Origin of the sequence: Streptomyces sp. NBC_00249, assembly GCF_026342355.1 — a bacterium.
Classification (GTDB): domain Bacteria; phylum Actinomycetota; class Actinomycetes; order Streptomycetales; family Streptomycetaceae; genus Streptomyces.
In genome coordinates this window covers 1133607-1364292 of record NZ_JAPEMV010000001.1, presented here as the reverse complement: position 1 = coordinate 1364292, position 230686 = coordinate 1133607, and the positions used below count along the sequence as shown (strand labels likewise).

At 73.0% G+C, this 230686-nt stretch carries 200 protein-coding genes, 2 tRNA genes, 7 pseudogenes and 2 riboswitches (2 of these 211 only partly in view); of the genes and pseudogenes, 120 read left to right on the top strand and 89 right to left on the bottom strand.

The genetic code is table 11. From position 1 onward, the window contains the following. A protein-coding gene (locus tag OOK31_RS06135; protein ID WP_267011293.1) for a M20/M25/M40 family metallo-hydrolase crosses the window boundary here: on the top strand, positions 1-585 show its 3' end. It extends 837 nt beyond the left edge of the window; 585 of the gene's 1422 nt are visible here — the last part of the coding sequence; its start codon lies beyond the left edge, outside the window; its stop codon occupies positions 583-585. A 13-nt stretch (positions 586-598) separates the two neighbouring features. Next, positions 599-2587 carry a prolyl oligopeptidase family serine peptidase gene (locus OOK31_RS06130; protein ID WP_267011292.1) on the top strand — a complete coding sequence of 663 codons (1989 nt, stop codon included), beginning with the start codon at positions 599-601 and terminating at the stop codon, positions 2585-2587. 27 nt (positions 2588-2614) lie between these two features. On the opposite strand, the gene OOK31_RS06125 is transcribed toward OOK31_RS06130, so the two are convergent. Further along, positions 2615-3346 (bottom strand): hypothetical protein, encoded by a 732-nt coding sequence (locus OOK31_RS06125; protein WP_267011291.1) that lies wholly within the window; start codon positions 3344-3346, stop codon positions 2615-2617. Positions 3347-3382: 36 nt separating this feature from the next. Here OOK31_RS06125 and OOK31_RS06120 point away from each other — a divergent pair, with 36 nt between their 5' ends. The 3 genes from OOK31_RS06120 (at position 3383) to OOK31_RS06110 (ending at position 6975) form a co-directional block, all read left to right on the top strand. Beyond that, a complete protein-coding gene (locus OOK31_RS06120) occupies positions 3383-3931 on the top strand; it encodes a GNAT family N-acetyltransferase (RefSeq protein WP_267011290.1) in 549 nt (182 codons plus the stop codon). 115 nt (positions 3932-4046) lie between these two features. Next, complete coding sequence (locus OOK31_RS06115) at positions 4047-4946, top strand: arginase family protein (RefSeq protein WP_267011289.1); 900 nt, start codon at positions 4047-4049, stop codon at positions 4944-4946. Between the two features lie 64 nt (positions 4947-5010). Then, positions 5011-6975, top strand: a complete 1965-nt coding sequence (locus OOK31_RS06110; RefSeq protein ID WP_267011288.1) for a DUF5107 domain-containing protein — start codon at positions 5011-5013, stop codon at positions 6973-6975. Between the two features lie 183 nt (positions 6976-7158). Here the strand turns inward: OOK31_RS06110 and OOK31_RS06105 are convergent, their stop codons facing one another. Then, complete coding sequence (locus OOK31_RS06105) at positions 7159-7980, bottom strand: methyltransferase domain-containing protein (protein ID WP_267011287.1); 822 nt, start codon at positions 7978-7980, stop codon at positions 7159-7161. A 210-nt stretch (positions 7981-8190) separates the two neighbouring features. On the opposite strand from OOK31_RS06105, the gene OOK31_RS06100 reads away from it, so the two are divergent. From OOK31_RS06100 to OOK31_RS06080, 5 genes are all read left to right on the top strand, one after another. Next, on the top strand, positions 8191-8763 hold the full coding sequence (locus tag OOK31_RS06100; protein WP_267011286.1) for a TIGR03086 family metal-binding protein: 573 nt from the start codon (positions 8191-8193) through the stop codon (positions 8761-8763). A gap of 87 nt (positions 8764-8850) precedes the next feature. Continuing rightward, on the top strand, positions 8851-10119 hold the full coding sequence (locus OOK31_RS06095) for an aminotransferase class I/II-fold pyridoxal phosphate-dependent enzyme (RefSeq protein ID WP_267011285.1): 1269 nt from the start codon (positions 8851-8853) through the stop codon (positions 10117-10119). A 20-nt stretch (positions 10120-10139) separates the two neighbouring features. Then, positions 10140-11279 carry an MBL fold metallo-hydrolase gene (locus OOK31_RS06090; protein WP_267011284.1) on the top strand — a complete coding sequence of 380 codons (1140 nt, stop codon included), beginning with the start codon at positions 10140-10142 and terminating at the stop codon, positions 11277-11279. Positions 11280-11402: 123 nt separating this feature from the next. Beyond that, positions 11403-11891, top strand: coding sequence for an isochorismatase family protein (locus OOK31_RS06085; protein ID WP_267011283.1), 489 nt, complete (start codon positions 11403-11405; stop codon positions 11889-11891). Between the two features lie 80 nt (positions 11892-11971). Then, on the top strand, positions 11972-13399 hold the full coding sequence (locus OOK31_RS06080; RefSeq protein WP_267011282.1) for an amidase: 1428 nt from the start codon (positions 11972-11974) through the stop codon (positions 13397-13399). 76 nt (positions 13400-13475) lie between these two features. Here the strand turns inward: OOK31_RS06080 and OOK31_RS06075 are convergent, their stop codons facing one another. Beyond that, positions 13476-14114 carry a DedA family protein gene (locus OOK31_RS06075; protein WP_267011847.1) on the bottom strand — a complete coding sequence of 213 codons (639 nt, stop codon included), beginning with the start codon at positions 14112-14114 and terminating at the stop codon, positions 13476-13478. 2 nt (positions 14115-14116) lie between these two features. Continuing rightward, positions 14117-14893 (bottom strand): MBL fold metallo-hydrolase, encoded by a 777-nt coding sequence (locus tag OOK31_RS06070; RefSeq protein ID WP_267011281.1) that lies wholly within the window; start codon positions 14891-14893, stop codon positions 14117-14119. 160 nt (positions 14894-15053) lie between these two features. On the opposite strand from OOK31_RS06070, the gene OOK31_RS06065 reads away from it, so the two are divergent. The 4 genes from OOK31_RS06065 (at position 15054) to OOK31_RS06050 (ending at position 19713) form a co-directional block, all read left to right on the top strand. Next, positions 15054-15458 carry a hypothetical protein gene (locus OOK31_RS06065; protein ID WP_267011280.1) on the top strand — a complete coding sequence of 135 codons (405 nt, stop codon included), beginning with the start codon at positions 15054-15056 and terminating at the stop codon, positions 15456-15458. A gap of 113 nt (positions 15459-15571) precedes the next feature. Continuing rightward, positions 15572-17740 carry a phage holin family protein gene (locus tag OOK31_RS06060; protein ID WP_267011279.1) on the top strand — a complete coding sequence of 723 codons (2169 nt, stop codon included), beginning with the start codon at positions 15572-15574 and terminating at the stop codon, positions 17738-17740. Between the two features lie 75 nt (positions 17741-17815). Beyond that, complete coding sequence (locus tag OOK31_RS06055; protein ID WP_267011278.1) at positions 17816-19228, top strand: amino acid permease; 1413 nt, start codon at positions 17816-17818, stop codon at positions 19226-19228. A gap of 41 nt (positions 19229-19269) precedes the next feature. Then, on the top strand, positions 19270-19713 hold the full coding sequence (locus tag OOK31_RS06050) for an SRPBCC family protein (RefSeq protein WP_267011277.1): 444 nt from the start codon (positions 19270-19272) through the stop codon (positions 19711-19713). Between the two features lie 54 nt (positions 19714-19767). Here the strand turns inward: OOK31_RS06050 and OOK31_RS06045 are convergent, their stop codons facing one another. Together OOK31_RS06045 and OOK31_RS06040 are read right to left on the bottom strand one after the other, a co-directional pair. Then, entirely contained in the window at positions 19768-21345 is a 1578-nt protein-coding gene (locus OOK31_RS06045; protein WP_267011276.1) for an RNA polymerase sigma factor, read from the bottom strand. 237 nt (positions 21346-21582) lie between these two features. Beyond that, positions 21583-22344: a methyltransferase domain-containing protein gene (locus OOK31_RS06040; protein WP_267011275.1), complete on the bottom strand. Its 762-nt coding sequence runs from the start codon at positions 22342-22344 to the stop codon at positions 21583-21585. Between the two features lie 57 nt (positions 22345-22401). Continuing rightward, positions 22402-22502: riboswitch (ZMP/ZTP riboswitch) on the top strand. A 28-nt stretch (positions 22503-22530) separates the two neighbouring features. Between OOK31_RS06040 and OOK31_RS06035 the strand changes: the two genes are divergently transcribed. Both OOK31_RS06035 and OOK31_RS06030 read left to right on the top strand, forming a co-directional pair. Continuing rightward, positions 22531-23400: a bifunctional 5,10-methylenetetrahydrofolate dehydrogenase/5,10-methenyltetrahydrofolate cyclohydrolase gene (locus tag OOK31_RS06035; RefSeq protein ID WP_267011274.1), complete on the top strand. Its 870-nt coding sequence runs from the start codon at positions 22531-22533 to the stop codon at positions 23398-23400. A gap of 196 nt (positions 23401-23596) precedes the next feature. Next, entirely contained in the window at positions 23597-24838 is a 1242-nt protein-coding gene (locus OOK31_RS06030; RefSeq protein WP_267011273.1) for an NADH:flavin oxidoreductase/NADH oxidase family protein, read from the top strand. An 18-nt stretch (positions 24839-24856) separates the two neighbouring features. Here OOK31_RS06030 and OOK31_RS06025 read toward each other — a convergent pair whose 3' ends face one another. Then, positions 24857-25684 carry a DUF2182 domain-containing protein gene (locus OOK31_RS06025; RefSeq protein ID WP_267011272.1) on the bottom strand — a complete coding sequence of 276 codons (828 nt, stop codon included), beginning with the start codon at positions 25682-25684 and terminating at the stop codon, positions 24857-24859. A gap of 199 nt (positions 25685-25883) precedes the next feature. Between OOK31_RS06025 and OOK31_RS06020 the strand changes: the two genes are divergently transcribed. Continuing rightward, positions 25884-26534, top strand: a complete 651-nt coding sequence (locus OOK31_RS06020) for a DUF1326 domain-containing protein (RefSeq protein ID WP_267011271.1) — start codon at positions 25884-25886, stop codon at positions 26532-26534. On the opposite strand, the gene OOK31_RS06015 is transcribed toward OOK31_RS06020, so the two are convergent. From OOK31_RS06015 to OOK31_RS06000, 4 genes are all read right to left on the bottom strand, one after another. Next, a complete protein-coding gene (locus OOK31_RS06015; RefSeq protein ID WP_267011270.1) occupies positions 26531-27736 on the bottom strand; it encodes an MAB_1171c family putative transporter in 1206 nt (401 codons plus the stop codon). The genes OOK31_RS06020 and OOK31_RS06015 overlap by 4 nt on opposite strands. Further along, complete coding sequence (locus tag OOK31_RS06010) at positions 27733-29151, bottom strand: NAD(P)/FAD-dependent oxidoreductase (RefSeq protein WP_267011269.1); 1419 nt, start codon at positions 29149-29151, stop codon at positions 27733-27735. The genes OOK31_RS06015 and OOK31_RS06010 overlap by 4 nt, the downstream gene beginning before the upstream one ends. Before the next feature lie 144 nt (positions 29152-29295). Next, positions 29296-29859 carry a toxin-antitoxin system, toxin component gene (locus tag OOK31_RS06005; protein ID WP_267011268.1) on the bottom strand — a complete coding sequence of 188 codons (564 nt, stop codon included), beginning with the start codon at positions 29857-29859 and terminating at the stop codon, positions 29296-29298. Further along, the gene (locus OOK31_RS06000; RefSeq protein WP_267011267.1) at positions 29856-30905 is read right to left on the bottom strand and encodes a hypothetical protein; all 1050 of its coding nucleotides are present in this window, start codon (positions 30903-30905) and stop codon (positions 29856-29858) included. The genes OOK31_RS06005 and OOK31_RS06000 overlap by 4 nt, the downstream gene beginning before the upstream one ends. A gap of 306 nt (positions 30906-31211) precedes the next feature. Here OOK31_RS06000 and OOK31_RS05995 point away from each other — a divergent pair, with 306 nt between their 5' ends. Continuing rightward, complete coding sequence (locus OOK31_RS05995) at positions 31212-31628, top strand: hypothetical protein (protein ID WP_267011266.1); 417 nt, start codon at positions 31212-31214, stop codon at positions 31626-31628. Here OOK31_RS05995 and OOK31_RS05990 read toward each other — a convergent pair. Both OOK31_RS05990 and OOK31_RS05985 read right to left on the bottom strand, forming a co-directional pair. Beyond that, positions 31614-32408 carry a helix-turn-helix domain-containing protein gene (locus tag OOK31_RS05990; RefSeq protein ID WP_267011265.1) on the bottom strand — a complete coding sequence of 265 codons (795 nt, stop codon included), beginning with the start codon at positions 32406-32408 and terminating at the stop codon, positions 31614-31616. The genes OOK31_RS05995 and OOK31_RS05990 overlap by 15 nt on opposite strands. A gap of 45 nt (positions 32409-32453) precedes the next feature. Then, complete coding sequence (locus OOK31_RS05985; protein ID WP_267011264.1) at positions 32454-34238, bottom strand: FAD-dependent oxidoreductase; 1785 nt, start codon at positions 34236-34238, stop codon at positions 32454-32456. Between the two features lie 170 nt (positions 34239-34408). Between OOK31_RS05985 and OOK31_RS05980 the strand changes: the two genes are divergently transcribed. Together OOK31_RS05980 and OOK31_RS05975 are read left to right on the top strand one after the other, a co-directional pair. Continuing rightward, positions 34409-34714, top strand: a complete 306-nt coding sequence (locus tag OOK31_RS05980; protein WP_267011263.1) for a 4a-hydroxytetrahydrobiopterin dehydratase — start codon at positions 34409-34411, stop codon at positions 34712-34714. Then, entirely contained in the window at positions 34714-35490 is a 777-nt protein-coding gene (locus OOK31_RS05975; RefSeq protein ID WP_267011261.1) for a class I SAM-dependent methyltransferase, read from the top strand. Before OOK31_RS05980 ends, OOK31_RS05975 begins: the two co-directional genes overlap by 1 nt. Before the next feature lie 10 nt (positions 35491-35500). Here OOK31_RS05975 and OOK31_RS05970 read toward each other — a convergent pair whose 3' ends face one another. The 7 genes from OOK31_RS05970 to OOK31_RS05940 form a co-directional block, all read right to left on the bottom strand. Continuing rightward, positions 35501-35926 carry an RICIN domain-containing protein gene (locus tag OOK31_RS05970; protein WP_267011260.1) on the bottom strand — a complete coding sequence of 142 codons (426 nt, stop codon included), beginning with the start codon at positions 35924-35926 and terminating at the stop codon, positions 35501-35503. Positions 35927-35937: 11 nt separating this feature from the next. After that, positions 35938-36780, bottom strand: coding sequence for an aldo/keto reductase (locus OOK31_RS05965; protein WP_323188196.1), 843 nt, complete (start codon positions 36778-36780; stop codon positions 35938-35940). A gap of 116 nt (positions 36781-36896) precedes the next feature. Further along, positions 36897-37667 (bottom strand): ABC transporter ATP-binding protein, encoded by a 771-nt coding sequence (locus tag OOK31_RS05960; RefSeq protein WP_267011258.1) that lies wholly within the window; start codon positions 37665-37667, stop codon positions 36897-36899. Further along, on the bottom strand, positions 37664-40720 hold the full coding sequence (locus OOK31_RS05955; RefSeq protein WP_267011257.1) for an ATP-binding cassette domain-containing protein: 3057 nt from the start codon (positions 40718-40720) through the stop codon (positions 37664-37666). The genes OOK31_RS05960 and OOK31_RS05955 overlap by 4 nt, the downstream gene beginning before the upstream one ends. 9 nt (positions 40721-40729) lie before the next feature. Continuing rightward, positions 40730-41998, bottom strand: a complete 1269-nt coding sequence (locus tag OOK31_RS05950; RefSeq protein WP_267011256.1) for an ABC transporter substrate-binding protein — start codon at positions 41996-41998, stop codon at positions 40730-40732. Positions 41999-42110: 112 nt separating this feature from the next. Further along, on the bottom strand, positions 42111-43934 hold the full coding sequence (locus OOK31_RS05945) for a long-chain fatty acid--CoA ligase (protein ID WP_267011846.1): 1824 nt from the start codon (positions 43932-43934) through the stop codon (positions 42111-42113). Between the two features lie 248 nt (positions 43935-44182). Beyond that, positions 44183-45034, bottom strand: coding sequence for a LysR family transcriptional regulator (locus OOK31_RS05940; RefSeq protein ID WP_267011255.1), 852 nt, complete (start codon positions 45032-45034; stop codon positions 44183-44185). 133 nt (positions 45035-45167) lie between these two features. Here OOK31_RS05940 and OOK31_RS05935 point away from each other — a divergent pair, with 133 nt between their 5' ends. Further along, complete coding sequence (locus tag OOK31_RS05935; protein WP_267011254.1) at positions 45168-46256, top strand: bile acid:sodium symporter family protein; 1089 nt, start codon at positions 45168-45170, stop codon at positions 46254-46256. 9 nt (positions 46257-46265) lie between these two features. Further along, on the top strand, positions 46266-46700 hold the full coding sequence (locus OOK31_RS05930) for a (2Fe-2S) ferredoxin domain-containing protein (protein ID WP_267011253.1): 435 nt from the start codon (positions 46266-46268) through the stop codon (positions 46698-46700). A 29-nt stretch (positions 46701-46729) separates the two neighbouring features. Here OOK31_RS05930 and fdhD read toward each other — a convergent pair whose 3' ends face one another. Beyond that, positions 46730-47572, bottom strand: coding sequence for a formate dehydrogenase accessory sulfurtransferase FdhD (fdhD, locus tag OOK31_RS05925; RefSeq protein WP_267011252.1), 843 nt, complete (start codon positions 47570-47572; stop codon positions 46730-46732). A gap of 218 nt (positions 47573-47790) precedes the next feature. Between fdhD and OOK31_RS05920 the strand changes: the two genes are divergently transcribed. The 3 genes from OOK31_RS05920 (at position 47791) to OOK31_RS05910 (ending at position 51033) form a co-directional block, all read left to right on the top strand. Next, on the top strand, positions 47791-48732 hold the full coding sequence (locus tag OOK31_RS05920; RefSeq protein WP_267011251.1) for a beta-ketoacyl-ACP synthase III: 942 nt from the start codon (positions 47791-47793) through the stop codon (positions 48730-48732). Positions 48733-49148: 416 nt separating this feature from the next. Beyond that, positions 49149-49236: transfer RNA gene (locus OOK31_RS05915), tRNA-Leu, on the top strand. A 129-nt stretch (positions 49237-49365) separates the two neighbouring features. Next, positions 49366-51033, top strand: a complete 1668-nt coding sequence (locus OOK31_RS05910) for a serine/threonine-protein kinase (RefSeq protein WP_267011250.1) — start codon at positions 49366-49368, stop codon at positions 51031-51033. Between the two features lie 345 nt (positions 51034-51378). On the opposite strand, the pseudogene OOK31_RS05905 reads toward OOK31_RS05910, so the two are convergent. Further along, a pseudogene (locus OOK31_RS05905) lies at positions 51379-52098 on the bottom strand (IclR family transcriptional regulator C-terminal domain-containing protein); the annotation flags it as partial. A gap of 818 nt (positions 52099-52916) precedes the next feature. After that, positions 52917-53447, bottom strand: a complete 531-nt coding sequence (locus OOK31_RS05900) for a sigma-70 family RNA polymerase sigma factor (protein WP_267011249.1) — start codon at positions 53445-53447, stop codon at positions 52917-52919. 524 nt (positions 53448-53971) lie between these two features. On the opposite strand from OOK31_RS05900, the gene metG reads away from it, so the two are divergent. After that, positions 53972-55687: a methionine--tRNA ligase gene (gene metG, locus OOK31_RS05895; protein ID WP_267011248.1), complete on the top strand. Its 1716-nt coding sequence runs from the start codon at positions 53972-53974 to the stop codon at positions 55685-55687. Between the two features lie 168 nt (positions 55688-55855). Further along, positions 55856-57055 carry a glycosyltransferase 87 family protein gene (locus OOK31_RS05890; RefSeq protein ID WP_267011247.1) on the top strand — a complete coding sequence of 400 codons (1200 nt, stop codon included), beginning with the start codon at positions 55856-55858 and terminating at the stop codon, positions 57053-57055. On the opposite strand, the gene OOK31_RS05885 is transcribed toward OOK31_RS05890, so the two are convergent. The 4 genes from OOK31_RS05885 to OOK31_RS05870 all read right to left on the bottom strand — a co-directional run bounded on the left by OOK31_RS05885 (position 57052) and on the right by OOK31_RS05870 (position 62032). Beyond that, positions 57052-57834, bottom strand: coding sequence for a hypothetical protein (locus tag OOK31_RS05885; protein ID WP_267011246.1), 783 nt, complete (start codon positions 57832-57834; stop codon positions 57052-57054). The genes OOK31_RS05890 and OOK31_RS05885 overlap by 4 nt on opposite strands. A gap of 33 nt (positions 57835-57867) precedes the next feature. After that, positions 57868-58530, bottom strand: coding sequence for a response regulator transcription factor (locus OOK31_RS05880; protein WP_267011245.1), 663 nt, complete (start codon positions 58528-58530; stop codon positions 57868-57870). After that, positions 58518-59765, bottom strand: a complete 1248-nt coding sequence (locus OOK31_RS05875; protein ID WP_267011845.1) for a sensor histidine kinase — start codon at positions 59763-59765, stop codon at positions 58518-58520. The genes OOK31_RS05880 and OOK31_RS05875 overlap by 13 nt, the downstream gene beginning before the upstream one ends. Before the next feature lie 74 nt (positions 59766-59839). Beyond that, positions 59840-62032, bottom strand: a complete 2193-nt coding sequence (locus OOK31_RS05870) for a DEAD/DEAH box helicase (RefSeq protein WP_267011244.1) — start codon at positions 62030-62032, stop codon at positions 59840-59842. 196 nt (positions 62033-62228) lie between these two features. Between OOK31_RS05870 and OOK31_RS05865 the strand changes: the two genes are divergently transcribed. After that, positions 62229-62432 carry a hypothetical protein gene (locus OOK31_RS05865; RefSeq protein WP_267011243.1) on the top strand — a complete coding sequence of 68 codons (204 nt, stop codon included), beginning with the start codon at positions 62229-62231 and terminating at the stop codon, positions 62430-62432. Between the two features lie 18 nt (positions 62433-62450). Here OOK31_RS05865 and OOK31_RS05860 read toward each other — a convergent pair whose 3' ends face one another. After that, complete coding sequence (locus tag OOK31_RS05860; protein WP_267011242.1) at positions 62451-64442, bottom strand: N-6 DNA methylase; 1992 nt, start codon at positions 64440-64442, stop codon at positions 62451-62453. Between the two features lie 332 nt (positions 64443-64774). On the opposite strand from OOK31_RS05860, the gene OOK31_RS05855 reads away from it, so the two are divergent. After that, a complete protein-coding gene (locus OOK31_RS05855; RefSeq protein ID WP_267011241.1) occupies positions 64775-70546 on the top strand; it encodes an AAA domain-containing protein in 5772 nt (1923 codons plus the stop codon). A gap of 65 nt (positions 70547-70611) precedes the next feature. Here the strand turns inward: OOK31_RS05855 and OOK31_RS05850 are convergent. Next, positions 70612-71367 (bottom strand): annotated as a pseudogene (locus OOK31_RS05850) (hypothetical protein); the annotation flags it as partial. A gap of 194 nt (positions 71368-71561) precedes the next feature. Between OOK31_RS05850 and OOK31_RS05845 the strand changes: the two are divergent. Both OOK31_RS05845 and OOK31_RS05840 read left to right on the top strand, forming a co-directional pair. Beyond that, a complete protein-coding gene (locus OOK31_RS05845; RefSeq protein WP_267011240.1) occupies positions 71562-72164 on the top strand; it encodes a hypothetical protein in 603 nt (200 codons plus the stop codon). Positions 72165-72197: 33 nt separating this feature from the next. Continuing rightward, on the top strand, positions 72198-72974 hold the full coding sequence (locus tag OOK31_RS05840; protein WP_267011239.1) for a DUF4239 domain-containing protein: 777 nt from the start codon (positions 72198-72200) through the stop codon (positions 72972-72974). A gap of 31 nt (positions 72975-73005) precedes the next feature. On the opposite strand, the gene OOK31_RS05835 is transcribed toward OOK31_RS05840, so the two are convergent. The 3 genes from OOK31_RS05835 to OOK31_RS05825 form a co-directional block, all read right to left on the bottom strand. After that, positions 73006-74190 carry an MAB_1171c family putative transporter gene (locus OOK31_RS05835; RefSeq protein ID WP_267011238.1) on the bottom strand — a complete coding sequence of 395 codons (1185 nt, stop codon included), beginning with the start codon at positions 74188-74190 and terminating at the stop codon, positions 73006-73008. Positions 74191-74203: 13 nt separating this feature from the next. After that, positions 74204-74761: a toxin-antitoxin system, toxin component gene (locus tag OOK31_RS05830; RefSeq protein ID WP_267011237.1), complete on the bottom strand. Its 558-nt coding sequence runs from the start codon at positions 74759-74761 to the stop codon at positions 74204-74206. Positions 74762-74825: 64 nt separating this feature from the next. Continuing rightward, entirely contained in the window at positions 74826-75494 is a 669-nt protein-coding gene (locus OOK31_RS05825) for a helix-turn-helix transcriptional regulator (protein WP_267011236.1), read from the bottom strand. Between the two features lie 217 nt (positions 75495-75711). On the opposite strand from OOK31_RS05825, the gene OOK31_RS05820 reads away from it, so the two are divergent. From OOK31_RS05820 to OOK31_RS05810, 3 genes are all read left to right on the top strand, one after another. Further along, on the top strand, positions 75712-76701 hold the full coding sequence (locus OOK31_RS05820) for a helix-turn-helix domain-containing protein (RefSeq protein WP_267011235.1): 990 nt from the start codon (positions 75712-75714) through the stop codon (positions 76699-76701). Between the two features lie 243 nt (positions 76702-76944). Beyond that, positions 76945-78300 (top strand): 6-phospho-beta-glucosidase, encoded by a 1356-nt coding sequence (locus tag OOK31_RS05815; protein ID WP_267011234.1) that lies wholly within the window; start codon positions 76945-76947, stop codon positions 78298-78300. A gap of 153 nt (positions 78301-78453) precedes the next feature. After that, on the top strand, positions 78454-80445 hold the full coding sequence (locus OOK31_RS05810; protein ID WP_267011844.1) for an MDR family MFS transporter: 1992 nt from the start codon (positions 78454-78456) through the stop codon (positions 80443-80445). A 40-nt stretch (positions 80446-80485) separates the two neighbouring features. Here OOK31_RS05810 and OOK31_RS05805 read toward each other — a convergent pair whose 3' ends face one another. Both OOK31_RS05805 and OOK31_RS05800 read right to left on the bottom strand, forming a co-directional pair. Then, on the bottom strand, positions 80486-81022 hold the full coding sequence (locus OOK31_RS05805; protein WP_267011233.1) for an NUDIX hydrolase: 537 nt from the start codon (positions 81020-81022) through the stop codon (positions 80486-80488). Beyond that, positions 81019-81642 carry a helix-turn-helix domain-containing protein gene (locus OOK31_RS05800; protein ID WP_267011232.1) on the bottom strand — a complete coding sequence of 208 codons (624 nt, stop codon included), beginning with the start codon at positions 81640-81642 and terminating at the stop codon, positions 81019-81021. Before OOK31_RS05800 ends, OOK31_RS05805 begins: the two co-directional genes overlap by 4 nt. Positions 81643-81817: 175 nt before the next feature. On the opposite strand from OOK31_RS05800, the gene OOK31_RS05795 reads away from it, so the two are divergent. Continuing rightward, positions 81818-83275 carry an NAD(P)/FAD-dependent oxidoreductase gene (locus OOK31_RS05795; protein WP_267011231.1) on the top strand — a complete coding sequence of 486 codons (1458 nt, stop codon included), beginning with the start codon at positions 81818-81820 and terminating at the stop codon, positions 83273-83275. 21 nt (positions 83276-83296) lie between these two features. Here OOK31_RS05795 and OOK31_RS05790 read toward each other — a convergent pair whose 3' ends face one another. Next, positions 83297-84364, bottom strand: coding sequence for an ATP-dependent DNA ligase (locus OOK31_RS05790; RefSeq protein ID WP_267011230.1), 1068 nt, complete (start codon positions 84362-84364; stop codon positions 83297-83299). Between the two features lie 75 nt (positions 84365-84439). Here OOK31_RS05790 and ligD point away from each other — a divergent pair, with 75 nt between their 5' ends. The 4 genes from ligD (at position 84440) to OOK31_RS05770 (ending at position 88256) form a co-directional block, all read left to right on the top strand. Continuing rightward, complete coding sequence (gene ligD, locus OOK31_RS05785; protein WP_267011229.1) at positions 84440-85459, top strand: non-homologous end-joining DNA ligase; 1020 nt, start codon at positions 84440-84442, stop codon at positions 85457-85459. Between the two features lie 133 nt (positions 85460-85592). Further along, positions 85593-86528 carry an NADP-dependent oxidoreductase gene (locus OOK31_RS05780; protein ID WP_267011228.1) on the top strand — a complete coding sequence of 312 codons (936 nt, stop codon included), beginning with the start codon at positions 85593-85595 and terminating at the stop codon, positions 86526-86528. Positions 86529-86542: 14 nt separating this feature from the next. Continuing rightward, a complete protein-coding gene (locus OOK31_RS05775) occupies positions 86543-87028 on the top strand; it encodes an HAD domain-containing protein (protein WP_267011227.1) in 486 nt (161 codons plus the stop codon). A 310-nt stretch (positions 87029-87338) separates the two neighbouring features. Further along, positions 87339-88256 (top strand): alpha/beta fold hydrolase, encoded by a 918-nt coding sequence (locus OOK31_RS05770; protein WP_267011226.1) that lies wholly within the window; start codon positions 87339-87341, stop codon positions 88254-88256. Here the strand turns inward: OOK31_RS05770 and OOK31_RS05765 are convergent. Then, positions 88244-88906 carry a TetR/AcrR family transcriptional regulator gene (locus OOK31_RS05765; protein WP_267011225.1) on the bottom strand — a complete coding sequence of 221 codons (663 nt, stop codon included), beginning with the start codon at positions 88904-88906 and terminating at the stop codon, positions 88244-88246. The two genes, OOK31_RS05770 and OOK31_RS05765, sit on opposite strands and share 13 nt — an antisense overlap. 119 nt (positions 88907-89025) lie before the next feature. Here OOK31_RS05765 and OOK31_RS05760 point away from each other — a divergent pair, with 119 nt between their 5' ends. After that, a complete protein-coding gene (locus tag OOK31_RS05760; protein WP_267011224.1) occupies positions 89026-89262 on the top strand; it encodes a WhiB family transcriptional regulator in 237 nt (78 codons plus the stop codon). 101 nt (positions 89263-89363) lie between these two features. Here the strand turns inward: OOK31_RS05760 and OOK31_RS05755 are convergent, their stop codons facing one another. Then, positions 89364-90335 carry an acyl-ACP desaturase gene (locus tag OOK31_RS05755; protein WP_267011223.1) on the bottom strand — a complete coding sequence of 324 codons (972 nt, stop codon included), beginning with the start codon at positions 90333-90335 and terminating at the stop codon, positions 89364-89366. A 297-nt stretch (positions 90336-90632) separates the two neighbouring features. On the opposite strand from OOK31_RS05755, the gene OOK31_RS05750 reads away from it, so the two are divergent. After that, positions 90633-90815 (top strand): hypothetical protein, encoded by a 183-nt coding sequence (locus OOK31_RS05750; RefSeq protein WP_267011222.1) that lies wholly within the window; start codon positions 90633-90635, stop codon positions 90813-90815. A gap of 76 nt (positions 90816-90891) precedes the next feature. Here the strand turns inward: OOK31_RS05750 and OOK31_RS05745 are convergent, their stop codons facing one another. Both OOK31_RS05745 and OOK31_RS05740 read right to left on the bottom strand, forming a co-directional pair. Then, the gene (locus OOK31_RS05745; RefSeq protein ID WP_267011221.1) at positions 90892-92532 is read right to left on the bottom strand and encodes an ABC-F family ATP-binding cassette domain-containing protein; all 1641 of its coding nucleotides are present in this window, start codon (positions 92530-92532) and stop codon (positions 90892-90894) included. A 178-nt stretch (positions 92533-92710) separates the two neighbouring features. After that, the gene (locus OOK31_RS05740) at positions 92711-93127 is read right to left on the bottom strand and encodes an SsgA family sporulation/cell division regulator (protein WP_267011220.1); all 417 of its coding nucleotides are present in this window, start codon (positions 93125-93127) and stop codon (positions 92711-92713) included. Positions 93128-93510: 383 nt separating this feature from the next. On the opposite strand from OOK31_RS05740, the gene OOK31_RS05735 reads away from it, so the two are divergent. Next, positions 93511-94617, top strand: coding sequence for an oxidoreductase (locus OOK31_RS05735; protein WP_267011219.1), 1107 nt, complete (start codon positions 93511-93513; stop codon positions 94615-94617). Here the strand turns inward: OOK31_RS05735 and OOK31_RS05730 are convergent. Both OOK31_RS05730 and OOK31_RS05725 read right to left on the bottom strand, forming a co-directional pair. Next, positions 94598-95077: a GNAT family N-acetyltransferase gene (locus OOK31_RS05730; protein WP_267011218.1), complete on the bottom strand. Its 480-nt coding sequence runs from the start codon at positions 95075-95077 to the stop codon at positions 94598-94600. The genes OOK31_RS05735 and OOK31_RS05730 overlap by 20 nt on opposite strands. A 14-nt stretch (positions 95078-95091) precedes the next feature. After that, complete coding sequence (locus OOK31_RS05725) at positions 95092-95391, bottom strand: YciI family protein (protein WP_267011217.1); 300 nt, start codon at positions 95389-95391, stop codon at positions 95092-95094. A gap of 26 nt (positions 95392-95417) precedes the next feature. Between OOK31_RS05725 and OOK31_RS05720 the strand changes: the two genes are divergently transcribed. After that, a complete protein-coding gene (locus OOK31_RS05720) occupies positions 95418-96095 on the top strand; it encodes an endonuclease V (protein WP_267011216.1) in 678 nt (225 codons plus the stop codon). Positions 96096-96186: 91 nt separating this feature from the next. On the opposite strand, the gene OOK31_RS05715 is transcribed toward OOK31_RS05720, so the two are convergent. Beyond that, a complete protein-coding gene (locus OOK31_RS05715) occupies positions 96187-97386 on the bottom strand; it encodes a trans-acting enoyl reductase family protein (protein WP_267011215.1) in 1200 nt (399 codons plus the stop codon). 96 nt (positions 97387-97482) lie between these two features. On the opposite strand from OOK31_RS05715, the gene OOK31_RS05710 reads away from it, so the two are divergent. The 6 genes from OOK31_RS05710 (at position 97483) to OOK31_RS05685 (ending at position 104963) form a co-directional block, all read left to right on the top strand. Next, positions 97483-97875 carry an MmcQ/YjbR family DNA-binding protein gene (locus tag OOK31_RS05710; protein WP_267011214.1) on the top strand — a complete coding sequence of 131 codons (393 nt, stop codon included), beginning with the start codon at positions 97483-97485 and terminating at the stop codon, positions 97873-97875. Positions 97876-97981: 106 nt separating this feature from the next. Then, positions 97982-99190 carry a CaiB/BaiF CoA-transferase family protein gene (locus OOK31_RS05705; RefSeq protein ID WP_267011213.1) on the top strand — a complete coding sequence of 403 codons (1209 nt, stop codon included), beginning with the start codon at positions 97982-97984 and terminating at the stop codon, positions 99188-99190. Beyond that, positions 99190-100215, top strand: coding sequence for an LLM class F420-dependent oxidoreductase (locus tag OOK31_RS05700; protein WP_267011212.1), 1026 nt, complete (start codon positions 99190-99192; stop codon positions 100213-100215). Before OOK31_RS05705 ends, OOK31_RS05700 begins: the two co-directional genes overlap by 1 nt. A gap of 9 nt (positions 100216-100224) precedes the next feature. Beyond that, on the top strand, positions 100225-101367 hold the full coding sequence (locus OOK31_RS05695) for an acyl-CoA dehydrogenase family protein (protein WP_267011211.1): 1143 nt from the start codon (positions 100225-100227) through the stop codon (positions 101365-101367). Between the two features lie 83 nt (positions 101368-101450). Continuing rightward, positions 101451-102665, top strand: coding sequence for an acetyl-CoA C-acetyltransferase (locus tag OOK31_RS05690; RefSeq protein WP_267011210.1), 1215 nt, complete (start codon positions 101451-101453; stop codon positions 102663-102665). Positions 102666-102791: 126 nt separating this feature from the next. Next, positions 102792-104963 carry a 3-hydroxyacyl-CoA dehydrogenase NAD-binding domain-containing protein gene (locus OOK31_RS05685; protein WP_267011209.1) on the top strand — a complete coding sequence of 724 codons (2172 nt, stop codon included), beginning with the start codon at positions 102792-102794 and terminating at the stop codon, positions 104961-104963. A 45-nt stretch (positions 104964-105008) separates the two neighbouring features. Here OOK31_RS05685 and OOK31_RS05680 read toward each other — a convergent pair whose 3' ends face one another. The 5 genes from OOK31_RS05680 to OOK31_RS05660 all read right to left on the bottom strand — a co-directional run bounded on the left by OOK31_RS05680 (position 105009) and on the right by OOK31_RS05660 (position 111134). Beyond that, positions 105009-105671 (bottom strand): 1,4-alpha-glucan branching protein, encoded by a 663-nt coding sequence (locus OOK31_RS05680; RefSeq protein ID WP_267011208.1) that lies wholly within the window; start codon positions 105669-105671, stop codon positions 105009-105011. A 36-nt stretch (positions 105672-105707) separates the two neighbouring features. After that, positions 105708-106679 (bottom strand): antibiotic biosynthesis monooxygenase, encoded by a 972-nt coding sequence (locus OOK31_RS05675; protein WP_267011207.1) that lies wholly within the window; start codon positions 106677-106679, stop codon positions 105708-105710. Continuing rightward, positions 106676-109402, bottom strand: coding sequence for a molybdopterin-dependent oxidoreductase (locus OOK31_RS05670; protein WP_267011206.1), 2727 nt, complete (start codon positions 109400-109402; stop codon positions 106676-106678). Before OOK31_RS05670 ends, OOK31_RS05675 begins: the two co-directional genes overlap by 4 nt. Further along, positions 109399-110226: an FAD binding domain-containing protein gene (locus tag OOK31_RS05665; protein ID WP_267011205.1), complete on the bottom strand. Its 828-nt coding sequence runs from the start codon at positions 110224-110226 to the stop codon at positions 109399-109401. Before OOK31_RS05665 ends, OOK31_RS05670 begins: the two co-directional genes overlap by 4 nt. Before the next feature lie 167 nt (positions 110227-110393). Then, positions 110394-111134 (bottom strand): MerR family transcriptional regulator, encoded by a 741-nt coding sequence (locus OOK31_RS05660; RefSeq protein ID WP_267011204.1) that lies wholly within the window; start codon positions 111132-111134, stop codon positions 110394-110396. Positions 111135-111219: 85 nt separating this feature from the next. On the opposite strand from OOK31_RS05660, the gene OOK31_RS05655 reads away from it, so the two are divergent. Both OOK31_RS05655 and OOK31_RS05650 read left to right on the top strand, forming a co-directional pair. Then, positions 111220-113052: a long-chain fatty acid--CoA ligase gene (locus OOK31_RS05655; RefSeq protein ID WP_267011203.1), complete on the top strand. Its 1833-nt coding sequence runs from the start codon at positions 111220-111222 to the stop codon at positions 113050-113052. 64 nt (positions 113053-113116) lie between these two features. Continuing rightward, positions 113117-114772 (top strand): bifunctional aspartate transaminase/aspartate 4-decarboxylase, encoded by a 1656-nt coding sequence (locus tag OOK31_RS05650; RefSeq protein WP_267011843.1) that lies wholly within the window; start codon positions 113117-113119, stop codon positions 114770-114772. Between the two features lie 64 nt (positions 114773-114836). Here OOK31_RS05650 and sph read toward each other — a convergent pair whose 3' ends face one another. Beyond that, positions 114837-115826, bottom strand: a complete 990-nt coding sequence (gene sph, locus OOK31_RS05645) for a sphingomyelin phosphodiesterase (protein WP_267011842.1) — start codon at positions 115824-115826, stop codon at positions 114837-114839. Positions 115827-116026: 200 nt separating this feature from the next. Between sph and OOK31_RS05640 the strand changes: the two genes are divergently transcribed. Next, positions 116027-116920: an oxygenase MpaB family protein gene (locus OOK31_RS05640; protein ID WP_267011202.1), complete on the top strand. Its 894-nt coding sequence runs from the start codon at positions 116027-116029 to the stop codon at positions 116918-116920. A 21-nt stretch (positions 116921-116941) separates the two neighbouring features. Here OOK31_RS05640 and OOK31_RS05635 read toward each other — a convergent pair whose 3' ends face one another. Together OOK31_RS05635 and OOK31_RS05630 are read right to left on the bottom strand one after the other, a co-directional pair. Then, on the bottom strand, positions 116942-118456 hold the full coding sequence (locus tag OOK31_RS05635; protein WP_267011201.1) for a M1 family metallopeptidase: 1515 nt from the start codon (positions 118454-118456) through the stop codon (positions 116942-116944). A gap of 141 nt (positions 118457-118597) precedes the next feature. Beyond that, positions 118598-119227 carry a LysE family translocator gene (locus OOK31_RS05630; RefSeq protein WP_267011200.1) on the bottom strand — a complete coding sequence of 210 codons (630 nt, stop codon included), beginning with the start codon at positions 119225-119227 and terminating at the stop codon, positions 118598-118600. Between the two features lie 53 nt (positions 119228-119280). Here OOK31_RS05630 and OOK31_RS05625 point away from each other — a divergent pair, with 53 nt between their 5' ends. The 6 genes from OOK31_RS05625 (at position 119281) to OOK31_RS05600 (ending at position 127067) form a co-directional block, all read left to right on the top strand. Next, positions 119281-120726: a PLP-dependent aminotransferase family protein gene (locus tag OOK31_RS05625; RefSeq protein WP_267011199.1), complete on the top strand. Its 1446-nt coding sequence runs from the start codon at positions 119281-119283 to the stop codon at positions 120724-120726. 99 nt (positions 120727-120825) lie between these two features. Then, positions 120826-121689: a hypothetical protein gene (locus OOK31_RS05620; protein WP_267011198.1), complete on the top strand. Its 864-nt coding sequence runs from the start codon at positions 120826-120828 to the stop codon at positions 121687-121689. A 121-nt stretch (positions 121690-121810) separates the two neighbouring features. Next, positions 121811-124327, top strand: coding sequence for a Tex family protein (locus OOK31_RS05615; protein WP_323188182.1), 2517 nt, complete (start codon positions 121811-121813; stop codon positions 124325-124327). 298 nt (positions 124328-124625) lie between these two features. Then, positions 124626-125084 carry a hypothetical protein gene (locus OOK31_RS05610; protein WP_267011196.1) on the top strand — a complete coding sequence of 153 codons (459 nt, stop codon included), beginning with the start codon at positions 124626-124628 and terminating at the stop codon, positions 125082-125084. After that, positions 125074-126264: an MAB_1171c family putative transporter gene (locus tag OOK31_RS05605; protein WP_267011195.1), complete on the top strand. Its 1191-nt coding sequence runs from the start codon at positions 125074-125076 to the stop codon at positions 126262-126264. The genes OOK31_RS05610 and OOK31_RS05605 overlap by 11 nt, the downstream gene beginning before the upstream one ends. A 14-nt stretch (positions 126265-126278) precedes the next feature. Then, positions 126279-127067, top strand: a complete 789-nt coding sequence (locus tag OOK31_RS05600) for an SDR family oxidoreductase (protein ID WP_267011194.1) — start codon at positions 126279-126281, stop codon at positions 127065-127067. 68 nt (positions 127068-127135) lie between these two features. Here OOK31_RS05600 and OOK31_RS05595 read toward each other — a convergent pair whose 3' ends face one another. After that, positions 127136-127342 carry a hypothetical protein gene (locus OOK31_RS05595; protein ID WP_267011193.1) on the bottom strand — a complete coding sequence of 69 codons (207 nt, stop codon included), beginning with the start codon at positions 127340-127342 and terminating at the stop codon, positions 127136-127138. A 254-nt stretch (positions 127343-127596) separates the two neighbouring features. Beyond that, a complete protein-coding gene (locus tag OOK31_RS05590) occupies positions 127597-129234 on the bottom strand; it encodes an ABC-F family ATP-binding cassette domain-containing protein (RefSeq protein WP_267011192.1) in 1638 nt (545 codons plus the stop codon). Between the two features lie 102 nt (positions 129235-129336). Between OOK31_RS05590 and OOK31_RS05585 the strand changes: the two genes are divergently transcribed. Further along, a complete protein-coding gene (locus OOK31_RS05585) occupies positions 129337-130308 on the top strand; it encodes a GlxA family transcriptional regulator (RefSeq protein WP_267011191.1) in 972 nt (323 codons plus the stop codon). A 292-nt stretch (positions 130309-130600) separates the two neighbouring features. Beyond that, entirely contained in the window at positions 130601-131236 is a 636-nt protein-coding gene (locus tag OOK31_RS05580) for a DJ-1/PfpI family protein (RefSeq protein ID WP_267011190.1), read from the top strand. Here OOK31_RS05580 and OOK31_RS05575 read toward each other — a convergent pair. Next, a complete protein-coding gene (locus OOK31_RS05575; protein ID WP_267011189.1) occupies positions 131214-131963 on the bottom strand; it encodes an enoyl-CoA hydratase/isomerase family protein in 750 nt (249 codons plus the stop codon). The two genes, OOK31_RS05580 and OOK31_RS05575, sit on opposite strands and share 23 nt — an antisense overlap. A 95-nt stretch (positions 131964-132058) precedes the next feature. Here OOK31_RS05575 and OOK31_RS05570 point away from each other — a divergent pair, with 95 nt between their 5' ends. Then, positions 132059-132751, top strand: a complete 693-nt coding sequence (locus OOK31_RS05570) for an HdeD family acid-resistance protein (RefSeq protein WP_267011188.1) — start codon at positions 132059-132061, stop codon at positions 132749-132751. Positions 132752-132845: 94 nt separating this feature from the next. Beyond that, on the top strand, positions 132846-133379 hold the full coding sequence (locus tag OOK31_RS05565) for an ATP-binding protein (RefSeq protein WP_267011187.1): 534 nt from the start codon (positions 132846-132848) through the stop codon (positions 133377-133379). 11 nt (positions 133380-133390) lie between these two features. On the opposite strand, the gene idi is transcribed toward OOK31_RS05565, so the two are convergent. From idi to OOK31_RS05550, 3 genes are all read right to left on the bottom strand, one after another. Beyond that, a complete protein-coding gene (idi, locus tag OOK31_RS05560) occupies positions 133391-133990 on the bottom strand; it encodes an isopentenyl-diphosphate Delta-isomerase (protein ID WP_267011186.1) in 600 nt (199 codons plus the stop codon). A gap of 144 nt (positions 133991-134134) precedes the next feature. After that, a complete protein-coding gene (locus OOK31_RS05555; protein ID WP_267011841.1) occupies positions 134135-135385 on the bottom strand; it encodes a bifunctional class I SAM-dependent methyltransferase/N-acetyltransferase in 1251 nt (416 codons plus the stop codon). 444 nt (positions 135386-135829) lie between these two features. Next, entirely contained in the window at positions 135830-135967 is a 138-nt protein-coding gene (locus OOK31_RS05550) for a hypothetical protein (RefSeq protein WP_267011185.1), read from the bottom strand. Positions 135968-136018: 51 nt separating this feature from the next. Here OOK31_RS05550 and OOK31_RS05545 point away from each other — a divergent pair, with 51 nt between their 5' ends. From OOK31_RS05545 to OOK31_RS05470, 16 genes are all read left to right on the top strand, one after another. Next, complete coding sequence (locus tag OOK31_RS05545; RefSeq protein ID WP_267011184.1) at positions 136019-137578, top strand: DUF5941 domain-containing protein; 1560 nt, start codon at positions 136019-136021, stop codon at positions 137576-137578. After that, entirely contained in the window at positions 137575-138327 is a 753-nt protein-coding gene (locus OOK31_RS05540) for a phosphocholine cytidylyltransferase family protein (protein WP_267011183.1), read from the top strand. Before OOK31_RS05545 ends, OOK31_RS05540 begins: the two co-directional genes overlap by 4 nt. Beyond that, positions 138315-139376: an iron-containing alcohol dehydrogenase family protein gene (locus OOK31_RS05535; RefSeq protein WP_267011182.1), complete on the top strand. Its 1062-nt coding sequence runs from the start codon at positions 138315-138317 to the stop codon at positions 139374-139376. The genes OOK31_RS05540 and OOK31_RS05535 overlap by 13 nt, the downstream gene beginning before the upstream one ends. After that, the gene (locus tag OOK31_RS05530; RefSeq protein ID WP_267011181.1) at positions 139354-140133 is read left to right on the top strand and encodes a CDP-alcohol phosphatidyltransferase family protein; all 780 of its coding nucleotides are present in this window, start codon (positions 139354-139356) and stop codon (positions 140131-140133) included. Before OOK31_RS05535 ends, OOK31_RS05530 begins: the two co-directional genes overlap by 23 nt. Further along, positions 140130-141023 carry a glycosyltransferase family 2 protein gene (locus OOK31_RS05525; protein ID WP_267011180.1) on the top strand — a complete coding sequence of 298 codons (894 nt, stop codon included), beginning with the start codon at positions 140130-140132 and terminating at the stop codon, positions 141021-141023. The genes OOK31_RS05530 and OOK31_RS05525 overlap by 4 nt, the downstream gene beginning before the upstream one ends. A 104-nt stretch (positions 141024-141127) precedes the next feature. Continuing rightward, positions 141128-142057 (top strand): ABC transporter permease, encoded by a 930-nt coding sequence (locus OOK31_RS05520; protein WP_267011179.1) that lies wholly within the window; start codon positions 141128-141130, stop codon positions 142055-142057. After that, a complete protein-coding gene (locus tag OOK31_RS05515) occupies positions 142050-142832 on the top strand; it encodes an ABC transporter ATP-binding protein (RefSeq protein WP_267011178.1) in 783 nt (260 codons plus the stop codon). Before OOK31_RS05520 ends, OOK31_RS05515 begins: the two co-directional genes overlap by 8 nt. Positions 142833-143214: 382 nt before the next feature. Beyond that, positions 143215-144153 (top strand): squalene synthase HpnC, encoded by a 939-nt coding sequence (hpnC, locus tag OOK31_RS05510; protein ID WP_267011177.1) that lies wholly within the window; start codon positions 143215-143217, stop codon positions 144151-144153. A gap of 8 nt (positions 144154-144161) precedes the next feature. Further along, positions 144162-145115 (top strand): presqualene diphosphate synthase HpnD, encoded by a 954-nt coding sequence (gene hpnD, locus OOK31_RS05505; RefSeq protein WP_267011176.1) that lies wholly within the window; start codon positions 144162-144164, stop codon positions 145113-145115. Further along, positions 145115-145264, top strand: coding sequence for a hypothetical protein (locus tag OOK31_RS05500; protein WP_267011175.1), 150 nt, complete (start codon positions 145115-145117; stop codon positions 145262-145264). Before hpnD ends, OOK31_RS05500 begins: the two co-directional genes overlap by 1 nt. After that, entirely contained in the window at positions 145261-146640 is a 1380-nt protein-coding gene (gene hpnE, locus OOK31_RS05495) for a hydroxysqualene dehydroxylase HpnE (protein WP_267011174.1), read from the top strand. Before OOK31_RS05500 ends, hpnE begins: the two co-directional genes overlap by 4 nt. Positions 146641-146834: 194 nt before the next feature. Next, complete coding sequence (locus OOK31_RS05490; protein ID WP_267011840.1) at positions 146835-147827, top strand: polyprenyl synthetase family protein; 993 nt, start codon at positions 146835-146837, stop codon at positions 147825-147827. Between the two features lie 119 nt (positions 147828-147946). Then, positions 147947-150088: a squalene--hopene cyclase gene (gene shc, locus OOK31_RS05485; protein WP_267011173.1), complete on the top strand. Its 2142-nt coding sequence runs from the start codon at positions 147947-147949 to the stop codon at positions 150086-150088. Then, positions 150088-150750 carry a 1-hydroxy-2-methyl-2-butenyl 4-diphosphate reductase gene (locus OOK31_RS05480; protein ID WP_267011172.1) on the top strand — a complete coding sequence of 221 codons (663 nt, stop codon included), beginning with the start codon at positions 150088-150090 and terminating at the stop codon, positions 150748-150750. The genes shc and OOK31_RS05480 overlap by 1 nt, the downstream gene beginning before the upstream one ends. A 5-nt stretch (positions 150751-150755) precedes the next feature. Beyond that, on the top strand, positions 150756-151787 hold the full coding sequence (gene hpnH / locus OOK31_RS05475; protein ID WP_267011171.1) for an adenosyl-hopene transferase HpnH: 1032 nt from the start codon (positions 150756-150758) through the stop codon (positions 151785-151787). Further along, the gene (locus OOK31_RS05470; protein WP_267011170.1) at positions 151784-153187 is read left to right on the top strand and encodes an aspartate aminotransferase family protein; all 1404 of its coding nucleotides are present in this window, start codon (positions 151784-151786) and stop codon (positions 153185-153187) included. Before hpnH ends, OOK31_RS05470 begins: the two co-directional genes overlap by 4 nt. A 30-nt stretch (positions 153188-153217) precedes the next feature. Here the strand turns inward: OOK31_RS05470 and OOK31_RS05465 are convergent, their stop codons facing one another. Then, positions 153218-154036: a tyrosine-protein phosphatase gene (locus OOK31_RS05465; RefSeq protein WP_267011169.1), complete on the bottom strand. Its 819-nt coding sequence runs from the start codon at positions 154034-154036 to the stop codon at positions 153218-153220. 278 nt (positions 154037-154314) lie between these two features. After that, a riboswitch (cyclic di-AMP (ydaO/yuaA leader) is annotated at positions 154315-154521 on the top strand. Between the two features lie 4 nt (positions 154522-154525). Here OOK31_RS05465 and OOK31_RS05460 point away from each other — a divergent pair. The 3 genes from OOK31_RS05460 (at position 154526) to OOK31_RS05450 (ending at position 157933) form a co-directional block, all read left to right on the top strand. Further along, positions 154526-155536: a M23 family metallopeptidase gene (locus tag OOK31_RS05460; protein WP_267011168.1), complete on the top strand. Its 1011-nt coding sequence runs from the start codon at positions 154526-154528 to the stop codon at positions 155534-155536. A gap of 163 nt (positions 155537-155699) precedes the next feature. Further along, positions 155700-156485, top strand: a complete 786-nt coding sequence (locus OOK31_RS05455; RefSeq protein ID WP_267011167.1) for an SGNH/GDSL hydrolase family protein — start codon at positions 155700-155702, stop codon at positions 156483-156485. Positions 156486-156724: 239 nt separating this feature from the next. Beyond that, a complete protein-coding gene (locus OOK31_RS05450) occupies positions 156725-157933 on the top strand; it encodes an MBL fold metallo-hydrolase (RefSeq protein ID WP_267011166.1) in 1209 nt (402 codons plus the stop codon). A 57-nt stretch (positions 157934-157990) separates the two neighbouring features. Here OOK31_RS05450 and OOK31_RS05445 read toward each other — a convergent pair whose 3' ends face one another. Both OOK31_RS05445 and OOK31_RS05440 read right to left on the bottom strand, forming a co-directional pair. Continuing rightward, the gene (locus tag OOK31_RS05445) at positions 157991-159109 is read right to left on the bottom strand and encodes a serine/threonine-protein kinase (RefSeq protein WP_267011165.1); all 1119 of its coding nucleotides are present in this window, start codon (positions 159107-159109) and stop codon (positions 157991-157993) included. Then, positions 159106-160926 (bottom strand): hypothetical protein, encoded by a 1821-nt coding sequence (locus tag OOK31_RS05440; RefSeq protein ID WP_267011164.1) that lies wholly within the window; start codon positions 160924-160926, stop codon positions 159106-159108. The genes OOK31_RS05445 and OOK31_RS05440 overlap by 4 nt, the downstream gene beginning before the upstream one ends. 398 nt (positions 160927-161324) lie before the next feature. Here OOK31_RS05440 and OOK31_RS05435 point away from each other — a divergent pair, with 398 nt between their 5' ends. From OOK31_RS05435 to OOK31_RS05410, 6 genes are all read left to right on the top strand, one after another. Beyond that, positions 161325-163694 (top strand): sensor histidine kinase KdpD, encoded by a 2370-nt coding sequence (locus OOK31_RS05435; protein WP_267011163.1) that lies wholly within the window; start codon positions 161325-161327, stop codon positions 163692-163694. A gap of 54 nt (positions 163695-163748) precedes the next feature. Then, entirely contained in the window at positions 163749-164186 is a 438-nt protein-coding gene (locus tag OOK31_RS05430; protein WP_267011839.1) for a roadblock/LC7 domain-containing protein, read from the top strand. Between the two features lie 77 nt (positions 164187-164263). Next, complete coding sequence (locus tag OOK31_RS05425; RefSeq protein WP_267011162.1) at positions 164264-164608, top strand: DUF742 domain-containing protein; 345 nt, start codon at positions 164264-164266, stop codon at positions 164606-164608. Then, a complete protein-coding gene (locus OOK31_RS05420; protein WP_267011161.1) occupies positions 164586-165173 on the top strand; it encodes an ATP/GTP-binding protein in 588 nt (195 codons plus the stop codon). Before OOK31_RS05425 ends, OOK31_RS05420 begins: the two co-directional genes overlap by 23 nt. Before the next feature lie 28 nt (positions 165174-165201). Beyond that, positions 165202-165747 (top strand): GAF domain-containing protein, encoded by a 546-nt coding sequence (locus OOK31_RS05415; protein WP_267011160.1) that lies wholly within the window; start codon positions 165202-165204, stop codon positions 165745-165747. Between the two features lie 86 nt (positions 165748-165833). Continuing rightward, entirely contained in the window at positions 165834-166190 is a 357-nt protein-coding gene (locus OOK31_RS05410) for an MmcQ/YjbR family DNA-binding protein (RefSeq protein ID WP_267011159.1), read from the top strand. A 19-nt stretch (positions 166191-166209) separates the two neighbouring features. Here the strand turns inward: OOK31_RS05410 and OOK31_RS05405 are convergent, their stop codons facing one another. Beyond that, positions 166210-167106: a transketolase family protein gene (locus OOK31_RS05405; protein ID WP_267011158.1), complete on the bottom strand. Its 897-nt coding sequence runs from the start codon at positions 167104-167106 to the stop codon at positions 166210-166212. 50 nt (positions 167107-167156) lie between these two features. After that, complete coding sequence (locus OOK31_RS05400) at positions 167157-167858, bottom strand: transketolase (protein ID WP_267011157.1); 702 nt, start codon at positions 167856-167858, stop codon at positions 167157-167159. A gap of 158 nt (positions 167859-168016) precedes the next feature. On the opposite strand from OOK31_RS05400, the gene OOK31_RS05395 reads away from it, so the two are divergent. After that, positions 168017-168090, top strand: a tRNA-Pro gene (locus OOK31_RS05395). Between the two features lie 30 nt (positions 168091-168120). Here the strand turns inward: OOK31_RS05395 and OOK31_RS05390 are convergent. Beyond that, on the bottom strand, positions 168121-169521 hold the full coding sequence (locus tag OOK31_RS05390) for a site-specific integrase (protein WP_267011156.1): 1401 nt from the start codon (positions 169519-169521) through the stop codon (positions 168121-168123). Between the two features lie 330 nt (positions 169522-169851). Between OOK31_RS05390 and OOK31_RS05385 the strand changes: the two are divergent. From OOK31_RS05385 to OOK31_RS05375, 3 genes and pseudogenes are all read left to right on the top strand, one after another. After that, positions 169852-169995, top strand: a pseudogene (locus OOK31_RS05385) (recombinase family protein); the annotation flags it as partial. Positions 169996-170063: 68 nt separating this feature from the next. After that, positions 170064-170209 (top strand): annotated as a pseudogene (locus OOK31_RS05380) (IS5/IS1182 family transposase); the annotation flags it as partial. 45 nt (positions 170210-170254) lie between these two features. Next, positions 170255-170404: a hypothetical protein gene (locus OOK31_RS05375; protein ID WP_267011155.1), complete on the top strand. Its 150-nt coding sequence runs from the start codon at positions 170255-170257 to the stop codon at positions 170402-170404. 212 nt (positions 170405-170616) lie between these two features. Here OOK31_RS05375 and OOK31_RS05370 read toward each other — a convergent pair whose 3' ends face one another. The 3 genes from OOK31_RS05370 to OOK31_RS05360 are packed head-to-tail and all read right to left on the bottom strand — an operon-like array spanning position 170617 to position 173032. Beyond that, on the bottom strand, positions 170617-171747 hold the full coding sequence (locus OOK31_RS05370; protein WP_267011154.1) for a glycine amidinotransferase: 1131 nt from the start codon (positions 171745-171747) through the stop codon (positions 170617-170619). Beyond that, a complete protein-coding gene (locus OOK31_RS05365; protein ID WP_267011153.1) occupies positions 171738-172475 on the bottom strand; it encodes a hypothetical protein in 738 nt (245 codons plus the stop codon). The genes OOK31_RS05370 and OOK31_RS05365 overlap by 10 nt, the downstream gene beginning before the upstream one ends. A gap of 14 nt (positions 172476-172489) precedes the next feature. Further along, positions 172490-173032 (bottom strand): EF-hand domain-containing protein, encoded by a 543-nt coding sequence (locus tag OOK31_RS05360; RefSeq protein WP_267011152.1) that lies wholly within the window; start codon positions 173030-173032, stop codon positions 172490-172492. A 216-nt stretch (positions 173033-173248) separates the two neighbouring features. Here OOK31_RS05360 and OOK31_RS05355 point away from each other — a divergent pair, with 216 nt between their 5' ends. Next, complete coding sequence (locus OOK31_RS05355) at positions 173249-174655, top strand: NAD(P)/FAD-dependent oxidoreductase (RefSeq protein WP_267011151.1); 1407 nt, start codon at positions 173249-173251, stop codon at positions 174653-174655. 114 nt (positions 174656-174769) lie between these two features. Here OOK31_RS05355 and OOK31_RS05350 read toward each other — a convergent pair whose 3' ends face one another. The 7 genes from OOK31_RS05350 to OOK31_RS05320 form a co-directional block, all read right to left on the bottom strand. Continuing rightward, entirely contained in the window at positions 174770-175900 is a 1131-nt protein-coding gene (locus OOK31_RS05350; protein WP_267011150.1) for a site-2 protease family protein, read from the bottom strand. Between the two features lie 676 nt (positions 175901-176576). After that, complete coding sequence (locus OOK31_RS05345; protein ID WP_267011149.1) at positions 176577-177137, bottom strand: hypothetical protein; 561 nt, start codon at positions 177135-177137, stop codon at positions 176577-176579. A gap of 126 nt (positions 177138-177263) precedes the next feature. Next, positions 177264-178238, bottom strand: a complete 975-nt coding sequence (locus OOK31_RS05340; protein ID WP_267011148.1) for a tyrosine-type recombinase/integrase — start codon at positions 178236-178238, stop codon at positions 177264-177266. Between the two features lie 217 nt (positions 178239-178455). Continuing rightward, positions 178456-179796, bottom strand: a complete 1341-nt coding sequence (locus OOK31_RS05335) for a Dyp-type peroxidase (RefSeq protein WP_267011147.1) — start codon at positions 179794-179796, stop codon at positions 178456-178458. 44 nt (positions 179797-179840) lie between these two features. Further along, positions 179841-180284, bottom strand: coding sequence for a hypothetical protein (locus tag OOK31_RS05330; RefSeq protein WP_267011146.1), 444 nt, complete (start codon positions 180282-180284; stop codon positions 179841-179843). Between the two features lie 232 nt (positions 180285-180516). After that, the gene (locus OOK31_RS05325; RefSeq protein ID WP_267011145.1) at positions 180517-181263 is read right to left on the bottom strand and encodes a hypothetical protein; all 747 of its coding nucleotides are present in this window, start codon (positions 181261-181263) and stop codon (positions 180517-180519) included. Positions 181264-181266: 3 nt separating this feature from the next. Then, on the bottom strand, positions 181267-181776 hold the full coding sequence (locus tag OOK31_RS05320; RefSeq protein ID WP_267011144.1) for a hypothetical protein: 510 nt from the start codon (positions 181774-181776) through the stop codon (positions 181267-181269). Positions 181777-181856: 80 nt separating this feature from the next. Between OOK31_RS05320 and OOK31_RS05315 the strand changes: the two genes are divergently transcribed. Then, entirely contained in the window at positions 181857-182366 is a 510-nt protein-coding gene (locus tag OOK31_RS05315; RefSeq protein WP_267011143.1) for a hypothetical protein, read from the top strand. 55 nt (positions 182367-182421) lie between these two features. Here the strand turns inward: OOK31_RS05315 and OOK31_RS05310 are convergent, their stop codons facing one another. Beyond that, entirely contained in the window at positions 182422-183504 is a 1083-nt protein-coding gene (locus OOK31_RS05310) for a zinc-binding dehydrogenase (protein ID WP_267011142.1), read from the bottom strand. A gap of 489 nt (positions 183505-183993) precedes the next feature. Further along, positions 183994-185067 (bottom strand): tyrosine recombinase XerC, encoded by a 1074-nt coding sequence (locus OOK31_RS05305; protein WP_267011141.1) that lies wholly within the window; start codon positions 185065-185067, stop codon positions 183994-183996. A 556-nt stretch (positions 185068-185623) separates the two neighbouring features. Between OOK31_RS05305 and OOK31_RS05300 the strand changes: the two genes are divergently transcribed. Both OOK31_RS05300 and OOK31_RS05295 read left to right on the top strand, forming a co-directional pair. After that, entirely contained in the window at positions 185624-185929 is a 306-nt protein-coding gene (locus OOK31_RS05300) for a helix-turn-helix transcriptional regulator (protein ID WP_267011140.1), read from the top strand. Between the two features lie 31 nt (positions 185930-185960). Then, a pseudogene (locus tag OOK31_RS05295) lies at positions 185961-186353 on the top strand (cation transporter); the annotation flags it as partial. A gap of 122 nt (positions 186354-186475) precedes the next feature. On the opposite strand, the gene OOK31_RS05290 reads toward OOK31_RS05295, so the two are convergent. Next, entirely contained in the window at positions 186476-187789 is a 1314-nt protein-coding gene (locus OOK31_RS05290) for a hypothetical protein (protein ID WP_267011139.1), read from the bottom strand. 209 nt (positions 187790-187998) lie between these two features. Then, complete coding sequence (locus tag OOK31_RS05285) at positions 187999-188907, bottom strand: LysR family transcriptional regulator (protein ID WP_267011138.1); 909 nt, start codon at positions 188905-188907, stop codon at positions 187999-188001. Between the two features lie 272 nt (positions 188908-189179). On the opposite strand from OOK31_RS05285, the gene OOK31_RS05280 reads away from it, so the two are divergent. From OOK31_RS05280 to aspA, 5 genes are all read left to right on the top strand, one after another. Continuing rightward, on the top strand, positions 189180-189974 hold the full coding sequence (locus OOK31_RS05280) for a gamma-glutamyl-gamma-aminobutyrate hydrolase family protein (protein ID WP_267011137.1): 795 nt from the start codon (positions 189180-189182) through the stop codon (positions 189972-189974). Positions 189975-190005: 31 nt separating this feature from the next. After that, a complete protein-coding gene (locus OOK31_RS05275; protein WP_078613352.1) occupies positions 190006-190737 on the top strand; it encodes a FadR/GntR family transcriptional regulator in 732 nt (243 codons plus the stop codon). Further along, complete coding sequence (locus tag OOK31_RS05270; RefSeq protein ID WP_257553328.1) at positions 190734-192173, top strand: amino acid permease; 1440 nt, start codon at positions 190734-190736, stop codon at positions 192171-192173. The genes OOK31_RS05275 and OOK31_RS05270 overlap by 4 nt, the downstream gene beginning before the upstream one ends. A gap of 91 nt (positions 192174-192264) precedes the next feature. Continuing rightward, positions 192265-193281, top strand: coding sequence for an asparaginase (locus OOK31_RS05265; protein ID WP_267011136.1), 1017 nt, complete (start codon positions 192265-192267; stop codon positions 193279-193281). 56 nt (positions 193282-193337) lie between these two features. After that, positions 193338-194747, top strand: a complete 1410-nt coding sequence (gene aspA, locus OOK31_RS05260; RefSeq protein ID WP_267011135.1) for an aspartate ammonia-lyase — start codon at positions 193338-193340, stop codon at positions 194745-194747. A gap of 18 nt (positions 194748-194765) precedes the next feature. Here aspA and OOK31_RS05255 read toward each other — a convergent pair. Together OOK31_RS05255 and OOK31_RS05250 are read right to left on the bottom strand one after the other, a co-directional pair. Beyond that, a pseudogene (locus tag OOK31_RS05255) lies at positions 194766-195125 on the bottom strand (transposase); the annotation flags it as partial. 230 nt (positions 195126-195355) lie between these two features. Beyond that, a complete protein-coding gene (locus OOK31_RS05250) occupies positions 195356-196702 on the bottom strand; it encodes a hypothetical protein (RefSeq protein WP_052872400.1) in 1347 nt (448 codons plus the stop codon). Between the two features lie 180 nt (positions 196703-196882). Here OOK31_RS05250 and OOK31_RS05245 point away from each other — a divergent pair, with 180 nt between their 5' ends. The 5 genes from OOK31_RS05245 to OOK31_RS05225 all read left to right on the top strand — a co-directional run bounded on the left by OOK31_RS05245 (position 196883) and on the right by OOK31_RS05225 (position 202322). Further along, positions 196883-197902 carry a LacI family DNA-binding transcriptional regulator gene (locus OOK31_RS05245; RefSeq protein WP_267011134.1) on the top strand — a complete coding sequence of 340 codons (1020 nt, stop codon included), beginning with the start codon at positions 196883-196885 and terminating at the stop codon, positions 197900-197902. A gap of 80 nt (positions 197903-197982) precedes the next feature. Beyond that, positions 197983-199326 (top strand): sugar ABC transporter substrate-binding protein, encoded by a 1344-nt coding sequence (locus OOK31_RS05240; RefSeq protein ID WP_267011133.1) that lies wholly within the window; start codon positions 197983-197985, stop codon positions 199324-199326. A 201-nt stretch (positions 199327-199527) separates the two neighbouring features. Continuing rightward, positions 199528-200397 (top strand): carbohydrate ABC transporter permease, encoded by an 870-nt coding sequence (locus OOK31_RS05235; RefSeq protein WP_257553322.1) that lies wholly within the window; start codon positions 199528-199530, stop codon positions 200395-200397. 3 nt (positions 200398-200400) lie between these two features. Then, on the top strand, positions 200401-201243 hold the full coding sequence (locus tag OOK31_RS05230; RefSeq protein ID WP_266613692.1) for a carbohydrate ABC transporter permease: 843 nt from the start codon (positions 200401-200403) through the stop codon (positions 201241-201243). A gap of 83 nt (positions 201244-201326) precedes the next feature. Continuing rightward, the gene (locus tag OOK31_RS05225) at positions 201327-202322 is read left to right on the top strand and encodes a carbohydrate kinase (protein ID WP_267011132.1); all 996 of its coding nucleotides are present in this window, start codon (positions 201327-201329) and stop codon (positions 202320-202322) included. Positions 202323-202521: 199 nt separating this feature from the next. Here the strand turns inward: OOK31_RS05225 and OOK31_RS05220 are convergent. Beyond that, positions 202522-203204, bottom strand: a pseudogene (locus OOK31_RS05220) (IS5 family transposase); the annotation flags it as partial. Positions 203205-203809: 605 nt separating this feature from the next. Here OOK31_RS05220 and OOK31_RS05215 point away from each other — a divergent pair. The 6 genes from OOK31_RS05215 (at position 203810) to OOK31_RS05190 (ending at position 211211) form a co-directional block, all read left to right on the top strand. Then, entirely contained in the window at positions 203810-205249 is a 1440-nt protein-coding gene (locus OOK31_RS05215; protein WP_267011131.1) for a DUF6056 family protein, read from the top strand. 432 nt (positions 205250-205681) lie between these two features. Then, positions 205682-206038: a hypothetical protein gene (locus OOK31_RS05210; RefSeq protein WP_267011130.1), complete on the top strand. Its 357-nt coding sequence runs from the start codon at positions 205682-205684 to the stop codon at positions 206036-206038. A 216-nt stretch (positions 206039-206254) separates the two neighbouring features. Then, entirely contained in the window at positions 206255-207076 is an 822-nt protein-coding gene (locus tag OOK31_RS05205) for a lipase family protein (protein WP_267011129.1), read from the top strand. A 98-nt stretch (positions 207077-207174) separates the two neighbouring features. Continuing rightward, the gene (locus tag OOK31_RS05200) at positions 207175-207786 is read left to right on the top strand and encodes a DUF5753 domain-containing protein (RefSeq protein ID WP_267011128.1); all 612 of its coding nucleotides are present in this window, start codon (positions 207175-207177) and stop codon (positions 207784-207786) included. 158 nt (positions 207787-207944) lie between these two features. Continuing rightward, the gene (locus OOK31_RS05195; RefSeq protein WP_267011127.1) at positions 207945-209273 is read left to right on the top strand and encodes a cytochrome P450; all 1329 of its coding nucleotides are present in this window, start codon (positions 207945-207947) and stop codon (positions 209271-209273) included. A 102-nt stretch (positions 209274-209375) separates the two neighbouring features. Further along, the gene (locus OOK31_RS05190) at positions 209376-211211 is read left to right on the top strand and encodes an ABC transporter ATP-binding protein (protein ID WP_267011126.1); all 1836 of its coding nucleotides are present in this window, start codon (positions 209376-209378) and stop codon (positions 211209-211211) included. A gap of 63 nt (positions 211212-211274) precedes the next feature. On the opposite strand, the gene OOK31_RS05185 is transcribed toward OOK31_RS05190, so the two are convergent. Next, positions 211275-211688 (bottom strand): hypothetical protein, encoded by a 414-nt coding sequence (locus OOK31_RS05185; protein ID WP_267011125.1) that lies wholly within the window; start codon positions 211686-211688, stop codon positions 211275-211277. 111 nt (positions 211689-211799) lie between these two features. On the opposite strand from OOK31_RS05185, the gene OOK31_RS05180 reads away from it, so the two are divergent. Further along, positions 211800-213884 carry a hypothetical protein gene (locus OOK31_RS05180; protein ID WP_267011124.1) on the top strand — a complete coding sequence of 695 codons (2085 nt, stop codon included), beginning with the start codon at positions 211800-211802 and terminating at the stop codon, positions 213882-213884. Here the strand turns inward: OOK31_RS05180 and OOK31_RS05175 are convergent. Next, entirely contained in the window at positions 213872-215383 is a 1512-nt protein-coding gene (locus OOK31_RS05175) for a translation initiation factor 2 (RefSeq protein ID WP_267011123.1), read from the bottom strand. The two genes, OOK31_RS05180 and OOK31_RS05175, sit on opposite strands and share 13 nt — an antisense overlap. Before the next feature lie 405 nt (positions 215384-215788). Between OOK31_RS05175 and OOK31_RS05170 the strand changes: the two genes are divergently transcribed. After that, complete coding sequence (locus OOK31_RS05170; protein WP_267011122.1) at positions 215789-216991, top strand: molybdopterin molybdotransferase MoeA; 1203 nt, start codon at positions 215789-215791, stop codon at positions 216989-216991. Here the strand turns inward: OOK31_RS05170 and OOK31_RS05165 are convergent, their stop codons facing one another. Next, the gene (locus OOK31_RS05165; RefSeq protein WP_267011121.1) at positions 216992-217696 is read right to left on the bottom strand and encodes a M24 family metallopeptidase; all 705 of its coding nucleotides are present in this window, start codon (positions 217694-217696) and stop codon (positions 216992-216994) included. 236 nt (positions 217697-217932) lie between these two features. Between OOK31_RS05165 and OOK31_RS05160 the strand changes: the two genes are divergently transcribed. Together OOK31_RS05160 and OOK31_RS05155 are read left to right on the top strand one after the other, a co-directional pair. Continuing rightward, on the top strand, positions 217933-219378 hold the full coding sequence (locus OOK31_RS05160) for a glyceraldehyde-3-phosphate dehydrogenase (protein WP_267011120.1): 1446 nt from the start codon (positions 217933-217935) through the stop codon (positions 219376-219378). Positions 219379-219715: 337 nt separating this feature from the next. Continuing rightward, a complete protein-coding gene (locus tag OOK31_RS05155; protein ID WP_267011838.1) occupies positions 219716-221233 on the top strand; it encodes a flotillin family protein in 1518 nt (505 codons plus the stop codon). Between the two features lie 141 nt (positions 221234-221374). Here OOK31_RS05155 and OOK31_RS05150 read toward each other — a convergent pair whose 3' ends face one another. Further along, on the bottom strand, positions 221375-222019 hold the full coding sequence (locus OOK31_RS05150) for a DUF305 domain-containing protein (protein WP_267011119.1): 645 nt from the start codon (positions 222017-222019) through the stop codon (positions 221375-221377). 89 nt (positions 222020-222108) lie between these two features. Further along, the gene (locus OOK31_RS05145) at positions 222109-222537 is read right to left on the bottom strand and encodes a DUF6153 family protein (RefSeq protein WP_267011118.1); all 429 of its coding nucleotides are present in this window, start codon (positions 222535-222537) and stop codon (positions 222109-222111) included. 111 nt (positions 222538-222648) lie between these two features. Between OOK31_RS05145 and OOK31_RS05140 the strand changes: the two genes are divergently transcribed. Next, positions 222649-222798, top strand: a complete 150-nt coding sequence (locus OOK31_RS05140) for a hypothetical protein (RefSeq protein WP_267011117.1) — start codon at positions 222649-222651, stop codon at positions 222796-222798. 94 nt (positions 222799-222892) lie between these two features. On the opposite strand, the gene OOK31_RS05135 is transcribed toward OOK31_RS05140, so the two are convergent. Beyond that, positions 222893-223984: an NUDIX hydrolase gene (locus OOK31_RS05135; protein WP_267011116.1), complete on the bottom strand. Its 1092-nt coding sequence runs from the start codon at positions 223982-223984 to the stop codon at positions 222893-222895. 58 nt (positions 223985-224042) lie between these two features. Beyond that, positions 224043-224666, bottom strand: coding sequence for a LysE/ArgO family amino acid transporter (locus OOK31_RS05130; protein ID WP_267011115.1), 624 nt, complete (start codon positions 224664-224666; stop codon positions 224043-224045). 68 nt (positions 224667-224734) lie between these two features. Here OOK31_RS05130 and OOK31_RS05125 point away from each other — a divergent pair, with 68 nt between their 5' ends. The 3 genes from OOK31_RS05125 (at position 224735) to corA (ending at position 227376) form a co-directional block, all read left to right on the top strand. Then, the gene (locus OOK31_RS05125; protein WP_267011837.1) at positions 224735-225655 is read left to right on the top strand and encodes a LysR family transcriptional regulator ArgP; all 921 of its coding nucleotides are present in this window, start codon (positions 224735-224737) and stop codon (positions 225653-225655) included. 73 nt (positions 225656-225728) lie between these two features. Beyond that, positions 225729-226121, top strand: a complete 393-nt coding sequence (locus tag OOK31_RS05120; RefSeq protein ID WP_267011114.1) for a molybdopterin-binding protein — start codon at positions 225729-225731, stop codon at positions 226119-226121. Between the two features lie 172 nt (positions 226122-226293). Next, complete coding sequence (gene corA / locus OOK31_RS05115; RefSeq protein ID WP_267011113.1) at positions 226294-227376, top strand: magnesium/cobalt transporter CorA; 1083 nt, start codon at positions 226294-226296, stop codon at positions 227374-227376. Between the two features lie 73 nt (positions 227377-227449). Here corA and OOK31_RS05110 read toward each other — a convergent pair whose 3' ends face one another. The 3 genes from OOK31_RS05110 to OOK31_RS05100 form a co-directional block, all read right to left on the bottom strand. Continuing rightward, positions 227450-228451: a class I SAM-dependent methyltransferase gene (locus OOK31_RS05110; protein WP_267011112.1), complete on the bottom strand. Its 1002-nt coding sequence runs from the start codon at positions 228449-228451 to the stop codon at positions 227450-227452. A gap of 154 nt (positions 228452-228605) precedes the next feature. Next, complete coding sequence (locus OOK31_RS05105) at positions 228606-229325, bottom strand: anti-sigma factor (RefSeq protein ID WP_267011111.1); 720 nt, start codon at positions 229323-229325, stop codon at positions 228606-228608. Beyond that, positions 229322-229885, bottom strand: coding sequence for a sigma-70 family RNA polymerase sigma factor (locus OOK31_RS05100; protein WP_267011836.1), 564 nt, complete (start codon positions 229883-229885; stop codon positions 229322-229324). Before OOK31_RS05100 ends, OOK31_RS05105 begins: the two co-directional genes overlap by 4 nt. 296 nt (positions 229886-230181) lie before the next feature. Here OOK31_RS05100 and OOK31_RS05095 point away from each other — a divergent pair, with 296 nt between their 5' ends. Next, on the top strand, positions 230182-230686 hold the 5' portion of the coding sequence (locus OOK31_RS05095) for a chitosanase (protein ID WP_267011835.1). Its footprint extends 323 nt past the window's final position; the window shows 505 of its 828 coding nt (coding positions 1-505); its start codon is at positions 230182-230184; its stop codon lies beyond the right edge, outside the window.

The window sequence follows — 230686 nt, the reverse complement described above, 5'->3', positions numbered from 1 at the left end:
GTCGCCGCCTGCGTCACCGAACTCGCCGCCCTCCAGGGCATGTCGGTCGACCCGCACGCCCCGGGCTTCGACCTCGACGCCGTCCTCGCCGAACTCGGCCCGGTGGCCGCCCTGGTGGAGGCCACCGTCCGCAACAGCACCAACCCGACGATGCTCAGCGCCGGTTACAAGCTGAACGTCGTCCCCGCACACGCCACCGCCTACGTGGACGGACGGACCCTGCCCGGCGGGGAGGCCGAGTTCGAGGCCACCCTCGACGCGCTCACCGGCCCCGACGTCGACTGGGAGTTCCACCACCGCGAGGTCGCCCTCGAAGCCCCCGTCGACGGACGGACGTTCCGCATCCTGCGCGAGTCCGTCGAACACTTCGACCCCGCCGGGCACGTGGTCCCCTTCTGCATGGCCGGCGGCACCGACGCCAAGCAGTTCTCCCGGCTCGGCATCACCGGCTACGGCTTCTCCCCCCTCAAGCTGCCGCCCGGCTTCGACTACTGGGCCCTCTTCCACGGAGTCGACGAGCGGGTGCCCGTCGACGCCCTGCACTTCGGCGTCCGCGTCCTCGACCGCGCGCTGCGGACCCTGTGATGGGGGCCCCGTGATGGCCGCCGCCCCGGGCGTCCCCTACGGCAGCTGGCCCTCGCCCATCGATGCCGCGCTCGCCGCCGCCCACGACGGCCGCCCCGAGTACCTCGCCGCCGTCGGCCCCGAGGTGTGGTGGACCGAGCCGCGCCCCGAGGAGGGCGGCCGCCGCACCCTCGTACGCCGGCCCGCCGACGGGCGCGCCGCCCGCTCGGTGCTCCCCGCGCCGTGGAACGTCCGCAGCCGCCTCACCGAGTACGGGGGACAGCCCTGGGCGGGCACCGAACAGACCGGCAAGGGGCCGCTGGTGGTCTTCGTCCACCACCCCGACCAACGGCTGTACGCCTACGAGCCCGATGCGCCCGGAGCCCCCGGGCCGCGGCCCCTGACCCCCCTCTCGGCGGTCGGCGGCGGGCTGCGCTGGGCCGACCCGGTGCTGCGCGGCGGCGAGGTCTGGTGCGTACTGGAGGAGTTCACCGGCCCCGCCCCGACCGACGTACGGCGGGTGACGGCCGCCGTACCGCTGGACGGGTCCGCCGCCGGCGACCGGTCCGCCGTACGGGAACTCACCGACGACCGCCACCGCTTCCGCACGGGACCGAAGCTGTCCCCCGACGGGCGGCGCGCCGCCTGGCTGGTGTGGGACCACCCCCGGATGCCGTGGGACGGGACCGAACTCCAGCTGGCCGACATCACCTCCGACGGCACCCTCACCGCCCCCCGCACGGTGCTCGGCGGGCCGCGGGAGGCCGTCGCCCAGGTGGCGTGGGCGGCCGACGGGACCCTGCTCGCGGTCAGCGACCGCAGCGGCTGGTGGAACCCGTACCGGGTGGACCCCGACACCGGCGCGGCGGTCGCGCTGTGCCCGCGCGAGGAGGAGTTCGGGGGACCGCTGTGGAAGCCGGGGCTCAGCTGGCTCGCCCCGCTGCCCGACCGGCTGCTCGCCGTCCTGCACGGCAAGGGCGCCTGCGTGCTCGGCATGCTCGACCCGGAGAGCGGGGACCTGGTCGACGCGGCCGGGCCCTGGACGGCCTGGCAGCCGACGCTGGCCGTCTGCGGCACCCGCGTCTACGGGGTCGCCGCCAGCCCGCGCAGCGCGTACGAGGTCGTCGAGCTGGACACCGCCACCGGCCACGCCCGGGTCGTCGGCGCCCGCGCCACCGACCCCGTCGACCCGGCCTACTACCCGGAACCGCAGACCCGGACCTTCTCCGGCCCGGGCGGCCGCGAGATCCACGCCCACGTCTACCCGCCGCACCACCCCGCCCGGCGGGCACCGGCCGCCGAACTGCCCCCGTACGTGGTGTGGGCGCACGGCGGCCCCACCGACCACGTGCCGCCCGTACTGGACCTGCACATCGCCTACTTCACCTCGCGCGGCATCGGTGTCGTCGAGGTGAACTACGGCGGCTCCACCGGCTACGGCCGCGCCTACCGCGAGCGGCTGCGCGAACAGTGGGGCGTGGTGGACGTGGAGGACTGCGCCGCCGTGGCCCGGGCCCTGGCCGCCGAGGGCACCGCCGACCCGGACCGGCTCGCCATCCGGGGCGGCAGCGCCGGCGGCTGGACGGCGGCGGCCTCCCTGGCCGCCACCGGCCTCTACGCCTGCGCGGCGATCATCTACCCCGTGCTCGACCTGCGCGGTTTCGCCGCCGAGACCCACGACCTGGAGTCCCGCTACGTCGACGGCCTCGCCGGCCCCCCGCAGACCCTGGCCCTGCACTGCCGCGAACGCTCCCCGGTGGCCCGCGCCGACCGGATCACCGCCCCCTTCGTCCTGCTCCAGGGACTCGACGACCCGGTCTGCCCGCCCGCCCAGGCCGAACGGCTGCTGGCCGCGCTGCACGGCCGGCGGGTTCCGCACGCGTACGTCACCTTCGAGGGCGAGGGCCACGGCTTCCGGCGCGCCGAGACGATGGTGCGGGCCCTGGAGGCGGAGCTGTCCCTCTACGCGCAGGTCTTCGGGATCGAACGCGAGGACATCCCCCGTCTGGCCCTGCACAGCTGACCCCGCGGTGGACCGCTGCCGCGCGGCTCAGGCCGTGTGCAGCCAGACGCGGAGCGGGCCCAGCGGGGTGAACCCGGCGCGGACGGCGGCCTCGAGGTCGTCGCCGCCCTCGTAGCCGACGACCGGCAGGCCCGGCCAGCGCTCGCCCGCGCGGGCCACGGCGGCCGCCCAGGCCTCGCCGGTGTCCGCGTCGTCGTGGGCGAACAGGTTGGAGACGCCCACCACACCGCCCCCCGAACTCACCACGGCCCCCGCGACGACCGCGCCGCCGCCCCCGACACGGCCGGCGAGGAAGACGAGGTCCTCGCCGAGCAGGGCCGGCCGGAACAGGCCGGTGCTCTCCTCGCCGTCCCAGGCCGCCTCCCACACGTCCAGCTCCCCGGCCGTCGCCACCTCGGACCACTCCAGCCGGCCGTCGGCGGCGGGCGCCGCCCCGGCTCCGGCCGCCGGACGGTGGATCCACTGGGCCTCGAACAGCACCTCGAAGCCGGCCGGGGCCAGATCGAGCGCCGCGAAACTGTCCTTGACCGAGCAGCCCGGGGAGGCGGTGTCCACCGCGTCCGCCAGCGCCGCCGCCGAGGCCCCGGGGGTGAGGGACACGGCGTCGGGGTACAGGGGCGGGGTCCGCAGGACGCTGGTCCAGGCGTCCGCGGTGAACGCGCCCCGTACGCCGTGGGCGCGGCAGACCGCGTCGCACCAGTCGGCGTTGTTGCGCGCCGCGGCGAGCAGGAGTTCTTCGGTGGTACCGGTGATGATCACGCGGGGGATCCTGCCACGCCTCTTTAGGCTGGTCACATGAGTTTCCCCCACTACGTCACCGAAGGCGCGCGGGTTGCCCTGCGGCCCTTCCGGATCGCCGACGGCACCGAGTTCACCGCCCGGGTGCGCGAGAGCCGGGACCTGCACCGGCCCTGGCTGTTCCCGCCCGCCACCCCGGAGGAGTACGAGCCGTACGCGGCCCGGCTGATCGAGGGGGACGGGCGGGCCGGATTCCTGGTCTGCGAACGGGCCACCGGGGCGATCGCCGGCTTCGTCAACGTCAACAACATCGTCCGGGGCGCCTTCCGGTGCGGGGCGCTCGGCTACGGCGCGTTCGCGCACTCCGCCGGACGCGGACTGTTCGGCGAGGCCCTCGCCCTGGCCGTCGCCCACGCCTTCACCCCCGAGGACCAGGGCGGCCTGGGCCTGCACCGGCTGGAGGCGAACATCCAGCCCGCCAACACGGCCTCGATCGCCCTGGTCAGGGGGCGCGGCTTCCGCCTCGAAGGGTTCTCCCCGGACTTCCTGTACGTGGACGGGGCCTGGCGGGACCACGAGCGCTGGGCGGTGACGGCCGGGCGGTGACCTCCCGACGCGACGCGAGGCGAGGCGACGCGACGCGAAGCGAGGCGGTGACGGCACCCGGCCCCGGTAGGCGAAATTTCCGCCCCGCCGCCCGCACATCGCCCAGGATGGGTCCATGCGAACCCTCGTGCTCATCGACGCCCCGTCCAACCTCGGCCTGCGCCCGCCCGCCCCCGGCGCCGTCCCCGGGGTCTACAAGCTGGCCGGCGCCCTGCGCGAACAAGGCCTGCTGCAACGGCTCGGCGCCCGCGACGGCGGGGTCGTCGTCCCGCCGCGCTACGACCGGGGCGACTGGAAGGAGGGCGACGGCACCTTCCACGCCGCGCCCCTCGCCCGGTACACCGTCACCCTCGCCGACCGCATCGAGAAGCACCTGCGGGCCGGGGAGTTCCCCGTCGTCCTCGGGGGCGACTGCTCCATCCAGCTCGGCGCCGCGCTCGCCATGCGCCGCCTCGGCCGGTACGGGCTCGCCGCGATCGACGGCTCCGCCGACTTCCGCCACCCCGGGAACACGGCCGTCAACGGGCCCGTCGGCGCGGCGGGCGGCGAGGAACTCGCCCTGTCCACCGGCCGCGGCCGGCGTGAACTCACCGACCTGGAGGGCCTGCGCCCGTACCTGCGGGAGGAGGACGTACGCCTCTTCGGGCTGCGCGACGGCGACCCGGACCTGACCGAACTCGCGGAGGCCGGGATCGCGGCCGCCACGGTCGGGGACATCCGCGAACGCGGCGCGGGTCCCGTCGCGCGGGCCGCGCTGGAGGGCCTGCACCCGCCGCGCACCGCCGGCTTCTGGATCCACCTGGACGCCGACGCCCTCGACCCGACCGTGATGCCCGCCGTGGACAGCCCGGACCCCGGCGGGCTGCTCCCCGACGAACTCGCCGAACTGCTCGGGGTACTGGTCCACTCGCCGCGCTGCGTCGGGCTCAACGTCACCATCTACGACCCGGACCTGGATCCGGACGCGCGTGCGGGCGCCCTCCTCGCCGACCTGGTCGCGGGTGCCTTTGCGTAATCCTGACCGGTGGTGATGCGCGGAACCCCTGTGCGCCACCCGTGGCGGCGTGTTCCATTCCCTCATGGCCACCACCGTCCGACGTGCCCAGCTGACCCTTCCCGCAGCCCCGTTGGGACCCGACAACCCCCTGCCCGCCCTGCGCGCGCCCGACGGCGTGCACGCGCTGGACGAGCGCACGCGCCGGGAGCTGCCGCGCGACACGGCCCGCCAGGCCGGCTACGAGCCGCTGCGCTCCCTGCTGCCGGTCCGCGTCCGCGACGGGTACGGACGGGAGCGCCCCGAGCGGGAGTTGGAGGCCGTCGTCATCGAGAACGGCCGGCTGCGCGTCACCGTACTGCCCGGCCTCGGCGGGCGGATCCACTCGCTCGTCCACCTGCCGACCGGACGCGAACTCCTCTACCGCAACCCGGTGTTCCAGCCCGCGAACCTCGCGCTCAACGGCGCCTGGTACTCCGGCGGCATCGAATGGAACATCGGCGCCACCGGCCACACCACCCTGGCCTGCTCCCCGCTGCACGCCGCGCTCGTCCCCGCCCCGGACGGCGCCGCGATGGTCCGGCTGTGGGAGTGGGAACGGCTGCGCGACCTGCCCTTCCAGGTGGACCTGTGGCTGCCCGAGGACTCGGACTTCCTCTACGTCGGCGTCCGCGTGCGCAACCCGCACGAGCGGCCCGCGCCCGTCTACTGGTGGTCCAACACCGCCGTCCCGGAGTCCCCCGGCACCCGGATCCTCGCCCCCGCCGACGAAGCCTGGCACTACGGCTACGAACGGAACCTGCGCCGGATCCCCGTACCCGCCTGGCAGGAGGCGGACCGCACCTACCCCCTGAACAGCAGCCACCCCGCCGACTTCTTCTACGAGGTCCAGGACACCGCCCGCCCCTGGATCGCGGCCCTCGGCCCCGACGGCCACGGCCTCGCCCAGGCCTCCACCGGCCGGCTGCGCGGCCGCAAGCTCTTCGCATGGGGCGCCGGAGCGGGCGGCCGGCGCTGGCAGGAGTGGCTGACCGAACCGGGCACCGGCGGCTACGCCGAGATCCAGGCGGGCCTGGCCCGCACCCAGCTGGAACACGTACGGCTCGACGCCGGGGCGGAGTTCAGCTGGCTGGAGGCCTACGGACCGCTGGAGGCCGATCCGGCGGCCGTGCACGGCTCCGACTGGGCGGCGGCGCGCGGGGCCGCCTCGGCGGCACTGGACGAGGCCCTGCCCGCCGCCGTCCTGGACGCGGCGTACGAGGCGTGGCGCCGCGGCGCCGCCGACACCGAACCGGGGGAGCGGCTCGCGGCCGGCTCGGGCTGGGGCGCGCTGGAAGTGCTGTGCGGGGGCCACGAACTGCCGGGCACCCCCTTCGAGGAAGCCACCCTGGAGGAGGAGCAGGCGCCCTGGCTGGACCTGTGGCGCAGCGGAGTCCTGCCCGCCCCGCGCAAGGTGGCGCCGCCGGGGCCCGCGCTGGTCGCACCGCACTGGCGGGACATGCTGGAGACGGCCCCGGCCGACCCGCTCACCGAGTACCACCTGGGCGTCGCCCAGTGGCACGCCGGCGACGTGGCCCAGGCCGTACGCAGCTGGGAACGCGGGCTGGCCCTCGCCCCCTCCCGCTGGCCGCTGCTGCGTTGTCTGGCCGTCGCCGACACCCTGGCCGGAGCGCCGGAACGCGCCGCCGACCGCTACGCGGAAGCCTTCGACGACCTGGCGGCCGAGAGCCGGGGCGGTGAGGCGTGGACCGCTGCCGAAGCCGCGCTGGGCGGGGAGGCGATGACGGCCCTCCTCGCCGCCGGGCGCCTCGCGGCGGCGCGCGGAGTCTGGGACCGGCTGCGGCCGGCCCTGCGGGAGCGCGGCCGCTTCCGGTTGCTCGCCGCCGGGCTCCTCGCGGCGGAGGGCCATGTGGGGGCGGCGCTGCGGCTGTTCGAAGAGGGCTTCGAGATCCCCGACCTCCGTGAAGGCGAGGACTCCCTCACGGAACTCTGGTCCACCCTCACCACCCGCCGCCTGCCTCCGGCCTACGACTTCCGCATGCACCCCTGATCCTCCGGGTGCGGCGCCGCGCCTCAAACGCCGGCGGGGCTGGATCTATCCAGCCCCGCCAGGGGGCACCTCCCAGCGGTAGCTGGGGGAGTTTGAGGCGCGGGGTCTGGGGCGGAGCCCCAGGGAACGGCGGAAGGGTGGGGTGGGGAGCTCAGCCCGCGCAGCGGGACCCGGCGCCGCCCGTCAGGCGCGGCACAGCAGCTCTCCGTTCAGGACGGAGAACCACGCGTCCGGCGCAGCCCCCCACGCGTGCCACGCCGCGGCAACCGCCTCCAGGTCGCCCGGCTCCGCATGCCCCCCACCCGTCGCGACGGACGCGTACGCCGAGGCCCGCGTCCGGTCGGCCCACAGTCCGGACCACCACGCGACCTCCTCCGCGGTGGCGTAGCACCACGCCGTCGCGGAGGCCCGTACGTCCGTGAAGCCGGCCGCCCGCGCCCACGACAGCAGACGCCGCCCGGCATCCGGCTCGCCCCCGTTCGCGCGGGCCACCCGCCGGTACAGGTCCAGCCACTCGTCCAGGCCCGGGGTCGCCGGGAACCACGTCATCGCCGCGTAGTCCGCGTCGCGGACCGCGACGATCCCGCCCGGCCGGCACACCCGCCGCATCTCGCGCAGTGCCTGGACGGGATCGCCGACGTGCTGCAGCACCTGGTGGGCGTGGACGACGTCGAAGGTGTCGTCGGGGAAGTCCAGCGCGTGGACGTCGGCCGTCGCGAAGTCGACGACCCCGGACAGCCCCCGCTCCGCCGCGTACGCGCTCGCCTGCGCCACGACGTCCGGCGCCGCGTCGACGGCCGTGACCCGCCCGCCGGGGGACACCAGCTCCGCCAGGTCGGCGGTGATGGTGCCGGGCCCGCAGCCGACGTCCAACACCCGCATGCCCGGCCGCAGCTCCCCGGTCAGGTAGGCGGCCGAGTTCGCGGCGGTGCGCCAGCGGTGCGAGCGCAGGACCGACTCGTGGTGCCCGTGCGTGTAGACGGCCGTCTCGTGCGTGTCACCCATGGCGGGTCTCCTCGTCATCGTGGTCCTCGAAGCGTGTGATCACCGTAGGCGATCCGCTCGTCATATGAGATATGCGTTTTGACATGTGGACACCAGCCCCTGCCCGCAGGGGGATTGGGCAGGGAAGTGGCAGGGCAAGGCAGGGGCGAGGACAGTGGGCCCCGGGGGACCGACACCCCCCGGAACAGGACGCGGAAGGCGGTGGGACCCATGCCGGAGACGCTGCTCGAACAGCACGCCGCGGCGCTGCGGCTCTTCGGTGAGCGGGTGCGGGCCGTCGCGGACGCCCAGTGGGACGCCCCGACGCCCTGCACCGAATGGACCGTGCGGGACCTCGTCAACCACGTCACCGGCGAGCAGCGGTGGATCCCGCCTCTGGTCACCGACGGCCGCACCGTGGCGGACGTGGGCGACGAGCTCTCCGGCGACCTGCTCGGCGAGGACCCGGCGGCCGCCTGGGAGCGGGCCGCGGCCGCCGCCCGCGAGGCCTTCGCCGCGCCCGGCGCGCTGGACCGGACCGTGACCCTCTCGTACGGGCCCACGCGCGCCGCCGCGTACTGCTCGGAGCTGACCGCCGACTGCGTGGTGCACGCCTGGGACCTGGCGCGGGCCATCGGCGGGGACGACCGGCTGCCGGCCGGCCTCGTCGAGTTCTCGATCAAGGAGGTCATGCCGTACGCCGACGGGCTCGCCGCGAGCGGGATGTACGCCGAACCGCTGGAGGTGCCGGCGGGTGCCGACGCGCAGACCCGGCTGCTCGCACTGCTCGGAAGGCGAGGCTGAGGGGCGCAACGGTCCAAATAATCGTATAAAGGGCAGGTCGATCGGTGGTGGTGGCAGCAGCGGCGGAAGGCGGGAACGGTGTCGGGGATGGCCGAGGGGACGGCGGACGGGCTGACGGCGGGACCGGCCGGCGGTGGACGCCGCCCCGTCCCGGAAGGGCGCGGGCCGGTCAGGTACGTCCCGCCCGCCCCCCAGCCCGGCCTGCCCGTCCTCCCCGAACTGACCGCCGTGCTCGCCGCCGCCGCGGGCCGGGCCGCCCCCGAGCCCCCGGGCGGCGGGGAGCCCGTACGCGAGGCCGCCTGCCGGTTCTGGGGCCGGCGCGGCCTCGCCACCGAGCCGCAGAACGTGGCCGCCGGCCCCGGTGCGCCCGCGCTGCTGCTCGCGCTGCTCGGCGCGTACGGCGGGGACGTGCTGCTGCCCCGGCCCTGTCCCGCCTGGTGGACCCCGCAGGTCCGGCTGCTGGGACGGCGGGCCTACCACGTACCCACCCCGGCGGAGTGCGGTGGCGTACCCGACCCGTACGCCCTGCTGGAGACCGTACGGCGGGTCCGGGCCGAGGGCGGGGACCCGCGCGTCCTGCTGCTGTCGGTGGCCGACGACCCCACGGCCACCGTGCCGCCGCCCGAGATGCTGCGCGAGGCCTGCGAGGCCGCCCAGTCCGCCGGGCTGTTCGTGGTCAGCGACGAGAGCTGGCGCGACACCGTCCACCGGCCGCGCGACACCCTCGTGCTGAGCCCCGCCGAGATGCTCCCCGACCGGGCCGCCGTCCTCGTCGACCTGTCCGGGTCCCTGCTGCCGGCCGGCTGGCCCGCCGCCGTGGTCCGCTTCCCCGGCACCCCGCGCGGCACCTGGCTCAGGGCCCGCACCCTCGACGTCCTCACCGCCACCGGCGCGTTCGTCGCCGGCCCCGTCGCCGGGGCCGCCGCGCACGCCCTCGACGAACCCGACGCCGTCGCCGGACGGGCCTACGCGGCCGCCGCGCTGCACGGCGCGGTCGCCGCGGCCGCGCACCGGGAACTGCTGGCCGTCGGGGCGCTGGCCCGGCCCCCGCAGGCCGGCCGCCACCTGTACGCCGACCTGACCCCGCTGCGCGCCGGGCTGGCCCGGCACGGGGTGGGCGACGCGATGGAGCTGGAGGACTGGCTCGGAGGCCGGCTGGGCGTACCGACGCCCGGCGGGCAGCGGTTCGCCGACGAACTGGGCGCGCTGCGCGTCCGGTTGTCGACGGGGCCGCTGCTGGGGGCCTCCCCGGAGCAGCGGCTGGCCGCGCTCACGGCGCCCGACCCGCTGGCGCTGCCGCACGTGCGGGGCGCGCTGGATCTCCTCGGGTCGGTGCTGGCAGAGCTGGCCGACTGACGCTGAACGGAGAGTTCTTGATGAGGGACCAGTCCGACGCCCCCGCGACCGCCCCCGCGCGCCGGCCCACCACCTCCCCCCGCACACCCGCCACCGCCCCCACGCCGCTCACCGCCCCCGCGCCCGCCCCGCCGGCCTCGGCGCCCGCTCCGGCACCCGCGCCCGCTCCGGGGGCTGTCCCGGCCCCGCCGGCCCCCGCGCCGCGGCCGATCGGGGAGCGCCGGGTCTGGCCGCGCTCGTTCGCGGACCGGCTCACCGCCCCGCTGCCCGGTCTGCGGGCCTTCGCGCGGCTGGCCCGGGAGGGGGCCTTCCGGCCCGGCCCGGAAGGCCTGCGCGGCATCCCGGACCTGCCGTACGCGCCCGCCCCGCTGCCCGCCGCAGGCCCCGGCGCGGTGTCCGTCACCTGGGCCGGGCACGCCAGTTGGGTGCTGCGGACCGGCGGCCTGACGGTGCTCACCGATCCCGTCTGGTCCCGCAGGGTCCTCGGTACCCCGGCCCGGATGACCCCCGTCGGCGTCCGGTGGGAGGACCTGCCGCCCGTGGACGCGGTGGTGATCAGCCACAACCACTACGACCACCTCGACGCCCCCACCCTCAAGCGGCTGCCCCGCCACACCGCCCTCTTCGTCCCCGCCGGGCTCGCCCGCTGGTGCCGGCGCCGCGGCTTCACCCGGGTCACCGAGCTCGACTGGTGGGAGTCCGCCGAACTGGGAGGCCTACGCTTCGAGTTCGTCCCGGCGCACCACTGGTCCCGACGCTCCCTGCTGGACAGCTGCCGCACCCTGTGGGGCGGCTGGGTGCTCACCGACACGGCGTCCGGCCGCAAGGTCCACTTCGCGGGCGACAGCGGCTACGGGCACTGGTTCGGCGAGATCGGCGCCCGCCACCCCGGCATCGACCTCGCGCTCCTGCCAGTCGGCGCCTACGCCCCGCGCTGGTGGCTGCGCGAGGTGCACGCCGACCCCGAAGAGGCCGTCCAGGCCTGCCTGGACCTCGGCGCCCGCCGGATGGCCCCCATGCACTGGGCCGCCTTCGTCCTCTCGGCGGAACCGGTCATGGAACCCCTGCACCGGACCCGCGCCGCCTGGTCCCGCGCGGGCCTGCCCCGTGAGCACCTGTGGGACCTGCCCGTCGGAGCCTCCCGCACGCTGGTGCGGTGACGGGAAAGGTTCACCGTGTCACGGCGCCCGGCACGGCACCAGACGTCGGGAACCGGCCGGATCCATGGCCGGGCCGAGGGAGTTGGGGCCGGACCCGGCCCCGCGCTGGCTACGATCTTCCCCGTGACCTCCGCACTGATCCTCATCGACCTGATGCCCCGCATCCTCGCCCTGCCCGTGGCCCCGCACTCCGGTGAGGAGGTCCTTCAGCGCTGCCGCCGGCTGGCCGAGGCGTTCAGGGCCGACGGCCGCCCGGTGGTGCTGGTCCGGGTGGAGCGGCCGAACGTCGCCGAACAGCCCCCCGGCAGCGACTTCGCCGACGGACTGGCCGGCCCCGGCGACGTCGTGGTCGTCAAGCGCGCCATCAGCGCCTTCCACGACACCGACCTGCACGAGCAGTTGGGCAAGCTCGGCGTCGACACCCTCGTCCTCGCGGGACTGCTCACCACGATGGGCGTGGAGTCCACCGCCCGCACGGCGACCGACTACAACTACAAGGTCGAGTTCGTCGCCGACGCCATGTCCGGCTTCACCGCCGACGAACACGCCTTCGCCGTGGACAAGGTCTTCCCCCGCTTCGGCACGGTGCGCGACACCGCCGCCTACACCTGAGGATCCCCCCTGTCCCGTCCGGGCCCGCCTGGCGTACGGTGCCTGTTCCCGGCAACACACCCGTAGGGAAAGGCGCGTACGTGGACGACAGTGAGCTGCTGTTCCTGGGGGTCGCCCGGCAGGCCGAACTGGTGCGCGCCGGCAAGGTGTCCGCCCGGCAGCTGACGGAGGCCTCCCTGCGGCGGATCGAGCGCCTCGACCGGCGGCTGGGCGCCTTCCGGGTGGTGCTCGGCGAGCGGGCGCTCGCGGAGGCCGACGCCCGCGACGCGGCCCGCGCGGCCGGGGACGACCGGCCGCTGCTCGGGGTGCCCGTCGCGGTCAAGGACGAGCTCGACGTCGCCGGGGAGGTCACCACCTTCGGCGGCTCCGCCAACCACACCCCGGCCCCGCACGACTCCGAGGCGGTCCGGCGGCTGCGGGCGGCCGGGGCGGTGGTCGTGGGGAAGACGACGATGCCGGAGTTCGGCCAGTGGCCGTTCACGGAGTCCGCCGCGTACGGGTACACCCGCAACCCCTGGGACACCGAGCGCACCCCCGGCGGGTCCAGCGGCGGCAGCGCGGCCGCCGTCGCCGCCGGCCTGGTCGGTGCCGCGCTCGGCGGCGACGGCGGCGGCTCGATCCGCATACCCGCCGCCTGCTGCGGCCTCTTCGGCCTCAAGCCGCAGCGCGGCCGCGTCTCCACGGCCCCGCAGCCCCACCTCTGGCACGCCCTCGGCACCGTGGGACCGCTCACCCGTGGCGTACTGGACAGCGCCCTGCTCTACGACGTCCTCAGCGGCCCCGCCGCCGGGGACCGCTGGACGGCGCGGCCCCCCGCGACGAGCTTCGTCCGGGCAGCGTCCACGGAGCCCGGCAGGCTGCGGATCGGCTGGTCCGCCAAACCCGCGGTGCCCGGCGTACGGCCCTGCCCCGAACACGTGGCGGCCCTGCACGAGACGGTGCGGGCTCTGCGCGAACTGGGCCATGACGTACGGGAGATCGACCCCCGCTACCCCGACACGACGGCCGCCTTCGTGCCGCAGTTCTACGGCGGCGTGCGCGCCGAGGCCGAGGCCGTCCAGCGGCCGGACCTGCTGGAGCGCCGCACCCGGCAGACCGTACGCACCGCCCGGCTCGCCCCCGGGGCCGCCGCGGAGTGGGCGGTCCGGGCGGGGGAGCGGATGGCCGTACGGGCCAACCGGGTGTTCGCGGCCGTCGACCTGCTGCTCACCCCGACCCTCGCCGAACGGCCCCGGCGCGTCGGGGCCCTGGACGGCCTGGGCATGGCCGGGGCGATGCTGAGGTCCCGCCCGATGATCGCCTACACCGCCCTGTGGAACGTCACCGGCAACCCGGCGGCCTCCGTCCCCGCGGGCTTCGCGGCGGACGGACTGCCCCTGTCCGTCCAGCTGGTGGGCCCGGAGCACGAGGAGGCGGCCGTCCTCCAGGTCGCCGCGCAACTGGAATCCGTACGCCCCTGGGCGGACCGGATCCCGGACCTCGCGCGCGAGCCGGGCCCGGCCGCCTGATCCGCACGCACCGCACCGGGTCCGGGCGGCGGGGGCGGCCGACGGGAACGGGCCGCCGCCCTGCCGCGCAGGCGCGTCACTCCGGCTGCGACCGCCCCGGCCGCAGCCGGCGCCACACCGCGGGCGCCACGCTGATCAGCAGCGTCAGGCCCACCGCCAGGACCACGCCCTTCCACGGCTCCGAGAACAGCGAGCCGCCCAGGATCCCGATCAGGCAGTACGTCGCCGCCCACGCCAGGCACGCCGGGGCGTCACCCCGCGCGAACCTCCGCAGCGGCACCCCGCCCAGCAGACAGGCCAGCATCACCGGGATCCGCCCGGCCGGGACCAGCCGCGACAGCACCAGCACCAGCACCCCGTGCTCGTCCAGCTTCGCCCGGGCCCGTTCCAGCCGCTCCGGTGTGGCCCGCGCCCGCAGGGACTCCAGCCGCCGTGAGCCGCCCCGCGAGCGGACCCCGCGCAGGCCGAGCCAGTACAGGGCGATGTCACCGGTGAACGCCGCCAGCGCCGACACCCCGAACACCAGCAACAGCCCGAACGGCAGCGACTGGTGGTGGAACGCCACCACGGCCGCCGTACTCACCAGCGCCCCCGTCGGGATCACCGGAACCAGCGCGCCCAGGGCCACCAGCACGAACAGCGCCGGGTAGCCGACCGCCTGCTGGGTGCTCTCCCCGGGCACCCCGCCGACGACCTCGGCCGCCTCCCGCCACACGGTCACGGAAGCCGCACCCGTTCCCCGTGCGCGGGCACCCGTACCGTGACCTTCGGCGCCAGCCGCAGCGCGCACCGGGCGAACTCCTCGCCCGGCGCGTGGAACTCGTGCGGCCGCACCGCGTCCATCCCGATCGGCCAGTACGTCCCGTAGTGCACCGGCACCGCCGCCGCCGGCGCCAGCCGCACCAGGGCCCGCGCCGCCCGCTCCGCGTCCAGGTGCCCCGGCCCCAGGTACGGCCCCCAGCCGCCGACGGGCAGCAGCGCCACGTCCACCGGCCCGACCTCCTCGGCCATCGTCTCGAACAGCCCGGTGTCCCCCGCGAAGTACGTCCGCGCCGCGCCCTCGACCACGTACCCGAGCGCGGGCGCCTGCTGAGGCCCGAACGGCAGCCGCCGCCCGTCGTGCCGCGCGCTGACCGCCCGGACCCGTACGCCGTCCCGTACGCCGACCTCCTCGCCCGCCACCACCTCCGACACCACCAGCCCCAGCACCCCCGCGAGCCGCGCCAGCCCCGGCACCGCCCGGCGGGCCCCGCGCGGCACCACGAGCCGCGTGCCCCGCGCCAGGCGCGCCAGCGACGGCAGGTGCAGATGATCGGCGTGCAGGTGCGAGACCAGCACCACGTCCGCCTCGGCCGCCTCAGGAGGCGGCACCGCCCCGCGCCGCCGCCGCAGGTGCGCGAACCGCCGGGCGAACAGCGGATCGGTCAGCACCCGCACCCCCGAATCCCGCACCGTGCACGTGGCATGCCCCCACCAGGTGATCTCCACCGACACCCCGGCACCCCCTCCCTCGACTGCCTCCCGAGCCTAGGCCTTGCCCCGGCGATACGCCCGTAACCGGAACCCCGCCCCCCGACCGCCCGCCGCAACAGCTCCGGCCGGAACCCGACGGCCCCCTCCTTTCCGGGCCCGGATCGGAGTAGGGTCGGGCGCCATGGATGAGCTGCGGGTGGCCGCGATCGCCAGCCTGGTCCCGCTAGAGGAACTCGACGCCGATCCCTTCGCGGTGGACAACCGGAGCCAGCACGCCATGTGCGCGCGCTGGGCCGCCGGCCACGGCTACGTGGTCACCCGCCAGCTGCTCTTCTACGGGCTGCGCGCCGACCACTGCGGACTCTGGTGCGACGTCGACGCGGGCCAGGTCGACCTGTTCGTCGCCCCGAACCGGCGGGTCCTGGCCCGCGCGCTGCGCTCCGTCGAGGAGTTCACCGCCGAGTGCGAGCGGCGCGGCGTACGGCTGGAGACCGCCGGGCTCGACGAACCGCGCTACACCTCCGCCATGAAGGCCGAGGTGCACCGCCGGCTGTCCATGCCCACCGCCGGCTACGACGGCACCTGACGGGCACCTGACCGGCACGTCCCGTACCTCCGTGCGCCACCCGTTTCGACCGGCCGCGCCCGCCGCCCTGTGCGACGCTGGCCGGGGAGGACCGGGAGGGAGGCGGGTGCGGCGTGTGGCGAGGCCGGTTGCGGTGGCGGGCCGCGGGCAGCGCACTGGTACGGGTCACCCTCGTGTGGGCGGTGTCCACCCTCACCATGCTCGCGCTGGCCGGGATCCTGCCGGACTTCCGCCTCCAGTCCGCCGACGGTGACAGCCTCACCCGGATCGGACTGACCGCGGCCATGGGCGCCGGGGCCTTCGGCCTGCTGAGCGCGCTGGTGTGGCCCGTGCTCGTCCGGGCCCTGCTGCTGGTGCCCGCCCTGGTGCTCGGCCTGCTCGTGTTCTTCCTCAACGGCTCGCTGCTCCTCATAGCCCTCAGCCTGCTCCCCGACGGGCGCGGCGCCGCCGCCCCCGAGACGGCGGTGGTCGTCGCCGCGGTGATGTCCGCCGTCGCCTCGGCCACCTCCACCGCCCTCGCGGTCCGCGACGACGAGGCCTACCGGCGCCGCCTGTACCGGCTCGCCGACCGCCGCCGGCGCCGCCAGCGCCGCGCGGGCGCCCCCGGAGCCGACGAGGCGGCCCCCGCCCTGGTCCTCCTCCAGCTCGACGGGGTCGGCTACGAGGCGCTGCGCCACGCGGCGGCCGACGGGCTCATGCCGACGGTGGCGCTCTGGCTGGAGGGCACCCACCGCGTCATGCCCTGGCGCACGGACTGGTCCAGCCAGACCGGCGCCAGCCAGCTCGGCATCCTGCACGGCTCCAACTTCGACGTGCCGGCCTTCCGCTGGTACGAGAAGGACACCGGCGAGGTGATGGTCTGCAACCGGCCCACCAGCGCCGCCGAACTCCAGCGCCGCGCCGTCACCCGTACCGGCGACGGCGGGCTGCTCACCCTCGACGGGGCCAGCCGGGGCAACCTGTTCAGCGGCGGCGCCGACCAGCTGGCCCTGGTCCTGTCGGTCTCCGCCCGCAGGGGCCGCGCCAACCGCTCCCGCGCGGGCTACTTCGCGTACTTCTCCGACCCGGCCAACGCCGTCCGCACCGCCCTGTCCTTCGTCGCCGAGGTGGCGCGCGAGCTCGGCCAGTCGCTGCGCTCCCGGCTGCGCAAGGCGTCCCCCCGGGTCTCCCGGGGCGGGCTGTACCCGCTGATCAGGGCCTTCGCGACGGTCGTCGAACGGGACGTGGTCGTCTCGGCGGTGATCGGCGACATGCTCGTCGGCCGCGCCGTCGTCTACGCCGACCTGGTCGCCTACGACGAGGTCGCGCACCACTCCGGACCCCACGGCCGGGACACCGACCAGGTACTGGCCCGCCTCGACCGGAGCCTCGCGCTGATCGCCCGGGTCGCCGAGCACGCGCCCCGCGCCTACCGGGTCGTCCTGCTCTCGGACCACGGCCAGAGCCCGGGGGAGACCTTCCTCCACCGCTACGGGCTCACCCTGAAGGACCTGGTCCGGGCGGGCTGCGGCCTGCCGGTCTCCCGCCGGGCCGGCCGCACCCACAGCGGGGCCGAGGCCCGCGCGGCGGTCCTGGCCGCACTGCACCGGCCCGTGGAGGAGACGGCGGAGGAAGCCCGTCCGGTACACGGCTCCGACCCGGTGGTGCTGGCCTCGGGCAACCTCGGCCTGGTCTCCTTCCCCGGCCTGCCGGGCCGGGCATCGCGGGAGTGGATCGAGCGCGCCCACCCCGCCCTGCTGCGCACCCTGGCCGAGCACCCGGGCGTGGGCTTCCTGCTGGTGGACGGGGAGGTACTGGGCCCGGGCGGGGTGGTGGCGCGGCTCGACGTACCGGGCGAGGCCGAGGGGCTCCTCGCCGCCTTCGGCCCGGGCGCGGCGGACGCGGTCCGCCGTACGGATGCCTTCCCGCACGTCGCGGACGTCATGGTCAACTCCGCGTACGACCCGGACACCGGGGCCGTGCACGCCTTCGAGGAGCAGATCGGCTCGCACGGCGGGCTGGGCGGGGAGCAGGGGCACCCGTTCCTGATGTGGCCGACGGAGCTGTCGGATCCGGGCTCGGAGCTGGCCGGCGCGGAGGCCGTGCACGGCGTGCTGCGCCGCTGGCTGCGGGAGGCCGACGGCCCCCAGGTCCCGATCGGCCCCACCCCGTCCTCGGCCTCCGCACCCGGCTCCGCACCGGCCTCCGCGGCCCGCCTCACGGCGGAGGATCCCCGGCAGGAGGCCCCCTCCGGCGGAACCCTTCCTTCCGTAGGGGGGCCCGCACCGGACGAAAACCGGTGATTTTGTGCGCAGTTCACGGTGTCCGACCATGTGGTGACCTGCCCAGTATGTGAGACAAACCGAGGCGCACCACCGATGACCAGCACCATAGCCCCGCCGCCCACCGAGACGGACGCAGGCCCCGACGCCGGCCGGGGCTCCGGTCCCCACGCCCGCCGCTTCGGGCTCCCCGTGGCCGTCTGCCTCGTCATGGGCAACATCATCGGCGGCGGGATCTTCCTGCTCCCCGCCTCGGTCGCCCCCTTCGGCACCGTCAGCCTCGTGGCCTTCGGCGTCCTGACCCTCGGCGCGATCGCCCTCGCCCTGGTCTTCGGCCGGCTCGCCGAACGCCACCCGCAGACCGGCGGCCCCTACGTCTACGTCCGCGCCGCCTTCGGGGACTTCGCCGGCTTCCTCGCCGCGTACAGCTACTGGATCACCACCTGGGTCTCCAACGCCGCCCTCGCCGTGGCGGCCGTCGGCTACCTCGGCGTGCTCTTCCCGGCGATCGGCGCGCACAAGTGGTCGATGTGCCTGGCCGCCCTCGCCGTCCAGTGGCTGCCCGCCCTCGCCAACCTGGCCGGGACGCGTTACGTCGGCGCCGTCCAGCTGGTCGCGACCGTCCTGAAGCTGGCCCCGCTGCTGCTGGTGGCCGTGGGCGGGCTCTTCTTCTTCGACCCGGCGAACCTCGGCCCCTTCCGGGCCACCGACCAGAGCCCGGTCGGGGCGGTCTCCGCCGCCGCCGCGATCCTGCTCTTCAGCTACCTCGGCGTGGAGTCGGCCGCCGTCAGCGCGGGCGAGGTCCGCGACCCCGCGCGCAACGTCCGCCGGGCCACGATCCTCGGCACCGTGGGCGCCGCCACCGTGTACCTGCTCGGCACCCTGTCGGTCTTCGGCCTGGTGGCCCACGAGAAGCTGGTCTCCTCCCAGGCCCCCTTCACCGACGCCGTGAACGCGATGTTTTCTGAAAACGGAGGGGCCGGCGGGAGCTGGGGCGGCACGCTCGTCGCCTGCGCCGCCGTGATCTCGATGGTCGGCGCCCTCAACGGCTGGACCCTGCTCAGCGCGCAGACCCCGTACGCCGCCGCCAAGGACGGGCTCTTCCCCAAGGTCTTCGAGAAGACGAGGCGCGGGGTCCCCGTGGCCGGCGTCCTCGTCACGGTCGTCCTGGCCTCCGGCCTGACCGTGTACAACTACACGGCCGGCTCCGAGGGCGTCTTCGAGGTCCTGGTCCTGGTCACCACCTTCACGGCGACCGTCCCCTACCTGCTCTCCACCGCTGCTCAGCTGTACTTCCTGGCCTCCGGCCAGACCGAGCGGGTCCGGCGCGGGCAGCTGGTCCGCGACGCCTCCCTGGCCTGCCTGGCCTTCGCCTTCTCGATGTGGCTGGTCGCCGGCTCCGGGTACGCGGCCGTCTACCAGGGAGTCCTGTTCCTCTTCGCGGGAGTCCTCGTCTACGCGCTGATGTCCGCCCGCAAGCGCCGCGCGGCCGTTTCCCCCGAGGGGTAATTTGGAGGGAGAGGCCGCCAGGGGGGCTCTAAGGGGTCGCCATGTCCGCGATCAGCAACAGCATCGACATCGACCGCAGACCCGAGGACGTCTACGCGTACGTGACGGACCCCACGCACCTGCCGGAGTGGCAGGACAGCGCCGTGTCCGCCGTCCCCATGGGCGACCTCCCCGTCCACGTCGGGTCGAGGGTCCTCATCACCCGGCAGATCGGCAAGCGCCGGATCCCCACGACCGTGGAGTTCACGGAACTCGACCCGCCGAGGAGCTGGCACGTCCACGGCGTCGACGGACCGGTCCGGCCGGACGTCCGGGGCAGGATCGAACCCCTCGACGGCGGGACCCGTTCGCGCGTCACGCTGTCCGTCGACTTCGAGGGCCACGGCATGGGCAGGGGCCTCGTCCCCCTCGTGGTGAAGCCCATGATCCGCAAGGAGATGCCCCGCAGCGAGGAGAAGCTCAAGCACCTGCTGGAGCACTCGTGACAACAGGGGCCGGGGTGCACCCGAACGGGCACACCCCGGCCCCTGCCGGCCTGCTCAGTCGAGGTAGTCGCGCAGCACCTGCGAACGCGACGGGTGGCGCAGCTTCGACATGGTCTTGGACTCGATCTGGCGGATGCGCTCACGGGTGACCCCGTACACGCGGCCGATCTCGTCCAGGGTCTTCGGCTGGCCGTCGTTGAGGCCGTAGCGCATGGAGACCACGCCCGCCTCACGCTCGGAGAGCGTGCCCAGGATCGACTGCAGCTGCTCCTGGAGGAAGGTGAAGGACACCGCGTCCGCCGGGACGACCGCCTCGGAGTCCTCGATGAGGTCACCGAACTCGCTGTCGCCCTCCTCACCCAGGGGGGTGTGCAGGGAGATCGGCTCACGGCCGTACTTCTGGACCTCGATGACCTTCTCAGGGGTCATGTCGAGCTCCTTGCCCAGCTCCTCCGGAGTGGGCTCCCGGCCGAGGTCCTGGAGCATCTGGCGCTGCACACGGGCGAGCTTGTTGATGATCTCGACCATGTGGACGGGGATGCGGATCGTGCGGGACTGGTCCGCCATGGCACGCGTGATCGCCTGGCGGATCCACCAGGTCGCGTACGTGGAGAACTTGAAGCCCTTGGTGTAGTCGAACTTCTCCACCGCGCGGATCAGACCGACGTTGCCCTCCTGGATCAGGTCCAGGAAGAGCATGCCGCGGCCGGTGTAGCGCTTGGCCAGGGAGACCACGAGGCGGAGGTTGGCCTCCAGCAGGTGGTTCTTGGCGCGGCGGCCGTCCTCGACGAGGATCTCCAGCTCGCGCTTGAACGCGGGCTTGTGGTCCTCCTCCTCTTCGAGCTTGTACTCGGAGAAGAGACCCGCCTCGATGCGCTTGGCGAGCTCGACCTCCTGCTCGGCGTTGAGGAGCGGCACCTTGCCGATCAGCTTCAGGTAGTCCTTGACGGGGTCGGCGGTGGCGCCGGCGACCATGACCGTCTGCGCCGGGGCGTCGTCCTCGTCGTCGTCGGACAGCACGAAGCCCTGGGTGCCGCCCGTCTTGGGCGTCTCCTCCTCGGCCTCGTCGGCGAGGTCCTCGACGGCCCAGTCCTCGCCCTCGACGGCCGGGTTCTCACCGTCGTCGGCGTCCTTGGCACCGGCCTTCTTCGTGGCGGCGGTCTTCTTGGTGGCCGTGGTCTTCTTCGCGGCGGTCTTCTTGACCACGCGCTTCTTGGGCTCGGCGGCGGCGTCGGCCGTCGCCTCGTCGCCGGTGGCGTCGGCCGTCGGAGCGGATATCGCCGCAGCGGTGGCCGTGGCCGCCGTCTTGCGCGCGCCGATGGGGCGCGGCGCGGCGGCCGCCTTCTTGGTCACGGTGCGGGCGGGGGCGGCTGCCTTGCGGGGCTTCTTGGCAGCGGCCTTGGTGGCGGGGGCGGCGCTGACGTGGAGGGCGACACCCTCCTCGTCCAGGACCTGGTTCAGGCTGCGCAGGACCCGCTTCCACTGGTCCACCGGGATGCGGCCGGCCTCGAAGGCCTGACGCACATCGTCACCGTTGATGTGACCCTGCTCGCGGCCGCGCTCGACGAGCGCGACGAGGGCCTCCGATTCGGCGATCTCCGGAGGGAACGTACGGGACGGGCTGAGCGACACAAGGAGCCTCTCGTTGCGAACAGATAAGGGGTGGGCGGGACATCATCGCGCGAACTCGGGAAACAGACCCGAGGGGGGTCTGTATTCCGGGCCGCGCGAGGACACCTGTCGGTTCATCGCATGCCCGAGTCGATTCGTTACGCGCTGAATTGAGTGACCTGCGCCACGCTGTGGCCGCGCAACCGATCCGGCGTGGATCCGTCCGCTCCGGAATGCCGTCTTCCGACGGTCTCCGGGTCAGTCCTTCTTGCGGGCCTCGATCAGGAACCGGGCGGTGTGCGCGACGAACGGGCCTTCGCGTCCGATCCGTTCGTGGAGCTCGCGCAGCCGGTCCCGGTACTGCCCGACCGTGAAGCCGGGCACCATCCAGATCACCTTCCGTAGAAAGTAGATCACGGCTCCGATGTCGTGGAACTCCGTCCGCAGCCGTTCGGAGCGCAGATCGACGACGTCGAGGCCCGCCCGGGTGGCGTCGGCGACCGCGTCGTCGGGGTGCCGGGAGCGCCGGACCTCCTCCGGCTGCGGGCCCAGGAAGAACTCGACCAGCTCGAAGACGCTCGACGGGCCGACCTGCTGCGAGAGGTAGGTGCCGCCCGGCGCCAGCACCCGGGCGACCTCCTCCCACCAGATGGTCACCGGGTGACGGCTGGCGACCAGCTCGAAGGCGCCGTCGCCGAAGGGCAGCGGCGGCTCGTCGGAGTCAGCGACCACGACCGCCCCCAGCGGGTGCAGCAGCTTCGTCGCCCTGTCGATGTTCGGCGGCCAGGACTCGGTGGCCGCCGTCAGCGGGGGCAGCGGCCCCGCCCCCGCGAGGACCTCGCCCCCGCCGGTCTGGATGTCCAGGGCGGACCGCACCCGGGCCAGGCGCTCGGCCAGGAGCCGCTGGTAGCCCCAGGAAGGGCGCTGCTCGGTGGCCCGGCCGTCCAGCCAGGAGAAGTCCCAGCCGTCCACGGAGACGGTCTCGGCCTCGGCGACAAGATGGTCGAAAGTGCGCGTCATGTGTCGATCGTCCCAGGCCGGAGCCCGATGAACCACCGGATATGTCGACTACAGTGGGCGGCGGGCCGTGACTGGCGTTCGGGTGGATCACCACCGGGGAGCGGCCCGGCGTACCTCTGTCCTCCGTACGCCGCCTGCCGCGCGCCTGGGCGAACCGCGATCCGCAGCGACGTTCAGGAGACCCCTATGACGACTGCCACTGCCCAGCTGATGGACGGCACGGCCCTCGCCCGCCGCATCTCCGAGCAGACCGCCGCCCACGCGGCGAAGATCACCGAGCGCACCGGCACCGCACCCTGCCTGGCCACGGTCCTCGTCGGCGAGGACCCCGCGTCCGTCACCTACGTACGCATGAAGCAGAACCGCTGTGCCAAGGCCGGGATCACCTCCCGCCACGTGGAGCTGCCCGCCTCCACCACCACCGAGGAGCTCGTCGCCGCCCTCACCGCCCTCTCCGAGGACCCGGAGATCAGCGGCATCCTGCTCCAGCACCCCGTCCCGCACCACATCGACGAGCGCGCCGCCTTCGAGGCCATCGCCCCCGGCAAGGACGTCGACGGGGTCACCATGCACTCCTTCGCCGCCATGGGCTTCGGGCTGCCCGGCTTCGTCTCCTGCACCCCCGGCGGCATCATGCGCCTGCTGGAGGCCTACGACGTGGACCTCACCGGCAAGCACGCCGTCGTGGTCGGCCGCAGCGCGATCCTCGGCAAGCCGGCCGGGATGCTGCTGCTGGAGAAGAACGCCACCGTCACCTACTGCCACTCCCGCACCCAGGACCTGCCCTCGATCGTGCGCCAGGCGGACGTGCTGGTCGCCGCCGTCGGCAAGGCCGAGTTCATCCGGGGCGAGGACATCAAGCCCGGCGCGGTCGTCCTGGACGCCGGCTACAACGAGGGCAACGTCGGCGACGTGCACTTCGAGTCGGCCGCCGAGCGTGCCTCGCTGATCACCCCGGTGCCCGGCGGCGTCGGCCCCATGACCATCGCCGTCCTGCTGGAGCAGACGGTCCAGGCGGCGGCCGCGCAGGCCGGGCTGGACCTCGCGGACCTCTGACCCCCGCCGCACGCGACGGCGTACGGCGAACGCCCCGGACCCTTCGGTCCGGGGCGTTCCCTTTTGGCCCGGACCGGGCCGCCCGAGCCCGTACGGCGGTCCCTGCGGGAACCGGACGGACGTGCGGGAAATGGCGGGTATCTTGTGGCCCGGGTTGCCGCACGGCCCGTGCCACACGCTTTTGGGGGGATTTGTCATGGACCTCTTCACGCCACTCGAACTACCCGGCGGTACGACCCTCCCGAACCGCCTGGCCAAGGCGGCCATGGAGGAGAGCCTCGCCGCACAGCCCGGCCAGCTCCCCGACGACCGCGTCGAACGGCTCTACGCCCGCTGGGCACGCGGCGGCGCCGGACTGCTGATCACCGGCAACGTGATGGTCGACCGGCGGGCCCTCACCGCCCCCGGCACCATCGTCCTCGACGCAGACTCCCCGCTGGAGCCCTTCCGCCGCTGGGCCCGGGCCGCGTCGGAAGGCGGCGGCCAGGTCTGGATGCAGATCAACCATCCCGGCCGCCAGGTCGGCTCCGACATGCCCGGCACCGCCTGGGCCCCCTCCGCCGTCGGCATCAGCCTCGGCCGGCACACCAAACGCTTCGCCCGCCCCACCGCCATGACCGAGGCCGACATCGAGGCCACCGTCACCCGCTTCGCCGTCACCGCCGGCCGCGCCGAGGAAGCGGGCTTCCACGGAGTCCAGATCCACGCCGCGCACGGCTACCTGCTCAGCCAGTTCCTCTCCCCGCTCGTCAACCGGCGCACCGACCGCTGGGGCGGCAGCCTGGAGAACCGCGTCCGGCTGCTCACCGAGGTCGTCGCCGCCGTCCGCGCCGAGGTCTCCGCCGGCTTCGCCATCGGCATCAAGCTGAACGCCGCCGACTTCCAGCGCGGCGGCTTCGACATCGAGGAGGCCGGACAGGTCCTCGCGCTCCTCGGCGGCCTCGGCGTGGACCTCGTCGAACTGTCCGGCGGCAGCGTCGAGAGCCCCGCCACCCTCGGGCGCACCGCCGACCGGCGGACCTTGGAGCGCGAGGCGTACTTCCTGTCCCTCGCCGAAGGCCTGCTGGAGGCAGCCACCGTCCCGCTCATGCTGACCGGCGGCATCGCCGGCCGCGCCACCGCCGAACGGGTCCTGGGCCGCGGCGTCGCCGTCGTCGGCATGGCCTCCGCCCTGGCCCTGCGCCCCGACCTGCCCGCACGCTGGCGGGCCGGCGAGGACGTACGGGTGAGCGTGCCCCGGCTCGCGTGGAAGGACGGGGACCTGGCCGGCGCCGCCGTGCTGGCCCTGATGCGGTTCCAGCTGTCCCGCCTGGCCCAGGGCCGCGAACCCCGCCCCACGGCCTCGCCCCGCTGGGCCCTGACCGCCGACAGCCTCCGCCACCGCCGCAGACTGCGCGCGTACGGCGCCTGGCTCGCCCGCGAACCCGCGCCGCACTAGACACGCACTAGACAGGCCCTAGGGGCGGAACATCTCCGGCATGGGCGACTGCGGCGGGACCAGCCCTGGCAGCAGCCAGGGCTGGAAGAGGCTCAGGACCGCGAGGACGACGAAGGCGGCCCCGACGACCTGCGAGAAGACGGGGCCCAGCCGCCAGAGCTTCTCCACGAAGATCACCGCGGCCACCGCGGCCATCGCCAGGACGTTCATGACGCCCAGCGGGACGAGCACGACCATCAGCCCCCAGCAGCAGCCCACGCAGTACGCCCCGTGGTGCGCCCCGACCCGCAGATCGCGGGCCCGGGGCCGGAAGCCCGCGTAGCGCACGAGCTGGCCCATCGGGCTCCGGCAGTGCCGCAGGCAGAGGTCCTTCCAGGGGCCGAACTGGTACAGCCCGGCGACCAGGAAGGCCCCGGCACCGATCCAGCGCCCGGCGCCCGGGTGCGCGTCCACCAGGGCCCCGGTCCCGGCGAGGAGCCCGTAGGCGATCAGGCCGAAGGCCGTCCAGGCCAGCAGGTACCCGCCGACGAACTGGGCGGTACGAGCCACCCGCACGACTCCCGTGGGCGACCGGCGCCCGATGGCCCGCGCCCAGGTGAGGGCCACCGGGGCCACCGACGGGAACATCATGGCGATCATCATGACCAGCCACAGCAGCAGGAACAGCGGGACGCCCATCCCCATGGTTCCCGGCTCGACCCCCATGTCACGGGCCTGGTCGACCACCAGCACCCAGGCGAGGAGGGCGAGGGACGCCATCACGGACCAGGCGAACGCGAGCTGCCGGGCCGACAGCAGATTCGCCGGACGCAGAGGGGGTGACAGGGCCTTCCGGTCGAGGCGCACACCTCCAGCACATCACGGCGGACCCGCGCGTGCGCGCGGGAACGCGTGTACGCGGAACACACCTCCTCCGGGTGACCCCTGCGGTGGGACAATCGGGATGGACACCCGTACGACCCGGGCGTGGGCCGGCGATGGCCCCCGGGGGCTCTGCCGTCCTCCCGAGACCGACGTCCCGGCACGGTCACGAGGAGGCAGGGAGATGTCCGAGACGACGGCAACCGTTCCCCGGTGGCACGCGGCGGGCGACTGGTTCGACACCTGCAAGTGCAACGTGCCCTGCCCCTGCTCGTTCGCACAGCTGCCCACCCACGGCGATTGCGACGGCATCCTGGCCTGGCACATCCGCGAGGGCCGTTACGGTGACGTACGGCTGGACGGCCTGAACGTGCTGATGCTGGCCTCGTTCGTCGGCAACATCTGGGCCGAGCACACGGACACGTACGCCGCGGTCTTCGTCGACGAGCGCGCCGACGCCCCCCAGCGCGAGGCGCTCCAGATGATCTTCGGTGGGCAGGCGGGCAGTTGGCCCGCCGAGATGGTGAGCATGATGGGCGGCGAAATGCGCGGCATGGAGTTCGCCCCCATCGAGATCGAGGTCGCCGACGACCTCGCGAGCTGGCGGGCCGTGGTACCGGGCCGGGTCGAGGCGAGCGCGGTCGCGCTCACGGGACCCACGACCCCGGAGGGTGCGCGCGTCCAGTCGACCAACCTGCCGGGTGCGGAGACCGGACCGGGCCAGGTCGCGACCTGGGGCCGCTCGACGATGGACCGGGCCGATGCCCACGGCTTCCTCTGGAGCCGCGAAGGCCGCTCCAGCAAGCACATCACCTTCGACTGGACCGGGCCCTAGGCCGTCGGCTCCGGTGTCCGGCAGGCGCCGCGGCGGGCCGCCGCGACGATGGGGGAGCGGCGGAACTCCCGGGCCAGTGCCGCCAGTGGCTGGGCGTCCAGCGGGTACGGGTCCCCCTCGCCCGGGCCGGAGCCCGCCGGGGGGCCGTCCGCGCCGGCCTGCTCGGCGGCCGCCCGGTGGTGGCAGGCGACGGCGAGCATGGCCGCGTCCGCCACGACGGAGGCGGCCGCCTCCGGCAGACCCTGGCGGCGCGCGGCCTCGTAGGCGGTCCGCCGCACGGCGGGGTCGAACCAGCTCACCAGGGCCAGCAGCCCGTCGTCGATCACCGACTCCCGGTGGATCAGCCGGATCCCGACCGGCGACCACCAGGTGAGCGGCACCGTCGTCACACTGCGCGACGCGAACCCGTGCAGCGCCTTCCACAGCGGGCGCAGCCGCCGGTACTGGCTGAAGTCCCGCCAGGCGGCCGAACCGCCGACCATCGGCACCACGAACCCGGTGCCCACCATCAGCGCCGCCGCCGAGGCCATCGGCGGGGCCGCGTACGTGGACAGCCAGTCCCAGTCACGGCCCGCCCAACGGGCTCCCACGGCCGCCCACTTGGCGACGATGTAGCCGAGGTCCAGCACCCCGCCGAGCGTCAGCAGGGCCAGCCCCGAGCGCAGCGGCCGCAGCGCGGGGTCGACGCGCAACAGCCACTTCAGGGACAGCAGGGTCAGCGCGGCGCTGCCCGCGGTGTGCGCGAGGAGGTAGCAGACGATCATCTCGCGGATCCAGGGCGTGTTGGCGTAGTACGTGTCCAGGTCCCGCAGCCGCTCCACCGGCGCGTCCCCGACCACGAACAGCGCGACGATCGCCACGCTCACCGCGCCGAACACCCCGACCGTCACCCGGGTCGCCCGCCGTACGGCCGGCGCCGGGCCCCCCGACCAGTGCAGGATCAGCACGATCGAGGCCCCCGAGAAGGCGGTCAGGACCCCGTACACCAGCGGGGCGGCGCAGTTCACGATCCCGGTGATCCGGTTGACCGCCGCGAGCGAGGGCGGCGCCGCCAGGAAGGTGAGCAGGCAGCCGACGGCCAGCAGCGCGCACACGGCCCGCATGATCGGCTGGTCCCAGCCCCGGCGCAGGTCGGGGGCCTTGATCAGCAGGGCCAGCACCATCACCGACCCCGCCAGGTAGAGGACCAGACCGTCCTTCACCGGGCGCGGTCCGCGGGGTCGGCGCCCAGTCCGGCGACCGTCCGCTCCGCAGCGGTGAGCGGCGGCGCCTTCAGGGCGCCCTGCGGGGAGGCCCGCAGCACCCGCCACACCACCTCGGGCCGGAACCAGGAGGTGGGCGGGCTGGTCATCGTGATGACCTCGAAGAAGGCCTCGGTCAGCGGCTCCTGGGTGGTGGCCCCGGTGATGAGCCGGTTCACGTAGGCGTCGAGCAGCCCCGCGCCCGGCTTCGGCTTCATGCCGGTGGCGCCCGGGTACATGATGTCCTGCGAGGTGGCGAGGTCCCAGGCGGTGGACACCTGCGGGGCGAGCGCGCGCTGCGCCGCGTTGCCGAAGCCGGGCTGGGAGAGCCCCTTGGAGCGCAGCAGCGCGCGGACCGCGAGGAGCCCCCGCGCGGCGACCGTCATGCCCTGCCCGTAGAGCGGGTTGAAGGTCGCGACGGAGTCGCCGACCGCGAAGAAGCCGTCGGGCAGGTCCGCCTTCTCGAAGTGGATCCGCCGGTTCGTGGTGCCCTGGGTGACGGCGACGTCGGTGAGGGGCTTACGGCCTTCGAGGAGCTCGCCGACGATCGGGTGGCGGATGTCCTTGGCGAACGGGATGAAGGCGTCGGGGTCGTTCGTCGGCTGCCCGCCCCGGGTGCCGGACAGGGTGGCCTGCCACTGGCCGTCCTCGATGGGGACGATCGTCGCGGTCCGGCCGGGGACGGGCACGCGCGGGTCGGACTGGACGTTGACGATGGGGAAGCCCATCTCGTGCGCCCCGGCGGGCGCCTCGTAGATCCGGGTCGCGTAGACCAGCCCGGAGTCGACCTCGGACTGGCGGATACCGCCGGTGCCGAGCGCCTCCAGCCAGACGCGGGCCCGGGAGCCGCGCCCGCTGGCGTCGACGACGAGGTCCGCCGCGAGCAGCCGGCCCTCCTCCTCGGGGGTGTCGACGCGTACACCGGTGACCCGGGCGGCCGTACCTTCCAGGGCGCGCACCCGGCTCTGCTGGAGGGTGGTGACCCCCGGCAGCGCGACGACGCGCCGGCGGACCACCGAGTCGAGCAGGTCGCGGCTGCAGGAGATGTTGAACTGCTTCTCGTCGCAGCGCGGGATCCAGCCCTGGGCGGTCATCGTGACCAGGTCGGTGGGCAGGCTGCGGCGGAGCGCTCCGGCCGCGGTCCACTCCTGGGTGATGCCCGGCAGGATCTCCTCGATGGCACGCGCCCCGCCCGACCACAGGACGTGGACGTGCCGGGCCTGGGGCAGTCCCCGCCGGGCCTGCGGGCTGTCGGGCAGCGTGTCGGCGTCGATGATCGTGACCGTCGCGTGCTCGGCGAGGACGGCGGCCGCGAGGAGGCCGGCCATGCTGCCGCCGATGACGACGGCGTGGCGGGGCGGGGTGGACTGGGTCATCGTGTGGTGCTCTCTGTCAGGCCGCACGGAGTCCGGCTGCGGCGTAGGTGATGGGGAGGAGCGGGGCCGGAACGGGCGCGGGACGCGGCGGCTCGTGGCCGCTCGCGCGCGGCGCCAGTGCTGTGACCGGAAAGGGCCGCCGCGCTAGCGGCTCCAGCCGAGCGAGGTCTTGATCCGCTCGATCTCCTCGGGGAACCTCTCCTGCCGGGGTGGTGGAAGTAAGGTCTTGAGGATCTTGCCGAGGTGCAGGCCGAAGGTCTCGGCCCGGATCTCCGCCGGATCCCCCAGGTCGGCGCGGGCCGCGGCCCGCCGGACGACGGCGTCCAGTCCGGAGTCCGAACGCAGCAGCTCGGTCAGGCTGCCCCGCGGTCCGGTGAGGCGCGCGGCCACCGCCATGCCGGGGCCGTGGCTGTCGCAGCTGCCCTCGGCCACGTGCCACAGCTCGTGGCAGGCGATGACGAGCTGGTGCTCGGGGCGGGTGCGCGCCTCGATGACGAGGAGGTCCCGGTCGTCCAGCTTCAGCCACAGCCCGCTCGCGGTGTCCGGCGGGAACGGGGCGAAGCGCGCCTCCACCGGCCGGCCGCCCGCGCGGCGCCCGAAGGCGGCGCAGACGCCGCCGATGATCTCGGCCGCGCCGCCCGGCGGCGCGACGTGCGCGTGCGCCAGCAGATCGGCGCCGAGCCTGCGCATGGCCCGGGTGGTCCTCATGGCGCTTCCCCCTCGGAAGTGTGTTCCGTGCGTGTGGGCGGGTCCGGATCCGGACCACGCTCCGGTTCTGCGGGAGGGCGCAGCCGCCCCTCCCGTGCGAGCAGTTCGTCGAGGTAGTCGGCCAGCGACTTCCAGCCCGCCGGCGAGAGCTGCCCGGCCCGCGTCACGATGCTCCGTACGTCGTGCGCCCGCAGCACGGCCAGCATCGGGTTCGCGGCCTCCGGCTCCGGGGTCCGCAACTCCCGCTCGATCTCCTGGAGTACGCCGGCCAGCGCCTCGGTGTCGTCGGCCATCAGGAAGCCGCCCTCCACCCCGTAGAACCGCTGGATCCCGGCGGCCGCGGCGAGGTTGGGCAGGCCCTCGCCCCGGGCGAGGCGGGTCAGTGACTGCCCGGAGGCGTCGAAGGAGCCGGCGATGGCCGTCAGCGAGTGGGGCTGGCCGTCGGGGCGCGGGCGGGTCCGGCGCAGGTGCTCGAACCGCAGGCGCACCTGCTCCTTGAGCGGGAGCCGCGGCGGCTGCCCGTCGAGGGTCAGCCGGATGGCCTGCGGGGTGAGCCCGCTGAGGTACGAGAGGCGGTCGAGGTCGTCGGGGGCGACGGGGCCGTCCGGTCCGTGCGGGGCGGTGGCCAGGGCCCGTTCCACCGCGCTCTTGCTGTCGGCCAGCAGGAAGCCGGCGTAGACCCCGAAGAAGCGCTGCACGCCCGCCGCGTGGCCCAGCCGGGGCAGTCCGGTGCCGGCGTTCAGCGGGCCCAGGGAGGCGCCGGGCGCCTGGAACTCCTCGGCTATCGCGGCGAGCGGCCACTCCCGGCCGTGCTTGTCGCGGCGCGTGGCGCGCAGCCGCAGGAACCGCAGGTGCACCCGCCGCTCCAGCGGGAGCTCGGCCGCCGTGCCCGCCACCACCCGGGGGACCAGCTCCGGTGAGACCCCGGAGAGATGGCTGAGCCGCTCCACCGCCAGGACCTCGGCCGGGTCCTGCCCGCGCCGCCGCGCAAGCTCCACGACGCGGTCCCAGGCCTCGGCGAGGTCGGGTCGGTCGGCGGCTCGCACCGGCAAATTCTCCGTATGTCGACAGGACGTTCGAGTGATTCGGCTCCGCGCAGCCTAGCCGCCGGTCCTGCCCCGAACCAGCGCTTCCCCAACGTTTCCTGCCGCCCGTCTCAAAAAAGGTTGGCATCCCGGGGCCACCGGACCCCTCTCCCGCCGGACCCGCCCGCCGCACGTCATGACCTCCGGGGTAATCGACCCGGTCCGCGGCCCGGCCGCACAGTGGGGGCAGCGGGTTCCGGAGCCGCGCACTCGGCCCCGGGACCCGCACCCACCCGCACGTCCGACCCCGATGGAGGCTGATTCCCGATGTCCGCGACCCTGATCGGCGGTATCGCCCGCACCACCGCCCCCGAGACCGCGCTGCGCCGCTTCCTCGCCCTCGACTCCGTCGTCACCACCGGCAACGGCCTCGCCTACGTGGCCTTCTCCGCGCCGCTCGGCCGGCTGCTCGGCATCGGGCAGGGGCTGCTGCTCGAACTCGGCATCCTGCTCGTGGTCTACGGGGCGGCGGTCGGCTGGCTGGCCTCGCGGCGCCGGCCCCCGGTCCTGCCGGTCCGCCTGGTGATCGAGACCAACTACGTGTGGGCCGCCCTGAGTCTGGTGGCGCTCTTCGCGTGGTTCTCCCCGACCACCGCCGGCACCGTGTGGATCCCGGCGCAGGCCCTCACCGTCGGCGGCTTCGCCCTGCTCCAGCAGCTCGCCCTGCGCTCAGTCACCAAGTGAGCGCAGGTACTTCACCGTCGCCGGGTCGGCCGGGAGCATCGTCTCGATGGCCAGCTCGGCGACGGTCACGTCCATCGGCGTGTTGAAGGTCGCGATCGAGGACACGAAGGACAGCAGCTGCCCGTCGTGCTCGATGACCAGCGGCAGCGCGATGTACGGAACCGGCTCCGCGGGCTCCCCGTCCCCCGGGCGTTCGGCGACCGGGTACGCGGACACCTCCTCGTACAGGGCGCGCAGCGGTTCGGAGCGGGCCAGCGCGATCTGCCGTTCCATCTGGGCCAGCAGGTGGCCGCGCCACTCCCGCAGGTTGTGGATCCTCGGGGCCAGCCCCTGCGGGTGCAGGGTGATCCGCATGGCGTTCAGCGGCGGGGTCAGCAGGTGCTCGGGCAGCCCGTCCAGCAGCATCATGATGCCCCGGTTGGCGGCGACGACCTGGTACGTGGCGTCGACGACCAGCGCCGGATAGGGCTCGTAGCCCGTCAGCAGCCGCTGGATGCCCTCGCGCAGGGTCTCCATCGCGGGGGCGTCCAGCGGGGTCTGCGCGTAGTGCGGGGCGTAACCCGCCGCCAGCAGCAGGGCGTTGCGCTCCCGTACCGGTACGTCGAGCCGGTCGGCGAGCCGCAGCACCATCTCCTCGCTCGGCCGGGACCGCCCGGTCTCGATGAAGCTGATGTGCCGGGAGGAGGAGTCGGCGCGGCCCGCCAGTTCCAGCTGGCTGATCCCGCGCCGCTCCCGCCAGGTGCGGAGCAGGACGCCGACGGTGGGCGTGGTGGAGGTCATGGACACGAAGGTAACGGAGCGCCCCGCCCCCCGGCCCGGCGGCGCTCAGCCCAGGTCGAAGACGTTGCGCAGGCCGAGCCGGTAGCGCCACAGGTCGTGCCGTTTGGCCGGTTCCACCTCGGGCGCCCGGTACAGCGGGGCGACGGTGCACCGCGCCGCCGTCGAACCCTCCCGGTCCAGCAGGGAGTTGACGGCCGCGCGGGCCGAGGCGTTGGCCCCTTCCATCGTGGCCAGGTCGATGTCGACGGCGACGTAGTCCCCGCTGAGGAAGAAGTTCGGGATCCGGGTGCCCGCGCTCGGCCGGTTGTGGAGGGTGCCGGTGGGGTGGATCAGCAGCTCGTCCTGGTTGGTGGGGTTCGGCGTGCCCAGTCCGTCCACCCCCGGGTCCAGGAACCACGAGTGCAGGGCGCCGTCCGTGAGCGCGGTCCGGCCGGTGTCGTTGAGGGCGGCCTTCAGCTGCGCCCACACCTCCCGCGCCACCTCCTCCCGCGTGCACTGCTTGGCCGTCTTCCCGTACAGGATCCCGGGCTTGTCCCACTCGGAGATGTCCACCGACAGGCAGTCCACGGCCGCGCCGTCGCCGTAGTCGGCCGGGAAGTCGCGGTCCGGCCAGTGTTCGGCCTGCTGGATCGCCGTCAACGACCAGGGGGAGTCGATGCAGTTGAGGTGTCCGTGGACGAGCGGGGCGCGGGCCGTGAGGTAGAACTGGATGCCGGTCATCCAGTCGGTCTCCAGCCGGTCGCAGCGCCCGAGCATCGGGTCGGCGGCCCGCAGCGCCGGGCTCCAGGTTCGGCGGGCGTGCTCGACGGGCAGGGCGCTGACGTAGTGGTCGGCGGTGACGGTCCGGCGTTCCCCGGCGGGGTCCAGGACCCCCACGCCGCTCACCCGGCCGTTCTCGCAGCGCACCTCCTGGACCGTCCAGCCGATTCTGAACTCCACGCCGAGGGAGCGCAGATGGGCCTCCCAGGGGTCGATCCAGGCCTCGTTCGTCGGCAGGTTCAGGATCCGGTCCGGCGGGCCGTCCGCGCCCCGGCCCAGCAGGTTGAAGACGAAGGCCTCGCCGAGGGTCCCGACCGTCCGGGTGGACGCCTCCTCGGCCTTGGTGGCCACGATGTTGCGGGTGATTCCGATCGCCAGGATCCGCTGGTACTCGGAGGACATCCGGGCCGCCCGGGTGAACTCCCACCACGGGGTGCGCTCCCACTCCTCGTCGCGGCGCTCGTCGCAGCTGGTGAGGAAGACCAGGGCGCGGTTCACGAAGTACGCCGTCTCGTGCGCGGGCAGCCGCACCAGGGACTCCAGGATCCCGGTCAGGGCCCGGCGCAGCTCCTCCGGCGTCAGCGCGGCGGGGGAGTGCTCCGGCCAGGGGATGGGTGCGCGCAGGTCCTCGCGGCCGCCGGAGCGGGCGAACATCATCTCGCGCGGGGCGACGAGGTTGTCCCACACCCCGTGGGCGTTCCCGGGGAAGGGGATGCGCCGCATCGTGTCCGGCAGGTTGTGGTAGATGCCCGGGATGAAGCGGAAGCCGTGCTCGGCGGGCAGCGGGCGGCGTCCGCCGCGGGCGCTGCCGGGTACGTCCATGCTGCGGGCCTTGCCGCCGAGCGCGCGGCGTTCGTACACGGTGACGGCGTAGCCCCGCTCCGCGAGTTCGTGCGCGGCGGTCAGCCCGGCGACGCCCCCGCCGAGCACGGCCACGCTCCGGCGGGCCGGCGCGCCCGCACCCGAAGCGCTTCCGGCGGCCTGCGCCGGGCCCGCCGTCAGGGCTCCCGTGGCGGCCGCGGCACCCGCTCCCGCGATGAAGGTGCGCCTGGAACTGCCCGTACGCGCCATTCCTGCCTCCTTGTTACCGGTGGTAACCCTCGGTCCGGCGCAGGAGCATAGGGGGCGCCCGCGACACGCGGAAGCGCGCGGGAGCACCCGTGCGCACTATGGCGTGAAAGGGTCCACCCGGCGCGCACTGTGGGAAACTGACCACACGTCACGGGGTAAGGAGAACGCGGATGCCGAGTGAGCCGCTGTCGCAGAAGGAGATCGAGGACCGCCTGAGGGAACTCCCCGGCTGGTCCTTCGAGGACGACCGGATCATCCGCACCTACCGGGTGGGCACGCACCGGGCCGCCAGCGCCCTGGTCGCCCACATCTGCGTCGTCCAGGACGAACTGAACCACCACTCCGACCTCACCCTCGGCTACAACACCGTCCGCCTCTCGGTGAACAGCCACGACGCCGGCGGCCGGGTCACCGAGACCGACTTCGCCCTCGCCGAACGGGTGGAGGCCCTCGCCCCCGCCCACGGCGCGAACTGATGCCGCTCGCGAAACCCCTCCTCGACTACGACGCCGAGGCCGAGGTCTACGACGCCACGCGCGGCGGCGTCCCCCGCGCCGAGGCCGCCGCCGACGCGGTCCTCGGGCTGCTCCCGCCCGGCACCCGGACCCTGCTCGACCTCGGCTGCGGCACCGGCATCGTCACCACCCGCCTCACCCGGCCCGGCCTGACCGTCCTCGGCGCCGACGCCTCGTACGGCATGGCCGCCATGGCCGCCCGGCGCGGCGTCCGGGCCGTCCTCGGCTCCGCCACCCGGCTGCCCGTGCGCTCCGCCTCCCTGGACGCGGTCAGCGCCGTCTGGCTGCTGCACCTGCTGCGGGAGCCCGGCGTCGTACCCGAGCTGATCGCGGAGGCGGCCCGGGTCCTGCGCCCCGGCGGGGTGTTCGTGACCACCGTGGACAAGGACGCCGCGCACGACGTGGGCAGCGACATCGACACCGTGCTGGCCCCGCACCTGACGGCCGCCCCGGCGGACTCCGGCGCACAGGTGGAAGCCTGGGCACGCCGGTCCGCACTGCTTCCGGCCGGGGAGGCCCGGTTCACCGGCCACGGCCAGGGCCGCAGCCCGCGCCAGGCCGCCGCCGCGCTGCTCGCGGGCCGGTACGCCTCCAGGATCAGCCCCCGGGGCACCACCCCCGCCGAGCTCGCGGCCCGGCTGGAGGCGCTGGCGGACCCGGACGCGGCACGCGCGGAACCCTCGTACCGCGTACGGGCCTTCGTACGGGCCTTCGTACGGACCTCCGTACGGGCCTGACCGCGAAGGTCTACGCCGGCTCCAGCCGCCACCACTGCGACGGGGAGTCGGTGTCCTCGCCCTGCCGGGCCCGGCCCTCCTCGTCGGCCTCCAGGTACAGGCCGCTGATGCTCGCCATGAGGGAGACCACCCCCGGATCGTCGAGGTGCTCCTCGACGACCCACTCCTGAGCACCGAAGGCGTTGGCCCGCCACACCTGCACCCGGGCGCCGCTGTCCGTCGAGGCGTTCGCGACGTCGAGACGCCGGCCGTTGTCCTCGCTCACCACGTGGAAGATCCCGCCGCCGCTGTGCGTGGGCGAGATCCGCCACCGGCGGGCCGCCGCCGGAGCGGGTGGCCCGTCCGGGCCGACCCGCACCCGGGAGGCGCCCTCCAGCTGGAGCACCAGCCCACTGTCCACGTTCCGGATCCGGTAGACCCCGTCAGGGGCGTTCACGCGCGGCCCCCTCAGACGTCGAAGACGGCCGGGTCCGGCCCGATCCGGCGGCCGTCGGCGCCCAGCGCGTCCAGCGCCGCCAGGTCGGCGGCGTCCAGCTCGAAGCCGAAGACGTCCAGGTTCTCCCGGATCCGGGACGGCGTCACCGACTTCGGGATCACGACGTTCCCCAGCTGCAGGTGCCAGCGCAGCACCACCTGCGCGGCGCTGCGGCCGTGCTTGGCGGCGACGGCGGCCACCGCCGGGAGGGTGAGCAGCTCCTTGCCCTGGCCCAGCGGCGACCACGCCTCCGTGGCGATCCCGAGGGAGGAGTGCAGGGCGCGCAGCTCGGCCTGCGGGAAGAGCGGGTGCAGCTCGATCTGGTTCACGGCCGGGACCAGCGCGCTCTCGGCGCCGAGCCGCTCGAGGTCCTGCGGGCGGAAGTTCGACACGCCGACGGCCTTCGCGCGGCCGCTCGCCGCGATCTCCTCGAAGGTCTTCCAGATGCCGAGGAAGTCGTCGCGCATCGGGCGCGGCCAGTGGATCAGGTACAGGTCGAGGTGGTCCAGGCCCAGCTTGTCCAGCGAGTCGTCGAAGGCGCGCAGCACCTCGTCGCGGCCCCACCGCTGCTTCGGGCCGTTCCACAGCTTGGTGGTGACGAAGAGTTCCTCGCGCGGCAGGCCGGACGCGGCCACGGCCCGGCCGGTGCCCCGCTCGTTGCCGTAGATCGCCGCCGTGTCGATGCTGCGGTAGCCGGCCTCCAGCGCGGTCCCGACGGCCCGCTCGGCCTCGGAGTCCGGGACCTGCCAGACGCCGTAGCCGAGCTGGGGCATGCGCGTGCCGTTGTTGAGCTGGATGGTGGGGACCTGGTTCACGTCTGGTCGTTCCTCGGGGTCGGTGCGGGGCATGGCCCGGGGCCACGGTGTACGAGGGGCGACAACCGGCCCCCCGCACACCCTATTCCCGCCACCCCGCGCCCTCCCGGAGCCGCTCAGGCCGTCCCGAGGTACGCCTCCCGTACGCGCGGGTCCGCCCGCACCTCGGCCGGCGTCCCCTCCGCGAGGACCGCCCCGAGGTCCAGTACGACGACCCGCGCGCAGACGGCCGTCACGAACGCCACGTCGTGCTCGACCAGCAGTACCGCGCAGCCCTCCTCCTCCGCCAGCCGCCGCACCACCTGGGCCAGCCGGGCCCGCTCAGGCCCCGACAGCCCCGAGGCCGGCTCGTCGAGGAGCAGCACCCGCGGCGGATCGGCCACCGCCCGGGCCACCTCCACCATCCGGGCCTGCCCCACCGGCAGCCCGCCCGCGTACGAGGCCCCGAGGTCCCCGATCCCGCAGTCCGCCAGCACCTCCTCGCCCCGCGCGCGGCGGGCCCGCTCCCGCGCCCGCCGGCCCGGCCGGGCGAGCAGATCGGCCGCGAGCCCGCCACCGCCGCCCCGCCACTCCTGGGCGACCAGCACGTTGTCGGCGACGCTCAGCTGCCCGAACAGCTGCTGGCGCTGGAAGGTACGGCGCATCCCGTGCCGGGCCCGCCACACGGGGGAGCGGCGGCCGATGTCCACCCCGTCGAGCAGCAGCCGGCCGCGGTCGGGCCGCCGGATCCCGGAGAGCACGTCGAACAGGGTGGTCTTCCCGGCCCCGTTCGGCCCGATCAGCCCGCACACCTCCCCGGCCCGCACCCCGAGGTCCACCCCGCCGAGCGCGGTAACCCCGCCGAACCGCACGACGACCCCCCGCGCCTCCAACACGAACCCACTCACCCCACCACCCCCGAAACACCCCCACCAACCCCGTCCTCCGCCACCGGGCCCCGTCCGGACGGGTCTCCCGCCTCAGGGCCCCGGCCCTGCCCGCCCTCCCGCTCCCGGCCTCCGCGGGGCCCGTCTCCCGGCCCCCGGGGATCGTGCCGCCCGAGCTCACGCCCCTCGGCCCCGTGCCGTCCTGCCTCCCGCTGCGCGGGCCCGGGAGCGTGGGGTTCGGTCTCGTGGGTCGGTGGGAGGGGCGGGGTGCTGCCCAGGTAGGCCTCGGTGAGGCGGTCCGCCTCCACCTCCGCGCGGGGACCGCACCACGCCACCCGGCCCTGGGCGAGGTAGGCGACGGTGTCGGCGACCCCGAGGATCCCGGCGGCCTTCTCCTCCACCAGCAGCAGCGCGGTCCCGGCGTCCCGGAGCTCCGTGAGCAGCCCGTACACCACCTCCACCACGCGCGGCGCGAGCCCGAGCGAGGGCTCGTCCGCGATCAGCACCCGGGGCGGCCGCTGCAACAGCGGGGCCAGCGCCAGCATCTGCTGCTCCCCGCCCGACAGGGCACCCGCGGCCACCGACCGGCGCTCCGCGAGCCGGGGGAACCGGTCGTAGACGGCGGCCCGTTCCCGCGCCTCCCCGAGGTACAGGGCGAGGTTCTCCTCGATGGTGAGCGCGGGGAAGATCCCCCGCCCCTCGGGCGCGAGCAGCACCCCGCCCCGGGAACGCCGTACGGGCCCGTCGCGCGTCGCGTCCCGCCCGGCCACGCGGACCACCCCGCCCGCCGGCGGCAGCAGCCCGGCGGCCACCCGGCACGCGGTGCTCTTGCCCGCGCCGTTGGGCCCGAGCACGGCGAGGATCTCGCCCTGCCGCACGGTGAGGTCCACCCCGTGCAGCACGATCCCCCCGTCGTACCCGGCACTCACCCCGCGCAGCTCCAACGCGGGGGCGGAGCGCGACGCCGCACCGGCCCCCGGTACCCCACCCCCCGTTCCGACAACAGCCGCCCCGGGGAAGCCCCGGCCACCCGCACCCACGTCCGACGCCACAGCTCCGGCCCCGGCCCCGACCCCGGCCCCGACCCCGGCTCCGGTGTCCCGGCCGGTCGGGCCGCCGGTCACGCCGTCGGTACGCGCGGCGTGGCCCGCCCGGTCACCCGTCAGGCGGCCCCTCCGCCTCGCCCAGCGCAGCGGCACGGCCGCGCAGTAGCCGTCCGGGTCGTTGGCCAGGGCCAGGCCGGCCAGGCCGAAGAGGATCACCGGGAGGTGTGCCGACGGGGTGACGTAGTCCGCCATCAGGCGCGGGGCGACGGCGAACACCAGCCCCGCCACCACCGCGTACTGCGGCCTGCGCACCCCGGCCGCCACCACCACCGCCAGCCACACGAGCCCCGTCATCGCGGTGAAGTCCGTAGCCGTGATCCGGGTGTTGTACGAGGCGTACAGCACGCCCCCGAAGCCCGCGAGCCCCGCCGACAGGGTGAACAGCAGCAGTTTGGTGCGCAGGACGGATACCCCGGAGGCCATGGCCGCGGCCGGGGCCGACCGTACGGCCAGCATGGCCCGCCCGGACGGGGAGTCGCGCAGCGCGCTCAGCCCGGCGGAGACCAGCGCGAGCAGCACCACGAGGGCCACTCCCAGCGCCCGGTCGTCGGAGAGGTCCAGCGGTCCGGCCACCGGCCGCGGGACCGGCCAGCCGGCGTCCCCGCCCCGCAGCCACCGCATCTGGAACAGCACCTGGTCCGCGAGGAACGCCAGCGCCAGCGTGGCCAGTGCCAGCGAACGCCCCCCGAGGCGCAGCGCGGGCAGCGCGACCAGCGCCCCCAGCAGGGCCGCCGCGCAGGTTCCCACGGCCAGCGCCGCGACGAAGGGCCAGCCCCGGCTCATCAGCAGCCCGGCCACGAGCGCGGCCCCGGTGACGAAGGTGGCCTGCGCCAGCGAGACCATCGCGCCGAGCCCGGTCACCACGGTGAAGGAGAGGAACACGAGGGAGACGGCGAGTCCTTGCGCGAGCAGCCCGGTCCAGAAGGGGGTGGTCACGGTGTAGAAGGCCACGCACAGCAGTCCGGCGCCCGCCGCCCACACCCCCCACCTGCGCCCCCAGGCCGCTCCCGCGAGATGGTCGGCCGGTACCGGCTCCACGGCGGCGACCCCGGCCGTCCGGGCCCGCCGGGTCAGGACCAGCAGCCCGCCGAAGAGGATCAGGAACGGTACCGCCGTACGGAAGCCGGTGATCCCCTCGGCGAAGGACGCGTACCCGGCGACCAGGTTCTGCACGACCCCGAGTCCGAGCCCGCCCGCGAAGGCGAGCGGCACGGAGGCGAACCGTCCGATCACCGCGGCCGTCGCCGACACGAACAGGAACAGGGTGAAGTCGTGCGCGGACAGCCCCAGCAGCGGGGTGGCCAGCACCCCGGCGAGCCCCGCCAGCCCGGACGAGATCATCCAGGCCACCGAGGACAGCCGGTCGGCGCTGATCCCGCGCAGCTCGGTCAGGGTGCGGTTGTCGACGGCGGCCCGCAGCCGCAGCCCCAGCCGGGTGTGCCGCATCAGCACCCACAGGGCCACCGCCACCACCGCCGTCACCACCCAGGTGATCAGCTGGTCGGAGTCGATCCCGATCCCGTCCGCGAGCTGCCAGGACCGCGCGGGGCTGGGCCCCACCCCGGGCAGCCCGAACTGGTTCTCGGCGGGTTTGACGGGGGCGCCCGCGTCGGACAGCAGCTCCACCGCCCAGAGTCCGGCGGCGGGCAGTGCCACCAGCAGGCCGATGGTCGCCACGATCTGCGCGCTCTCCCCGACCCGCGCGAGCCGCCGGAACATCAGCCGGTCCAGCCCCCAGCCGAGGCCGGGGGCCAGGACGCACACCACCAGCAGCGCGGCCGGGACGGCGGGCCAGCCCAGCCCGGAGTGCAGCTCGTAGAAGGTGAGCGCGCACAGGTAGGCGGTGGCCCCGTGCGCGAAGTTGAACAGTCCGGACGCCGAGTACGACAGCACCAGCCCGGTGGCCAGCAGCGCGTACAGGGCGCCGGAGACCAGGCCGCTCAGCACGAAGACGAGCAGATCTCCCATGCGCCGGGCCTACTTGAAGGGGATCGGTTCGTGGCACTTGAACGGTACGGACACCTCGTACGCCCCGTTCTTCAGCTGGACCAGCGCCCCGCAGCCGAAGCTGTCCTTCTGCCCCTTGGGCTCGGCCCGGTCGCCGACGAGGGTGCCGGTGTCGGAGAAGCTCTGCGCGGCGTTCTGGAAGTGGGTGAGGGTGAGGTCCTTGCCGGCCTTCTGTGCGATCGACAGGAACAGGTCGGCCGACATGTACCCGGTCAACATGTGCATGTTCAGGGGGACTTGCTGTCCGCCCGAGGCGGCCTTGATGTCGGCCTTGAACTGCGCCATCTTCGGGTTCGCCGATTCGAAGGGCTCGAACTGGAGCAGGACGTGCACCCCGTCGAGGGCCTGCTTGGTGGCGTCCTTGGCGAGCAGGCCCGGGTCGTAGTCGGTCGGGTCGGAGAGCACGCCCTTGTACCCGCCGCGCTTGAGCGCGGTGAACAGCCCGATGTTGTTGGGGGTCTGCATGACGGAGACGACCGCGTCCGGGGCCTTGCCGCCGTCGCCGGCGAGGATCTCCTTCACGTACGCGGACCAGTCGCTGGGCACGGCGGTCGCCGGTACGGAGGCCTTGGCGTAGGAGACCTTGAACCCGGCGCTGGCGAAGCCCTGCTGGAAGGTGCGGATGCCGAACTTCCCGGCGTCGCTGTCGTTGGCGATGATCGCGACCGACTTGCCGGCCGCCCCGCCGAGCACCTGGGCGATGCCCTCGGGCCAGGTCTGGTTGAGGGTGCCGCCGGGGGAGGGGACCAGGCAGCCGTTGAACCCGTAGATGTACTTGGGGCCGCAGAAGGAGGGCAGGGTGCCCCAGCCGAAGGTGGGGACCTGTTCCTGCTCCAGGAAGTCCGCGCCGGAGAAGGTGACCGAGCTCATCGGGGCGACGGCGAACACCTTGTCCTGCTGGACGAGTTTGCGGGCGGCCGCCAGGTTCTTCCCGGGGTCCTGGCCGTCGTCCTCCGCGCCGATGTATTCGATCTTCCGGCCGTTGACCCCGCCCTCGGCGTTGGCCCGCGCGTAGCGGGCCCGGGCCCCGAGGTCGGTGTCCTTCTTGCTGTAGCCGCTGGCGCTGGTCATCGACACGATGCCGCCGACCTTGACCGAGTCGGCGGTGACCCCGCGGGTGACCCCGAAGGACTGTCCGGGCTTGCCCTCCGGATCGGTGTGGTTCGAGGCGGAGTTGCAGGCGGAGACGAGCGCGAGGGCGGCTGCCGCAGCGGCCAGGGCGCGGATAGGTCGCGACATGTGTGGGATCCCCTCCGGTCGGAATCCCCGCATTCTGTGCGTGACCTGACGGACCGTCAATATTTACGCCGAAGTAAAATGACGAATCGTCAGAAACAGCGGGCCGCAGCCCTCACGACGGGTACAGGGCGGAGATCTCCCGCGCGTACGCCTTCTCGATGGCCCGGCGCTTCAGCTTCAACGAGGGCGTCAGCAGCCCGCGTTCCTCCGTGAACTGTTCCGCCAGCACCCGGAAGGCGCGGATCCCCTCGGCCTGCGAGACCAGGGTGTTCGCCGCCACCACCGCACGGCGCACCTCCGCCGTCAGCGCCGGATCGTCCACCACCTCCGCCGCCGTCCGCTGCGCGAGCCCGCGCATCGACAGCCAGTGCGCCATCCCCTCCATGTCCAGGGTCACCAGCGCCGCCACGAACGGCCGGTCGTTGCCCACCAGTACGCAGTGCGACACCAGCGGATGCGAGCGCACCCGCTCCTCCAGCGCGGCCGGCGCCACGCTCTTGCCGTTGGAGGTCACCAGGATCTCCTTCTTGCGCCCGGTGATGGTCAGGTAGCCGTCCTTGTCCAGCCGGCCCAGGTCCCCCGTCGCCAGCCAGCCCCCGCGCAGCACCTCCTCCGTCGCCCGGGGATCGCCCAGGTAGCCGGAGAACACGTGGGGGCCGTACAGCCAGACCTCCCCGTCGTCGGCGATGTGGACCGTACTGCCCGGGATCGGCGGCCCCACCGTCCCGTACTTGACCGCCCCCGGCGGATTCGCGGTGGCGGCCGCGCAGGACTCCGTCAGCCCGTACCCCTCGAACACCGTGATCCCGGCGCCGTCGAAGAACAGCCCCAGCCGCCGCGACATCGCCGACCCGCCCGACATAGCGTGCCGCACCCGGCCGCCCATCGCCGCGCGGACCTTCCCGTACACCAGCCTCTCGAACAGCTGGTGCTCCATCCGCAGCCCCGCCGAGGGGCCGGGACCGGCCCCGAAGGCCTTCTGCTCGCGCGCCTCCGCGTACCGTACGGCCGTCTCCACCGCCCGGTCGAAGGCACCGGCGCGCCCCTCGGCCTCCGCCTTGCGGCGCGCGCCCGCGAACACCTTCTCGAAGACGTGCGGCACCCCCAGCACGAAGGTCGGCCGGAAGGCCGCCAGGTCCGGCAGGAGCTCGGCGGCGGCCAGCACCGGCTGGTGCCCGAGCTTGACCCGCGCCCGTACGGCCGCCACCTCCACCATCCGCCCGAAGACGTGCGCCAGCGGCAGGAACAGCAGGGTCGACGGCTGCTCCCCGGGCCCGGCCCGGAACACCGACTCCCAGCGCGCCACCAGGGTGTCGGCCTCGAACATGAAGTTCGCGTGCGTGAGGACACAGCCCTTGGGCCGGCCCGTGGTCCCCGAGGTGTAGATGACGGTGGCGACGGCGTCCGGCGTCACCGCCCCGCGGTGGCGGTGCACCACGTCCTCGGCCACCGTCCGTCCGGCCTCCACCAGGGCGTCGACCGCCCCCGCGTCGAGCTGCCACAGCAGGCGCAGCGCCGGCAGCCGCTCGATCACCGAGCCCACCGTCATCGCCTGGTCCTCGTCCTCCACCACACAGCCCGCGCAGCCGGAGTCCTGGAGGATCCAGTGCACCTGCTCCGCCGAGGACGACGGGTAGACGGGGACGGGCTGCGCGCCGACCGCCCACAGCGCGAAGTCGAACAGCGTCCACTCGTACCGGGTCCGGGACATGACGGCGACCCGGTCCCCGAAGCGGATCCCCTGCGCCAGCAGCCCCTTGGCGAGCGAGAGCACCTCGCCGGCGAACTCCCCGGACGTGACGTCCCGCCAGACCCCGCCCGTCTTGCGCCCGAGCACCACCCGGTCCGGATCCTGGCGCGCGTACGCGAACACGGCGTCGGCCAGCCCGCCGGCCGGCGTGCCCGTGACCTCGGGTGGGACGGTGAACTCGCGCAGCATCCCGCTCCTCTGCGTGCCGGGGGCCGCGACGCTACCCCACCGGCCCCGGCGCCCGGGACCGCTTCGGAAACCTCCACAAGATCCCTACGGCCCCGCTGCCCCGGCGGACCCGCTCCGCCGTCCGGACCACCTTCCGGAAGGTCGCCCGGACCCCGGACCGCCCGGCGCGGTCCGCACCGGCGACACCCCCTTCGAGGTCGTCCCCCGCCCCGCCGAGCCGAAGGGCCGGCCCGGCCCGGACGCCCTCACGCCGGCCGGCTCAGGCGGTCGCCGCCCGCCAGGACGGCGGCCGCCAGGGCCTCCGAGGCCGGGGTCGGCCGCCGGCCCTGGAGCAGCGCGAACTCCACCGGCCCCAGCTCCGGCAGCCCGCCCACGCGGACCAGCCCCGGCGGGATCAGCCCCCGCGTGTGCGCCATCACGCCCAGCCCGGCGCGGGCCGCCGCGATCAGTCCGCTGAGGCTGCCGCTCGTACAGGCGATCCGCCAGGCCCGCCCCTCCCGCTCCAGCACCTCCAGGGCCCGCGCCCGGGTGATCCCCGGAGGCGGGAACACGATCAGCGGGACCGGCCGCTCCGGATCCACCCGCAGCCCCTCCGCGCCGATCCACACCATCCGGTCCCGCCAGACCAGGCGGCCCCGTTCGTCGTCCGGCCCGCGCCGCTTGGCCAGCACCAGGTCGAGGCGTCCCGCGTCGAGCCGTTCGTGCAGGGTGCCCGAGAGCTCCACCGACAGCTCCAGGTCCACCTCGGGGTGCTCCTGGCGGAACCCCTCCAGGATCTCCGGCAGCCGGGTCAGTACGAAGTCCTCCGACGCCCCGAACCGCAGCCGCCCGCGCAGCCGGGTCCCGGCGAAGAAGGCCGCCGCCCGCTCGTGCGCCTCCAGAATGGTCCGCGCGAAGCCCAGCAGCGCCTCGCCGTCCTCCGTCAGGCCCACGCTGTGCGTGTCCCGCACGAACAGGGGCCGCCCCGTCGCCTCCTCCAGCCGCCGCACGTGCTGGCTGACCGTGGACTGCCGCACCCCCAGCCGGGCCGCGGCCTGGGTGAAGCTGAGCGTCTGGGCGACGGTGAGGAAGGTGCGCAGCTGGACCGGGTCGTACATGCGGCCATCGTAGGACGCGGTCATCGCGGTGCGCGATGACAGTCAGAGCGGTGTGCGGGTTTCCCGATGACCGCCGGGCCGCGACCATGGGCAGTGGACCCCCCAGCGCCGACAGCAAGTGAGCACCCCGCCCATGCGACGCCCGCACCTTCCCGCCTGGCTGCCCCTGGACCCGTACGTCCTGGCCCTGCTCGCCACCGTGGGCCTCGCCGCCCTGCTCCCCGCGCGCGGCACGGCCTCCACCCTCGCCGACGGAGCCTCCACCGCCGCCGTGGCCCTGCTCTTCTTCCTCTACGGAGCCCGGCTCTCCACCCGCGAGGCCCTCGACGGCCTGCGCCACTGGCGGCTCCACCTCACGGTGCTGGCCTGCACCTTCCTCCTCTTCCCGGTACTGGGCCTGGCCGCCCGCCTCCTGGTCCCCGCCCTCCTCACCCAGCCCCTCCACGACGGGCTGCTCTTCCTCTGCCTGGTCCCCTCGACCATCCAGTCCTCCATCGCCTTCACCTCGATCGCCCGGGGCAACGTCCCCGCCGCGATCTGCGCCGGCTCCTTCTCCAGCCTCGCCGGCATCCTCCTCACCCCGCTGCTCGCCGCGGGCCTGCTCGGCGGCGACGCCGGCGGCTTCTCCGCCGACTCCCTCCTGAAGATCTGCTTCCAGCTCCTGCTGCCGTTCCTCCTCGGCCAGTCCCTGCGCCGCTGGGTCGGCGGCTTCCTCGTCCGCCGCAAGAAGGTCCTCGGCTACGTCGACCGGGGCTCGATCCTGCTCGTCGTCTACGCCGCCTTCAGCGCGGGCATGGTCGCGGGCATCTGGCACCAGGTCAGCGTGCCGCGCCTGGGCGCCCTGATGCTGGTGGAGTCCGTACTCCTCACCGTCATGCTCCTCGGCACCTGGTACGGGGCGAAGCGCCTCGGATTCGGCCGGGCGGACCGGATCGCCATCCAGTTCGCGGGGTCCAAGAAGAGCCTGGCCGCCGGACTCCCCATGGCCAGCGTGCTGTTCGGACCGCAGGCCTCGCTCGCGGTCCTGCCGCTGATGCTGTTCCACCAGATGCAGCTGATGGTGTGCGCGGTCCTGGCCCGGCGCCGCGCCCGGGACCCGGAGGCGGTGGCGCAGGCGCGGGCGGAGCACCGGGCCACGACCCCGGCCGGGGCCGAACTCCCGGCTCCCGCCGTGACGGACGTCTCGCCGCCGGTCCAACACCCCGCCCCGCGGGGCCGGTAACGTGCGGCGGTGACCTGGATACGCCCGCTCGCCGCCCACGCCCCGCGCCCCTGCACCCTGGTGGTCTGCCGGGGCTGCTGCTGCGGCGACCCCCGCAAGAACCCCGGATCCGATCACGCCGGCCAGCTGGCCCGGCTGCGCGAGGCCGCCGCCTCCTCCGGGGGCCGGCTGGCCGTCCGTACGAGCGACTGCCTCGGGCCGTGCGCCCAGGCCAACGTCATCGTGGTGCAGCCCACCAGCGAGGCCCGCTCGCGCGGGGCCCGCGCGGTGTGGTTCGGCTGGGCCCTCGACGACACCGCGACCGACGAGATCATCGCCTGGGCGGAGTCCGGCGGCCCCGGCGCCACCCCGCTCCCGGCCACCCTCGACCTGCACCGCATCGACCCCCCTGAGCCGAAGGCCGCCGCAGGGAAGACGACGGGCTCCCGCCGCAGGAAGCGCTGAGCCGCCGGAGGGCCGGAGGGCCGGAGGGTCTATCCGGCCGCGCCGGGCAGGGCGATCCGCTCCTCGCCCGCGTAGATGTTCATGTCCGGCCCCCGCAGGAAGCCGACCAGCGTGAGCCCCGACTCCAGCGCCAGGTCCACCGCCAGCGAGGACGGCGCCGACACCGCCGCCAGCACGGGTATGCCCGCCATGACGGCCTTCTGCGCCAGCTCGAAGGAGGCCCGGCCCGACACCAGCAGCACCGCCCCGGCCAGCGGCAGCCGCCCGGCCTGCGCGGCCCGGCCGACGATCTTGTCCACGGCGTTGTGCCGCCCCACGTCCTCCCGTACGTCGAGCAGCTCGCCCTCCGCCGAGAACAGCCCGGCCGCGTGCAGCCCGCCCGTGCGGTCGAAGACCTTCTGCGCCGCCCGCAGCCGGTCCGGCAGCGCGGCGAGGAGCTCCGTGGAGACCCGTACCGGGTCGGCGGCGAGCCCCGGGAAACGGGACGCCGTACGGACCGCGTCCAGGCTGGCCTTGCCGCACAGGCCGCAGGAGGAGGTGGTGTAGACGTTGCGTTCGAGCGTGATGTCCGGCAGCGGCACTCCGGCGGCCAGCTGCACGTTGACGACGTTGTACGTGTTGCTGCCGTCCTCGGTCGCGCCCTCGCAGTAGGTCACGGCCTGCACGTCCGAGGCGCTCCCGATCACGCCCTCGCTGACGAGGAAGCCCACCGCCAGCGCGAAATCGTCACCCGGGGTGCGCATCGTGATGGCCAGCGGCTTGCCGTTCAGCCGGATCTCCAGCGGCTCCTCCGCGACCAGCGTGTCGGGGCGCACCCCGGTCGCCCCGCCCCGGACCCTGACGACGCGGCGCCGCTCGGTGACCCGTCCCATGGCGATCAGCCCACCCGTTCCGTTTGTGTCGCACACCTCGTCGTGCGCCTGACGGGGACATTGTCCCGGATCTGCGGCCGATCACGTCCCCGGCAGGAAGTTGCTCGGAATTCTCCAAATTCCGGTGCCGGAATCCTGTCGGGTCACACGCACACGTACCGGCCAGTAGCAGGCAAAGCTGGGTGATCCTGACTGCCGTACAGAGGGGGACCCCGCCCATGACCGGTTCACGCGTGGTGGCGCTAGGGCACTACCAGCCCGCGAAAGTGCTCACCAACGAGGACCTCGCGGCCATGGTCGACACCAACGACGAGTGGATCCGTTCCCGCGTCGGCATCAAAACCCGCCACATCGCGGGCCCTGAGGAGCCGGTCGACGAGCTGGCCTACCAGGCCGCCGGCAAGGCCCTCGCGAACGCCGGGCTGACCCCCGACGACATCGACCTCGTCCTGGTGGCCACCTCCACCGCCATCGACCGCTCTCCCAACATGGCCGCGCGCGTCGCCGCCAAGCTGGGCATGGGCGGCAACCCGGCCGTGATGGACATCAACGTCGTCTGCTCGGGCTTCACCCACGCCCTGGCCACCGCCGACCACGCGATCCGGGCCGGCGCCGCCACCCGCGCCCTGGTCATCGGCGCCGACAAGATGACCGAGATCACCGACTGGAGCGACCGCACCACCTGCGTCCTCACCGGCGACGGGGCGGGCGCGGCGGTCGTCGAGGCCTGCGCGGACCCCGGCATCGGCCCGGTCCTGTGGGGCTCGGTGCCGGAGATGGGCCACGCGGTGCGCATCGAGGGCTCGCCCCCGGTCTTCGCGCAGGAGGGCCAGTCCGTCTACCGCTGGACCACCAGCCAGCTCCCGCCGCTCGCCCGCAAGGTCTGCGAGAAGGCCGGGATCACCCCCGAGGACCTGGCCGGGGTCGTCCTGCACCAGGCCAACCTGCGGATCATCGAGCCGCTCGCCGCCAAGATCGGCGCGGTGAACGCCGTCGTCGCCCGAGACGTCGTCGACTCCGGCAACACTTCGGCGGCCAGCATCCCGATGGCCCTCTCGAAGCTGGTCCAGCGCGGCGAGATCCCCTCCGGCGCCCCGGTCCTGCTCTTCGGCTTCGGCGGCAACCTCTCCTACGCCGGCCAGGTCATCCGCTGCCCCTAGGGCCTGTCGTCAAACTCCCGTCGTCGCCCGGAGGGCGGCCCCGCGGCGTCTGGTGCGTGCTCTCGGCGTGCCGGGCGGAAGCCCGCGTACTGGACGTACTCGGGCTTTCGCCCGGTGCGGCGAGAGCGCGTGCCAGGCGTCGCGGGGCAGACGGGAGTTTGACGACAGGCCCGAGGCCCCCGGCCGCCGCCCGCACCCCGAGGCCCACCCCGACACGACGTCGGGGTGGGCCTCGGGCGTTCGCGCAACCAGCGGGCCCGGCTCACGAGACAATGCGTCTCGCGAGGGGGCGCCGGGCATGCCCGCAGGTCAGCGCGGCGTGGCGGACGGCGGCCGCTCGGATATGTGGTCGGAGCCCCGCCGATCCTTTGCTATTGTTGTCCATGTCGCCGCGGGAAACCGGGGCCGACCACCTGGTCCGGGTGGCGGAATGGCAGACGCGCTAGCTTGAGGTGCTAGTGCCCTTTATCGGGCGTGGGGGTTCAAGTCCCCCCTCGGACACCACACAAGAGAACCCCACTTCGGTGGGGTTCTTTTGCGTTCCGGGGCGCGGAGGGGTGCGCCGTGCCGAAGGAGCGGAAGACGGATCCATCGGTGCGGCATCATGGGCCTGACCGGGTCGAGGGGGGCAATGTGTCGCAGGACGCACCGCGCAACAGCATCGTGATCGCCGGGCGTTACCGCCTGGAGGAGAAGCTGGGCCGGGGCGGCATGGGGACCGTCTGGCGGGCGTACGACGAACTCCTCGGCCGGGCGGTCGCCGTCAAGGAACTCCACCTCGGCGACGGGAAGGAAGCCACGGGCGCCCTGCGCGAGGCACGCACCGTCGCACAGATCAAGCATCCGCACGTCGTGGTCGTGCACGACGTCGTCGAGCACGACGAACGCCCCTACATCGTCATGGAGCTCGTCGAGGGCGGCTCGCTCGCCGACCGCCTCACCACCGACGGGCCGCTGGACGCCGGAGAGACCGCCCGGATCGGGCTCGCCCTGCTCGGCGCACTGAGCGCGGCACACCACCGCGGAGTGCTCCACCGGGACGTCAAACCCGCCAACGTCCTCATGGAAGCCGGCACCGGACGCGTCGTGCTCACCGACTTCGGCATCGCCCGCCTCGCCGGTTCCACCACCATCAGCGAGACCGGCGCGTTCGTCGGTTCACCCGAGTACACCTCCCCCGAGCGGATGCAGGGCGCCTCGGCCGGCCCCGAATCCGACCTGTGGTCCCTCGGCGCGCTGCTGTGCGCCGCGCTCACCGGCGAATCGCCCTTCCACCGGGATTCGCTCGGCGGGGTCCTGCACGCCGTCGTCTACGACGAGATCCGCCCGCCCGCGCAGGCCGGGCCGCTGATCCCGGTGATCCGGGGCCTGCTGGAGCGCGACCCCGCCCGCCGCCTGTCCGTGGCGGAGGCCCAGCGGCCGCTGTCCGCGTACGTGACCACCGGCAGCCTCCCCAGCCTCCCCCTGCCCGGCCGGGCCCCCGGCCCGGAACGGCCGGCCGCCGCCGCCACCGCCCCGGCCGGGTACTCGCCGACCGAACGCGTCACGGAGCCCGCCGCCCCCGGCCGGGCATCGAAGCCCCGCCCGGGCCTGCGCGTCGGACTGGTCGCCGCGCTCGTCGTGGTGGCCGTCAGCGGCGCCGTCGCCGTGACCTCCCTGCTCGGCAACGACACCACCGGCCAGGCCCAGGGGCCGGTCCCCGGCGCTCCCGCAGCCTCCCCCTCCCCGGCCGCGGACCCCTCCGCCGCACGGCCCTCGGCTCCGGCGGCCCCCGCGACGGCCACGGCGACCGCCACCGTGACGGCGGTCGCACCCGCCCCGGCCCCCGCTCCCGTACAGCCCGCGTCGGCCAAACCCGCGCCCGCCGGCTACCGCGTCGTGACCGACCAGCAGGGCTTCGCCCTCGCCGTGCCCAACGGCTTCCAGCGCAGCACCGACGCCCAGCGCGTCTTCTACGTCTCCCCGGACGGCGCGATCCGCATCGGCATCAAGGTGACCCCGGCGACGCCCGGCGGAGCACTCGGCGCGATGCGCGTGTCCGACACGAACGGCCCCGACAACAACCCCGGCTACCGCGACAACACGGTCGTCCCGACCACGCACAACGGACTGCCCGCCGCCCTCTGGGAGTTCACCTGGAACGGCTTCACCGCCGCCGAAGGACCCCGGCACACCTACGACCTCGGCTGGGACGAGAACGGCCGCATGTACGACGTCTGGGTGTCCGCCCCCGTCGGCCGCCTCGCCCAGGCCAGGAGCCACTTCGACGCCGCCCTGGACTCCTTCGTCCCGGCGGGCTGACACCCCGCCGCGGGCGGGGCCGCCTCAGGTGCCCAGGACCACCAGGCCGTCCGGCGTCCGGAGACCGCCCGGAGCCAGCGGGGACAAGGTCTGGGGGAGGGACAGCCGGGGCTGGCCGCCCTCCTGGAGGGCTTCGGCGTCGAACAGGTACGCCGCCCCCGACGCCGGATCGCTCACCAGGTGGGGGCCCGTGGCGTCCGCCGTGACGCGGGTCAGGGGGGTGCGGAAGAGGCGGCCCAGGTGGCGGAGGGTTTCCGGGGTCATGCGGGTGGGGGGCTCCGGGAGGGGAGCCGCGGCCGGGGCCGGAGCGGCGGTGGCGGGGGCGTCCGGGGGGATCGCGCCCGACAGGAGCAGGGCCAGCAGCACCGGTACGGCCTTGCGGCGCAGGGCCTCCGTCGCGGAGCGCAGCCGGTGGGCATGGGTCGCCGGCAGGGACAGCGCGAGGCTGCCCGCGGCGCCGCCGATGGAGATGGGCACCGCCGAGCAGACGACCCCGGGGGAGTACTCGCGCAGGTCGAAGACCGGGGCCCCGGGCGCCACCGCGTCCAGGGCGCTGAACAGGACCCGGCTGTCGGTGATGGTCTGCGGGGTGAGCCGGGCCGGGCGGTGCCGGGCCACGTGGTCGGCCCGGCGGTCGTGGTCGAGCTGGGTCAGCAGGCACTTGCCGACCGCGCTGGCGTGCGCGGCCGCCCGGAAGTCCACCCACTCCCGCACCGGCGGAGCCCCGGGACTGTCCGCCATCTGCGTGATCCGGACCTCGCCGTCCGCGTACCGGCTGAGGTACACGGCGGCGCCCGCGCTGTCGCGCGCCAGGGCCAGGGTCCGCTGGAGCTGCTCCGCGAGGCCCGCTCCGCCGGGGGCCGCGAGCCGGTCCAGGGCCGGGCCGCGCGCGTACACCCCCGCGCCCGGCCGGTACGCGTACTCCTCCTCGCACAGCATGGTCAGCAGCGGGCGCAGCGCCGCCTCGGTGAGGCCCGACCGGCGCGCGAGCTGGGCGGCCCGGACCCCGAGGGGGTGCCGCTCCAGGACCCGTACGACGGCCAGTGCGCGCCGCGCCTCCGCCAGGGCCTCGCTCGTGTCGGCCTGGCGGACCGTCCCCCGCGCGGCCGACGTCAGCGCGGGGTGACGCAGCGGGCCCGTGCCGGGGCGGGGCCGCGGTGCGGGCAGCGGGGGCGGCGGCAGGAACGCGGCCAGCACCCCGGGCAGCCCCGGCTTCGGCAGCGGTACCGGGCCCAGGTCGGGGTCGTCGAGCTGGTCGACGTACCGCAGGACGGCCGCCTGGGCGCACAGCCGTACCTCGCGCAGCTCGCGGCGGCCGCTCGGCCTGAAGCCGCGGCGGCCCAGCTCGCGCGCCCACACCCGGGCGTCGTGGTGCTCGCCGCGCCGGGAGTGGTCGAGGAAGAGGCAGTACGCGGCCGGTGCGGTGCGCGGGACCCCCGAGCCGGCGGCGAACTGCCACCAGAAGCGGGAGCCCTCGCGCAGCCCCGACAGGTGCAGGAGGCAGCCGAAGACGACCGCCCCGGGCGGGTCGGCGTGTCCGCCGCGCAGGAAGCGGTCGAGGTCGTGCTCGGCGCGCGGGTCGCCGACCACGGCGAGGCAGGCCGCCTTCAGGTCGCGCCGGGCCCGTTCGGAGTCGAGCGGACAGTCCCGGGCGGGGTCGCTCCAGCCGAAGGGCCGGCGCCGGTTGCGGGCGGTGGCGGTGGTGGTGACGGCGGGGACGGGCACCGGCAGGCCCGGTGCGCGGGGGACGCGCAGCAGTCTGGCCTCGGCCGCGCCGAGGTCGTAGTGCCGGTAGCGGTCGCGGACGACGGCCCGTTCCAGGAACTCGGCGAGCGGGCGCGCGGCCCGGTCGTGGCCGCCCTGGTCGTGGTCCTCCCGGCGCCTCATGATTCGGCGGACGCGTCGAGCAGCCGGGCGAGGCGGCGGTGGGCCTGGCCGAGCTGGGAACGGACGGTGGCCTCGTCGACGCCCATCACGGCGGCGGCCTCTCCGGGAGTGCACTGGAGCCCGTAGCGCAGCATCACGGTGTCCCGCTGGCGTTCGGCGAGCCGGGAGACGGCCGAGTAGAAGCGGATCGTGTCGGTGAGGACCTCGTACTGGTCGGCGTGGGCCTCCTTCAGCGCGGCTTCGAAGGCGCTGATGTCCATCGGTTCGGGCTGCTGCAGGCGCGGGTCGCGGCGCTGCTGCCAGTCGACGATCCGCTGCTTGAGCACGGTCCAGGCGTAGGCGTCGAGACGGTCCATGTGCAGCATGCGGAGCCACTCGTTCATGATCGAGTCGAAGGTGGCGTCCACCGCGTCCTCGGCGGCCGCGTCGGAGCCCAGCTGAAGGTACGCGAAGCGCATGTACGCGGGGCGCCGGTTGGCGTGGAACGCCCAGTACGACAGGCGCGCGGTCGGATCCCACTGACTCATGGGCGTCGGCTGCCGCCTCCGGCTGGGCAGCCCCACGGCCCCGCCGGACTCCTCCGGTCCGCCATCGTTCACCGTTCCCCACCTCATCCCCTGTGCGGGCCCATCAGACCAGCGCGGGCGCACTTTGAGGGCGCGGAGGACAAAGCTGGAGCAATGAGGTCGGTGGTGATCGTGTCGTGATCGATTCCGACCGCGCGGGGCGGCAGGCGGTACGTACGCATATGCCGGGCCGGGGGGCCGCCGCGATGCAAACGGTCGGGGGGCGGGGGAGGACGCGACTGAGACGACCGCCACCACCGCCACCGCCCGGTCCGTGACCCGGACGCCGGTCGGGCCCCCGTCCCACCGCCTGTAGCATGGGCCCATCGCGAGGGCCGTGACGCAGAGGTCACCACCCTCGCTTTTGCGTTACGTCCACCCCGAACAAATGCGGCGCCCGCCCTGACGCCGGTTCGATACGATGAACCGGATCACAATCCGTCACGGCACGTTGTCACCGCATAAATGAAATGGAGCATCCGAGGATGGCTCGACACCTGATCACCAGCGCGCTTCCCTACATCAACGGGATCAAGCACCTGGGCAACATGGTCGGGTCGATGCTTCCGGCGGATGTGTACTCCCGGTACCTCCGCCTGCGCGGCCACGACGTCCTCTACATCTGCGCCACCGACGAGCACGGCACGCCCGCCGAACTCGCCGCCAAGGAAGCCGGGATCTCGGTCGCCGACTTCTGCGCGCAGGCGCACGACGCCCAGAAGGCGGTCTACGACGGCTTCGAGCTGTCCTTCGACTACTTCGGCCGCAGTTCCTCCGCGCAGAACGCCGAGATCACCCAGCACTTCGCGCGCAAGCTCCAGGAGAACGGCTTCATCGAGGAGCGCGCGATCCGGCAGGTGTACTCGCCCGCCGACGGCCGCTTCCTCCCGGACCGCTACGTCGAGGGCACCTGCCCGCACTGCGGCTACGACAAGGCCCGCGGCGACCAGTGCGAGAACTGCACCCGCGTCCTGGACCCCACGGACCTGATCGAGCCCCGCTCGGCCATCTCCGGCTCCACCGAGCTGGAGGTCCGCGAGACCAAGCACCTCTTCCTCCTCCAGTCCAAGCTCCAGCACGAGGTCGAGGCCTGGGTCTCCGAACACGAGGAGGAGTGGCCGCAGCTGGCGTCCTCCATCGCCCGCAAGTGGCTGACCGAGGGCCTGCACGACCGCGCCATCACCCGTGACCTCGACTGGGGCGTCCCCGTACCCGCCGACACCTGGCCCGAGCTGGCCGCCGACGGCAAGGTCTTCTACGTCTGGTTCGACGCCCCGATCGAGTACATCGCCTCGACCAAGGAGTGGGCGGACGCCGACCCGGCGAACCGCGACTGGAAGTCCTGGTGGTACGAGGCCGAGGACGTCCGCTACACGCAGTTCATGGCCAAGGACAACGTCCCGTTCCACACGGTGATGTTCCCGGCCACCGAGCTCGGCACCCGCGAGCCCTGGAAGAAGGTCGACTACGTCAAGGCCTTCAACTGGCTGACGTACTACGGCGGCAAGTTCTCCACCTCGCAGAAGCGCGGCGTCTTCACCGACCAGGCCCTCGACATCCTCCCGGCCGACTACTGGCGCTACTTCCTCATCGCGAACGCGCCCGAGTCCGACGACTCGTCCTTCACGTGGGAGCACTTCTCCGCCACGGTCAACAAGGACCTCGGCGGCACCCTCGGCAACTTCGTCAACCGCGTACTGACCTTCTCCCGCAAGAAGTTCGGCGACGAGGTCCCCGCCGGCAGCCCCGCCGGCGAGGTCGAGGCCAAGCTGGGCGAGCAGATCGCCGAGCTGCTCGCCGAGTACGAGGGCCACATGGAGGCCCTCCAGTACCGCAAGGCCGCCGCCGCGCTGCGCGCCCTGTGGTCCGCCGGAAACGCCTACCTCGACGAGAAGGCCCCCTGGCTGGAGGTCAAGACCGACCTGGAGGGCGCGGCGCTCACCCTGCGCACCGCGATGAACCTCATCCACCTCTACTCGGTGGTCTCCGAGCCGTTCATCCCGGCCTCGGCGCGCACCATGCGCTCCGCGTTCGCCCTCGCCGACGACACCACGGCGTGGATCAGCCCGGAGCAGGCGAAGGCGCTGGACGCCGTCCCGGCCGGGACCCCGTTCACCGTCCCGCCGGTGCTCTTCGCGAAGATCACCGAGGAGGACCTGGAGTCCTACCGCGAGCGCTTCGGCGGCAACCCGGAGGCCTGAGGCCTGAGGCCCCTGGACCCCGCCACCGAAGGGGCGTGACCCACCCGGGTCGCGCCCCTTCGGCGTGCCCGGGCGGTCGCCGCCCGGCCCCGGGGTAGGGAAAACCCCACCACGAAGGCTCCACCTGGGCGTGCAGACCCGGGCGGGCCGCGCGGCTGGAATGGGTCCATGACCCCTTCCCCCGCCGCCCGGTGGACCGCCGGCTGGCTGCTCGCGGCCGTCTGGGCCCTCTCCTTCCCGCTGTTCTCCTCCCTGGGCCCGCACCGCCTGTGGGGCTGGTGCGCGGCCGCCGGGTACCTCGCCGCCGCCGCGGCCACCGCCCTCGGCCACCGCCGCGCGGCACTCGGCGCGGCCCTGCTGGGCGCCGTCGCCCTGCCCCTCCTGTACCTGGTCCTGACCGGGCAGGGGCAGTCCGAGGTCGGCGTGATCGAACGTTCCGGGCGGCTCCTCCTCGACTCCGGACGCCTCTACGTCGACCAGCCGGCCGGAGTCGAGGAGTACACCCCCTACCTCCCCGGCATGGCCCTCCTCGGCCTCCCGCGCGCCCTGCTCGACGGCGCCTTCGGCCCGGGCGGAGGGTGGGCGGTGCGCCTGCTGGGCGACGCCCGCATCTGGTGCGCGGCCGCCCTGTTCGCCGCGACCTGGGCCGGCCGGCGCATGCTGGGCGCCGCCCCCTCACCGCTGCTCCCGGTGCTGGTGGCTTCGCCGGTGGTGGCGCTTCCGCTGGCGGTGAGCGGGGTGGACCTGCCGCTGGCGGGCCTGTGCTGCCTGGCGCTCGCGGCCGCGGTGTCGGGCCGCCCGGCGGTGGCGGGGGCGGCCCTCGCGGCAGCCTGCGCACTCAAGTGGACCGCCCTGCCCGCGGTGGCGGTGGCCGTCGCCGTCCTCGCGGCCGGGCGGGGTGCGCGGGCGGCGGTGCGGTGCGCCGGGGTGACGGCGCTGGGGACGGCCGCGCTGGTGCTGCCGGGCGCGCTGCTCCAGCCGGCGGAGCTGTGGCGGCAGGTGTTCGCCTTCCCGACGGGGCGGGCGGCGGTGGCGACCCCGGCGAGCAGCCCCCTGCCGGGGCACCTGCTGAGCGGACTCGGGTCATGGGGCTGGTACCTGACGGTGGCGCTGCTGGTGCTGGGCGGCCTGGGGGTCGGGATCTCCCTGCTGGTGCGTCCGCCCCGCACCGTGGTGGCCGCCGCCGACCGGCTGGCGCTCGGCCTGACCCTGGCGTTCCTGCTGGCCCCGGCGGGCCGCTTCGGCTACCTGGCGCTGCCGCTCCTGCTGGTGGTCTGGGCGCGCTCCACGACCCCCGGCCCCGCTGCTTCCCGCATCGTGGCCCGCTCCCGGCCCCACCGCCGCCGGGCGGGGTCCCGTACGTCCTAGGGCCTGTCGTCAAACTCCCGTCGTCGCCCGGAGGGCGCCCCCGCGGCGTCCCATGCCTGCGGAGCGTGGCGGTGGTTGGTGTGGCCCGCCGTGAGGACCGTGCGCAGGGGTGCGAGGTGTTCGGTGTCAGGCGGGAGGTCGAGCCGGTCGAGGAGGGCGAGTGCGGGGGCCGGCTCCAGATCGCCGTAGACGTCGTGGTAGCCCGTCAGCAGGCCCCTGAAGAGCGCCGGGTGCAGCTCCGGGACGCGGACGGCGGTGGCGAACGCCTCGGCCTTCGCCGCCCACGGCACCGGCCCCGAGCAGGCGAGGACCCGCCGGGCCCGGCGCAGCGGGCCGGGCGGGGTAGCGTGGAGGAGCAGGCCGATGTCGTTGCCGAGGACCTCCGCGAAGGCCGTCGCGGAGGTCCTGCGGTCCTCGAACCAGTCGACCCACAGCGAGTACTCCACCGGCTCCGCGTTCCGCTCCGCCTCCAGCCTGCGGCGGAAGCCCTCCCACAGGGGTTCGGCCGGCGGCGGGGTGTCCTTGCCGTGGTAGGCGAAGCCGATCTCGCAGGTCACCCAGTAGTCGTCGAGCAGGTCCAGCATCCCGAACGCCAGCCGCACCTGCCCGGCGCGGTCCAGGTCCTCGTCGGTGAACACCACGCCCGCCCAGTAGTGCGCGACGTCGTTGGCCGTCATGATCCGGTCCGGTTCGTCGGCGTCCACCCAGCCGTCCCCGGTCTGCCGCACCCCGCACTCGGCCAGCCACCGCCGGGCCTCCTCGGCCCCTTCCATGTCCATGCCGACAGTATGACGAACCGGCGGACCCTGCCCTCAGGGCGTCCGGTCCTGGCCGCGCAGGTGGGCCAGGACCGCCAGGACGCGCCGGTTGCCTTCGGTCGGATCCAGGTCCAGCTTCGTGAAGATGCTGCTCGCGTGCTTGACGACGGAGGCCTCGGTGATGAACAGCCGTGCCGCCAGCGCCTGGTTGTTGAGCCCCTCGGCCATCAGCGCGAGCACCTCGCGCTCGCGCGGGGTCAGGCGGGCCAGGGGCTGGTTCGCCGTGCGCGGGCCGAGCAGGACGCGGACGACCTCGGGATCGATGACGGTCCGGCCCCGGTGGACCCGGTCGAGGGCGTCGAGGAACTCCGTCACCTCACCGACCCGGTCCTTGAGCAGGTAGCCCAGGCCGGCCGCCGAAGCCCCCGTGAACAGCTGGGTGGCGTAGGCCGTGGCCACGTACTGGGAGAGCACCAGCACCGGCAAGGACGGGTCGTGGGAACGCAGTTCGAGTGCGGCCCGCAGTCCCTCGTCGCGCAGTCCGGGCGGCATGCGGACGTCGGTGACCACGATGTCCGGACGCTCGTCCGCCACCGCGCGCAGCAGCGACGGAGCGTCGCCCACCGCCGCCAGCACCCGGTGCCCGCCGAGGGTCAGCAGCTCCGACAGGCCCGCCCGCAGCAGGACGGAGTCCTCGGCGAGGATCACCCGGAGCACGGGACCTCCACCCGGAGTTCGGTGGGACCGCCCACCGGACTGGACACGATCAGCCTGCCCTGCAACATCGCCACCCTGTCCGCGAGCCCCGCCAGACCCGCTCCCGCGCCGGGATCGGCCCCGCCGCGGCCGTCGTCGGTGATGGTGAGAGCGAGCCGGCCGCCCTCGACCCTACCGGCGACCGCGACCCGTGAGGCGCCGCTGTGCTTGGCGGCGTTCGCCAGCGCCTCCGTGACGGTGAAGTAGGCGGTGACCTCGACCGGTTCGGGCAGCCGGGGCACATCGAGGTCCACCTCGACCGGCACGGGATGGCGCAGCGCCACCTCCGCCACGGCCGCCGCGAGCCCGTGGTCGGTCAGCACCTGCGGGTGGATCCCCCGTACGAGATCCCGCAGTTGCTCCAGCGCCCGCCGCGCCTCCGCACGACCCCGGCCCACCAGCGCGGCCGCCTCCCCGGCCTCCGGGACCGCCCGCAGCCGCATCTCCGCCAGGCCCAGGGTCATGTTGAGGGCCACCAGCTGCTGCTGCGCCCCGTCGTGCAGGTCCCGCTCGATGCGCCGCCGTTCCGCCTCGAAGGCGTCCACGAGCCGCACTCGTGAGCGGGTCAGTTCCAGGACCCGGTCGTCCTCCTCGCGCGGACCGAGGAGCAGCCGGGCGGTCTTGACCTGGGCCCCGGCGAGCAGCGCGCCCGCGTACGCCGCCAGGAGCAGCCCCGCCAGCCCGACGGCGGTCCCGCCCAGCGCCTCCAGCGGCCCCGCCACCGCCTCGCCGGGCATCAGCATCACCGGCTCGGGAGCCAGCGCCCACACGATGACCGGGGCCGCGACGAGCATCAGCGAGAAGGCCAGCAGGGCGAGCACCCCGAAGCCGGCCGCCCCGAACACCACCCCGAGCAGGGCCGCGTACCCGAGCTCCCGCCAGGTGGCCCGCTCCCGCAGCCGTGTACGCAGCCAGGCGGCCGCCCCGGCCCCGGCGAGGGAGGTGTGCGGATCGGCGACCGGAACCGGCTCGACCCACCGCAGCCGCCGCCGCTCCAGCTCCCCGAGCGGCACGGCCCCGGCCACGGCGCCGATCAGCAGCAGCAGCCCGATCCCGGCGACGGCCAGCACCACCCCGAGCCCGACCAGCCCCACCAGCCCCACGAGCACCGCGTACCCGAGCGGAAACCCACTCCCGAGATACGCCCAGCACCGCCAGGGCCACCACGACCCCAAGAACCTCACGGGCCGCCGCATGGCCCGCCACACCGCGACGGGCGGCTCGACGGCCGGCACGGCAGGTGCGAGCGTCCTCGCGGCCACCCGCGCCACTACCCGGTCACCAACGCATCGTGGACCACCGGGGCGAGCAGGGGTGAGACCGCCCCGTGCCAGGAGACGGCGAGCGCGTCACGGGCCCGCGTGCACGCGACGAACAGGAGGCAGTGCTCCGCGGTCAGATCGGCCTGGTGCTGCAACGGATCCACCTGCACCGGGGTCACCTGGGGCGGGAACGGCAGCACGCCTTCGCTGACCCCCACGACCGCCACGCAGCGGAATTCGAGCCCCTTCATCGCGTGCATCGTGGCCACCCGCACCCCGCTCACCGCGGGCCCCGTCGAGTCCTTCACGGCGACCGCGGGTATCCCGCTGCGCCGCAACCTTGCCAGCACCGCATCGACGAGGGTGTTGAAGCGGGCGCAGACCGCGATGTCGGAGGGGGCGACGCCGTCCTCGTCGATCCAGGAACGCACCTGCTCCACCAGAGCCGTCAGTTCTTCGTCCTGGCTGTGCCGACCGCGCACCGAGGGCGTACGGCCGTGGAGTTCGGACCGGTAGCCGGCGAGGCTGTCGGCCGCGTCGGTGTCGTCGTCCTCGCCGAGGCGTCCGATACGGCGGCCGTCCAGCAGGGCCGCCGCCCACACCAGAATCTCCTCCGTACTGCGGTAGTTGAGCCGAAGACGTGTCGATCGCCCGGTGACGTGCACGCCCAGCGAGCGGAGCGAGACCCGGGAGTCGTAGATGCGCTGGTGCGGATCCCCGACGATGAAGAGATCGTCCGCTCCCGTGGCGACGCTCGCCCGCAACACCCGCCACTGGGTGGGGTGCAGGTCCTGTGCCTCGTCGACGACGACGTGCGCGTACCGAGGGCCGGCGGAGGCGAGGAGCGCTGCCGCGTCGGCGCACAGCTGCGGGTAGGTGGCGGTGTCGCGCGAGGCGACGAGCGCTGTGAACTGCGTGATGGCCCGCCACAGTTGCTCACGCTGGACCGGTCCGACAGGGGTACCGCGGCCCTTGCGCAGGACCTTCTGGTACTCCTCCGCGCTGCGCACGTCCTGCGCCAGGACGACATGCCGGAACTCCTGCGAGAGGAACTGCTCCGACCAGGGGAGTTCGAGGCGCTTGCGGACGGTGGCCCACGCACTGCGCTCGGCTGCCGCCCCGAGCGGCCTCGGCACGCGTCCCCGCGCCTCACGGATGATCCGTGCGGCCAGCGAATCGACGGTGGTCACGTCGACCCGGTCCAACAGCGCGCTGTCCGCGTCGCCCAGGAGCAGGGCGAGGTTCTGCCGGAGCGTGTCGGCCATGGCGTTGGTGTAAGTGGTCAGCAGGATCCGACCGTCGGCCTCCCGGCCCCCGACGCGGAGCAGATGTCTCACCCGGTGCAGCGCGACGACCGTCTTTCCCGTTCCGGGACCGCCGGTGACCTGGGCAGGCCCGGAGTAGCTCGGAACGTAGGCCATACGACGCTGGGCCGGGTGGAGGAACACCCTCCAGCGGGCGAAGTCGTCGGCCAGTACGCGGTCCAGCTCGTGCGGCCCGGACACGTCGACGATGCGGTGCGGAGTGCTGCGGATCGCCTCGGCCAGGTCGGCCGGCTGCCATGACGTGCCTTCCGCCGAACGGGGACGGCGGGACGTGATCAGCTGCTCCCAGACGTCCTTGGGGCTGAACCCCTCGGCGAGGTGGTCGAGTACCTCGTGCTGGTCCGCGGGCATCAGGGGCGGGGCCACCAGCTTGAGGTCGTGGCGATCGACGCAGAGCCGGGCCAGGCGCAGGGTCTGCTCGTCGATGCCCAGGTCGCGCAGCACGGTGTCCGAATGGGCGGCGAAGAGCCGGGTCGGCGCCGCCTGGGCCTTGTCCTCGAAGAACGGCTGCATGTCCTCCAGGGCCGCGACGTTGCGCACTTCCAGCGCGCCGGTCGCCGAGTTCACCGAGTACGCCCGCTTGCGCGCCCAGGCGATCGCGTCGTCGTGGTGGGCGACGCGCACCAGCAGGAAGGTGTCGCTGCCGTCGTCAGGGGCGAGGACCACGCCACGGTGGGCCCTGGTGATGCGGATGGTCCTGATCCGCCGGTCACGCGGATGCTGGAGCTGCTCCAGGTGCAGCCCCTTGCCCGCGTGCAACTGGTCCACGGTCAGCTGCTGGAACATCCGTACGGCGTCGCGGACCGCGGAGCGGACGTGCTTCTCCAGACCGTCGTACTCGTCGAAGAACTCCTCGGAGATGGCGAGCCGGGGCATGGGTCTCCTCGTCCTGGGCTGTGTGCTGCGGGCCGGGTACAAGCCTACGGACCCTCCGCACCCGGTCTGAGCAGTGCGGTGGCGAGCTCCGCGTCCGGTGCGGGGCCCGTTCGGAACAGGGGCAGTTGCCCGGGGTCGGGTTCGTCGGCGAAGGAGGGCGTCGAGAACAGGGTCCGTACCGGGCGTACGGAACGACTTGGGGTGGCCGACCTCCACGCGTGCCGACCGGCTCGTCCTGGCCCTGCGGGCCGCCGAGTGCCGGCTCGCCTACGGCGAGATCGGCTCCGCCGAGGAGCTGCTGGCGGAGGTACTCGAGAAGTGCGCCGATCTCCCGTCGGGCCTCGCCGCTCAGGTGGCGAGGGCGCGGCAGGAACTCGCGGAACGGGTCGAGGCGTACTGAGGGCGGATCACCCGGAGGTCAGCACTCCGCTGCGAGACGGCCGGAGGCCAGGCTGTCGCTGAGGTCTCGGACCAGCCCGCTCCCGAGGTCTTCCACACGCCCGAGGAGCGACCGGAGGTCCTGCACCTTGCGGAATGCCGCGCTGTACCGCCGCTGGTCCTCCAGGGGCAGTTGCAGGACGTGGAGCCGCCGGACGTCCACGCGGGAGGAACTGGAGGCGTGGGTGCCCGCCTGCCGCTTGTTGGCCGGTGCCCTCAGGCAGCCCGCGAGGAAGTCCGCGTCGAGGAGGTCCGGGGTTGCTCGCAAGGCGTACAGCTGCGGCCCCAGCGCGAGTGGTTCGTGCTGCTGGATCCAGACCTGGAAGGCCCGGTCCACCCCGGCCACCACGATGTCGCCCGGCTCCGCCACGACCGGGGCGTCGGCGCGGTCCAGCCAGGCGGACGGTGTCCCGTCCAGGAGCAGGTCGGGAACGGTCAGGAAGGCGACGGCACCGGCGTCCGGGGCGTCCTTGAGCACCGAGCCCTCGCGCGGCTGCTGCCCACCGCGCAGCGTGAGTGCTCCGGCCCGGGCGAGGTCTCCTACGCTGGTGGCGCCATCGCGGTCCGCCTCGCCCGCCAGGGCGAGGCCGCGCAGTGCCCGGCCGGATGCGGCGAGCGAGCGGACCAGGCGGTCGAACTCCGTCCAGGACACGTCCAGATCGAGGGGGTCGGCCGGGCAGCCCGAGGTCACGTACCGCCCGGGGGTGAGGTCGACCTCCTCGTCCAGCAGGTCGATGAGGGCGACCCGAGCGGCGTGCTCGGGGAGCTCGGCGTCCGGGTCCCCGATGGTGGCGCAGGCGGTCCCGACGAGATCGCGCAGCCGCTCCCAGTCCGGAGGCCCGGCTTCCTTGCCCGCGGCGGAGCGCCGGGCGGAGGTCGCGTCCACCAGCAGGACGGGGTCACCGACCGGTCCCGCCTCGGCCTTCAGCACCCACAGGTGCAACGAAACGCTGTGCGGGGGAGCGGTCCCGGCGGGCAGGGCGATCACCGCCCGCAACTGCGCACTGCGCAGCAGCGCCCCGCGGATACGGCGGCCTGCCCTCCGGGACGCGACGGCGGGCGGCAGCAGCAGAACGGCCGTCCCGCCGGGGCGCAGCCGGGCCAGCGCGTGCTGTACCCAGGCCAGCTCGGGTTCGGTGCGCGGCGGCAGGCCGTGTGCCCAGCGGGGGTCGGTGGCGAGGTCCTCGTATCCCCAGTCCCGTTCGTTGAAGGGCGGATTGCACACCACGACGTCCGCCCTCAGACCGCTGTGCGGATCGTCCAGGAGCGAGTCTCCCGAGCGGACATCCACCGGTCCGAGGCCTGTTCGCCCCGCAGGGAAGGACAGCCGCGCCTGGGCCAGGGCCGCGAGTACCGGGTCCCGGTCGCATCCGGCGAGCACCGCCTGCCCGGGCGCGGCATCGGCGGCGGCCGCCAGCAGGTGCCCGGTGCCGCAGGCGGGGTCGAGGACCGTCAACGGTTCGTCGAAACGATTCACCCCGTGCAGCGCGGTCTCCGCTATCAGGCTGGCCAACTGGGGTGGGGTGGCGCTGATCTGGCGGACATGGGTGTCCAGCCAGCGCTGCAGGAGGAAGTCGAAGACCTCCTTCGCCCCTTCGGTGGCTCCGAGCAGGGCTGCCTCGTCCACCAGTTCCAGGGCTTGGGGGGACAGTCCGTGTTCCCGGGCCCGGTCGGTCCTGCCGGACATGCGCCGTCCGGCGGCGGCGATGGCAAGCCCGGTCTCGTCCCGGGGGCCGGCGGCTTCGAGCCGGGGCCACAGGAGTTCGCGACCTCCGCCCTCCTTCAGCTTGTCGTTGGCGCGCAGCCACTCCTCCACCTCGGCGAGGGAGAAGTGGGGGCTGGCGTCCGTACCACCGATCCGGACGGGAAAGGAGTCGTGGCGCCGCCTCCAATTGCTCACCGCTGCCCGGCCGACGCCGGCGATACGAGCGATTTCGGCCAGCGTGACGGGTGCGTCCTGGGCTGACGGCATTCAGATCTCCGGGGGTGGTGAAGGTCAGGCTCGGGCCGGCCGCGCGCGCCCCGGTGGGTGTGCCGCTATGGGCGGGAGCCAGCCTTGGTCCGCAGGCTACTACGCTCGTTGACTTTGTTCACAGGGGCATGCCTGCTGGAGGGGAGCGTGTGTCCCGGGCCAAAAGGGCGGTCTCGAAATGTCCCTTGTAAGGCACTGCTAGGGTCTGCCTCGTGTACTGAGTTCACATGGCGTCGGGTGGGGTTGTGCGGGGCGGATCGCCGGCACGGCGGACGGCGGCATGCGGACTTCGGGCCGCCGCGCAACGGCGAGCAACTTCCATGGGGTGATGTGTGAGTTCTTGGGATGTCGACACGGCCGACGACGGTATCCAGCCGATCGATTCGACCCATGTGTACGACGACGGACTGCGGGTCCAGGTGGGGGAGGTCCGCCCGTACGCGCCCGCCGATGTGGGGACGGTCTACGGGCTCCGCCCCGGCGACGACCTCGTCTCGTGCACGCTGACCCTCACCAACGGCACCCCGGGAGCCTTCGACCTCGGCGGGATCGACGTCGTGATCCGCTGCGGTGCGCAGGGCAAGGCCGCGCGCAGGGTCCTCGACGACGACTCCGCCCTGCTCGACGGGGAACTGGCAGGTACCCTCCGCCCCGGCCGGACGGTATCCGCCACCTGGGCCTACAGCATTTCTCCGGGCACGGCGGACGCACTGGACATCGAGGTCTGCTTCCTCTCCCGCCACGACCGGGAAAGCGTCACCTTCAGCACGGCCACCGGAGCCCTCCCGCCCGCGGTCGCGGCCCCTGCCGCACCACCCGCCGCGACCGGGGTGAGCACCGGACCGGCCGCACCCGCACACGCCGTTCCGGGGGATCCCCGCATCCCCGAACCGCGGCAGGGGGGAGACGGCCCGGAGCGGGTCCCGCAGACCGCCGACGAGCCGGCGAGCTCCCGGGCCGCAGCCAGGCCCGCACCCGCACCCGCGGCCGCCTCCGACCAGGACAAGGTCCGCCAGATCTTCCGCTTCCTCGCAGCCGCGGAGGAGTCGCGGACCAGGCCCGTGCGCACCCTCGATGGAGCCCAGGGGGTGGTCTGGTTCGCCGACCTGCCGGATGGTCCGGGCATCGCGTCCGTCCTGGAAGGCCCGGTACCCGGAGAGGAAGCCGCCTGGCTCACCGTACGGCGCCCGCAGCGCGAGGAGCCTCCGATGCCGCTCCCGCGGCTCGAACCCTGGGTCCCCACCGACCGGATCCGCGATTTCACGGCCCAGCACTCCCCGCACCTGCGCCGCCGCATCGAGCCCGCCGCTCCGCGTTTCGGGACCGGCATCGAGCTGACGAAGTCCTACCTGGAGCTCGACTCGCACCCGGACCGGGAGAAGATCGAGAAGCTCTACACGACCTGGGAGGCGGCCTGGGGGCTCTGGGCGGCACGCCGCCGGGAGATCGAACCCCTGGTCAAGCTGTACGACCGGCTGCACAAGATGCACGAGGACGCCGTGAACCTCGGCGAATCCTATGAACTCGTCATCGGCTTCGGCCGACTGACCTGGGAATCCACCGACGGGGCGAGGGTGGAGCGGCACCTGCTCACCCACCGTGCCGTTCTGCGCCTGGACGCCGGTACCGGAACCCTCACCGCCGCGCCCGACACCAGTGCCCCCGGCCTCCAGTTGGAGGAGGGCATGCTCGACGCCGAGCAGCACGTCCAGGGCCTGGTGCGCGAGGGGATCAGGGCGACGCTCGAGCGCGCCGCCGACGCGACGGGGACCGAGCAGCTGGACGAGATCGAGACCGCGCTCGTCAGCTGGGTCAACGCCGCCCACAGTGCGGGCCGTTACCTGAAGGGGGAAGAGCGCGTCACGCCCCCGTCCCTCGCCGTTCCCGTGGTCGGGTTCACCCCTGCCCTCGTCCTGCGCGAGCGCACCCGCCGCTCGACGCTCGAATCCCTGAACTCGATCGCCACGCAGGTGGACCGGGGAGCACAGCCCACCGAGCTGCTGCGCTACATGGCCGGCGGCGACGGCGCCCGCACTGCGGGCGAGCAGCCGCAGGCGGACGCCACCCGTCCCGAGCTGTACTTCGCGCTCCCCGCGAACGAGGAACAGCGCACCATCGCGGAGCGCCTGCGGGGGAACCGCCTCGTGGTGGTCCAGGGACCGCCCGGTACGGGCAAGACGCACACCATCGCGAACCTCGTCACGGACCTGCTCGCCCAGGGCAAGCGGGTGCTGATCACCAGCCACACCCCCAGGGCCCTGCGGGTCGTCCGCGACAAGCTTCCCGAGACCGTCAGGGACCTGTGCGTCAGTCGCACCGAGGACGGGACCAGTGCCCAGAGGGAGCTCGAAGCCTCGGTCCAGACCATCCTCGGCCGCTTCGCCGGCTACGACCCCAAGGCCTCGCAGCGCGAGATCGACCAGCTCACCTCCCGCCTGGCCAACGCCCGGCGCCGTCAGTCCGCCCTGCTCACCGACCTGGGGGTGCTGCGCGATCAGGAGACGCGGCACTTCGAGCCGGACCTCGGCGACTACACCGGCAGCCTCCAGCAGATCGCCGAGCGGCTCGCCGCCGAGGCCGACCGGTACCGGTGGATCGCACCGGTGCCGACGCAAGCGCTGCCCCTCACGGCGGGCCAGGCCCTCGGCCTGCTGCACACCGCCCGGGCCTACACCCCCGCACAGCAGGCCCTCGCGGCCGAGGTCCCCGGTCCGGCGGAGCTCCCCGCCCCGGGCGACTTCGACGAGGCGGTGGAGGCGGTCGCCGCAGCCGAGGAGGCGTACGAGGCCGTCCGCGGCGAGCCGGTGGCCGCCCGGTACGACGCACTCGTCAGCGTGCTCACGGACAAGGAACAGCAGCGGCTCGGCGAAGCCTTGAGCGCCTTCGCAGCCGCCCGGGCCGTGGCCACGGCCCGGTCCGGGGCCCTCGGAGACTGGGCGCGTACCGCTCTGACGGGCGTGCTGAGCGGCCAGGACCAGGAGGTGCGTTCCCGCCATGCCGCTGCGGCCGAGGCGCTGGGCGCGGCCGAGACGGCCGTCGCCACCCTCGGCACGGTCCTCGTGTCCGGGATCGAGGCCTTCGGTCCCGCCGAGGCCTTCGCGCTCGCCACCACCTTGCACGACGGGCTGAAGCAGGGGCAGAAGCTCCGCGGCCCCCTCGGCATCCGCACCAAGCTGGCCAAGGCGGTCGGCACCTTCGTGGAGAAGGTCCAGGTGGACGGGCGCTCTCCCGACGGCGTGGACAGTGCGGCGCAGGTACTGGCCCGAGTACAGCTGGAGCTGCGCCTGGCCCGGTTCGAGGGGGAGTGGTCGCGGTCCCAGACGCCCTGGGCCGGACACGCTCCCCGGCTGGCCGCCCTGCGCCAGGAGATCGAGTACCTCGGGGCGCTCCTCCAGGTCGTGACGGCCCGCGCGGACGTGCTCGCCGCCGCGGCGATCGCGCCCGAACTGGCCCATGCGCCCTGGCACGACGTTCCGACCGAGACCGCCGTACGCAACCTGCTGCGGGTCGGTGAGACCCTGCGGGCCGCCGAGGGCCCGCGCCGGCAGCTCGCCACCGCCGCCGACCTGCTGCGCCGGTGGACGGACCGCCCCGGCCCGGCTCCCGCGCTCGTCGCCGCCCGTGAGGCCGTCGCCCGCAACGACCGTGCGGCCTACCGCGCGGCCTGCGAAGGACTTGCGGACGTCCGGGAGGCCGCGCGGCTGAGGTCCGCTCACGCCGCCGCCCACGCCGTCGTCCGGGAGGCGTTCCCGGGGCTCGCCGAGCGCGTCACCACCACCGCGACCGACACCGACTGGGATGCCCGGCTGGCCGCGTTGGCCGAAGCCTGGGCCTGGGCGGCCTGGCACGCACGGATGGAGCGCCTCACCGACCCGCAGGCCGAGCGCAAGCTCACGCTGGGCCTGGCAGAGGCGGACGACGAGATCCGGATCACGCTCAGCAAGCTGGCCGCGGCCCGCGCCTGGCACGGGTCGCTCGCGCACCTCACGGGGGACCAGAGCACCGCCCTGAAGGCGTACCAGAACGCCGTCCGGCGGATCAAGGGCAAGTACCAGCACCGGTACCGCCGCGACGCACAGGTCGCACTGCGGGAGGCCCAGAGCGCGGTGCCGGCCTGGATCATGCCGCTCCACCAGGTGGCGGAGACGGTCCCCATGGACCGGCCGGGGCTCTTCGACGTCGTCATCGTCGACGAGGCGAGCCAGTCGGGTCTGGAGGCGATGCTGCTGACCTGGCTGGCCGACCGGATCGTGGTCGTCGGGGACAGCAAGCAGGTCAGCCCGTCCAACGTCGGCCTCAAGCAGGACGAGTACTTCAAACTCCAGGACAAGCTGCTCACGGGTCTGGACCCCTCGCGCAAGGGCCTGTTCGGCCCGGACAGCAGCTTCTTCGACCTCACCGAGGCGCTGGCCGCCGGCCGTGGAACGCTCATGCTCAAGGAGCACTTCCGCTGCATGCCGGAGATCATCGGCTTCTCCAACCACCTCTGCTACAACGACGACCTGCTGCCGCTGCGCCAGTACGGTGCGGACCGCCTGCCACCCCTGCGCAGGGTGCACGTGGAGACGGGCGAAGCCGTCGGAATGAACACCCGTCTGGTCAACACGAACGAGGCGGCCGCCCTCGTGGACGCACTGGTGAAGTGCTGCGCCGACCCCGCCTACGCGGGCCGCACCATGGGGGTCATCAGCCTGCGGGCGAGCAAGGCGCACACCCAGGAGCTGGAGAACCTGCTCGTCGCCGCGCTCTCGTACGAGGAGCGGGAGTCCCGGCAGATCCGGGTGGCGGACGCGGAAGGGTTCCAGGGCGACGAGCGTGACGTCATGTTCATCTCCTGCGTGAACTCCGCGACGACGGACGCCGGGCGGGTGCCGGGCGGATACAGCGGCAAGACCTACGAGCAGCGGATCAACGTCGCGGCGTCCCGTGCCCGCGACCAGGTGTGGGTCTTCCACAGTGCGAAGGCGGAGCAGTTCCACGAGAACGACCTGCGGCGCGAGTACCTGGACCACCTGTCCCGTCCCGCCGAGGAGGCGGAGGCCGCGCTCCCCGACGAGGTGTCCGCGGACCTGCGGCACGAGGCCTTCGAGAACCTGCTCCAGCAGCGGGTCTACCGGGAACTCGTCGCCGGGGGATACCGAGTGCGCCCGCAGTACCGGGTCGGCCGTCACGCCATCGACCTCGTCGTGGAGGGCGGTACGCAGCGGCTGGCCGTCGAGTGCGACGGCGACAGCTTCGCGGAGGGGGAGGACGCCTCCACCGTCGCGCAGCGCCAGCGCGATCTGGAACGCGTGGGATGGACCTTCGTCCGCATCCGCGGCAGCCGCTTCCACCTCGACCGGGAAGAGGCGATGGCCCCCCTGTGGGCCGAGCTCGCACGACTGGGCATCGAACCGGCGGCGCAGGAACCGGAGGTGCAGGAACCGGAGGCGGCGCCGGAGCCGACCGGTACGGAGCCGGTCGCGGCCGGACTTCCCGAGTCGGCGGGGGCCGGGACGTCCGGCACCGATGAGGTGGCCGACCGTCCAGAGCCGTCCGAGCCCGTCGAGCCGCCGGCCCGGGACGCGCGGCCGGAGGGGTCCCGGTCGTCGGCTGGGGCGCTCTCCCCGCAGCGCTCCGGTTCACTGACGTACCGTCAAGGTCCTTTCCCCGTGCGTGCAGTGGCTCCGGCCTGCTATCAGAGGGTCCTGGTGGAGCTGCAGAAGCTGCGCAGCGCCCTGGAGGAGCCCGACGAGACCCCGGTCGGAGGCGACGCGGCCAATCTGGTGTTCCTGCGCAAGACGCAGAACGACCGCCGAGCACGGCGTGAGCACCGGATCGCCTACCTCCAGACCTTCCTCGACGCGGTGTCGATGGACCGGGAGGCCGGCGATCCGCAGGTCGTCGTCCCCGGGGCGCTGCTCACCCTCGAACTCGACGGTGAGGACGACGGAGCCCTGTACGCGGTCGCGGAACTGGCGACAGGGGGCGAGGACACCATCTCGCCGTCCTCGTCCCTCGGGAAGGCCCTGATGTGGCAGTCCGTCGGCCAGGAGATCGATTACTCCAGTGCCGGCGGCAAGGCGCGCAAGGCGGTCATCCGGAGCATCCGCTCCGCAGGCTGAGGACCCGTACCCGACGTGACGGCCGGGCGGCCGGGACCGCCGGGCCGTCACATCGCGGCGCCCAGGACGAGGAAGGCGAAGACCAGGGCCAGCAGCACCAGGACGGCCGTGTGCAGGCGCGTCAGTTCCGGCGCCGTCGCCGGGTCGGCGGAGTCGGCGGCGGTCTTCTGCTCGCGGTCGCCGGGCAGGAAGCCGCACAGGGACTTCGAGGGATCCTTCTGGACGCGCCGCGCGTAGCGGATGACGTAGAGGATCGTGACGGCGGTGAGCACCACCCACATGGCGAAGCGCAGCACGATCCCGTCGCCCAGCGAGATGCCGGCCGCCGAGGAGGCGACACCCGTCGCGAAGGGGTTCACGGTGGAGCAGAGCGCGCCGATGCCCGCGCCCAGGATGGCGGCGCCGACGGCGACGAGCCGGTCGTAGCCGAGGGCCAGCATCATCGGCACGAGCAGGCCGTAGAAGCCGAGGGTCTCCTCCGCGAAGCCCTCCACGGAGACCCCGGCGCTGCCGTACAGGGCGCCCGTGAAGCCGGGCCCGACCTCGTGGGTGGTGGTGTCCTGGATGCCGTACAGGCCGTTGACGGGGGCGAGGAACAGGTCGTTCAGGCGGTCGGTGAAGCTCTGGGTGCCCTCGACGCGGTGGTAGGTGCCGGAGACGGGGGCGCCGCTGTCGTTGCGGTCGTACTGGCCCGCCGGGACGAGGAAGGCCAGGGACCGGCCGGGCGGGAGGCGTCCACGCGCGCTCCGAGGGTGTCCGGGGTGTCCTCGCCGTCCGCTTCCACGCGCCACCGTCCCTCCGGATGCCGTTGAGCCGATCATCAGGGCGGACGGCGCCCCGCGCCGTGGCGGAATCCGCCGGGAGGGTGACGGGGGCGCGGCCTCCCGGCTGCTCCGGCTGTTCGAAGCCGTCCCCCGGACAGGGATCTTGACCCTTCCGGCGCGTGTCGAAGCCGGGCCTTGATCGTTTCTTCAGCCGTAACCCTCATATCGGCTGCCGCATCGGGAGGACCGCGTTGACGGCTTGGCAGTACTTCGCCGGGGCGGGTCTGGCGGCGGCCCTGTGCCCGCTGCACGGTCACGTGGCGGTCGCCGGGGACGGCCACGGACACGGGGCGCGGGTCGACGTGTGCGTGCCTTCCGCGCAGCCCCGGCCGCCCTCCGCGCGCCCGGACGCCGCCCGGCCGCCCGTACCGCGGCCCCCTGCGCGGCCCGCGCCGTCGCCCTCGCTCCGGGTGACCCTGCCCGGCGCCGAGCGGCCGACCGTGAGCCACCCGGGGCGGGCACCCGGCCTGCCGGGGCTTCCGGCACCCGCACCCGCACCCGCGCCCCCGGCGCCGGGGGAGCCTCCGCAGCCCCCTCCGGCTCCGCCGGCCGCCGGGGCCGAGCCGGATCCGGCCCCCGCCGCAGCTCCGGCTCCGCCCGCGCCCAGGGCCGCCGTCGCGCGGGCCAGTGCCTTCCACGTGCGCCCGTACCACTCGGCGGCCCTGGCCCGGCGCGGCCCGGACGGCATGAGCACCATGATGCTGATGGTGGTCGTCACCACCCCGGCCGTGCTCGCCGCCGCCGCGCTGCGCCCCCGCTCCAAGGGCCGGGGCCAGAGCGCCCCGGCCGGCTGATGAACCCACCGCACCACGAACGGGAGATCCCTCGTGTCCGAATGGCTGGTCCTGGCCATCGCCATGGCGCTCGTCTGCGCCGCCGTCCTCGCCATGACCGCGATCCGGCACCGCCGGGTCGCGGCCGACGAGGACACCAGCGAAACCCCTGACGTCATCGAGTACATGACGATGATGGTCGGCGTGGTCTACGCGATCGTCCTGGGCCTGGCCATCGCGGGGGTCTGGGAGGCGCGCGGCGCCGCCGAGGACAGTGTGCGCCGCGAGGCCCAGTCCCTGTACGAGGTCACCCAGCGCGCCGACGTCTACCCGGCCGCCGTCCGCGACCGGATCCGCGGCGAGGTGGACGCGTACGTCTCCCACACCGTCTCCGTGGACTGGCCGCGGCTGACCTCCGGCGAGGCCGCCTCCGCCGAGGGCGGGCAGCTGCTCGGCAAGCTGCGCACCGACGTCACCCACCAGACCCCGGCGAGCGAACTCCAGGCGCAGGCCTACCAGCCGCTGCTGGACCACATCGCGGCCGCCGACGACGCCCGGCACTCGCGCACGCAGAGCTCCGAGTCGACCCTCCCGGAGGTGATCTGGTTCGGGCTCCTGGTGGGCGGGATCGTCACGATCGGGCTGATCTTCACCCTGCAGATCCGGCGTTCGGGACGCGAACTCCTGCTGGCGGGCCTGTTCAGCGCCCTGATCGTGTTCCTGCTGTTCATGGTGTGGAGCTTCGACGCGCCGTACGGGCGGGACGGGACCGACTCCGCGGGCCCCTTCCAGGACCTGTTCCCGACCGTACTGGTCACGGCCTCCCGCTGACCCTCCCGCGCCGCGGCCCGGCGGCAGGCGCTCAGCCCCGCGCCGGGGCCGCCTGCCGGCGGGCCGCCGCCACGACCGGCGAATGCCGCAGGGCGTGGGAGATGCGTACGAGGTCACGCGCCCCGTCGGCCAGGATGAGGACCCGCTCCCCGTCCGCTTCCTCGAGCGCCGCCGTCCCCTCCGGGTCGGCGGCGCTCGCGCGCACCGCCGCCGCCACCATCGCGGCGTCGGCCACGGCCCGGGCGGTGGCCTCGTCGGCGCCGTCCGCGAGGGCCCGTTCGTAGGCGGTGTCGCGTTGCTCCCGGTCGAAGCAGGGGCCGAGCCGCAGGAACCCGTCGTGGATGTCGGACTCGCGCTGGATCACCCGGATCTCGGCCGGGGACCACCAGGACATCCGCACCCCGGGGGTGCCCTCGGGCGCGGTGCTCTGCACCTCGTGCCAGAGCGGGCCGAGGCGGCGGTACGTCGCCCAGGTCCGCCAGCTGTCGGAGGTCCGCTGGCACACCAGGGGCAGGATGAAGCCGACGGCGCTGACGAGCGCGCCGACGGACGCCAGGGGCGGGGCCACGTACGTGCTGAGGGCGTCCAGGTCGTACCCCAGCCAGCGCGCGACGACCGCGGACATCTTGGTGGCGTCGTAGGTCAGGCTGAACCCGTACCCCGCCACGATGATCACCAGGCCGCCGCGCAGCCAGCCGCGCACCTGGAGGGACCAGCGCCAGCACATCGCGCTCATCGTCATCGCGGCCACGTTGTGCGCCAGCAGGTAGAGGGCGATCATCACGCGGATGTACGGGGTGTTGGCGTAGTGCGTGTCGAAGTCGCGCAGCCGCTGCTCAGGGGCGTCACCGAGGGCGAACAGCACCGCGATGGCCACGATGACGGTGGCGTAGCCGGAGATCCAGCGCTGGGAGGTGCGCCGGATCTCCTCCGGCGGGCCGCCGCGCCAGTTGAACATCAGCACCAGGCAGGAGGCGCTGAAGGCGGTCATCAGGCAGTACACCAGCGGGGCGGAGAAGTTGGGGATGCCCGTCCAGTCGTTGACGGCGCCGATGGTGGGCGGTGCGGCGAAGGTGAACACCGCGCCGGCCAGGGTCAGCAGCACGCAGACCGACCGCAGGAGCGGGTCGCGCCAGTTGTTGCGCAGGGCCGGCAGCTTGAAGACGAGTGCGATCGCCATCGCGGCCGCCGGGATGTAGTAGTCCTGGCCTTTCAACGGTGGTTCCTGTTCAACGGTCGTTCCTGTGCCCCCGGTAGCCGAGGGAGGTCTCGATGCGGCCCGCCAGCTCGTCGCGCTGGGCGGGCGCGCGGTGGCTGGAGGATCCGGCCAGCCAGGTGCGGCACCGGCTGCCCAGGAGCAGGCCGAAGGTCTCGGCCTCCGTCTCCTCCTGGACGTCGGCGCGGGTGCGCGCGGCGACCCGGCGGACGGTCTCGCCGATGTCGGCCTGGTCCGTCAGCAGCCGGGCGGCGACGGCGGCGCCGTCGACGTGGTGGCTGCAGTGGCCGGCCTTCATGTGCCACAGCTCGTGGCCGAGGATCACCAGCTGGTGGTCCGGTGCGGTGCGCTCCTCGATCACGACCAGATCGCGGTCCGCCATGTCGAGCCACAGACCGCTGGCCGTCCCCTGCGGGAAGGCGGCCATCCGGAACTCCACGGGGCGGCCGCGGTGCCTGCTCATGCCCTCGCAGAGGGCGGCGTAGAGATCCACGGGTTCCACGGGGGCGGCCAGCTTGATGCCGGCCACCAGCTCCGCGCACAACCGCCGCTGCGCTCTGCCTATGCTCACCGTTCTCCCCGTCGGCGCGGATCCGGATCAGGACTCAAGGATCAGATCCAGACTTTCGACTGGGTCATGATTCGTTCGGTTTGACGCTTTCGAGAAGCATGTCCAGCCATTCGGTCACCTTGTCCCGGTGCTTGTCGCTGGGCAGTTGGGCGGCGCGCCAGGCGATGCCCCGTACACCGTGGTTCTGCAGGAGTCTTGCCAGCGGATCGCCCGCCGAAGCGGCCTCCGCCGGAACAGTCTGCCGCTCGCGGCCCGCGAAGTCCTGCAGCAGCTGCTGCTCGGTCCGCTGGAGGGCGTCGGTGAGGGCGTCGGCGTCGTGTGCGGTGAGGAAGCCGGCGTGCACCCCGAAGAAGCGCTGGATCGCGTCACAGTGCTCCATCGTGGGCCGGCGGTCACCGTTGATCAGGGCGCCGGCCTGCTGCCGGGACATCCCGGCGCCGTCCGCGATCTCCTGCTGGGTGTAGCGCCGGCCGTTCTGTTTGACCCGGGTCCGCCGGAGCAGGTCGAGGCGCTGGAGGAAACGCGCCTGGAGATCGGGTTCGCCGGCCCGCCTGCCGTCCAGCAGGGTCTTGACCACGTCGGTGGGGACTCCGGAGGCCTCCGAGAGCTTTCGGAGGTCGAAGACCTGGTTCAGGTCGCGGCCCATTTTGTTCGCGAGTTCGGCGACCCGCGTGACGGTCGCTGCCAGCGGCGCGTTGGCCACCGCGACGGGAGCCGGGAAGCCGTCTGTCACCAGTGGTTCTCCTAGATCGCGCGAGGTCAGTGGGCACGTGGTCGGCCTCAGGGAATCTATCCGGTATGCCTCGGGAGAGCCAGAACTTGCCACAGCTGTGGCGGGAATGAGCTGTCGCAAGGCTGGAATTGCCACGATAGTTGACACTCGAATGAAGTCGGTAGCAGGATCGCCACACGGAAATGAAGATCCAGACCGTGAGGAGGGGGAGCTCTCGGTGCCACATCTCGCAGCGGTGGGCCAGTCCGATGGCCTCGTCCGAGCCGGTGAGGAGCGCCTGGCGGGCGAGGAGTCCGCGCGTGGCGCAGTACGGTCGGAGCGGCGCAAGGAGATTTTGCGCCAGCGCCGTGAGGAGCTGGGCCTGAGCCAGGAGGACCTCGCTTCAAGGCTGCGCATCAGTGTCCGTGCCTACGGGAACTGGGAGCGCGGGCTCGTCAAGGAATGGACGGACCGCAAACTCCTCGCCCTGGCCGAGGCCTTGGAGATGAGCGAGCGGCAGTGCTTCTGGCTCTTCCGGGTCATGGTCGACCGGGACCCGCCGCCCACCTGGCGTGCGGCGGAGGAGAACCGGCTCCCGCAGGATCCGGCCCAGCGCGACTACCTCGTCGACTACGCGGCCCTCATGGAGGCCGTGCCGTACCCGAGTTTCCTGGTGGACCACCGCTGGGACGTGGCCCTCACGAACTCGGCGTTCGACCGGCTCTTCCAGACGGTGCGCCCGCACCCGACGGCCCTGCCGGACGACAACTTCCTGCGCTTCGTGCTGTTCCACCCGGACGCCGCGGCCGTGCTGGAGGACCACGAACCGGCCTGGTGCGTGCCCCTGCTGGCCCAGTTCGCGAACGCGCTGGCCGCCGCCCCGGAGGACGAGGGGCTGCGCAGCATCCGCCAGGAGGTGGCTCGTGACCCGTTCATGGAGGCCGCCTACCGGTACGGGGTTCCGCACTGGCTGAGCACCCACGGGGAGCTGGCCGCGGAACAGGACGGCGCGGTGCGGACCGTACGCCACCCCGACCCCGGCTGGGGTCTGGTGCGGTGCCGCATGGTGGCGGAATCCAGCCGAATGCTGGAGGGCATGGGACTCACCCGGGTCACCCTGGTGCTCTCGGCCCCGCAGGGTCTGCCCACCGGCCCCGTGCGCGGTGGCGCCGGATTCCCGCAGCAGCAGGGCGCGCGGCTGCGGGCCGTGCCGTCGCCGGTGGACTGAGCGGGCGGGGGACACTGGTGCCCTGAAGCGTGTGCCGCGGCTCGTGCCGGGGCCGGGCCGCGGCCCGTGCCACGGAACGTGCCACGATCCGTGTCACCGCGCGGATGTCACCGATCGTGGCATCGGGTGCGGTGGCGCGGCAGTGCGGGGCGGGTGGCGCGGGGCGCGGGAGTGCCCCGGGTGCGGGGTGCAGGTCCCGGGAGGCCGTGGCACCGGTCGTGAACGGCGAAGGGCGGTACGGGCATGCGGTTGACCATCCTCGGCGGGGGCGGGTTCCGCGTACCGCTCGTCTACGGAGCCCTCCTCGGCGATCACGCCGAGGGAAGGGTGTCCCATGTGACGCTCTACGACGAGGACTCCGGCCGGCTCACCGCCATGGCCCGGGTGCTCGCCGACCAGGCGGCCGCCGCCGGGGTGCCGGACGCCCCCCGGGTCACCGCCACCGGCGACCTGGACGAGGCCCTGCGCGGCGCCGACTTCGTCTTCTCGGCCATCCGCGTGGGCGGCCTGGAGGGCCGCGCGGCCGACGAGCGGATCGCCCTGGCCGAGGGAGTGCTGGGCCAGGAGACGGTCGGCGCGGGCGGCATCGCGTACGGCCTGCGGACGGTGCCGGTGGCCCGGGAGCTCGCGCGCAGGATCGCCCGTACCGCCCCCGGGGCGTGGGTCATCAACTTCACCAACCCGGCGGGCATCGTCACCGAGGCCATGGCCGAGGAGCTCGGGGACCGGGTCATCGGGATCTGCGACTCACCGGTGGGTCTCGGCCGCCGGATCGCCCGGCTGCTCGGCGCCCGCCCCGAGGAGGCCTGGATCGACTACGTCGGCCTCAACCACCTGGGCTGGGTGCGGGGCCTGCGGATCGGCGGCCGTGACGAACTGCCCCGGCTGCTGGCCGACACCGAGGCCCTGGAGTCCTTCGAGGAGGGCCGGCTCTTCGGGGCCGAGTGGCTGCGCTCGCTGGGCGCGGTCCCGAACGAGTACCTGCACTACTACTACTTCAACCGTGACACCGTACGGGCCTACCAAGAGGTGAAGCAGACGCGCGGCGCGTTCCTGCGCGACCAGCAGCGCGGCTTCTACGCCGAGGCCGGCCGGCCCGGAGCGCCCGCCGGGGCGGCCCTGGCCGCCTGGGACCGGACCCGGGCCGAGCGCGAGGCCACGTACATGGCCGAGAACCGCGAGGTGGCGGGCGTCGGCGAGCGCGAGGAGAGCGACCTGGAGTCCGGCGGCTACGAGCGGGTCGCGCTCGCGCTGATGCGGGCCGTCGCCCGGGACGAGCGGGCCACCCTGATCCTCAACGTCCGCAACCGGGGCACCCTGTCCGTGCTCGACGACCGGGCGGTGATCGAGGTGCCCTGCCTCGTCGACGCGAACGGCGCGCACCCGGTGGCGGTGGACCCGCTGCCGCTGCACGCCGTGGGACTGGTGACCTCGGTGAAGGCGGTCGAGCGGGAGGTGCTGGCCGCCGCCGCGAGCGGCTCGCGGGCGGACGCGGTGAAGGCCTTCGCGCTGCACCCGCTCGTCGACTCCGTGACCGTGGCCCGGCGCCTGCTGGACGGGTACGCGGCGGAGCACCCGGGACTGGCCTACCTGCGCTGATCCCGGCCGGGACCCACCCGTACGGCCCCGTGCCGGGTGCGGTGCGGCGGGGGCGCTGTGAGAGTGCGAGATGTGACCACTGCCCCCGCCGCGCCGGCCGCGGCGCCCCCCGTGCTCGACCGGCGGCGGCGCAACGTCGTCTTCGGCACGATCATGCTGGGCGTGCTGCTGGCGGCCCTCGACCAGACCATCGTGGGCACGGCCCTTCCCACGATCGTGGCGGACCTCGGCGGCGGGGACCACATGTCGTGGGTGGTCACCGCCTATCTGCTCGCGGAGACCGTCGCGACGGTGCTGGTGGGCAAGTTCGGCGACATGTTCGGCCGGAAGCTGATCTTCCAGGTCTCGGCGATCATCTTCATCACCGGCTCCTTCCTGTGCGGCCTCGCGAGCAACATGACCCTCCTCATCCTGTGGCGGGGCGTGCAGGGCATCGGCGCGGGCGGCCTGATGGTCACCTCCATGGCGCTGATCGCCGATGTGGTGCCGCTGCGCGAACGGGGCAAGTACCAGGGCGCGATCGGTGCCGTCTTCGGGGTCGCGACCGTCATCGGACCGCTGCTGGGCGGGCTGTTCACCGACCACCTGACCTGGCGCTGGTGCTTCTACGTCAACGTCCCCATCGCGATCCTCGTGGTCGTCGCGGCCGCGCGCACCATCCCCTCGGTACGGGCCGTCGGCCGGCCGGTCGTCGACTACCTCGGCATCGCCCTGGTCGCGATCGGCTCCAGCGCCCTGATCCTGGCCACGAGCTGGGGCGGCAACGAGTACGCCTGGACCTCAGGCATGATCATCGGCCTGTTCGCGGGCGGCGCGATCGCCCTGGCGCTGTTCTGCCTGGCCGAGGTCCGGGCCGCCGAACCGATGCTGCCGATGCGGCTGTTCCGCAATCCGGTCTTCACGGTGTGCTCGGTACTGAGCTTCGTCGTCGGCTTCGCGATGCTCGGCGCCATGACCTTCCTGCCGACCTATCTCCAGTACGTGGACGGGGATTCGGCCACCGTGTCGGGCGTACGGACGCTGCCGATGGTCATCGGCCTGCTGATCGCCTCCGTCTTCAGCGGGAACGTCACCAGCAAGACGGGCCGCTACCGGATCTTCCCGATCGTGGGCAGCGCGGTGATGGGCGTCGGGCTGTACCTGCTGTCGCTCATGGGGCCGCAGACCGACGCGTGGCTGGAATCGCTGTACATGTTCGTCCTCGGCACCGGCATCGGCCTGTGCATGCAGGTACTGACCATCGCCGTGCAGAACACCGTCGACTACGCCGACCTCGGCACCGCCACCTCCGGCGTCACCTTCTTCCGTACGCTCGGCAGCTCCTTCGGGACGGCGGTCTTCGGGACCATCTACGCCAACACCCTGGAGCCCGCCCTGAAGACGGCGGTCGGCGAGGCCGCCACCGCCACCGGGCAGGACCCGGCCGAACTGGCCGCGGCCGCGCAGAGCCCGCAGGGGGTGCGCGGGCTGGACCCGGAGGCGGCCGCCCCGGTGATCGCGGCGTACGCGGACACCCTGCAGACGGTGTTCCTGTGGACCGTGCCGGTGGCCGTGGTCGGCTTCGTGGTCGCGCTGTTCCTCAAGCAGGTCCCGCTACGGGACACCGCGCGGGCCGGATCCACCGACATGGGCGACGGTTTCGCCTCCCCGGCCACCGCCTCAGGGGACTCGGCGAAGCTGCTGGAGCTGGCGGTAGGCAAACTCGTACGGACCATGGGGCCGGAGACCGCCCGCGCGATCGTGAACGGCTCCGACACGCGGCTGGACATCGCCGGCGCCTGGGCGGTCATGCAGGTGGACCTGCTGACCCGGACGGTCGGCCACGCCAGCCTGCGCCTGATGGCCTCGCGCCGGTCCGTGCCCCCGGAGGTACTGCTGCCGGTGTTCGAACGGATGGCGGACGAGGGCTACCTGGCGCGGGAGAACGGCTTCTTCGCGCTCACTCCGGGCGGGCAGCGGGAGGCCGACGTCATCTCGGCGGCATGGGCGCACTGGCTGGGGGACCAGCTGGAGAAGGACCGCGGGCGGCCGCGCAGCGCCGAACTGCGGGTGGCGGCGGACGCGATCGCCAAGCGGCTGCTGGCGGAGGACCTGAGGGAGGGGAACTTCGCGGCGATGCCGGGGGTGGGGGCGGGGCGGGGGTAGGGCGGGCTCCGGGCCGCCCCTCAGGTGTCCGGGGGCGTCGCTAGATCGTCTCCTGGGGTGCCTGGGGTGCCTGGGCCGCCTGGGCCGCCTGGGTCGTCGGCGTCGTCGGTGTGGTCGGGTAGTCGTGCGAGGGCACGCGCGGGAGGCCCGGCAGGTCCGGCTTCCAGGCGCGCAGCACGGCGGCCGTGGGGGCGTAGAGCGCGCCCGGGATCTCCTCCGGGGCGAACCACCGCCAGCGGGCGATCTTGTCGGGTTCGGTGACGGTGGGTGTGCCCTCGGCGGAGCCGGTGAGCGCGGCGGCGGTCAGCCGGGTCTGCTCCGGGCCGGCGTAGAGCTGGACGGCCAGCACGCGGATGTCCTCGGGGGCGGCCCGTAGCGCCGTCTCCTCGGCGAGTTCCCGGGCGGCGGCCTGCTCGAAGGCCTCCCCCGGGTCCACCTTGCCGCCGGGCAGTTCCCAGCGGCCGTCGTGGGCCTGGCCGAGCAGCAGCCGGCCGTCGGCGCCGAGCACGATCAGGCCGACGCCGACGATGGCGTTGGGCTCGGGGACGATCCGTACGGCGGATCGGGGGGTGCTCATGCGGGGTTTCCTTCCTGGGGCCGGGCGGTGGGCTTGGCCCGTACGTGGATGCGCTCGCCCTGGGGGCCGAACATGCTGAGGAACTCGGCGGTCTGCGGTCCCGCGTTGAAGAAGACGTGCGGGACGCGCGTGTCGAACTCGGCCGCCTCTCCGGGGCCGAGGACCAGGTCGTGTTCGCCCAGCAGCAGGCGTACGCGCCCGGACAGCACGTAGAGCCACTCGTAGCCCTCGTGGGTGCGGAGCTCGCGCTCGGGCGGGGGTCCGTCCAGCGGCGGCAGGATCAGCTTGTAGGCCTGCACACCGCCGAGGTTGCGGGTCAGCGGGATGTAGGTGTTGCCGTGCCGGACGAAGGGGCGCGGGCGGATCCGGGGATCCCCGGTCTCGGGCGCGCCGACGAGCTCGTCGAGCGGTACCCGGTGCGCCTTGGCCAACGGGAGCAGCAGCTCCAGGGTGGGCCGCCGCTGCCCGGACTCCAGCCGGGACAGGGTGGAGAGCGAGATCCCGGTGGTCTCGCTGAGCTGGGCCAGGGTGACCCCGCGCTGCTGGCGCAGTGCGCGCAGCCGCGGCCCCACGGCGGTGAGCACCCCGGCGAGTTCCTCGTCGCGTTCGTCGGCAGCCATGTCCCCATTTGCCGCTTCGGCAAGCCGATTTGTCAACTGCCCCATACAGGTAGTGGACGCAGATACGAATGTCGGACAGATGTACGAGTTTCGGCCAGGTCGCGGCAGTGCAGGCTCTGGCGGTCCGATCGTCGTACTTCGTCCTCGTCCGTCTCGTCCGTCCAGGGGGATCCGCATGGCGCACGTGCTGCTCATCGGCGGAGGGGTCGCGGGGGCGGCCACCGCCCTGCTCCTGGCCCGGCAAGGACACACGGCCGAAGTGTTCGAGAACGACCCCCGTGCTCCGGGTACCGCCCTCGACCGGGACTCCTTCGGCTGGCGCCGCCCCGCCGTACCGCAGGCGGCCCAGCCGCACGTCCTGCTCGGAGCCGCCCGCACGCTGCTGCGCACCGAGCTGCCCGACGTCCACGCCGAGATGCTCCGGCTCGGCGCCCGCGAGCGGCACGAGCTGGACTGGTTCGACGTACGGCCGCCCGCGCGGCCCGGCGACGAGGACCTGGTCATGATCGAGGCCCGGCGCATCGTGCTGGAGAGCGCCCTGGCCACCGCGCTGCGCGCCGAACCGGGCGTGGTGCTGCGCCACGGGGAGCCGGTCACCGGGCTCATGACGGCGGCCGGGGCCGGGGCCGGGTCCGGGATCCGGGTGACCGGGGTGAGCACCCGCGGCGGCGCGTACGGGGGCGACCTCGTCGTGGACGCGGCCGGCCGCCGCGGCGGGGTCGCGCGATGGCTCGCGGCGGCCGGCTGCCGCCCCGGTACGGCCGAGCGGCACCGCACGGGGCTCGCGTACTTCTGCCGCTGGTACCGGCTGCCCCCGGGCATGGAGGAGGGGCCGCGCCGCCCCTGGACGGTGACCGGCGGCGGCTTCGCGGGCTGCGCCGTCTTCCCGGCCGACAACCGGGTCTTCGCCGTGACCCTGTTCCTCCACACCTCGGACCCCACCCGGTCCGCCCTGCGCGACCCCGGCGTCTTCGAGGCCGCGGCCCGGGCCTTCCCGCCCGGCGGCGCCTGGCTGGGACTGGGCGCCGAACCGCTGACCGGGGTGCTGGCCACCGCGAGCCTGGACAACCGGTGGCACGCCCTGGCCGACGAGCGGGGGCCGGTGGTGAGCGGGCTGGTGCCGGTCGGGGACGCCCTCACCCACACCAACCCGACCCTCGGGCAGGGGACCTCCCTCGCCCTGTGGGCGGCGCGGCGGGTGGCCCGCACGGCCCACCAGGACCCCGGCTCGGCCCGGTTCGCCGCCGGCTACCACGACTGGGCCGTGTGGACGCTGAAGCCCTGGTTCGACTACCAGGTCGTCGCCGACGCGGCCATCGGGGAGCGGTTCTCCACGGGGGTGGCCGGGCTGGCGGGTGCGGCCGGGCGGACGGGCGGGGCCGGGCGGACGGGGGCGGCGCGGCGTACGGGGACGGCGCGCGGGGTGGCCGCGCTGTTCGAGTGCGCGCTGGACGACCCGGAGGTGATGCGGGCCCGGGCCAGGGTCCGGCACCTGGCCGAACCGCCCGGAACGGCCTACGCGGATCCGGGGATCCGGGCCCGGGTGGCGCGCTGGCTCGCCGCGCGGCCCGACTGGGTGCCGGGCGGCACGGGGCCGGACCGGGCGCAGTGGGAGAAGCTCACGGCAGCCTGAAACCCCGACCGGGGGCCCGGCTCAGCCGGGGGAGCCCAGTACCTCGCCGAGGTCGTAGCCGACGACCTCCTCGAGCTGGGCGTACGTACAGCTCTCCGGTTCCCGGTCGGGCCGCCAGCGGCCGAACTGCGCGGTGTGCCGGAAGCGGTCGCCCTCCATGTGGTCGTACTTCACCTCGCAGACCCGCTCGGGGCGCAGCGGCACCCAGGACAGGTCCTTCTTGCCCGTCCAGCGGCTCTGCGCGCCCGGCAGCCGGGCGCTCTCGTGCGCGGACTCCTCGGCCCACGCGGCCCAGGGGTGGCCGGCCGGATCCGGCATGCGCAGTGGTTCCAGTTCCTCCACGAGTTCGGCCCGGCGCTTCATGGGGAAGGCGGCGCAGACGCCCACGTGCTGGAGCGCGCCCTGCTCGTCGTACAGGCCGAGGAGGAGCGATCCGATGATCGGACCGCTCTTGTGGAAACGGAAACCCGCGACGACGACGTCCGCCGTACGCTCGTGCTTGATCTTGAACATGATCCGGGCATCGGGCCGGTAGGGGAGGTCGAGGGGCTTCGCGACCACCCCGTCCAGTCCGGCGCCCTCGAACCGCTCGAACCACTCCCGCGCGAGTGCGGGGTCGGTGGTCGCGGGCGCGAGGTGCACGGGGGGCCGAGCGGTGGACAGGGCACGGGTGAGGGCGGCACGGCGTTCGCCGAGCGGGGTGTCGAGGAGCGCCTCGTCGCCGAGCGCGAGCAGGTCGAAGGCGACGAAACTGGCCGGGGTCGTCTCGGCCAGCAGCTTCACGCGGGAGGCGGCGGGATGGATCCGCTCGGTCAGCCGGTCGAAGTCGAGCCGCCGGCCGTGGACGACCACGATCTCCCCGTCCACGACGCAGCGGGGCGGCAGATTCTCCTTCAGCGCGCTCACCAGCTCGGGGAAGTACCTGGTCAGGCTCTTGCCGGTGCGGCTGCCGATCTCGACCTCGTCGCCGTCGCGGTGCACGATCGCGCGGAAGCCGTCCCATTTGGCCTCGTACTGCATCCCGGGCGGGATCTTCGCCACGGACTTGGCGAGCATCGGCTTCACGGGGGGCATCACCGGCAGATCCATACCTGAGATTCTGCGGTGGTACGTCCGGCCCCGCCCGGTATGCGCCCCCGGTCGAGCCCGCCTACCGTGGCGCACATGGGTGCTGCGGGTGGTGCGATCGAGCTCGAAGCCGGCGGGCGGACGGTACGGCTGTCCAGCCCGGACAAGGTGTACTTCCCGGAGCGGGGCCTCACCAAGAGGGACGTCGCCGAGTACTACCTCGCCGTCGCCGACGGGATCATCCGCGCCCTGCGCAACAGGCCCACGACCCTGGAGCGGTTCCCGGACGGGGTGGAGGGGGAGTCCTTCTTCCAGAAACGGGCCCCCAAGAACCTGCCCGACTGGATCCCGACCGCGCACATCGCCTTCCCCAGCGGCCGCACGGCGGACGAGATCTGCCCGACCGAGCCGGCCGCCGTCCTGTGGGCCGCGAATCTGGGCTGCCTCACCTTCCACCCCTGGCCGGTGCGCCGCGAGGACACCGACCGGCCCGACGAACTGCGCATCGACCTGGACCCGCAGCCGGGCACCGACTACCACCACGCGGTGGCGGCGGCCCACGAACTACGGGTCCTGCTCGAGGAGTTGGGCCTGCGCGGCTGGCCCAAGACCTCGGGCGGGCGCGGGCTGCACGTGTTCGTGCCGATCGAGCCGCGCTGGACCTTCACCGAGGTCCGCCGGTGCGCGATCGCCCTGGGCCGGGAGCTGGAGCGGCGCATGCCGGGCAAGGTCACCACCGCCTGGTGGAAGGAGGAGCGCGGCGAGCGGATCTTCGTCGACTACAACCAGACCGCCCGCGACCGCACCATCGCCTCGGCCTACTCCGTCCGCCCGCGCCCGCACGCCCCGGTCTCGGCGCCGCTGCGCTGGGACGAGGTGGACGACGCGGAGCCGCGCGACTTCGACATCGTGACGATGCCGGCGCGGTTCGCCGAACTGGGCGACCTGCACGCCGACATGGACGAGCACGCCTTCGGCCTGGAGGCCGTGCTGGAGCTCGCCGCCCGCGACGAACACGAACACGGCCTGGGGGACATGCCCTACCCTCCGGACTACCCGAAGATGCCCGGCGAGCCCAAGCGGGTCCAGCCGAGCCGCGCCAAGCACGACGACTGACCCCCGGGCCCGGCCGCCCGGCCCGCTCACCTCCGGGTGCGGTACGCACTTCGAAGTGCCTTCTACCTCCTGCGGGTTGCCCTTCCTACGGTGAGGACCGAGGAAGGACGGGCGGTCGAGGAGGGGCAGGAACATGAGGGCAGTGGTGGTGCGTTCGGCCGGAGGGCCCGAAGTGCTGGAGTACGTGGAGACCGCGGTGCCGGCCACAGGCCCGGGCCGGCTGCGGATCCGGGTCGAGGCCGCCGCCGTCAACCCGGTGGATGCCGCGACCAGGGCGGGAGCGCTGGAGGCGGCGGGGCTGATGGCGCCCCGGGAGGTCACCGGGATCGGCTGGGACGTGGCCGGGGTGGTGGAGGAGACCGGCGCGGGGGTGACGGGCTTCGCCGTCGGGGACCGGGTGATCGGCCTGCGCGACCGGCTCGACGTCCCGCTCGGCACCTACGCCGAGGCCGTGGTGCTGGACGTGGGCGCGGTAGCCCCGGCCCCCGGCTCGGCGGGCGCCCCGGCGGCGGCCACCCTGCCGCTGAACGGGCTCACCGCGTGGCAGGGGCTGGACCTGCTCAGCCTGGCCCCCGGCTCCACCCTGCTGGTGACCGGGGCCGCGGGCGCGGTGGGCGGCTTCGCGGTGGAGCTCGCCGTCGAACGGGGGCTGCGGGTGGTGGCTTCGGCGGCCCCGGCGGACGAGGAGTTCGTACGGTCCGCCGGCGCCGAGTGGTTCGTCCCGCGCGGGGCGGACCTGGCCGAGGGGGTCCGGGCGGCCGTGCCCGGGGGAGCGGACGGGGCCCTGGACGCGGCCGTGCTCGGAGTCCCGGCGCTGGGCGCGGTGCGCAACCGGGGCGCCTTCGTCTCCGTCGTCGCGGGAGCGGCGCCGGTCGCCCTGCGCGGGATCCGGGTCGCGGAGCTGTGGGTGGCGGCCGACGGCGCGCAGCTCGCCGCCCTGTCCGCGCTCGTCGACGCCGGGCGCCTGACCCTGCGGGTCGCCGGGACCCTGCCCCTGGCGCAGGCCCCGGAAGCCCACCGCCGCCTGGCCGGGGGCGGCCTGCGCGGCCGTCTGGTCCTCGTCCCGTGACCTAGGGTGCGGGCATGGCAGCACTGCTCTTCCTCGACGTCGACGGCCCGCTGATCCCCTTCGGGGGAACGGGGTACCGGGTGGCGCCCGGCCGGTGGGAGTCCTCGGGGAACCCCTTGCTCGGCCGCCTCGACCCCGCCCTCGGCCCCCGGCTGCTCCGGCTGCCGTGCGAGCTGGTGTGGGCCACGACCTGGGGCGACCAGGCCAACGAGGCCGTCGCCCCGCGGATCGGCCTGCCGGACCTGGCGGTGGTCGACTGGCCGGAGCCCTCCGAGGCGGAGGGCCGGGACGGGCTGCACTGGAAGACCCGCCACCTCTCCGCCTGGGCGGCCGGCCGCCCGTACGCCTGGGCCGATGACGAGATCACCCCCGCCGACCGCGCCTGGACCGCGGCCCACCACCCGGCCCCCACGCTCCTGCACCGCGTCGACCCCCGTACCGGCCTGACGGGCGAGGACTTCGACGTCCTCGCGTGCTGGTTGGGCGGCGCGGGCGTCTAGTGCTGTGGCCGGAAAGGTTTGCCGGGTCGCGGTGTCCGGTGCGGTACCTCGCAAGGCGGAGGGCCGCCGCTCGTACTGGACGTACTCGGGTGGTCCGACAACGCCGCGAGGTGCCGTGCCGGGCGCCGCGACACGGTGAACCTTTCCGGTCACAGCACTAGGCCGTCTCTTCCGGCGGCCTCGGTGAGGGGCTGCCGTGTGCGGGTGTCATGCGGCCAGAAAAGAACACGAACGACCGTGCTAATATCTCCGCATCCTGCCAGTGGCATCTGGCCTTCCGAGGAGATCCGGAGAACCGGGCATGCGTCCCTTGGCTTCACTCCTGAGCACCACCCTCGACATAGCCGCCCGGGTCGCCCCCGGGCCGGCCGGGCGGATCGCCTTCGGGCTGTTCATCCGGCCCCTCGGGCGGCCCCGGCTGCGGCCCGAGGAGGCGGGGGTGATGGGCCGGGCCGAGACCGGCCGGCTGGACGTCGGCGGGGTGCGGGTCGCCACGTACCGCTGGGGCGACGGGGCGCACCCCGTCCTGCTGGTGCACGGCTGGTCCTCGCGCGCCTCGCGGTTCGCCGGCTTCGTCGAGGTGCTCCTCGCGCAGGGGCACAGCGTGGTGGCCTTCGACGCCCCCGGGCACGGGGAGTCCGGCGGCCGGGCCGCCTCGATCCGGGACTTCCGTGACATCATCCGGCGGCTCGACGCCGAGTACGGGCCGTTCCCGGCGGTGGTGGCCCACTCCATCGGCGTGCTGTCGACGCTGTTCACGCTGCGCGAGGGCGTCCGCGTGGAGCGGGTCGTCGCCCTCGCGGGCATCGCCCACTTCGACTACCTCGTCGACGGGTTCCGCCGCTTCCTCGATGTCGGACCGGCGGCCGAGCGGGCCCTGCGCCGCCACGTCGAGCACCGGGTCTTCGCCGACACCCCCGACATCTGGCGCCGCCTCGACGCCCGCCGGGACCCCGGCGAGAGCCCGGCGCGCATCCTGCTGGTGCACGACACCGAGGACGACATGTCGGTGCCCGGGCAGTCACGGGCCATCGCCGCGGCCTTCGGGGAGCGCGCCCGGCTGATCGAGACCCAGGGGCTGGGCCACCGCCGGATCCTGGGGGACCCGGACGTGATCGCGGCCGCCGCCGCGTTCCTCGCGGAGCCCGGGGCCGGAGCCGGAGGGGCCCGGGCCGGAGGCGTGCCCCGGTCCGTACGGGCCGACGCCGATACCGGTCAGACGGTGTAGCCCGCGGCGTCCGGCCGCTCCGGCAGTTCCTCCGGGGCGGCCGACAGGGCCCGCAGCCGGTCGAGGATCCCCCGGCCGGCCCGCTCGTACGCCACGGGGTCCGCGTGCAGCACCGAGTGGGCGTTGGCCAGTTCCATCAGCGCGATGATCTCGAAGGCCACCTGCGGCACCTGTTCGGCGCCCGCCCCTTCGCGGAACCCCCCGGCCAGCCGCGCTTCGTCGAGCAGCCGCTCCACGTAGCGGGTCCAGTCCGAGCGGGCCCCGGCGATCTCGTCGCGTACGGGGCCCGGCCGCGCGTCGAACTCCGCGGAGACGGCGTAGAAGAAGCAGCCGCCCGGGAAGACCCGGCGCGCCGAGTAGCCGAGCCAGCGCTCGCACAGCAGCCAGACCTTGGCGATCCCCGCGGGCTCCGCGCGCACGGGCCGTACGACCTGCTCCACGAAGACCTCCGCGGCGGCCCTGACGGTGGCCAGCTGGAGGTCCTCCTTGGAGCCGAACAGGGCGAAGACCCCGCTCTTGCTCAGGCCCAGGTCGGTGGCGATCTTCCCCAGGGACAGGCCTTCCAGGCCGTCCACCGACGCGATCTCCGTGGTCCGCCCGAGCACGGTCCGGCGGGTCTGGTTGCCGCGCTCCACGCGCCCGTCTGCCATCACCCCAGCTTACCGAACGCACGATCGTTCATGTTGTGGGGAGCGGGACCGCCCGCCGGCCGACGGAGTGTTGATCAGGCGTTGATCGGACGTCCATCGGGAGCGTCCACGATCGGCCCATGCCGATGAACACCACCACCGCACCCGCCTGGTACGACCTCGCGCTGTGCGCGCAGACGGGCCCGAGCTTCTTCTTCCCGGAGCCGGGCTCCTCGCTCACCGCCGCGAAGCGGCTGTGCGGGGCGTGCGAGGGGCGGGCGGCCTGCCTGGAGTACGCCCTCGCCAACGACGAGCGCTTCGGCGTCTGGGGCGGCCTCTCGGAGTCCGAGCGCCGCGCGCTGCGCCCCCGGGCCTGACCGGATCCCGCCCGGCCGGGGGTACGCGGAACCCCGGCGGAGCGGGGCTCTGCCGGGGTTCGGTCACCGGCCGCGGGCGCGGCGGCGGGGAAGGCGGGGGCTCAGCCCTTGCGGGCCGCGATGCGCGCGGCGCGGGCGGCCAGGCGCTCGTCGAACTTGCGGGCCTCGCTGTCCAGGCCGTTCATGAACAGGCCGAGCTCCTCCTGGGCCTTCTGCCCGTCGGGGCCGAGGCCGTCGATGTCCATGATCTTGAGGAAGCGGATCACGGGGCTCAGCACGTCGTCGTGGTGGATCCGCAGGTTGTAGACCCCGCCGATCGCCATCTGCGCGGCCATCCGCTCGAAGCCGGGCATGCCGTGGCCGGGCATCCGGAAGTTCACGACGACGTCCCGCACGGCCTGCATCGTCAGGTCCGGGGCGATCTCGAAGGCCGCGCCCAGCAGGTTGCGGTAGAAGATCATGTGCAGGTTCTCGTCCTGCGCGATACGGGCCAGCATCCGGTCGCAGACCGGGTCACCGGACTGGTGGCCGGTGTTGCGGTGCGAGATGCGGGTCGCGAGCTCCTGGAAGGCCACGTACGCCACGGAGTGCAGCATCGAGTGGCTGTTGTCCGACTCGAAGCCCTCGGACATGTGCTGCATGCGGAACGCTTCCAGCTTGTCCGGGTCCACGGCGCGCGAGGCCAGCAGGTAGTCGCGCATCACGATGCCGTGACGGCCCTCCTCGGCGGTCCAGCGGTGCACCCAGGTGCCCCAGGCGCCGTTGCGGCCGAAGAGCGTCGCGATCTCGTGGTGGTAGCTGGGGAGGTTGTCCTCGGTCAGCAGGTTCACGACCAGCGCGATCTTGCCGATGTCGGTGACCTTGGACTGCTGCGGGTCCCAGGCTTCGCCGTCCTCGAAGAGGCCCGGGAAGTTCCGGCCGTCGCTCCACGGGACGTACTCGTGGGGCATCCAGTCCTTGGTGACCTTCAGATGGCGGTTGAGTTCCTTCTCGACCACCTCTTCCAGCGCGAACAGCAGCTTGGCGTCGGTCCACGCCTCCGAGCTGCCGAGGTGGGGAGAGGTGATCGTCACGGGTGCTCCTGGGGACAAAGCGAATTACCTACGGTTCCGTAGCCTACGGAGTCGTAGGTTAAGCGCGACATCAAGGCCAGCCAAGCCCCAGGCATCGTTCTGTCCGGTTACATCCGGCTATCTGTGCAGTTTGAGAGCCCTCTGAGCGGGCAGAGAAAGGCAAGAATCACGCCAGAAGGTGGTCCGCGGCTCCCGCCTTGACGGCGGAGATCAGGGCGCGGAGGGCGTCGATCGAGTCGGTCGCGTAGTCCGGGGAAGGACTGCCCGGCACCCGGGAAGCCCCCGGCGGCGAAGGGGGTGACCAGGATCCGCCGGCAGTTCGACGCGCTGCGGATCGTCCTCTACGACCAGCACCCCGCGCACTCCTCGCCCGAGGCGAGCGAGGAGTGCCGCAGCCGCCGCAGCCGCTCGATGTGGCTGCTGGCCAAGGCGGTCGAGGCGGCCGGCGGGGACCGGTCCTGGGCCCTATTGCCGCGGTGAGGCCGGGCCCGCCCGGCCACCGGGCCCCCCGGCCACCGGGCTCAGCCGTGCCGTGGGCCCGGTCGTGCCGCGGGGCTCAGTCGTGCCACCGCGACCGCCTGACCTCCTCGGCCGTGGTCGCCCGCAGCTCGCCGTCGAGCAGCAGCCAGCGCGTGATGCCGATCGACTCCAGGAACGGCACGTCGTGGCTGGCCACCAGCAACGCGCCCTCGTACGACTCCAGGGCGCCGGTGAGCTGCCGCACGCTCGCCAGGTCCAGGTTGTTCGTCGGCTCGTCCAGGATCAGCAGCTGCGGAGCCGGCTCCGCCAGCAGCAGCGCCGCCAGCGCCGCCCGGAAGCGTTCGCCGCCCGAGAGGGTGCCGGCCGCCCGGTCCGCCCGGGCGCCCCGGAACAGGAAGTGCGCGAGCCGCGCCCGGATCAGGTTGTTCGTGGCGTGCGGCGCGAACCGCGCCACGTTCTCCACCACCGAGCGGTCGTCGTCCAGTACGTCGAGGCGCTGGGGAAGGAAACGCGTCGGCACGTGCGTCAGCGCCTCCCCGGACTCGGGCGCCAGCAGCCCGGCGACCGTCCGCAGCAGCGTCGTCTTGCCCGAGCCGTTGCCGCCGACCAGCGCGATCCGCTCCGGACCGCGCAGCTCCCACTCGCCCGCCGCCACGGCCCCGTGGGCCAGGCGCAGATTGCTCAGGGTCAGCACCCTGCGGCCGGGCGGGACCTGGGTGGCGGGCAGTTCGATCCGGATCTCGTCGTCGTCGCGCACCGCTTCCACCGCCTGGTCCAGCCGCTCGCGGGCGTCGGCCAGTTTCTCGGTGTGCATGATGCGGTGCTTGCCCGCCGACTCCTGGGCGGCGCGTTTGCGGGCACCCATGACGATCTTCGGTTCGCGCTTGGTGTCGTTCATCTTCTGCCCGTAGCGCTTGCGCCGCGCCAATTTGGCGTGGGCTTCGGACAGTTCGCGCTTCTGGCGCTGTACGTCGGCCTCCGCGACCCGGACCATCCGCTCGGCCGAATCCTGCTCGGCGGCGAGCAGCTCCTCGTAGTCGGTGAAGTTCCCGCCGTACCAGCGGACTTCGCCGTCGCGGAGGTCGGCGATCTGATCGACCCGGTCCAGCAGCTCCCGGTCGTGGCTGACCAGCAGCATCACCCCGGACCAGGACTCGACCGCCGCGTACAGGCGGCGCCGGGCGCGCAGGTCCAGGTTGTTGGTGGGCTCGTCGAGCAGCAGTACGTCCGGCCGGGCGAGCAGCAGGGCCGCCAGCCGCAGCAGGACGCATTCGCCGCCCGACAGCTCGCCGACGGTCCGGTCCAGGCCGATGCCGGCCAGACCGAGCTGGTCGAGCGTGGCCAGGGCCCGCTCCTCCACGTCCCAGTCGTCGCCGACGGCCGTGAAGTTCGCCTCGGTCGCCTCGCCCGCCTCGATGGCGTGCAGGGCGGCGCGGGCCGTGCGGATGCCGAGCGCCTCGTCCACGCGGAGCGTGGTGTCGAAGGTGACGTCCTGCGGGAGGTACCCGATCGTCCCGGCGACGGAGATCTGGCCCCCGGACGGGGTCAGTTCACCCGAGATCAGCTTCAACAGGGTGGATTTGCCCGAGCCGTTGAGGCCGATCAGGCCGGTTCGGCCGGGTCCGACGGCCAGTTGGAACCCGTCGAGGACGGGGGTGCCGTCGGGCCAGTCGAAGGACAGGGCGGAGCAGGTGATGAAAGTAGGGGCATGACTCATGGAGGCCTCCAGGTTGCGTGAATGGTGCGTGCAACGCGGGGAGACAGCCGACTGTCACAGGGATGCGGTGGTGGTCGGTGTCTCGGACCTCAGAAGAGCAATGTCCTACTCCGTTTCGGCGGCGATGGGGCACCGACGAAATTACGGGCGGCCGGAGCCGCCCGCAAACGAATAAAAGTCAGCGGGGTCCGCGCATCAGCTCGGCCAGGCTGTGGTCCATGTCGAGGTGGAGGTGCTCCAGCCCCGGTGGTACGAGCGCGGAGGTCCGTTCCAGGAACCGCTGGAGCTCGGCGGTCATCACCAGCACGATCGCCACGCCCTCGGGCGCGTGGAACTCGATCGTCGTCCGGTCCCCGTCGTACGGGCGCACGCGCACGTCGCCGCAGCCGGAGGGGTGGCGGAGCCCGGAGCTCAGCAGCTCGCGCGCGAAGGTCCACGACACCTCGACCCCCTCCAGGGTGGCGAGGGCCGGGAAGGCCATGCGGACGGCGAAGGGGTCCGCCCGGTCGTAGCAGAGGGTGACGGGCACGGTCTCGACCTTCGGCGCGGTGGCGACCAGTCGGGCCTGTACGGCCTGCTCGATGACAGTGATCAAGGCTCGCTCCCTTGCTGCGGATCTGCTGCCGGGGCATGGGGTGGGACCCGGCAACCGGATAGACGCCGGAATCGGCAAATCCGTGCAGGGCGAATGACGTGAGCTGTGTCACCGATTGGCCGGATGTCGTCCGTGTCATCGCACAGAGTCACCGGAAGGGGAGGGCGGGTCAAGGGCTCTCCGTGGCCGACGCGGGTCCTGGAGAGGTCGAAGTAAGGCTGGTTACCGCTCACTCCACAGGCCCAAAGGGCGGTCCTCGCCTCCCGGAGCGCTGGGCCGTCCGGGGTGGTCACGCCCGGTTCCCCGTGGGGCCGGGGGTGCGCCCTGGACGGCGGGTTCGGGGTGCGTTAGCTTCCGGCGCCATGAGACTTCTGGGAGTTGGCATGTGCGCGGCAGTCCTGTTGGCGGGGGTCCTGGCCGCCCCGGCACAGGCGGACAGCGGCGGGGCGCAGCCCTCCGGGGCGGGTGCGCAGGACGCGCAGGGCTTACGCGGCGCGGGCTGGGCCGTGAAGGACACCGGAAAGCCCGGCGTCCGCTTCCGCGGTCTCGCCGCCGTCAGCCGCGGTACGGCCTGGCTGGCGGGCTCCAAGGGGACGGTCCTGCGCACCGCCGACGGCGGCCGCAGCTGGCAGGACGTCTCCCCGCCCGCGGCGGTGGCCGAGGGGCTGGAACTGCGCGACATCGAGGCCTTCGACGGGCGCCGCGCGGTGGCCCTGTCCATCGGGGAGGGCGAGGCCTCCCGGATCCTGCGCACCGAGGACGGCGGAGCCACCTGGACCGAGACCTTCCGCAACCCCGACCCGCGGGCCTTCTACGACTGCATGACCTTCTTCGACTCCCGGCACGGGCTGGCGGTCAGCGACTCGGTGGACGGCCGGTTCCGCATCCTGGCCACCGACGACGGCGGCCGCGCCTGGCGGGTCCTGCCGGACACCGGGATGCCGCAGGCGCTGCCCGGGGAGGCCGGTTTCGCGGCGAGCGGGCAGTGCCTCGTGGGATCCGGGCCGCGCGACGTCTGGCTGGCCACCGGTGGCGGGCCGGTCGCGCGGGTGCTGCACTCCGCCGACCGGGGCCTGACCTGGCGGGTCGCCGACTCCACCGTCCCGGCCGGCGACCCGGCGCGCGGGGTGTTCGCCCTGGCCTTCCGCGACCGTACGACGGGCCTCGCGGTCGGCGGGGACTACCGCACCGGCCAGGCCTCGCCCCTGGCGGCCGCCCGCTCCGCCGACTCCGGCCGCAGCTGGAGCCAGGCCGCGACCCCGCCGCCCGCGTACCGCTCGGGGGTGGCCTGGTACCCGTACGGGCGCTCCGCCGCCCTGGCGGTCGGCCCGACCGGCACCGACGTCACCACGGACGCGGGCCGCAGCTGGTGGACCCTGGACGGCGGCTCGTACGACACCGTCGACTGCACGCCCGACGGCGGCTGCTGGGCGGCCGGGGAGAAGGGGCGCGCGGCGCGGCTGGAGGCGGTCAGGTCGCCGGCGTCGTGAACAGGTCCATGCCGGGATACGCGCCGGTGACGAACCCGGCGGCCCGGTAGACGGGTTCGCCGTCGGAACTCGCGTGGAGCTGGACGTAGTGGATGCCGATGCCGTTCAGCCAGCCGACGAGCCCGTCCACGATCCGCCGCCCGTGGCCCCGGCCGCGGGCGGCCTCGTCGGTGACGATGGCGTCGAGGTAGCCGCGCCGGCCGTCGGTCCACCGGGGGCTGGGCAGGTGGTAGGTGACCCAGGCCATCCCGGTGGCGAGCAGTGGTTCGCCGGGGGCTCCGCCGACGACCAGGCAGGCCACGTCCGGCCGCCCGGTGAGCCGTTCGCGGAACCATCCGTCGGCGACCTCGCGCCAGGCGGAGTCCGGCGGTCCGGGGTCCGTGCCGAGGGAGGCGAGGGCGACGGCGCGCAGGCGTATCAGCTCGGGGACGTCGGCGGGGGTGGCGTGACGGGGCTGCATGGTTCCTCCGGTCGTCAGTTCGGGAGGGTCTCGCGGACCGTCGACAGGTCCCCCGAGGTCTTCGTCGCGATGAACTCCGTGATGCGGTAGGCGCAGACGCCCGCCACCGTGAACGGGTCCTCGTCCGCGATCTTCTCGATCTCCGCGCGCGAGACGCCGCCGGCCAGGATCACCCCGCCGTCGCGCGGGACCTTGCGGCCGGAGGCCAGGAAGACGCCGGAGGCGTAGTAGCCGTCCAGCCAGGCGATGTGAGCGTCCATCTGTTCCTCGACGGCTTCGACGGGCGCGGTGTAGGAGAGCTCCATGACGAACATGATCGCCAGGCTACCCTCGCACCATCATGACCAGTGCGAAGACCCCCGCCGACGAGGCCGAGGCCCGGGCGATACAGGACGAACTGCGCCGACACGTCGTACTCGACGAGCCCGGCCCCCCTCCGGGGCAAGGGCTCGTCGCCGGAGTGGACGTGGCCTACGACGACGCGCGCGACCTGGTCGCGGCGGCGGCCGTCGTCCTCGACGCCGCCACCCTGGAGGTCGTGGCCGAGGCGACCGCCGTCGGGCACGTCAGCTTCCCCTACGTGCCCGGCCTGCTCGCCTTCCGCGAGCTGCCGACCGTGCTCGAGGCCCTCGACGCCCTCCCCGTCACCCCCGGCCTCGTCGTCTGCGACGGCTACGGCCTCGCCCACCCGCGCGGCTTCGGGCTCGCCTGCCACCTCGGGGTGGTCACCGGCCTGCCCAGCATGGGCGTCGCGAAGAACCCCTTCACCTTCACCTACGAGGAACCGGGCGCCCGGCGCTCCGACGCCTCCCCGCTCCTCGCCCCCGACGGCGCCGTGGCCGGCCGGGCGCTGCGCACCCAGGACGGGATCAAGCCGGTGTACGTCTCCGTCGGCCACCGGATCTCGCTGGACAACGCCTGCGCCCACGCCCTCGCGCTGAGCCCCCGCTTCCGGATCCCGGAGACCACCCGGCACGCCGACTCGCTCTGCCGGCGTGCCCTGCGCGAGGCCTCCTGACGGAGCCCCGGGCCGCGCGGTCGCCCGCCCGGGTGACCGGGGCGATGCGCGCGCCGGCCCGGTGCCGGACCGGGTCCGGGCGGACGGCGGATCAGCGGGAATCGGCCACCCGGAAGCGGATCCCCGCCTTCTGGAGCCGGTCCAGCAGCGCGTCGCCCATCGCCACCGCCGTGGTCAGCTGCCCCGAGCGGTCCGGCAGTGCGTCGTAGGCCAGGCACAGAGCCGACTCGGCCAGCATCTTCGCCGTCTCCCCGTACCCCGGGTCCCCGCCCGACACCTCGGTGAACACCCGGTGCCCGCCGCCCTCGCCGACGAAGCGGACCGTGAACCAGCTGCGCGCGCGCCGCTCGGCGTCCGGCCCGCTGCCCGGCTCCCACCGCCCCATCAGCCACCGCCGCGCCGCCGGGACCTGCGCCAGCGCCACCGCCGCACCCAGCGCGGCGGTCCCGCCCACGGCCACCGGCAGGTGCCGCACCGAGGCGTAGTGCCGGTAGCGGAAGTCGGGCCCGTAGCGCTCCAGGGCCGCCGCCGACCGGGCCACGACCCGGGGGTCCAGCGTCGGCAGGGGCAGCGCCCAGGTGCCGGTCTCCCGGCTGAACCGCGGGGCGCCCACGGGGACCCGTACGCTGCGCCCGTGCAGCCGGGGTTCGTGCAGCCGGCGGGTGCGCGCGGCGGCCAGGGTCTGCGGGCCGCGGCCCAGCGCCGTCAGGGCGGAGGCCAGGGTTCCGCCGGAGGCGATCCCGCTGCCGCTCATGAACCCGTCGACCCGCAGCGGCACTCCGGCGGGCAGCCGGTTCACCGTGAAGTACGCCCCGAGGTCGGCCGGGATCGAGTCGAAGCCGCACGCGTGCACCAGCCGGGCGCCGGTCTCCCGGGCCCGCGCGTCGTGCGCGACGTACGTCCGGTCGACGAACTCCGGCTCGCCGGTGAGGTCGAGGTAGTCGGTGCCCGCCTCGGCGCAGGCCGCGACCAACTCCGCCCCGTACCAGACGTACGGGCCCACGGTGGTGGCCAGCACCCGTGTGGCGGCGGCGAGTTCGCGCACGGCGCGGGCGTCGGTGGCCTCGGCCCGCAGCAGCGGCAGGCCGGCGCAGGCGGGGTTCAGGGCGGCCAGCCGCTCGCGCAGCCGCTCCAGGCGGCCGAGGTCGCGCCCGGCCAGCGCCCACCGGCAGCCCGCCGGTGCGTGTACGGCCAGGTATTCGGCGGTGAGGGTGCCGACGAACCCGGTGGCGCCGAACAGTACGACGTCGTATGTCCGTCCAGGACCGCTGTCGCGGACGTGCTCGTTCATGGAACGCTCCTCCCAGCTGGTGTCGGGGGCTGAGGCTAGCGTGGGTGTCGGCTGTCCGTGCGAGCAGGTGTGACCTGCGGTAACTGGGAGGCGTCGATGAAGGCTGCGGTGCGCAAGTGGGAGACGGTACGGGAGTTCGCCCTGGGACTGCCCGAGGCCGTCGAGGAGTTCCCCTGGGGCCCCGAGGACTGCGTGGTCAAGGTCAACAAGAAGATCTTCGCCTTCCTGGGGAACACCGACGGGCACGAGCCGCCCGGCATCTCCGTGAAGCTCAAGGACGAGGCCCTGCACGGGCACGCGATGACCGCGCCCGGGGCGGAGCCCACCGGCTACGGCCTCGGCCGGGCGGGCTGGGTGACGGTGCCGCTGGGGGAGAAGGGGGCGCCCTCGGCGGAGGTGCTGTGCGAGTGGGTCGAGGAGAGCTACCGGACCGTCGCGCTCAAGCGGCACCTCAAGGAGCTCGACGCCCGGATCGAGGCGGACTCGTAGCCAATCGGCTAAGCGCTTGCTCTTGTGCTGAGTGGAACGCGTTCCTAGCATCGCTGGTGTTACATCAGTTGTGTCACACACTCGCACCAGGGGCGCTGGGGGCTCGATGGCAGTGACAGGGAACGCCCCGGGGAACGACCCGGGGAACGACCCGGGGAACGACCCGGGGAACGGACCGGGGGCGGGGCCGGCAGCGGGCAGCGGCCCGCTCGCGGGAGTACGCGTCGTCGAGCTGGCCGGGATCGGACCGGGCCCGTTCGCCGCGATGCTCCTCGCCGACCTCGGCGCGGACGTGGTCCGGGTGGACCGCCCCGGCGGCGGAGGGCTCGCGGTCGACCCGGCCTACGACGTCACCAACCGCAACAAGCGCTCGGTGCTGGTCGACCTGAAGTCCCCCGAGGGCCCGGCCCGCGTGCTCGACCTGGCCGAGCGGGCCGACGTACTGATCGAGGGCTTCCGCCCCGGGGTCGCCGAACGGCTCGGCGTCGGCCCGGCCGACTGCCACGCCCGCAACCCGAAGCTCGTCTACGGCCGGATGACCGGCTGGGGCCAGGACGGCCCGCTCTCCCACACCGCCGGGCACGACATCGCGTACATCGCGGTCACGGGAGCGCTCGGCATGATCGGCAACCCGGGCGAGCCCCCGGCCGTCCCCGCCAACCTGGTCGGCGACTACGCGGGCGGCTCCCTCTACCTCGTCATCGGGGTCCTCGCCGCCCTCCAGCACGCCCGCACCCCGGGCGGCACCGGCCAGGTCGTGGACGCCGCCATCGTCGACGGCACCGCCCACCTCACCGCCATGATCCACGGCATGGTCGCGGCCGGCGGCTGGCAGGACCGGCGCGGAGCCAACCTCCTCGACGGCGGCTGCCCCTTCTACGGCACCTACGAGACCTCCGACGGGCAGTACATGGCCGTCGGCGCGCTGGAGCAGCAGTTCTACGACACCTTCGTCGAGCTCCTCGGCATCGCGCGGACGGCCCCCGCCCGCAAGGACCTGGCCCGCTGGGGCGAGCTGCGCGAGAGCGTCGCCGCCCGCTTCCGCACCCGCACGCGCGCCGAGTGGACCGAGGTCTTCGAGGGCACCGACGCCTGCGTGGCCCCCGTGCTGTCCCTGCGCGAGGCCCCGCACCACCCCCACCTCGCCGCCCGCGCCACCTTCACCGACTTCGGCGGGATCACCCAGCCCGCCCCCGCGCCCCGCTTCTCCGCGACCCCGGCCGCCGTCACGAGCGGCCCCGCGCAGCCGGGGGCCGACACCGCCTCCGTGGCCCGGGACTGGGACGTACCGGGCCTCACCGGGAAGGACGCCTGATGGAACTGTCCATGCTGCTCGACTACGCGGGCGACCCGCGCACGGCCGCCGACGGGGCCGCGGCCCTGGAGGCGGCCGGCCTCGACGCCGTGTGGGTCGCCGAGGCCTGGGGCTTCGACTCCCCGACGATCATGGGCTACCTGGCGGCCCGGACCGAGCGGATGAAGATCGGCTCGGCCATCGTCAACGTCTACTCCCGCACCCCCGCCCTCATCGCGCAGACCGCCGCCGGACTGGACGCGATCTCCGGCGGCCGGGCCCTGCTCGGCCTCGGCGCGTCCGGCCCGCAGGTGGTGGAGGGCTGGCACGGCAAGCCGTACGACAGGCCGCTCGGCCGGACCCGCGAGACGGTCGAGCTGTGCCGGCGCATCTGGCGCCGCGAGACGATCGACCACCACGGCATCACCGACATGCCGCTGCCGCCCGACAAGGGCGGCCGGCACGGAAAGCCGCTGAAGATCCTCACCCGCCCGGTACGGGACAGGATCCCCGTCTACGTGGCCTCCCTCGGCCCCGCCAACGTGGCGATGACCGCCGAGATCGCCGACGGCTGGCTGCCCACCCTCTTCCTCCCCGAGAAGGCCGCACAGGTGTGGGGGAGCGCCCTCGCCGAGGGTGCGGCAAAGCGGGACCCGGAGCTCGGCCCGCTGCAGACCGTCGCGGGCGGCCTGCTGGCCATCGGCGAGGACGCCGCCGCGGCCCGGGACCTGGCGCGCCCGCACATCGCGCTGTACGTCGGCGGGATGGGCGCGGTCGGCAAGAACTTCTACAACGACCTCGCCGTCGCCTACGGGTACGGGGACGCGGCCCGCAGGATCCAGGAGCTCTACCTCTCCGGCCGGAGGCGCGACGCGGCGGCGGCCGTCCCGGACGAGCTGTGCGAGCTGACGACCCTGTGCGGCCCCGAGGGGTACGTGCGCGAGCGCGTCGAGGCCTTCCGGGAGGCCGGGGTCACCATGCTCAACGTCACGCCCGTCGGCCCCGAGCCGGCCCGGCTGATCGAAACCGTCAAGAGCTGGCTGTAGGGGAACCCGATGCAACGACGCATTTTCGACGCCGACCACGAGGCGTTCCGCGAGACCGTCCGCACCTTCCTCAACAAGGAGGTGCTGCCGCACTACGAGCAGTGGGAGAAGGACGGCATCGTCAGCCGCGGGGCCTGGCTCGCCGCCGGCCGCCAGGGGCTGCTGGGCCTGGCCGTCCCCGAGGAGTACGGCGGCGGCGGCAACCCCGACTTCCGCTACGCGGCCGTGATCGCCGAGGAGTTCACCCGGGCCGGGGCGGCCGGGCTGGCCATAGGCCTGCACAACGACATCATCGGCCCGTACCTGACCTCGCTGGCCACCGAGGAGCAAAAACGCCGCTGGCTGCCCGGGTTCTGCTCCGGGGAGACCATCACCGCCATCGCGATGACCGAGCCCGGCGCGGGCTCCGACCTCCAGGGCATCCGCACCAGCGCCGAGGACCGGGGCGACCACTGGCTGCTCAACGGCTCCAAGACCTTCATCTCCAACGGCATCCTCGCCGACCTGGTGATCGTCGTCGCCCGGACCACCCCCGAGGGAGGGGCGCACGGACTGTCCCTGCTCGTCGTCGAGCGCGGCACCGAGGGCTTCGAGCGCGGCCGCAACCTCGACAAGATCGGCCAGAAGGCCCAGGACACCGCCGAACTGTTCTTCCACGACGTCCGCGTCCCCAAGGAGAACCTGCTCGGCGAACTGAACGGCGCCTTCGTCCACCTGATGACCAATCTCGCCCAGGAGCGGATGGGCATCGCGATGGCCGGGATCGCCGCCGCCGAACACCTGCTGGAGATCACCACCCAGTACGTCAAGGAACGCGAGGCCTTCGGCCGGCCGCTCTCCAAGCTCCAGCACATCCGCTTCGAGATCGCGGAGATGGCCACCGAGTGCGCGGTCACCCGTACCTTCCTCGACCGCTGCATCACCGACCACGCGAACGGCGAACTGGACCACGTCCACGCCTCGATGGCCAAGTGGTGGGCCACGGAACTGCAGAAGCGGGTCGCCGACCGCTGTCTGCAACTGCACGGCGGCTACGGATACATGACCGAGTACCGGGTCGCGCGGGCCTTCACCGACGGCCGGATCCAGACCATCTACGGCGGCACGACCGAGATCATGAAAGAGATCATCGGCCGCTCCCTCCTCGGCTGACGCACCTCCTCCCGGCCTCCACCCCTCCCGGCCTCTACTCCTCCACCCCCCCAGTCCTCCAGAGCTTCAGAAAGGCTTGACCAGTGAGCACCGAAGCGTACGTGTACGACGCGATCCGCACGCCGCGCGGCCGCGGCAAGGCCAACGGCGCCCTGCACGGCACCAAGCCGATCGACCTGGTCGTCGGCCTCATCCACGCCCTGCGCGAGCGCAACCCCGGCCTGGACCCGGCCACCATCGACGACATCGTCCTCGGCGTCGTCGGCCCGGTCGGCGACCAGGGCTCCGACATCGCCCGGATCGCGGCCATCGCCGCCGGACTCCCCGACACCGTGGCCGGCGTCCAGGAGAACCGCTTCTGTGCCTCCGGCCTGGAAGCCGTCAACATGGCCGCCGCCAAGGTCCGTTCCGGCTGGGAGGACCTGGTCCTCGCGGGCGGCGTGGAGTCGATGTCCCGCGTTCCCATGGCCTCCGACGGCGGCGCCTGGTTCGCCGACCCGATGACCAACTGGGACACCGGCTTCGTCCCGCAGGGCATCGGCGCCGACCTGATCGCCACCATCGAGGGATTCACCCGGCGCGACGTGGACGAGTACGCGGCCCTCTCCCAGGAGCGCGCCGCCACCGCCGTCAAGGACGGCCGCTTCACGAAGTCCGTGGTCCCGGTCACCGACCGCAACGGCCTGGTCGTCCTGGACCACGAGGAGTTCGTCCGCCCGGGCACCACCGCCGACACCCTCGCCAAGCTCAAGCCCTCCTTCGCCGACATCGGCGACCTGGGCGGCTTCGACGCCGTCGCCCTGCAGAAGTACCACTGGGTCGAGAAGATCGACCACGTCCACCACGCCGGCAACTCCTCCGGCATCGTCGACGGCGCCTCGCTCGTCGCCATCGGTTCCCGCGAGGCGGGCGAGCGGAACGGCCTGCGCCCGCGCGCCCGGATCGTCTCGGCCGCCGTCTCGGGCTCCGAGCCCACCATCATGCTCACCGGCCCCGCCCCCGCCACCCGCAAGGCCCTCGCCAAGGCCGGCCTGACCATCGACGACATCGACCTCATCGAGATGAACGAGGCCTTCGCCGGCGTCGTCCTGCGCTTCGTCAAGGACATGGGCGTCTCCCTCGACAAGGTCAACGTCAACGGCGGCGCCATCGCGCTCGGCCACCCGCTCGGCGCCACCGGCGCGATGCTCCTCGGCACCGTCGTCGACGAACTGGAGCGCCAGGACAAGCGCTACGGCCTCGTCACCCTCTGCGTCGGCGGCGGCATGGGCGTCGCCACCATCGTCGAACGCCTGTAGCCGTGCGGCGCAGCGAAGGCCAGACCATCCCCTAGCGCTGTGACCGCACCAGAGCCCGAGGCCGGGTCGCCCCGGCCCCTCCCGCCCGGCCCTGCCGAACCAGACTTCCACGGAGAGACCCATCCCATGACCGAGACCCGCACCATCCGCTGGGAACAGGACGAGACCGGCGTCGTCACCCTGGTCCTCGACGACCCCGACCAGTCCGCCAACACCATGAACCAGGCCTTCAAGGACTCCATCGCGGCGATCGCCGACCGCGCCGAGGCCGAGAAGGACTCCATCCGCGGCATCATCTACACCTCCGCCAAGAAGACCTTCTTCGCGGGCGGCGACCTCAAGGACATGGTCCGGCTGCGTCCCGAGGACGCCGGCCTCGCCTTCGAGACCGGCACCGCGATCAAGCGTTCCCTGCGCCGCATCGAGACCCTCGGCAAGCCCGTCGTCGCCGCGATCAACGGCGCGGCCCTCGGCGGCGGTTACGAGATCTGCCTCGCCTCCCACCACCGCGTCGCCCTCGACGCCCCCGGCTCCAAGATCGGCCTGCCCGAGGTCACCCTCGGCCTCCTCCCGGCCGGCGGCGGCGTCACCCGTACCGTGCGCCTCATGGGCATCGCCGACGCGCTGCTCAAGGTCCTGCTCCAGGGCACCCAGTACAGCCCGCAGCGCGCCCTCGACAACGGTCTGGTGCACGAACTGGCCGCCACTCCCGAGGAGATGCTCGCCAAGGCCCGCGCCTTCATCGACGCGAACCCGGAGTCGAAGCAGCCCTGGGACGTCCCCGGCTACAAGATCCCCGGCGGCACCCCCTCCAACCCGCGCTTCGCCGCCAACCTCCCGGCCTTCCCGGCCAACCTGAAGAAGCAGCTGAACGGCGCCCCGTACCCGGCCCCGCGCAACATCCTGGCCTGCGCCGTCGAGGGCTCCCAGGTGGACTTCGAGACCGCGCTGACCATCGAGGCCCGCTACTTCACCGAGCTGGTCACCGGCCAGACCGCGAAGAACATGATCCAGGCCTTCTTCTTCGACCTCCAGGCCGTCAACGCGGGCCGCAGCCGCCCCCAGGGCGTGGAACGCCGCAAGGTCCAGAAGGTCGCCGTCCTCGGCGCCGGCATGATGGGCGCGGGCATCGCCTACTCCTGCGCCCGCGCGGGCATCGAGGTGGTCCTCAAGGACGTCACCGCCGAGGCCGCCGCCAAGGGCAAGGCCTACTCCGAGAAGATCCTCGACAAGGCGCTCTCCCGGGGCCGTACGACCGAGGCCAAGCGCGCCGAGCTGCTCGCCCGGATCACCCCGACCGCCGACCCCGCCGACCTCGCGGGCTGCGACGCCGTCATCGAGGCCGTCTTCGAGGACACCGCCCTCAAGCACAAGGTGTTCCAGGAGATCCAGGACGTCGTCGCCCCGGACGCGCTGCTCTGCTCCAACACCTCCACGCTGCCCATCACGGGCCTCGCGGAAGGGGTTTCGCGGCCCGTCGACTTCATCGGCCTGCACTTCTTCTCGCCCGTCGACAAGATGCCCCTCGTCGAGATCATCAAGGGGGAGCGGACGGGGGACGAGGCCGTCGCCCGCGCCTTCGACCTGGTCCGCCAGATCAACAAGACCCCGATCGTGGTCAACGACTCGCGCGGATTCTTCACCTCGCGCGTCATCGGCCAGTTCATCAACGAGGGCGTGGCGATGGTCGGCGAGGGCATCGAGCCCGCCTCCGTCGAACAGGCCGCGGCCCAGGCCGGCTACCCGGCCAAGGTCCTCTCCCTCATGGACGAGCTGACCCTGACCCTGCCGCGCAAGATCCGCAACGAGACCCGCAAGGCCTTCGAGGCCGAGGGCCGCACCTGGGCCGCGCACCCCGCCGACACCGTCATCGACCGCATGGTCGACGAGTTCGGCCGCCCCGGCCGCAGCGGCGGGGCCGGCTTCTACGAGTACGACGAGGCGGGCAAGCGCTCCCGCATCTGGCCGGGCCTGCGCGAGCACTTCGGCAAGCCGGACGCGCAGATCCCCTTCGAAGACATGAAGGAGCGGATGCTGTTCTCGGAGGCCCTGGACACCGTCCGCTGCCTCGACGAGGGCGTGCTCACCTCGATCGCCGACGCCAACATCGGTTCCATCATGGGCATCGGCTTCCCCGCCTGGACCGGCGGCGTCATCCAGTACGTCAACGGCTACGAGGGCGGCCTGCCGGGCTTCGTAGCCCGCGCCCGAGAACTGGCCGCCACCTACGGCGAACGCTTCACCCCGCCGGCCTCGCTGGTGGCGAAGGCCGAGCGCGGCGAGACGTACAGCGACTAGTGCGCCGTCCCGGGCCCGTGAACGCGGGCCCGGGACCGGGCCGTTCTAGACCCCGCTCAGGAACGCGAACACCCCGCGCTCCCCGGCACCGTCCGCGCCGGACCAGCCGGCCAGGACCTGCCCGCGCAGGTCCTCCCCGGCGGCGGAGGCGGGGCGCAGCGCCCGGACCACGGTCAGGGTCAGCGCCGGCTCCTGCCCCGCCGGGCCCACCGCGACGGCGGTGCCCTCGGCGGTGTCGGTGACCTGCCCGGGAGCGGTCAGGCCCGCCGGTACGCCGGGCCCTTCCGGGCGGACCTCGACGGTGGGGTCGGGGGTGTCGGTCTCGCTCTGGGCCTGGGGGACCGCCCGGCCCGCCAGCAGCGCGAGCAACTGCGCGACCAGGACCGGGTCGTGGGCGCCGTCGTAGACCCAGCGGGTGCCCAGCACCCCGTGCTCGAGGGTGCCGATCAGCCCGGCCTCCGCGCCTTCCAGCGGCGCGCCCCGGTAGGTGACCGGGACCAGGTAGGAGACCGGCGCCGGGCCGGAGCCGTCGGTGACCACCATGAACTCGATGCCCACCTCGCCCGCGGGGTCGTCGAGCCGGAACCCGCCCGCCCTGGCGAGCGGCACGGTCTTCGACTCGCCCCGGTACCAGGGCCGCGAGGGGAGCCAGTCGGCCAGGAGTTCCAGCTTGGTCGGGCTCAGCGTGGTGTGGTGAATGACTGCCATGGCACGAAGTTACCCGGCCCCGTTCGGACCTTGGGGTCAGGGCAGCTTCCAGAACACTTCCGTCACGAGGTAGAAGACGACGACCCAGAACACGGTCAGCGCGGCGACGATGGCGCCGCCGACGAGGTTGGTCCTGGCGCGCGGCTCGTCCGGCGGGGGCCGCAGCCACCGCCTGAGCAGCCGGTTCACATAGTGGGGCATCGAGAAGAAGCTCATGATGAAGCTCGACAGCAGGTTGCCCACGAGCAGTCCGAACCAGAACGGCATGCCCAGCGGATGCAGGGCGAGGGACAGCAGCACGACGGTCGGGTAGAGCCCGACCCAGACCGCGATGGCCGTCTTGGTCTCCGAGGGCGGCGGCGCCTCCTTGCCGTTCTCCTCGAAGGCGAACCAACTGCCGAACGAGTTGTCGATCGTGCGCAGTCTGAAGTCGTCGAACTTCTCCCCTTCGGCGAGCACCTCCCGCCGCTTCGCCGACGTCAGCCAGGCATCCAGGTGCTCGGCGTTGTCGTAGCGGTACAGGGTGGTCCACTCGTCCTGGACTCCTTCGACGGGGCGGAATATCTCCGTGCCGCGAAACCCTTCGAACTTGCCCTCCTCCTGGCTCATGTGCTCCTGCCACGCGAGGAAGTCGTCGACGTTGTCCGGGTTCACCCGGTGGCTCACCACCACGGTCACGAGCGGGTCCGTAGGCTGCGTGCCGCCGCTGATCACCTGCTGGGTGGCGGGACCGTCGAAGTAGTGCGCGCCGACGTCCAGGAGCCGCTGCCTGGTCGCGCCGTTCATCCACGCCTGCAGATGGGCCACCGAGTCGAACCGGTAGACGATCACCCAGTCGGGCTGCAGGGCGGTCGGCTTGGTCACCTCGGCGCCGAGGTGACCGGCGTAGCGGGCGGCGGCGGCGTTGACCTGCTCCTGCCATTTCTCGTACGCCCGCTCCATCCCGGGGCGGACCTTACGGCCGATGATGACCGTTGCCGAGGCGTCCGTCGGCCGTTCGGCGGTCATCGCCGCGTGCCCGTCCGCGCCGACCGGCTCTCCACGAGCCGGGCGTAGATCCGTTCCGGGGTGAGGGGCAGCTCGCGGTAGCGGATGCCCGTGGCGTCGCGGAGCGCGTTCGCCAGCGCGGGGGCCACCGGGTTGATGCAGCACTCCGCCATCCCCTTCGACCGCATGGCCCCTACGGAGTCCGACGAGCCCACCAGGAGCACATGGGTGCGGGGCACGTCGGCGTAGGTGGGGATACGGTAGTTGCGCAGGTTCGGGTTGGCCATGACGCCGTCCGCGTCGATCTGGAAGTTCTCGGTCAGCGCGAATCCGATGCCCTGGGCGACACCGCCCTCCACCTGCCCCCGGACCTGTTCCGGGTTGATGAGCACACCGGCGTCGGCCGCCTGGACGCTGTACAGGACACGGATCTCACCCGTCACCTGGTGGACGGCGATGCGGAAGCCCTGCGTATTGGAGGTGACGCTGCGGGGGGAGCCGTACGCCTTGCGGGCGGCCGTGAAGCGGATGCCGCGCGCCCGGGCCTCGGCGACGAGGGTGGCCAGCGGGACGCGCTCGTCCCCGCAGACGACGTCGTCGGCGTCCATCGAGCACATCACGACGTGGACGCCCGTGTGCGCGGCGGCGAAGTCCAGGATGCGGTCGCGCACCGCGTTGGCCGCCCGGAGGACCGCGTTGCCGGCCACGAAGAGTCCGGCGCTCGCGAAGGCGCCGGTGTCGAATCCCGTGCGGTCGGTGTCGGACTGCACCAGGCGGATCCGCGACGGCGTCGTACCCAGCTGGTTGGCCGCGATCTGGACGTGCGCGGTCGACGTGCCCTCCCCGAATTCGACGGTCCCGACGGCCAGTTCGTACACGAGGTCGTCGCCGAGCGTGATCCAGGCCTCGGAGATGTGCTCGGTCGGGGGCGCGGTCTCGTGCAGGGAACTCGCGACGCCGATCCCGACGAGCCATCCGGGGCCGGGGGAGGGCTGGTCGGCCGTACGGGCCAGCTCGCCGGCCACGAGGTCGATGCACTTGCCGAGCCCGTCCTCGTTGAACACCACGTCGTCGGGCCCGTCGTGCAGGGCGACGAGCGGCTCGCCCGGGCGGACGATGTTGCGGCGTCGCAGTTCGAGCGGATCCATGTGCAGGGCGAGGGCCAGTTCGTCCATCGCCGATTCCACGGCGAAGGCCGGCTGGGTCATTCCGTATCCGCGCAGGGCGCCGCTCGGAACGGTGTTCGTGTAGACGGAGAAGGCGTCGTACTTCTTGTTGGGGCAGCGGTAGATCATGACGGCGGAGCCGCCCGCGTACAGGGTCTCGCCGCCGTGGTTGCCGTAGGCGCCGGTGTTCGACACGTTGCGGACCTGGAAGGCGGTGAGCGTCCCGTCGGCCTTCGCGCCGAGCTTGACCGTCAGCTTCATCGGATGCCGGGGCGAAGCCGTGGTGAACTCCTCCTCGCGGGTGAACTCGAAGCAGACGGGCCGCCCGGTGTCGAGGGTGGCGAGCGCGGCCAGGTCCTCCGAGATGACCTCCTGCTTGCCGCCGAAACCGCCGCCGACGCGCTTGCAGAACACGCGGAGCTGGTCCGGGCGCAGCGCGAACAGGTAGGCCAGTTTGACCTTCGCGATCGACGGGGACTGGGAGCTGGTGCGGACGTTCAGCCGGCCGTCCTCCATCCAGGCGATCGAGCCGTGCGTCTCCAGGTGCGCGTGCTGCACGCGCGGTGAGAAGTACGTGCCCTCGTGGATCACGTCGGCCGCGGCGAAGCCCGCGTCGACATCGCCGATGTGCGAGTGGATCTCCAGCAGGAGGTTGTGGACGTAGTCGCGGGCGAACGGGTCCTCCGAGCCGTGCAGTTGCGGTGCCCCGTCGGCCATGGCCTTCTCGGGGTCGAAGACCGCCGGCAGTACCTCGTACTCCACGGCCACCTTCCGGCAGCCCTCCTCGGCCGCCCCGACGGTGTCGGCGAGCACCGCGACGACGCGCTGGCCGGCGAAGCGGACCGTCTGGTCGAGGATGTAGGTGTCGTCCGGATCGACGAGGTGGTCGGTGTGGATCGCCGTGGTGAAGCGTTTGCGCGGCACGTCCTCCCAGGTGTAGACGCGGTGCACGCCGGGGACCGCGAGCGCGGCGGTCTTGTCGATCGAGACGATGCGGGCGTGTGCGTGCGGCGAGCGCAGCACCTTGAGGTGCAGCATGCCTTCCATGTGGGTGTCCATCGTGAACTCGGCGCGGCCGGTCACCACGTCGTCGGCCGCCGGAGCGCCGACGCTCGTTCCGACGGCCCGTCCCGGCGCGGCAGTCTGCACATGGGCGACGCCCTTCACCGCGTCCTCGATCGCCCGGTAGCCGGTGCAACGGCAGAGGTTGCCCTTCAACGCCCGTGGCAGGTCCGCCTTCTGCGCCTCGGTGAACGTCGCCGAGGTCATGATCATCCCCGCGGTGCAGAAGCCGCACTGGAATCCCGGGGCGTCCCGGAACCGGCGCTGCGCGGGATGCAGGTCGCCAGGTGATCCCAGACCCTCGATCGTGGTCACCTCATGGCCTTCCGCGCGGAAGGCGGGGGTGATGCAGCTGTGGACCGGAGTGCCGTCCAGCCATACGGTGCAGGCGCCGCAGTCGCCGGAGTCGCAGCCCTTCTTGACGCCGAAGTGGCCGAGCGCGCGCAGGAACGTACGCAGGCACTGGCCGGGGTCCGGTTCCTCGGCGAAGCTCCTGCCGTTCACGGTGTAGGTCATGCCGGGCCCCCAGCATTAAGTTCGTGGCGGATCTCTTCGGCGAAGTGCAGGGTGAGGTGGTGACGGTGGTCCGGGGTTCCGTTGGGGTCGGCGAACCAGATGTCGGCAGGGAGGGCGTTGATGCTCTGCTGCAAGGTGTGGGCATCGGGCATGGTGTCGAAGGCGATGCGCACCGGGCGTGTGGTGCCGGCGGTGACGGTCAGCAGCAGGTCGCTCGTTCCCGGCGTGTGCGTACCGACGAGGAAGACCGTCGAACGGCCGAGGTGGGTCAGCGTGAAGAGGCGGTGTGCGGTGCGCTTGCGCAGGGCGCGTGCCGGAACGCGGACTCGCCGCAGCATTTCCCCGGGAGCGAGGACGTTCCGGTGGTTCCCGGTCACGAAGTCGAGGGCATCGACGGTGCGTACCGACCCGTCGGGGGCCCACAGCTCGTACTCGGCCTCGAGCGCGACCGTCAGCGTGATCATGGGGCCGGCCGGCAGGGACATGCAGATGTTTCCGCCGACGGTCGCCGAGTTCCAGACCTTGAACGAGGACAGGAACGCTTCGCAGCTCTGCGTGAAGAGGGGGCCCGCGATCCAGTCGGCCGGCGGTGTGAAGGCGTACAGGTCCCGGATGGTGCACGTGGCGCCGATCTCCAGGCCCGCGTCGCCCGGCACGAGGGGATCCCAGCCCAGGGCCGTCAGGTCGACCAGGCGGCGCAGGCCCGGTTGCTCGGCGGAGAACAGCCAGGTCCCGCCCGCGAGCCAGGCATCGCCTTCGCGCCAGTCGGCGCCCGGCCGGTCGGCCGGCCGCCGGACGACTTCGCTGATGGTGTTGAGGTCCATGGAAGCACCTGCCCGTTACGTGCAGGGGTGGCCGCCACTGCGAGCGGCAGAATGCGCTGGGGCCGCTGGGGCCGACCCGCTCGGAGCAGGGGCCGGCGGGCGCGAAGACTCCTTTCCAGCGTACTGAGAACGGGCCCGCCCCGCCACGAGAGGGCTGTGGGCTGCGGCTACGGTCCGCCGGGTGTCCCGCCGGACACGAACGCCGCCCGCAATTCCTCGCGCAGGGACCGCTGGAAGGCCGTCACCAGGGCCTGGACCACCATCGGCTGCATGTGCGCGGACAGCGCCCTCATCGACTCCACCCGCTCCGGGTCGCTCTCCCCCTCGGTGAACGGCCCCCACACCTCGTCCCGGAACAGGGCCGTCAGCTGGTGCGCGGCCGTCCGCGCGTGCTCCAACAGGATCCGCCGGGCCACCAGCAGGGTTTCGTGGGCGATCGGTACGTCGAGCAGCGCGACCCCCAGCCGCAGCAGGCCCACGTCCACCTGGAAGCCCTCCCCGGCGGCGGACAGTACGTTCATCGCCGTCAGCCGCCGCACGTCCGCCTCGGACAGGCTCCGCCCGGCCCGCTTCTCCAGCTCCGCCCGGGTCACCTCCTGCGCCGCGTCCGGGGCCCAGGTGGCCACCAGGGCCCGGTGGATGGCCAGGTCGTGCGCGCTGAGGTCGTCGGGCAGTGCGTCCAGGTACCGCTGGATCGCCGACAGGGTCATGCCCTGGTGCTGCAACTCCTCGATCAGCGCCAGCCGCGACAGGTGTTCCGGGCCGTAGTGCCCCACCCGACGGGGTCCGATCACGGGAGGGGGCAAAAGCCCGCGCGTGCTGTAGAACCGTACGGTGCGGACGGTGACACCGGCCCTGGCGGCCAGCTCGTCGACGGTGAGCATCGGCTCGGTTGCCTGGTCGGCCATCGTCTGCGCCTCGCTCTCTGCTCCACAGCTTGGGTTCAACAGTATTGCTGTCGCACCAACGATGTGAAACGGCCAGGAGCTGCCCATGACCACGAACCTGCGACTGCCCGGACGACCCGAAGAGCTCACCCTGCCCGCCCTGCTCGCCCGCAACGCCGCCGAGCACGGGGAACTGCCCGCCCTCTCCTGGCGGGAGGGCGAGAAGTGGACCACCCTCACCTGGAGCGAGGTCCGCCGCAAGGCGGCCGTCCTCGCCGCCGGGTACGCCTCCCTCGGCGTCGAGCGCGGCGACCACGTCCTGCTGATGATGGGCAACCGGCCCGAGCACTGGCTCAGCGACCTCGCCCTCGTCCACCTCGGCGCCGTCCCCGTCACCGTCTACGGGACCTCCGCGCCCGAACAGATCGCCCACATCGCCCGCCACAGCCGGGCCCGGCTGGCCGTCGTCGAGGGCGCGCGCGAACGCGAGCGGTGGGAACCGCTGCTCGCCGACCCCGGCGTCCCGCTGGAGCGGCTCGTCGTCGCCGAGGCCGCCGAGGCGGGCAGGCACTCCACCTACGGCTCCCTCTACGCCGGCGGGGCCCGGCTGCACCGGGCCGAGGCCTTCGAGAAGGGCTGGCGCGAGTCCCGCCCCGAGGACCCGCTCACCGTCGTCTACACCTCGGGCACCACCGGCGACCCCAAGGGCGTCCGGCTCACCCACCGCAACATCATGCTCCAGGCCGTCCGCCTCGACCGGCACACGGAGCTCCCCGAGCACGCCGAGCACATCTGCTACCTGCCCTTCGCGCACATAGCCGAGCGGCTCCTCGGCATCTACCTGCCCCTGCTGCGCGCCGCCCACGTCCGGCTCGTCGCCGACCCGGCCGCCGTGGCCGCCGCCGTGCGCGAACTGCGCCCGGTGCAGTTCTTCGGGGTGCCCCGGGTCTGGGAGAAGCTCGCGGCCGGTGTCAGGGCGGTGCTCTCGCGGCTCCCCGAGGAGCAGCAGCGCGCCATCGAGGACGCGGGCGACGTGGCGCGGGCCCGGGCCGGCCACCGCGAGCGCGGCGAGGAGGTGCCGGCCGCGCTCGAAGCGGCGTACGCCGAGGCCAAGGAGCGGGTGCTGGATCCGCTGCTGGGCCTGGCCGGGCTGGACCGGCTCGTCTGGACGGCCAGCGCCACCGCGCCGATGCCGATCGACGTGGTGCGTTTCTGGGCGGGCTGGGGGATCACCGTCATGGACGCCTGGGGGCTGACCGAGACCTCCGGCGTGTGCACCGTCAACAGCCCGGACGGCTTCCGGCTGGGCTCGGTGGGCCGCCCCATCGAGGGGCTGGAGCTGCGGCTCGCCGAGGACGGGGAGATCCTCACGCGCGGCGCGACGGTCTTCGACGGCTACCTGCGGGCCGACGGGACGGTGGAGAGCGCGGCCGACGCCGAGGGCTGGTTCGCGACCGGGGACATCGGCCGGCTCGACGCGGACGGCTTCCTCTGGATCACCGACCGCAAGAAGGAACTCATCATCACCTCCACCGGAAAGAACGTCTCCCCCGCCCTGGTGGAGAACACCGTCAAGGAGCACCCGCTCATCGGACAGGCCCTGGTCCACGGCGACGGCCGCTCCTACCTGGTCGCCCTGCTGGTCCTGGACCCCGAACTGGCCCCCGCCTGGGCCGCCGCCCGGGGCATCGAGGCCACCGGCACCGACGGGCTCGCCGCGCACCCCGCCGTCCTGGAGGAGATCGGCCGGGCGGTGGCCGCCGCCAACGCCCGGCTCAACCGCACCGAGCAGATCAAGCGGTACAAGGTGCTCGCCGAGGAGTGGGGCCCGGAGTCGGGCGAGCTCACCCCCTCGCTCAAGCTGCGCCGCCGGGTGGTCCGGGAGAAGTACGGCCCGCTGATCGAGGAGCTGTACGAGGCGTCGTACGAAGCTCCGTAACCCGTACGGCCCTACCCGGTGGGCGGACCCGCGCCCACCGGGCAAGGGTGGTCACATGCGGACCGTGCCGAAGACCACCTTCAGCCGCGAGGAGATCCAGTCCCTCGCCCAGCTCAGCCCCTTCGAGCTGAAGGACAAGTTCATCCGGCTCGCCGGCGCCGCCCAGGAGGACCAGCCGGGCCAGAAGGGCACCACCGCCCGCGCGATGCTCAACGCGGGCCGCGGCAACCCCAACTGGATGGCCACCGGCCCCCGCGAGGCCTTCTACGCCCTCGGCTACTTCGCGCTGGAGGAGTCCCGCCGGGTGTGGACCGCCGACAACCTCGGCGGGATGCCCGAGAGGAAGGGCATCGCCGGACGCTTCGCCTCCTGGGTGCGCCGCCACCCGGACCTGCCGGGCGTCGAGATGCTGTCGACCTGCGTCCAGTACGCCCTGACGCGCTGGCCGTTCGACAAGGACGCCTTCGTCCACGAGCTGACCGACGCCGTCACCGGCGACAACTACCCGGTGCCCGGCCGGATGCTGACGCACGCCGAGCACATCGTGCGCGGCTACCTCTCCGACGAGCTGTTCGACAGGCAGTCCCCGGCCTCGGAGCTCTCCCTCTTCGCGACCGAGGGCGGCACCGCCGCCATGTGCTACGTCTTCGACTCCCTCATGAAGAACGGGATCCTCCACAAGGGCGACAAGATCGCCCTGATGACCCCGGTCTTCACCCCGTACATCGAGATACCGGGGCTCGACACCTTCGAGTTCGAGGTGGTCAACGTCTCGGCGAGCCTCTTCGCGGAGACCGGCGTGCGCCAGTGGCGCTACCCCGAGGAGGAGGTCGCCAAGCTCGCCGACCCGGCCGTCAAGCTGCTCTGCCTCGTCAACCCGAGCAATCCGCCCTCGCTCGCGCTGAGCGAGCGCGTCTCCCGCCAGATCCAGGACATCGTGGCCGGCCCCAACCCCGACCTGCTGATCGTCACCGACGACGTCTACGGCACCTTCGTCCCCGGCTTCCGCTCCATCGCGGCCGACCTGCCGCGCAACACCCTGCTCGTGTACTCGTACTCCAAGCACTACGGCTGCACGGGCTGGCGGCTCGGCGTCATCGGGCTGCACGCGGACAACGTCGTCGACGAGATGATCGCGAACTTCCCGCAGGAGCAGAAGGACCGCCTCGCCCGGCGCTACGGCACCCTCAGCCTGGAGCCGGAGAAGATCCGCTTCATCGACCGGCTGGTGGCCGACTCCCGGTCGGTGGCCCTCAACCACACGGCCGGACTGTCCCTCCCGCAGCAGACGATGATGGTGCTGTTCTCCCTCTTCGGCCTGCTCGACGAGGGCCGGGCCTACAAGGAACGCATCCGGGAGATCGTGCACCGCCGCCTCGGCCTCCTCCTGGAGGGCGCCCAGATGAAGATCAGCGAGGACGGCCGGCGGGCCGGCTACTACGTCGAACTCGACCTGCTCGCCGAGGCCGAACGCGTCCACGGCAAGGACTTCGCCGACTTCCTGGAGAAGAACTACGAGCCCGTCGATCCGCTCTTCCGGCTCGCCGAGCAGACCTCCGTGGTCCTCCTGGGCGGCGGCGGCTTCGACGGCCCCGAATGGTCGGTCCGGGTCTCCCTCGCCAACCTCGACGACCTCGACTACCTGAAGATCGGGCACCACTTGAGGGAAATCTTCACCGACTACGCCTCGGAATGGGAGCGTTCGAAGGCCGCCGGCTGAACGCGCGGGTGCCCGCCCCTCCTGGCGGAGAGGGACGGGCACCCGGGACCGGCCGGGATCGGGATCAGGAACCGGCCACCGGGTAGTGGTCCGACAGGTTGCTGTAGGTGTAGGAGGTGCCCCAGCTGGAGACGGTCCAGGGCGCCGACTGCTCCTTGACCACGTTGTTGTTCCAGTTCGCCGGGCGGGCGTTGCCCTTGCGGTAGAGGACGTAGTCCAGGTCCTCGCGCGGGTCCGTCGGGTAGCGGTAGTTCGCGATCGAGTTGAGCGCGGTGTCGAAGGAGTACGGGTGACCCGTGCGGGTGTCGGCGCCGGCCAGGTCGGCGTCGGCGAGCATGCTCGCGTACTCCGGGGTGCGCGAGTCGACGTTCATGTCGCCCGCCACGACGACCTGCTCGCCCGCCGGTATGTTCTTGCCGTCCAGGAAGGCGTCGATGGCCTTGAACTGGCGGGAGCGCATCTGCGCCGCCTCGCCCGCGCCGCAGCCCGGGTCCGTGGACTGGGCGTGGGTGCCCACCACGTGCACCTTGGCGCCGTTCACGTCCAGCACCGCGTAGGCGAAGCCCTTGTTGGACCACCAGTCGGCGCCGCAGGCGTCCTTGTAGACGACCTGCTCCTTGCGGATGATCGGCCACTTGCTCAGGATCGCCACCCCGCCGTCCTCCGGGGTGGTCGTGGAGTACGCCCCGCCCGTCGCGTCCCAGCCGCTCTTGCTGCGGCCCATGACCGGGGTCTGGTACGGGTACTGCGCGGCGGAGTTCGCCTTCAGCGCGTCCGAGGCGGCGTTGTCGAAGGCCTCCTGGACGACGACCACGTCGTGGCCCTGGTAGAAGGACGCCTTGGGGATCTCCGCCGCCCGGTGGTCCTGGCCCCAGTTCGGGTAGAGGTTCTTGCTCATCAGGAACGTGTTGTACGTCAGGACGCTCAGCCGGGGGGCGGTGCCCGTCTCGGCGGCCGTGGCGGCGGGCGCGGTGGTGAGGGCCAGCGTGCCGGCGGCGATCGCCGCGACGGCCGTGGCGGCGGACCGGGTGCGGCGGTGCGAGGTGTGCAGCATGGAGGTCTCCGTCATTCCTGCGGGGGAAGATCGTCGCCGTCATCCAAGCAGCCACGGTTACTTCGGGGTAACACCCGTGACAAGACTTTCTGTCCGGGGCGGGACATCGTGGGGGAGCGGCCGCGGCGGGGGCCCGGAGCAGGGGCCGCGAAGCCGGTCATACTGGTAGGACGGCGACAGCGACACCGGGGGATCCACCGATGAGCACCACCACCCACCCGAGCACCACCGGCAGCGGCCACGGCCGCGATCCCGAGCCGCCGCCGCCCGGCGGAGTGCTGTGGACCACCGCCGGGGACATCCGCTCCCTGCTGACGCTGCCCGCCGCCTTCACCCTCCAGGTCGCCCACCCCGCCGTCGGCGCCGGCGTAGACCAGTACTCCGTCTTCCGCACCGACCCCTGGGGCCGCGGTGAGCGCTCCCTGCGCTCGGTCATGCTGTGGGTGTACGGCGGGGACGAGGCCGTGGCGGAAGGCCGCAGGGTCCGCCGCCTGCACAAGGAGATCCAGGGCACCGACACCCGGGGCCGCCGCTACCACTCCCTCGACCCGGCCTGCTACTCCTGGGTGCACGCCACCGGCTTCCCGATCGCCCTGTACGCGGGCCGCTACCTCTTCCGCCGCATCACCCCCGCCCAGGAACGCCAGCTCTACGCCGAGTGGCTGCGGGTCGGCCGGATCCTCGGCATCCGCGACCGGGACATGCCGCAGACCGTCGAGGAGTTCTGGCCGTACTACCACCGGATGCTGGCCGAGGAGATCGGGCCGACCAAGGTCGCCCTGGAGCTGCTCGACACCGACGCCGCGCTGCCCCCGCCCGAGGTGGGCGGCCGGGCCGCCCGGCTGCTGCTGCGGCTGGTCTGGCCGGTCCTGCGCACCGCGTTCCTGCGCCTGCGGGTCTTCGTCACCGTCGGCTTCATGCCGCCCGACGCCCGGGCCGCCCTCGGCCTCCGGTGGAGCCCCGCGCAGGAGCGGCGGCTGCGGCGGCTCGGCACGGCCCTGCGGATCCTCGTACCGCTGCTGCCCGAACGCCTGCGCTACCTGCCCGCCGCGCGCGAGGCCCGGGCCCGGCGACGGCGCGCCGGCGCCCGCTGAGGGGCGCCGGCGCCCGGGGACTCAGTGCTCGTGGACCGAGTTCGTCGCGGCGATCTTCTTCCAGGACTTCGGCTCCGCCGCCGGCTTGGCCGGGGACTGGAGGGCGCGGGCGCCCGGAGCCTGGGCGGACGCGGCGGCAGGAGGGCCGAAGGCCGGCTTGCCCGGGGTGTACAGCCAGGTCTCGAAGAGCTGCGCGAGCGGCTTGTTCGACACCTTCTCCGCGTACCGGACGAAGTCCCCGACCTTCGCGTTCCCGTAGGCGCGCTCCGTCGGCCAGCCCTTGAGGATCTGGAAGAACTTCTCGTCGCCGATCTCGTTGCGCAGCGCCTGGAGCGCGATCGCGCCACGGTCGTACACGGCCCCGTGGAACTGGTTCTCCGCACCCGGGTCACCCGGCTTGACCTGCCAGAACGGGTCCTCGGCCGGGCGGGAGGAGTGCGCCCACTGGGCGAGCTCCTGCGCGGTGCCCTCGCCCTCCTTCTCCGACCACAGCCACTGGCTGTAGCGGGCGAAGCCCTCGTTGATCCAGATGTCCTTCCAGTTGTCCACGGACACGCTGTCGCCGTACCACTGGTGCGCCAGCTCGTGCACGACGACCTGGACGTTCGCACCGTTCGCGAACTGGCGCGGGCTGTAGAACGGCCGCGTCTGCGTCTCCAGCGCGAACCCGCTCGGCACGTTCGGGACGTAGCCGCCCAGCGCGTTGAAGGGGTACGGGCCGAACACGCCCTCCAGGTACTCGGCGACCTCGGCGGTCCGCTCGACGCTCGCGCGCGCCGCGCCGTCGTTGTCGCCGAGGTCCTTGCTGTAGGCGTTCAGGACCGGCAGCCCGCTCGCCGTCTTGTCGGTGGTGATGTCGAACTTGCCGACGGCGAGGGTGGCCAGGTAGGTGGCCTGCGGCTTGTTGGAGCGCCAGTTGTACCGGGTCCAGCCGAGCTTCGAACTCTGCGACTGGAGCACGCCGTTGCTGATGGCCTGGGTGCCGTCCGGGACGTTGACCGAGACGTCGAAGGTGGCCTTGTCGAGCGGGTGGTCGTTGCTCGGGAACCACCAGGCCGCCGCGTCCGGCTCCTGCGCCGCCACACCGCCGTCCGGGGTGCGCTGCCAGGCCGACCAGCCGTCGACCTTGAACTCCGAGGGCTTGCCCGCGTACTTGACGACGACGCTGGCCTGCTTGCCCCGCTGGAGCGGCCGGTCCGGAGTGACCTCCAGCTCCTGGGTGCCGGACGTGGCGAACTTGGCCTTCACCCCGTTGACCCGGATCTCGCTCACCTTGAGGCCGAAGTCCAGGTTGAAGCGGGACAGGTCCTGCTTGGCGGTGGCCAGCAGGGTGGCCGTCCCCTCCAGGAGGTCCGTCTTCGGCTGGTACTGCAGGCGCAGGTCGTAGTGGGAGACGTCGTAGCCGCCGTTCCCGCTGGCCGGGTAGTAGGGGTCGCCGATACCCGGGGCACCCGGACCGGCACTGGCCGCCGACGCCGGGATCACCAGCAGCAGAGAAGCGGCGAGCACGCTCGGGGCGATGACTTTGCGGTGCACGAAGAGCTCCAAGTGGTAGGGGAGACAGATCGGTTCACGGTCTTGTGGCTCGACCGTATTCAGCCGTGACGCCCCACGTCATGTCCATGGCCCCTGCTGTCACACGATCGCCATTCGGCCGTCACACCCCGCATACCGGACTCACACCCCCATCGGCAGGGCCGCGAGCACACCGAGCGTCAGATAGACCCCGGCGACGGCCCAGTGCTGCCGGGCCAGGGCCCGTGGCCTGCGGCGCAACCAGCTGCTCAGCGCTCCGCCCGCACAGGCGTACCCGATGTCGAGGAGGGCGCCGAGGGCCAGGAACACCCCGCCCAGCAGCCGCATCCGGGCTCCTGGACCGGCCGCGTCCGGACTGACGAACTGCGGAAGAAAGGCCAGAAAGAACAGGGTCACCTTGGGGTTGAGGAGGTTCACCAGGAAACCGTCGCGGTACGCCCGCCCCAGCCGTACGCGCCCCCGCGCCTCGGGCGCGTCCAGGCTCGGGGGACCGCCGCGCAGCGCCCGGACGCCCAGCAGCAGGAGATAGGCGGCCCCCGCGTACCGCAGCGCGAGGAAGGCGGCGGGGGAGCGGGTCACGAGCTGCGCGACCCCCGAGGAGGCGACCGCCACGTGCACCACCGTCGCGCACTCCACCCCCGCCGCCGTGACCAGGCCGGCCCGGCGGCCCTGGGCGGCGGCCCGGGTGACGATCAGGACCATGTTCGGACCGGGCAGCAGGATTAGCAGACAGGAGGCGGCGAGGAAGCCGGTCAGGGTACTGGTGTTCATGCGTTTAGGCTGGCCGCAGCGGGTGCCGGGCACCCGGGCCAATGGAGGCGCAAGTGGACCGCTCCGCCGCGCGCGCGTGGACGCCCGACGAACTGGACGGGGTGCTCGGCGGCTGGAGCGCCGGCCCCGGACCGCTGTACCGCCGGCTCGCCGACGCCCTCGGCGCGGCGGCCCGTACGGGCGACCTCGCACCCGACGACCGGCTGCCCGCCGAACGCCCCCTCGCGGCCGCCCTCGGGATCAGCCGGGCCACCGTGGCCGAGGCCTACGACGCCCTGCGCGGCGCGGGCACCGTCGTGAGCCGGCGCGGCAGCGGCACCCGGATCGCCGCCCTGCCCGGGGCGGCGCTGCGGCCGGCCGACGGACGCGTCCCCGGAGGCACCGGCACCGGGCTCGTCCAGCGGCTCGTCGACGGCCCGGCGGACGTCATCTCCCTGTCGGTGGCGGCGGAAGGGGCCGCCCCCGAAGTCCGGCAGGCCCTGACCGCGCTGCTGGCGGACGGGCTGGACCCGCTGCTCGCGGAGCCCGGCTACCACCCCTGCGGGCTCCCGGAGCTACGGGCGGCCCTCGCGGACCGGTACACCGCCGCGGGGCTGCGCACCGCCCCGGAACAGCTCCTCGTCACCACCGGAGCCACCCAGGCGCTGGCCCTCGTCGCGCAGCTCCACGTACGGCGGGGCTCGCCGGTGGTCGTCGAGACCCCCAGCTGGCCGGGATGCCTCGACGCCCTGATCGCCGCCGGGGCGCGCCCGCGCCGGGTGCCGCTGGACGCCGACGGGATGCGGCTGCCGGAGCTGCGGGCCGCGCTCGCCGGGGCCGCGCTGGCCCATGTGACCCCGACCTACCACAACCCGACCGGCATCCTGATGTCCGCCGGGCGACGGACCCGGATCGGGGAGCTGTGCACGCGGGCCGGGGTGCCCGTGGTGGAGGACCTGGCCTACGACACCCGGCTGTGGGACACCCCGGAACCCGGCCCCCTCGCCCTCTTCGCGCCCGCCGGGGCACAGGTGCTGAGCGTGGGCTCGCTCGCCAAGTCCGTGTGGGGCGGGCTGCGGATCGGCTGGCTGCGCGGGCCCGCCGCCGCCGTGGAGCGGCTGGCCCGCCTCAAGACCCTGGCCGACCTGGGCAGTCCGCTGCTGGACCAGGCGCTCGCGGTACGGCTGCTGCCGGGCGTGGACGCGGTACGGGAGGCCCGGGCCGGGGTGCTCCGGGAACGCCTCGCCCGGCTGGAGTCCCTGCTGCGGAGGGAGCTGCCCGACTGGAGCTGGGAACGGCCCGCCGGGGGAGGGGCGCTGTGGGTCCGCCTGCCCGGCGGGGCGGACGCGGCCGTCTTCGCCCGGGTGGCGCTGCGCCGGGGCGTCGAACTGGTCCCGGGCGCCGCGACCGACCCCTCCGGCGCCCACGACGCCTACGTCCGCCTCCCGTTCACCCTGCCACCGGCCCGCCTGGACACCCTGACGTCCCGCCTGGCCACGGCCTGGTCCGAGTTCACCTGATCCCGCCGCTCCCGCACCGTAGCGGCCGGGGGGCCGTGTCCGGCCAGGGGCGGGGGTGGGTACTACCCGACGTACTGAGCGGTCGGTAACCTGCGGGGCATGACGATTCCGGAGCACGCCGCCCGCCACTGCTGGCACGCCGCCATCAACCCCCTCCACGCCACCGTCTACTTCTCCCGCGACCTCACCACCGAGTTCGCCGCCCTCGGCGTCACCGACCCGGTCGCCGTGAACCTCGCCCACCGCTCCGCCGCCATGGGCTTCGTCGGCCCCGGCGCGGTGACCGCCGCCTTCTACAACTACCGCCACGACCTGGTCGCCTCGCACCTCCCCGCCCTCTGGGAGACCGTCTCGCCCGCTGAGGCCCTCGCCGCCCGGCTGCGCGCCGTCGACGCCACCCTGCACCGCCTCCTCGGCCCGGAGACCCTCGCCTCACCGGAGCTCGCCGAGGCCGCCGACCTCGCCATACGCGCGACCGAGGCCTGTACCCGGCACGGCCGGACCCTCTACGCCGCCCACGCCGACCTCCCCGTCCCCGAGGAGCCGCACCTGCGGCTGTGGCACGCCACCACCCTGCTGCGCGAGCACCGCGGCGACGGCCACCTCGCAGCCCTGCTCCTCGTCGGCCTCGACCCCCTCGAAGCCCTCGTCAGCCACACGGCCACCGGCCGCGGCATGACCCCGAAGTGGATCAAGAGCATCCGCGGCTGGGAGCAGAGCGACCTCGACGCCGCCACCGACCGGCTCCGCTCGCGCGGCGTCCTGGACGCCGACGGCGAGCTCACCGAGGAGGGCCGCGCCCTGCGCGAGCGCCTGGAGACCGAGACCGACCGCCTCGACGCCGCCCCGTACGAGCACCTCGGCGCGGAGGGCCTCGCCCGGCTCCACGAACTGGGCGGCGGATTCGTCAAGCAGGCCCTGGCCGCGGGCGCCTTCCCCCGCGACCTCACCGGCAAGGCCTGACGCACCGGCGCCCGGCGGACGACGCCCGACGGACCGGCGGGGCGGCCCTCCCGCCGTCCGTCACCGCCACCTGCCACAATTGGCAGCCTTCCACGCAAACGAAGGCAGGCGGGACCGCACAGTGACGATGTCCATCGAAGGCAGGATCGCCGAGGAGCTCGGCGTACGGGAACGGCAGGTCAAGGCCGCCGTCGAGCTGCTCGACGGCGGCTCCACCGTGCCGTTCATCGCGCGCTACCGCAAGGAAGCGACCGAGATGCTGGACGACGCCCAGCTGCGCACCCTGGAGGAGCGGCTGCGCTACCTGCGCGAGCTGGAGGACCGCCGCGCCGCGGTCCTCGACTCCGTGCGCGAGCAGGGCAAGCTCGACGCCGAGCTGGAGGCCCGGATCAACGCGGCCGACACCAAGGCCCGGCTGGAGGACATCTACCTCCCCTTCAAGCCCAAGCGCCGCACCAAGGCGCAGATCGCCCGGGAGGCCGGTCTGGCGCCCCTCGCCGAGCGCCTCCTCGCCGACCCCTCGGTCGAACCGGCCGTCGCGGCGGCCGCGTTCGTCGACGCCGACAAGGGCGTGGCCGACCCGGCCGCCGCCCTGGAGGGCGCCCGCGCCGTCCTCACCGAGACGTTCGCCGAGGACGCCGACCTGATCGGCGACCTCCGCGAACGCATGTGGGGCCGCGGCCGCCTCGCGGCGAAGGTCCGCGAGGGCAAGGAGGAGGCGGGCGCCAAGTTCGCCGACTACTTCGACTTCGCCGAGCCCTTCACCGCCCTCCCCTCGCACCGCGTCCTGGCGATGCTGCGCGGCGAGAAGGAGGACGTCCTCTCCCTGGACCTGGAGCCGGAGGAGCCTTCGGAGACCCCCGGCCCGTCCACCTACGAGGGCATCGTCGCCCGCCGCTTCGGCATCGCCGAGCGGGGCCGCCCCGGAGACAAGTGGCTCGCCGACACCGTCCGCTGGGCCTGGCGCACGAAGATCCAGGTGCACCTGGGCATCGACCTGAGGACGCGGCTGCGCGCCGCCGCCGAGGACGAGGCCGTACGGGTCTTCGCGGCGAACCTGCGCGACCTGCTGCTCGCCGCCCCCGCCGGCACCCGCGCCACCCTCGGCCTGGACCCGGGCTTCCGTACCGGCGTCAAGGTGGCCGTCGTCGACGCCACCGGCAAGGTCGTGGCCACGGACGTGATCCACCCGCACGTTCCCGCCAACAAGTGGGACGCCTCCCTCGCCACGCTGGCCCGCCTCGCGAAGGAGCACGCGGTCGAGCTCGTCGCCATCGGCAACGGCACCGCCTCCCGCGAGACCGACAAGCTCGCCGGGGACCTCATCACCCGTCACCCCGAGCTGGGGCTGACCAAGGTGATGGTCTCGGAGGCGGGCGCCTCCGTGTACTCCGCCTCGGCCTTCGCCTCGCAGGAACTCCCCGACATGGACGTGTCCCTGCGCGGCGCGGTCTCCATCGCCCGCCGCCTGCAGGACCCGCTCGCCGAGCTGGTCAAGATCGACCCGAAGTCCATCGGCGTGGGCCAGTACCAGCACGACCTGGCCGAGGTGAAGCTCTCCCGCTCCCTCGACGCGGTCGTCGAGGACTGTGTGAACGGCGTCGGGGTGGACGTCAACACCGCCTCCGCGCCGCTGCTCTCGCGCGTCTCGGGCATCAGCGGCACCCTCGCCGAGAACATCGTGGCCCACCGCGACGCCAACGGCCCCTTCCGCAGCCGCAAGGGGCTCAAGGACGTGGCCCGGCTCGGCCCGAAGGCGTACGAGCAGTGCGCCGGCTTCCTGCGCATCCGGGGCGGCGACGACCCGCTGGACGCCTCCAGCGTGCACCCCGAGTCCTACCCGCTGGTGCGGTCGATGGGCAAGACCGCCGGAGCGGAGGTGGCCGCCCTCATCGGGAACACGTCCGTCCTGCGCTCCCTGCGGCCGGAGCAGTTCGTCACCGAGTCCTTCGGCCTGCCGACGGTCACCGACATCCTGCGCGAGCTGGAGAAGCCGGGCCGCGACCCGCGTCCCGCCTTCAAGACGGCCACCTTCAAGGAGGGCGTGGAGAAGATCGGCGACCTGGCCCCCGGGATGATCCTGGAAGGCGTGGTCACCAACGTGGCCGCCTTCGGCGCCTTCATCGACATCGGCGTCCACCAGGACGGACTGGCGCACGTCTCGGCCCTGTCGAAGACCTTCGTCAAGGACCCCCGCGACGTGGTGAAGCCGGGCGACATCGTCCGGGTCAAGGTCATGGAGGTGGACATCCCGCGCAAGCGGATCTCCCTCACCCTGCGGCTGGAGGACGAGGCCGGCGCAGAGCGCGGCGCCGGAGCGCCCCGCCAGCGGGAGGAGCGGCGAGAGGAGCGCCGGGGCGGCGCGGGCCGCCCGCCGCAGCAGCGCGGCGGCCAGGGCCAGGGCAGGCAGGGCGGCCAGGGTCAAGGCCAGGGTCAGGGCCAGGGTCAGGGCCAGGGCGGCCAGGGCCGGCGCGGTGGCGGCGGGCAGCGCGGCCAGAGCGGTCAGGGCGGTCAGGGTCAGGGCGGCCAGGGCGGAAGCCGTCCCTCCGCGGCCCCGGCACCGGCCAACAGCGCCATGGCCGACGCCCTGCGCAGGGCCGGCCTCACCGGCCCCGAGGAGCGCCGCAAGCGTTCGTAGCGCCCGGACCAGGCACGGAGCGGCAGGAATGGCCGAATAGGCACCCCACAAGGGGACATACCTTGCCAACTCCCCGAAGTGATCTGTAGGCATGGTGGAACGCCCGTTCGTCACGCGCGAACGGGCTTCCGCGCTCTTCCCCCGGGACCGCACTCCCGAGGCCGCCTCAAGGCGACAGGACGTCATGCCTCAGCCCACCCACGCCTACCGACGCTGCCCGCGAACGGGTCCGAAAGGGGAACACGTGCCCTATCGGAATCTCAGCCTGCGCAAACGGTGCGAGACGATTCTCGGTCACATGGACCTCACGCACCCGTTCTCCCTGGAGACCCTGTGCGCACGCATGGCCGAGCAGCGGGGACGCCCGATCCGCCTGCACCCGCTGCCCAAGGAGGCCGCCGAATCCGGCGTCTGCGGACTGTGGGTCGGCACCGAGAGCGTCGACTACGTCTTCTACGAGGACCGGACCACACCCCTGCACCGGGAGCACATCGTGCTCCACGAACTCGGCCACATCCTCTTCGAGCACCACTCCCTCGAAGGCGAGGAGAACGCCGGCCGGGCCCCCGTCATCCTCGGCCGCACCAACTACACCACCCGCCAGGAGCAGGAGGCGGAGATGCTCGCGAGCATGATCCGCGTGCGCATCCGCACCTCCGGCACCGGACACGTCCGTCGGTCCGCCCCGCCCCGGGGCGCCCTCGCCCGGCTGGAGTCCGCCATGGGCTACGAGCGGGGGGTGCGCGATGGAGGCTGAACTCCTCGCCCTCGGCGACCGGCTCGCCGTCCCCAGCGTGGTGGCCCTGTGGGCCGCCGTCCTGCTCCGGGCCCCCGGCGCCCTGCGCTCCCCGCAGCAGCGCGGACTGTGGCTCGCCGTCGCCACCGCCGCCGCCGCGATGACCCTGAACCTGCCCGCCGTGGTCTCGTACGCCATGAGCCGCGAGCCCGGCTACGCGCACGCCGTCGGCCTCGTGCGCAACTTCATCGGGGTCCTGTCGGCGGGCGCCGTCCTCTACTTCGTGGCCGCCGCGACCCGCGGCCGAAGACTCCAGCTCGCCTCCTGGGCGGGCACCGTCGTCTGGCTGGGAGCCCTCGTCGTCCTCGACGCCGCCGCCCCCGAGCACGGCACGCACACCATCCCCCACACCGGGCCGCCGGTACCCTCGCTGGCCTACTGGCTCGTCCTGATCTCCGCCCACCTGCTCGCCAACACCGTCTGCGTACGGGTCTGCTGGCGCTACAGCCTCCGCACCGAGAGCCGGGGACTGGCCGCCGGCCTGCGGCTGTTCGGCCTGGGCACCGCGCTGGCCGGGCTGTTCTGGTTCGCGTACCTGCTCAAGGCCCTCTTCGGCAGCACCTGGGCCATGCCCGCCCTGCCGCTGATGATGAACCTGCACGGACTGCTGCGCGCCGCCGCCATCCTCGTGCCGACCCTGTTCACCCTGCGCCGCACCCTCGCCGACGTCGCCACCGCCTGGCGGCTGTGGCCGCTGTGGCGCGACCTCGTGCAGGCCGTCCCGCACGTGGTCCTCTCCGAGCCGCGGGCCGGCCGCGTGCTGGAACTGCTGTGGCCGCCCGTCCCGCGCGACCTGCTCGTCTACCGCAAGGTCATCGAGACCCGCGACGCGATCCTGATCCTGGGCGAGTACGTCTCCCCGGGCGTCCCGGAGCTCGCGCGCAGCCACGTCGCCGGCAGCGGGATCCCCGAACAGCGGCGTACGGCGGCCGCGTTGGCCTGCGTACTGAAGGACGCGCGGCGCGCCAAACTGGCCGGACTGCCCGGGCAGCCGGGCCGGGCAGCCGACCTGGAGCTGCCCGCCGCCATCCAGACCTCCGACGAGGGCGTCGACCTGGAGGACGAGGCCAGGTTCCTGGTGGACGTCGCCCAGGCCTACGCCTCCCCGCACACCACCGCCTTCTCGCTCCGCAACCCGTAGGAAGTGACACGCAGTTGACCACCACCGTACTGATCACCGGGGCCAGCGCCGGACTGGGCGCCGCCTTCGCGCGCGGCTTCGCCGCCAAGGGCTGCGCCCTGGTCCTCGTCGCCCGTGACAAGGACCGCCTCGAAGCCCTCGCCTCCGCCCTGGGACGGGAGTTCGGGACGGTCAGCGAGGTACTGCCCGCCGACCTCCTCGACCCCGCCGGCCTTGACGCCGTCGCCGCACGCCTCGCCGACACCGGCCGGCCGGTCGACGTCCTGGTCAACAACGCCGGCTTCGGGCTGCCCGCGCCCTTCCCGTACAGCCCCGTCGAGGACGAGGAGCGGATGCTCGACCTGCTCGTGAAGGTCCCGCTGCGGCTCACCCACGCCCTGCTGCCGGGCCTGCGCGAGCGGCGCCGGGGCGCGGTCCTCAACGTCTCCTCGGTCGCGGGCCTGCTGCCGACCGGCACCTACGGGGCGGCGAAGGCCTGGATCACGGCCTTCAGCGAATCCCTGCGGGTGGACATGGAACCGTACGGGGTCCGCGTGCTGGCGGTGGTCCCGGGCTTCACCCGCACCGAGTTCCAGGAGCGCGCCGGGATGGACGTCAGCTCCCTGCGCGAGGCGGTGTGGCTGGAGCCCGAAGCGGTGGTGGCCAAGGCCCTGCGCGACCTCGCCCGGCGCCGCCCGCTCAGCATCACGGGCCGCCGCTACCAGGCGTACGCCCTGGCCGCCCGCCACCTCCCGCGCGGCTTCGTCGCCCGCAAGATGGCCCGCACCCGCCGCGCCCCGGCCGACCGGCCGGACGGGCGCTGAAGCCGTCGCGGCACCCCGATGCGCGGCCCGGTCACCGGGTCGCGCACGCCTGAGGTGGGGAGGACGGGTCAGCAGTCGTCGCTGTAACCTCCGTAGCCGTAGTCGTCATCGTGGTCCCAGCCGCCGTGGTCGTCATCGTCGTCCCAGCCACCGGCGACGTAGGCGACGTGCTGGGCCGGGGCCGCCGCCGAGGCGGTGCCCGCCGTACCGAGCGCGGCCCCGCCGGCCATCAGCAGACCGGCGGCGGAGACCGCGAAGAGGCGCTTCGCTCGCATTGCAAACATGAGAGATTTCCCTTTCCCTCCACCCTCCGCGCACCTCTCCGAGGCACGAACGGGGTGGAACCGCGGCTACGGAACGAAAAAGGCGCAGCGCGGATCGGATACAGGGCCGCTCGAAATGCGGAATCATAAAGTCCGCTCACCCTGGCGATGTGGAAACTCCGGCCGTGGGGGCGTGCTCCGCGGTTGCGGCTCTTACTCACACAGGCTAGTCGCCCGCGAGCCGGCCGGCACCTCGAGCCGCCGGCCTAGACCTCGGTCACCCGGCCGGCCACGACCTCCAGGCGGCGGGTCACGTGGACGGCGTCCAGCATGCGGCGGTCGTGCGTCACCAGCAGCAGGGTGCCCTCGTAGGACTCCAGGGCGGCCTCCAACTGCTCGATGGCCGGCAGGTCGAGGTGGTTCGTCGGCTCGTCCAGGACGAGGAGGTTCACCCCGCGGCCCTGGAGCAGCGCCAGGGCCGCCCGGGTGCGCTCACCGGGGGAGAGGGTCGCCGCCGGGCGCAGCACGTGGGCCGCTTTCAGGCCGAACTTCGCCAGCAGCGTCCGCACTTCCGCCGGTTCGGTCTCCGGGACCGCCGCACAGAAGGCCTCCAGCAGCGGCTCGTCGCCGAGGAACAGCCCGCGCGCCTGGTCGACCTCGCCGACCAGGACGCCGGAACCCAGCGTGGCGGAACCGGAGTCCGGGGCCAGCCGGCCCAGCAGCACCGCGAGGAGGGTGGACTTGCCGGCGCCGTTGGCCCCGGTGATCGCGACCCGGTCCGCCCAGTCGATCTGCAGGCTGGCCGGGCCGAAGCCGAACTCGCCCCGCCGGACGGCGGCTTCGCGCAGGGTGGCGACCACCGACCCGGAGCGCGGGGCCGCCGCGATCTCCATGCGCAGCTCCCACTCCTTGCGCGGCTCCTCGACCACGTCCAGCCGCTCGATCGCCCGCTGCGTCTGGCGGGCCTTCGCGGCCTGCTTCTCGCTGGACTCGCCGCGCAGGTTCTTGCCGATCTTGTCGTTGTCGCTCGCCTTGCGGCGGGCGTTGCGCACGCCCTTGTCCATCCAGTTGCGCTGCATCTGCGCCCGGCCCTCGAGAGCGGCCTTCTTGCCCGCGAACTCCTCGAACTCCTCGCGCGCGTGGCCACGGGCCCGCTCGCGCTCCTCCAGGTAGGACTCGTAGCCGCCGCCGTAGAGGTTGATCTGCTGCTGGGCCAGGTCGAGTTCGAGGACCTTGGTCACGGTGCGGGTGAGGAACTCGCGGTCGTGGCTGATGACCACCGTGCCCGCGCGCAGCCCCTTCACGAACTGCTCGAGGCGCTCCAGGCCGGCCAGGTCCAGGTCGTTGGTGGGCTCGTCGAGGAGGAACACGTCGTAGCGGGACAGCAGCAGCGAGGCCAGCCCGGCCCGTGCGGCCTGGCCGCCGGAGAGGGCCGCCATCGGCAGGTCCAGGCTCACGGCGAGACCGAGCTCGTCGGCGACCTCCTGGGCGCGCTCGTCGAGATCGGCCCCGCCCAGGTTCAGCCAGCGGTCGAGGGCGTCCGCGTACGCGTCGTCCGCGCCCGGGGTGCCGTCGACCAGGCCCTGGGTGGCCGCGTCGAGCTCCGCCTGCGCGGCGGCGACCCCCGTGCGGCGGGCCAGGAACTCGCGGACCGACTCCCCGGAGCGGCGCTCCGGCTCCTGCGGGAGGTGCCCGACGGCCGCGCCGGGCGGGGAGAGCCGCAGCTCACCGGTCTCGGGGGTGTCCAGCCCGGCGAGCATCCGCAGCAGGGTGGACTTGCCGGCGCCGTTGACGCCGACGAGGCCGATGACGTCGCCGGGCGCCACGACGAGGTCGAGATCGGCGAAGAGCGTGCGCTCACCGTGCGCGGCGGTGAGCTTCTTGGCGACGAGGGTTGCAGTCATGATGCCCCGATCCTATCCGCGCGCCACCGCCGCTCCGGTCTGTCCGGATAGGTGGGATGCCCGTCATTGCGGCCATCGCCCCCGACGTCACACCATGGAGGCATGTCGTCGCGAAACGTACTCGTCGTCCTCTACGACGGGGTCCAGAGCCTGGACGTGACCGGTCCCGTGGAGGTGTTCAGCGGGGCCGGACGCTGCCCGGGCGTGGACGGGTACACCATCAGGACCGTGTCCCCGGCAGGGGCGCCCGTACGCACCAGCAGCGGGCTGACCCTGGTCCCGGACGGGGCGCTGGAGAGCGCCCGGCCCGGCCCGGGGACCACGCTGCTGGTGCCCGGGGGCCGGCACTCGGGCGACTTCGAGCCGAGGCTGACCGCGTGGCTGCGCGCGTACGGGGGTCGCGCGGGGCGGCTGGTGGCCGTGTGCACCGGCGGGCTGCTGCTGGCGGAGGCCGGGCTGCTCGACGGGCGCCGGGCGACCACCCACTGGAACGCGTGCGAGCAGATGGCGCGGGACTACCCGGCGGTGGCCGTGGAACCCGACCCGATCTACGTCCGGGACGGCCCCGTCGCCACCTCGGCCGGGGTCACCGCCGGCATCGACCTGGCGCTGGCGCTGGTGGAGGAGGACCACGGGCGGGACCTCGCGCTGCTGATCGCCCGGCACCTGGTGGTCTTCCTGCGCAGACCCGGCAACCAGGCGCAGTTCAGCGCGCAGCTGTCGGCGCAGACGGCACGGCGCGAGCCGCTGAGGGAGGTGCAGCAATGGATCGCCGAGCATCCGGGCGGGGACCTGAGCGTGGAGGCGCTCGCGGAACGGGCCGCGCTATCGCCGCGGCACTTCGCGCGGGCCTTCCAGGCGGAGACGGGGGTCACGCCGGGGCGGTACGTCGAGCGGGTGCGGGTGGAGCACGCGCGGCGGCTGCTGGAGGACACGGGGGAAGGGGTGTCACAGATATCCCGGGCGTGCGGGTACGGGACGCCGGAGGCGCTGCGGCGGGCCTTCGTCAAAACCCTCGGCCAGTCCCCGGCCGAATACCGCCGCCGCTTCGGCCCCTCGGCTCCGCCGCCCTGACCCGCCCGCCGTTGCCGCACGCCGCGGCTCCGATCCCGCCGCCACCTGCCGGACGATCCGGCTCCGCCGCCCGGCCCCCGACGGCACCCCACCGTCCCGGCCCGTCCGGCGGGGCGGGAGCCGCTGCGCGGAGCCGTTCCCCCGCCCCGCCCCTTCCCGAAACCGGGGTTCCGCCCCGGACCCCGTGGGGCTGCGCCCCGCGCCCGGCCTGGCCCGCAGGCGGGTTCTCATCCGTACCCCGGTCAGGGGTGCGGCGTTCACCGGTTACGTCCACTACCGCTCCGGAGGAGCCATGCAGATCGCCGTACTGCTCTACGACCACTTCACCGCCCTCGACGCCGTCGGGCCCTACGAGGTCCTCAGCCGGATCGACGGTGCCGAGACCGTCTTCGTCTCCGAGCGGCCCGGGCCCGTCCGGACCGACAACGGGGCCCTCGCGCTCGTCGCCGACAAGGCGCTCGGCGAGGTGACGCGGCCCGACATCGTGATCGTGCCCGGCGGGCCCCACGCCGAGGTGGAGATGAAGAACCCCGTGGTCCTGGACTGGCTGCGGGCCGTCGACGCCACCACCACCTGGACGACCTCCGTGTGCACCGGCTCGCTGATCCTGGCCGCCGCCGGCCTCCTCGAGGGCCGCCGGGCCGCCGGCCACTGGCTGTACCTCGACCAGCTGCGCCCCTTCGGCGCCGAGCCCACCGGCGAGCGGGTGGTCTACGACGGCAAGTACGTCACCGCCGCCGGGGTGTCCTCCGGCATCGACATGGGTCTCGGCCTGCTCGGCCGGATCGCCGGGGACACGTACGCCCAGGCCGTGCAGCTCATGTGCGAGTACGACCCGCAGCCGCCCTACGACGCCGGCTCGCCGGCCAAGGCCCCGGCCGAGATCGTCGCCCGGCTGCGCGCTTCTAATCCGCTGACGGCCAGCTGAACACGGGCGCCCGGCGCTCCAGGAAGGCGGCGACACCCTCGGCGGTGTCGCCGCTCCCGGCCGCCTGCGCGGACCAGTACGCGTCCCGGTCCGTGCGGCCGTCCGCGAACTCCTTCGCCGCCGCCTGCGTCAGCCGCGAGCGCGTCGTCAGGATCCGGGTGAACTCCGAGACCCGCTTGTCCAGTTGGCCCGCCGGCAGCAGCTCGTTCAGGAAACCGGCCCGCAGCGCCACGTCCGCGCCGATCAACTCGGCCGAGAACAACAGGTACTTGGCCCAGGCCGGGCCGACCAGCGAGGTCAGCCGCCGGGTGGAGGACGCCGGGTAGACGATGCCCAGCCTGGCCGGGGTCACCCCGAACGACGCCCCTTCCTCCGCGAACCGCAGGTCACACGCGGCGGCGAGCTGGCTCCCGCCCCCTACGCAGAACCCCCGGACCGCCGCCACCGTCGGCAGCGGGAAGGCCGCGAGGGCCTCCTCGGCGGCCACCGACAGGGCCTGCGGGTCGTCGGAGCCCTCCGTCAGGGAGGAGATGTCCGCGCCCGCGCAGAAGGTCGGACCGGCCCCGGTCAGGACCAGGACGCGGACGGCCGGATCGGCGGCCAGGCGCGCGAGCAGCTCCGGCAGGGCCCGCCACATCGCGGCCGTCATGGCGTTCCGCTTGGCGGGGTGCGAGATCACGACGGTGGCCACGCCGCCGGCCACGGTGGAGTGCAGAGCTGCGTCCATGCGCCGGATGCTATCCCGGGCCGCCGATCCTATGATCAGGGGAGTCCGTCAAGGCGGGGCGGGTGTCCCGGGGGGTGCGAGGAGGTGGCACGTCCATGGGTACAGGCCGCACCGGCACCGAGCCGAAGCAGGAGAAGAAGAAGCTCAGCCGCAGTTTCGGGCTGCTGGCCCTGCTCGGGGTGATCCTCGTCGTCGCCGGTCTGGTGGGTCTCGTCTACACCGGCCTGGCCACCCTCACCTCGATGTTCCTCTTCGGCTGGCTGCTGCTGATCGGCGGCGTGGTCGGCCTCGCGCAGGCCGTGCAGTCACGCAAGAGCAACCACTTCTGGCTGGCCGTCATCGTGGCCGCGGTCAACATCGCCGCCGGCCTGGTGATCCTGCGGCGCCCCGAGGCGAGCGCCGAGGCGCTGACCATGTTCGCGGCCCTGCTGTTCCTGACCGGCGGACTGTTCCGCCTGGTCGGAGCGCTCGTGGTGCGCGGGCCCAACTTCGGGCTCACCCTCGTCCAGGGCGCCTTCGGCGTGCTCCTCGGCATCCTGGTGCTCTGGGGCTGGCCCGGCAGCAGCCAGTACGTGATCGGCGCCTTCTTCTCCCTCGCGCTGCTCTTCGACGGCCTGAGCCTGATCGTCCTGGGCATGGGGGCGCGCCGGATCCTCGGCCTGGTCAGGGAAGACGGCGAGGACGCCGGTGCCGCCGAGGGCGGCGGGGCCGTCGGGACGCAGGACGCGGCGGGGAAGGGTTCCGCCCCGGACCAGCCCGCATCGGGTCAAGAAGCGTCGAACAACTGACTCTGTCATACGCCAGTGGTCAGAATGTGTCCGATTGCCGCTGACTTCTGGTCAGCGGTCCGGTCCGGATCAGGCTCTTCTCCACTCTGGACACGTGGAGACGATCGAGCGCGAAGACGGGGGCCGGAAAATGAACGACAGCGGGAGCGTCCCGCCAGCCAGGGCAGGTGAGGCGCCCGCTCCGGGCGACCCCCTCGCGTACGAGGGAGTGTGGCGCTTCACCGCGCCGGCGGTAGAAGAATCCGTTCCGCAGGCCCGCCGGGCGGTCCGCGACCTGCTCGGCCGGCAGGGGGTGCCGGCCCACCAGGACCTGGTCTACTCCCTGCTGCTGATCGTCTCCGAACTGGTGACGAACTCGGTCCGGCATGCGGCCCTGCTCTCCCCTGAGGTGGCCGTGGAGGTCGCGGTCGGCCGGGAGTGGGTACGGGTGGCCGTCGAGGACAACCACCCGTACCGACCCAAGGCCCTGGAGGCCGACTTCGGCCAGACCGGCGGCCGGGGCCTGCTCCTGGTGCGGGAGATCACCCTGGAGGCCGGCGGGGTGTGCGACGTCGAGCACACCTCCACCGGCGGCAAGGTGATCTGGGCGGCCCTGCCGCTGGCGGCCCCGGCCGCCCCGGTCCGCTGACCCCGTACGGGCTACCAGCCGGCGGCTTCGCCCGTCAGCTCGCGGATCGCGGGCCGGGCCGCGTCCAGCACCGTCATGAACCAGGCCGAGAACGGCACCTCTGCGTGCTGCTTCACCAGCTCCTCGGCCGTGACGAAGGCGGTGTCGCCCACCTCCTCCGGATCCGGCCTCAGCGCCGACTGCGCGAGTCCCACGAACAGGTGGTTGTACTCCTGCTCGACGAGACCCGACGCGGGGTCCGGGTGGTTGTAACGCACCGTCCCCGCCTCCGCGAGCAGCGAGGGCGACACCCCCAGTTCCTCGTGGGTCCGCCGGGCCGCCGCCGCGAACGGCGACTCGCCGGGGTAGGGGTGACCGCAACACGTGTTCGACCAGACGCCGGGGGAGTGGTACTTCCCGAGGGCGCGCTGCTGGAGCAGCAGACGGCCCTGCTCGTCGAAGAGGAACACGGAGAATGCCCGGTGGAGCAGGCCGGGCGCCTGATGGGCGGAGAGCTTCTCCGCCGTGCCGATGGTGTTGCCGGACTCGTCGACCAGTTCGAGCATGATCGCTTCCTGAGTGCCGGTGCCGGCGGACGCGCTGCTGGCGTCGGTGGCTGGTGTGGTCGGCATACCCATCCTTCGCTTCGGACTTCGGCCTTCAAGTCTGCCGTACGGACGGGGTTTGTCCCCACTTCGGCCATCCGCGCATGTCCGCCCCCCGCCGCGTGCTAAGCGACGGGGGGCGGGGGCCACACGCCCGATGTCCCCGCGGCGTCAGACGCCGAAGGGGTCCGGATACTCGACGGTGCCCGACGGCACCGGAACGCCGTCGTCCAGCACCAGCGCCATCATCGCCCCGTCGGGCACCTCGAACGGCGCGCGGATCCCGAAGCGCGAAGCCGGGACGAACCCGAAGCGCGGGTAGTACGCGGGATGCCCGAGGACCAGCACCAACGCCTCCCCGCGCTCCCGGGCCGCCGCCAGCAGTGCCCGTACGACGGCGCTGCCGGCGCCCGAGCGCTGGAGCGCGGGATCGGCCGCCACCGGGGCGAGCGCGAGAGCCGGTACGCCGTCCACCTCGCACCGGGTCAGCAGGGCGTGCGCCGCCACCGACCCGTCGGGGCCCTCGGCCACGTACGAGAGGCCCGGCAGCCAGGAGGCGTCGGCGCGCAGCGCGTCGACGAGATCGGCTTCCAGCGGGGTGTCGAAGGCCGCCAGGTTGACGGCCCGCACGGCCGCCCGGTCGGCCTCCGCCTCGGGACGGGCCGTCCAGCGGCCCCCGTCCCCGCCGCTGTCCCCGGCCGTGACCGGGCTCAGTACGAAGCCCGTGTACCCGTACTCGTGCCCGTGCCGCTCCCGTACGTCGAGCTCGGCGCGGGTCCAGTCCCGGGCGGCGGCCCGGGCGGGCGTCGAGGCGTCGACGGTGCGGACCCGCTCGGCGAGCGGACCGTAGTACTCGGCCCAGTCGGAGTCCGGCAGCAGGTGCACGCCCCGCACCCGGTACCCGGCGGCCTGCGCGGCCGCCACGTCACGGGCGGTGGAGCGCAGCGCGACCTGCGGGTCCCAGAAGGCCCGGGCCCCGGCCGAGGGGTCCTCGACCGTCCACTCGCACTCGGTCAGCACGAGGGTGCCGCCGGGCGCGAGCAGGCGCTTCCACTCGGCGAGGGCCCGGTCGAAGCCGATGACGTAGGCGGAGCCCTCCGCCCAGATCAGGTCGAAGGATCCGTCCGGGAAGGGCAGCGCGCCCATGTCCGCCCGGACGGTACGGACCCGGCCGGCGAGCCCGCGGGAGCGGGCGGCCGTCGCCAGCTCGTCGAGGAACGGCCGGTGGAGGTCGACGGCGGTCACCTCGGCGCCGCCGGCTCCGCCGGCCTCGGCGGCGAGCAGCAGGGCGCTGCGGCCCGGACCGCAGCCCAGGTCGAGGACGCGCGGCCGCTCGGGCAGCGGTCCGCAGAGGGAGAGGAGGTGCCGGGTGGTCGCGTCGGAACCGGGCGCCTGCCGGGGCAGACCGCCGTGCAGCTCCATGAAGGCCGCGACGAACGCGTCGCGGGAGACGCCGGAGACGCGGGTGGTGTCAGTGATGTCAGTGGTGCGGGTGTTGTCGGTCAACGTGAACCCTTGGAAAGAGGGGCTCCGGCCGACGGGGCGGATCGGCTGCGATCAGCCCTGGCCGGGGGCCCGGAGGGAAGTGGGGACGTACCGGAGTTCGCTGCGCACGGCGGCGAGCACTGCGACGGTCATCAACCCATCTCCCTTCCTCTTCCGGGCGCGGACACACTTACGAGGCTCGTACGCCTCTGCGTCCACCGTAGCATCCGGGCCTGAACGGCTGGTGAATCCCCGCTTCCATTCATCCGATAGCCTCTGCCGACGTGCCGCCGCCCCCCGGGGCGCCCCGTCGAGAGTGTTCGTTGCAAGGAGTGAGTCCGTCTGTCGACCGTCATCCTCACCGGCCTGCCGGTCCCCGGATCACCGCTTGAAGACGAGCTCCGGTCCCTCGGGTTCGACGTCCGCCCGGTCGCCGATCCCGAGGACACCGCCGCCGCGCTGGCCGACGTACCGGCCGCCGAGCGGGTCGCCGTCGTCGACAGCGCCTTCGTCGGACATCCGCACGCGCTGCGCCTGGCCCTGACCGACCCGCGCTTCGAGGCCTGCGCCGTGACCGGCGCCTTCGCCGTCCAGGCGGGCGCCCGCGGCGCCCTCGACCGGGCCGCGGCCCTGGCGCCCGAGACCCTCGGCTCCGGCACCGGCCCCTACCCGGACCGGCTCGCCGCCGCCGTGGAGGCCGCCGGGAGCACCGTCCAGCGGCCCGAGCTCGGCACCCTGGTCGCGGCCGTGCCCGCCACCGACGGCGAGCGCGCCGAGGCCGTCGCCGCCGTCGCGGCCGTGGACGACGAGGCCGTCCGGCTGCGGACCGCCGTCAAGTCCCGCGACGGGTTCTTCACCACCTTCTTCATCAGCCCCTACTCGCGCTACATCGCCCGCTGGTGCGCGCGCCGCGGCCTGACCCCCAACCAGGTCACCACCGCCTCGCTGCTCACCGCACTGGTCGCGGCCGGCTGCGCCGCGACCGGCGACCGCTGGGGCTACGTCGCGGCGGGCGTGCTGCTGCTCGTCTCCTTCGTCCTGGACTGCACCGACGGGCAGCTCGCCCGCTACTCGCTCCAGTACTCGACGATGGGCGCCTGGCTCGACGCGACCTTCGACCGGGCGAAGGAGTACTCCTTCTACGCGGGCCTCGCGCTCGGCGCGGCGAGGAACGGCGACGACGTCTGGGCCCTCGCGCTCGGCTCGATGATCCTGATGACCTGCCGGCACGTCGTGGACTTCTCCTTCAACGAGGCGAACCACGACGCGACGGCGAACACGAGTCCCACGGCGGCCCTGTCCGACAGGCTCGACAGCGTCGGCTGGACGGTCTGGGTCCGCCGGATGATCATCCTGCCGATCGGTGAGCGCTGGGCGATGATCGCGGTCCTCACCGCCTTCACCACCCCCCGCATCGTCTTCTACGCCCTCCTCGTGGGCTGCGCCTTCGGCGCCCTCTACACCACCGCCGGGCGCGTGCTGCGCTCCGTGACCCGCAGGGCGACGCGGACCGACCGGGCCGCGCGGGCCCTCGCCGACCTCTGCGACTCCGGCGTCCTCGCCTGGACCGGCTACCCCCGGCCCGGCCGGCGCCCCGACCGCGCCGCGGTGTGGCTGGCCGCGGGCGGCGCCGTGCTGATGGCGGGCGGGGCCGCGACCCGTGACTTCGGCGACCCGTGGCTGATCGGCACCGCCGTGGCCTACGCGGGGTTCTCGGCGGCGGCCCTCGCCCGCCCCCTCAAGGGCCCCCTCGACTGGCTGATACCGCCGCTCTTCCGGTTCGCCGAGTACGTGACCGTCCTCGCCCTCGCCGTCAAGGCGGACGTCCCCGGGGCCCTTCCGGCCGCATTCGGACTGGTCGCGGCGGTCGCCTACCATCACTACGACACGGTCTACCGCATCCGTGGTGGTTCGGGCGCCCCTCCGCACTGGCTGGTGCGGACGACCGGCGGTCACGAGGGCCGGGTCCTGCTGACCGTGGTCCTGGCCGCCGTCCTCGCCCGCGACGCGTTCCCCGTCGCGCTCACGGCCGTGGCCGTGTTCGTGGCTCTGGTGGTGCTCGTGGAGAGCATCCGCTTCTGGGTCTCCGCCGGAGCACCCGCCGTACATGACGAAGGAGAACCAGCATGATCGGCCTTGTACTCGCTGCCGGTGCCGGACGCCGTCTGCGTCCCTACACCGACACCCTGCCCAAGGCCCTCGTGCCCGTCGGCCCCGAGGGCCAGGAGGAGAGCCTCACGGTCCTCGACCTGACCCTGGGCAACTTCGCCGAGGTCGGGCTCACCGAGGTCGCCGTCGTCGTCGGCTACCGCAAGGAAGCCGTCTACGAGCGCCGGGAGGCCCTGGAGGCCAAGTACGGCGTCAAGATCACGCTGATCGACAACGACAAGGCCGAGGAGTGGAACAACGCCTACTCCCTGTGGTGCGCGCGTGACGTCCTCAAGCAGGGCGTGATCCTCGCCAACGGCGACACCGTCCACCCGGTCTCCGTCGAGAAGACCCTGCTCGCCGCCCGCGGCGACGGCCGGAAGATCATCCTCGCCCTCGACACGGTCAAGAGCCTGGCCGACGAGGAGATGAAGGTCGTCACGGCCGACGGGCAGGGCGTCCGCAAGATCACCAAGCTGATGGACCCAGCCGACGCCACCGGCGAGTACATCGGCGTCACCCTCATCGAGCCCGAGGCCGCCGAGCAGCTCGCCGAGGCCCTGAAGACCACCTTCGAGCGCGACCCCGACCTCTACTACGAGGACGGCTACCAGCAGCTCGTGAACGACGGCTTCACCATCGACGTCGCTCCCATCGGCGACGTCAAGTGGGTCGAGATCGACAACCACGACGACCTCGCCAAGGGCCGGACGATCGCATGCCAGTACTGACGCGGCTGATCCCCTCGCCCGTTGTCGTCGACATCAGCCGAGGGGCGATGGACGACCTGGCCGGCCTGCTGGCCGACCAGCGCATCTCCGCGTCCGGCAAGCTCGCCATCGCGATCAGCGGGGGTTCCGGCCAGGCACTGCGCGCCAAGCTGGAGCCCGTCCTGCCGCACGCCGACTGGTACCCGGTCGTCGACGGCACCATCGACTCCGCGGTCAAGCTGGCCGACGACATAAAGGGCCGCCGCTACGACGCCGTGGTGGGCCTGGGCGGCGGCAAGATCATCGACGTGGCGAAGTACGCCGCGGCGCGGGTCGGCCTGCCCATGGTGGCCGTCGCCACCAACCTCTCCCACGACGGGATCTGCTCGCCGGTCGCCACCCTGGACAACGACAACGGCCGCGGCTCCTACGGGGTGCCGACGCCGATCGCCATGGTGATCGACCTCGACGTGATCAAGGACGCCCCGGTGCGGTTCGTCCGCGCCGGCATCGGCGACGCCCTCTCCAACATCTCGGCCATCGCCGACTGGGAGCTCTCGCACCAGGTCAACGGCGAGGCCGTCGACGGGCTGGCCGCCGCCATGGCGCGTACGGCGGGCGAGTCCGTCCTGCGCCACCCCGGCGGCTGCGGCGACGACGAGTTCCTCACCGTGCTCGCCGAGTCGCTCGTCCTCACCGGCATCGCCATGTCCATCAGCGGGGACACCCGCCCGGCGTCCGGCGCCTGCCACGAGATCAGCCACGCCTTCGACCTGCTCCACCCGGGACGCTCCGCGCTCCACGGCGAGCAGGTCGGCCTCGGCGCCGCCTTCGCCATGCACCTGCGGGGCGCCCGCGAGCAGGCGGGGCTCTTCGCCGACGTCCTGCGCCGCCACGGCCTGCCCGTGCTGCCCGAGGAGATCGGGTTCAGCGTGGACGAGTTCGTCGCGGCCGTCGAGTACGCCCCCCAGACCCGCCCGGGACGCTTCACGATCCTGGAGCACCTCAACCTGTCCACAGCCGAGATCAGGGACGCATACGCCGACTATGTCCAGACCATCCATCGCTGAACTCCGGCCCGTCGTCCACCCGGCCGGCGTCAAGGACCGGGTCAGCGGCGAGCACTGGGGCGGCCGCCTGTACATGCGCGAGGTCTCCCTGCGCATCACCCGCCTCCTGGTCACCACCAAGGTCACGCCGAACCAGCTGACCTACGTGATGACCCTCGCCGGTGTCCTCGCCGCCCCCGCCCTGCTCGTGCCGGGCGTCTGGGGCGCCGTCCTCGGCGTGGTGATGGTCCAGCTCTACCTGCTGCTCGACTGCGTCGACGGTGAGGTCGCCCGCTGGAAGAAGCAGTTCTCGCTGTCCGGGGTCTACCTGGACCGGGTCGGCGCCTACCTGTGCGACGCGGCCGTCCTCGTCGGCTTCGGCCTGCGCGCCGCCGACCTGTGGGGCGGCGGCCGGATCGACTGGCTGTGGGCCTTCCTCGGCACCCTCGCCGCGCTCGGCGCCATCCTGATCAAGGCCGAGACCGACCTCGTCGGCGTCGCCCGCCACCAGGCCGGCAAGCCCGTGGTCAAGGACGCGGCCGCCGAGCCGCGCTCCTCCGGCATGGCGCTCGCCCGCCGGGCCGCCGCCGCGCTGAAGTTCCACCGCCTGGTCCTCGGCATCGAGGCCTCGCTGCTCATCCTGGTGCTGGCCGTCCTGGACCAGGTCCGCGGCGACCTGTACTTCTCCCGGCTCGGCGTCGCCGTGCTCGCCGGCATCGCCCTGCTCCAGACGGTGCTGCACCTGGTGTCGGTCCTGGCCTCCAGCAGGCTCAAGTGACGAAGCCGATGCGGCTGGGCGCCGTGATCATCACCATGGGCAACCGTCCCGACGAGCTCAAGGCGCTCCTCGACTCGGTGGCCCGCCAGGACGGCGACCCCGTCGAGGTGGCCGTCGTCGGCCAGGGCGTGAAGGTGTCCGAGCTCACGGACCTGCCGCAGGGCGTGCGGACCGTCGACCTGCCCGAGAACCTGGGCATCCCCGGCGGCCGCAACGTCGGCATCGAGGCCTTCGGCCCCGGCGGCCGGGACGTGGACGCCCTGCTCTTCCTCGACGACGACGGGCTGCTGGAGCGCACGGACACCGCCGAGCTGTGCCGCCAGGCCTTCGCGGAGGACCCGCGCCTGGGCATCGTCAGCTTCCGCATCGCCGACCCGGACACCGGCGTCACCCAGCGCCGCCACGTCCCCCGGCTGCGCGCCTCGGACCCGATGCGCTCCTCGCGCGTCACCACCTTCCTCGGCGGCGCGAACGCCGTGCGCACGAAGGTGTTCGAGGAGGCCGGGGTGCTGCCGGCCGAGTTCTTCTACGCCCACGAGGAGACCGATCTGGCCTGGCGGGCCCTCGACGCCGGGTGGTCGATCGACTACCGCGCGGACATGGTGCTGCTGCACCCGACCACCGCCCCGTCCCGGCACGCGGTCTACCACCGTATGGTTGCCCGTAACCGGGTGTGGCTCGCCCGCCGCAACCTGCCCGCCCCGCTGGTCCCGGTCTACCTGGGCGTCTGGCTCGCGCTGACGCTCGTGCGCAAGCCCTCGGGCCCGGCGCTGAAGGCCTGGTTCGGCGGTTTCAAGGAGGGCTGGACCACCCCCTGCGGTCCCCGGCACCCCATGAAATGGCGTACGGTCTGGCGGCTGACCCGGCTGGGCCGACCGCCTGTCATCTGACAAGCTCGCGTCTGGGAGCATGAACCCGATCACGGGTCCGGCACTCCGGCAACTCCAGCCCGATGCCCCCTCTGCCGCATCTTGAAGACGGAAAGTTTCAACTTGTGAGTGACACAACCCACGACGGCGCCCTCGCCACGAGCAAGCCGCCGTCCGACGACGCGGGACTGACCCCCGCCGAGCTGGCCAGGAAGTACGGCCTGTCCGTCAGCGGCGCCCGGCCCAGCCTGGGCGGATACGTGCGGCAGCTCTGGGGGCGGCGCCACTTCATCATGGCCTTCTCCCGGGCCAAGCTGGTGGCGCAGTACAGCCAGGCGAAGCTCGGCCAGATCTGGCAGGTGGCGACCCCGCTGCTGAACGCCCTGGTCTACTACCTGATCTTCGGCCTGATCCTGGACGCCGGCCGGGGCATGGAGAAGGGGGTGTACATCCCCTTCCTGGTGATGGGCATCTTCGTCTTCACCTTCACCCAGAACTCGCTGATGGCGGGCGTCCGGGCGATCCCCACCAACCTCGGCCTGGTGCGCGCCCTGCACTTCCCGCGCGCCTCGCTGCCCATCTCCTTCTCGATGCAGCAGCTCCAGCAGCTCCTGTACTCGATGATCGTGGTGGTCGTCGTCGCGGTCGCCTTCGGGAACTACCCGCAGCTGTCCTGGCTGCTGGTGCTCCCCACGCTCGCCCTGCAGTTCGTCTTCAACACGGGCCTCGCCCTGGTCTTCGCGCGCATGGGGTCCAAGACCCCCGACCTCGCGCAGCTGATGCCCTTCCTCACGCGCACCTGGATGTACGCCTCGGGCGTCATGTTCTCGATCAGTGAGATGCTGAAGGACAAGCCGGCGTGGATCGCGGACGTGCTCCAGTGGAACCCGGCCGCCATCTACATGGACCTGGTCCGCTTCGCGCTGATCGACGACTACGGCCCCGAGAACCTCCCGCCCCACGTGTGGGCCTTCGCGGTCGGCTGGGCCGTGCTGATCGGCGCCGGCGGCTTCGTGTACTTCTGGAAGGCTGAGGAGCGTTACGGCCGTGGCTGAGATCACCAAGGGCAGCGTCCCCACCGTCATCGCGGACGAGGTCCACATCGTCTACCGCGTCAACACGGGCAGCTCCGGCAAGGGCAGCGCCACCGCCGCGCTGAGCAAGATAATCCGTCGCGGCAAGGGCGACGCCCCCGGCGTGCGCCGGGTGCACGCCGTACGCGGTGTCTCCTTCACCGCCTACCGGGGCGAGGCCATCGGCGTCATCGGCTCCAACGGCTCCGGCAAGTCCACCTTGCTGCGCGCCATCGCCGGCCTGCTGCCCTGCGAGTCCGGCAAGGTCTACACCGACGGCCAGCCCTCGCTGCTGGGCGTCAACGCCGCCCTGATGAACGACCTCACCGGTGAGCGCAACGTGGTCCTCGGCGGTCTCGCGATGGGCATGACCCGCGAGCAGATCAAGGAGCGCTACGAGGACATCGTCGACTTCTCGGGGATCAACGAGAAGGGCGACTTCATCTCCCTCCCGATGCGCACCTACTCCTCGGGCATGGCCGCGCGCCTGCGCTTCTCCATCGCGGCGGCCAAGGACCACGACGTCCTGATGATCGACGAGGCGCTCGCCACCGGTGACCGCAAGTTCCAGGTCCGCTCCGAGGCGCGCATCCGCGAGCTGCGGGAGAAGGCCGGCACGGTCTTCCTGGTGAGCCACAACAACAACTCCATCCGCGACACCTGCAGCCGGGTGCTGTGGCTGGAAAAGGGCGAGCTCCTGATGGACGGGCCCACCGAGGAAGTCGTCGCGGCGTACGAGAAGGCGACCAGCCACTGACCGGCTGAGCCGGTCCGGCCCCGGCCGGACCCTCGCGCCCAGGCCCCTGCCGCTCCCCGCGGCGGGGGCCTCGGCGTGCGGCGGGCCCGCTGTGCCGGGTGGCCGCGGGGCGGCCCCGGCGGTCGACATTCCGGGGCGCCGGGAACACCCGATAGGCCGTCGCGGCGTTGTACAGCGTAAGCTGGACCAGTTCTCAATCGCGCCAAGAGGGGACGATTCCCCGCAGCCGGATTCCCCCGGGTACCCCCGGGTAAAGTCCGGCGGCGTGTCCGAAATAGGATGACTTGGGTCGGCAGTGTAGAACGGGAGACGTGACGGCAATGGCTACGGGAATTCTCCGGCCCCCAGGCACAACGGCCGTCCCCGCCCCGGGCGGCGGGCGGTGACCCCCGGGCACGGCAACCGGCCAGGCGCTACCGACGCCCTCGACCGCCACGCGCGCGCCACCCTCGACAAGGCCGCCGCCGAGAACTTCCCCGTCGCCCCCGCCTTCCTGCCCCGCGCCTGGCGCGCGGGCCTGACCGCGGTCTACGGCTACGCCCGCCTCGTCGACGACATCGGCGACGGAGACCTCGCCCCCGGCGGCCGCGACGCGGTCCTCCTGGGCCTGGACCCGGCCGCCACCGACGACCGCCTCGCCATGCTCGACGCCTTCGAGGCCGACCTGGCGCGGGTCTTCGGCGGCACCGACGGCCCCCCGCGCCACCCCCTGCTGCTCGCCCTGCAGCCCGTCGTACGCGACCACGGCCTCACCCCCGAACCCTTCCTCGGGCTCATCGAGGCCAACCGGCAGGACCAGAAGGTCGCCCGCTACGAGACGTACGCGGACCTCCTCGCCTACTGCGAGCTCTCCGCCAACCCGGTGGGCCGCCTCGTGCTCTCCCTCACCGGCACCAGCACCCCCGAGCGGATCCGCCGCTCCGACGCCGTCTGCACCGCCCTGCAGATCGCCGAGCACCTCCAGGACGTCACCGAGGACCTCGGCCGGGACCGGATCTACCTCCCGGCCCAGGACATGCGCCGCTTCCACGTTGCCGAGAACGACCTGCGGGCCCCGTCCGCCGGAGCGTCCGTACGCGCCCTCGTCGCCTTCGAGGCCGAACGCGCGCGGGAGCTCCTGAATGAGGGCACCCCGCTCGTGGGTAGCGTGCACGGCAGGCTCAGGCTGTTGCTCGCGGGCTTCGTGGGAGGAGGGCGTGCCGCCCTGCGGGCGGTCTCGGACGCCGGCTTCGACGTACTTCCCGGCCCCCCCAAGCCCACCCGGAGCGGTCTGCTCCGAGAGGTGGCCGCCGTCCTGCGCACAGCGCCGAGAAAGGGGTGAGCCCGAACGTGGAGGGCCCCGCACACGCGTCCGTACCGTCCGCTCCGGTCCTCGCGGCCTACAGCTACTGCGAGGCCGTGACCGGCACCCAGGCGCGCAACTTCGCGTACGGCATCCGGCTGCTGCCCACCGACAAGCGGCAGGCGATGTCCGCGCTGTACGCCTTCTCGCGGCGCGTCGACGACATCGGCGACGGCACCCTGGCGCCCGAGGCCAAACTGGCCCGGCTGGAGGAGACCCGCGCCCTGCTCGGCCGGATCCGGGCGGAGGAGGTCGACGAGGACGACACCGACCCCGTCGCCGTGGCCCTCGCGCACGCCTCCCGCCGCTTCCCCATCCCCCTCGGCGGCCTCGACGAACTCATCGACGGGGTCCTGATGGACGTCCGCGGCCAGGAGTACGAGACCTGGGACGACCTCAAGGTCTACTGCCGCTGCGTCGCCGGGGCCATCGGCCGGCTCTCGCTCGGCGTCTTCGGCACCGTGAACTCCACGGGCGCCCTCGACACCGCGCGTGCCGACGAGTACGCCGACACCCTCGGCCTCGCCCTGCAACTCACCAACATCCTCAGGGACGTTCGCGAGGACGCGGGCAACGGCCGCACCTACCTGCCCGCCGAGGACCTCGCCAAGTTCGGCTGCTCGGACGGCTTCCGCAGCGACCGGATGCCCCCCGGCTCCGACTTCGCCGGGCTCGTCCACCACGAAGTCCGGCGCGCGCGGGCCCTGTTCGTCGAGGGCTACCGGCTGCTTCCCATGCTCGACCGGCGCAGCGGCGCCTGCGTGGCCGCCATGGCCGGCATCTACCGCCGGCTCCTGGACCGCATCGAACGCGAACCGGAGGCGGTGCTGCGCGGCCGCGTCTCGCTGCCGCCGCACGAGAAGGCGTACGTCGCCGTGCGCGGCCTCTCCGGCCTCGACGCCCGCACCATCTCCCGCCAGAGCAACCGGAGGCGGGGCTGATGGCCCTGGCAACCACCATGCCGGTCACCGCGTCTCTTCCGGCGGGCTCCGCCCCCACCGGGCGGGCCACCACCCGCGGGGCGGGCGCGCCCGAGCGGCACCGACCGACCGGCCCGCAGGGCCACCGCACCATCGGGGAGGGCACATGAGCGACAGCGAACAGCGCGCAGTCGTCGTCGGCGGCGGACTCGCCGGAGTCACCGCCGCGCTCGAACTCGCCGACGCCGGACTGCGGGTGACCCTCCTCGAAGGCCGCCCGCGGCTCGGCGGCCTCGCCTTCTCCTTCAAGCGCGGCGAGCTCACCGTCGACAACGGCCAGCACGTGTACCTGCGGTGCTGCACCGCCTACCGGTGGTTCCTCGACCGCGTCGACGGCGCCGACCTCGCCCCCCTCCAGGACCGGCTCGACGTCCCCGTCCTCGACGTGGCCCACCCCGGCGGACCGCGCCTGGGCCGGCTGCGCCGCAGCGCCCTGCCCGTGCCCCTGCACCTCGCGGCCTCCCTCGCCCGCTACCCGCACCTCTCGCTCGCCGAACGGGCGAGCGTCGGGCGCGCCGCCCTCGCGCTGCGCCGCCTCGACCCCGCGGACCCGGCCCTCGACGGCCTCGACTTCGGGACCTGGCTCGCCCGCTACGGCCAGTCCCCGCGCACCGTCGAGGCCCTGTGGGACCTCGTCGGCATCGCCACCCTCAACGCCACCGCCGGGCAGTCCTCCCTGAGCCTGGCCGCCATGGTCTTCAAGACCGGCCTGCTCTCCGAGAACGGCGCCGCCGACATCGGCTGGGCCAAGGTCCCGCTCGGCGACCTCCACGACACCCTCGCCCGCAAGGCCCTCGACGCCGCCGGCGTGACGACCGTCCTGCGCGCCCGGGTCACCGCCGTCTCCCGTACCGGCGAAGGGGACTGGCGGGTCGACACCGAGGACGGGGCCTTCGACGCGGGCACCGTCGTCCTCGCCGTCCCGCAGCGCGAGGCGCACGGCCTGCTGCCCGCCGGCGCGCTGCCCGACCCCGACAAACTCCTCGACATCGGCACCGCCCCCATCCTCAACGTCCACGTCGTCTACGACCGCAAGGTGCTGCGGCAGCCGTTCTTCGCCGCCCTCGGCTCGCCCGTCCAGTGGGTCTTCGACCGCACCGACGCCTCCGGGCTCACCGACGGCGGCCAGTACCTGGCCCTGTCCCAGTCCGTCGCCCAGGACGACATCGACGAGCCTGTGTCCGTCCTGCGCGCCAAGTACCTGCCCGAGCTGGAACGGCTGCTGCCGGCCGCGCGCGGCGCCAAGGTACGGGACTTCTTCGTCACCCGGGAACGCACCGCCACCTTCGCGCCCAGCCCCGGCGTCGGCCGGCTGCGCCCGGGCCACCGGACCGACACGCCGGGGCTGTATCTCGCCGGTGCGTGGACCGCCACCGGTTGGCCCGCGACCATGGAGAGCGCAGTCCGCAGCGGACTCGGCGCGGCGCAGGCCGCGCTCACCGCTCTCGGCCGTCCCCGCGAACACCCTCTGCAGGAGGCGGTATGACGACCACGACCACCAGCACGACCGGCACAGCACGTACAGGAACCAGAGGAGAGCCAGTGAACCCGGGGAACCCGGCTGTCGAGAACACGGCTGCCAGTGTGGGCGCGGCTTCAGGGGGCACGGCTTCAGGAAGCGCGGTCCCGGCGGGCACGGAGAAGGCGGACACCCTCGCCCTCCTCGAACGCGGCCGCACGATGTCGACCCCGGTGCTCCGCGAGGCCGTGGCCCGGCTCGCGGCCCCCATGGACACCGTCGCCGCCTACCACTTCGGCTGGATCGACGCCCAGGGCAACCCGGCGGACGGCGACGGCGGCAAGGCCGTCCGCCCCGCGCTCGCGCTGCTGTCCGCCGAGGCGGCGGGCGCGGCGGCCGAGGTCGGCATCCCCGGCGCCGTCGCCGTCGAACTCGTCCACAACTTCTCGCTGCTGCACGACGACCTCATGGACGGCGACGAGCAGCGCCGCCACCGCGACACCGTCTGGAAGGTCCACGGACCGGCGCTGGCCATCCTCGTCGGCGACGCGCTCTTCGCCCTCGCCAACGAGGTGCTGCTGGAGCTCGGCACCGTCGAGGCGGGCCGTGCGGCACGCCGGCTGACCACCGCGAGCCGCAAGCTCATCGACGGCCAGGCCCAGGACATCTCCTACGAGCACCGCGAGCGCGTCAGCGTCGAGGAGTGCCTGGAGATGGAGGGCAACAAGACGGGCGCCCTGCTCGCCTGCGCCGTCTCCATCGGCGCCGTCCTCGGCGGCGCGGACGACCGCACCGCCGACAAGCTGGAGGAGTACGGCTACCACCTCGGCCTCGCCTTCCAGGCCGTCGACGACCTCCTCGGCATCTGGGGCGACCCGGAGGCCACCGGCAAGCAGACCTGGAGCGACCTGCGCCAGCGCAAGAAGTCCCTGCCCGTCGTCGCCGCCCTCGCGGCGGGCGGCCCGGCCTCGGTCGAACTGGCCGAGCTGCTGGCCGCCGACGCCAAGAGCAACGACTTCGAGAACTTCTCCGAGGAGGAGTTCGCGGCCCGCGCGGCGCTCATCGAGGCCGCCGGCGGACGCCAGTGGACGGCCGACGAGGCACGCCGCCAGCACGCGGTCGCCATCCGCGCGCTCGACGACGTCGACATGCCGCAGCGGGTACGGGACCAGCTCGTGGCGCTCGCCGACTTCGTCGTCGTGCGCAAGAGGTGATCGCCACCCGACGGCGGATATGAAGCGCGAGTCGCCGGCCGGCGCCGCCACCTGCTAGAGCGCGCACCGGCCGACGGCAGACCCCAGCACAGCAGAGGACACTGTTCTAAGGGGAAGCCATGACAGCGACGACCGACGGCGGCGGTGCGATGGCCGGCGGCGCGGATCCGGACCACGAGCGCGTGATGGCCCTGGCCGACGCCGGGGCCGCCACCCGGGCGGACGGCCGGGCCGACGGGCCGCCGGGCGCCGCCGGGGACCGCACCGGCGGCCCGGTGACGGAGCCCGCCGCGCGCACGCCGGGAAGCGGGTCCGAGGAGGCCGCGCCCGAACTGGAGCGCGAGGTCCGGGAGGCCGCCGACCGTGCCGTCCGTGACCTGCTGGACCGGCAGGACGACGCCGGCTGGTGGAAGGGCGACCTCCAGACGAACGTCACCATGGACGCCGAGGACCTGCTGCTGCGCCAGTTCCTCGGCATCCGGGACGAGGCCACCACGCAGGCCGGCGCCCTCTTCATCCGGGGCGAGCAGCAGAGCGACGGCACCTGGGCCACCTTCCACGGAGGGCCGCCCGAACTCTCCGCCACCATCGAGGCGTACGTCGCCCTGCGCCTGGCCGGGGACCCGCCCGACGCCCCGCACATGGCCCGCGCCTCGGCCTGGATCCGGGCCCACGGGGGGATCGCCTCCGCCCGGGTGTTCACCCGGATCTGGCTCGCCCTGTTCGGCTGGTGGAGCTGGGACCACCTGCCCGAACTCCCGCCCGAGCTGGTGTTCCTGCCGTCCTGGGTGCCGCTGAACATCTACGACTTCGGCTGCTGGGCCCGCCAGACCATCGTCCCGCTCACCGTGGTCTCCGCCACCCGGCCCGTGCGCCCCGCCCCCTTCGCCCTGGACGAGCTGCACACCGACGCCCGCACCCCGTACCCGGCCAGGACCCTGGCGAACGCGGCCAGTTGGGACGGCGCCTTCCAGCGGATGGACAAGGCCCTGCACCTCTACCGGCGGATCGCCCCGCGTCGGCTGCGCAAGGCCGCCATGGCGAGCGCCGGACGGTGGATCGTCGAACGGCAGGAGAACGACGGCTGCTGGGGCGGGATCCAGCCGCCCGCCGTGTACTCCGTGATCGCCCTGCACCTGCTCGGCTACGACCTCCAGCACCCGGTGATGCGCGCCGGACTGGAGTCCCTCGACCGGTTCGCCGTGTGGCGCGAGGACGGGGCCCGGATGATCGAGGCCTGCCAGTCCCCGGTGTGGGACACCTGCCTGGCCGCCATCGCCCTCGCCGACGCGGGCCTGCCCCCCGACCACCCGGCGCTGGTCAAGGCGGCCGACTGGATGCTCGGCGAGGAGATCCGGCGCCCGGGCGACTGGGCTGTGCAGAGGCCCCGACTGGAGCCGGGCGGCTGGGCGTTCGAGTTCGACAACGACAATTACCCGGACATCGACGACACCGCCGAAGTGGTGCTGGCGCTGCGCCGCATCCGCCATCCGCAGCCGGCCCGGATGGAGGCCGCCATCGCGCGCGGGGTCTCCTGGAACCTCGGCATGCAGTCGAGGAACGGCGCCTGGGGCGCCTTCGACGCCGACAACACCAGCACCCTGCCGAACCGGCTGCCCTTCTGCGACTTCGGCGAGGTCATCGACCCGCCCTCGGCGGACGTCACCGCGCACGTGGTGGAGATGCTCGCCGTCGAGGGCAAGGCCGCCGACCCCCGCACCCGGCGCGGGATCGCCTGGCTCCTCGCCGAACAGGAGCCGGAAGGCGGCTGGTTCGGCCGCTGGGGCACCAACTACGTGTACGGGACGGGCTCGGTGGTCCCCGCCCTGACCGCCGCCGGTCTCGCCCCCGCGCACCCCGCGATCCGACGGGCCGTGCGCTGGCTGGAATCCGTACAGAACGAGGACGGCGGCTGGGGCGAGGACCAGCGCTCCTACCGGGACCGCTCCTGGGCCGGGAAGGGCGCCTCCACCGCCTCGCAGACCGCCTGGGCGCTGATGGCCCTGCTGTCGGCGGGGGAGCGGGAGGGCAAGGCCGTCGAGCGGGGACTCGCGTACCTGGTCGGGACGCAGAACCCGGACGGCACCTGGGACGAGCCGTACTTCACCGGCACCGGTTTCCCCTGGGACTTCTCCATCAACTACCACCTCTACCGGCAGGTGTTCCCCCTCACCGCGCTGGGCCGCTACCTCCACGGGGAGCCCTTCGGCCCCGGCGGCCGGCACGCCACGGCCGTCCCCGCTCCGGCCGAGGAGGCCTGATGACCGCCCCGGCCGGCCCGCCGGCTACGGCGCCCGGGCCGGCCCCGCTGCTCATCGCCTGCGCGCTGCGCATCGAGCAGGTGGCCCTGCGCAGCGCGGGCGGCGGCGCCGTGCCGCGTACGGCGACGGTCCTGCGGACCGGGATGGGCCCGCGCGCCGCCGAACGGGCCGTCACCCGGGCCCTGGAACGCCCCGGGGCGGAGGCGGCCGCCGTCCTCGCCACCGGATTCTGCGCCGGGCTCGTCCCCGGCATGCACCCCGGCGACCTGGTGGTCGCCGACGAGACCCGGGACCCCCGGGGGGCGGTCACCTGCACCGGTACCGCCCTGCTCGCCGAGGCACTGGCCCGCGCCGCCCCCGGCCGGACCGTGCACATCGGCGCACTGACCGGCTCCGACCACGTCGTCCGCGGCCAGGAGCGCGCCCAGCTGCGCGCCACCGGCGCCGTCGCGGTCGACATGGAGTCCGCGGCCACCTTGTGGACCGCCACGGCGGGCGGAGCCCGTCCGGTTGCGGCCGTCCGGGTGATCGTGGACGCTCCGGAGCACGAGCTCGTCCGTATCGGCACGGTCCGCGGTGGAATATCGGCCTTCCGTGTTCTCCGTGCCGTGCTGCCCGCGTTTTATGACTGGCACCGTTCGTTGCTGCTCCCCAGGAGGTGAGCCAGATGGCCATGCCGTTGCGACAGTCCATCAGGGTCGGGACCTATCTTCTCGAACAGAAGATCCGCAAGCGGGAGAAGTTCCCGCTGATCGTCGAACTGGAGCCGCTCTACGCCTGCAACCTCGCGTGCGAGGGCTGCGGGAAGATCCAGCACCCGGCCGGCGTGCTCAAGCAGCGCATGCCGGTCGCCCAGGCGGTCGGCGCCGTCCTGGAATCCGGGGCGCCGATGGTGTCCATCGCGGGCGGCGAGCCCCTGATGCACCCCCAGATCGACGAGATCGTGCGCCAGCTGGTGGCCAAGCGGAAGTATGTCTTCCTCTGCACGAACGCGATGCTGCTCCGCAAGAAGATCGAGAAGTTCACCCCGTCCCCGTATTTCGCCTTCGCCGTCCACATCGACGGACTGCGCGAACGCCACGACGAATCGGTGGCCAAGGAAGGCGTCTTCGACGAGGCGGTCGCCGCCATCAAGGAGGCGAAGAGGCGCGGATTCCGCGTCACCACCAACTCCACCTTCTTCAACACCGACACCCCGCAGACGATCATCGAGGTGCTGAACTACCTCAATGACGACCTCCAGGTCGACGAGATGATGATCTCGCCCGCCTACGCCTACGAAAAGGCCCCCGACCAGGAACACTTCCTGGGCGTCGAACAGACCCGCGAACTCTTCAAGAAGGCCTTCGCCGGAGGCAACCGGGCCCGCTGGCGGCTCAACCACTCCCCGCTCTTCCTCGACTTCCTGGAAGGCAAGGCGGATTTCCCCTGCACCGCCTGGGCCATTCCGAATTATTCGCTCTTCGGCTGGCAGCGCCCCTGCTACCTGATGAGCGACGGATACGTGCCCACGTACCGCGAACTGATCGAGGACACCGACTGGAGCAAGTACGGCCGCGGCAAGGACCCGCGCTGCGCGAACTGCATGGCCCACTGCGGCTACGAGCCGACCGCCGTCCTCGCCACCATGGGCTCCCTCAAGGAGTCCCTGCGCGCGGCCCGGGAGACGATCGGCGGCAACCGGACCACCTCCTCATGACGGGGGCGCCGGACGGTCCCAAAGGCTTCGACCTCGCCGCGCTGCTCGCCGAGCGCGGCGGGGAGCGCTACGAGCTGCACACCCGGTACCTCAACCACCAGCTGCCCCGGATGCTGCGCACCATCGGCTTCGACAAGGTCTACGTCCGGGCCGAGGGCGCCCACTTCTGGGACGCCGAGGGCAACGACTACCTCGACATGCTCGCCGGGTTCGGTGTGATGGGCCTGGGCCGGCACCACCCGGTGGTCCGGCGCGCCCTGCACGACGTCCTGGACGCCCAGCTCGCCGACCTGACCCGCTTCGACTGCCAGCCGCTGCCCGGACTCCTCGCCGAGAAACTGCTCGCGCACAGCCCCCACCTCGACCGGGTCTTCTTCGGCAACAGCGGCACCGAGGCGGTGGAGACGGCCCTGAAGTTCGCCCGGTACGCCACCGGGCGGCCCAGGATCCTCTACTGCGACCACGCCTTCCACGGGCTCACCACCGGCTCGCTGTCGGTCAACGGCGAGGGCGGCTTCCGGGACGGCTTCGCCCCCCTGCTCCCCGACACGAAGATCGCGCTCGGGGACCTGGCCGCCCTGGAGCGCGAGCTGCGGCGGGGGGACGTCGCCGCCCTGATCGTCGAGCCCGTCCAGGGCAAGGGGGTGCTCGCCGCCCCGCCCGGATTCCTGCGGGCCGCGCAGGAACTGCTGCACCGGCACAAGGCGCTGCTCATCGCGGACGAGGTGCAGACCGGCCTCGGACGGACCGGAGATTTCTACGCGTACCAGCACGAGCCGGGCGTGGAGCCGGATCTGGTGTGCGTGGCCAAGGCCCTCTCCGGCGGCTACGTGCCGGTCGGCGCGACCCTGGGCAAGGACTGGATCTTCCACAAGGTCTACTCGTCCATGGACCGGGTCCTCGTGCACTCCGCGAGCTTCGGCTCCAACGCCCAGGCGATGGCCGCCGGGCTCGCGGTGCTCTCCGTGATGGACGACGAGGGGGTCGTCGCCCACGCCCGGGCCGTGGGCGACCTGCTGCGCGGCCGGCTCGCCGCGCTCGTGGACGAGTACGAACTCCTCCACGAGGTGCGGGGCCGCGGGCTGATGATCGGCATCGAGTTCGGCCGGCCGTCCTCCCTGGGGCTGCGCAGCCGGTGGGCGATGCTCCAGGCGGCCCGCAAGGGGCTGTTCGCGCAGATGGTGGTGGTTCCGCTGCTGAGCCGGCACCGGATCCTCACCCAGGTCTCCGGCGACCACCTGGAGGTCATCAAGCTGATCCCGCCGCTGATCGTCGACGAGGCGGACGTGGACCGGTTCGTCGGGGCCTTCCGCGAGGTCATGGACGAGGCCCACGGCGGGGGCTCGCTGATGTGGGACTTCGGCCGGACCCTGGTGAAGCAGGCCGTCGGCAACCGCTGACGGCCCGCCCCACCCCGGCGGCCGGCCGGATCAGACCAGCAGCTTCTCCCGCAGGGCGGCGAGGGTCTCGGGCGCGAGTCCGAGGCCCTCGGCCAGGTAGCGCTCCACCCCGCCCCACTCCTCGTCGATGGCCTCGAAGGCCGCCTCCAGGTACTCGGCGCGGGCGTCGAACAGCGGGGACAGCAGTTCCATCACCTCGGGCGAACGGGACTCGGCGGCCTCGCTGCCACGGCGTACCCGGTAGCGGCGGTGCGGGGCGTTCGACTCCAGGTAGTCCGCCACGATCGCCTCGCGCTCGACCCGCAGGGCCAGCAGGGTGACGGCGATCGAGAGGCCGGCCCGGTCCTTGCCGGCCGCGCAGTGCATCAGGGCCGGGACGCTGTCCCCGGCGAGCGCGTGCACGACCCGGCTGTGCTCGGCGGTGCGGGTGCGGATCATCGTCCGGTAGGAGTCCGTCATGCGGGCGGCCGCCCTGCCCTCTCCCAGGACCGTGCGGAGCTGGGCGAGATCGCCCTCGCGGACCATCGTCCAGAACTCCCGCCCGTCGGCCGGATCCGACAGCGGGATGTTCACGTTGCGCACACCCGGCAGTTCGACGTCCGCGCCCTCCAGGGCGTGATCGGCGCGGTTGCGGAAGTCGAAGACGGTGTGGAGACCGAGCGAGGCGAGGAACTCTGCTCCGGTTTCGGTGGCATGCGCCAGATGTCCGCTTCGAAACAGTCGTCCCGGCCTGACCCTCCGTCCGTCGGTGGTCGGCAGCCCGCCCACATCACGGAAATTGCGCACTCCGATCAACTCCGGCTCGGGTTCGGGCAGCGCCGGAAGGGGCTGGGGTATCTGCTGGGTCACGTGTACTCCTCCGCATCGTCCTGAGGTGTCCGAATTGGTCCGGTTGGGAACAACTTGCCATATGTGGAGGCGAGATCGCGCCAAGCTCCGTGAGCCAGATCATACGGTGACCGAGCGTGCCTGATCACGAGAACCGAATTCCCTTGCCGGGGCGGTTGTTGATGGTGCGGAATGGACACAGGGTGACGGGAATTCCGCTGATCCCTCATCCCTGTGATTCCGTCAGGGAATTCACGGCTTGTTGCGCACCGTCCCGCTCGATTACCTTCGCGATCGATCCGGGTGGACCGCCGAATCCTGCCGCCGCCCGGGAACCGCACCCGACTATCGACGCGCGCGGCAGGAGCGGGGGAACCAGGTAAGCCGCCGTTCCGGATCTTTACCGGAAGGGCTAGGGGTGAAGCCGGACACGTGCTCCCACGTGCACGGCCGGACATCTCCAGTCCGAACCCGACAGCTCACCTCGCAGGCGACGGAGAGGAATTCGCCATGCCCGCAAAGGGTAAGCACCGCCGCCCGAAGTCCCGTTCCATATCCCGCGGTCTCGCCGTGGCCGGCACCGGCGGCGCGGCCCTCGCGCTCCCGCTGACCGCCGTCGCCGGCGCCCACGCCGCCGGCCCCGCGGCCCCGGCCGTCGCCCCCGAGCGGGCGGCGCAGGCCCCCGCCGCGCTCCAGGCGGCCGCCCCCGCCGCCGCGCCGACCACCTACACGGTCGTGCCGGGCGACTACCTCTCGAAGATCGCCGCCGAGCGCCACCTCTCCGGCGGCTGGGAGCAGCTCTACGCCGACAACCGCGAGGCCGTCGGCACCGACCCGTCGCTCATCCACCCGGGCCTCACGCTCACCCTCGACGGCCGGGGCGAGGCGCCCTCCGCGCCCTCCGCTCCCGCCTCCGGCGAGGGCTCCTCCAGCGGCGCTCAGGCCGGGGACGAGGAATCGTCGTCCGACGAGGGCGACGCCGGGAAGACCGAGACCGCCCGGGAAGCGGCCCCGAAGTCCGCCCCCGCGCCCAAGTCCGCGCCCGCCCCGCGGTCCGCCGGAAAGGGCCCGGCCGCGCCCGCCGCCCCCGAGGCCCCGGCCGCCCAGTCGAAGGCGACCGGCTTCGTGACCCCCGTCAGCGGCGGCGTCTCCACCCCCTACCGCCTCGGCGGCAGCATGTGGTCCTCCGGCTACCACACCGGCGTCGACTTCATGGCAAGCACCGGCACCACCGTCAAGGCGGTCGGCGCCGGCACCGTGGTTTCCGCAGGCTGGGGCGGTTCGTACGGCAACGAGGTCGTCATCAAGCACGCCGACGGCAAGTACTCCCAGTACGGCCACCTGTCCTCGCTGTCCGTCTCCACCGGCCAGAGCGTCACCGCCGGCCAGCGCATCGGACTCTCCGGCGCCACCGGCAACGTGACCGGCCCCCACCTCCACTTCGAGATCCGTACCGGCCCGTCCTACGGCTCGGACATCGACCCGCTGGCCTACCTCCGCGGGAAGGGCGTCAGCCTCTGAGGACACCCGCCGACACGGCGGTGACACGGGCGGGGCCGGGACCTGAGGGGGGTCCCGGCCCCGTCTGTACTTATTCCTTATCTCCCGGGTGGTATAGATCACGGTCCGTCAACCCCTCATTACGTTGGCGTAGGTTGGTGACGGGGGTGAAGGATGGGCTCCCGTGGCAGCGACGAAGACGACACTCAAGACCATCGGCTCGTACGCGGCGATCGGGGACAGCTTCACCGAAGGCGTGGGGGACCCGGGACCCGGGGACTCGTATCTCGGCTGGGCGGACCGGCTCGCCGTACTCCTGGCGGATCAGCGCGACGAGCACGACTTCAAGTACGCGAACCTGGCGGTCCGCGGCAAGCTCCTCGACCAGATCGTGGCCGAGCAGCTCCCCAGGGCCAAGGAACTCGCGCCGGACCTCGTGAGCTTCTGCGCGGGCGGCAACGACATCATCCGGCCCGGCAGCGACCCGGACGACGTGGCGGAACGCTTCGAGGCGGCGGTCGCCGACCTCACCGGCGCCGTCGGCCACGTCATGATCACCACGGGCTTCGACACCCGGGGAGTACCGGTCCTCAAGCACCTCCGCGGCAAGGTCGCGACGTACAGCGCGCACGTCCGCGCCATCGCCGACCGGTACGACTGCCCGGTGCTCGACCTCTGGTCGCTGAAGTCCGTCCAGGACCGGCGCGCCTGGGACGGCGACCGGCTGCACCTCTCGCCCGAGGGCCACACCCGCGTCGCGCTGCGCGCCGCGCAGGTCCTCGGCTACGAGGTACCCGCCGACCCGGACCAGCCGTGGCCGCCGACCCCGCCGCGCGGATCCGTGGACGTGACCCGGGACAACATCCAGTGGGCGCGCGAGCACCTCGTGCCGTGGATCGGACGACGGCTGCGCGGGGAGTCCTCCGGCGACCACGTCGAGGCGAAGCGCCCGGACCTGCTGCCGCTGTAGGCGGAACGCCAGGGGGGAGGGCGGGGCGGCGGGTCCGGGGAAGGGCCCGGCCGTCCCGCCCGGCCGCCCCGTCCACTGCGGTCCACCCCGTCCCGCCGGAACGATACGGCGAGGCGGAATCCTCGGGGGCCGGTGCGCGTTGGGAAGGTCGTAGACCCAAGACTCACGTGCGGCCGGTGGTGCGTCCCTGACGTACGACCGACCGTCCGTCCCATCCTGCACCTTCACCAGGAGGCGCCTTGACCGGCTCCCTGCCCCTGCGTCCCCGGCTGCGCGCCCTGCGGCCCGAAGCCTTCGGCGCGGATCCGTCCGGCGCACGCCTGGAGCGCATCCTGCGCTCGCCGAACTTCGCCGACGGCGTCTTCCAGAACCCGGCACCAGCCCGGACCAGGCCCTCCGGGTCGATGGCCGAGTTCGCCAAGATCTACTTCCACAAGGAACAGCGGATCCGGCGCAACCCCGGCGCCCCGATCCCCGTGTACCCGACCACCCTCGCCGAACTGGCCAAGCCGCCGGTCAGCGGACTGCGCCTGACCTGGATGGGCCACTCCAGCGTCCTCGCCGAGATCGACGGCCGCCGCGTCCTCTTCGACCCGGTCTGGGGCGAGCGCTGCTCCCCCTTCCCCTTCGCCGGGCCCAAGCGGCTGCACCCGGTCCCCGTACCGCTGGCCTCCCTCGGCGACGTCGACGTCGTGGTCATCTCCCACGACCACTACGACCACCTCGACCTGCCCACCATCAAGGCCCTGGCCGGTACGGACACGGTCTTCGCCGTCCCGCTCGGCGTCGGCGCCCACCTGGAGCGCTGGGGCGTCAGCCCCGGCCGGCTGCGCGAGCTCGACTGGAACGAGACCACCGAGGTCGCCGGGCTCTCCCTGACGGCCACCCCGGCCCGCCACTTCTGCGGGCGCGGCCTGCGCAACCAGCAGTTCACCCTGTGGGCCTCCTGGGTCGTGGCGGGCGAGGAGCACCGGATCTTCCACAGCGGGGACACCGGCTACTTCCCCGGCTTCCAGGAGATCGGCGCCACCCACGGCCCCTTCGACGCCACGATGATCCAGATCGGGGCGTACTCGGAGTACTGGCCCGACATCCACATGACCCCCGAGGAAGGCATGCGCGCCCACCTCGACCTCCAGGGCGGGGTCCCGCGCGGCACGATGCTGCCGATCCACTGGGGCACCTTCAACCTGGCCCCGCACCCGTGGGACGAGCCCGGCGAGGGCACCGTCGCCGCCGCCGAAGCCGCCGGCGCGGCCGTCGCCCTGCCGATCCCCGGCCAGCCCTTCGAACCGGCCGCACCCGACGCCCCCGCCACGGCCTGGTGGCGCCCCTTCGTGGCGGGCCCCCCGGCGGTGGCACCCGCCCCCGTCACGGCGAAGGACCCGCGGGCCACCCCGTACGAGGCCGTCCCCCGGGGCGACCTCGACCCGGCGGGGGAGCGGTGACGCGCGGCTGAGCGGCGGTCCGCGCCCCCGCTCCCCTCAGGGGGCGGGGGCGTCTCCTCAGTGCGCCCGCTCCGTCCAGCGGGCCGCCTCCCGGTACGCCTGGAAACCCCGCTTGTCACCGGGGCCGAGCCAGCGCGCGCAGTCCTTGCCCAGGCGCTGGTAGAGCGCGGCCGCTCCCCGGGAGTCCCCGGACTCGCCGGTGAGCCTCGCGTGCCGGGAGCGCGCGTCGAGCACCTCCGGGTCCCTGGCCCACGGCTCCTGCGCATGCTGCTCGATGAACCGTTCCAGGCGCCGGATCTCCTCGACGTGCCGTGAGTCCACGTGGGGGCCGGCGGCGTCGTCGGAGGCGAACTCGACCTGCTCGACCGCGCGCGCCACGGCCCGGGCGTCGGCGGGCCGGTCGTCCGGATCCTTCTTCAGCAGGCGCATCACCAGATGGTCGAGCGGGCCCGGAATGCCCGGACGCAGCGCGCGCGGCGGGTCGGGCATCCGATCCGTGTGGTGGTACCAGAAGGCGGCGCCCTCCGTAAGGTGGCCGAAGGGGGTGCGGCCGGTGAGCATCTCGTACATCACGCAGCCGAGGGAGTACAGGTCGCTGCTGGCCGTGCTCCTGCCGGCGAGCTGTTCGGGGGCGACGTAGGGCAGGCTGCCGACGGGGGTCCGGGAGGAGGAGCCGCCGAGCAGCCGGGCAAGACCGAAGTCGACCAGATGGGCTCCCCGGTCCTTCTTGTCGATGACGATGTTGCTCGGCTTGACGTCCCGGTGGATCACCCCTGCCGCGTGGGCGCCCGAGAGCCCGCTGCAGATGTCCTTCGTCCAGCGCACGGTCTGTTCCAGCTGGGGCTGGTGCCGTCGGAGGTGGGCCGCGAGCGAGACGCCCTCGATGTACTCCATGACGGAGAACAGGAGGTCGGCGTCGGCCCCGTGGTCGTAGATCTCCGCGACGTGCGGCTGCTTGTCGATCCGTGCCATGGCCAGTGCTTCCTTGTGGAACCGCCGGAGGTGTTCGCGCGCCTCCCCGGAGGACTCGAGGTCCCTCGACGTGGGGGTCACCTTCACGGCGACGTCACGGTCCAGCCGCAGATCGCGGGCCCGCCAGACGGTCCCCTGGGCCCCGCGGCCGAGGAGGGAGTCGAGCCGGTAGCGTCCGCCCAGGACCCGTTCCGATTCCGTCATTGCGTCACCTGCCCCGTCGGGTTCCAGTCGCGGAGCTCCTCCAGCCGCGCCGCGTGCGCGTTCCAGTCCGTGAAGAACGCCACCCGCGAACCCAGCACCTCCCGCAGCCGGCGCTGCGCACGGTCGTTCCGCGCGGCGCCCGCCGCCCGGACCCTCGCGCGCTCGGCGGGTACCCGCCGCACGTCCAGCAGCCCCCAGGCACTGGTGGCCCCACCGACGACCAGGGCGAGCCACAGGGACGGGCCGACGAGGAAGAACGGGGCGAGGACCAGGCCGGCCAGCCCGCCGAAGGTGCCCCCGACACGGCGGGGCAGGTTGCGGTCCACGGCGGCGGCCTCCGCTTCCGTACGTGCGAGGAGGCCGGTCTCCAGCTCCGCGGCGAGAGCCGTCCCGTCGACGGACTCGGCCGGATCGGTGGGCAGAACGGTGCGCCAGCCCTCGATCACGACACGGACGCTCTCCTTCCGCCGCTGCAGCGAGGCGTTCACGAAAGCCGTGGCCGCCACGCACAGATGGGGCAGCACCACCGGGAGCGCCAGGCGGCGTGCCTCCTCGCCGAGCGCGACCCGACCGGGCTCGAACACCGCGTGGCCGAGGAGCGTCGCGAAGTCCAGGACCTCGGTCTGTGCCGCCTGCCGCAGATCGTGCTCCTCGCGCGTGGCCCGTTCGTCGCCACGGTGCTCTATGAAGCGGCGCAGGAACTCCATCCGGGCGTGCGCGGCGGCCTCATCGGGTTCCAGGCTCCGGATCAGGCGGTCGATGGCGGTCTCCGCGTACGGGGCACGGGTCGCGGAGCGTGCGCCGGGGCCCGGCGGCGGGAACTCCCGGCGGAGGTGGTCCAGAGCGGCCGTGGTGACGGTCGCCAGCCGCCAGCCGTACTGGAGGTCCTCCCAGCCGCCGGCACACGCCTCGCCGAAGGACGCGTAGCGGTCGCCCGGCGGGATCAGCAGCTTCTTCAGCTGGGGTTCCCAGCGCCGGGCGCTAGCCCTGGCCGCCGTCGTGCCGGCGGTCGCCTCGGCGGCCCAGCGGAACACCAGGCGGGAGGCGTAGCCGTGGGCCTGCTCGCCGAGCTCCCCGCTGGCCACGGCGTCGAGGACGACCAGGAAGTCCCTGTCGAGGTGATCCGGGTCCACGCTCTCCTGGAGGTAGCGGTCCATACAGTTGCCGGCCCATTCGTGTGCGCCGGCCCTGGCCGCCGCCAGCGAAAGGAAGAGGAGGGTCTTGCCGTCGCCCCGGTATCCGGCCTCGCCCATCGCACTGAACTTGAGCTCCGTGTCGCCGTCCAGCTGGGCGGCGAGCGCGAGGGTGGCGTGGCCGAGCCAGAACTCGGGATCGTGGACGAGGTGCGCCTCGATGAAGCCCCGGAGGCTACCGGTGCGCAGGAGCCCCTTGCCGACGAGGTCCGGGGTGAGGCTCCGGACCAGGCCGGCGGCCAGGGAACGCACCTGGTTCCGCTGCCCGAACCTGCTGCGCCATTCGCCGAGAGCCCGGTCCAGGTCGAACTGCGCGGCGAGGACGGCCTGGTCGCGTTCGTACCGCTCGCGGTGGTCCGTGAAGTCCGCCACGAGGCGGTCCAGTTTCGCGTCGGTCGCGGACAGCTGCTTCCGCAGGTCCGTCGTCTCGGACCGCAGAGATGTCACGGCGGTGCTGAGCGAGTCCGCCTTCCCGCTCAGCTCGTCGAACCCCCCGCTCAGCGTCTTGAACCGGCCGAGCAGACCGTTCAAGTCGTCTTCGCGGCGCTGCAGATCCGCGCGTAACTCCTGGTGTCCATCCCCCGGACCCTGGTCGCGGGCATCGGGACGGGACGGTTCGCTCATGGCGCCTTCCTCCAGCGCTTCGGGCCGTACGTGGCCGGGAACAGGTACTTTCTGGCAGCGCGCGGGGGAGCACAAGGGCGCGTCACGGCACGGCGGGAGCACGGACCGCAGCCGCCCCCGCGCCTGGGCGGGGCGGCTGGGGCGGGCGGAGCGTACGGGCGGGCCGGGACGGGGCCGTGCCCGTGGGGCGGCGTGCGCTCCCCGCCAGGTGCGGGCGTGCGCGCTCCCGGCGCATTCGGGCTGTCGTACGAGCGCTCCATCGGGAGCGGGAAGCAGCCCCGCCAAGTTCCCCAACTGGGCGTCAGGGGCAGGAGCGTGCGGTCTAGCGTGGGTATCCGGTGATCAACACCGGGCCCCGGGAAACGCTGGGGGCCGGGCCCCACGTACCGAGGACGCCGATGTCCGGACTCCGCGCCGCCCGCCACTCCCCGTCGAGACACGCCGTCACAGGACCCGGCCGCCAGATACGCCCCCAGCTGGTCCGCGCCTCCGTGCTGCCCACGCTCGCCGCCGCGCTCAGCGGCGCGGCCGCGGTCATCTTCACCCTCCAGCTCGGCGGCGGCGCCGGGGAGCGGGACGCACGCCTGTGGCCCGTCCTCACCGGCTGCGCCCTGCTCGTCCTCGGCGCGCTCGCCGCCGCCCTGCTCGGCGCCCAGCGCGGCGCCAAGGCCGTCCGGGACCGGTGCGAGGCGCTGCGCCGCTCCAGCGTGCGCGGACGCCAGGAACTGCGCACGGCCGCCGAACGGCTGGAGCGCGGGGAGACCCCGCCACGGCCCGTGCGCGGCGGCCCGAACGGCCCGCCGCCCGCCGCCGACCCGGCCGGGGTGGACGAGTTCTGGCTCCTCGCGCAGGAGTTGCGCGGCGCCCGTGAACAGGCACACACGACCCTCGTACGGCTCGCCCTCCCGGCCGCCCCGAGCGACAGCGACCGCAAGGTGGAGGTGTTCGTCAACCTCGCGCGCCGTCTTCAGTCGCTCGTGCACCGCGAGATCTCGTTGCTCGACGACCTCGAAGACACGGTCGAGGACCCCGACCTGCTCAAGGAGCTCTTCCACGTCGACCACCTCGCCACCCGGATCCGCCGGCACGCGGAGAACCTCGCCGTGCTCGGCGGGGCGGCCTCCCGGCGCCAGTGGACCCGGCCGATCGACCTGAGCGAGGTGCTGCGCTCCTCGGTCGCGGAGGTCGAGCAGTACACACGGGTCAAGGTCGTCCCCCCGGCGGGCGGCACCGTACGCGGGCACGCCGTCGCCGACGTGGTCCACCTGCTGGCCGAACTCGTCGAGAACGCCACCGTGTTCTCCGCCCCCGACACCGATGTCGTGGTGCGCGCCGAGCGGGTGACCTCCGGGATCGCCGTCGAGGTGGAGGACCGGGGCCTCGGCATGCCGGCCGAGGAACAGCACCGCATGAACGCCCTGCTCGGCGACCCCGACCAGGTCAGCGTCCGGCACCTGCTGGCCGACGGGCGGATCGGCCTGTACGTGGTCTCGGCGCTGGCCCGGCGGCACGGGATCGCCGTCGAGCTCAAGTCCAACATCTACGGCGGGGTCCTCGCCGTACTCGTCCTGCCGCAGGGGCTGCTGGGCGCGGAAGCCCCGGCGGCGGCCGACGCGATGGGCGGCTCCCGGGCCACCTCGTGGGGGACCGGCGAGGGGAGCGGGATGGGGCCGCTGGAGCCGGTACGGGTCAACGTGCCGGGCTCCTGGCCGGAGGGTGAGCGCGACCGCCCCGCCCCGCCCCCCTGGCCGCCCGCCGCCCCGCCCCGCACCCCCGAGCCCCGTCCGGCGACCGGGCCGTCCCGCACCCCCGAGCCCCGTCCGGACACGGGGCCGGAGCCGTGGCCGGGCGTCGGAGCGGCCACCGGGCCGGGCGCCGGAGCGGTGTCCCGTCAGGACACGGGGGCACGGCCGGGGCCCTGGGAGGACGCCGGGCCGGGCCGTGAGCACGGGTCTTGGGCGGATGCCGGGCCGGGGCCGGGGCTTCGGCAGGGTGCCGGGTCGGGCGGTGAGCCGGGGTCTTGGGCGAGCGCCGGGCCGGAGCCTTGGCCGGGTGTCGGGCCGCAGGCTGTGCCCCCCGGCCCCGCGGCTCCCGCCTCCGCGGTGGCGCCCTCGGCCCCCGTCGCCCCGGCCGCCCCGAACCCCGCGCCGCACTTCCCGGCCGTGCCGCCCGGCGAGGCCGCTCGGGCCGTACCGGGCCGGGCGGCGCCGGAAGCGGGCGGGCCGGATCGGGAGATGCCGGCTCCGGGTGCGCCGGCCCCCGGGACGCCCGCCGTGGCTGCGCCAGGCTTCGTGGTGTCTGTTCCGGTCGTGCCGGACCGGGAGGCGTCGGCTCCGGTCGCGCCGGGCGGGCCGCGTCGGCAGGAGCAGGTTCCCGCTGCGCCGGGCGGTGCCGTGGCGGTTCCGGCCGGGTTCGGTCGCGCGGTGCCCGGCCCCGCGGGCCGTGACGTGGCCGCCGCGAGCGGGATCGGGCGCGAGGGTTTCGCTCCCGCCGGGGCGACGGGCCGGGGCGGGACGGGGCCGGAGGTGGCGCTCGTACCGTTCGCGCCCGGGCAGCGCGGGCCCGTGCCGGACCGCCCCACGACCCCCGAGGCCGGGGAACGGCCGCCCCTGCCCCGACGCCGCGCCCAGCAGCACCTCGCACCGCAGCTGCGCGAGGCGCCCGCCCCCCGACGGGCGGCCGACACCGAGCCGCCCGTGCACGACCCCGGCCTGATGGCCGCCTTCCAACGGGGTTTCGGCCTCGCCCAGTCCGAGCCCCAGGCATGAACCACGCATGAACCACGCATGAACACCCCCCACCCCAGCAAGGAGCACACCCCCATGGTCGGCGAAACGGCGACGAAGACAGGCAGCCTCTCGGACCTCGACTGGCTGCTCAGCGGCCTGGTCCAGCGGGTGCCGTACACGCGCAGCGCGGTCCTGCTCACCGCCGACGGGCTCGTGACGTGCGTGCACGGGCTCGACGCCGACAGCGCCGACCACATGGCGGCCCTGGCCTCAGGCCTGTACTCGCTGGGCCGCAGCGCCGGCGCCCGCTTCGGGGACGGGGCGGAGGTCCGGCAGGTGGTCGTCGAGCTCGACACGGCGCTCGTGTTCGTCTCGGCGGCCGGATCCGGCACCTGCCTGGCGGTACTGGCCGACCGCGAGGCCGACGCGGGCGTACTCGGCTACGAGATGGCGATGCTGGTCAAGAGCGTACGGCCGTACCTGGCCGCCCCGCCGCGCCGGCCCGCGCACGCCGTCGACGCGGAGCGATGAGGGCCTGGGCGAGGGGGGTCCATGGTTTCGGGACGGCACGTGACACGCCCTGGCTGGACGACTCGGCGGGCCGGGTCATGCGCCCGTACACGGCCTGCGGCGGCCGCACCCGGCCCGCCGTCGCCCTCGACCTGCTGTCCCTGGTGACCGCGACCGGCGTCCGGCCGCGGGCCCCGCTCGGCGCCGAGCACACCCTCGCGCTGCGGCTGTGCGCGGGCGCGGCCGCGGTGACGGTCGCCGAGGTGGCGGGGCAGATACGGCTCCCGGCGGTGGTGGTGAAGGTACTGCTGTCGGACCTGATGGAGTACGGGGCCGTGATGGCGCAGGCGCCGCGGTACCCCGGAGGCGGCGCGGGCTCCTTCGCCGCCGACGACCAGAACCTGCTACGGGCGGTGCTCGATGGCCTACGCCGACGGCTGTGAGCCCGCCCCGGCCCTCCCCGCGACCTTGAAGATCCTGGTCGCGGGCGGGTTCGGGGCGGGGAAGACCACCTTCGTGGGCGCGGTCAGCGAGATCGAACCGCTGTGCACGGAGGAACTGCTGAGCGGACTGAGCGAGAGCGCCGATCCGCTGGAGGGGGTGGAGGCGAAGACCGCCACGACCGTCGCGCTCGACTTCGGGCGGCTCACCCTGGACGACCGGCACGTCCTGTACCTGTTCGGCACGCCCGGGCAACAGCGCTTCTGGTTTCTCTGGGAGGAACTGTGCGCGGGCGCCCTCGGGGCGGTGGTGCTCGCCGACACCCGCCGCCTCGCCGACTGCTTCCCCGCCGTGGACTTCTTCGAACGGCGCGGGATCGGCTTCGTCGTCGCCGTCAACGAGTTCGACGACGGCCACCGCTACACGGCCGAGGAGGTCCGCGAGGCGGTGGGACTCGGCCCGCAGGTGCCCGTCGTACGGTGCGACGCGCGCCTGACGGGCTCCGGGACGGGGACGCTGGCCGTCCTCGTCCACCACCTCCTCGCCACGGCCGGTGCGGCCGGCTGACCACACACTCGGATCCGGGGGAACCGCCATGACGTACTACGAATCGACCGGCCACCTGCTGCTCACCCCGGTGGACCGGGAGGCACCCGCACGGGCCGTCCGGCTGCGCGAGATGGGCCTCGGGGAGCGCGCGGACGCGGAACTCGACGCCTTCGCGCGGAAGGTCGCCCAGACCCTCGACGCCCCGTACGCGGGCGTCAACTTCGTCGGTGAGGAACGGCAGTTCTTCGCCGGCCTGCACCACGGCCCCGACGCGGCGGCGAACGGCTACCCGGCGCGGGTGCTGGCCCGCGACCACGGGTACTGCCCGCACGTCGTCGTGCGGCGGCGGGCACTGGTCCTGGAGGACGTACGGGACTTCGCGCGCTTCGCGGGCAACGCCGTCGTCGACGAGAGCGGGGTGCGCTCCTACCTGGGGGCGCCCCTCACGGACCGGCGGGGCATCGTCCTGGGCACGGTGTGCGCGGTGGACGTGGTGCCCAGGCGGTGGGGGTTGGCGGGCCTGACGACGGTCAAGGCGCTGGCGGCGGAGCTGGTGGAGCTGCTCCACGGCCGCGAGGACCGGCGCGGCTGACGCCGTCCGGGGCGGTTGTCAGTGGCGGCGTCTACCGTCGGAGGTGACGGACGGACCGAGGACGGCTACGGAGAGGGGTCGGGCGGATGGCCACGACGGCGCAGGACGTCAGGAAGATCGCCTTGGCGCTCCCCGACAGCAGCGAGAAGCTCGCCTGGGGCATGCCGACCTTCCGGGTCGGCGGGAAGGTCTTCGTCGCGCTCGGGGACGACGACACCACGATCGGGGTGAAGTGTCCCAAGGAGGAGCGGGCCGGGCTGATAGCCGCCGAGCCGGAGAAGTTCTTCCTGCGCGAGGGCCACGACGACAACTACGCCTGGCTCCGGGTCCGCCTCGCCGCCGTGGAGGACACCGGCGAGCTGCGCGCGATCCTGGCCGACTCCTGGAGGCAGGCCGCGCCGAAGCGGCTGGCCGCCGCCCACCCGGAGCTGGGTGGGGGCTGACCGGGCCGTCCCGGGGTGCTCAGCGCAGGAAGCCCGTGATCCGCCGGCGCAGCGAGGCCGCGTCCAGGCCGTGGGCGGCGGTGTGCTCGTCGATGGTGCCGTAGCGGCGCAGCTCCGCACGCCCCACCCCGAGCGGCAGGATCCGGTGCGGGACCTCGACGAGGGCCTGCCCGGCGGCCGCCGCGGAGGTACCCGCGAGGTACGGCTCGACCAGGACCACGTCCGCCGTGGCCCGCCCCGCAGCGGCGCGCAGGGCCGCGTCGTCGAAGGGGCGCACGGTAGCGGCGTAGAGCACCGTGACGTCGAGGCCCTCGGTCGCGGCGAGGACGTTGTCGAGGAGGGGACCGACGGCGACCACCACACCCGCGCGTCCCTCCCGTACGGTCTCGAAGCGCAGGTCGCCCAGCGGGCGCGGGGCGCTGTTCGACTGCGCGGACAGCCGGACGTAGACCTTGTCGTCCCCGGCGGCGTAGGCGTGCCGCAGCAGGGCCTCCGCCTCGTCCGGGTGACCCGGCACGTGGACCGTCCAGCCGTCGAGGGTGTCCAGCAGGGCCACGTCACCCGGCGCCATATGGGTGAAGCCGCCCGCCGGCCAGTCGTAGCTGGCGCTCGCGCTGACCAGCACCCCGCCCGTGCCCTGGTGCCCGAAGTCCAGCTTGACCTGCTCGAACGGCCGCTCCACGAGGAAGCTGGCGAAGGTGTGGAGCACGGGCCGCAGACCGGTCAGGGCCAGACCACCGCCCACGCCCATCAGCAGCTGCTCCCGGATCCCGACATTGATCACCCGGTCCGGGTGGCGCTGCTGAGCGGGGCGGAACCCGTCCATGGTGATCTCCGCCAGCACCACCGCCAGCCGGGGGTCCTCGTCGAGCACCCGCGATGTGACCTCGATGAACCGCTCCCGCATGGTGTCCATGCCATCCCTCCCTGAACCCGAACCTGAACCTGATCCCGAACCTGAAATCTTCAGTACTTCTTCTCGACGCGGGCGACGACGGCGTGCGGCCGGCCCGGGTGCGGCGCGGTGAAGGCGGCGTGCAGCGCCGCGTGGTCGCGCCCGTCGACGGTGACCGCCGTCCAGCCGGCCGCCTCGAACCGGGAGGCGATGCCGCCCCGCCAGCCGTGGGTGGCGGAGTCGTTGTCGATCACCACCGTGTGCAGCCGCTCCAGGCCCGCCGAACCGGCGTAGGCGATGGCCTCGTGGTTGCTGCCCTCGTCGAGCTCCGCGTCCCCGATCAGCACCCACACGGCGGGGTCGTCCAGTCCCTGGGCCCGCAGCCCCAGTGCGCTGCCGACGGCCAGCGGCAGCCCGTGCCCGAGCGAGCCGCTGCCGATCTCCACGCCGGGGATCAGCATGCGGTCCGGGTGGTGTCCGAGGGGGGAGTCGTACGAGCCGAAGCCCGGGAGCCACTCGACGGGGAAGAACCCCTTGGCGGCGAGCACGGCGTAGTAGGCCATCGGCCCGTGCCCCTTGGACAGCAGGAACCGGTCCCGCCCGGGATCCTGGGCGCTCCCGGGCCCGACCCGCAGCACCCGGTCGTACAGCACCCACAGCGCGTCGAGCGTGGAGGTGGCGGCGGGCCCGTGCTTCTCGGCCCCGGTCATGAGCGCGATCAGACGCCCCAGATCCTCGTAGCGGAACCCGGTGTCCGCAGTTGCCTGTGTCATGCACCCACCATGTGACCTCAAGCGCACTTGAGGTCAAGCGAGCCTCCGCGCGTACGTCAGATCCGGCCGTCAGGAGAAAGGTGCGCGCGACCACCCCCGGAAGTGCGGTATTGTTCTCCTGCCAGTTCAACCAGGGGAAACCCCAGGTCAGCGGGCATCGGGACGTGGCGCAGCTTGGTAGCGCACTTGACTGGGGGTCAAGGGGTCGCAGGTTCAAATCCTGTCGTCCCGACTTTGCTTGTGCAGGTCGGAGGCCGTTCTCTCACACATGGGAGGACGGCCTTTTCCATGCCCGGAGTCCTGGTGGTCGCAGTGTGGTCGCACGTCCGTCTCGGGACCGGTCCGTGGTGGGGCGGAAGCTGCCTGGAACAGGGGAGCGGAGCCGGTTGAGGGCTTCGCGGAGCTGCTGGATGTGGTCGCGTGGTGGTCGCAGTCGCTCCTTCAAGGTCCGTCGACTGTCTCGTTTCTGGGCCTGGGTGAGGGTGTGGTCGATGGTGTCGACGGCTTCGCGGGCGGCTTGTTGGGTGAGGTGGCTGTAGATGTTGGCGGTGGTCGAGAGTGTGGAGTGCCGCAGGGTCTTGGAGACGACGGTGAGGGGGACGCCGGCGGTGATGGTGATGGTGGCGGCGAGGTGCCGCAGGTCGTGCACGGTGATGCGGGGAACGCCGGCTTCGTCGGACAGCTTTCGGAGCCGGTCGAGTACGCCCTGAGGGCGCAGTGGGCGGCCGTCGGGTCTGCAGAACACGAGTCCGGCGAACCGATCATGGGGATCGCCGCGGGAGTGGGTTGTTGACTGGGACCGGTGTTGGAGGGCGGTGGCGACGCGGGGTGAGATGGCGACCCAGCCGCGGCTCGAGCGGGTCTTCGGTGTGGTGATGACGAGGTGGTTGTTGTCGATCGCGGAGAGGGTGCAGCGGACGTAGAGAACCCGTTCGGGCAGGTGGACATCGTGCCAGTGAAGTCCCAAGGCCTCTCCTTTGCGCATGCCGGTGCCGATGAGGAACTCGAACAGGTCGGCCATCTCCGGGTCTGCCTGATGGCAGTGCTGGAGGAAGCGGACGGCCTCGTCAGCGGTCCAGATCCGCCGCTCTGGCGACGGTGGACGGTGAAGCGCCGGGGGGCTGGCGGGGTTGTGGGGGAGGCGGTGTTGGCGGAAGGCGTCGCCGAGGGCGCTGGAGAGTGTGGCAAGGCACCGGTAGAGGGTGGTCTCGCCGCGGCCGGCCGCGAGCTCGCTGGTGACGAAGGCGGCGATGTGCCGGTGCCCGAGTTCGTCCAGCTTCAGGGTGCCGAAGGCGGGGGCGAGATCGTTGTGGACGTAGTCCCGGTATCGCGCCATGGTGGTCGGCTTGAGCACGAGGGCCTTGGCGGCGAGCCAGGCGGTCAGGTAGTCGGCGACGCTCTGGTTCGGGTCGGCGTTGAACCCGCCGGCCTCGCCCTCCAGGAACCTCCGCAGCGCCGCCTCGGCCGCGTCGTGGCTGCCGAATCCGCCACGGCGGACGGTCGTCCGGCGGTGGCGCGGTGCCGGGACGTCGACGGCGAACGTCCACGTCCCGTGGTCACCGTCAGCGAACAGATGAGGGCAGTGCGCTCCGAGTTGGTGACGCAATGTGTCGCGGCAGCCACACCTCCGGTAGATGCGGCCGCGGTCGCCGGTGGTACGCATGGGGATCGCCTCCGGGGGCGGAGGGGAGTGGGTACCACCAGCCTGCGACCACAGGCGACCACCACGCCGTTCACGAGCGCCGCGACCAGCCGTTTTCCCTTGATACCGCGCCAAGGGCAGCGCCTTGACCTCAGCTCCGCAGACGCCCAGCAGGTTCTTCGTCTGCTGGTGGTACACCGCTCGCACCACGGTTGACCAGGCAACGTCTGCCAATCGCCAGGCTGGTTCACCGTCGCCGTGCTGTAGATCCTCTGGTCGCCTGGGGGCCTGGACGTAGCCGGTCCCCCCTGGACGTTCCCGGGCGGCGGGTCCGCCCCCGGTTCGAGGGCCGCGCTCGCCGACCTCACCGCCCACGACCTGGTTCTGGAGATGCTCGCCGGACCCCTGCCGGGGATGTACGACCCCAGCGGGCCGGGGCGGCTGCTGTTCGGGTTCTTCGCCGCGATGACCGAGACGGAACGGGAGAACATCCGCTAGGGCCTGCGTGAGGCTGTGATCAGTTGCTGGGTTCTGTCTTCTTCTGGAGCGGAACCCGGTAAGACATTAGGCAATTGACCGATGTTCAGGGGGAGTTCATCGACCCTGCCTTCCGATCGGCAGGTTCGGCCCGTACCCCGAACGGCTGCGGGAACAGTTCGAGGGGGTGATCTGGCGGTTCCGGTCCAGCGGCCAGTGGCGGGAGATGCCCTGAATTTGAAGGCAGTCGGCTTCGCTCGGTATCCCTGCTGGGGAGGTGTGCACGGCCATCGCCGAGAAGCTGCCCGTCTTCGTGGACGAGGCATCCCCCGTCGGAGCCCTGCCGGACGACTCTGAGCGGGCTCCTCATGTCGCCCTGGGCGGTGGACATCTCGCCCTCGTCAAGCTCGTCACCCCGGCAGGCTGAACCAGTCGGCCCTCCCACGGTCCAAGTAGCAACAGTCGCGCAGGTTGGGTGCCGACCCGTAGGAACCAGCCGCTCGGGTCCGCTGAGGAAGGAAGTTTACTGCCGAGGCGGGGAGTTGGGTGCTCTCGGACGTTCGGTGGCCGGTCACCGACTACTAGCATCTGCACCAAGCGGGTCAGCGAGCCGCTCGCTGACCTGCCCGCGTCGTCGGCTCAGTTCAGGTACTCCTCGGGGCCGCCGTCGCGCACGGTGTCGAGGGTGAAGCAGTGCAGGCCGCCGCCGAAGAGCCGGCGGTGGCGGTGGCGTACGGGGACGACTGTGAAGCCGTTGGTTTCGAGGGCGCCGCGGAGGCCGGTGGCGGCGGCGTTGACGAGCACGGTGGTCTCGTCGACGGACAGGACGTTCAGGTCGATGTAGGGGCTGGTGAGCAGCAGGTCCCGGGGTACGTAGGAGGGGAAATCGGCGGGATCCGGCTCGGGCGGGACGATGAACTTCCAGCCTTGCAGGGGTCGGGGCAGCAGGTCTCGTACGCGGTCGTGGCGGGCGAGGAAGACTCCTGGACGCAGGGCGAGGAGGGTGGCGTCGATGTGGCTGTCGGCCATCCGTTCCACCCGGTGGACGGTGAACCGCCCGCGCAGATGGCGTTCGAGCCAGTCGGCGGCCGACCGGTGGTTGGCCTGGGCGGAGTTGACGATCAGGTCGCGGCCCAGCCGCACGACCTGTGCTCCGTCGAGCATCATGTCGTATCCCGCGTCGTACGGGCCCGGACGTGCGTACGGCACGGCGCCGGCTCCGAGGGCGGCTGCGGCGTGCCGGGCATAGGAGAGGTCGAAGGAGGCGTCCGTCAGGCCGGGGCGCGGCATCGCCGTCCAGCGCGCGCCGGCGTCGAAGCAGCGCCGGAACAGCGGGGCCAGCAGGCGGGTCTCCAGACAGCGGGAGCGGACCATGGGCGGGGTTTCGATGATCTCGTCGCCGACGATGAGCGTGTTGTCGCGGACGTTCAGCGCGGGTGTCGGCGTGGCCCTCCAGCCGGGGCCGGCGATGGGACCCGCGTCCGGAGGGAGGGCGAGCGGGCGGTGGACCGTAACCCCGAGTGAGACCAGGGTCTCGGCCAACCCCTCCACATCCTCGACGAGTTCCTCGACGTACTGAGGATGGACCGCCCAGCGCTCGGGTGCCTCCCCGGCCGCCAGGCGCGGGTAGTGCCAGCTGTCGTAGTGCAGGAGGTTCTCCTGGTGGAACAGTTCGAAGGTGAGGTCGCGATCGTGGCCGGTGTAGCCGGTGCCCGATCCGACGATGACCTCACGCAGCCGAGTGAAGCCGTCGTAGCTGTTCAACCGCACTGCTTGCCTCTTCCACCCGTACCTCCCCGATCGGCATCGCCTTGCCCCGTGGCGCTCTCGTTCTCGTACAGAAGCTGGGCGGAAGGCGAACGAGGGGCCTGCCGTCCCGGGACGGTGTAGGCGAAGTTCAGGACGGTACGGCGGACGCCGGGCCGGGTCAGGGGGCTGACGCGGTGCGCGGTGGTGTCGGCGCGCAGCAGATAGGCGTCGCCGGCCCGGTGGTGGTGGCGGTGGACCGGCGTGTTCGCAGGCAGGGGCAGTGCAGTGGTGTGCGGGGCGTACTCGAGCAGGCCGCCGTCGCCGGGGTCGGCGGGAGCTTCGAGAAAGAGGACGAGGGCGTACGGGTAGTCGTCGGTGTGCTCGCCGTGTGTATCGCCCGGGTGGTGGAGGATGTTGACGACGTGGCGCTCGGTGACTTCGCGGACCTCCATCACGGGTTCTCCCGTGATGGAGGAGAGCAGGGCGAGCAGGTCGGGCCGTCGGTAGAGGTCGCCGATGAGGGGCGACTCGACGGCCAGGGCGGAGCCGCCGATCGTGGTCATGTGCCGGGGCGAGCCGCCCATGCACTCCATCGCGAAGTCCCGCCGCCTGGCATCGGCCTCCAGCCGGGCCAGCTCCGTGCGGAGCCTTGCCAGGCCGGACGGCGGGAGGAGGCCGGGCAGCGGGAGGTAGCTGTGAGCGGCGAAGCGTCGCGCGGTGTCCGCGGGGAGAGTGGGAAGGCGGAGCACGTTCGGCGTTCCGGTCAGACCCGGCCCAGGATCCTGTTACCGGGTGCCGAGGCGTTGGTGGAGGTGAAGAACTCCATCGCGGCTTCCAGCCACTCGTCGAGGGTGAGTTCGCCATTGCCGTCACGGTCAAGTGTGCGGAAGATCTCCTCCGCCTCGGCGGCCGGAACTCCGATGGCGCCGTAGAGCTTCTTGAACTCGCTCATGTCCACGACGCCGTCGTCGTCGCGGTCGGCCAGGGCGAGGTCGGCTTCGACGGAGGGACGGACCATGTCGGAGATCTTCGATCGGTCGGGCGACTGCGCGAGTCCGGTGACGAAGGCGTCCCGGGACACCCGACCGCCGCCCTCGGCGGGGACGAGACGGGTCATGGACGTCCAGTAGTGGGCCTTGGAGTCGTGCAGTGCGCGGGACTTGGGAGAGTCTGCCGGCTCGCCGACGCCTGCGATCAGCCGGTCGGCGAGGGCGGTGAAGTCGGCCTGGGAGATGTATCCGTCGCGGTCGGTGTCCAGCAGGTCGAAACGGTGCTCGAACTTGCGGCGCAGCAGGTCGGCAGTCATGGCGTCACTCCGTCGTGTCATCAGGATCGGTGGGGTCCGTGTGCACCCGTGGTCTACCGGAGGCGTTCGCGCCGACCGGGCAGCCGCACGGCCATGTCACCTGGGTGGAGGGCCAGGTTCACCGCAGGACCGATTCTTCAAAGGCGGTCTTCCGACCGGGCGGAGCGGTGCTGTTCACTGGCCGCGTCATGCTGCCCCTGTTTCCAGGAGGTTTCCATGCACGACGAGCGACCGGGCACCGAGACGGACGTCCTGGTGGTCGGAGGCGGCCCCGCAGGCGCGACGGCCTCCGCCCTGCTGGCGCGACAGGGGTACGACGTGACCCTGCTGGAGCGGTCCCGGTTCCCCCGCTACCACATCGGCGAGTCGCTGCTGCCGTCCTTGCTGCCGCTGCTGGACCTGCTGGGCGCGCGGGAGGTGATCGAGCGGCACGGCTTCGTCCGCAAGACGGGCGCGTACTACGACTGGGGCGGCCAGGAGTGGGCGCTGCGCTTCGGCGGGCTCGGCCGGAGCACGGAGTACAGCTTCCAGGTCGTCCGGTCGGAGTTCGACCAGGCACTGCTGGACCACGCACGTGCCCAGGGCGCACGGGTGCACGAGGAGGTCACGGCCCGGACGGTCGACTTCCGCGACGGGCGTGCGTCGGCGGCTGCCTGGACCTCGACCGACGGCACGGGAGGCGTGATCGCGTTCCGGCACCTGGTGGACGCCTCGGGCCGGGCCGGGCTGCTGTCTGCCCGGCAACTGCGGTCGAGGCGGTTCCACGATGCCTTCCGCAACGTCGCCACCTGGGGGTACTGGCACGGAGCGGCACGCATCGGGGCGGCCCCGGACGGCGCGATCTGCCTCTTCTCCTTACCCGACGACGGCTGGTTCTGGGCAATCCCCCTCCACGACGGCACCCTCAGCGTCGGCCTGGTCACCGACAAGGAGTCCTTCACCGCGGCCCGCCAGACGCTCGGCGGCACGGAGGCCGTCTACGCGGACCGGCTGCGCCAGTGTCCCGCCCTGGCTCGCCTGCTCGCCGGGGCAGACCTCGTGACCCCCCTCCGGGTGGAGAGCGACTACTCGTACGCCGCCGACCGCTTCTGCGGGCCCGGCTGGTTCCTGGCCGGCGACGCGGCCTGCTTCCTCGACCCGCTGCTGTCGACCGGAGTACACCTGGCCATGTACAGCGGCCTGCTGGCAGCGGCCTCGATCGCCGCCGCGCAGCGGCAGGACGTCACAGAGGCCGAGGCAACAGCCTTCTACCAAGGCGCCTACCGCCACGCGTACGAACGCCTGCTCATCCTCGTCGGCGCCTTCTACGACATCCACCAGGGCCGCGACGCCCACTTCCGCCGCGCCCAGACCCTCAGCCACCGCGACCAGCGACCCCTGAGGCTGGACGAGTCCTTCCTGCACATCGTCACCGGCGTCGAAGACCTGCACGACGCCCAGGACGACACGGTCGCCCGCCTGTTCGCCGCCCTACGAGAGCCAATCGCGGGACACCGCAAGGTGGGCCTGGGCGGGCACGGCGCGAGCCTGATGACCCCATGGCCCACCGCCCCGGACCAGGCGGTGGCCGGGCTCCGCCTGGTGTTGGAGCCCCACCTCGGCCTCCAGCGCCAGGCGGACTGACTGGAATCGAAGCAGCCCTTCGCCGCTGCGTTCGAGCACAGTTGTGGCGCCTCGAGCATGAGGATGCCCTCAGGGCTGCCCAGAACTCGTCGCCGGGACCACGGCTGCGACGGCTCAGTTGGACCCTTGGCCACCCAGAGCGTGTCGCTGCATCAGCCGGGATATGTCCTTCGCGGTGACGATCCCCACCAGACGGCCAGCGTCCACCACGAGGATGGGCATGCCGGTCCCTGGGCCGAGCCTGTCGAGAACCTCGCTCAGAAGCTCGTTCGGAGCGGCAGTCGCACACTGCGCGAGCGCCGTCGCCACCTCGCGTACGCGTAGCGCCTCCCGGTTCGCTGCCGGGATCGACGCCAGCCTGCGCACCTGCACGATTCCGCTGGGACGGCCGTCGAAGTCGAGCAGGGGCAGGGCGGAATGCCGGGATTTCACTGCCACCTCGTCGATGAAACGGCGGACGGTCAGCCAGTCGGGGCCGGTGGCCACCGGGCTGGACATGGCATCGGCCACGCCCACACCCTCTACGGCCGTGTGGAGAACGGCGTGTTGCCGTTCCGCGCCGGCGACGACCGTGATGAAGACGCCGACGAGGACGAGCCATAGCCCGTCCGGCGCCCCGCGCAGGAAGGAAATCCATCCGACGGCCGCCAGCAGCACTCCTATGACCTGACCGCTGCGGGATGCGGCCCGATCCGCACGCTGGCGGTCTCCGGTGCGCCACCACAGCAGCGCCTGCAGCACTCTTCCGCCGTCGAGCGGAGCCGCGGGCAGCAGGTTGAACACGCCCAGGAACAGGTTCGCCCAGCCGAGCCATACCAGGACGGCCGCGGGCACCGGCCAGCCGAGCAGCGCATTCAGCCCGATTCCGGCTCCGAGTGCTACGCCTCCGATTGCCAGGCTGGTGAGGGGCCCGCTGATCGCCACCGCGAAGGCCGCCGCGGCTGTCTGCGGGCGCCCCATCCTGGTCATCCCGCCCAGCGCCCACAGCGTCACGTCCTGTACCGAGATCTTCCTCCTGCGGGCCGTCGCGGCGTGTGCCGTCTCGTGGAGCAGCAGGCTGGCCATGAGCAGCGCGGCTCCTACGACACTGGCGAAGGCGTACACGGCATCCGAGCGTCCCGGGGCCAACGCGGGGAGGGCCTGGCGGCCGAGACCGTACGCGAGCAGCACCGCCAGCAGCGGAACGCTCCAGTGCATCCGCAGCGGCACCCCGACAACACGTCCGACACTGACGGAGCCGTTCATCGTCGTCTCCTGCCGGCTCGGCAGCCGGTCCATCCGAGCAGGACCTGCGACCTGCGCTCCGTGAACCGACCGGCACGGCACTCACCCACAATTGTCACTCTCGGAATCTCCGACGGTCGGCCGGTGCGGCCTGTGGTGTGGACGCATCGGCCGGGACGCTCTCATCACTCAAACGACTGCAGGATGCACGGGTGGTAACCGGCGCGCCCGCCCTGCTTCCTGCGCCCCGGCGCTCGGACGGCCCCGTGGACCGGGGCCCTGGGTAAACTCCTCGCCGTACCCCTGCCTGCTCTCGCCGCTGCGGACCGCACGTGAACGACGCCGATGCGCTGACCGGCGCGCAAATGCAGACCATCACCCGGGAACTGCGGCACCGCGGACCACGAGGCCTGAACCTGCACCTGCCGGCCCGGACGGTGGAGGTCGCCACCGAACGGTGCGTGAGGCGGTTGGAGCCTTAGCCCTTGAGGAAGCCGTACAGCACGTCCATCGGGAACTCCCGGAAGCAGTAGGTGTGGTACCCGCTGCCGTCCCGGGGTGGACGACGCCCATGCTGGAGACCGGCCGACCCGGCCCACAAGATCGCCGTCTCGTACGCATGATCGGCACTGGCCGGATCTGGGCGCTCACCCGCGGCGAGGCCGTGGCCTGGGGATGGCCTTCGGGCGGCCGGTTGTCACACGGGGCAGGGGCGGTATTCGAGGCTGAGTTCGCGGTCGACGGCGTAGCTGGTCCGCATCGACGCGTCGGTGACCTTCTCCCAGGAGCCGTACTTGGCGTAGAGCTGGTCCGCGGTGGGCCCGAGTGGGTTGCCGTACTTGGCCGTGTTCCGCTCCTCCAGGATGCGGACTTCCTCCGGAGTCATGCCGGCGCGGGTGATCTCCTTGGCCTGGTTGCGCATGTCGACCAGCTCCCTCGCGATCTCCTCCTCGGAGGCTCCCGACTCGCGCATGTTCGCCTCTGTCCGGTGCATGTTCTCCAGGAGGCCGTGGTAACGGATCCGGGTCCGCTGCGCCTCCACCTTCTCGTCCATCGGCAGGACGCGGATGCGGCACACGACCGGGTCGGTACTGGGGCAGGGATCGTCGGCGGGAACCGACGGTGCGAGCGGGGCGGTGATGACCGAACCGCACGACTCCAGCGTGGCAGACGAAGCGGCGGCGGTCGTGGTCAGCAGTGCGACGGAGGCCACGAAGGGGACGAGGGCACGGCTCAGGAGGGAAGACGTAAGGCGCATGCGCGCATCCTTGGCGACGACGGCCCACGCCTCCACGTAAACACACCGATGATCACTCGTACGGGGCGCTCTGGTCCGCTCCGCCGTCTCCTGCACAGGCCCGCTGGGGGTCAAGGGGTCGCAGGTTCAAATCCTGTCGTCCCGACTGTGCTTTATGCAGGTCGGAGGCCGTTCTCTCATCCGTGAGAGGGCGGCCTTTCCATGCCCGGAATCCTGGTGGTCGCAGTGTGGTCGCACGCCCGGTTCTGGGCCGGTCCGCCATGGTGCTGAACACGGGCGGGGCGGGGGAGCGGAACCGGTGGAGGGCTTCGCGGAGGCGCTGGACGTGGTCGCCAGGTGGTCGCAGCCACGCTGGCCGCTCCGGCCGGTCTTCTCGGCTTTGGTGAGGGTGTGGGCGATGGTGTCGACGGCTTCGCGGGCGGCTTGCTGGGTGAGGTGGCTGTAGACGTTCGCGGTGGTCGAGAGGGTGGAGTGCCGCAGCGTCTTGGAGACCACGGTGAGTGGGACTCCGGCGGTGATGGTGGCGGCGCGGTGCCGCAGGTCGTGAACGGTCACCCGCGGAACGCCGGCTTCGTCGGACAGCTTCCGGAGCCGGTCGAGCACACCCGGCGGGCGGAGTGGCCGGCTGTCGGGTCTGCAGAACGCGAGTCCGGCGAAAGGATCGCCTGGATCGCCGCGGGAAAGGGCCGTTGCCCGGGCCCGGTGTTGGAGTGTGGTGGCGACGCGGAGTGAGATGGCCACCCAGCCGAGGCTCGACCTGGTCCTCGGGCTGGTGATGACGAGGTGGTTGTTGTCGATCGCCGAGAGGGTGCAGCGGACCAGGTAGTCGGCGACGCTCTGGTTCGGGTCGGAGTTGAACCCGCCGTCGTCGCCCTCCAGGAACCTCCGCAGCGCCCCCTCGGCCGCGTCGTGGTTGCCGAATGCGTGACGGCGGACGGTCGTCCGGCGGTGGCGCGGTGCCGGGACGTCGATGGCGAAGGTCCACGTCCCGTGGTCACCGTCAGCGAGCAGGTGCGGGCAGTGCGCTCCGAGCTGGTGATGCAGTGTGTCCCGGCAGCCACACCTGCGGTAGATGCGGCCGCGGTCGCCGGTGGTACGCATGGGGATCGCCTCCAGGAGGCGGAGGAAAGGTCGACATCTCCAGTCTCGTGCGACCACCAGCAACCACCACGCCCCATGCGCCCCCGGTGACCTGTGCTTTCCCCTTGTCTTTGCGCCAAGGGACGGGCTTCCGGAGGCTTCCAGTAGATTGTTCGTCTTCTGGCGGTACAACTTTCGCACCCCCCTGACGGGGCAGAATCGGGGGCGGCGGCCCGGCTCAGGTGTCGAGGTCTGCGAGCCAGTTCAGGGCCCGCAGTCCGGGCATGAAGCAGTACTCGCCGCCCCGGGTGACGACGAACCGCGGTAGTCCCGGCAGGCGGCGGCGTACCGGCCGGCCGGGGACGGTGAACGTGCCGGTTTCGTCGTTCGCCCCCACGATGGGGTCCTTCTCGGTGTAGCCGATGAAGATTCCCTCGTTGGCCCACTGGGACTTGGCGAACTCGAACTGACGCTTCAGGTGGGCTCCGATGAAGATGAACACGATGCCGCGGTCGATGCCGTCGTCGTCGAGGACGCCGTCGGGCAGCATCGGGCCGTAGCTCGTACCCCGTCGCATCAGGCGGTGGAGGTTGACGTCGACGATCTCGCCCTTGAGCGCGTCGCGCGGGTTCATCCGCCGGGCGTGGGCGCCCGCCGGGCACTTGAAGCCGCGCTCGTCGTCGTCGAAGTAGAGGAAGTCGTTGTTGCGCTGCGGGTCCTCTCCCAGTGCGGGGTCGTCCCGGTCGGGGCAGAGCACCAGCGGCGCGCCGCTCGGCCAGCGTCCGACCATCTTCGCCGCGAGGAGTTCCTCGGCTTCCGGTCCGTCCGAGTGGTCGCGGAGGTACTGGCGGAATGCCGCCACGCGGGTGTGGAGCTTGCGGAAGACGGCGTACGTGCCGTTGCGGCCGAGCGCCTCGGGGTAGGGCATCGGGGGCAGGTTCCCGGTCTCGTCGGGGTAGCCCAGGATGAACTCCCCGGCCTTGACGGGCCGCTCCTGGCTGGGTGGTCCGGGGGGCCCTCCCTCGACCTGAGGATTGCTGATCCCGTCCTTGAAGCCGAACGACGTGCGCCCAGTGGGCAGTTGATAGCAGTCCTGGCGGAAGACGATCTCCACGCCGGCCAGCTCGTTGATGGCGGCGAGCGCCGGCGCGAGGGTCGCCTCGAGCCGCGCGGCATCAGGGGAGAGGCAGGCCACCGTAACGTGGACGTCGGACGTGCCGAGAGGCTCCTCCCAGTGGGCCGGTGCGCTCTCGCCGACGTCACCGAGCAACTCCGCGCGCGCTGCCATGCCCTCCTGGAATTCCGGAGCGAAGCTGTCGAGCGACTCGGGCGGCACCCCCAGTGCCTTGAGGCCCTGGTAGGTGAACCCCACGTTGACCCAGACGTTCTGGCCGGGGTGGTCCGGCGTGGCGGCGTCGGCGGCGACCACCGGAATGAGCCGCCGCAGCAACTCCCGTCCGACGTGGCGGTCGTCGATCCGCAGCAGGAAATACCTGCCGACGTAGGGCGAGGGCCGCGGATCCAGGATGCCGCCCTGGATGTCCTCCAGCTCAAGCGTGGGGATCCCCACCGTCGTCATCTGCTGCCGTCCCGTCTGTGTCGTGTGGGTGCCTGGTGGTGCGGTCAGGTCGCTCCGGCGTCGAGGAGCTCCTGGAAGGCGCGGTTCACCCGCAGCGATTTCTTGAGTTCCTTCACAGTGGCGTCGGGGATGGCGCGGGAGTACCCGGAAGCAGTGTGCTGGTGGGCCATGACGAAGTCTTTGATCTTCGGGTCGCGAATGCCGGGGTAGTCCTCGGTGTGCTGGAGGATGCCGTCGAACACGTCGGGGATCAGGGCGGCGAAATCGTCGATGTAGACGTCCCAGTCGCCGTCGAAGTTCGAAGCGAACAGCAGCCGCGTGTCGTCGTCGAAGAGCACCCACCGGGCATCGTGCAGCGTCCCGATCCGTGCCTGGATCTGCGCCTCCCTCTCCAGGTCGCTCTGGCTGAGGATCTCGCGGAGCTGTGCTCCCTGCCCTGGCTTGATCCTGAAGATGAGGGTGAACTCGTTCGTGGATCCCCTGCTCATTCCCGGGCGTCGGTCCTGTGCCTGAGTCGCCATCGTGCACGGCCTCTCTGCTCTGAAGTCCTCGGAACGCCATCGATGCGCAGGGTCGATGCGTCGTCCTGCGCCATCGGCATAGTGCCTCGCGCGGGCTGATGGGACGTCGCGGGACATCCCGGCCCGAGGAAGATCACCCTGCTGGCTCCCCGCCACCGGGGCGCCCCGCCCGGGCAGGTACCTGGACGGGTGACGGGGCCTACGGCGCCGAGGGCTTTCCGGCGATGGCGTCGTAGACCCTGATGCGCAGGCGGCGTCGCCAGCCCTCGCGCTCCTCCCGGACCTGCGCCCGTTCCGCCTTCCGACCGCCGGCCGGGTAGTGGGACCGCGCCCACGGGGATCCTGGTCGGGCCAGCCGCAGTGCACCGACCACGGTGAAGAGCGGTACGAGAATCCCCAGCAGACCGGTGAAGGCCTTGCCCTTACCGAGTGCGACCAGGGCGAAACCGGCGTTGACCGCGACCACGGCCGCGTACGTCCAGCCGGAGACCGGCGCTCCGTCCACGGAAGCGTCGTTGACGCCGAAGGGCGCCGCGCCGAGCAGCAGCAGTCCGCAGACCGCCGCGCCGACCACCACGGCATCCACCGACAGCCGGCCATCCTCGGACCAGTAGACGTCCTTCAGGTGCAGGATGAGTGCGAACTCGTCCAGTACCAGCGCGGTGCCGATGCCGAAGAGCGCGGCCTCGATCTCGGCCCACGGATGCCTGGTGCCGATCGGGGAGGCCAGCCCCAGCCCACCGATGATCATGAAGATCACGCCGAAGACGACGTGGTGAATGTGCAGTCCGCCGGGGGTGACGTTCCTCGGCCACCACGACACCTCCGCCCGGATCATCCGGACACTGAGCCGGATGAACAGGAACGCCCCGAGGAAGCCCAGGAGGAGGAAGAGGAGCGGCTGCTTGCCCGGGTCGACGATCTCCTGCCGGTACCAGTCACCCATCGGTCAGGCCTCACGCTTGGCAGGGCGGCCGCGGCGCTTCCGCGCGAAGACCAGAAACCCTGCGAAGGCCACCACGGAGGTGATGGCGCCCGCCAGCGTGGCGCCGCGGAACCACGGCGCTTCCACGTCCATGACCCGCTGCCCGGCGTGGGACGCGCTGCCCCCACCTGCCACCAGGCTCAGCGTCCACAGGTTCGGCAGGGCGAGGACCACGGCCAGGGCGAGCCAGCCTGCCGTGGCCTTCCAGGACCGGCGCTTGTGCAGGCCGATCCAGGCCACCATCAGGGGCAACAGCGTGCAGGCAATGCCGAACACCAGGCCGAGCACCAGCCCGGTGCCCAGATGACCGTCCACCGCCGCCCCCACCCGCTGGGACCACCAGCGGGGGATTGTCGCGGCCAGGATGAAGTAGGCCGCGACGAGGACGATCAGTGCCCCGCCGCCGAGCAGTACGGGCCTGCGTCGGCCAGGGCCGCGCCCGTCTGCTGTGACGTCATGATCCGATGCTGGCACCAGACCGCCTCGCGCGCAGTCCGAGGCCCCTGGTGGGGCGGTGCCGGGCGCCCGGCCGGGATGCACCTTACGGTGGGCCTGTGAAGGAACATGTGGCGGGCGCCGTGGACGCGCGGACGGCCGCGGCCCAGCTCAAGGAACGGCTGTACGCGACGATCATCATGATCTCCGTCGTCATCGGGCTGGCGGGCAGCGGCCATGTGGAGGCCCTCGGTGCGGCGGCGACGGTCATGACCGCCTCGGTGGGTCTGTGGCTGGCCTCGCTGGTCGCCGATCAGCAGGCCCATCGTGTGATGCACGGCGCTCTCGCCCGGGGACGGGAACTGCGCACGATTCTCTTCGTCAGTAGCCCGCTGCTGCTGTCCGCGGTGGGCCCGCTCGTTCTGATCGGCGTCTCGGCGCTGGGAGCGATGAGCCTGGACACTGCCCTGCTCACGGCCGCCGGGGTCAACATCGCCACTTTGTTCGCGTGGGGGTGTTACGGAGGGATCCGCATGGGCGGAGGGACGGCGTTCGCCCTCCTGGCCGGCGTGATCGACGCGGCGATCGGCACGGCCGTCGCTGTGGTGAAGGCCGCCGCCGGACACTGACGCCTTGACCGCGCCATGCCCTTGCGCGGTGTCACGGCGTCACCTCGTCACTTCGTCAGGGTGAGAGGACGAGGCGGACGGGATTGTCTTCCTTCCCGTGCAGGCGACTGATCGCTTCCTCTACCCGGCTCAGCGGGAGGACGTCACTGACCGACCCGGACAGGTCGAGCCGTTTCGCTGCGGCGAGCTTGACCAGTAGGTGGAGATCTTGCGGTTCGGAGCCCCAGGCGCCGTGAACACTGTGCTGCAGTGCGTTGAAGCGGTCTCCGTCCGGGATGGTGATGGGCTGCGAGCCCATGCCGATCAGGACGAGCCGCCCGTGCGGCGCCAGAAGCTCGTCGGCACTGCTGCGTACGCTCGGATGTCCGACGAGGTCGATCGCCAGATCCAGGCCCAGTCCACCCGTGGCCTCGCGGACCCGGGCCGGGAGGTCGGGGTCGGCAGGGTCGAAGGCCAGGTCCGCGCCCACGTCCAGGGCCCGGCTGCGGGCCGCCGGCAGCGGGTCGAAGGCGATGATCGGCAGCGCCCCGGCGAGGCGGGCGATCTGCACCGCGTGCACGCCGAGCCCACCCACGCCCCAGAGCCCGACGCTCTCCCCGACCTGGAGCCTGCCGTGCCGGACCAGGCCGGCGTAGGGCGTGGACACGGCGTCCGGGATGATCGCCGCCTGCTCGAAGGGCAGGACGTCCGGGATGGGGACGAGCGACTGGTAGCGGGTCACGGCGTACTCGGCCCAACCGCCGTCATAGCTGATCCCGCGCGCCTGCGGCATCAGGCAGAAGCCCGTGTCGTACAGGCAGTTGGGGCATGCGTCGCACCGGTCGCCCACGGTCAGACAGACCCTGTCCCCCACCTTCCACACGGGCGGGACGCCGGGGCCGATCTCCGCGAGGGTGCCCGCGACCTCGTGCCCGAGGGTCACAGCGGTCTGATCGGGGTCACGGGTGACGGGCCTGGGCAGGGTGCCGTCGATCATGTGAACGTCGGAGAGGCAGACGCCCGCCGCGTGGACCTTGAGCAGCACTTGCCCGTGCCCGGGGGTGGGGACGGGAACCTCCTGTAGTCCGAACAGGCCGGTGACCAGGTCGAACCTGGCCGCCGTCATCAGGGCGGCCTCGCTGCTCAGCTGAGGAGTCATGAAGGTCTCGCTCTTCTCCGATACGACATTTGTGTACAGCCGTGCAATTTCGTACGGGACCGTACAGTCATGTGAGGAGCGAAGCGACGGCCGACACGCTGCTGTCCCGGGCCGACGTGACGTCGGCGCCCGCCCGGAAGTCTCGGAGGGCGGGCGGACTCTGTTCTAGCCGGGAGCTGGTCCAGGACGGGGCGCTGAGGGTGGCGCTGCAGGAGGAGCGGCGCCACAACGCTTCCTGAGCCGCTCCCCTTGGGCGGCCTGCGCGTGAGAGGCAGGTGGGGCCCGACGGTAATGGTGGTGCTCTGGGGACCAGTTGGGGACCAGGCGGTGTGCGCGATGGCGCACGATAGCCCTCCCCACGCACAACTTGCGCCCGGATTGAGTCTGTTATATCCAGACAATCCCGGTGCCCCGCACTGGGGGTCAAGGGGTCGCAGGTTCAAATCCTGTCGTCCCGACTGTGCTTTACGCACGTCGGAGGCCGTTCTCTCACACATGAGAGGGCGGCCTTTTCCATGCCCGGAATGCTGGTGGTCGCAGTGTGGTCGCACGCCCGCTTTGGGGTTGGTTGGCGGTGGGGTGGAAGCCGGTCGGGGCGGGGGAGCGGAACCGGTTGAGGGCTTCGCGAAGGTGCTGGATGTGGTCGCGTGGTGGTCGCAGCCGTTCCAGCCAGGCCCGTCGGTCGTTTCGCTTCTGGGCCCGGGTGAGGGTGTGGTCGATGGTGTCGACGGCTTCGCGGGAGGCTTGTTGGGTGAGGTGGCTGTAGACGTTGGCGGTGGTCGACAGGGTGGAGTGCCGCAGCGTCTTGGAGACCACCGTGAGGGGGACGCCGGCGGTGATGGTGATGGTGGCGGCCAGGTGCCGCAGGTCGTGAACGGTCACCCGCGGTACGCCAGCCTCTTTGGAGAGTTGCCGGAGCCGGTCGAGGACGGTGTGGGGTCGCAGGGGTAGGCCGTCGGGTCTGCAGAAGACGAGTCCGGTGAAGGGATCGCTGGGGTCGCTGTGGGGGCGGGCCCTTGACCGGGCCCGGTGCTCGAGTGCGGTGGCGACGCGGGGTGAGACGGCGACCCAGTTCCGGCTGGTACGGGTCTTGGGCGTGGTGATGACGAGGTGGTTGTTGTCGATCGCGGAGAGCGTGCAACGTACATAGAGGACACGCTCGGCCAGGTGGACATCGTCCCAGTGAAGCCCCAAGGCCTCTCCTTTGCGCATGCCGGTGCCGATGAGGAGCTCGACCAGGTCGGCCATGTCCGGGTCTGCCTGATGGCAGTGCTGGAGGAAGCGGACGGCCTCGTCCGCGGTCCAGATCCGTCGCTCGGGCGACGGTGGCCGGTGAAGTGGCGGGGGACTGGCGGGGTTGTGGGCGAGGCGATGCTGGCGGACCGCGTCACCGAGAGCGCTGGAGAGGGTGGCCAGGCAGCGGTAGAGGGTGGTCTTGCCGCGGCCTGCGGCGAGCTCGCCGGTGACGAACGCGGCGATGTGACGGTGTCCGAGCTCGTCCAGCTTCAGGGTGCCGAAGGCCGGGACGAGGTCGTTGTGGACGTAGTCCCGGTATCGCGCCATGGTGGTCGTTTGAGCACGAGAGCCTTGGCGGCGAGCCAGGCGGTCAGGCTCCGAGCTGGTGGTGCAATGTGTCCCGGCAGCCACACCTCCGGTAGATGCGGCCGCGGTCGCCGGTGGTACGCATGAAGATCGCCTCCAGGAGGCGGAGGAAAGGTCGACACCTCCAGCTCGTGCGGCCATCTGCGACCACCACGACACATGCGCCCCGTGTGACCTGCGCCTTCCCCTTGTCTTTGCGCCAAGGGCAGCGCCTTGACTTACCTCCGCAGACGCCCAGGAGATGCTTCGTCTGCTGGCGGTACAGACGCCGCACCAGGCTGACCAGCCATAATGGCGGACGCTGGGCCAAGTTCCCGCCTCCTGGCCCGCGAATGGTCTCCGGATCTTGGGGGGCGATACGAGCAGCGCCAGCGTGGTCAGCAGCACGCCGTACGGGCACGTGCCGCGCATGGGTGACGACGTACTCGGGCGGCCCCGCAGGAGAAGTGGCTAGCTGCCGAATCGGCCGGCGGCGGGCACGACGGGAATCGGGATCTCGAAGCGGACCGTCCCGTAGGTGCTGACAATCGCCTCCGACATCGAGGTGCTGGCGCGGTTCGGCCGCGCCCTCGCCGACCCGATCCGCTGCCGCATCCTGCTCGCCCTGTGCCAGGCTCCGGCCCATCCCGCCGAGCTGGCCGACCCGCTGGGCATCTCCCGGACCCGGCTGTCGAACCACCCGGCCTGCCTGCGCGACTGCGGTCTTGTCGTCACGGTCCCGGTCGGCCGCCGCACCCGCTACGAACTCGCCGACGAGCGCCTCGGCCACGCCCTGGACGACTTGCGCACCGCCGTGGTCGCCGTCGAGGCCGACCGTGCGTGAGCGGACGCCGAGGAGAAGGGTTGCTGTTGAGATGGCTGCGGAGATATCCATTGGCCCGGCCCCGGCCCGCCGTGACGCCCTCGCGAAGCGGATACAGCTGCTGGTCGCGGCCACCATCCCCTACAACGTTGTCGAGGAGGTCTCCTCGGCCGCCGCGGTCGCCTGGCAGTTCTCCGGCCGCGACCACGCTGTCCGCGAGGCACGGGAGGAGACCATCCTACGGATCATCGCCTTCTCGTTCTTCGCGCTCGCCACGTACGTCGCCGTCGACGCCGTCCTGCCGCTCTCTGGCACCGGAGAGGCCGAGCGGTCCATCCCCGGCATCGTGCTCGCCGCTCTGTCCCTGGCCGTGATGCCGTTTCTGTCGGCCGCCCAGCGCGAGGCCGGGCACGAACTCGGCTCCGCCTCGGCGGTTGCCGACTCGGACGCTTCCAGGGTGCGAACACAGGCGACCACCGCGCTCCCGAGGCCGCCGCGACCAGTGCCTTCAGGTCCGGCTCCGGCTACCCCGCGCAGCGGTACTCGCAGCGGGCCGGCGGCACCAGCTCAAGGCCCCGGGCCGTCGCCTCGGTCTACGGACGGCCGTGGCGCTCGACGGGTTGCGGGTGTGGCCGTCGTCTGTTCGTCGGTCAGGCGGGCCCGCCAGTCGCTGACGTAGTCGTCGGGCATGGACGCCAGGCGGGCGATTTCCCCGTCGCTGCGCCCATCGGACCAGGCCAGGATCCGTGTCACGGTGCGGTTCCGTGCCGCGCGGAAATCCTTGAGCATGTTCTCGAGGCGTTCGACTTCCTCGGCTTCGCGGACGAGCTGCTGGTCGACGGCGGAGCGTTCCTCGGCGCGCAACCGGCGCAGATGGGCGTCCAGGCCCGTCAGGACCAGACCCTCCTCGTGCGCGGAGTTCTGGAACCCTTCGGCCAAGGCCGCCAGCACGCAGTCGGGGACGTCGGCGAGGGTGGCCCCGGGGGGCTTGGCCGCTTCCCAGGTGCCCCGACCCGCCTCTGTCGTCTCCAGCCAGACGCGGGCGTCTGTCGGAACACGGTCGCCGCACGCCTGCGCGCGGTAGGCGTACAGGGCGGCACGGTGGCCGTAGAAAGTGAAACCGTCCTCGATCTGCCGGTCGGCGGCGCGGCACATCCGCCCCGGTACACCGCCATAGCCGCTCTCGGGACTGTAGTCGGCGTAGGCATCGAGTTCCGCGTCCGTGGCCCGGCCCCAGGAGGGATCGCACAGACCGGGGTTCATGGCGAGGAACGCGCCGACCTCGACACGCCAGGCAGGGATCGGTGTCGTGCGCAGCCTGGGCCAGCGGAGATCGCCGGAGGGGTCGAAGGTGTGTGTCGCGGCCTGCTCGATGTCGTCCCAGGCGGTGGCGGCCTCGGCCGACCACTCCAGTTCGTCGTCCGGTCCGATGCGGTGGATGGAGTCCACGAGCCGCTGCACGGCGGGGAGTATGCGCAGGGCGAGCGCGTGCAGTTCCTCAGCGGTGAAGAAGCGCCAGGAGCAGCCGCGCTGTTCGTCATGGGTCAGGTGGCCGAGCAGCTGCACCATGCTTCCGGAGGCCGGGACGGCCCCGTCGCCGAGTGCCCTGCGGGGGAGGCCGGGGAGTTGGCTGCCGAGGTCTTCGGACGGGGCCCGCCAGTCGATGTCGCCGAACCATACGGCGCCGTCGCGTGCGTCCACTGCCAGCCACTGGTGGTAGCCCGCACCCGGGCCGTAGCGCTGCTCCTGCTGCTCGGCATGCTCGTCGTGCCATACGTACTCGCCCGGAGGCGGGTCCAGCTCCACGGCCATGAAGCCGTCCTCGGGGCGGTAGCCGGTGAGGACGCGGGCCGTTCGCGGCGCACTGTCGGCGGCGGTCATGAGGGGTTTCCTCTCGATGGAACGTCAACCACCGCAAACGTAGGGCGCCCATCACACAATAGTTTAACTTTCAGCCACCGCGTCCGGTAGTCGGACAGCCGGGAGACCTGGCGTCATCACCCGGTCTACGCGCGTGCGGCCGCCGTCAACTTGGCGCATTTCGCGTGGATTCACGCTCCGTTCACCTCCGGTAGCTGCCCGCCGCAGCCTCATGCGAGCGCGGCCAGCGCTTGCGCGGCGAGCATCTGCTCCAGGTCCAGGACGGCGCGCGGGGCGTGCCGGGTGTCGATGCGGACGGCGTAGATGAAGCGCGTCAACTGCGGCTCGGCCAGGGGGCGGGCCACGACCTGGGTGTTGGCGCGGGGCAGGGCGAGTTGCGGCATGACGGTCACGCACAGGCCTGCGGCCACGAAGCCGAGCACGGTGTTGAAGTCGTCCCCCTCGTATTGCAGGCGGGCCTGGAAGCCAGGCGTCTTGGCCATCTGGGAAAGCAGTTCCAGGCGCAGTGCGGCCTCCGGAGCCGCGATCCAGGTCTCGGACGCGAGGCTGGCCAGGTCGATGACCTCCCTGTCGGCCAGGCGGTGGTGTGCCGGGACCACGGCCACCACCGGATCCCGTGCGACCAGCGTCCGGCGCAGCATCCGGGGTGGCGGGACGGGGATGAAGTCGTAGTCGTAGCTGAGGGCCAGGTCCATGTCCCCCCGCTTGAGCCGGTTGTAGCAGGCCTCGGGTTCCAGCTGGCTGAGGCTGACCTGCAGGTGGGGGTAGGTCGCGTGGAGTTGGGCCAGCGCTTGCGGAACGATGCTGGTGGCGGCCGAGGCGAAGGCGCCGAGGCGGATCCGTCCGGCCGTACCCGCGCGCATGGCGTCGAGTTCCACCGATGCCGTCGCCAACGCGTTGCGGACGGCCTGCTCGGCGTCGAGAAGGACTTCGCCGGCCGGTGTGGCGCGCACGGGCCGGCGCTCCAGCACTCTCAGGCCCGCGCGGCGTTCGAGTTCGGCGATCTGCTGGGAGACCGCGGGCGCGCTGTAGCCGAGCTCGCGTGCGGCGGCGTTGAAGGAGCCGTGCCGCACGACGGCTTCGAGGGTGGCGAGCAGACGGGGGTCGAGTCCGTGCACGGAGTTAAGGCTCACTTATCTGTCGCGAAGATGTGTTTTCTTGTGATTGCGGATGAACGCCAGCAGGATTCTTGCTCGCGGCAAGAAAAACGCAAGCCCGCGCTCCCGGATCGTGACCGCCCCTCCACCTTGTCGCCGGGGCGCCCTCCGCCAGTGCCCCGTCCGCCCCGTCCGCCTTTTCTGCCGCAGCCCGCCGTGGCCGGGGACGTCCGGCGGGGCGGGTGTGCACCCGGCCGTCGACGATCACCCCTCACGCCCTGAAAGGAAGTGGTATGCCCCAGCCACCACTCATCGGACTCACCACCTACCTGGCCGACGCCCGGTGGGGCGAGTGGGACCTGCCCGCCGCAGTGCTGCCTGCGGCCTACGCCGGCTGTATCCAGGCCGCGGGCGGCCGGGCCGTCCTGCTGCCGCCGGACGCCCCGTCGGCAGCGGCGGATGTGGTCGCACGTCTGGACGCGATCGTCCTGACGGGAGGCGAGGACGTGGATCCCGCCCTGTACGGCGCCCGGCCCCACCCGCGCACGGGGCCGCCGGTCCGCGAGCGCGACCGGTGGGAGCAGGCTGTACTGGCCGCCGGTCTCGCCCGCGACATACCCGTGCTCGGAGTGTGCCGGGGTATGCAGCTGATGAACGTACACGCCGGAGGCACCCTCATCCAGCACCTGCCCGACAGGGTGGGCCATCACGGCCACAACCCCTACCGGGGCCACTTCTGTGCCCACACCGTCACCACCGCGCCGGGGACCCGGATCGGCGCCCTCCTGCCGGGGACCCGCGAGGTCGCCACGCACCATCATCAGGCCGTGGATCGCCTCGGCTCCGGGTTCATCGTGGCAGCCCGTGCGGCGGACGGCACCGTCGAGGCGATCGAGAGCAGCCGGCACCGCTTCGCCGTGGGCGTCCAGTGGCATCCGGAGATGGGTGTCGACACGCCGGTGGTGCACGCCCTGGTGGATGCCGCCGGTTCCGCCGCAGACACCGATCGGGCGGCTTCGGTGGCAGGACGGAAAGTGCGCACGGTACGAAACTCGCCGGGCCGGACTTTCCCGACACAGGTGTCTTGACACCCTCCGGCGCACCCATCAGGATCACACCGTGAACCTGTCAGACAGCCAGACAGGTGGCCAGGCCCCGCGGCGCGTCAGCGCGATGGAAGCGGTCTTCGGCCACCTGCGCAGCGCCATCGAGCGCGGTGAGTACGTCGTGGGCGACAAGCTCCCCTCCGAAGCCGAGTTGTGCCGGACCCTGGAGGTCAGCCGGCCCGTGCTGCGGGAGGCGCTCCGAGCCCTCCAAGCCATCGGCCTGACCGCCTCCAAGAGCGGCAAGGGCACGTTCGTCCTGGCGAACACGGTCGAGGACCCCACCTTCGGCGACTACGTCGCCAGCGACCTGCTGGAGGTGCGCCGGCACGTCGAGATCCCGGTCGCCGGGTACGCCGCGCTGCGCCGCACCCCGGAGGACCTGGACCATCTGGGCCATCTGCTCGACCGGATGGAGCAGGAGACCGACACCACCGCGTGGGTGGCGATGGACACCGTCTTCCACCTGGCGGTGGCCGAGGCATCCCGCAACCCCGTCTTCCGCCGCGTCATCGAGGAGATCCGCGACGCACTGGCGCGTCAGTCGACCTTCCTCAACGAACTGGGCGGCCGGCGCGAGCAGTCCAACTGCGAGCACCGGGCGATCCTCGAGGCGCTGGCCGACGGTTCCGAGCACGACGCGGTGGAGGCCATGTCCCACCACCTCCTGCGGGTCGAGACGACCCTCACAGAAATCGTGCGCCCCCAGCGCGCGGCCACCTCCACGGAAGGCAGACCCGAGGCGTGAGCGAGCAGTTCCTCAAAGACGAGAAGCGCCCCACGACCCGTCACGTGGACGCCGGGGACACCGGCTACAGCAAGTCCTTGACACCCCGGCACGTCAACATGATCGCCATCGGGGGTGCGATCGGCACCGGGCTCTTCCTCGGCGCGGGCGGACGCCTCGCCGACGCCGGCCCCTCACTGTTCGTCGCCTACGCCGTCTGCGGGATCTTCGCGTTCCTCGTCGTACGCGCGCTCGGCGAGCTCGTCATGTACCGGCCGTCCTCCGGCGCCTTCGTCTCGTACGCCCGGGAGTTCCTCGGGGAGAAGGGCGCGTACACCGCGGGCTGGATGTACTTCCTCAACTGGGCGACCACCGGCATCGCCGACATCACCGCCGTCGCCACCTACACCCATTACTGGCGCCTGTTCTCCGACGTCCCGCAGTGGGTGATCGCGCTCATAGCCCTGGCCGTGGTCCTCACCGTGAACCTCATCTCGGTGCGGATCTTCGGCGAACTGGAGTTCTGGTTCGCCATCGTCAAGGTCGGCGCGCTGGTCGTCTTCATGGCCATCGGGATCTTCTTCCTCGTGACCCGGCACCCCATCGACGACGCCGTGCCCGGTCCGTCCCTGATCACCGACAACGGCGGGATCTTCCCCAACGGCCTGCTGCCCATGCTGCTGATCATCCAGGGCGTCGTCTTCGCCTACGCCTCCGTCGAGCTGGTCGGAGTCGCGGCCGGTGAGACCGAGAATCCCGAGGAGATCATGCCGAAGGCGATCAACTCGATCATGTGGCGCGTCGGCCTCTTCTACGTCGGCTCGGTCGTCCTGCTGTCGATGCTGATGCCGTGGAACAGCTACAGCGCCGGCCAGAGCCCGTTCGTGACCGTGCTCTCCCACATCGGCATCCCGGCGGCCGGCGACGTGATGAATCTGGTCGTTCTCACCGCGGCCATGTCCTCGCTCAACTCCGGCCTCTACTCCACCGGCCGCATCCTGCGCTCGATGGCCGTCAACGGCTCCGCCCCGAGCTTCACCGCCCGGCTGAGCCGCACCCAGGTGCCCTACGGCGGCATCCTGCTCACCAGCGGCATGTGCGTCCTCGGCGTCGGGCTCAACTTCGTCGTTCCGGCGGACGCGTTCGAGATCGTGCTCAACCTGGCCGCCATCGGCATCCTCGCCACCTGGGGCATGATCATGCTCTGCCACCTCCTCTTCTGGCGGAAGACCCGTGACGGCGAACTGACCCGCCCCTCCTACCGCCTGCCCGGCTCCCCGTGGACCGAACTCGTGACGCTGGCCTTCCTCGCCTCCGTCCTGGTCCTCATGTACGCCGACGGAGGAGCGGCGCGCACCACCGTGCTGTGCGTGCCACTGATCGCCGCGGCGCTGGTCGCCGGCTGGTACGCCGTCCGCGGCCGCGTGGCGCGCGCCGCCGCGAAGAGCGAGGGCTGAGCCGGGCGGCGGCAGGCCCGTTCCCCCCCCCGGGCCGGGCCTGCCGCCGGCCACCCCGGTCAGCAGCAACCCACCACCAAACGAGGCAGTGATGCGCAGGAGTCTCCTCGCGGACGCGCCCGCGATGCGCGAGCCCCAGCACGCACCCGTCGCCCACGTCACCCGGGGCGGCGTGATCGAGGGAGTCCACTACGGATCCGTCGTCGTCCTCGGCGGTAATGGCGACGTCCGGTTGAGCATCGGAGACATCGAGGCCGCCTGCTACCCGCGCTCAGCCCTCAAGCCGGTCCAGGCCCTCGCCATGGTGCGGGCCGGGCTGCCGCTCGACGGCGCCCTGCTCTCCCTCTCGATGGGCAGCCACTCCGGCGAGGAGCGCCACCTCGCAGGTACCCGGCAGATCCTCGAACTGGCCGGCCTCACCGAGGACGACCTGCGCAACGTCCCCGACGTGCCGTACGCCCCGGCGGTCCGGGATGCCTGGGTGCGCGAGGGCCGCGGGCCTTCCCGGCTCGCCCAGAACTGCTCCGGCAAGCACGCGGCGATGCTGTACCTGTGCAAGCTGGCCGGCTGGCCCCTGGAGAGCTACCTCGACCCGGGCCACCCGCTTCAGAGGGCGATCGCCGAGGTCGTCGAGGAACTCACCGGCCAGCACATCGCGAACGTCACCGTCGACGGCTGCGGAGCCCCGCTGTTCGCAGTGTCCCTGCACGGCCTGGCCCGCGCCGCCGCCCGCATCGCCACGGCCGGTCCGGACACCGCCGGGCGCCGGGTGGCGGACGCGCTGCGCGTCCACCCGGAGATGGCCTCCGGCACAGGGCGAGACACGGCCCAGCTGATGCGCGCGGTGCCCGGGCTGCTGGCCAAGGACGGCTTCGAGGGCGTCCAGGTGGCCGCGCTGCCAGACGGCCGCGCCGTCGCAGTGAAGATCGCCGACGGGGCGGACCGGGCGCGCATCCCGGTGACGGCCGCAGCCCTCGCCCGGGCGGGAGTCGAGCCGCGGCTGCTCGCCGGGTTCGAGGGCGAGCCGATGACCGGCGGCGGCCGGCCCGTCGGCGGCATCCGGCCGGTGGCGGCGCTGAACCCGCCCAGCATCCCCGCCACCGCCTGACTCCATCCCCTTTCACCACCTTGACCCACCCACCTCAGGAAGAGGGCCGCACACCCATGACCGCCGCCACCCGCAGCGAACACGACCTGCTCGGAGACCGCGACGTCCCCGCCGACGCCTACTGGGGCGTCCACACCCTGCGCGCCACCGAGAACTTCCCCATCACCGGGACGCCCATCTCCGCCTACCCGCACCTGATCGACGCCCTCGCCGCCGTCAAGGAGGCCGCAGCCCTCGCCAACGAGGAACTCGGCCTGCTGGAGCCCGCGAAGGCCGCCGCGATCGTCGCCGCCTGCCAGGAGATCCGCGGCGGGAAGCTGCACGACCAGTTCGTCGTCGATGTCATCCAGGGCGGAGCCGGCACCTCGACCAACATGAACGCCAACGAGGTCATCGCCAACCGGGCGCTGGAGCTGCTGGGCCATGCCAGGGGCGAGTACCGGCACCTGCACCCCAACGAGGACGTCAACCTCGGCCAGTCCACCAACGACGTCTACCCGACCGCCGTGCGGATCGCGACCGTCTCCGCGGTGCGCGGCCTGCTCGAAGCCATGGCCGTCCTCCAGGACACGTTCGCCCGCAAGGCCGTCGAGTTCCGCGACGTTCTGAAGATGGGCCGCACCCAGTTGCAGGACGCCGTGCCGATGACGCTCGGGCAGGAGTTCTCCGCCTTCGCCGTCATGCTCGACGAGGACCGCAGCCGGCTCGCTGAGGCCGTCGAGCTGATCCTGGAGATCAACCTCGGCGCGACCGCGATCGGCACGGGTCTCAACGCCCCCGCCGGATACGCCGAATCGGCCCGCCGCCACCTTGCCGACATCACCGGGCTGCCCCTGGTCACCGCGGCCAACCTGGTCGAAGCCACCCAGGACTGCGGCGCGTTCGTCCAGATGTCCGGTGTACTCAAGCGCATCGCCGTCAAACTGTCCAAGACCTGCAACGACCTGCGCCTGCTGTCCTCCGGGCCGCGCGCGGGCTTCGGCGAGATCAACCTGCCGCCGGTGCAGGCGGGTTCGAGCATCATGCCCGGCAAGGTCAACCCGGTGATCCCCGAGGTCGTCAACCAGGTCGCCTTCGAGGTGATCGGCAACGACATCACCATCACCATGGCCGCCGAAGCCGGACAGCTCCAGCTCAACGCCTTCGAGCCGGTCATCCTGCACTCGCTGTCGAAGTCCGTCACCCACCTGCGCGCGGCCTGCCTCACCCTCGCCGAGCGCTGCGTGGCCGGCATCACCGCCAACACCGAGGTGCTGCGGGCCACCGTTGAGAACTCCATCGGCCTGGTGACCGCCCTGAACCCGCACATCGGGTACACGGCCGCCACCGACATCGCCAAGGAAGCCCTCGCCAGTGGCCGGGGTGTGGCCGAGCTGGTCCTGGAGAGGGGCCTGCTGCCGGCCGAGAGACTCGCCGCCCTGCTGCGGCCCGAGGTGATCGCGGGAACCGGCGCGGCCATGGCCTGACACGGGTCCGCTGCCAGCTTACCGGCCGCGTGCGGCTCCGGCGCTGCTCCTCACTCCGGCCGTGGCCAGCCGTGGTGCGGAGGGTGGGGTGGAAGTGGCGGGATGGTGGCCGTTCCCGCTCCACGGCGATGCGCTGGGCGCAGCCGCCTGCGGGTGCGCGGACTCGTCCGAGCGGACGGCGACGACGTAGTCCAGCCCGCGTTCCGCCAGGCCGTGGCGGAACGCGGTGATCTGGCCGTAGCCGGCGTCGGCGACGATCACCATCGGCTCCAGGCCCCAGGCGACCGCCTCGTCAATGAGGTCCAGGGCCAGGCGCCATTTCTCCCGGTGCCCGACCTCTTCGGGTAGGCCGGCTTTTATGCGGCGCTCAGTGTCGTCCTGACAACGCCGCGAGGTGCCGTGCCGGGCGCCGCGACACGGTGAACCTTTCCGGTCACAGCACTAGGCGGAGCTGAACCCGCAGCGCCTGGCGATCGAGGCCAGCGGCAGTGCCGTGGAGACGAGGAGTTGTGCCGGTTCCTGGCGGGCGGTCGATGTCCTCGCACACCCGATTGAGCCTTTCCGGGGTCGTGCCGGGTGACGATCAGACGGGCGTGGGCTGTCGCCCGTCAGGGTGTTGTGGAGCCTGGCCAGATGGCCGAGGCGTCGTCGCGGTGCGGGTCGGGCAGCCGGATCGGGCGGACAGGGATGGTGCGTTCGCGGCCTTCGGTGGCGGCCGTCCACGGGGCGGGGTGCCCGGAGTAGCACAGGGTGGTCAGGACGAAGAGGCCGTCGGCGTAGACCTCGACGTACTCGCCAATGGTGAGGATGCGCAGCGTGGCGGCGGGTTCGGTCAGGACGGTCTCGCCGAGCCGGGTCCCCTCGGGGCCGGTGACCCAGAGGTTCTTGCCGTCGCAGCCGACAACGAGGGCGGGGCTGCCGTCCGGGGAATCGGTGCGGAGAATAACGTCGACGGGCCCGGTGAGGCCGATGTCGCCGACTGCGTGCGGGGCGGGGTGCTCCGTTTCCTCGCCGAGCCAGACGTCCAGGCCGGGCCACCATTCCAGGCGGGGCGTCGAACCGTCCAACATGACAAGGGACTTGGGCTGGGCGAGCATCCCGCGGCAGGTCTCGCCGGAGTCAGTGAGGCCGACCCGGCGAGGCGTAGTGTGCAGCACGACGCGGGAGCCATCGGGCGCGACGATGACGCGCGGGGCGTAGGCGCCGGCCGGGCCGAGGGGACCGCGGCGGGTCCAGGGCCCGCGCAGGCTGGGGGCGGTCCACGACTCGAAGCCGCGGGTCGCGCCGATGGAGCCGAGCAGCAGCCAGCTTCCGTCGTCGAGGCGTTCCAGGACCGGGCACTCCAGTTCATCGACGTCACCGGGGGAGATGAGCGGCGGATGGACGGTCCAGTGCTCCAGGTCCGCCGAGGTGGCCAGGGCGACACAGCCGCTGACCTCCACCGGGAGGGAGGCGTCGCTGGCGCAGACGACCATGACCCAGCCGTCCGACGCGTCATCGCGTACGACGAACGGGTCACGCCAGGCCATCTTCTCGCTGGTGCGGTACCAGCGCGGGTCCGCCTCGACGACCGGCCTGGTGCCATGGCGGCGCCAACCGGTGCCGTCCGTGCGGTCCGAGTACGCCAGTCCGACCGACTGGACCGGCCAGCCGCCCGGTGTGAGACCGAAGACGCCGGTGTAGAACATCGTCATTGCGTCGCCGTGCCGGATGGGGTGCATGGTCCACACGGCCTGCTGGTCGAAGCGGCCGGGCAGGCCGTTGCCGAAGGCGGTGCCCTGGGGCTGCCAGTGGACCAGGTCGGTGGAGGTTGCCCGGCCGTAGGAGGTCTCCATCCGCAGATGATCGAACTCCGTTGTCCAGGGCCCCTGCAGGTGCAGCACCGCGTATGTGCCGTCCTCGTCCCGCAGGAGGGCGAAGTCGTTCACGCAGAGGCCGGGCGGGGCGTATCGCATGCACATTCCTGTCGGCTCACAGCGCCCAAACGTATGCGCTGATGCTTGATAACAAAAAGGTCTCTCAAGGATCAGCCCAAGTAAATCCGAACGCAAACGCTTGCGCAACAACGAGGGCGGGTTTACGGTCACGTCACCTGCAGATCACATCGACGTGAAACCAACGGGAGGGAATGCGCCGTGACGGCCAGCATCACCGATGTCGCCCGCGCCGCCGGAGTCTCGACGTCCACCGTGTCCCGCGCGCTGCGCGGACGGCCGGGCGTGTCCGAGGAGGTGCGGACGCAGATCGCGGCCCTCGCCGCCCAGCTCGGCTACACCGCCTCGCGTTCCGCGTCGAGCCTGGCCAGCGGGCGCACCTTCACCATCGGGGTCGTGGTCCCGTACGTGGGCCGCTGGTTCTTCGGCACCGTGCTGGACGCCGCCGAGCAGGTCTTCAGCGCCGCCGGGTACGACGTGCTGCTGTACAACCTGGGATCGCCGGAGACACGCAAGCGTTTCTTCACCAAGCTGCCGGTCCGCAAGCGGGTGGACGCCGTGCTCTCGCTCCTCATCCCTGACGAGGAGGAGTCGGCTGCACTGCGTTCACTCGGGGTGCCGCTGGCCACCACGGTCGGCGGAGCCCGGCTCGGCTTCACCGTCGTCGGCATCGACGACCGGGCCGGAACGGAGAGCGCCGTACGCCACCTGGTGAACCTCGGTCACCGACGGATCGGGATGATCAGCGGGTCCAGTGGGCCGCTGCACTGGACCACCCCCGTCGAAAGGCGCAGCGCCTACCTGGACGTCCTGACCGATGCGGGGATAGAGCACGATGCGGCCCTGGAAGCGGACGGCGACTACACCGTCGAGGGCGGTGAGCGGGCCATGACCGAGCTGCTGGCTGTCTCCCGCCCGCCGACTGCCGTGTTCGCGCAGTCGGATGAGATGGCGATGGGCGCACTGCGCGCCCTGCGCCGCCACCGGCTGAAGGTGCCGGACGACGTGTCCGTCGTCGGCTTCGACGACCACGAACTCGCCGACGTGGTCGGACTGACCACCGTCGCCCAGCCGGTTGCCGACCAGGGCGCCGAGGCCGCCCGGCTGCTGCTGCGGCAACTGGACGAACCCGACGCCGAGGCGCCGGGGCTGGTGCAGATGCCCATCCGTCTCGTCCTGCGCGAGACCACCGCCCCGCCGCGCCTGCGCGGCCCGAGGTAACCCCCCGAGCGCCGCACCCCCACGCCCCGGAAAGCTCCCCCCGCACTTCGAACCCGCGCCACAGCACGGAGGCACAAACCATGAGCTCGACCAACAGAAAGTACCGCCGTACCGTCCGTACGGGCCTGGCCCTCGCTCTCCCCGTGGTGGCGCTGGCCGCCTGCGGCTCGGGCGGCGGCACCGATGCCTCCGCCGAGGCCGGAAGCGGCAAGGGCACCATCAGCGTCTGGGCCCACCAGGGCCAGAAGAACGAGGCCAGTGCGCTGCAGAACGCGGTGAAGTCCTTCAACTCCTCGCAGGGCGACATCAAGGTCGACTTGAAGCTGATCCCCGAGGCCGACTACACCAAGACCATCACGGCCACCGACGCCTCCAAGCTGCCGGACGTGATGGAGTTCGACGGCCCGACCATGGCGAACTTCGTCTACAACAAGAAGCTCGCCCCCATCGACACGCACGTCTCCACCAAGACCATGGACAACGCCACCGACGCGAGCAAGGCGCAGGGCGAGGTCGGCGGCAAGCACTACGGCCTGGGCATGTTCGACTCCGGCCTGGGGATCTACGGCAACAAGAAGCTGCTCGACGCGGCCGGGGTGAAGTACCCGACCAGCCTGTCCAATGACTGGACGGCGACGGAGTTCACCGCCGCGCTGGGGGCGCTGAAGGCCATGGACACCGACGGCAAGACCCTCGACCTCCAGGAGACCGGCGGCTACGCCAACGAGTGGGGCACCTACGGTTTCGCCCCGGTCGTCTGGTCCGCGGGAGGTTCCCTCCTCAAGGACGGCAAGGCGGAAGGCGCCCTCGACACCCCGGCCGTGATCTCGGCCATGAAGACCTTCCAGTCCTGGAAGACGTATGTCGACCCCAACACCGACGGCAACGCCTTCGCCAAGGGCCGCGTCGCCCTGAGCTGGGCCGGCCACTGGATGTACCCCGCCTACAGCGAGGCCCTCGGCGACGACCTCGTCGTACTGCCGCTGCCCGACTTCGGCAACGGCCCCAAGACCGGCCAGGGCTCCTGGGCCTGGGGCATCGGCGCCGACAGCAAGAACGCCAAGGCCGCCGGCACGTTCCTGGACACCCTCCTGAACGACGCCAACATCACCGCCATGACGACGGCCAACGGGGCGGTGCCCGCCACCAAGACCGCGCTCGACAAGAGCGAGCTCTACAAGCAGGGCGGCCCGCTCCAGCTCTACGCCGACCAGCTCGCCAAGCCCTGCGGCGACAAGGACATCACCAAGTCCTGCGTCGCCGTCACCCGCCCGGTGACCGCCGGCTACCCCCTGGTCACCTCGAAGTTCAGCGAGGCCCTGAACTCCATCTACGGTGGCGCCGACCCCGAGAGCGCTCTGCAAAAGGCCGCCCGCGCCATCGACCAGGACTTCTCCGACAACGCCGGCTACAAGATCCCGTAGGACTCCATCGGCCCGGGCGGCCGCGGCTGCCGCGCCCACCCCGCCAGGAACAGGACCCTCCCCGTGACATCCGTGGAACCCGCGCACGCCGCGCCGCCCGGCCCGGAGCAGGCCTCATCCGTGACATCCGTGACATCCGCGCGATCGACGCGATCAGCGCGGCCGGGCCGCAAGAACCGTGACTGGCTGCACGGACTACTCATGTCCGCCCCGGCCGTCGTCGGACTGATCGTCTTCGTCGGTGTGCCGTTCGGCTACGCCGTGGTGCTCTCCTTCTACAACGTCCGCCTCGGCTCCCCGCTGGAGCCCAGCTTCTTCGGCTTGGAGCAATACCGGAGGCTGTTCACCGACCCCGACCTGTCCGGCCCGTTCCTGCGGGCCCTGCTCAACAACCTGACCTTCGCCGTGTTCGTCGTACCCGTGCAGACGGCCCTGGCGCTGGCCCTGGCGATCCTGCTCAACCGCAAGCTCAAGGCCATCGGATTGTTCCGGTCGCTCTTCTTCATGCCGGTCGTCTTCCCCATGGCGCTGGTCGCCGTGATCTGGCGACTCATACTGGCCCGCAGTGACCAGGGCATGCTCAACTCCGCGCTGGACGCGGTGAGTTTCGGCAACTGGGGCGCCTTCGACTGGCTCGGCGACTCCGCCACCGCCATGGCCTCGATCGTCGTGCTGTCCATCTGGCAGGGCGTCGGCTTCCAGATGGTCATCCTGCTCGCCGGCCTCCAGCAGATCCCGGGTGAGCTCTACGAGGCCGCCGAACTCGACCGCGCCAGTCGTTGGCAGCAGTTCCGCCACGTCACCCTGCCCGGCATCCACTCCACCCTCGTCTTCGTTGCGATGCTCACCTCGGTGCTCTCCTTCCGGGTCTTCGACCAGGTGTACGTCCTCGTCCGCGGGGGCGGTCTGGATGAGGACGCCACCCGCACCGTGATGTACCAGGCCGTCACCACCGCCTTCGACCAGAACAACATCGGCCAGGCGTCCGCGATCACCGTCGTCTTCTTCCTGATCGTCGTCGTCCTGACCCTCATCCAGCGCCGCGTCGTCCGGCCCGGAAACGAGGACTGACTCATGGGCACGACCCCTACGCCCCTGCGCCGCTTCATGGACTACGCCGTACTCAGCGTGCTGGCCTCCGTCTTCGTGCTACCGGTGATCTACCTGTTCCTGGGCAGCCTCAAGCCGTCCGACGAGATCCTGAACGGTCTCTCCGGCTTCCTCCCGACCGACCTGTCCTTCGACAACTACTCCGCCGTCCTGAGCAGCCTCAACTCCGACAGCACCGGCTATTTCTGGCGCTTCATGGGCATCTCGCTGCTGCTGGCGTTCGTGGTCGTGACGGGCGGCCTGTTCGTCAACTCGATGGCCGCGTACGGGCTGTCACGGCTGAAGTGGCGCGGACGCGAAGCCGTCTTCACGCTCATTCTGCTGCTGATGTTGGTCCCGTTCGAGTCGGTGGCCGTCCCGCTCTTCTACATGTTCAACGACCAGCGCAACACCCTCTACATCCTGGCGCTCCCGTTCATCGCCAACGCCTTCTCGGTCTATCAGTTCCACACGTTCTTCCGCTCGATCCCACCGAGCATCGAGGAAGCTGCCCGGATCGACGGCGCGGGCCCCTGGCGCACCTTCTTCGCGATCATCGTCCCGATGAGCAAGCCGGCCTTCGCCTCAGTGGCGATCCTGACCTTCCTTATCCAGTGGGGCTCGTTCCTGTGGCCGGTGCTGATGGTCTCCGACCCGTCGGTCCGCCCGCTGCCGCTGGAGATGAGCGTCTTCCAGGGCCAGCAGCCCCCGGACTGGGGCCAGATCCTCGCCTTCGGCGTCCTGCTGGTCCTACCGGTGCTGATCGTCTTCGCGTTCTTCCAGCGGTGGTTCGTCCAAGGCGTGGCCAGCTCTGCGGTCAAGGGCTGAGTCCGGCGCGTGTCCATCCGCAAGGTCAAGGACGAACGCTACGACCGAGCCCCCCGCACTGCGCTTTTACAGAGAGACAGCCCATGAACATCCCCACCAGCAGCGTCACCGTCCTCGGCGAGTGCGTCGCCGACGCCTTCACCGACCCCGCCCTGTCCAGCCCCGCCGATCTCGCCCTGCGCGTCCTGCCCGGTGGCGGCCCCGCCAACACCGCCGTTGCCCTCGCCCGACTCGGCACCCCCACTCGCTTCCTCGCCCGGATCTCCAACGACGTCTTCGGCACCCTCTTCCGCAACCGCCTCAGCGCCTCCGGCGTCGACCTGAGCGGCAGCGTGGCCGCCCCCGAGCCCAGCACCCTGGCCATCGCCGACCTCGACGAGACCCGCCAGGCCACCTACTCCTTCTTCGCCGACGGCGCCGCCGACTGGCAGTGGACCGCCGACGAACTGTCCGACACCGTGCCGGGCGAAACCGTCGCCGTGCACACCGGCTCCCTGGCGCTGATACGCCGCCCCGGAGGCAGCCACATCGAGGACTACCTCGCCAAGGCGCGCGAGCACGCCACCGTGTCCATCGACCCCAACGTCCGCCCACTCCTAGTACCGCCCGCCGCCTACCACCAGCGGCTCCACCACTGGTGCGCCGTGGCCGACATCCTCCGCCTCAGCGAAGACGACCTCAGCTTGCTCCTCCCCGGGGCCAGCCCCGAACAGGCCTGCGATACCTGGCACGCGGCCGGCGCGCGCCTCGTCGTCATCACCCTCGGCGGACGCGGCGCCCTCGCCTCCCTCGACGGCGCACGCGTCACCGTCCCGGCCCCGACCGTCGACGTCATCGACACCGTCGGCGCCGGAGACGCCTTCACTGCCGGCCTGCTGCACCGCCTCACCGCACTCGGACACCTTGGCGGCCGACTCGACGCCCTGACCCTCGAAGGCACCACCGACGCCTGCTCCTTCGCCGCCCGCGTCGCCGCCCTCACCTGCTCCGTCCCCGGCGCAGACCCACCCTGGGCAGAACGTTTGGCGTCCCGGCCCGCCCAGAACCCGGGCGCACGAGGGCACATCCGCAGCACATGAGCCTGGGAAACGGCGCCAACCCGTGAGAAGCAGGGACCAACCTCCACTTCCGCTTCTCAGGACCGGCCCTCGGATACGCCTCGGCCGGCGGGTCTGTAAAGCTAACGGTGGTTCTGGAGTTGTCAGGGGGTTCAGCGGCGGGCGGCTGGGAGTCGGCCGTCGAAGGTGATGTCGAAGGCGTTCAGAGCGGCTTTCCATTCTGCTCAACCCTCCACCGCTTCGGCTGCGGAACGAACCCTGTCTCCTGTGGGTTGCGTTCGACGATCTCGACATCGATGCCCATGCCGGATCCATGCGCGACGACCTGGTTCTTGAAGCCCTGGTCGACCAGGGCCTTGCGGACGGTGCCGCCAGCGTGCTCGGCAACCCGGTCCAGCAGGGCGATGCCCACGGCGTTGTCGTGAGCGTTCGCGGCCAGCACGATGACGGCGATGACCAGCCCGAGCACGTCCACGGCCAGTCCCCGCTTGCGGCCCGGCACCCGCTTCGCCGGATCCCGGCCGGTCGTGGTGGCGGGGACCCCGGCAGCCGCACGGACACTCTGCGTGTCCAGAACCACCAGGGTCGGGTCCTCTAATCGACTGGCCCGCTCCCGGACCTGGCAGCGCAGGAGTTCGTGGATGACCTGGTCGGTCCCGTCGACCCGCCAGGCGGCGAAGTAGTAGTACGTCGCACTCTTCGGCGGCAGATCGTGCGGCAGGTAGGCCCACTGGCAGCCGGTCCGGCCCTGGTAGGGGATCGAGTTCACGATCTCCCGCATCGCGTACGAGCCCTGGTGCCACTCACCGAGCGATGCCGGTCCTTCCACGCTGTGATCACCGGCTCGACCAGAGCCCACTGCTCGTCCGATAAGTCGCTCGGGTACGACTTGCGTTCACTCACCCCGCCACCCCAGCAGACCACCGGCTGCGGACCAGCGGATTCGGCCCGCACCACCCCATCAGGCGACGACAAAAGCACACAAAGACTCACGAACCAGCCCAGGGCGTGCGCGGCCCGCCCAATCCGTCCGAACCTCCCGAGTGGCGCATTGGGGTGACGACCGGTTGGGGACCAGTTGGGGACCAGTGCCGCTGCACGCAGGTGCACGGCACGCGCATTGGCACACGTTCCTCGCCCTCAAATGGCGCCACATGTCCTGATTGTGGGCCTGGCGCAGTCATCTGGGGGTCAAGGGGTCGCAGGTTCAAATCCTGTCGTCCCGACTCGAAAGAGTCGTAGATCGAGGGGCCGTTCTGGAGCGATCCAGAACGGCCCCTCGATCGTTTTCGGGGCCATGGTCATACGCGCGACCACAGTGCGTCGCCGGACCGTTCCCCTGGTCAGCCGCGACTCGTTCGCAACCTGTGACGACCTCTGACGAGCAGGACGACCGTACCGAACGGAGCGCCATACGGGACCTGCCTGACCGGGCGGTACTACCGGTGCAGGCAAGGAAGCCGGTCGGGGGGCCGGCCCGCCGAACCCGCGCCGCCGGCGCCGGGCTGTTGCGCGGAACGAGTGGGGTTCTGACGGCTGCGGCCGGCGGGCTGCTGGGCGTCGTCGGCTTCCTGGGGACCTTCCTGCGGCCCACCTCCGATGACTGGTGCATGGCGTGGAAGACCCGGGACATGGGTGTCCTGGGCGTGACGTCCGACTTCTACCTGACACAGAACGGGCGGATCACCAACGCCTTCCTCGGCGGGGTCGTCTACTCCCACGGCATGCTCGGCCCGCAGGTGCTCTCCACGGTCCTGATCACCGCCCTCGGGCTCGGCCTGTACCTGCTGGCCCGTGAAACGCTCGGCGCGCTGGACATGCGGGCACCTACGGCAGTCCTCGCGCCCGCGGTGCTGGTGGCGGAGGCGCTGCTGTTCCTCGGCGGTACCCGGACCTACCAGATGCTGTGGGCCCCGGCCGCCATCTCGCACATCCTGCCCAGCGTCCTCGGTATCTGGGCCCTGCTCGCCGCCATCCGCGCGGGCCGGAGCCCGGGGAGACGGCCACGGCGGGCGGCGCTCGTGGGCGCCATGGTGACAGGCTTCGCGATCGGCACACTGAGCGAGCCGTTCCTCGCCGTCAGTGGCCTGACCGCAGCCACCGCCGCGCTCCTGACCCTGCCCCAGCTGCCGTTGGCGCTACGGCTCGCGCGAACCTGGTACCCGTTCACCTGGTCCGCCCTGTACTGCGCGGGCCTGACCGTGGGCCTGGCCGTGCTCTACACCTCGCCCGGCGCCGCGTGGCGCCGCGCACAGCGCCCGCCGCGAGAATTCAGCGCACGGCGCCTGGCACGCGACGGGGTCCACATCTGGGACACCGTCCTCAGCCAGTGGGCCTACCTGGGCGCCGCCGCCACGGGCGTACTCCTCGGCCTCGCCCTCACCCTCATCCCCGGTCGACCGCAGCCATCCGTCACCCGCCGGGGCGGTCCCCCGCCGCCGGCGGCACGGCTCCTGCTGATCCTTCCGATCCCCGTCCTCATCCTGTCGTCCCTCGCCGTCGCTCACGGCCTGCGTCTGGGATACGGCGGCAACGGCTGGACCTACGCCCGCACCTGGACCAGCTTCCTCATCCCCTACCTGGCCACCCTCACCCTGTACGGGGCACTCCTCGGCCACTGGGCCGGACAACGCGCCCACACGCCCGACAAGCCACACCTCCCGCGGGCAGCAGCCCTGCTGGCGGGCACGTTCACCCTCGCCGCCCTGGCCGCCCTGATCCCCGCCGCCCAGCAACTGACCTCTCAGACAGTCACCCGGGCACAGCGCTGGGACGCCCAAGACACCCGTATCCGCGACGAGATCACCGAAGGAGCCGGCAGCGTGACCTACGAGGCGATGCCCATCGGATCCCTCGCCGAGCCCTACTTCTCCCGCCACGAAGGAAAAGACTGGGTCGCGCCGTGCACCGCCAAGTACTACCGAGTCCAGCAGATCCACAAGCCCTGATCTGGAGGACGGTGCGATCGGCGCCGACGACAAAGGCGCCTGCTTCGACCTGGGTCCCATGCACTGCGACAACGCCGAGTTCGTCACCGACCTAGACTCCCCCTACTCGGTCCACCCGATGACCGACGCCGTCATCCTGACCGCGAGCGGCGAGACCGTCGACCGCACCACCCTTCCGCCGCAGACACTGACCGGCCTCGACGCCCTCGTCCGGGCACACCGGGTCCAGTACGGCGGGCAGAACACCAGCGCCGGCTACCGTCCGGACGACGACCTGCTCGTCGTAGGCGGCGGCGCGGGGGGTGCCTTCGAGGTCGAACAGGCCCACTACGTCACCCGTCGGGTCACCTGGGGCGCCCGCCCGGCGAGACTCGGTGCCGACTACCCCAGGGGCCCGGAAGGCGCCCTGGACCCGAAGGGGCTGCGCGCCGAATGGGATTCGGCCGCCCCGCCACCTTCAGCCGCATCGTCCACACCATCGGCCAGGAGGCCGACTACCCCGGCGGCGCAGCCGCACTGCTGGGCTCCGGCACCCGGCTGGTCGCCGTACTCGGACCGGACGGCACGGAGGTCAACGGCCTCAGCGACGCGCCGGGCACACTGCGGGTCCTGGGCGCGGCCAGTGTCACTCGCGGCGTTCTGCGGCTCACCGGTGCGGACCAGCCCGTACTGACCGACAAGATCAAGGCGCAGGCGGACGCGTTGCCGCCGGACGCCCGCACCATCGACCCCAGCATCCGCTACCACGCCGGGCGGATCGCCGAGTCGAACCGGACCCTGCGGCGGTGAGGGAGGTGAGCAGCCCCGGTCCGTCCGGGTGACGAGGGATCGTTCCTGCGCATCGGCCGGAGATCGGGAGCCGGGTACCGCACCGGCTCCCGGCTAGCGTCTGCTTGCCCGGCCGACCGGGGCCGGCCCTTCGGCCCGCGACCGGGCCGGGCGACATCGGTCCGCGGGCTGCTCCGCGGACGGTCCCAACCACTCGCCATGGCCGGGAGAGAAGTCGTGTCCGTACCGTCGACGATCGACCACACCGCCAAGAAGCACAGCCCCCAGCTCGCGTACTGGATGGTCCGGGCCGCCGACCTCGCCTACAAGGACGAGGCCACCATCGATGCCGAAGCCCGCGAATGGGGTTTCGGCCGGGTGCGTCACCACCACACCCGGTTCACCCCGCCGTTCCCGCTGGAGGACACCCAGGCGTACACGATCGCCAGCGACAAGATGATCATCACGGGATTCCGGGGCACCGAGCCCGCGCAGATCCGGGACTGGCTCTCGGACGCCACCACACCCCCGTGGCCGGGACCGGGCAGGACCGGCTACATCCACTACGGCTTCGGCCGGGCCCTCGACTCGGTCTTCCCCACCGTCAGGGACGCGCTCGCCGACTTCCGGGACAACGACCAGAGCGTGTGGTTCACCGGCCACAGCCTCGGCGGCGCACTCGCGATGCTCGCCGGCTGCCGCATGTACCTGGAGGAGCCGCGCCTGCAGGCCGACGGCATCTACACCTACGGCCAGCCCCGCACCTGCGACCGGCTCCTGGCCGCCTCCTGCAACAAGGGCTTCAAGGACCGCCTGCACCGCTACGTCAACAACAACGACATCGTCCCGCAACTGCCGCCCGAGCCCGCCTACACCCACGTCGACACCCTGCACTACATCGACGCCGGCGGCCGCATCCGCTCCTCCATGCCGCTGACGAGCGCACTGGCCGACCGGGTCAAGGGCGCCACCGCGGACCTCCTTGCCCCCGCCGGCGACGCCCTGCGTGACCACCCCGTCAAGAACTACCTCGCGGCCATGGAGAAGAACCTCGTGTGAAGGAGTCCGGCGCCACGGCGGCCCCCGCGCCGCCGGAACCCGGTGCGGATGTTGCCGAACCGTCCGCCCCGGGGGCGCGGTGCTGGCACGATCGCGGCATGACGATTCCTCGGCCCGATGCCGCGCCGGACTGGGACGGCCTGCTCCGTACGGGAACGGGCCCCGTGCAGCAGGGCTTCCTGGACCTTGTCAGGACCACGCGCGCGTACGTCGGTTACAGCCCGGAGCTGGTCTCGGGCGTGTTGCAGACGCCGGCGTACGCCGCCGCCGTCCTGCGGCTCGTCGTCGACTTCTACGGGATTCCCGACGACATCGAAGCAGGAGTGGCCGCCCGTACGGCTCGCGCGCGGTACATCGGGCAGGAAGGCCGGACCTTCCACATCCTGCTGGGCGAACAGGCCCTGCACACCCGCCTCGGCGGGCCCGAAGTGATGCGGGACCAGCTCCGGCGGCTGCTGGACGCGACGGACCTGCCGGGGCTCTCCCTCGGGATCGTCCCGGCCCGCGCGCGCCTCCTGGTGCACCCGGGAGGCGGATTCTCGATCTTCGACGACAGCAGGGTCGAGGTCGAGGGCTACCGCGGCGGCGAGACCATCACCGATCACGAGCGGCTTGCTCTGTTCCGCAAGGCGTTCGGGCTCCTCCAGCCCTCAGCCGTGTACGGACAGGCCGCCCGGGACCTCATCGACGCGGTGCTCGCGACGACCTGAGACCGCCGCAACGTGTGGCGGTAGCCCGTGAATTGATCCGCGCCGGTGTGCCGCGCGGGGGGCGGGCGGGGTGTCGCGGGGCGCGGTGGGGCGCCTACAGTGCGTGATGTCCGTGTCGGGTTCGTGACGACGTAGCGCCGCCGAACAGGAGCAGATCCGTGGCCACCCCTGCCAGCCCCGGCTTCCTCGCGAGTCAGTCCCCGGCGGGCCGCCGGGTGCCCGAGCTGGACCCCGCGGTCGTCGGGGAGTGGAAGGACGGGGGCGGGGAGCTCGTCGAGCTGTTCGCGCGGGCGCGGGAACAGCTCGGGGGCGTCGCCGCGTTCCGGCTCGGGCCGGGCCCGAGTGTGCTGGTCACCGCCCCCGAGGCCGTGCAGCACGTGCTCGCGCACCACCCCGACCGGTACGTCAAGCGCAGCCACCGTGCGCGGCTGCTCCTCGGTGACGGCGTCCTGTGCGCGACGGGTGAGGCCTGGCAGCGGCAACGCAGGCTGCTCCAGTCGCAGTTCACCGGCCGCGGCATGCGGCGCTACGAACAGCGGATCGACGGGGCCGCCAGGGCCGCCGCCGCGCGCTGGGCGGCGTACGCCCGTACCGGGCAGGTCTTCGACGTCGGCGACGAGATGCGCCGCTTCGCCCTCGACACCATCTGGCGGTCCCTGACCGGGCACCCCCTCGACCCCGGCACGGAACGCGAACTGGCCGCCGTGCCCGCCGTCGTGGCCGCCCTGCCCAGCCTGCCCGCCGAGGGCGCGGCCGCCCGCGGGGCCGTCGCCGACGACCTGGCCAGGATCGACGCCGTCGCGAGCCGGGCCATCGCCGCCGCCCGCGACGGCGCACCCGGCCCCGACGGCCCGGGCCTGCTGCACGTCCTGCTGGAGGCGGCCGGAACGCGCCCCGAGTACACCGACGGGCTGATCCGCGACGAGCTCGTCACCCTGCTCGTCGCCGGACACGAGACCACCGCCTCCACCCTGACCTGGCTCTACCTCCTGCTGGACCGCAACCCCGAGGCGCGCGAGCAGGCCCTCGCGGCGGGCGCCGAGGGTTCGCCCGAGCGCCGCCGGGCCGTCCAGGCCCTCGTCCACGAGACCCTGCGCTTCTACCCCTCCGCCTGGATACTGCCGCGCTCCGCCGCGCAGGACGACGTCCTCGCCGGGTACGCGATCGAAGCCGGCACCGACCTGCTGGTCTGCCCCTACCTCACGCACCGGGACCCCGGCCTCTGGGAGGACCCCGAACGGTTCGACCCGGGACGGTTCACCACCCCCGGCCGGCGCCCCGCCCACCCCGGGAGCTACCTCCCCTTCGGCATGGGCCCCCGGGCCTGCCTGGGCCTGCAGTTCGCGCTCCGCGAGACGACCGTCCTCCTCGAACACCTGCTGCCCGCCCACACCCCGCGCTTCCGCTCCGTCCCCGACAAGGCCGCCTACAGCATCACCGTCCGCCCCGACGGCCCGACCCCGGCAACCCTCGACGACAGGACCTAGGCCGGTCCCGGGCCGGCGCCTCCGGAAAACGCTTGGACGGTGCGGGGCGCGTCGCGGGACACTGCGGATCCTGTCCAATGGGTCCGACAAAGCAGGGTTGCGATGGATACGCCAGATTCGCGCAAGAGTTCGCCGGGCAGGGGTTCGGTACTGCTCGCACTTCGTTACTACGGAAGGGAGTTGGGCCGGCTCCGGTGGCTGACCGTGCCCGCGATGCTGCTCCCGGCACTGGGCAACATCGGCATCGACTACATCGCCCCCCTGGTCGTCGCGAAGCTCGTCGGCCGCATCGCACGGGACACGGGCAGCGGCGCAGGTGTGGAGATGGGGGAGATGCTGCCCTACGTCGTCGCCTTCGCCGCGGTGCTGCTGTGCGGCGAGGCCCTGTGGCGCGTCGGCCTGCACTGCCTGAACCGTGTCGACGCCCTCGGCATCGAGCACCTCTACGTCGCCGGCATGGACGAACTCTTCGCCAAGGACGCCGCGTTCTTCCACGACAACTTCGCCGGATCCCTCACCAAACGGGTCCTGAGCTTCGCCTCCCGCTTCGAGGAGTTCGTCGACACCCTCACCTTCTCCGTCGTCGGCAAGTTCGTGCCGCTGCTCTTCGGATCGGTGGTCCTGTGGCAGTACGAACCGCTGCTCGTCGTCGGACTCCTCGCCATGATCGCGCTGGCGGCCCTGCTCGTACGCCCCCTGATCCGGCGCCGGCAGCGCCTCGTCGACCAGCGGGAGGAAGCCATCGCCAAGGTGTCGGGCCACGTCGCCGACAGCCTGATGAACATGGACACCGTCCGGGCGTTCGCCGCCGAGGGCCGCGAGGCCGCCGAACACCGCTCGCGGGTCGCCGAGTCACGGCGGCTCACCCTCCGGTCCTGGGACTACGGCAACCTGCGCATCGACACGATCGTCGCCCCGATGTCCGTACTGACCAACGCGCTGGGCCTGCTCGTCGCCATCGCCCTCGCCGGGTCGGGGCACGGGGTCGAAGCGGTCGTCGTCGCCTTCACCTACTACTCCCACGCCACGCGGATCATGTTCGAGTTCAACCAGATCTACCGCCGCCTGGAGAGCTCGATGACGGAGGCCGCGCAGTTCACCGAACTGCTGATGACGCCGCCCACCGTGCTCGACCCGCCGTGCCCGGAACCGCTGCTCTCCGAGAACGCCGACGTCCGCTTCGAGCGGGTGACCTTCACCCACGGAGGCGCCCGACCGCTCTTCGAAGGCCTCGACCTCGCCGTGTCCGGCGGGGCGAGGATCGGCCTCGTCGGCCGGTCCGGCGGCGGCAAGACCACCCTCACCCGGCTGCTCCTGCGGATGACCGACATCGACGCCGGCCGGATCCTCATCGGCGGCCAGGACATCAGCCGGCTGCGCCAGGCCGACCTGCGCAGCCTGATCGCCTACGTCCCCCAGGACCCGGCGATGTTCCACCGCACCCTGCGCGACAACATCGCCTTCGCCCGGCCCGACGCCACCGACGCCGAGATCCGCCGCGCGGCCGAGGCCGCGCACGTCACGGAATTCGCCGACGCCCTCCCGGACGGCTTCGACACCATGGTCGGCGAACGCGGGATCAAGCTGTCCGGCGGACAGCGCCAGCGGGTCGCCCTCGCCCGGGCCATCCTGCGCGACGCCCCGATCCTGCTCCTCGACGAGGCGACCAGCGCCCTGGACTCCGAGAGCGAGATCCTCGTCCAGGACGCGCTGTGGCGGCTCATGGAGGGCCGGACGGCGCTCGTGGTGGCCCACCGGCTGAGCACGGTCGCGGGCATGGACCGGCTCGTCGTCCTCGACCGCGGACGGATCGTCGAACAGGGCACGCACCAGGAGCTGCTCGCCGGCGACGGGGCGTACGCGAAGCTCTGGCAGCACCAGTCGGGCGGGTTCCTCGACGACACCCCGACGGCGGGCGCCGACCGTACGCGGCAGTGACGACGGCATGACGAACGGCTCCCGCCCCCCAAGGATCCGAGGGGGGCGGCGGCCGGAGGCGGGTCAGTCGGAGGCCGGGCGGGAGCCGTGCACGTTGAAGGTGAGGCTGCCGAAGTCCCGGCCCTGGATGACCTGACCGGCCTGGCCGCTGACCTGGTTGTGCGTGTCGCCCGACGCGTCGACCGTCCGCGCCCGCGCCCACCAGTCCTCCAGGAGCCCCCGGAACTCCCCGTCCAGGGCCGCCCGTACACCCAGCGCGGTGGCCAGCGCCTGGGCGCGGGCCGGATCGGAGGGGGCGCCCTCCAGGGAGACGAGCTCCAGCTCGCCCGGGCCCGCAGCGTCCGGCGCCTCCTCGGCCCCGCCGCGCCGGAAGGGGCGCCGGACGAGGGTGACCAGGCCCTGCCACGCCTGGCGTCCGGCCTCGCCGCCGAGACCTCCCGCCAGTGCTGCGAGGGCTGCCGCCGTGATCGGGTCCATGGAAACGCTCCTTGAATCGTCCGCTGCGGACACCATAGGAGCGGGGAGGGCGTGGCCGGAACCCCATGCTGTCGCAGCGTCAGGGTGCGGGTGTGGCCGTAGGGTTGGGGAATGGCCGAGGAGACACGCAACAGTCTGGACGGGCGGGCCGACGTGGTCGTCCAGGCCGGACGCATCGGGGAGCTGCACCAGCACCTGCACGGAGCGGCGGCCCCGCCGACGCCCTTCCAGCTGCCGCCCGCGCTCCGGCACTTCGAGAACCGGCACGCCGAGCTGGCACGCATCGCCCGGGCGGCCGAGCAACACCCGGCCCAACGCGGGCCGCTGACCGTCGCGTTGACCGGGATCGGCGGCATCGGCAAGACCGCCCTCGGCTTCCACACGGCCCGCCGGCTGAGCGAGCGCTACCCCGACGGAGTGCTGTACGTCGACCTCGACGACCTCCGCCGCGACGGCGTCGTGGAGGTGGCCGACGCCCTCGGGGAGCTCCTGAGCGGCCTCGGCGTGGCCCCCGACTGGCTGGAGCGGACCTTCGCGGGCCGTTCGAAGCAGTACTGGACCAGGACCCGGGGCAAGCGGCTGATCGTCGTCATCGACAACGCCCGCTACGGCACCGAGGCCGCGCCCCTGCTCCCCGCCTCCGACGGGAGCCTGGCCATCGTCACGAGCCAGGGACCGCTGCACGACCTCGACGGAGTGGCCGCCGTCGAGGTGCCCGTGGCCCCGCTGACCGTGGACGACGCCGTACGCCTCCTCGCGCACATCGTGGACGACCCGAGGCTCACCGAGGACCCCGACGCGCTCCTCCGGCTCGCCCACGGCTGCGGCGGACTGCCCGCCGCCCTCCAGGTGGCCGGACAGTGGGTGCGCAAGTACCGCCGCCGCAGCCTGTCCCGGCTGGTCGCCGGGCTCAGCGCCGAGCTGCACGAGAGGGGCATCCCCATGGTCGAGGCCGTGTGGGACGCGGCGTACGCGGGCCTCGGACCCGAGGCTGCCCGGCTCTACCGGCTCCTGTCGCAGCACCCCGCACCCGCCGTCACCGCGCCGCCCGCCGCGGCGCTCCTCGGCGGCGGGCTCGAACAGGCCGAGGACGCCCTGGAGGAACTGGAGGCGGCCGGGCTGCTGGAACTGCGGCCCGAGGGCTACCGGACGCACGACCTGCTGCGCGGCCACGCCGAGCGCCGCGCCCGCCAGGTCGACCCCGGGGGCGCCGACCGCGTACGGGCGGCCCATGCGCTGATCCGCTGGTACCGGCGGCAGGCCGCGCTGGCGGACCTGCTGGCGGCCGGGCCGCGCATGACCTTCGCCGCCGCGCCGCCGGCGGCCGAGGGCGTACCGGACGCCGGCTTCACCACCAAGGCGGAGGCCCTGCGCTGGCTGGAGGCGCACCGCCTCGCCCTCTACGGCTGCGTCCGGCTGGCCTTCGAGACGGAGCGGTACGAGGACGCCTGGGCGCTGTGCGAACCGCTGTGGACCCACTTCCTCGACCACCCGCACTACGCCGACGCGACGGACGCCTTCCGCACCGGCGTCGCCGCCGCCGACCGCACGGAACACCTGCCGGCCATGGTCCGCATGCGCTGCCAGCTGGCCAGGCCGCTGTGGGAACAGGGCCGCCACGAGGAGGCCGCACAGCACCTGCGGCAGGCGCTCGGCGCGGCCGGGACTTTGGGGGAGTCCGCGCCGGAACGCCGTCTGAAGGCGTCGGCGGTGGAGTTCCGGGGCCTGCTGCGGTCCGCCGCGCGCGACTGGGCCGGCGCCACCGCCGACTTCGAGGAGTCCCGGCGCGTCCACGCGGAGATCGGCAACGCGTACGGCGTACTGCTCCAGACGTACCTGCTGGGCCGCACCGCGCTCAGCCAGGACGAACCCGGGCGGGCCGTCGTCCTGCTGGGCGAGGCGCACGCCATGGCGCGGGAGCAGGACCGGGAGCGGATGACGGCGCGGACCGGCTTCGAACTCGGCCGGGCACTGCGGCGCGCCGGGCGCGCGCAGGAGGCCGACGCACCGGTGCGCGCGGCCCTGGACAGCGCCCGCGCCCGGGGCGCCGCCACCGACGAGGTACGCGTACGGGAGGAACTGGCCGCCCTCTGCGAGGAGCTGGGCCGGCCCGCCGAGGCCGAGGAGCACCGGACGGCCGCGCGGGAGCTGGCCGTACGGTCGGGCGCGGCGGGCGACAGCGGTCAGAGCTCGTAGTCGAGGTCCGCCCCGTCGGCCGGGCCCACCTCGACGCGGACCGTGAGCGGGCCCGCCTCGCAGACGAGGGACACCGGCGGTACGCCCCGGGAGGTGCCGCCCAGCCAGGCGTGGACCGCCGAGACCACGGCGGCCGCGTCGGCCCGCACGACGCGCCCGGCGGACCGGTACGGCTCGACGCGGACGCTGAGGGTCCCCGCCGAGCGGTGCCGCAGGAGGCACCGCTCCGGGGTGATGAGCACGGCGGCGGTCCCGCACTGCGGAGCCTCCTCCAGCACCTGCGCGGTCCAGCCGGCGGCGGTCCAGGTGCTGGAGTGGGCGGAGTGCGGGGCCGGGCCGGGGCCGGGGCGGCGCCACAGCACCGACGCGGACTGCAGGAGCCGGCCGTCGGCCCCGGGGTGCTCGGCCGCGAGGTGATGGACCGGCTCGGAGGTGGTCGGGGGCAGCCGGGTGACACCGACGCGGTGCCCGCGCACCTCGGCCCGTACCGCGAAGGCCACGGGCGCCGGTGGCGGCGCGGCGGGCCCGGGGAGCGGACGCGGGGCCGCGGGGACCGCGCGCGGCCGCAGCCCCAGCAGCTCGTACAGCGCCCCGCGCAGGCGCGGCAGGGCCTGCCCCGGCAGGGCGAAGGCCGCCTCCGCGCAGGCCCGGGTGTCGAGGGCCTCGGCCGCTTCGAGCAGCTCCGGCAGCTCGGCGGGCGTACGGAGCCGGGGCGCGAGACCGAGGAGGCGGGCCATGGGACTGCCGGGGAGCAGCTCGCTCCCGCCGTCGTAGGCACCGACGACGGGGCGGCCCAGGGCGGCCGCGTAGAGGGCGGTCGAGCCGTGGTCGGTGACGGTCCCGTCGGCCGCGACGAGCAGCGCGGCCCACTCCTCGTACGGTCCGGCCAGCACCAGGCCCGCGCGCAGGGCGGGAGCGAGCTGCCGGGAGAGGTCGAAGGCGCCGATCCGGCTGTGCTCGTTGGGGTGGAGGACCAGGGCGAGCTGGTAGGCGTCGTGGGGGAGCCGGCCGATGAGCTCGCCCGGCAGTTCCGGCCGCCGGGCGAGCAGCGACTCCGGCCCCCAGGTGGAACTGAGCACGACCAGCCGGCGCGCGCCGGTGCCCAGGGCGCGGCGGTAGTCCTCGCGGTGGGCGAGGGAGGCGAGCATCCGGTCCAGGGTCGGATCGCCCACCACCGTGGCCCGGGCGGCGGCCGGGGGACAGTGTTCGGCGAGCCGGGACAGCTGGTCCTCGTGCGCCAGCGCGTGCAGGGAGGCCCAGGGCCGGCCGCCGGCGAGCAGGTAGTGGGGGTCGAGGCCGGACGGCAGGCGCGGCGAACCCTCCCCGCCGACCGCCTTGTTGAAGCCCGCGCCGTGCGGCAGCAGCACCCGGGGGCCGGACAGGGCCCGCGGCTCGCCCTTCGGGCTGGCGGTCAGGACCAGGTCGTGCCGGGCGGCGCGGGCTTCGTCCCAGGGGACGGTGCGGGCGCCGGACCGCTCCAGGGCGGCGAGGGCGTCCACATCGAACGCGGATCCCGGGACGAGGGTGAACCGTACGGAGATCCGCTCGTCACCCTCGAAGACGGGCAGGACGTCGAGGAGCCGGTGCAGCGCCCCGGCCGACCGGACGGCGACGAGGACGACCCGCTGCCCGCTGCCCGCTGCCCGCTGCCCGCTGCCCGCTGCCCGCTGCCCGCTGCGACAAAACGGTCCAGTCTAGCGGAAATCCGGCGGGCAGGCGCATCGCTCCGGTCGGCGGGGCGGGGATCGGCGAGGCCCTCCGGAGGCATGGTGCCGATCGTACCGGCGGGGCCCCCGTCGGCGGAGGGCCGCTCACAGCCGTAGGCGGCCGGGCGTGAGCGAGCCGGTGCACAACGGCAACCCGCCCGGCAGGAGCCGGAAAAGCCGCCGCGGCACAGTGCCGCCATGCCGACTTCGACGACCGCCCCCGCCCGCGCCTCCACCTCGTCCGCCACGGCGGTGTCCTGGGAGCGCGCCCGGGAGCTGGCGTACGGCGCTGCGGTGGCGGGGCCGGTGCGGGTGGTGCCGCTGGGCCGGGCCGGCGGGTTGACGCTGGCCGGGGAGCTGCGCAGCCCGCACCCCCTCCCGGCCTTCGACACCGCCGCCATGGACGGGTACGCGGTCGCCGGCCCGGGGCCCTGGCGGGTACGGGGAGAGGTCCGGGCGGGAGCCGCCTGGCAGGGGCGGCTCGGCGGCGGGGAGGCCGTCGGGATCTCCACCGGGGCCCCGGTCCCGGCGGGCGCGGACGCCGTCCTGCCCCTGGAACTGGCCTCCGCCGCGGGCGGCCTGGTGTCCGGCCCCGTGCTCCCGCCGGGCCGGCACGTCCGCCGGGCGGGCGAGGACGCCCCGGCCGGTGCCCCGCTCGCCCCGGCCGGGACCCGGGTCGGGCCGGCGCTGCTCGGGCTCGCCGCGTCCTGCGGGCACGACACCCTCGCGGTGCACACCCGGCCCCGGGTACGGGTACTGGTCACCGGGGACGAGCTGGACCGCACCGGTCGGCCGGGGCCCGGGCGGGTACGGGACGCCCTCGGCCCGCTGCTGCCGGGGCTGGTGACCGAGCTCGGCGGTGAGGCCGCCGGGGTGCGGTACGTCCCGGACCGGCCGGCGGGGCTGCTGGCGCGGGAGGTCCTCGGGGTGGCGGACGCCGAGGTGGTCGTCGTCACCGGGTCCACGTCCGTCGGGGCCACCGACCAGCTGCGCGGACTCCTCGGCGGGGCCGGGGCGCGGTGGGCCGTCGACACGGTGGCCTGCCGCCCCGGACATCCGATGCTGCTGGCCCGGCTCGGCGCCGCCCGGCGCTGGGTGGTGGGGCTGCCCGGGAACCCGTACGCGGCCCTTGTCGCCGCCCACACCCTGCTCGGCCCGCTGCTCGCCGGCCTGTCCGGGCGCCGCCCCGCCCCGCTGCCGGCCGTACCGGTGCGCGGGCGGCTGGGCCCCGCCCCGGGGATCACCCGGCTGGTGCCCGTGGCCTGGGAGGGGCCGGAGGCCCGGATCCTCGCCGGGCACGGCGCGGCCTTCCTGCGCGGGGCCGCCGCAGGGGGCGCGCTGGCCGCGCTCCCGGACACCTGGACGGACGGCGCTCCGGCCCGTCTCGTCCTCCTCGGCTGACTAGGACAGGTCCAGCAGCTGTTCGTGGAAGCCGCCGAAGCCGTGCTGGTCGTCGACGAGGTGGATCTCCAGGATCCAGTGGCAGCGCCACCCGGCGCGGTCCGTGCGGCGGACCGGGTGGTCGTTGTCCGGGGTGATGTACGACTCGGCCCGGGCGCCGTCGACGCTCTCGTGCGGGAACTCCCCGACCAGGTGGCCCGCGTGCCAGCCGCCCAGCCTCCAGCCGGCCTCGGCGGCGAGGGCCTCGACCCCGGCGTGCAGCTGCCGGCCCGTGATCCGCGGGTCCGCCCGGAAGATCTCCCGGCCCGCCGCGAAGATCCTCGGCAGGTCGTCGCGGAGGCGGTGCTTGACCGGGTCGTCGCCGAGGACGAAGGTACGGCCGAAATCCGCCTCGTACTCCTCGAAGACCGGGCCGAAGTCGGCGAAGGCGATGTCGTCCTCGCCGATGATCCGGTCCGGCGGGTTCTCCTTGTACGGGAAGACCGTGTTCGGGCCGGAGCGCACGATGCGCTTGTGCCAGTGCTTTGTGGTGCCGAACATCTCGTTCGCCAGGTCCCGGATCCGGTCGCTGACCTCCCGCTCGCCGGCCCCCGGGGCCACCAGGCCCCGCGCCTCGACCTCCGCGAACAGGGCCGCGGCCTTGCGCTGGGCCTCCACCAGTCCCAGGGCGCGCAGCTGCTCGTCCATGCGGTCGGGTCCGTCCATGTCGCTCGTCCTCTTTTTCCTCGGATGGAGGCGTGGAGTCGCGGCGGCATCCCCAGCATCGACGTCACATCGTGCATCTGTGGGGGGAAATTAGGCAATCACCTGGCAGATGCTTGGTGGATCACCCGAGGGCGTTGGTGCATGGCCACAGAAAACACAAGGGTGCGATCCCGCCGAAGTGATCAAAGGACGAGGGGGTTAGCATATGAGCGCCGCCTAGCTCGAAAGATGAACCTGTGACTGTCAACGAGGACTCGTTCACCAACTGGAAGAACCGCGAAGAGATCGCGGAGTCGATGATCCCCATCATCGGGAAGCTGCACCGGGAGCGGGACGTCACGATCCTGCTCCACAGCCGCTCCCTGGTGAACAAGTCAGTGGTCAGCATCCTCAAGACCCACCGATTCGCCCGGCAGATCGACGGCGAGGAGCTCTCGGTCACCGAGACCATGCCGTTCCTCGAGGCGCTCGCCGCCCTCGACCTCGGCCCGTCGCAGATCGACATCGGCATGCTCGCCGCGACCTACAAGACCGACGACCGCGGTCTGTCGGTCGAGGAGTTCACCGCGGGGGCCGTCGCCGGCGCCACGGGTGAGAACAAGATCGAGCGCGGCGACGGCCGCGACGTCGTCCTCTACGGCTTCGGCCGCATCGGCCGCCTCGTCGCCCGCCTGCTGATCGAGAAGGCGGGCTCCGGCAACGGCCTCCGCCTGCGCGCCATCGTCGTCCGCGGTGGCGGCGACCAGGACCTCGTCAAGCGCGCCTCGCTGCTGCGCCGCGACTCCATCCACGGCCAGTTCCAGGGCACCATCACGGTGGACGAGGCGACGAACACGATCGTCGCCAACGGCAACTCCATCAAGGTGATCTACGCGAACGACCCGTCGGAGGTCGACTACACGGCGTACGGCATCAAGGACGCCATCCTCATCGACAACACGGGCAAGTGGCGCGACCGCGAGGGCCTCTCCAAGCACCTGCGCCCCGGCATCGACAAGGTCGTCCTGACGGCTCCGGGCAAGGGCGACGTCCCGAACATCGTCCACGGCGTCAACCACGACACCATCAAGCCGGACGAGCAGATCCTGTCCTGCGCCTCCTGCACCACCAACGCGATCGTCCCGCCGCTCAAGGCCATGGACGACGAGTACGGCGTGCTGCGCGGCCACGTGGAGACCGTCCACTCGTTCACGAACGACCAGAACCTGCTGGACAACTACCACAAGGCCGACCGTCGCGGCCGCTCCGCGCCGCTCAACATGGTCATCACCGAGACCGGTGCCGCGTCCGCCGTCGCCAAGGCGCTGCCGGACCTCAAGGCGCCGATCACCGGCAGCTCGATCCGCGTCCCCGTCCCGGACGTCTCGATCGCCATCCTGAGCCTGCGCCTGGGCCGCGAGACCACCCGCGAGGAAGTCCTCGACTACCTCCGCGACGTCTCGCTGCACTCGCCGCTCAAGCGTCAGATCGACTTCACCACGGCCCCCGACGCCGTCTCCATGGACTTCGTCGGTTCGCGCCACTCCTCGATCGTCGACGCGGGCGCCACCAAGGTGGACGGCGACAACGCGATCCTCTACCTCTGGTACGACAACGAGTTCGGCTACTCCTGCCAGGTCATCCGGGTCGTGCAGCACGTCTCCGGCGTCGAGTACCCGACGTACCCGGCCCCCGTGGCCTGATCGACGTAGGACCCGGCAGTACCCCGCAGTACCCCGCAGCACCTTCGAACGCGCCGCAGACGGTCCCCGTCTGCGGCGCGTTCGCGTTCGCGCCCGCCCGGCCCCGGAGCCGGCCCCGGTGCCGGTGCCGGTGCGTCAAAGACTGCCGGAAACGAGCAATGTCCCGCGCCGGGACCCGGTGGCACGATGACGTCGTCCAGCGGGTCCGACCGGCAGACGGGAGCGGCGGCCACCGCGGGGGCCGTGGCCGGGGCGGGGGCCGGCTGGCCGCGTACCGGCTGAGCCGGGCCCTGCTGAGGGGCGGCGGCGCCGCGCCCCGCCAGGACGAGCTCATCGGATCGGCCGGGACCGTCGTCTCCTCGTCCTGCTCGCCCTGGCCGTCGTCACCCGTTACAAGGTCGCCGGCCCCAGCGAGGCCTTCATCGTCACGGGCCGGCGCGGCAGGAGGTCCACGGACCCCGACACCGGGCAGGTCGTCACCGACAACAGCGGCCAGAAGGTGGTCGTCGGCGGCGGCGTGTTCGTCGTCCCCTTCGTGCAGCAGCGCTTCACCCTCGACCTGTCCAGCCGCCACATCCCCGTCGCCGTCCGGGGCGCGGTCACCCTGCGCGGCATCAAGGCCAACCTCGAAGGCGTCGCCATCGTCAAGGTCGGCGGCACCGAGGACGCCATCCGCGCCGCCGCGCAGCGGTTCCTCCAGCAGCAGGACGGGATCGTCGGCTTCACCCAGGAGGTGCTCTCCGGCGCCCTGCGGGCCATCGTCGGCCGGATGTCGGTGGAGGACGTCATCCGCGACCGGGCCGCCTTCGCCGGGCAGGTCGCCGAGGAGGCCGAGGCCAGCCTTTCCGGTCAGGGCCTGGTCCTCGACGCCTTCCAGATCCAGGACATCACCACCGAGGGCTCCTACCTGGAGGACCTCGGCCGCCCCGAGGCCGCCCGCGCCAAGCAGGAGGCCGACATCGCGGAGGCCAACGCCCGGCGCACCGCCGAACAGGCCCGCCTCAAGGCCGAGGAGGAGATCGCGGTCGCCGAACGCACCCTGTACCTGCGCCAGGCCGAGATCAAGGCCGAGACCGACGCCGCGGCCGCCCAGGCCAACGCGGCCGGCCCGCTCGCCGACGCGGACCGCCAGCAGCAGATCCTCACGGAGCAGGAGAAGGTCGCCGAACGGCAGGCCGCCCTGACCGACCGCCAGCTCGACACCCAGGTCCGCAAGCCCGCCGACGCGCGCCGCTACGAGGCCGAGCAGGAGGCGGAGGCCAAGCGGGTGGCCCGGGTCAAGCAGGCCGAGGCCGAACGCCTCGCCGCCATCGCGGCCGCCCAGGCGGAGGCCGAGCGCTCCCGGCTCACCGGTGAGGGCGAGAAGCAGCGCCGCTCCGCCCTGGCCGAAGCCGAGGCCATCGAGGGCGCCAAGCGCGGTGAGGCCGAGCGGGCGCGGCGCGCGGCGATCGCGGAGGCCGTCCAGCTGGAGGGCGACGCGGAGGCCGCGTCGATCGCGGCCAAGGGCGCCGCCGAGGCCGAGGCGATGAACAAGAAGGCCGAGGCCTTCGCGCGCTACGGCGACGCGGCCGTCCTCCAGATGCTGGTCGAGGTGCTCCCGCAGGTCGTCGGCAAGGCCGCCGAACCGCTCGCCGCCATCGACAAGATGACCGTCATCTCCACCGACGGCGCGAGCCGGATCTCCCGTACCGTCGCCGACAACGTCGCCCAGGGCATGGAGCTCCTCGGCTCCACCACCGGCGTGGACCTCGCGCAGCTCCTGAAGGGCCTGACGAGCGGCCGGTCCGGCCAGGACGGCCCGGCGCCGGAGGCGGCGGCGCCAGCCGCGGCCGACGGCAGGATCCCGATCGGCTGAGGTGGGCTAGTGGCTGTGGTCGCCCCCGTGTGCGGGTGGGCTGGGCGGGCGCGGGTAGGGCGGAACCGCCGGACGGCCGGCGGTCGGGTACGCGGACGGCCCGGCCCGGGACCTGTGTGCGTCCCGGGCCGGGCGGGCGGGTCAGCCCTGGCCGAGCAGGGCCTTCATACGGGCGATCTCGGCGCTCTGGGAGGTGATGATGGCGCCGGCCATGTCCTTGGCGGGCTGGAAGCGGCCCTCGGACTGCTCGGTCCGGGCCATGGCCACGGCGCCGTCGTGGTGCTTGACCATCAAGTCGAGGAACGCGGTGTCGAAGGCCTTGCCGCTCGCCTTCGTCAGCCGGTCCATGTCCTCGGCGGTCATCATCCCCGGCATGCCGGACCCGCCGTGGCCGCCGTGGCCGGACGCGGCGCCGGAGGCGTCGGCGGCGGGAACCTGCTCGCCCCAGGAGGCCAGCCAGCCGGACAGGGTCTTGATCTCGGGGTCCTGTGCCTTCTTGATCTCGTCCGCGAGCTTCTTGACCTCGGCCGATTCGGCGCGGGTCGCGGCCAGGTCGGCCATCTCGACGGCCTGCCGGTGGTGGGGGATCATCCCCTTCGCGAAGGCGGTGTCGGCGGCGTTGTTCCCGGCTGCCTGCGGGGTGGCGGTGGCCGTGGCGGTGGGGGTGTCGTGGGCGGTGTGGGTGGAGCCGCCGCCGTTGCCGCCGCAGGCGGCGAGGACGAGGGCGGCCGTCGCGGCCAGGGCCACGGCGGAGGTACGGCGGATCAGGGAACGCTCGGCGGTCATGGTGGTGCTGCTCCTGTGCTGCGGCACGCGGATGTGCGCGTGCGTGCGGGATTCCGGGCGGGCTCGACGGCGGGAACGCCGGAGCCGGCCTATATGCGCAGGAGCTGCAGTTCGGTGAGGGACGGGGGCGCGCGCCCGCAGGCCGTCGCCGCCGGGGCGGTGCCGTGGGCGTCCGCCGACGGGCCGCCGTTGATGCCGGGCAGGACCGCCGGAGCCGGCAGGACCGGGGCGCCGCTGATGCCGGCGGCCGCGCAGGTGGGGTCGGCGTGCTGGGCGTGCCCGCCGCCGGGGCCGTCGTGGGGGCAGGCGCAGGGCGCGGACGTCTCCGAGTGATGGCCGGCCGGATCCGCCGATGCCGATGCCGATGCCGCGGTGTGGGAGGGCGCGGCCGTGACCGGTACCGCTCCCGGGCCCAGCCCGTGCATGGCCAGCAGACCGGTGAGCACGGCCAGGACGAGCAGCAGGCGCCGGGGCAGCCCGAAGGGCCCGTGCGCCGCGCGACCCGCCTGGATGCTCATGGCGGCATCGTAGGCGACGGGATGGAAATACTCCAAGGGGGTATGCCTCCGGTCCCGGGAGGGGGCCGCGGATCGGTCGCCGGACGGCCGGAGTGGTGGCAGGGCCAGCGGATGGCCGTGGACGCTTCCGTCGCCGCACTGCTCGCGCCGGCCGACGCCGAACCGGCGCCGCGGTTCCGGGACACCGATCCGGAGGTGCTGCGCGAGCAGACCCGGCGGATGGGGGCCCTGACCGCTTCGCCCGTACCTACGACGGCCTGATCCACGGCTTCCTCAACCTCTTCCCCGTCTCACCGGCCGCCGACGCGGCCGTGACGGAGCTCTACGCCCAGTTCAGGTCCCGGGCCGACAGGCCCTAGGTCTGGGCCGGCCGGCCCTCGTGGAGTTCCAGGGGGCCCGTGCCCTCGGTGCGGGCGCGCAGGCAGGAGCGGATCTGGCGGCGCAGCAGGGGTTTGACCAGGTCGCGCAGTTCGGCGGGGGCCGCTGTGCGCCACTCCAGCAGTTCCTCCGGCTGGAGGCGGATCCGGGCGAGGGTGGGCGCGTCCAGTACGCCGCCGTCGTAGAGGAAGCGGATCCGGGCCGGCCTGCCGGGGCGGTGGGCCCAGTTCACGGCGAGGAGGCGGCCGGGAGGCAGGTCCAGGCCGAGTTCCTCGCGGACCTCACGGGCGGCGGCGTCCCGCGGGGTCTCGCCGAGGTCGCTCTCGATGCCGCCGCCCGGCAGCAGCCAGCGGCCCGGCTTGCCGTAGCCGGGCCGGACCAGCAGGACCCGCCCGGCGGCATCGGTGAACAGGACGTTCGCGGCGGTGAGGGCTTTGGGGCGGGAGGCCCGGTGCGCGGCGGCGTCGAAGCCGCCCGCGTGTTCCAGGGCCGCGCGGTCCGCCGGGTCGAGACCGGCGGGCGAGCCGGGCTGGGGCACGCCGTCGACGAGGTGCGCGAGGGAGCCCAGGCGCAGCGCGGCCAGCGCCGCCCGCAGCCGGGGTGCGATCCGGGCGGGCAGTCGCGCGTCGGCCTCCTGCGGGGTGAGCCAGTGCGCCTCGGTGACCTCCCCGTCGGTGAAGGAGATCGCCTCGATCCGTTCGGCGCTGAGCGGCCCCACCAGGTGGACGTGCACCACGATCGAGCGCCCCAGCGCGCCCGGCGGGCAGGAGTCGACGGCCAGCAGCCGGCCCACCGGGACGGTCAGGTCCAGCTCCTCCTTCAGCTCCCGGGCCAGCCCCTCCTCCGGCGTCTCGGTGTCCTCGACCGTCCCGCCCGGCAGTTCGAGGTCCTCCTTGTAGGAGGGCGTCAGGACGAGGACCCGTCCCCGGGAGTCCAGGACGATCCCGGTCGCGGCGACCAGCGGGGCCGGCTGGGCGGCGTAGTACGCCCGCACTGCGTCCGGCAGCGGTTTCGGTGAGGGGGCGGGGGCGGGGGCGGAGGCGGGGGAAGGGGAGGGGTGTGCGGGCACGGCGGCTCCTGCCGGTCGGGGTACGGCCGGGCGGGGGTGGCCGTGCCGTGCGGGCCGGTCAGGCCCGTACGAGGAGCATCCCGCCCATCGTGACCATGGTCGCGGCGACGAGCCCGTCCAGCACCCGCCAGGCGGAGGGACGCGCGAGCATCCCGCTGAGCAGTCGGGCTCCGTAGCCCAGGGCCGCGAACCAGGCCAGGCTCGCCAGCGCGGCCCCGATGCCGAACGCCCAGCGCAGGTCGCCCCGGTCGGCGGCCAGCGAGCCGACCAGCAGCACGGTGTCCAGGTACACGTGCGGGTTGAGCCAGGTCATCGCCAGGCAGGTCAGGACCGCCGCGCGCGCCGAGCCGGTGGCCGCGCCCCCGGTGGTGAGCGCCGCGCCCGGGGTGGGGCGCAGTACCCGGCGGGCCGCGAGGACCCCGTAGCAGATCAGGAAGCCGCCCCCGGCGACGGCCACGGCGGTCAGGGCGGCGGGCCAGGCGGTGACGAAGGCGCCGACGCCCGCCACGCCGAGGACGATGAGCACCGCGTCCGACACCGCGCAGATCGCGACGACCGGGAGCACGGCGTGCCGGCGGGCGCCCTGGCGCAGGATGAAGGCGTTCTGTGCGCCGATGGCGACGATGAGGGAGAGGCCGGTGCCGAAGCCCGCCAGGGCCGCTGTGGTGATGCCGTTGTTCATGGGACGACCGTAGGCAGCGCGTCAGGCTGAGTACAGCTAAAGATTTTTACGTAGCATTAGCACTCGTGATGGAAGACCTTCCGCTGGAACAGGTACGGACGCTCCTCGCGGTCATCGACGAGGGCACCTTCGACGCGGCGGCCGCCGCCCTGCACGTCACCCCCTCCGCCGTCAGCCAGCGCGTGAAGGCCCTCGAACAGCGCACCGGGCGGGTGCTGCTGATACGGACCAAACCGGTGCGGCCCACGGAGTCCGGGCAGGTGGTGATCCGCTTCGCCCGCCAGCTGGCCCGGCTGGAGCGGGACGCGCGCGCCGAGCTGGGCATGGGGACGGCCGACGGGCAGGGGCCGGTCCGGCTGCCGATGGCGGTGAACGCCGACTCCCTCGCCACCTGGTTCCTGCCCGCGCTGACGCGGGTGCCGCAGGAGCCGCAGGTCTGCTTCGAGCTGCACCGCGAGGACGAGTCCCACACGACGGCGCTGCTGCGGGAGGGCCAGGTGATGGCCGCCGTCACCTCCTCCCCGGACCCGGTGGCCGGGTGCACGGTGCGGGCGCTGGGGCTGGCGCGGTACCTGCCGGTGGCCGGGCCCGGGTTCGCCGCCCGGTACCTGGCGGGGGATCCGGCGCGGGCGCTGCGGGAGGCGCCGCTGATCGTGTTCGACCGGCGCGACGAGCTCCAGGACGCGTTCGTCCGGGCGCTGCCCGGCGGAGGCCCCGGGGCGGGGCCCGTACGCCACCTCGTACCCACCTCGGAGGGCTTCCGCGACGCCGTGGCCGCCGGGCTGGGCTGGGGGCTGGTCCCCGAAGCGCAGGCGGAGCCGCTGCTGCGGACCGGGGCGCTGGTCCCGCTGGAGGTCGGCAGGCCGATGGACGTACCGCTGTACTGGCAGCAGTGGAAGCTGGACTCGCCCGCGCTGGCGACGGTCGCCCGGGTCGTCGCGGACGCCGCCCGCGAGGCCCTGCGGCCGCTGCCCGCGACACGACACTAGGACCGCTCCGGGGGCGGGCGTGAGGGGGTCCGGTGCGGGCGCTCGGTGGGTGGGGCGGGCCTAAGCTGCGGGTATGGAGTCGTACACGATCGGCCAGGCCGCCCGGCTGCTCGGGGTGAGCGTGGACACCGCCCGGCGCTGGGCCGACGCCGACCGGTTCCCGACCCGCCGCGAGGGCGCTCGGCGCATCGTCGACGGGCCCGACCTGGCGGCCTTCTGCGTGGAGGCCGCGCGGGAGGGCGTCGAGGGTGAGGAGGCCCCGTACACCTCGGCGCGCAACGCCTTCCCCGGCATCGTCACGGGAGTGAAGCTCGGGACCGTCGACGCGCAGGTCGAGATCCAGGCCGGCCCGCACCGGATCGTGTCCCTGCTGACCCGGGAGGCGGTCGAGGAACTGGGCCTCGAGGTGGGCGCGCGGGCGACCGCCCGGGTGAAGTCGACCAGCGTCTTCGTCGACCGGGGCTGAACCCCAGGGGGCGGCCCGGCAGGCCGGGGCCGGGACGTTGCCGGAGCCCGGCGGTCTGAGGGCCCCGGCGGCCGGCGGCCGGCGGAGGCGACGGCGACGGCGGTGGACCGGGCGCGGGTGCGGCGGTGGCAGACTGGCCGCTGATCCGCCGAAGGGGAGTACGACCTTGTCCATGTTCAGCAACCTGCGCCGCGCCGTGCGCCGCGGCTACCGGCGGGCCGTCGACCTCAGCCACCCGGCCCGCTCCCCCCTCGGCAGCGCCGTCGTCAACTGCGTGGTCTACCAGGACGGCATCCGCCAGGACGGCTGCGCCGAGGTGGAGGAGGCCCTGCGCCGGGTCCGCAAGACGGGCGCCGGCTTCGTCTGGATCGGCCTGCACGAACCCTCGCAGACGGAACTCGCCGGCCTCGCCGCTCTGTTCGGCCTGCACCCGCTCGCCGTCGAGGACGCCGTCAACGCCCATCAGCGGCCCAAGGTGGAGCGCTACGACGAGACCCTGTTCGCCGTCTTCAAGACCGTCCGCTACGTCGAGCACGAGGAGCTGACGGCGACCAGCGAGGTGGTCGAGACCGGCGAGCTGATGGCCTTCGTCGGCGACGACTTCGTCATCACCATCCGGCACGGCGGCCGCGGCACCCTCGGCCCGGTCCGCGAGGCCCTGGAGGCCGAACCGGAGCAGCTCGCCAAGGGGCCGGCGGCCGTGCTGCACGCCATGGCGGACCACGTCGTCGACGACTACGTGGCCGTCACGGACGCCGTGCAGAACGACATGGACGCCGTGGAGACGGCCGTGTTCAGTGAGCACGGCGGCCGCGGCGACGCGGGCCGCATCTACCAGCTCAAGCGCGAACTCCTCGAACTGCGGCGGGCGGTGGCCCCGCTCGGCCGCCCGCTCCAGCACCTGGCCACGCAGCCGATACCGGTCGTGCCGCCGGAGGTCCGCGCGTACTTCCGTGACGTGGCCGACCACCTGACGCGGGCCACCGAGCAGATCTCCGCCTACGACGGCCTCCTCGACTCCATCCTCCAGGCCCACCTCGCGCAGGTGACGGTCGCCCAGAACGAGGACATGCGCAAGATCACGGCCTGGGCGGCGATCGTCGCCGTCCCGACGATGGTCTGCGGGGTCTACGGCATGAACTTCGACACCATGCCCGAGCTGCGCTGGACCTACGGTTACCCGGCCGTCCTCGTCGTCATGGCGGTCGCCTGCTTCGTGATCCACCGGGGCTTCCGGCGCAACGGCTGGCTCTGACCTCCGCCCCGGTGTCTGTCGGCGCCCGACCCCGGCGGGGCCCGGGGGCCCGGATCCGGGGAGCGGGGGCGGGTCAGGGGTGGTGGGCGTGGGTGAGGAAGTGGGTCGGGGCGTCCTCGTACTGGGTCAGGTGCCAGCCCGTGGATTCCAGGGCCGGGCGGAGGTTCGGCTCGGCCAGGGGGTCGTCGGGGCTCAGCGGGCGGCCGTGCCGGGCGGCGCGTTCGGCCCGGCCCGAGGGGTGGAACAGCAGCAGCTCCCCGCCCGGCGCGCAGACCCGGGCCCACTCGGCGAGGGCCGTGCGGGGCCGGGGGAGGTGGTCCAGCAGTCCGGCGGCGAAGATGCCGTGCACCGCGCCGGAGGCGAGCGGCAGCCGTACGCAGTCGGCCAGCAGCAGTCGCCCCGGCCCCTCCCGGCCCACCTGCGCGGCAGCCGTCAGCATGGCCGGGGTCAGGTCGACGCCGAGGACGGTGCCCGTCTCCCCGACCAGCGACCGCAGCGCGGGCATCGCCCGGCCGCTGCCGCAGCCGAGGTCGAGCGCGGTCTGCCCCGGCAGCAGCCGCATCCGGGCCACGGCCGCCTCGTACGCCGGGGTCTGGTAGGCGAAGCGTTCCTCCCAGGCCTCGGCGCGCGGGGTGAAGAAGGCCCGGGTGGCGGTGTGTTCGGCCCGCCCGGCCACGAGCGCCGCGAACCGGCCGAGCAGCCCCCCGGCGCCCTCGCCCTCGGGCGGCGCCGGCAGCCCCCACGCGCTCCCGCCGACGCGGAACCCGGCGCCGCCGAGCAGCGGATCGGCGTCCGCCGGGGTGCGGTCCGCGTCGGCGGCGCGGGCCAGCAGCTCCGCACCGCCCCCCAGGGCCAGTACGGGTACCTCCGCGGCCAGGGCGGCCCGCAGCAGCGGCAGGGCCTGCGGGGTGTCCCCGGCCAGGACCAGGCCCTCGATGCCGCCGAGGCCGGTGGGGACGGGGTCCCCCGACCAGGGGTCGCAGGGCCGGACCTCCGGCCCGGAGTCCGTGCCGAGGGCGGGGGTCAGGGGATCGGGGCCGGGCGCCGGCGCGGGGCGGATCACGACGAGGGCCATCGGCACCTCCTTGCTCGGTTGTGCGGGCGTACATGAGAGTCGTTGCGGCTGATTCACGCCGCATCTGCGCAAGGATGCACCGATCCACCCCGCACATGCCAGAGTCCCGCGCACCGAAACACCCGCCGGTCCCCGGCGCGGGCGGCCGGGGAGGTCAGCGGGTCAGGGGGAGGAGGAGCAGGGGGGTGGTGGTCGGCCGGGGGGAGCCGCCTTCGGGTTCCAGGGTGAGGCCCACCGCCGTGGCCCGGCCGAGGGGGGCCCGTAGCACCGCGGCGCCGGCGCCGTCCAGCAGTCCGGCCGGCCGCATCACCGTTCCGTCCGCGAGCCACAGTTGGTAGGTCCGTCCCGGCGGTGCGGCGGGGAGCCCGGAGCTGAGGAAGGCGGCCCGGTCCCGGGACGCGGACACCACCACCCGCGCGGTCGCGCCGGACGCGGACCGGCCGGTGACCGTACGGGCGTCCGGGGCCGCGAGCACCGCCGTGATGGCCTGGAGGGCGTCCGCCGCCCGCTGCGCCTGCTGGTGTTCCCGCAGTGCGGCCCCGCCGAGTGCCAGTACCCCGGCCAGGCAGGCCGCGAGCGCCATCGGCAGGGCGCGGCGGCGCAGCACCGCGATGCTCCGCCGCGCCGGGGGCAGTTGGCGGACCCCGTCGATGCGGGCCAGTACTGCGTCGCGGGTCCCGGGCGGTGCGGGCAGTGCGACCGCCGCGCCGAGCCGGGCCGCCGTCGCGCTGAACTCCCGTACGTCCTGGGCACATTGAGGGCACCGCTCCAGATGCCGCTCGAAGGCCTCGCGTTCGGTCCGGTCCAGCGCGTCGAGGGCGTAGGCCCCGGACAGGGCGTGCAGCCGGCCGGCTTCGGTCCTCGTGCGGCTCATGCCGTGACCCCCATGCAGTCGCGCAGCCGGATCAGCCCGTCGCGCAGCCGGGTCTTGACCGTGGGAAGCGGGGTGCCGAGGGTCTGCGCGACCTCCCGGTAGGTCAGCCCGCCGTAGTAGGCCAGGCTGACGGCCTGGCGCTGGAGGTCGGTCAGCCCGCGCACGCAGCGGCGTACCTGCTCGCTCTCCAGCCGGATCTCCACCTGCTCGCTGACCTCGTCGTACGGGCGGGCGTGCTCCCGCGCCGCCGTGTCCTGTTCGCGGGCGGTGGCCGCCTGCGCGGAGCGGACCCGGTCCACCGCCCGGCGGTGCGCGATGGTCAGCACCCAGGTCATGACGGTGCCCTTGTCCGGGCGGTAGCGCGGGGCCTGGCGCCACACCTCGATCAGCACCTCCTGGGTGACCTCCTCGGACTGGGCGCGGTCGCGCAGCACCTTGACGACGATGCCGTGGACGGGACCCGAGACCACGTCGTAGAGCGCGGCGAAGGCGTCCTGGTCGCCGCGCGCGACGCTCTCCATCAGCGCGGGGAGGTCGGGCCCCGGCCGGCCCTGCGGCATCCCGAGGGGGAGCGGGCGCCTCACGCGGCCCGCCCCCGCCGGTCGGGTGCGGGGCGGCGTCGCGTACGGGTCCAGGTCATGGGCAGGCCCTCCCAGGCGGTGGCGGCGGTCATGGAGGGCTTCGGAGCGGACGCCCCGGCGGATTGGTCCCTTCCGAAATCGGTCCGCAGCGCGGTGCCGGAGTGGTCCCGGGGGGTGTCCGAGCCGTGAGATGTCTGGTAGGAAAGTTTCCTAACGGAATCGGGAACACCCAACCGCCTTACGGAGGCCCTGTGTTCACCCCTCACCGCAAGACGATGACCGTCGGCGCGCTGCTCGCCGCCACCCTGCTCGCCGCCCCGGTCGCGGCGCACGCCACCGCCGCCCCGGCCCCCGCCCCGGCCCCTGCGGCGGCCCCCGCGTCGGCCGCCGCGGCGACCGGACTCGACGACCCGGCGAAGAAGGACGTCGCCATGCAGATCGTCTCCAGCGCCGAGAACTCCTCCCTGGACTGGAAGGCCCAGTACAAGTACATCGAGGACATAGGCGACGGCCGCGGCTACACCGCCGGCATCATCGGCTTCTGTTCCGGCACCGGCGACATGCTCGACCTCGTCGAGCACTACACGCAGGTCAAGCCGGGCAACGTGCTCGCCAAGTACCTCCCGGCGCTGCGCAAGGTCGACGGCAGCGACTCGCACGCCGGCCTCGACCCGAACTTCACCAAGGACTGGGCGAAGGCCGCCCAGGACAGCGAGTTCAAGAAGGCCCAGGACCACGAGCGCGACCGGGTCTACTTCGGCCCCGCCGTCAAGCAGGGCA

Coding starts and splice junctions, on each gene's coding strand:
- OOK31_RS05610 (WP_267011196.1), top strand. CDS start 124,626: ATGGACCTCACGCACCCGTTCTCCCTGGAGACCCTGTGCGCACGCATG.
- OOK31_RS05800 (WP_267011232.1), bottom strand. CDS start 81,642: ATGGCTGCCGACGAACGCGACGAGGAACTCGCCGGGGTGCTCACCGCC.
- sph (WP_267011842.1), bottom strand. CDS start 115,826: ATGCTGCACACCTCGCACCGCCGCACCCGGTCCGCCGCCACGGCCGTC.
- OOK31_RS05870 (WP_267011244.1), bottom strand. CDS start 62,032: ATGCCCCGGCTCGCCATCTCCGAGGAGTTCTTCGACGAGTACGACGGT.
- OOK31_RS05110 (WP_267011112.1), bottom strand. CDS start 228,451: ATGGCCCTCGTCGTGATCCGCCCCGCGCCGGCGCCCGGCCCCGATCCC.
- OOK31_RS05290 (WP_267011139.1), bottom strand. CDS start 187,789: ATGACCGCCGCCGACAGTGCGCCGCGAACGGCCCGCGTCCTCACCGGC.
- OOK31_RS05875 (WP_267011845.1), bottom strand. CDS start 59,765: ATGCGGCGGCCCGTGAGGTTCTTGGGGTCGTGGTGGCCCTGGCGGTGC.
- OOK31_RS05725 (WP_267011217.1), bottom strand. CDS start 95,391: ATGTTCGTCATGGAGCTCTCCTACACCGCGCCCGTCGAAGCCGTCGAG.
- OOK31_RS05660 (WP_267011204.1), bottom strand. CDS start 111,134: ATGGCCGACCAGGCAACCGAGCCGATGCTCACCGTCGACGAGCTGGCC.
- OOK31_RS05500 (WP_267011175.1), top strand. CDS start 145,115: ATGGCCCTGGCAACCACCATGCCGGTCACCGCGTCTCTTCCGGCGGGC.
- OOK31_RS05580 (WP_267011190.1), top strand. CDS start 130,601: ATGCAGATCGCCGTACTGCTCTACGACCACTTCACCGCCCTCGACGCC.
- OOK31_RS05480 (WP_267011172.1), top strand. CDS start 150,088: ATGACCGCCCCGGCCGGCCCGCCGGCTACGGCGCCCGGGCCGGCCCCG.
- OOK31_RS05105 (WP_267011111.1), bottom strand. CDS start 229,325: ATGAGCCGCACGAGGACCGAAGCCGGCCGGCTGCACGCCCTGTCCGGG.
- OOK31_RS05685 (WP_267011209.1), top strand. CDS start 102,792: ATGACCGAGACCCGCACCATCCGCTGGGAACAGGACGAGACCGGCGTC.
- OOK31_RS05555 (WP_267011841.1), bottom strand. CDS start 135,385: ATGGAGCTGCACGGCGGTCTGCCCCGGCAGGCGCCCGGTTCCGACGCG.
- OOK31_RS05355 (WP_267011151.1), top strand. CDS start 173,249: ATGCACGACGAGCGACCGGGCACCGAGACGGACGTCCTGGTGGTCGGA.
- OOK31_RS05890 (WP_267011247.1), top strand. CDS start 55,856: ATGACCCCTTCCCCCGCCGCCCGGTGGACCGCCGGCTGGCTGCTCGCG.
- OOK31_RS05900 (WP_267011249.1), bottom strand. CDS start 53,447: ATGAGTCAGTGGGATCCGACCGCGCGCCTGTCGTACTGGGCGTTCCAC.
- OOK31_RS06105 (WP_267011287.1), bottom strand. CDS start 7,980: ATGGGTGACACGCACGAGACGGCCGTCTACACGCACGGGCACCACGAG.
- OOK31_RS05700 (WP_267011212.1), top strand. CDS start 99,190: ATGGAACTGTCCATGCTGCTCGACTACGCGGGCGACCCGCGCACGGCC.
- OOK31_RS05170 (WP_267011122.1), top strand. CDS start 215,789: ATGCCGACTTCGACGACCGCCCCCGCCCGCGCCTCCACCTCGTCCGCC.
- OOK31_RS06010 (WP_267011269.1), bottom strand. CDS start 29,151: ATGACCCAGTCCACCCCGCCCCGCCACGCCGTCGTCATCGGCGGCAGC.
- OOK31_RS06020 (WP_267011271.1), top strand. CDS start 25,884: ATGTCCGAGACGACGGCAACCGTTCCCCGGTGGCACGCGGCGGGCGAC.
- OOK31_RS05410 (WP_267011159.1), top strand. CDS start 165,834: ATGGCCACGACGGCGCAGGACGTCAGGAAGATCGCCTTGGCGCTCCCC.
- OOK31_RS06090 (WP_267011284.1), top strand. CDS start 10,140: ATGAGGGACCAGTCCGACGCCCCCGCGACCGCCCCCGCGCGCCGGCCC.
- OOK31_RS05235 (WP_257553322.1), top strand. CDS start 199,528: ATGTCCGCCCCGGCCGTCGTCGGACTGATCGTCTTCGTCGGTGTGCCG.
- OOK31_RS05440 (WP_267011164.1), bottom strand. CDS start 160,926: ATGAGCGAACCGTCCCGTCCCGATGCCCGCGACCAGGGTCCGGGGGAT.
- OOK31_RS05430 (WP_267011839.1), top strand. CDS start 163,749: ATGGTCGGCGAAACGGCGACGAAGACAGGCAGCCTCTCGGACCTCGAC.
- OOK31_RS05935 (WP_267011254.1), top strand. CDS start 45,168: ATGCGACGCCCGCACCTTCCCGCCTGGCTGCCCCTGGACCCGTACGTC.
- shc (WP_267011173.1), top strand. CDS start 147,947: ATGACAGCGACGACCGACGGCGGCGGTGCGATGGCCGGCGGCGCGGAT.
- OOK31_RS06055 (WP_267011278.1), top strand. CDS start 17,816: ATGACCAGCACCATAGCCCCGCCGCCCACCGAGACGGACGCAGGCCCC.
- OOK31_RS05445 (WP_267011165.1), bottom strand. CDS start 159,109: ATGACGGAATCGGAACGGGTCCTGGGCGGACGCTACCGGCTCGACTCC.
- OOK31_RS05190 (WP_267011126.1), top strand. CDS start 209,376: ATGGATACGCCAGATTCGCGCAAGAGTTCGCCGGGCAGGGGTTCGGTA.
- OOK31_RS05985 (WP_267011264.1), bottom strand. CDS start 34,238: ATGGCGCGTACGGGCAGTTCCAGGCGCACCTTCATCGCGGGAGCGGGT.
- OOK31_RS05975 (WP_267011261.1), top strand. CDS start 34,714: ATGCCGCTCGCGAAACCCCTCCTCGACTACGACGCCGAGGCCGAGGTC.
- OOK31_RS05325 (WP_267011145.1), bottom strand. CDS start 181,263: ATGGGTGACTGGTACCGGCAGGAGATCGTCGACCCGGGCAAGCAGCCG.
- OOK31_RS05570 (WP_267011188.1), top strand. CDS start 132,059: ATGGGTACAGGCCGCACCGGCACCGAGCCGAAGCAGGAGAAGAAGAAG.
- OOK31_RS05535 (WP_267011182.1), top strand. CDS start 138,315: ATGCCAGTACTGACGCGGCTGATCCCCTCGCCCGTTGTCGTCGACATC.
- OOK31_RS06065 (WP_267011280.1), top strand. CDS start 15,054: ATGGATGAGCTGCGGGTGGCCGCGATCGCCAGCCTGGTCCCGCTAGAG.
- OOK31_RS05250 (WP_052872400.1), bottom strand. CDS start 196,702: ATGCGATACGCCCCGCCCGGCCTCTGCGTGAACGACTTCGCCCTCCTG.
- OOK31_RS05125 (WP_267011837.1), top strand. CDS start 224,735: ATGGAAGACCTTCCGCTGGAACAGGTACGGACGCTCCTCGCGGTCATC.
- OOK31_RS05980 (WP_267011263.1), top strand. CDS start 34,409: ATGCCGAGTGAGCCGCTGTCGCAGAAGGAGATCGAGGACCGCCTGAGG.
- OOK31_RS05655 (WP_267011203.1), top strand. CDS start 111,220: ATGACCACGAACCTGCGACTGCCCGGACGACCCGAAGAGCTCACCCTG.
- OOK31_RS05575 (WP_267011189.1), bottom strand. CDS start 131,963: ATGGACGCAGCTCTGCACTCCACCGTGGCCGGCGGCGTGGCCACCGTC.
- OOK31_RS05630 (WP_267011200.1), bottom strand. CDS start 119,227: ATGAACACCAGTACCCTGACCGGCTTCCTCGCCGCCTCCTGTCTGCTA.
- OOK31_RS05775 (WP_267011227.1), top strand. CDS start 86,543: ATGGCAGCACTGCTCTTCCTCGACGTCGACGGCCCGCTGATCCCCTTC.
- OOK31_RS05185 (WP_267011125.1), bottom strand. CDS start 211,688: ATGGACCCGATCACGGCGGCAGCCCTCGCAGCACTGGCGGGAGGTCTC.
- OOK31_RS05590 (WP_267011192.1), bottom strand. CDS start 129,234: ATGACTGCAACCCTCGTCGCCAAGAAGCTCACCGCCGCGCACGGTGAG.
- OOK31_RS05145 (WP_267011118.1), bottom strand. CDS start 222,537: ATGAGCATCCAGGCGGGTCGCGCGGCGCACGGGCCCTTCGGGCTGCCC.
- OOK31_RS05210 (WP_267011130.1), top strand. CDS start 205,682: ATGGGATTCGGCCGCCCCGCCACCTTCAGCCGCATCGTCCACACCATC.
- OOK31_RS06030 (WP_267011273.1), top strand. CDS start 23,597: ATGGACCTCTTCACGCCACTCGAACTACCCGGCGGTACGACCCTCCCG.
- OOK31_RS05540 (WP_267011183.1), top strand. CDS start 137,575: ATGATCGGCCTTGTACTCGCTGCCGGTGCCGGACGCCGTCTGCGTCCC.
- OOK31_RS05310 (WP_267011142.1), bottom strand. CDS start 183,504: ATGACTCCTCAGCTGAGCAGCGAGGCCGCCCTGATGACGGCGGCCAGG.
- aspA (WP_267011135.1), top strand. CDS start 193,338: ATGACCGCCGCCACCCGCAGCGAACACGACCTGCTCGGAGACCGCGAC.
- OOK31_RS05100 (WP_267011836.1), bottom strand. CDS start 229,885: ATGCCGCAGGGCCGGCCGGGGCCCGACCTCCCCGCGCTGATGGAGAGC.
- OOK31_RS05350 (WP_267011150.1), bottom strand. CDS start 175,900: ATGAACGGCTCCGTCAGTGTCGGACGTGTTGTCGGGGTGCCGCTGCGG.
- OOK31_RS05230 (WP_266613692.1), top strand. CDS start 200,401: ATGGGCACGACCCCTACGCCCCTGCGCCGCTTCATGGACTACGCCGTA.
- OOK31_RS05990 (WP_267011265.1), bottom strand. CDS start 32,408: ATGACCTCCACCACGCCCACCGTCGGCGTCCTGCTCCGCACCTGGCGG.
- OOK31_RS05340 (WP_267011148.1), bottom strand. CDS start 178,238: ATGCGTACCACCGGCGACCGCGGCCGCATCTACCGCAGGTGTGGCTGC.
- OOK31_RS05735 (WP_267011219.1), top strand. CDS start 93,511: ATGTGCGCGGCAGTCCTGTTGGCGGGGGTCCTGGCCGCCCCGGCACAG.
- OOK31_RS06005 (WP_267011268.1), bottom strand. CDS start 29,859: ATGAGGACCACCCGGGCCATGCGCAGGCTCGGCGCCGATCTGCTGGCG.
- OOK31_RS05415 (WP_267011160.1), top strand. CDS start 165,202: ATGACGTACTACGAATCGACCGGCCACCTGCTGCTCACCCCGGTGGAC.
- OOK31_RS05265 (WP_267011136.1), top strand. CDS start 192,265: ATGCGCAGGAGTCTCCTCGCGGACGCGCCCGCGATGCGCGAGCCCCAG.
- OOK31_RS05165 (WP_267011121.1), bottom strand. CDS start 217,696: ATGGACGGACCCGACCGCATGGACGAGCAGCTGCGCGCCCTGGGACTG.
- OOK31_RS05140 (WP_267011117.1), top strand. CDS start 222,649: ATGGCCGTGGACGCTTCCGTCGCCGCACTGCTCGCGCCGGCCGACGCC.
- OOK31_RS05715 (WP_267011215.1), bottom strand. CDS start 97,386: ATGAACGAGCACGTCCGCGACAGCGGTCCTGGACGGACATACGACGTC.
- OOK31_RS05280 (WP_267011137.1), top strand. CDS start 189,180: ATGCCCCAGCCACCACTCATCGGACTCACCACCTACCTGGCCGACGCC.
- OOK31_RS06040 (WP_267011275.1), bottom strand. CDS start 22,344: ATGACGCGCACTTTCGACCATCTTGTCGCCGAGGCCGAGACCGTCTCC.
- OOK31_RS05680 (WP_267011208.1), bottom strand. CDS start 105,671: ATGGCAGTCATTCACCACACCACGCTGAGCCCGACCAAGCTGGAACTC.
- idi (WP_267011186.1), bottom strand. CDS start 133,990: ATGCCGACCACACCAGCCACCGACGCCAGCAGCGCGTCCGCCGGCACC.
- OOK31_RS05305 (WP_267011141.1), bottom strand. CDS start 185,067: ATGGCGCGATACCGGGACTACGTCCACAACGACCTCGTCCCGGCCTTC.
- OOK31_RS05470 (WP_267011170.1), top strand. CDS start 151,784: ATGACGGGGGCGCCGGACGGTCCCAAAGGCTTCGACCTCGCCGCGCTG.
- metG (WP_267011248.1), top strand. CDS start 53,972: ATGGCTCGACACCTGATCACCAGCGCGCTTCCCTACATCAACGGGATC.
- OOK31_RS05425 (WP_267011162.1), top strand. CDS start 164,264: ATGCGCCCGTACACGGCCTGCGGCGGCCGCACCCGGCCCGCCGTCGCC.
- OOK31_RS06100 (WP_267011286.1), top strand. CDS start 8,191: ATGCCGGAGACGCTGCTCGAACAGCACGCCGCGGCGCTGCGGCTCTTC.
- OOK31_RS05940 (WP_267011255.1), bottom strand. CDS start 45,034: ATGTACGACCCGGTCCAGCTGCGCACCTTCCTCACCGTCGCCCAGACG.
- OOK31_RS05885 (WP_267011246.1), bottom strand. CDS start 57,834: ATGGACATGGAAGGGGCCGAGGAGGCCCGGCGGTGGCTGGCCGAGTGC.
- OOK31_RS05180 (WP_267011124.1), top strand. CDS start 211,800: ATGGCCGAGGAGACACGCAACAGTCTGGACGGGCGGGCCGACGTGGTC.
- OOK31_RS05760 (WP_267011224.1), top strand. CDS start 89,026: ATGCCGATGAACACCACCACCGCACCCGCCTGGTACGACCTCGCGCTG.
- OOK31_RS05420 (WP_267011161.1), top strand. CDS start 164,586: ATGGCCTACGCCGACGGCTGTGAGCCCGCCCCGGCCCTCCCCGCGACC.
- OOK31_RS05795 (WP_267011231.1), top strand. CDS start 81,818: ATGGCGCACGTGCTGCTCATCGGCGGAGGGGTCGCGGGGGCGGCCACC.
- OOK31_RS05730 (WP_267011218.1), bottom strand. CDS start 95,077: ATGCAGCCCCGTCACGCCACCCCCGCCGACGTCCCCGAGCTGATACGC.
- OOK31_RS05665 (WP_267011205.1), bottom strand. CDS start 110,226: ATGGACCTCAACACCATCAGCGAAGTCGTCCGGCGGCCGGCCGACCGG.
- OOK31_RS05640 (WP_267011202.1), top strand. CDS start 116,027: ATGAGCACCACCACCCACCCGAGCACCACCGGCAGCGGCCACGGCCGC.
- OOK31_RS05815 (WP_267011234.1), top strand. CDS start 76,945: ATGCGGTTGACCATCCTCGGCGGGGGCGGGTTCCGCGTACCGCTCGTC.
- OOK31_RS06095 (WP_267011285.1), top strand. CDS start 8,851: ATGGCCGAGGGGACGGCGGACGGGCTGACGGCGGGACCGGCCGGCGGT.
- OOK31_RS05435 (WP_267011163.1), top strand. CDS start 161,325: ATGTCCGGACTCCGCGCCGCCCGCCACTCCCCGTCGAGACACGCCGTC.
- OOK31_RS05400 (WP_267011157.1), bottom strand. CDS start 167,858: ATGACACAGGCAACTGCGGACACCGGGTTCCGCTACGAGGATCTGGGG.
- OOK31_RS05860 (WP_267011242.1), bottom strand. CDS start 64,442: ATGCCGTCAGCCCAGGACGCACCCGTCACGCTGGCCGAAATCGCTCGT.
- OOK31_RS05675 (WP_267011207.1), bottom strand. CDS start 106,679: ATGACCGCCGAACGGCCGACGGACGCCTCGGCAACGGTCATCATCGGC.
- OOK31_RS05490 (WP_267011840.1), top strand. CDS start 146,835: ATGTCGACCCCGGTGCTCCGCGAGGCCGTGGCCCGGCTCGCGGCCCCC.
- OOK31_RS05330 (WP_267011146.1), bottom strand. CDS start 180,284: ATGAGCAGGGGATCCACGAACGAGTTCACCCTCATCTTCAGGATCAAG.
- OOK31_RS06115 (WP_267011289.1), top strand. CDS start 4,047: ATGCGAACCCTCGTGCTCATCGACGCCCCGTCCAACCTCGGCCTGCGC.
- OOK31_RS05225 (WP_267011132.1), top strand. CDS start 201,327: ATGAACATCCCCACCAGCAGCGTCACCGTCCTCGGCGAGTGCGTCGCC.
- OOK31_RS06130 (WP_267011292.1), top strand. CDS start 599: ATGGCCGCCGCCCCGGGCGTCCCCTACGGCAGCTGGCCCTCGCCCATC.
- OOK31_RS05745 (WP_267011221.1), bottom strand. CDS start 92,532: ATGAGTCATGCCCCTACTTTCATCACCTGCTCCGCCCTGTCCTTCGAC.
- OOK31_RS05335 (WP_267011147.1), bottom strand. CDS start 179,796: ATGACGACGGTGGGGATCCCCACGCTTGAGCTGGAGGACATCCAGGGC.
- hpnE (WP_267011174.1), top strand. CDS start 145,261: ATGAGCGACAGCGAACAGCGCGCAGTCGTCGTCGGCGGCGGACTCGCC.
- ligD (WP_267011229.1), top strand. CDS start 84,440: ATGGGTGCTGCGGGTGGTGCGATCGAGCTCGAAGCCGGCGGGCGGACG.
- OOK31_RS05780 (WP_267011228.1), top strand. CDS start 85,593: ATGAGGGCAGTGGTGGTGCGTTCGGCCGGAGGGCCCGAAGTGCTGGAG.
- OOK31_RS05360 (WP_267011152.1), bottom strand. CDS start 173,032: ATGACTGCCGACCTGCTGCGCCGCAAGTTCGAGCACCGTTTCGACCTG.
- OOK31_RS05550 (WP_267011185.1), bottom strand. CDS start 135,967: ATGTCCGACGAAGGCGCTGTCGACGACGGCGACCCGCTCGGCGGCCGG.
- OOK31_RS06120 (WP_267011290.1), top strand. CDS start 3,383: ATGAGTTTCCCCCACTACGTCACCGAAGGCGCGCGGGTTGCCCTGCGG.
- OOK31_RS05920 (WP_267011251.1), top strand. CDS start 47,791: ATGACCGGTTCACGCGTGGTGGCGCTAGGGCACTACCAGCCCGCGAAA.
- OOK31_RS05720 (WP_267011216.1), top strand. CDS start 95,418: ATGACCAGTGCGAAGACCCCCGCCGACGAGGCCGAGGCCCGGGCGATA.
- OOK31_RS06050 (WP_267011277.1), top strand. CDS start 19,270: ATGTCCGCGATCAGCAACAGCATCGACATCGACCGCAGACCCGAGGAC.
- OOK31_RS05150 (WP_267011119.1), bottom strand. CDS start 222,019: ATGACCGCCGAGCGTTCCCTGATCCGCCGTACCTCCGCCGTGGCCCTG.
- OOK31_RS05585 (WP_267011191.1), top strand. CDS start 129,337: ATGTCGTCGCGAAACGTACTCGTCGTCCTCTACGACGGGGTCCAGAGC.
- OOK31_RS05605 (WP_267011195.1), top strand. CDS start 125,074: ATGGAGGCTGAACTCCTCGCCCTCGGCGACCGGCTCGCCGTCCCCAGC.
- OOK31_RS05390 (WP_267011156.1), bottom strand. CDS start 169,521: ATGCGTACCACCGGCGACCGCGGCCGCATCTACCGGAGGTGTGGCTGC.
- hpnH (WP_267011171.1), top strand. CDS start 150,756: ATGGCCATGCCGTTGCGACAGTCCATCAGGGTCGGGACCTATCTTCTC.
- OOK31_RS05810 (WP_267011844.1), top strand. CDS start 78,454: ATGCTGGGCGTGCTGCTGGCGGCCCTCGACCAGACCATCGTGGGCACG.
- OOK31_RS05710 (WP_267011214.1), top strand. CDS start 97,483: ATGAAGGCTGCGGTGCGCAAGTGGGAGACGGTACGGGAGTTCGCCCTG.
- OOK31_RS05695 (WP_267011211.1), top strand. CDS start 100,225: ATGCAACGACGCATTTTCGACGCCGACCACGAGGCGTTCCGCGAGACC.
- OOK31_RS05620 (WP_267011198.1), top strand. CDS start 120,826: ATGACGATTCCGGAGCACGCCGCCCGCCACTGCTGGCACGCCGCCATC.
- OOK31_RS05240 (WP_267011133.1), top strand. CDS start 197,983: ATGAGCTCGACCAACAGAAAGTACCGCCGTACCGTCCGTACGGGCCTG.
- OOK31_RS05805 (WP_267011233.1), bottom strand. CDS start 81,022: ATGAGCACCCCCCGATCCGCCGTACGGATCGTCCCCGAGCCCAACGCC.
- OOK31_RS05530 (WP_267011181.1), top strand. CDS start 139,354: ATGTCCAGACCATCCATCGCTGAACTCCGGCCCGTCGTCCACCCGGCC.
- OOK31_RS05790 (WP_267011230.1), bottom strand. CDS start 84,364: ATGGATCTGCCGGTGATGCCCCCCGTGAAGCCGATGCTCGCCAAGTCC.
- OOK31_RS05405 (WP_267011158.1), bottom strand. CDS start 167,106: ATGGACACCATGCGGGAGCGGTTCATCGAGGTCACATCGCGGGTGCTC.
- OOK31_RS05705 (WP_267011213.1), top strand. CDS start 97,982: ATGGCAGTGACAGGGAACGCCCCGGGGAACGACCCGGGGAACGACCCG.
- OOK31_RS06110 (WP_267011288.1), top strand. CDS start 5,011: ATGGCCACCACCGTCCGACGTGCCCAGCTGACCCTTCCCGCAGCCCCG.
- OOK31_RS05130 (WP_267011115.1), bottom strand. CDS start 224,666: ATGAACAACGGCATCACCACAGCGGCCCTGGCGGGCTTCGGCACCGGC.
- OOK31_RS05765 (WP_267011225.1), bottom strand. CDS start 88,906: ATGGCAGACGGGCGCGTGGAGCGCGGCAACCAGACCCGCCGGACCGTG.
- OOK31_RS05955 (WP_267011257.1), bottom strand. CDS start 40,720: ATGGGAGATCTGCTCGTCTTCGTGCTGAGCGGCCTGGTCTCCGGCGCC.
- OOK31_RS05995 (WP_267011266.1), top strand. CDS start 31,212: ATGTCCGCGACCCTGATCGGCGGTATCGCCCGCACCACCGCCCCCGAG.
- OOK31_RS05120 (WP_267011114.1), top strand. CDS start 225,729: ATGGAGTCGTACACGATCGGCCAGGCCGCCCGGCTGCTCGGGGTGAGC.
- OOK31_RS05200 (WP_267011128.1), top strand. CDS start 207,175: ATGACGATTCCTCGGCCCGATGCCGCGCCGGACTGGGACGGCCTGCTC.
- corA (WP_267011113.1), top strand. CDS start 226,294: ATGTTCAGCAACCTGCGCCGCGCCGTGCGCCGCGGCTACCGGCGGGCC.
- OOK31_RS05460 (WP_267011168.1), top strand. CDS start 154,526: ATGCCCGCAAAGGGTAAGCACCGCCGCCCGAAGTCCCGTTCCATATCC.
- OOK31_RS05950 (WP_267011256.1), bottom strand. CDS start 41,998: ATGTCGCGACCTATCCGCGCCCTGGCCGCTGCGGCAGCCGCCCTCGCG.
- OOK31_RS05595 (WP_267011193.1), bottom strand. CDS start 127,342: ATGCGAGCGAAGCGCCTCTTCGCGGTCTCCGCCGCCGGTCTGCTGATG.
- OOK31_RS05345 (WP_267011149.1), bottom strand. CDS start 177,137: ATGCGCCTTACGTCTTCCCTCCTGAGCCGTGCCCTCGTCCCCTTCGTG.
- OOK31_RS05670 (WP_267011206.1), bottom strand. CDS start 109,402: ATGACCTACACCGTGAACGGCAGGAGCTTCGCCGAGGAACCGGACCCC.
- OOK31_RS06035 (WP_267011274.1), top strand. CDS start 22,531: ATGACGACTGCCACTGCCCAGCTGATGGACGGCACGGCCCTCGCCCGC.
- fdhD (WP_267011252.1), bottom strand. CDS start 47,572: ATGGGACGGGTCACCGAGCGGCGCCGCGTCGTCAGGGTCCGGGGCGGG.